This is a genomic window from Ferribacterium limneticum (assembly GCF_020510625.1).
Lineage (GTDB): Bacteria > Pseudomonadota > Gammaproteobacteria > Burkholderiales > Rhodocyclaceae > Azonexus > Azonexus limneticus_A.
In genome coordinates, this window is sequence record NZ_CP075191.1 from 561,374 (window position 1) to 782,888 (window position 221,515).

Genomic DNA, 221,515 nt, shown 5'->3' on the forward strand with positions numbered 1-221,515 from the left:
TCGCCCGCGCCGGCTTCCGTGTGGTCTGGGTGGACAACCAGTCGGGCTGCAAAGGCGTCTGCAAGGGCGTCGAATCGATTCGCCCAGACCTGGCCAAATCACCGGACCACTGCTTTGGTGGTGAGTGTCAGGATGGCGCGCTGGTCGATTCCCTGAAACAGCTGGTCAGCGAAACACCGGGTAACCTGATGATCGTCCTGCACCAGATGGGCAATCACGGGCCGGCCTATTTCAAGCGCTATCCGGATGAATTCAAGAAATTCACCCCGGCCTGCGAGGATCCGGACCTGCCGCATTGTTCGGAGGGCAGTATCGTCAACGCCTACGACAACGCGATCAGCTATACCGATCACGTGCTGGCCTCACTGGTCCGCACCCTGCGCGAGCATCAGGCCCACGATTCGGCGCTGCTCTACGTCTCCGATCATGGCGAATCGCTGGGCGAAAAAGGCCTGTTCCTGCACGGCGTGCCCTACCGGATTGCGCCGGATGTGCAGACCAAGGTGCCGATGGTGATGTGGTTTTCGCCGGGCTTCGCCCAAAGCTTTGCGCTCGATACGGCCTGTATTGGCAAGGTCGCCGCCTCGCCGCAGTCTCATGACCATCTGTTCCACACCTTCCTTGGCATGCTTGACGTAAAGACAAGCGTTTACGCGGCGGAAATGGACTTCTCGGCCAAGTGCAGGCAGTAAGCGCTAGTTGTCATCCCCGCGCAGGCGGGGATCCAGTTCGTTGATTTTCTGGATTCCCGCTTACGCGGGAAGGACCGTCCGGAACTTATAGCAGTACGCAGGCCCAGATTACGGCCGCGTTGATCAGGCTGAGCAGCACCGCGGCGCTGCCCATGTCCTTGGCGCGCTTGGCCAGTTCGTGCTTTTCCGGCGAAGCTTTGTCGACGACGGCTTCCAGCCCAGAATTCAGGATCTCGACAATCAGGATCAGGATGATGCTACCGACCATCAAGGCGCGGTCGATGCCGCTATTGCCAAGATAAAAAGCCAGCGGAATGGTGATGGCAGCGAGCAGCACTTCCTCGCGGAAGGCGGCTTCGTTTTTCCACGCGGCACTCAGGCCGTCACGCGAATAGCCGAGGGCATTCCACAAACGGGTCAGGCCCTTCTTGCCTTTGAAGGCGGCGGCATCGGTCATTTCTTTTTCTCAAGCAAAGGTTTCAGGAAGCGTCCGGTATGGCTGGCCTTGCATTTGGCCACTTCTTCAGGCGTGCCGGCGACCAGGATGCGGCCGCCGCCGTCGCCGCCTTCGGGGCCGAGATCGACGATCCAGTCAGCAGTCTTTATGACGTCGAGGTTGTGCTCGATGACGACGATGGTGTTGCCGTTATTGGCCAGTCGCTGCAATACGCTGAGCAGCATCTCGATATCCTGAAAGTGCAGGCCGGTGGTCGGTTCGTCAAGGATGTACAGGGTGCGGCCGGTGTCGCGCTTGGAGAGTTCAAGCGCCAGCTTGACGCGCTGCGCCTCGCCGCCGGACAGCGTGGTCGCACTTTGGCCGAGGGTGATGTAGCTGAGACCGACATCGACCAGCGTCTGCAACTTGCGGGCGATGACCGGGACGGCATCGAAGAACTCGCGGGCCTGCTCGACGGTCATGCCGAGGATGTCGTAGATGTTCTTGCCCTTGTATTGCACTTCCAGCGTTTCGCGGTTGTAGCGCTTGCCGTGGCAGACGTCGCAGGGGACGTAGATGTCGGGCAGGAAGTGCATCTCGACCTTGATCATGCCGTCGCCCTGGCAGGCTTCGCAGCGGCCGCCCTTGACGTTGAAGCTGAAACGGCCCGGGCCATAACCACGCACACGCGATTCCGGTACCTGCGAAAACAGTTCGCGGATGGGCGTCAGCAGCCCGGTGTAGGTCGCCGGGTTGGAGCGCGGCGTGCGACCGATCGGCGCCTGGTCGACGTTGATCACCTTGTCGAACAGTTCGAGGCCGACGATTTCCTTGTGCGGTGCCGGTTCGGTCGTCGAGCCGTAGAGGTGTCTGGCGGCAGCGGCGTAGAGCGTGTCGTTGATCAGCGTCGATTTGCCCGAGCCGGAAACGCCGGTGATGCAGGTGAGCAGGCCGCCGGGGATTTCGAGCGTGACATCCTTCAAATTGTTACCGTAGGCGCCGACCACCTTGAGCTGCTTGTTCGGATCCGGCAGCCGGCGCTTTTTCGGCGCTGAAATCGATTTCCGCCCGGATAGGTAATCGCCGGTCATCGACAGCGGATTGGCCGTCACTTCTTCCGGCGTGCCCTGGGCAACGATGAAGCCGCCATGGACGCCGGCACCGGGACCGATGTCGACCACGTAATCAGCGGCGCGAATCGCATCTTCGTCGTGTTCCACCACCAGCACCGTGTTGCCCATGTCGCGCAGATTCTTCAGCGTCTGCAGCAGGCGGTCGTTGTCGCGCTGGTGCAGGCCGATTGACGGTTCGTCGAGCACATACATCACCCCGGTCAGGCCGGAGCCGATCTGCGAGGCCAGCCGGATACGCTGCGCCTCGCCGCCGGACAGCGTTTCGGCCGAGCGTTCGAGGCAGAGATAGTCGAGGCCAACGTTGATCAGGAAGCTCAGGCGGGCGGTGATTTCCTTGAGGATCTTGTCGGCCACCTGAGCCTTGGCGCCGGTCAATGTCAGACAGTTGAAGTAATTGCGCGCCTCGCCGAGTGGCAGACGGCTGATTTCGTGCAGCGTCTTGTCGCCAACGCGGACATGGCGGGCCTCGACGCGCAGCCGGGTGCCGGCGCAGCTCGGGCAGGCCGAACTGCTGACGTATTTCGACAACTCCTCGCGCACGGCATTGGACTCACTGCCGCGGTAGCGACGCTCCAGATTCGGGATGATGCCTTCGAAGCTGTGGCTGCGGTCGAAGCGGGTGCCTTTTTCGTTCAGGTAGCGGAAGTTGATAGCCACGTTACCCGAGCCGTAGAGGACCAGTTGGCGGACTTTTTCCAGCAACTCGTTCCATGGGGTTTCGACCGAGAAGGCGTAGTGATCGGCCAGCGACTCGATGATCTGGAAGTAGAACTGGTTCTTCTTGTCCCAGCCGCGAATGGCGCCGCCCGCCAGCGATGCCGCCGGGTTGGTGACGACGCGCTTGGGGTCGAAGAACTGGATGACGCCCAGGCCATCGCACTTCGGGCAGGCGCCCATCGGGTTGTTGAACGAGAAGAGGCGCGGTTCGAGTTCCTGCAGGGCATAGGAGCAGATCGGGCAGGCGAACTTGGCCGAGAAGAGATGTTCGGTACCAGAGTCCATCTCCAGCGCGATGGCCCGTCCCTCGGCATGGCGCAGCGCCGTCTCGAAGGATTCGGCCAGTCGCTGGCGCATGTCGTCGCGCACCTTCAGCCGGTCAACGACGACATCGACAGTGTGCTTCTGCGTCTTGGCCAGCTTCGGAACGGCGTCGATTTCATAGACCGTGCCGTCGACGCGGACGCGGGCGAAGCCCTGGGCGCGCAGTTCGGCGAACAGATCGACCTGCTCGCCCTTGCGGTTGGCGACCACCGGGGCCAGCACCATCAACTTTGTTTCCGCCGGCAGGGCCAGTACGGCATCGACCATCTGCGAGACGGTTTGTGCTTCGAGCGGCTGGTTGTGGTCCGGACAATATGGCGTGCCGGCGCGGGCGAAGAGCAGGCGCAGGTAATCGTGGATTTCGGTGACGGTGCCGACCGTTGACCGCGGGTTGTGCGAGGTCGCCTTCTGCTCAATCGAGATCGCCGGCGACAAGCCTTCGATCAGGTCGACATCCGGCTTCTCCATCAATTGCAGGAACTGCCGGGCGTAGGCCGACAGCGATTCGACATAGCGGCGCTGACCCTCGGCATAGAGCGTGTCGAAGGCCAGCGAGGACTTGCCGGAACCGGACAGGCCGGTGATCACGATCAGCTGGTCGCGCGGCAGGTCGAGGTTGATGTTCTTTAAATTGTGGGTGCGGGCGCCACGGATGCGGATGGTTTCCATCGCTGCTCTGGAACGGTAGGGGATAAGGGATGAACTATACGCAAAACAGGCCGGATGCGCATCGATGGCTGGATGTATATACAGTTTTTCGCTCCCTCTTCCGGCTTGAAATCCCTCGTTTTTAGAGCTGCGGTTTAAGTCAAATGCATCATAAATGCCTTTGGAATTATGGCAATGTGCTAGACTGTTGCCCCCGATCGCCAGCGGGCGGTCAATAATTCCAACGATCAAAGGATCAACACCATGAAGATTTCTCTCGGCATGGAGAAAACCCAGTTCGCGGCAGCCCGTGGCGGCCGGTCACTGATGCTTGTCGGTATGGCAGCCCTCGTTTTGAGCGCCTGCAGCAACACCCAGGACATCTCGACCGCCAATGCCGAGGGGCTGGTCAAGGCCGGCAGCGCTGCGGTTCAGGCGGCGACCCTGAGCGACGCCGACGTGATGCAGCTTTCTGACAAGTCCTGTGCCGAGCTCGACGGTAAATCGAAGATTGCCGCCGCCAAGAGCAAATACGCGCTGCGCCTGGCCAAGGTCGTCAAGAGCATGCCCAAGGCGGTCGATGGGGTGAATATCAATTACAAGGTCTACGAGACCAAGGAAGTTAACGCCTGGGCCATGAACAATGGCTGCGTTCGTGTCTATTCCGGCTTGATGGACCTGATGACCGATGACGAAGTGCGCGGTGTGATCGGTCATGAAATTGGTCACGTCGCCCTCGGCCACTCCAAGAAGTCCATGCAGGTTGCCTACGCCGCCGGCGCGGCGCGTCAGGTTGCCGCTGCTTCGGGTAGTTCTGCCGTTGCCGCACTGAGCGCTTCGGATGTCGGTGCCATCGCTGAAAAGCTGGTCAATGCCCAGTTCTCGCAGGCTCAGGAAAGCGATGCCGACGACTATTCCTTCGATCTGCTGACCAAGGCCAAGCTCAAGCGTGAAGGCCTTATCTCGGCCTTCGAGAAGCTGGCCAAGCTTGGCGACAGCAACAGCATGCTCAGTTCGCATCCGTCTTCGGCGGGGCGCGCCCAGCACATCCGCGATCGTATCGCCGCCAAGAAGTAATCGGTCGGCCACGCTGGCAGCAAAAAAGCCGGGGTTTCCCGGCTTTTTTGCATTCTGGCGGCGATGGTTTCGCTCGGTGATCCGACTCGCCCCGGGCAGAAGGGCAATGAGCAAACCTGCTAATATTCCTCCTTCGCTGCAATGCAACAAAGACAAACGACAATGGCCTCCCCAACCGACCGCATGAGCCCGGAAGAACGCCGCGCCGGCGCCTCCCTGGCTTCCATCTTCGCCCTGCGCATGCTCGGGCTGTTCCTGATTCTGCCGGTGTTTTCCGTCTATGCGAAAACCTTGCCGGGCGGTGACAATCTGGCGCTGGTCGGCTTCGCGCTGGGGGCTTACGGCCTGACGCAGGCTTTCTTTCAGATTCCCTATGGCATCGCCTCGGATATCTTCGGGCGCAAGCAGGTCATCGTCGTCGGCTTGCTGATCTTTGCTCTGGGCAGTTTTGTTGCCGCTTGGGCGCCGGATATGACCTGGATCATCGTCGGCCGCGTGCTGCAGGGGGCGGGCGCGATTTCAGCCGCTGTGACCGCACTGGCCGCCGACCTGACGCGAGAAGAGCACCGGACCAAGGTGATGGCGATGATCGGCTCGTCGATTGGCCTCGTCTTCGCGCTGTCGCTGGTCGGGGCACCGATCCTGTATGGCTGGATCGGCATGGGTGGGCTGTTCGTCATGACCGGCGTCTTGGCGCTGGCCGCCATCGTCCTGCTGTTCAAGGCCGTGCCGCCTGCACCGCCGCCGCATGGCCACGAAAAACTGCCGCTGCGCCGGGTGGTTTTTGACCCTGATCTGCTGCGCCTGAATGTCGGCATCTTTGTGTTGCACATGGTCCAGATGGCCATGTTCGTCGTGCTGCCGCATGCGCTGGTCAGTCATGGCGGACTGGAAGCGGCATCGCACTGGAAGGTCTATCTGCCAGCCGTGCTGGTCTCCTTTGCCATCATGGTGCCGGCCATCATCGCGGCCGAGCGCAAGGACAAGATGCGGCCGATTTTCCTGGCGGCGATCGGTCTGCTGGTCATCGTCCAGTCCGGCCTGCTCCTTTTCAGCGGCAGCCTGTGGCTGCTGGCATTGTGGCTGATGCTGTTCTTCGTGGCTTTCAACGTGCTGGAAGCAACACTGCCCTCGCTGGTCTCCCGCACGGCGCCACCGGCGGCCAAAGGGGCGGCCCTCGGTGTGTACAACACGACCCAGGCCCTTGGGCTATTCATCGGCGGTGCGGCGGGCGGATATATTGCCCAGCATTTCGGCGATAATGCGGTTTTCGCTGCCTGCACCGGTCTGATCCTGATCTGGCTGGTGGTCGCGAATTCCATGAATTTTCCGCAACGGCGCCCGGTCGCCGCGGCGACACAAACTGCTTAGGAGACATTGGTAATGGCATCGGTTAACAAATGGATCGGCATTGGCAATCTGGGCCGTGACCCGGAAACGCGCTATACCGCCAGCGGTGAAGCGATCTGCAATTTCAGCATCGCTTGTACCGAAAGCTGGAAGGACAAGCAGAGCGGCGAGCGCAAGGAAATGACCGAATGGGTCCGTATCTCCGCTTTTGGCAAGCTGGCCGAGATTTGCAGCCAGTACCTGAAGAAGGGCTCGCAGGTTTACGTCGAAGGCAGCCTGCGGACCCGCAAGTGGACCGACAAGGAAGGCCAGGAGCGCTACACCACCGAAATCCGCTGCGATGACATGAAAATGCTGGGCTCGCGTCAAGGCATGGGTGCTCCCGCCGGCGGTAGTGGCGGTGGTGGTGGCGGTTACGACGAACCGACCGATTACTCGCCGGCGCCGCCGAAGAACAAGCCGAAGCCGTCCTTTGACGATCTCGGCGACGACATTCCGTTCTAAAAAAATGGCATTGCCTGCGCTACCGGCGTTACGCCGCCTCGCTGTACGGTCTGGTACCGTCTTCGGCGGCACGCCTGGGCAGTGCGGTTCACTACCATTTTTTATCCAGAGGTAAATCTGCATGGCCAACGCCGTCACCTTCAAGGTACTCGAAGACATCGCCCGGGATCTTTCCGGCAGCGAGATTACCTTTCCGACTTTTCTCGACATCACCTTCCAGGTGCGTGCCGCGCTGAAGGATCCGAACCTGAGCGTCGAGCAACTGGCCAAGCTGGTCGGGGCCGAGCCGCTGATGAGCGCCAAGATCATCCGCATGGCCAACTCGGTGGCGTTGAACCCGAGCGGTCGCGAGATCGCCGACGTCAAGAACGCCATTGTCCGGGTCGGCATGGAGGCGGTGCGCACGGTGTCGTTTGCCGTGGCCATGGAGCAGTTGCTGAAATCGAAGCAGATGCAGCCTTTCGAGAATCTTTCCCAGCGTTTGTGGGAGCACACCTCGCACGTTGCCGCCTTGTGCCGCGTGCTGGCCCGCAAGCTGGCCAAGATCAACGGCGACGAGGCGATGTTTGCCGGCCTGGTGCATGACCTCGGGGTGTTCTACCTGATGTCGCGCGCCGCCAATTTCCCGGAGCTGGTCAACGACAAGGTGGAGTTGCATGCCTTGCTGGTCGATTGGCATGACAACATCGGTCACGCCCTGCTGTCGGCGCTTGGCTCGCCGGAAGCCGTGCTTGAAGCGGTGCGCGATCACGAGACCGAGCGCGAGATCGCGGCTGTCGGCAACTTGTCCGATGTGCTTTATGTCGCCAACAAGATCGCCAACCGGACCTCGTGCTGGCGCGATCCGGAGCTCGACGGCGCAGTCGATACCTCGATGCTGGATACGCTTTTCGATGCCGAGACGCTGGCTGAAATTGTCGAGGAATCAGAAGAAGAAGTGCAGTCGCTGAAGGCGGCCCTCGGCGGCTAAGCCGTCCGGTGCCGGATCTGGATCGGCAGGAAGGTTCCGTGCCAACGGGCGTCTGATCGACGGGGAGCAGCTTTGATGAGCAGTCACGGACAGACGGCGGATGTCACCGGCAAGCGCTTTGCCGCGCTTGCCCTGGCCGCGCTTGGCGTGGTCTATGGTGACATCGGGACCAGCCCGCTGTACGCGGTGAAGGAAGTCTTCGCCGGCAACCACCCGATCCCGGTCACCATGGCCAACATCTACGGCAGCCTGTCGCTCTTCTTCTGGGCGCTGGTCATTGTCGTTTCGGTCAAGTACGTCACCTTCATCATGCGCGCCGACAACCGCGGCGAGGGCGGCATCATGGCGCTGATCGCCCTGGCGCTGCACACGGTGCAGGACAAACCGCACCACGCCAAATGGATCATGATCGTCGGTGTCCTCGGGGCGGCGATGTTCTACGGCGATGGCATGGTGACGCCGGCCATTTCAGTGCTCTCCGCCGTCGAGGGGCTGGAAGTTGCGACCCCGGCCCTGAAACCTTTCGTCATTCCGATCACGATGATCGTGTTGTTCCTGCTGTTTTTCGTCCAGCGCAGCGGCACGGCCACGGTCGGGGCCTTTTTCGGGCCGGTCATGTTGGTCTGGTTCACCGTCCTGGCCTTGCTCGGCCTGCACAACATCATCGATCATCCGGCCATCCTGGCGGCGCTGAACCCCTTGTACGGCTTCGAGTTCCTGCTTGAAAACAAGGCGATGTCGCTGGTCGCGATGGGCAACGTCGTGCTGGCCGTGACCGGCGCTGAGGCGCTTTATGCCGACATGGGGCACTTCGGCCGTAAGCCGATTTCCCGCGCCTGGTTTGCTTTTGTGTTGCCGGCGCTGGTGCTCAATTATTTCGGTCAGGGCGCCTTGATCCTCGGCGACCCCGAAGCAGCCAAGAACCCGTTCTTCCTCTCGGCGCCGGAGTGGGCACTTTATCCGCTGGTCGGGCTGGCCACGGTAGCGACGGTGATCGCGTCGCAAGCGGTCATTTCCGGTGCTTTCTCGGTGACTCGCCAGGCCATGCAACTCGGTTTCGTGCCGCGCATGGAGGTGCAGCACACCTCCGAGAAGGAGCAGGGGCAGATTTATCTGCCGGCCGTGAACTGGGGCCTGATGGTGGCGGTGATGATCCTCGTCCTCGGCTTCAAGTCCTCGAACAATCTGGCGGCCGCCTACGGCATCGCTGTGACCGGCGACATGGTGATCACCTCCATTCTCGCCACGGTCGTCGTCGCCAAGGTCTGGAAATGGGGATGGTTCAAGGCCGGCCTGCTGTTTGCCTGCTTCCTGTCGGTCGAACTGGTCTTCCTCGCCGCCAATATCCTGAAGATACCGGACGGCGGCTGGTTCCCGCTGGTGGCCGGGATGGGCGTCTTCGTGCTGATGACGACCTGGAAGCGTGGTCGCCAGTTGCTCTCCGAACGTCTGCGTGGCGAGCGCCTGGAATTGTCGATGTTCCTCGATTCCCTGGCCTCGTCGATGCCGACCCGGGTGGCCGGTACCTCAGTCTTTCTGAATGCCGACCCGAAGGGGGTGCCGCATGCCCTGCTGCACAACCTGATGCACAACAAGGTGCTGCACGAGCGTGTCGTCCTGCTCTCGGTTCAGTTTTTCGATGTGCCCTACGTGCCGGATATCGACCGGGTCGAAGTGCGGCAACTGAAGGAAAATTTCTGGAGCGTCATCATCCAGTACGGCTTCAAGGATTTGCCCAATGTGCCAGATGCCCTGGCCTTGTGTGCCGATGCCGGATTGGTCTTCAATGCGCTGGAAACCTCGTATTTCATCGGTCGTGAAACGCTGATTCCGCGCCTCGGCTCGGACATGGCTTTCTGGCGCGAGAAGATATTCGTCGCCATGTTCCGCAATGCCGGTTCGGCCACGGCCTTCTTCAAGATTCCGAGCAATCGCGTTGTCGAGCTGGGCACCCAGGTCGTTCTTTAGGGTTGCCAGCTAGCGCCAGCAGTGCTGGTCGCGGCCACCCTGCTTGGCGGCATACAGCGCCCGGTCGGCGCGGACGAACGGGGATTGCTCGTCGTCATCGGCTTTGCTTTCGGTGCAGCCGATACTGGCCGTAATGGCGATGGGCTTGCCGTTCTCCGGATGGCTGGCCGGGTTGCTGCGGATCGTCGCCAGCAGGCGCTCGATGACCGTCGCCGCTGCGTCGGCCGAGGTGTCGATGAGCAGGATGGCAAATTCCTCGCCGCCGATGCGCGCCAGTTTGTCGATGCTGCGCAGTTGTTTGGCCAGCAGGCCGGACAGATGAACCAGGACAGCATCGCCGACCGGGTGTCCATAAGTGTCGTTGACCAGCTTGAAATGGTCGATATCGAGCATGAGCAGCGTGAAGCGGCTGTGCAGGCGCTGGTTGCGCGTGAGTTCATCGGCCAGCGTGGTCATGAAGGCACGGCGATTGAGCAGGCCGGTCAGCGGATCGGTCGTTGCCAGATAACGCAGTTCCTCTTCCAGCCCGGTGCGCTGAACGATTTCACGTTCGAGCTGGTCGCGCTCGGCGAGCAGCGCCGCATTTTGCCCTTCGATCCGTTGCTGGTAGCGCTCCAGGATGAGCTCTGACCAGAGCAGGACGCCGGTAATCAGCACGGTGGTGGTGATGTAGCGTGCAATGTACTCAATGGAATAGGCGGTGCTGTTCGGCCCGTTACCGGCCAGCATCATCAGGCAGGTGGCCGTGATGATGGCGCCCAGTACCCAGATGCCGCCTTCGCGTGGCGGCAGCAGCTTGAGCGAAACCAGCGGCAGCGACAGGAACCATAGCCCCCGGGCGTGCTCCGGCCCCGAGTAGGCGACCAGATAGAGGACCAGGGCGCTGTAGCAGACCACGGCCGGGCGGATGGCCCGGTAACCTTGCCCGTAGCGCCAGAGTGCCAGAACGCAGATAACAATGACGGTCGCGGTCAGCAGCGCCAGGAGAGCGAGCAGCCAGTCATGGTCGAGGGCCGCAACGATGCCGAAATAAGTCAGTGCGGGCATGCCGATGCAGACAAAGGCGGCCGCCCGCTGGCGAAGCTGGATTTCCTGTTCGGAGATGGGCGGGGAGGAGGATGCTCGGTCGCGCATGGCGCTGCAGAAGCCTTAGAGGCGGCGGATTTTTTCCAGCAATGCCGTCGTCGATGTCTGGTGGATGAAGGGGATCGAATGGACCGTGCCGCCCCAGCCGCGCACTTCGTTGCAGCCGACGATCTTGTCCACCGGCCAGTCGCCGCCCTTGACCAGGATGTCCGGGCGGCATTCAAGGATGCGCTGCAAGGGCGTGTCTTCGTCGAACCAGGTCACCAGCGAGACGCAGGCCAGCGAGGCCATGACGGCCAAGCGGTCTTCCAGCGCATTGACCGGCCGGTCATCGCCCTTGCCGAGGCGCTTGACCGAGGCATCGGTGTTCAGCGCGACGACCATGCTGACGCCGAGGGCTGCGGCCTGGGCCAGATAGGTGACATGGCCGCGATGCAGGATGTCGAAGCAGCCGTTGGTGAACACCAGCGGGTGGGCCAGTTGGGCGGATCTGCTGGCCAATTGGTGCGGCGGGCAGATTTTCGATTCGAAGGTGGGGGATGCGTAGGACATGGCTGCTTCATCGGTGGAGTGAGTCTCTATTTTAGTGCTTGTTGCTCATGACAGCGGGAGTTCTCATATTTGGCGTTTCCGGCATTGCGCAACAGGCATGGCGTGTTTGGCCTGGCCAGGCAAAGAGCGCGGTATTGGCCCAATGCCGTTCAGTTAAGCGTTATTCCTGCGGCCTCGACACACCCGGGACTTCGCTTCGCGGCGGGCGAAGCGGGAAACCGAGCACCATGCATTTGCTGGGTTCCCGCCTTCGCGGGAACGACAAACGCAAGGGTTATTCCACTAACTGAACGGCATTGGCGGTATTGGCCGGTTTTTGCCGGCGGCTCCTGCGGCCAGGGGAATCGCTGGTCAGGCAGCTGCCGCGGGCCACTTCGCCAGTGCCTCGATGGCGCCCTCGAGTGTCGGAATCAGGCGGACGCCCGCCGGCGCGCTGAGACGCAAGATGCCGCTGCCACCGACCCAGAGCTGGGTGCTGGCCGGCAGCACCATGCGCAATTGCTGCAGCAGGGCGGGAATCTGTCGCTGCGGGAAGGCGACCGAGAAGGACAGGGCGACGATGTCGGCGTGGTGGGCTTCGGCGGCGCGGGCAATTTCCAGCAGGGGCATTTGCGTGCCGAGGGGGATGCATTCGGCGCCCTCCAATGCGAACAGGGCTTCCGCCATCAGCAGGCCGAGGACGTGCGTTTCATCCGGCACGCTGGTCAGCAGCACACGTGGTCGGCGCGGGCCGCCGGGCAGGGCGGCGATGGCCTGGCGGAGCAGACGCTTGGTCAGTTCGGTGAACAGGTGTTCCTCGAAGACTTCGAAGCTGCCGTCTTCCCAGGCTTCGCCGACCTGACGGGTCAGGGGTGAAACGGTGTCCTGGACAAAGCGCTGCAAACCCTGGCGGGCGAGTCGTTGCTGCATGGCCTGCTGATAGCCGGCGGCGTCGTGCTGCTTGATCAGCGCCAACAGTTCAGTCAGGTCTTCCGCTTCGCCGGCCGGGATATTTTCGCTGGTGCGAGCCCGGCGGGGGGCGAGTGCCGTCAATTCCTCGGCTGGCGTCGAAATCAGTTTGCCGGGCCGATGGCCCTGATCCATCAAGCGCTTGATCAGGCGCAGGCGCTCGACCTGGTCGGCCGGGTAGAGGCGCTCGCCATTCAGGTCGCGTTCCGGCACCGGGAAGCCATAGCGCCGCTCCCACATGCGGAGGACATCCTTGGAAAGACCGGTATCCCGCTCGACGGCGGCAATATTGAAACTAGGGGTATTCATATTTGTCCTAAACAAATGTTAGACAAACCATTGACAAGCCAACTTTTGATCGCTATCTTACGAACAAACGTCCAGTTTGTCTAGGACAAATCAAGCGAGGAGTTGAACATGTTTTCTAGTCTGAAACGTTGCCTTGGCATTGCAGGCTTGATTTCGCTCGGCATCGTCCCCGTCGCCGGGGCCGCTGAATGCCCGCCGCTGCTCAATCACAGCTTCGCCAGCCTGCAGGATGGCAAGCCGATGCCGCTCTGCCAGTACGCCGGCAAGGTGATCCTGGTCGTCAATACGGCCAGCTACTGCGGCTTCACTTCGCAGTACGACGGGCTGGAAAAGCTCTACGCCCGGCTCAAGGACAAGGGCCTGGTCGTGCTCGGTTTTCCGTCCAACGACTTTGGCGAACAGGAACCGGGCAGCGAGAAGGAAATTGCCGATTTCTGCCGGCTGACCTATGGCGTCGAGTTCCCGATGGTCAGCAAGACGGTGGTCAAGGGCAAGGGCGCCCATCCCTTCTACCTGAAGCTGGCCGAGATCACCGGCAGCAAGCCGAAGTGGAATTTCCACAAGTACCTGATCAGCCGCGATGCGACGCAAGTCATTGCCTACACCAGCTTCACCAAGCCGGATGACAAGGATTTGCTGAAAAAAATCGACGAATTCCTCAAATAAGCCAGCCCAGACCCCAGGAGCCAAACATGAATGCCCCGGAAAACATCTTCCTGCCTGACGTTCAAGCCACCGCCGACACGCGCCGCCTCGCCATCCAGAGCGTTGGCGTCAAGGGTTTGCGCTATCCCCTGCAACTGGAAAATGCCGCTGGTGAGACAGTCGGCACGGTCGCCACGCTGGCGATGAGTGTCGGCTTGCCGCCCGAGGTCAAGGGCACGCACATGTCGCGTTTCGTCGAGTTGCTCGAAGCCCGCAGCGGTCCGCTGACCCAGGTTGGCCTGCTGCGCATGATGGCCGACATGCTGCTGCGTCTGGATGCCCGGAGCGGCCGCATCGAGCTGGCTTTTCCCTACTTCATCCGCAAGATGGCGCCGGTCTCCGGCGTCGAGAGCCTGCTCGACTACGACGCGACGCTGATCGTCGACCAGCGTGAGGGCGAGAGCGCGACGCTGATCCTGTGCGTCGTGGCGCCGGTGACCAGCCTCTGCCCCTGCTCGAAGAGGATTTCCGATTACGGCGCCCATAACCAGCGTTCGCACATCACGCTGGAGGCACGGCTGCGCGCGCCGATGAGCATCGAGGATCTGGTCCGCCTGGCCGAGGAAGAAGCCTCCTGCGAAGTCTTCGGCCTGCTCAAGCGGCCGGACGAAAAGTGGGTGACCGAGCGCGCCTACGACAACCCGAAGTTTGTCGAGGATCTGGTCCGCGACATCGCGCTGCGCCTGATGAACGAGCCGCGCATCGCCGAATGGAAGGTGGCTTCCGAGAATTTCGAGTCCATCCACAACCACTCGGCCTACGCCGAACTGTACGGCTGCAATGAGTAAGGGAGACATCATGCAACAAAGACAACGAATCGCCGTCGTCGGTGCCGGCATCTCCGGGCTGGCTTCCGCCTGGCTGCTCAGCCGCCAGCATGACGTGACCCTGTTCGAAGCCGGCGCCTATCTCGGCGGCCACACCAATACGGTCGATGTGACACTGGAAGGCAAGTCGCATCCGGTCGATACCGGCTTTCTCGTCTTCAACGAAAAGACCTATCCGAACCTGATCGCGATGTTCGCGCTGCTCGGGGTCGACAGCGTCGAAACCGAAATGTCCTTCGCGGTCAGCCTGGAAAACCCGGATCTCGAATGGGCCGGCAGCAACCTGGCCACGGTCTTCGGCCAGAAGCGCAACCTGGTCCGCCGGCAGTTCTGGTCCATGCTCTCCGACATCCTGCGCTTCAATCGCGAAAGCATGGCCTGGCTGGCGACGCATCCCGACAACCAGCGCAGCCTGCGCGATTTCCTGAGTGCCGGACGCTATTCCAGCGCCTTCTCCGACTGGTATCTGCTGCCGATGGCGGCGGCCATCTGGTCCTGCCCGACCGGCCAGATGCTCGACATGCCGCTCGCCACCTTCATTCGTTTCTGCCAGAACCACGGCCTGCTGCAGGTTTTCGACCGGCCGATGTGGCGCACGGTGAAGGGCGGCGGCCGCGAATACGTCCGCAAGATCGCCGCCGAGCTCGATGCCAATGGCGCGATCATCCGCCTGGCCTGCCCGGTCAGCGCCGTGACCCGCGAGGCCGAGGGGCTGCGCGTCACCCGCGGCGCCGGCAGCGAGCATTTCGACCAGGTCGTGATGGCCTGCCACAGCGATCAGGCCCTGGCCATCCTCGGCTTCACGGCCAGCGATGCGCAGCGCGAGGTGTTGTCGGCCATCCGCTACCAGCCGAACCGCGCCGTGCTGCATACCGACCGTGCCCTGCTGCCGCGCGATGAAAAGCTGTGGTCGGCCTGGAACTACTTTGCCGGACACGGCGAGCCCGGCGAGCAGCCGGTCGGCGTCTCCTACCTGATCAACAAGCTGCAGCCGCTGCCCTTCAAGACGCCGGTCGTCGTCACGCTGAACCCGGCCCGTGAGCCCGACCCGGCCAAGGTGCTGGCCGAGTTCGATTACGCCCATCCGATCTTCGACGGCCCGGCCATCGCCGCCCAGCAACGGCTGGCAGACGTACAAGGCGAGAACGGCATCTGGCTGGCGGGCGCCTGGGGCAGCTACGGCTTCCATGAGGATGGCCTGAAATCGGCGTTGCGCGTGGTCAATGGCATGGGCGTCAATGCGCCGTGGCAGGGTGTCGCCGAAGTGCGGCGCGAGACGGAAAGCGCCTGAGGCCAGCCATGAACTTCCGCCCGCAACTTTTCCTCGGCCATGTCATGCACCGGCGCCTGCGCCCGGTGGTCAATGCCTTCGTCTATCCGGTGTTCTATATCCAGCTGCCGGTACGCGATCTGGCCTCGGCAAATTGCGGCATTTTCAGTGTCGACCGGCCCAACATTCTCAGCTTCCGCCGCCAGGATCATGGGGCGCGCGATGGCAGCCCGCTCCTGCCGTGGATAACCGCGCTGCTGCGCGAGCGCGGCCTGCCGGATGACGGCGAGATCGTGCTGCAGACCTTCCCGCGTGTTTTTGGGCTGGTTTTCAACCCGGTCAGTTTCTGGTTTTGCCATGACCGGACCGGTGACTTGATCGCCGTGCTGGCCGAGGTGAACAACACTTTCGGCGGCACCCGCAGCTACCTGCTGCACAACCCGGGCGGCGCACCGCTGCGCGACGGCCAGGAACTGCGGGCCGACAAGGATTTCCACGTCTCGCCCTTCAACGAGATCGAAGGCGGCTACCGCTTCCGCTTCCACCTGAACCGGCCGGTGCCGCTGGCCCGCATCGACTACGACGATGCCGAGGGCGAATTGCTGCTCACCTCCATCTCCGGCAAGGCACGGGCCTGGAGCGCCGGCGCCTTGCTCGGGGCCTTCCTGCGCATGCCCTTGATGACCGCCGGCGTGCTTTTCCGCATCCACTGGCAAGCCCTGAAACTCTGGCTGAAAGGGGTGCCCTTCCGTGGCGCCCATGTTTCTCAACCCCTCCGGGAATCGACAAAATGAACAACACCATGATCCTGCGTGGCAGCGAACGGCTGGCCCGCGACACCTTTCTGGTCTTTGAGCTGCTGGAGAAAATCGAAGGCGGCATGCTGGAAATTCGCCTGCCCGACGGTTCCTGCGCCCTGTTTGGCAACGGCGAACATGGCGTCACGCTGCAGGTGCGCGACGAGGCGATGTTCGGCATGGTGCTGGCCCGCGGTGACATCGGGCTGGCCGAAGCCTATCTCGACGGGTACTGGGATTCGCCGGATGTGACCGGTCTGCTGACACTGCTGGCGAGGAATCGCGAAGTGCTTCGGAAGGCTGTCTACGGCTCCTGGCGCAACCTGCTGGCGGCCCGCATCCGCCACTGGCTGAACCGCAACAGCCGGGCCGGCAGCAAGCGCAACATCATGGCGCACTACGATCTGGGCAACGATTTTTACCAGTTGTGGCTCGACCCGACCATGAGCTACTCGGCCGCCATTTATCGTGAAGCCGACGATGGTTCGCTCGAAGCAGCGCAGCATGCCAAGTACAACCGCATCCTGAATTGCCTGAAGGCCGGGCCGGGGCAGCGCGTGCTGGAAATCGGCTGCGGCTGGGGCGGCTTTGCTGAAAAGGCCGCACAGCAAGGTCTGGCAGTAACCGGTCTGACCCTGTCGCCGGCCCAGCTGGCATGGGCGCAAAACCGCGTGCCGGCGGCCGATCTTCGCCTGCAGGACTATCGGGATACGCAGGAACAATTCGACCACGTCGTCTCCATTGAAATGTTCGAGGCCGTCGGCGAACGTTTCTGGCCAAGCTACTTCAAGACGGTGGCCAAGGCGCTGAAGCAGGATGGCCGGGCGGTGATCCAGAGCATCACCATTCGCGACGATCTGTTCGCCAGTTATCGCCGGGGCACCGATTTCATTCAGCAATATGTGTTCCCCGGCGGCATGCTGCCGTCGCGCCAGGCTTTCCGCGCCGCAGCGGCCAAACAGGGGCTGGTCGTCCGCAACGAATACGCCTTTGGCCTCGACTACGCCCGTACCCTGGCCGAATGGCGCCATGCCTTCGAGGCCAAGTGGCCGCAGATCGCGGCGCTGGGTTTCGACGAGCATTTCCGCCGCCTGTGGCGGATGTATCTCTGTTACTGCGAGGCTGGCTTCCTGGCCGGGAATATCGATGTCGTCCAGTTCGAACTCACGCATGCTTGAGGCGGCACGCTCGGCCAGGCGTCGGCGCCTGCTGCTGGCGCTGGCGTCGGCGCCCTTTTCAGCCTTCGCCAGCACCGACCCGACGGCCGGCCTGAGTCGCTGGGGCAGCGGCGAATTCCGCCGCTTCGGCTTTCTCGTCTACGAGGCGGCGCTGTGGGCCGGCGATGATCCCTTGCGCCCACCGCTGGCGCTCAAGCTGACCTACAAGCGGAATATCGCCGGTGCGGCGATTGCCGAGGCCAGCGTCAAGGAAATCCGCAATCTCGGCATTGCCGACGAGGCGAGCTTGAAGCGCTGGGGTGAGCAGATGGCGCGGCTGTTCCCGGACGTCAAGCCGGGGGACTACATCATCGGCCAGTATCGTGCCGAGGCGGCCGTGTTCCATTTCAATGATCGCCGGCTCGGCAGCGTCGACGACCCCGCTTTCGCCCGTGCCTTCTTTGGCATCTGGCTTGATCCGAAGACCAGTGCGCCTGATTTGCGTGCTGCGCTGCTTAAACGGCCGGCGGTCTGAGATGACCAACGTATACATTGGCGCATCCATTGAGGGCAGACCCAGGTTTTGCGGCTCTGAATTGGGCTTAGAGCCTTGTTCGGGTTTTCTGCAGGTTCAACCGCCGGGTTTCGCGCTTGCGGCGCGAGTTACTTTCTTCTTGCGTCGCCAAGAAGAAAGTAACCAAAGAAGAAGGCGACCCTGGGTCGGCGCCCCTTCGGGGTTCCTTGCGCTACTCGGCAGGCCGGGCGGCTTGCCTGAACTCGCCTGCGGCTCAGACAAGGCAAGCCGACTGCCCCCGGCCCGCCTGCGTTGCTCAGCGCCTCGCAAGGGGCCCGAAATGCGTCATGGATCGACCCGCGCCATGCGCAATGCCGGGTTACGAAGCGACCACTATTTGAGCGCTAGCTGGTTTGCCGGGGCCAGTGGAGGGCGCCGAGCAACGCAGGCGTTGGAGGCATTAATTGGATTCAGGCCCGGGTTATTCGGTTTTGGGGTTTTGCGCTCGTTCGACCGTTGTTTTTCGCGCTTGCGGCGCGCCGTACTTTCTTTTGCTTCGCCAAAAGAAAGTACGCAAAGAAAAGGCGACCCTGGGTCGGCGCCCCTTCGGGGTTCCTTGCGCTACTCGGCAGGCCGGGTGGCTTGCCTGAACTCGCCTGCGGCTCAGACAAGGCAAGCCGACTGCCCCCGGCCCGCCTGCGTTGCTCAGCGCCTCTCAAGGGGCCGGAAAGGCGTCATGGATCAACCTGCACGACGCCGAATGCTGTGTTGTGAAGGTTCCACTGCTTGGGTTCGGGATGGTTTTCAGGGGCCCATTGAAGGCGCCGAGCAACGCAGGCGTTGGCGGAACAAGGGCGAGGACTGTCTGAGGGCGCAGCCCGAGTTCCGCAGCGCCCTGAGCGATGCGCAGCATCGGGAAGAAGTACTCTTGGGGTGCCCCCGCCAACGACGAGTAGCACAGGGAACCGGCGAAGCCGGCACCGCCCTTGGGTCGCCTTTTCTTTGCGCACTTTCTTTTGGCGAAGCAAAAGAAAGTGCGGCGCGCCTCAAGCGCGAAAAACAACGATTGAACGAGCCCCGTCCTCAAAAACTCCGCGCAGACCACGCTTTGAAGGCCATGGGAGAGCCCACCCCATGACCCCCTCCCGCATCCTTGCCTACGGCCTGCTAGGCCTCCCGCTAGCCTTCGCCGCCCTCCCCATCTACGTTCACGTCCCGCGTTTCTACGCCGAAACAGCCGGCCTGCCGCTCGCCCTCCTCGGCTTCATCCTGCTCGGTGCCCGTCTGCTCGATGCCGGCATCGACCCGTGGCTGGGCTGGCTGGCCGACCGGGTTTCGCGGCGCCGCATGGTGGCGCTGGCCCTGCTGCCTTTTGGGCTGGGCTTCGTCGCGCTGCTCAATCCGCCGTCCGAAAATGTCAGCATCTGGCTGCTTGCATCGCTGGCCCTGACCTACCTCGGCTTTTCGGCCGCCACTGTCGCCTATCAAGCCTGGGGGGCGGATGTGGGAAGCGACTCCGGCTTGCGCACCCGGCTGACCGCCGCCCGGGAAGGCTTCGGGTTGCTCGGCGTCGTGCTCGCCGCGGCGCTGCCGACGGTGCTGGCCGGCAGCCTTAACGACGGCATCGCCCGCTTGAGCTGGATATTGCCCCCCTTGCTGCTGATCGCAGCTGCAACGACCTTCATCCGGGTTGGGGTGGGGCGGCCGGTGGTTGCCTCGCGCCAGGCGCTGTTGCCCAGCTTGCGTCGCGTTTTCGCCGATCTGGCCTTCCGCCGCCTGCTACTGGTGTTCGTCGCCAATGGCATTGCCGCCGCCCTGCCAGCCACGCTGTTCCTGTTTTTTGTCGCCGATGTCCTGCAACTGGAAAGCGCCAGCGGGCCCTTGCTGGCGCTCTATTTTGTCGCCGGTGCGGCGTCGCTGCCCCTGTGGGTGAAGCTGGCGGCCCGTCAGGGGCGCGTTGTCGCCTGGCTGCTGGCGATGGGCCTGTCCATCATCGCCTTTGCCGGCGCCAGCCTGCTCGGAGCGGGCGATCTCTGGCCCTTTGCCCTGATCTGCGTTGCTTCCGGGCTGACGCTCGGCGCCGATCTCGCGTTGCCGGCGGCGATTGCGGCCGATCTTGGCGAACGACAGGGGCAGCCGGGCGCCTGTTTTGGCGTCTGGAATTTTGTCTCGAAACTCAACCTGGCGCTGGCGGCCGGGCTTTCCCTGCCCTTGCTGGCGCTGCTCGGCTATGTGCCGGGCAGTACGGCCGGTCTGCCGGCGCTGACCTTTGCCTATGCCCTGTTGCCACTTGCTTTCAAGGCATTGGCCGCGGCCTTGCTCTGGCGCTGGCGTCATTCTCTGGAGTCTGAATCATGAAACTGCTCGCTGCTGCTCTGTTTTCCCTTGGCCTGACCGCCTGTGCCTCGACCGGCGTCGAACAATACCGAGCCGAACAGCCGGCCCTCGACCTGAAGACCTACCTGAACGGGACGCTCGATGCCTGGGGCATGTTCCAGGGGCGCTCGGGTGAAGTGAAGAAACGCTTCCACGTCGTCATCGATGCCAAATGGACCGGTGAAGTCGGCGTCCTCGACGAAAACTTCAAGTGGTCCGACGGCACGACTTCGCGTCGTATCTGGACGCTGACCCGGCAGCCGGATGGCACGTTCCGCGGCAAGGCCGACGATGTCGTCGGCGAGGCAATCGGCGAAGTGGCCGGCAATGCGCTGCGCTGGCGCTACGTGCTGGCGCTGCCGGTCGACGGCAAGGTTTACAACGTCGACTTCGACGACTGGATGTTTCTGATGGACGACAAGGTGATGATGAACCGCTCGTTCATGTCGAAGTGGGGCTTCAACCTTGGCGAAGTGACGCTGACCTTCGTCAAGCGGCAGTAATGGCCATGAACCCGAAAATCACCGACTGGCAAGGCAAGCGCGTCTGGCTGGTGGGCGCTTCCTCCGGCATCGGCGCCGCCCTGGCGCGCGAACTGGCCGAGCGCGGTGCCAAGCTGGCTTTGTCGGCACGCAGCGTCGACAAGTTGCTGGCGCTGGGTATTGCTGATGCCTTGCTGTTGCCCTGCGATGCCACCGATCCGGTCAGTCTGGGCGCAACCCGCCAGGGCTTGCTGGCGGTCTGGGGCGGCGTCGACCTGGTTGTTTATCTGGCTGGTGACTATGTCCCGATGCGCGCCGACAACTTCGATCTGACGGTCGCCGAGCGGGTCATCGAGGTCAATTTCAATGGTGCCATGCGCCTTGCTGCGACCGTTCTGCCCGATCTGCAGCCGGGCGGCGGCATCGCTTTCGTGGCCAGTGTCGCCGGTTATCGCGGCCTGCCCAAGGCGCTCTGCTACGGGCCGGGCAAGGCAGCGCTGATCCATTTTTCCGAAGTGCTGCATCTTGATCTGGCGCCCAAGGGCGTCGGGGTCTGGGTGATCAACCCCGGGTTCGTCTCGACCCAGCTGACCGCGAAGAACGATTTCGCCATGCCGGCCCTGCAAACGCCGGAACAGGCGGCGCTGGCCGTGGTCGACGGGTTCAGAACGGGGGCTTTCGAAATCCACTTTCCCAAGCGCTTCACCCGCCTGATGAAGCTGTTCGCCCATTTGCCCTATGGCTGGTATTTCCCCCTGATACGCCGCTTTACCGGAGGCTGAGATGAATCTCGACAAGCTGATCTGTTTTTACAACGAGTTCGCCCCGGACAGCGTGGCCCGCTTTCCCGAGTTCTACAGCGCCGATGCCTATTTCAAGGATCCATTCAACGAGGTGCGTGGCATCGCCGCCATCCAGCGCATCTTCACCCACATGTTCAGCCAGGTCGCCGAGCCGCGCTTCGTCGTCACCGAGAAAGTAGTCGATGAGCATGGCGCCATGCTGATCTGGGAGTTTTACTTCCGCGTCCGGCTGTGGGGCAAGGGCGAGGCGCAGGTCATGCGCGGCGTTTCTCACCTCAGGTTCGACGCCGACGGTAAGGTCAATTACCACCGCGATTACTGGGATACCGCCGAGGAGCTATACATGAAACTGCCGGCCATCGGCTCGCTGATGCGAGGGCTGCGCCGGGTGATGGCTGCCTGAGCGCAAGTGATCAAGCCCAGGGGGTTTCGGCCGGTCTGTTGTCGTATCAGCTTGTCGCCAGTTTTTCCCGGCAATCCAGAATGCCCTGGTTGATTTGCTGGCGTAATCTGCTTTCCGTCTCGCAAGGGTTTTCGGTGAGTGAAATGCAGGTTTCGGTCAGCGCTTCCAGCAGGGCATACAGCCAGGACTGCTCATCGTCTCCTTGAATTTGGGAGAGCAGTGGTCGTCCATGCTGCCGAATTCCCCCCTGATCAACCAGTTCATGCATCAGGTCATTCAGGATCGTATGAACGTCCGGCTTGATTTCAGGATGGTCCAATAGCCGACGGGCTCGTTCCAGAGATGAGAGCGCGCGCTTCATGGGAGATTTCATTCTTGTCGGACAGCGGGAAAGGAGGTGGATTCTAGGGGGGGATATCTTTGTAGTTACCCCTAAAGTTAGGGGGTGGTATGGCTCTAAAATTGTTAAGCTTGATATAAATGTTCAATTCGTATCCTCATGTTGCCTAATCCAAAAAAACTGCTATGTGTTGAGCCTTCTTCAACCCAGCAGGCAATTGTTGGGGGAATGGTTGCGCAACATGGTCTTGAGTTCGTGGCATGTGGCGGCGAAGCCGATGCCTTGCTCCTGCTTGAGGAACAATATTCACTGATGGTCGTGGCCAATGAATTGGCCGACGGAGACAGTTTTCAGCTAATTGAGGCCGTCAGGCTTTCGCTGGAAACGGCAATGTTGCCGATTGCATTTGTGACGGGAAACGAGGATCGCTCGCTGGCTAAAATTGCCATGCGGGCGGGGGCAACTGAGGTATTTCTGCGCAAGGACCTCCGTGCCCTGAACGAGTTCATCGGCGGTTACGGCTCGGCCAGAGAAAACCTGGCGTTCAGTGGCCGGGTTCTGTTGGTTGAAGATTCGGATTCGCATGCCGAGTATGTGGTTCATCTGTGCCAGGTGTTGGGCCTCGATGTTGATGTCTGCAAAAACGTCAAGGCTGCATCGGCTCGCTATCGGCCGGAGAAATACCAGCTGGTCATTATCGATGTGGTGCTCAATGACATTCAGAGCGGCATCACCCTGGTCCGCAGTATTCGCCAGAACCACCTGAACCGGCAGCCCATTCTTGTGATGTCGGGCTATGACGATTTGCCGCGTCGTCTGTTGGCTTTGAAGAGCGGGGCGGACGACTTCATCAGCAAGCCTTTTTCACCCGAAGAATTTGTTTGGCGCCTTCATAAAGTCCTGCGTTCCTATGCCGGGTTGGATCAAATGCGGGGTACGCCCCTTGCAGGGCAGATCGTACCGATAATGGAAGGGCAGGACTTCATGTCCCATCTCTCGCCTCGTGAGCGGGAAATCGCCGAGAAAATACTGGAAGGCCTGACTGACAAAGAGATTGCGCGACAGCTGGCCATTTCCTTCTGGACCGTGCGCAGCCATATCGAACAGATCTTTGGCAAGACTGGGGCGCTCAATCGACGCGATTTGATGGCGCGTTTCATCGGCAAGTAATGGCTTCAGCGGGCAGCCAGCAGCTTGCCAAGCAGGCTGCCGGAATTTTCGTGACCGGTCAGTACGAAATCGAGTTCGTTGGCATTGCGCAGCGTCATTTCCAGACTCCGCTGGGCGGCAAGGGGGCTGGCAAACAGCAGTTGGTCGCCGGCCTGCAGCACAAAATCGTCGGCCGGCAGCAGGAAGTAGTCGCTGCCGCGCTCCACGAGCAGCGGAACGACGGCCAGGCGTTGCTGGCGATCGGCGCCGTCGACCAGCAGATCGGCGAGGCGGATCCGGCTGTCGTGCATCAGCGCCTGCCAGGCCGCCGGGGCTTCCGCGGCATTCAGGCGATTGTCCCAGAGCACCGGGGTCAGGCCGCCGCACTCACAGTGCAGGCGCTCGACCAGTTGCCGGCATTGCGCCTCATCCAGAGCATGGAGGCGATCGAGAAAGCGCGCCAGCAAGGGGGCAGTCAGGATGGCGATGCTTTCCTGGGCGACGATGCGGCTCGGGCGCACGGTGAAATCCGCGTCGTAGGCCTCGAACAGGGCGCTGTTGGCGGCATGGTTCTGGCGGATGACGACGAACAGGGAAGGATTGATCTCGCTGGCGGTCACGGCGATCGACAGGTTATTCACATCGTTGTCGCTGCCGGCCACGATGCCCGAGGCATTGGCGATGCCGGCCTGGCGCAGCGTGCCGGCCTCGGTGCCGTTGCCGCTAAAGTTCTGGTCGGCATCCTGGGCCGCCGGGTCGATAATGCTCAGGGTGATGCCGGTATCGCGCAGGCGTTCGGCCACCGCCTGCCCGAAGCTGCCGTAGCCGCACAGGATCCAGTGGCCGCGCGGCGGCCGGTGCGGCTCGGGGATCGGCGTTTCCGGCAGGCTGGTCAGCAGTTCGATCAGCCGGAAGCGCTCCGGTGAGGCGACGGCCAGCGCCAGGTGGTCGGCGAACTGCGTGAAGGGCGTGATGATGTGGTCGGTGCCGAAGGAGGCCATGTTGGCGGTCACGGCCGGCGTCCGCGCGCGGGCGATGACCGGGATGTCCGGGTTGAGCAGGCGGACGGCGATGGCGATGGCCAGGTTGGCCTCCTCGTCGTTGGTGATGGCGAGCACGCCCCGGCATTTGGGATGCTTGAGTCCGGCCAGCAGCAGGTTGTCGGGTTGCCGGGCATCGGCGGCGAGGGCCGGGGTATCGGTCTTGAAATCCTGCAGGTCGAGCTCCTCGACGCGCAGTTCGTCCTTTTCGAGCACGACGAAAGCCTGGTCGATACGGTCGAAGGTGCGAGCAACCAGGTTGCCGGTTTCGCCGCAGCCGCAGATCAGATAGAACGGCGCCTTGAGCTGGCGGACGCGGCGCGTGAAGCGGTTGCTGGTCAGCGTGTTCTGGAAGCCTTTGTCCTGGAGCAGGGCAATCAGCGTGACCACCGAGTAGGACCAGCCGACGACGGTCAGGTAGATGCAGACGGTGACCCACAGGCGCTGCGCATCGGAGAAGGCGACGGGGATTTCGCCGAAGCCGATGGTTGTTGCGGTGTAGCTGATGAAGTAGAAGGCGTGGAAGAAGCTCATCGGCGCCGTCATCTTGCCTTCGGCATCGACGCCGGGCACCAGCGTCAGGCCGACCACCGAGATCGCGTAGATGACGATCAGCACGATGATCGGCGCCCGCATGCGGCGCAGAACCAGGAAGAAGGCGCTATTCACGCTGAGCTCCCGCCTAGCGGCGCAGCATCACGGTTTCGACGATCAGGATGATGACCGAGACAATGTTGGCAAACAGCGCGCCCCCGGACAGCGAAACGACGCTCGAAGTAACATGCGCCGTCATGCCAACGCCGGTGATGTGTACCGCGACGCCCCAGGTGATGGCGGCGGCGATCAACTGCAGGTCGGCGACCAGGCTGGTGGACAGGTGGATGGCGCCGATCTGCGTACGGTCACCGAACTTCAGCGCGGTGGCGATCAGGCTGACGACCAGGGCGGCGGCCAGTTCATAAACGCTATGCAACTCCGGGTTGCCGATGTCGCCAATGAAGAAGCCGAAGTTGAGCGTGGCCGCCAACAGGATGAAGAAACCGAAAATGACTTTTTCGAGATTCATGATGCCCCCCAAATGCGATCAGGGCGTACCTTCCGGCACGCCCTGTCAGCTTACTCCTGTCCTGCCTTGCCCGGGGAGGGGGTCAGCGATTTTCGACCGGGGCAGACTGCGGCGGGGTGCTGCGCGAGCCGAGCACCTGGTTGTCGAGGCGGCGGGTTTCATCGTCGCTGACGATTTCCAGGACATTGACCACCTTGACGACGCCAGCCGTGGTGCGGGCGACGGCGACGGCGACCTTGGCTTCGCGTTCGTTCACGATACCCATCAGGAAAACGATGCCACGCTCGGTCAGCACCTTGATGTGGTTAGCCGACAGCTGGTTGGTATCGACCAGGCGGGCCTTGACCTTGGAGGTGATGAAGCTGTCGTTGCTGCGGCTGCCGAGCGGCGTGGCCGCGCCGATGCCGAGCTCGTTATAGACCTCACGCACGCCTTCGAGCTTGCGCACTTCGGACTCGATGGTCGATTTGACTTCTTCATTCGGCACTTCGCCGGTGATCAGCACGCGACGGTTGAAGACCGTAAAGTTGGCGTGCGCCTGGTTCTTGTACTGCTCGGGAACGCGCTGGTTGGCCTTCCATTCGGTCGTTTCGTCGTCGGTCTGCGTGCCGGTCGAGCGGCGGTCATGGGCCGACATGACGCTGGCCGCAGCGGCGGTGCCGAGCAGGGCGGCTTCGACGCAGCCCTGCAGGGCCGGCAGTGCTGCGATCATGACAATGGCGGCAAGGCTCAGTTTGATTTTTTGCATTATTCGACTCCCAGTAAGAGTGCATCGATCCCATCGCACAGGCAATGAATCGCGACAAGGTGGGTTTCCTGAATGCGTGCCGTCCGGTCGGCCGGTACGCAAAGATGAATGTCGTCGTCGCGCAGCATTTCGCCGATCTGGCCGCCACCCTTGCCGGTCAGCGCCACGACGTGCATGTCGTGTTCGTGGGCGGCCTTGATCGCTTCGATGATGTTGCCGGAATTGCCGGACGTGGAGATGGCCAGCAGCACGTCGCCGGCATGACCGAGGCCACGCACCTGACGGGAAAAAATCTGGCTGAACGAGTAGTCGTTGCCGACGGCGGTGATGATCGAGCTGTCGGTGGTCAGGGCAATCGCAGCCAGTTCCTGGCGCTCGGCTTCGAAACGGCCGATCAGTTCAGCTGCGAAATGCTGGGAATCGCCGGCTGAGCCGCCGTTGCCGCAGGCCAGAATCTTGCCGCCGTTGATCAGGCAGTTGGTCATCGTCTCGATGGCGGCGGCAATCGGGGCGGCCATCGCGTCGACGGCATTCAGCTTGGTTTGGGCACTGTCTTCGAAGTGCTGGGTAACGCGGGCGATCAAATCCATGTCGTTCAAAGGTTTAAGGCTATAGATCGAGGCATTCTACCTCACAGCTCCATGAACACTTCGAACGCCACACGCTGCCATGGGTTTTTGTTGTCGCTCAGGGACGACACGCGGGCCGTGAGCCGGTCGCCGGCATCCATCGCCGCTGCAACGGCCCGGTTCTGGGCGCGCGGCACATAGCCCAGCTTGTGACCGTGCCACTCGACACGGATGGCGTGTCTATCGTATTTGTTGTCCGGTTCGCGGATCAGTTCGAGCCCATCGCCGACCTTGATCGCCGACCAGAATTCTTCAAGCGCGTAATACTGGCTGCCGGCCAATGGCGAACTTTGCACCAATACACGGATGCTTTCGGCCTGCGCGGTCGCCAGCCAGCAGAGCAGGCTAATCGTCAGCAGAAAACGCATGCTTGATCCATTCAAGTTGCTCGCCGTCGATCAGGACGCAGTCGAAACGGCAGTCGCAGTCCGCCTTGCCGAGCAGGTAGTGCTGGGCGGCGAGCACGATGCGCCGGCGCTTGCCGGCCGTGATGCTGGCCCCGGCGCCACCGAAATCGCTGCGGCTGCGCTGGCGGACTTCGACGAAAACCAGCCCCTTGCCATCGCGGCAGATCAGGTCGATCTCGCCGCCCCGAATGCGGAAATTTCGCTCGATGAGGCGCAGGCCGCCGCGCTCCAGATAGCGGGCTGCCCGGTCCTCGGCTTCGCGGCCGCGCACGGTGGTGGTATCGTTGGCCTTTGCCTGCATGCTGATAAAAATGACGGAAGAATGATGGAAGAGTCCGCCGCATTGTATGTCGTCCCGACGCCGCTCGGGAATCTCGCCGATCTGACCCGTCGCTCCGAAGAAATTCTGCGCACCGTACCCTGGGTCGCCGCCGAGGATACCCGCCACAGCGGCCCGCTGCTCAAGCAACTGGGCGCCCAGGCGCGAACCATTCCGGCGCATCAGCACAACGAACACGAAGCCGCCGCTCGCATTGTCGACAAGCTGCGCGCCGGTGAAGCGGTGGCGCTGATTTCCGATGCCGGCACCCCCGGTATTTCCGATCCCGGTGCCCGCATCGTCGCTGCCGTTCGTGCTGCCGGCTGCAAGGTCGTGCCGCTGCCCGGTCCTTGCGCGGCGACCACGGCACTGTCCGGCTCTGGCCTGCTCGATGAACATTTCCTTTTTTATGGCTTCCTGCCGGCGAAGGGTGGGCAACGTCGGCAAGCGCTGGAGGAATTGCGCGAACAGCCCTGTGCACTGGTCTTCTACGAAGCGCCACACCGGGTGCTGGAAACCGTCGAAGACATGGCGACGGTGTTCGGCGAGCGGACACTGGTCATTGCCCGCGAACTGACCAAGCTCTTCGAATCGATCCATTCCCTGCCCTTGGCCGAAGCGCTCGACTGGCTCAAGGCCGACCCCAACCGCCAGCGTGGCGAATTCGTTCTGATGCTTTCCGGCGCCCCGGCGGATACCGACAGTGGCGAGGGCGAACGGGTCCTGAAGCTGCTGCTGGCCGAAGGCCTGCCAGTCAAACAGGCCGCCAAGCTGGCCTCGCAGATCACCGGCATGGCAAAAAATGCGCTTTATGAGCGCGCCCTGGCCCTGAAAAGCTAAAATCGCGGAAACTGTTTCGAGAATACCCATGCAAATCACCATTACCCGCCCCGACGACTGGCATCTCCATCTGCGTGACGGCGATGCGCTGGCTTCCGTTCTTGCCCATACGGCTCGCCAGTTCGGCCGCGCCATCGTCATGCCCAACCTGAAGCCGCCGGTGACCACCGTCGAGCAGGCCGCCGCCTATCGTGATCGTATCGTTGCCGCCTTGCCGGCCGGCGCCTGCTTCGAGCCGCTGATGACGCTGTACCTGACCGACAACACGCCGGCCAGCGAAATCACCAAGGCCGCCGCTTCCGGTTTCGTCAAGGCAGTGAAGCTCTACCCGGCCGGGGCGACGACCAATTCCGATGCCGGTTTGACCGATGTCGCCAAGGCCTACGACACGCTGGCCGAAATGGAACGTCTCGGGCTGCCATTGCTGGTGCATGGTGAGGTAACCGATCAGAAGGTCGACCTCTTCGACCGCGAGAAAGTCTTCATTGATACCGTGCTGCTACCGCTGACCCAGCGCTTCCCGAATCTGAAGGTGGTCATGGAGCACATCACGACCAAGGATGCTGCCGAGTTCGTGGCTGCATCGCCGGCCAACGTCGCCGCGACCATCACCGTCCACCATCTGCTCTACAACCGCAATGCCATCTTCCAGGGCGGCGTTCGGCCGCACTGGTACTGCCTGCCGGTGCTGAAGCGCGAGACCCATCGCGAGGCGCTGGTGGCTGCCGCCATTTCCGGCAACCCGAAATTCTTCCTCGGCACCGATTCGGCGCCGCACGCCAAGGGCGCCAAGGAGGCGGCCTGCGGTTGTGCCGGCTGCTACACCGCCTATGCGGCGCTGGAGCTTTATGCCGAAGCCTTCGAGCAGGCCGGTGCACTCGACAAGCTGGAAGCTTTCGCCAGTTTCAACGGCCCGGACTGGTACGGCCTGCCGCGCAACAGCGGCACGGTGACTCTGGTCAAGGAAAACTGGACCGTGCCGGCCGACTACCCGTACATCAGCACCGACGCCATCGTTCCGCTGCGGGCCGGTGAAACGTTGTCCTGGAAAATGCTCTGAGGAAAACCATCATGCGTCTGCGCCATCTCCTTCTGCCGCTGCTGGCTGTTCCGCTGCTCACTGCCTGCGTGAACGATGGCGCAACGTATGAAATCGACAATACCCGCGAGCATGTGCTGTCGCTGATCCGCGAGCAGCCCTATTTCTGGGACAGCAAGGTCAATCTCTATCTGGTGGTTTCGCGGATGCCGGCCTGCATGCGCCGACATAACCTGGGCGCCGGGACCGACAAGACCAAGGTCGAGGTCTATCAGGTGCCTTCAGGAGCGTTCATCATCAAGGTCGGCAAAAAGATGTTCGCCACTGAAACGCAGACTTGCGAGAGTTTGGCCAAGATGGATGGCGAACCGGCCGAGGGCATGGGCCAGATGATGGGTACTTTCCGCGTCAAGAAAGGGCAACTGGTCTTCGTCAAGGAAGAGAAAGAAGCCGCTCCCGCTGAAGAGTGAGCGCGGCCAGCCTTTACGCGTCGCCACTGTTCGAGCCCTTGCGGCACTGGCTTGAGCGACTACCGCCGCGGCCCGACACCCAAGCCGTGGCTGAACTGGCCACGCAGTTCCCGATCCATGCCGAAAATGGCCAACGGATTAGTTTCGTTCCGCCGCAGCCGGATGGCCTGGTCTATGAGTGCCGGATCTGGGAAAGCGGCGAGGTCGAAACCCGGCCGGACAACTGGCACGACTTCTTCAACGCGCTGGCCTGGCTGAGTTTTCCGAAGACCAAGATCGCCGTCAGTGCCGCCCACATGCGCGCCATGCAGGCGCCGGGCGAAAAGCGCACCAACGCACGGGATGTGCTGACCCACTTCGACGAATGCGGCATCGTCGTGCTATCCAGTCAGCCGGAGTTGCTCGACCTGCTCCGCGGTTTTTGCTGGAAGGAATTGTTCGTTGAGCGCCGGGCCGAGGTGATTCGCAGCATGCGTTTCGTGATCTTCGGCCACGCGACCTACGAACAGCTGCTCAAGCCATTCCGTGGGCTGACCGCAAAGGCGGTGCTGCATGAAGTGAGTGAGGACTGGCTTAGCATGTCGACCGAGGCTCAGCTATCTGCTGTCGACACCTTGCTGGCCGCCGATCTGGCGAGCGGTAAATACACCCGGCCGCGTGATTTCCAACCACTTCCCCTGCTGGGGATTCCCGGCGTGACGCCGGAGAGCGAGAACCCGGACTACTACGACGATACCTGGCAGTTTCGTCCGGGACGGCGCGCCAAAGCTTAGTAGCGGCGGCGCTGCGCTTGCGGATTCGGGGTGCCGCGATTTTCGATGTGGCGGAAGGTGATGCGGCCCTTGGAGAGATCGTAGGGCGAGAGTTCGAGCGTGACCTTGTCGCCGACCAGGATGCGGATGTGGTTCTTCTTCATCTTGCCGGAGGTGTAGGCGATCAGTTCATGGCCGTTTTCTAGCGTGACGCGGAAGCGGGTGTCGGGGAGGACGTCGTTCACGACGCCTTGCATTTCAAGTAGTTCTTCTTTAGCCAAGTGTGTTCTCCAGTAATTGAAAAATAGGGTTTACGCGGCGTCGACCGGTGCTGCATCGGTCGAAATCGCTTCCGGTCGGTGGCGGGGTAGTTCCCACGGCCGGCCGGGTTCGGTAATGGCAGTGACGGAAATCAGCGGCGGCGGCGAGGAAACACCGCCGAAGATGGTGGCATAGGACACATCGGCCGCATCGCGCCCGGTACCCAAGCGGACGAAGCCCATCGGAATGGCGGTGCCGGACGGATCGAACATGTACCAGCGGCCGCCGAGGAAGACCTCGACGTAGGCATGGAAGTCGGTCGGGCCGAGGGCCGGGTCGGCACCGTAGTCGATACCGGTCGTGAAGCGGGCCGGAATGCTCAGCGCGCGGCAGATGGCGATCATCAGGTGCGCGAAGTCACGGCAGACGCCGACGCGGTCGGTCACTGTATCAAGTGCCGAAGTCGTCGAGCTCGTGGTGTTGCTGCGGAAGGCGACGTGCTTGTTGACCCAGTTGCGAATGGCTTCGACGCGTCGATAGCCTTTGGGCAGATGACCGAATTCGCTCATCGACAGCATGGCGAGGCGGTCGGACTGGCAGTAGCGGCTGGGGTAGATGTAGCTCAGTACCGAGAGCGGCAATTGGCCAATCGGTGTTTCCGGAATGAGGTCCGGATTGCCGATGTGGTGGTCGATGTCGACCAAGGCCTGATAGGCAATGTGCAGCGGCCCCGGGGCGGCAGTCAGGCGCAGGAAGCGGGCGTGAGTCGCCGGGGCGGTCTGGATGACCGTCGGCACTTGCTGGCTGACCACCAGGCTTTCGCTGATGATGGACTGGCTGGTAGTCTGTGCAGCGTGGATGTTGAAAACGAAATCGGCGCCCGGATAGTTCAGTTCATATTGCAGATCGATTGCGAACTGGATGCGGACCATGTATTCCCCAAAGTGACGGCATCCGGAAGGCCGGAAAAGCCGGAAGCGCTCAAGCGAGCAATAAAACGGCGCTTTGCGACGGGGAAATGATCAGTACGGCGTGCCGGTGGTTCGCGGAGCGAAGAAGCGGCAGGGACAGCATTTACGCGGGCAGAACGAATTGGCCAAGGCTGTGCGGCACGAGGCTGGCAGAATTCTACGCGCCGAAATACTGGTAGGCAAGGAAAATATTAGAAAATTCAATCCCTTGCCGATGTTTTGGCAAGGGATTGTGCGGTGCGTCAGGCCGCTTGTTGCTGCTCGCCGCGCATCCGGGCGGCACCGAGGCGATTGACCCCGCTGAGCAAGGCCTTGATCGAAGCGGTGACGATGTTGCTGTCGACGCCGACCCCGTAGCATTCGCTCGCGCTCGTGTCGCCACCCTTGCCGGCGATTTCCATGAAGGCGCAGGCCCGGGCATTGCCGTCTTCGCCAATTGGCACCATCGAACGTTCCTCGTAGCTGCGGACCTGAATGGCGATGCCGGCACTCTGGAGGGCATGGACAGCGGCATTGATCGGGCCGTTGCCTTCGCCGGTGAGGATATGCGGCGTGCCATCGATGTCGATGTTCAAGCGGATGCCCTGATTGCTGCCTTGCTCGAAGAGGTGGTGCTCGCGGTAATGGATTGGCGTGCTGGCATCGAGATAGGTCTGGGCAAACATCGTCCAGATGCCGTCGGCGCTCACTTCGCCGCCGTGGGTGTCGGTGTGCTGCTGGACGACGCCGGAGAATTCGACCTGCAAGCGGCGTGGCATGACCACGCCGTGCTCGGTCTCCATCAGGTAGGCGATGCCGCCCTTGCCCGACTGGCTGTTGACGCGGATGACCGAGTCGTAGCTGCGGCCGACGTCGGCCGGGTCGATCGGGAGGTAGGGCACTGACCATGTCTCGTCCGCCTCTTGAGCGGAAAACCCCTTCTTGATGGCATCCTGGTGGGAGCCGGAGAAGGCCGTGAAAACGAGATCCCCGACGTATGGGTGGCGTGGGTGGATCGGGAGCTGGTTGCAGTGTTCGAAAGTGCGGGCGACGGCGTTGATGTCCGAGAAATCGAGGCCCGGATGGACGCCCTGCGTGTACATGTTGAGGGCGACGGTGACGAGATCGACGTTGCCGGTGCGCTCGCCATTGCCGAAGAGGCAGCCCTCGACGCGGTCGGCGCCGGCCATGAGGCCGAGTTCGGCGGCGGCGACGGCGGTGCCGCGGTCGTTGTGCGGGTGAAGGCTGATGAGCACGCTGTCGCGACGGGCAAGGTTGCGGTGCATCCACTCGATCTGGTCGGCGTAGATGTTGGGCGTGGCGATTTCGACCGTGGTCGGGAGATTGAGGATGACCTTGCGCTGCGGCGTGGCGCCCCAGGCGGCGGTCACGGCATCGCAAACTTCCTTGGCGAAATCGAGCTCGGTGGCGGTGAAGAGTTCCGGGCTGTATTCGAGGGTAATCTCGGTCTCCGGCATCGCCTCGGCCTGCGCCTTGATGAGCTTGACGGCATCGACGGCCATCTGCACGACCTCGGCCTTGCTCATGCCGAAAACGTTGTCGCGGAAAGTCTTGCTGGTGGCGTTATAGACGTGGACGATGGCTTTCTTCGCGCCCTTGAGCGATTCGAATGTGCGGCGGATCAGGTGTTCGCGGGCCTGGGTGAGGACTTCGATGGTGACGTCCTCGGGAATGTGGCCGCCCTCGATAAGGTTGCGAACGAAACCAAATTCGGTTTCCGAGGCGGACGGAAAGGCGACTTCGATTTCCTTGAAGCCGATGTCGCAGAGCATCTTGAACATGCGCATCTTCTTCTCGGCATTCATCGGCTCGAAAAGCGACTGGTTGCCATCGCGAAGGTCGGTGCTCATCCAGATTGGCGGCTGGGTGATCGTGCGGTTCGGCCACTGCCGGTCGGCAAGCTGGACCGGCGGAAAGGCGGTGTATTTGGTGGCGGGGTTGGCGATCATGGTGTGCTCCGGAAAACGTTTTGCGATGGCGAAATATTAGGCTAAAGCGGCTGGCAGGTGCTTGCGAAGTTGGCTATGAATTGCTTATAAATTGGCAGATAATTTTGTTTTATTAATTTATCGGGCAATAAAATGGAGCTTGATCGCTACGACCGCGAAATTCTCGCCATTCTGCAGGTCGATGGCCGGATCAGTAACCAGGATCTGGCCGACCGTATTGGCCTGTCGCCTTCACCCTGCCTGCGTCGCGTGCGGGTGCTTGAGGAGTCGGGTCTGATCACCGGTTACCGCGCCATGCTCGACGCCAAGAAGCTCGGCCTGTCGCTGATGGCGCTGATTGGCATTTCGATGGACCAGCACACGCCGGAGCGCTTCGCCAACCTGGAGGCGACGATTTCGGAAATTCCGGAGGTGCTCGAATGCCTGCTGATCACCGGCCAGCAGTCGGATTACCAGCTGAAAGTCGTGGTCAGGGACATGGATGGCTATCAGGATCTGCTGCTCAACAAGATCACCCGGATTCAGGGGGTGACCGGTGTGCATTCCAGTTTCGTGCTGCGCAAGGTGGTCGATAAAACGGCGCTGCCACTGGCCGCCGGCTGAAGGTAACAATAGGTCGAGGGGGCGTCCGGTGTTACCCTCGGCGGACCGGCTTGCCCGGTCTCCCCAGCGAGTGCCTCTTCGGCCCTGCATCGCTCTTCTCGAAAGCGTTGTGCCCGTTCGATCGGAACATTTTCTGACGTACATACACGCTTTCCTCAAAAGAAGAGGTGCCCATGCCTGGTTATCAGGTCCGGTTCCAGACCGTTGCCATCGGCAATTCGGATTATCAAATCCGTTCCTTGCTCGATCGCCAGCAATACCACGACCCCGAAGGTGAGGCGGAAGCCGCCGGCATTTCACCGGCCAGCTGGTCGCTCTTCGGGCAGATCTGGCCATCGGCCCGGGTGCTGGCCAGGACGATGGATAGCTTCGATCTGGTCGGCAAGCGCATCCTCGAGATCGGGGCAGGCCTCTGCCTGGCCAGCCTGGTCGTTCATCGGCGCTCCGGCGACATGACGGCCAGCGATGCTCACCCGATGAGCCGTCTTTTCCTCGAAGAGAATCTGCTCCTCAACCACCTTGGCCCAATGACTTACGCCGATGGCAACTGGGGGCGGGACAATCCCGAGCTTGGGCTGTTCGACCTGATCATCGGCAGTGACGTGCTCTATGAGCGCGATCAGCCGCTGATGCTGGCCACTTTCATCGACCGTCATTCGGCGCTTGGTGGCGAGGTGTTGATCGTCGATCCCAATCGCGGCAACCGCCCGGCTTTTCGGCGGGCGATGGCGGGTTTCGGCTACCTGTATGGCGAATCGAAGGCAGATTGCACCTTTGCCGATGGCGAGGCCTATCGCGGCAGTTTCCTGCATTTTCATCGCGGGATCGCTTCGTGAGCAATCCCGATAATGCGCTTTGGCAGCAATGCTGGCGTGACCGGAATATCGAATTCCATCAGAAGACGGTCAATCAGCTGCTGATTCGCTACTGGCATAGCCTGAACCTGGGGGCGGGTAGCCGGATCTTCGTACCGTTGTGTGGGAAAAGCCTGGATCTGCTGTGGTTGGCCCAGCAGGTATGCGAGGTGATCGGCGTCGAACTGAGTCCGATTGCGGTTCGGGCTTTCTTTCGTGAAAACGGTCTGCTGCCGGCTCGCCGGCAGGTGGGCCGGCTGACCGAATGGTCGAGTGGTCCGATCCGTATCTTTTGCGGCGATATTTTTGCGCTGACGGCGGCTGATCTTGGGCCTATTTCTGCGGTATACGATCGCGCGGCGCTGACGGCCCTGCCGGAAACGGTTCGGGTGACCTATGTGGCGCACCTGCATGCCCTGATCCCCGAAACCTGTCCGATTTTCCTGTTGACCGCAGAGGATCCGGAAGAGGGTGATGCCGATGGTGCTGAACCCAATGTCGCCGAGGAATTGCTGACGCTCTATACCGAACGCTTCACGGTCGAGCTGGTGCATGTTGCCCCCAGTTTTCAAACCGACCCCGAGGCGCCCGAGGCGCCGCCGCTACCGATTGAGCACAAGTTTTATCGCCTGCTGCCGATCTGATTGCTCGTCCGGCACGCGTATAATCCGCGCTGGAAAGTCGGCCAGGCAATCGCTGGGCACGTAAGTGCCGGGAGGAAAGTCCGGGCTCCATTGGGCGGGATGCCAGTTAACGGCTGGGTGCTATACGGTCGCAAGACCCAAGGCAACGGAAAGTGCAACAGAGAATAGACCGCCGATGGCGTTGCAAAACGCACAGGTAAGGGTGAAACGGCGAGGTAAGAGCTCACCGCGTCCACGGTAACGGCGGACGGCACGGTAAACCCCATCCGGAGCAAGACCAAATAGGGAAGCTGAGGCGTGGCCCGCGCTGCTTCCGGGTAGGTTGCTTGAGCCTGTCGGTGACGGCAGGCCTAGAGGAATGATTGCCGAACCTCGCAAGAGGGGAACAAAACCCGGCTTATCGGCCGGCTTTCCACTTCATTTTTATTTTGACAGGTGGCGCATGGCGCGCTCCAGGCCGTCGATGGTCAGCGGGAACATCCTGTCGTTGCCAACCACCTGCTTGATCATGCCGATCGACGGCGTGTAGCCCCAGTGCTCTTCGGGTAGCGGGTTGAGCCAGGCCACGTGGTGCCAGGTATCGACCAGACGCTGCAGCCAGACGGCGCCGGCCTCCTCGTTCCAGTGTTCGACGCTGCCGCCGGGGCGGGCGACCTCGTAGGGGCTCATGCTGGCATCGCCGACGAAGATCAGCTTGTAGTCCGGGCCGTAGGTGTGGATGACATCCCAGGTCGACAGTTTTTCGCCATGCCGCCGGCGGTTGTCCTTCCAGACGCCTTCATAGACACAGTTGTGGAAGTAGAAGTGTTCGAGGTGCTTGAATTCCGAGCGGGCGGCTGAAAAGAGTTCCTCGCAGGCCTGGATGTGATCGTCCATCGAGCCACCAATATCGAGGAAAAGCAGCACCTTGATCGCGTTATGCCGTTCCGGGCGCAGGTGCAGGTCCAGCCAGCCGCCGTTGCGGGCCGTGCCGGCGATGGTGCCATCAAGGTCGAGTTCGGTCGCCGCTCCCTTGCGGGCGAAGCGACGCAGGCGACGCAGCGCGACCTTGATGTTGCGTACACCAAGGTCGAGCGAGTCGTCGAGATTGCGGAATTCGCGCTGGTCCCAGACCTTGATCGCCGTCCGGTTGCCAACCGATTCGCCGCCGATGCGCACGCCTTCCGGGTTATAGCCGCCGTGCCCAAAAGGCGAGGTGCCGGCGGTGCCGATCCACTTGCTGCCGCCGGCGTGGCGTTCCTTCTGTTCGGCCAAGCGCTCCTTCAACTGCTCGAGCACCTTTTCGTAGCCGAGCTTTTGCAGTCGGGCCCGGTCAGCCTCCGAAAGATGCTTGCGCGCCGCCAGTTCCAGCCATTCCTCCGACACCATGGCATCGAAGCCGGGCAGCGCTTCGATGCCCTTGAAGTATTCGCCAAAGGCCCGGTCGAAGCGGTCGTAGAGGGCTTCATCCTTGACCAGCAGGGTGCGTGACAACAGATAGAAATCGTCCAGGCTGCCGCTGACCAGCCGCGCTTCAAGTGCTTCGAGCAGGGCCAGCAACTCGTTGGTCGACACCGGCAACTGGCGCGACTTAAGGTGCAGGAAGAAATCGACCAACATTTACGGCTTGCGGCGGCTCATGAAGGCCAGGCGTTCAAACAGGTGCACATCCTGTTCATTCTTGAGCAGGGCGCCGTGCAGCGGCGGGATGGCATCCCTGGCCTCCTTGGCGCGCAAGGCTTCTGGTGGGATGTCTTCGGCCAGCAGCAGCTTCAGCCAGTCGATCAGTTCGCTGGTCGAGGGCTTTTTCTTCAGGCCGGGCACCTCGCGCAGATCGAAGAAGACTTCCAGCGCTTCCTTCAACAACTCATGCTTGAGCACCGGAAAATGGACGCCGACGATGCGCTGCATGGTCTCCTTGTCCGGAAACTTGATGTAGTGGAAGAAGCAACGGCGCAGGAAAGCATCGGGTAGTTCCTTCTCGTTGTTTGAGGTGATGATGATCAGCGGCCGGTGTTTTGCCTTGATCGTGCGGTGCAACTCGTAGCAGTGGAATTCCATGCGGTCGAGTTCGCGCAGCAGGTCGTTGGGGAACTCGATGTCGGCCTTGTCGATTTCGTCGATCAGCACGACCGACGGTTCGTCACATTCAAAGGCCTGCCACAACACGCCATGCACGATGTAGTGGCCGATGTCCTCAACGCGTGGGTCGCCAAGCTGCGAGTCGCGCAGGCGGGATACGGCGTCGTATTCATAAAGCCCCTGCTGGGCCTTGGTGGTCGATTTGATGTGCCACTGAAAGAGCGGCATGTTCAGCGCCCGCGCCACTTCCTCGGCGAGCAGCGTCTTGCCGGTGCCGGGCTCGCCCTTGATGAGCAGCGGGCGTTGCAGGGCGACGGCGGCATTGACCGCCAGGGTCAGGTCGCGGGTGGCGACGTAGCTATCGGTACCTTCGAATTTCATGGTTTTGTTAGGCTCATGGCTGGGGATGCGAGGGATTGTAAGACTAAAGCGCGCGCCGGAAGTGCCCTACAATGCGGCATGAACATCGCCAAGACCCCCACTATTCGCTGGCAGGAAGCCGGTCAGGAACACCTTGCGTGCTGGCGTTCGGAAGCCGGCATCGCGCCCCATCTCTGCGTTGGAATCGCCGACGACCGAACCTCTGCGGATGATGCCTATCGTTCGCTAGAATCGGGCACAGCCTTGCTCTGGCGCGGCGACTGGGTCAATGCCAGACATCTGATGCAGGCGCTGACCAAGCGGGCAGACCGTCGTTTTGGCGCAGGGCGTGGCAAGGCGCCGAAGACCCCGGCCGAGGTCTTTGCCCGGCATCGCGAGCAACAGGGGCTGCGCGCCGCCTTGCTCAATCGCTTGCTGGTGCCGCTCGATGCCGCGTACTGCATCCCTTTGCGCCGCGCCCAGGACGTGCGAGATGCCTGCATCGAGGCCTATGGGCCGGCAGGGCAGGCGGATTCCGTGGTCTCGTTGCGCGAATTGCTGGCCGTCGTCAGTGCTCACGAATGGCGCAAGAAGGGCATCCCCGTGCCGGCGGTGCAAGGGCGCATCTATCCGCATTACGGCGTTTTTTCTCCGGTGCGCGGCGAGTATGTCGATCTGATCGCGACGGCACCGTTGCCGGCGAATTGCGAACGGGCTTTCGATATCGGCACCGGCTCCGGCATCATCGCTGCCGTGCTGGCACGTCGTGGCGTCAAGCATGTTGTCGCCACCGATCAGGATGCACGGGCGCTGGCCTGTGCCAGTGAAAATGTGGAAAAACTTGGCTTGGCGTCGGCGATTGAAATCATCAAGGCTGACCTGTTTCCCGAAGGTCTGGCGCCGCTCATCGTCTGCAATCCACCGTGGGTGCCGGCACAGCCGACCTCGCCGGTGGAGTATGCGGTCTATGATCCCGATTCACGGATGCTGCGCGGCTTTCTGGGCGGGCTGGTCGCCCATCTGGCCCCGAAGGGCGAGGGCTGGCTGATCATTTCAGATATTGCCGAACACCTCGGCCTGCGCTCGCGGGCTGAATTGCTCGGCTGGATTTCGGCGGCCGGCTTGAAAGTAATCGAGCGTCTCGATACCCGCCCGAAACACCCGAAGGCACAGGATGCAAGTGACCCCCTGCATGCCGCGCGCTCGGCCGAGGTGACGTCGCTATGGCGTCTCGCCAGGATCGATGGAGCAAGTTGAGCATGGTCTCCGTGTGCGTCGGCGCAGCACCCCAAAGCCAACCCGCCGCCTGCGAACCGATCAACGACGATCCGTTGCTCATGACCAATGGCGTGTTGCCAAGCGACGACCCCATCCTTCGTTTTCGTTCGCCGGCCTGCGCCGCGTCGTTCGGCCAGCGTCAGAGCGAACGCTGAACTACCTCACCAATAAAAACGGCCTGCGAGATTTCACAGGCCGTTTTTGTTTTTGGGCGTCGAATCTATCTGGTAGTCGGCGCCTGGGGTGTCTTCCTACTCCTTAAGCAGCACCCACTTGCCATCCCTGACTGTCATCATCACCCGGGCGCGCTGGTCCATGCCGTTGTGGTTTTGTGCCGTCATGTTGAACACGCCTTGTGCACCAACCACTTCCTTCGATTGTTCCAGCGCATCACGCAGGGCGGCACGAAACTCGACCGAGCCCGGTTTGGCCTTTTTCAGGGCTTCGGGAATGGCTTTCTGCAACAGCAAGCCAGCGTCGTAAGTGTTGGCGCCAAAAGTCGACATCGTGCCGGCGCCATATTTGCCCTCGTAAGCCTTGATATAGCCTTGGGCCACCGCCTTGATCGGGTTGTTCGCCACGAGGTCGCCGGCGACCAGCATCGGCCCGCCAGCCATCAGGGTTCCCTCGACGGCCTTGCCGCCGATGCGGATGAAGTCATTGGTCGCAACCCCGTGGGTCTGGTAAATCCGGCCCTTGTAGCCTTTTTCCTGCAGGGTCGTTTGGGGCAGGACGGCCGGGCCGCCGGTAGCCGCGATCAGTACGGCATCCGGCTTGCTGGTCATGACTTTCAGTGCCTGACCGGTGACCGACTGATCGGTTCGATTGAAGCGTTCGCTGGCGATGATCTTCAGTCCCGCTTTTTCGGCCATGGCGCTGAATACCTTGAACCAGTTTTCACCGTACGGGTCGTTGAAGCCGATAAATCCGACCGTCTTGGTCCCGGCCGCCGTCATGTGCTCGAGCAGGGCGCCAGCGATCAGATCGTCGTTCTGGGTGGTCTTGAATACCCAGCGGCGCTTGTCGTCGAGCGGCAGGATGATGGATGACGAGCCGACCGTGGTAACCAGCGGTACGCGGGATTCGGCCACGAAGTCGAGCATGGCCAGCGCCGCCGGCGTGGTTGTCGGGCCGATCAGGGCATCAACCTTGTATTCGGAAATCAGTTTTTTGACGCCGGTCACGGCATTGGTCGGGTCGGAGGCATCGTCGAGCACGATGTATTCGACTTTCTGGCCGCCAATTTCGGTTGGCAGCAGGCCCACGGTGTTCTTCTGCGGAATCCCGACCACGGCGGTCGGCCCGGTCGACGAGGCGATCACGCCGATCCGGATGTCCGCCAGCGCGAACGTGCTTGCCAACAAGAGCAGGGCGAGAGAGGAAATTTTGCGACAGACCACGACATGACTCCCTGAGAATGAGGTTCAGCCGGGAATTATAGGCAGTTGGTGGCGCCAGTAGTGAAGAAGCCGGACGGCTCTGTTTGCTGGCTCGTGAGCACGCCGCCCGGCGGGGCTGAGGTAAGCCAGTGCCGCAGCATGAACTGCGTCAAATTCACAAATCACCCTCAAAATGCTCATTCAGTCTGGATGCCGGGTCGCGTGTCACAAAATCAACGGCACAACTTGTCAGCTTCAAGTCGGCAACGACATCCGGATGCGGGTGTTTGCCATGCGGATCGGGGTATTGATCGCTGGTAATGACATGGCGGCAGCCGATCATTGCCAGTCCGGGGTTGTAGTCAAGCTCGGAGCCATGATGGGGAATGGACAGGGTGGCCACTGAATGGAGGAGATGGCCGTAGTGCGCCTTGAAGGCCTGGAATTTTTTGTGCGATTTCAGGCGGGCGTCGCCCGTACCCAACCAGCCCAGTTTGCAGCATTCGCGGTAACGGTTGATGCAACGGCAGGGTGCGTAGGACAAGGCGTAAAGGGCTGCCCAGTGTGGGGCGCTGGGGCCTGAGTACAGGCACAAGCTTGTGGCATTTTGTCTTCCCGAACCGAGCGATTTGAAGCATCGCTCGAGAGTTGCCCAGTTCTTCTTGATCCACGCCGCATCCCTGAGCGAAGCCTGTAACTCATCCGGTGACAAGTTGAACTGCCCGGAAATTTTATTGGTAATCGCCGTCGCCAGGCTTGCGGAGTGCCTGACGTAGAATTTGAAACGCCATAGCGGCTTGCCTTGGAAAAAAACATCATAGGGGCGTGTATGGCTGGCTGTGCCGCGGCCAAGCGCAATACCATTGCCGTCGGGTGGTGGGGCATCTTGCTCATTTTCATCGTCGGTGGCTGCGATTCGCACGACTTCGACCTCGCGGCCCCCTTCCAGGGCATTGACCCATGTCTGGGGGGCGAGCAGGAGTCCGGAATACTGTTCCCATATTTGCACCCCCTGGCTCGCTAGTTTGGCGAGAGCGACCAGAAGGAAATCTTTTGGTAAATGCGGGATGACCAGTTTTTTTACGGTGCTGCCGGCGATCAGCCTGGGGATGCCGTTCACGTGATCTGCGTGAAAATGCGAAACGACCAGCATTTCAATGTTTTTAGACTCTTCTTCGGCGAGGTAGCATTTGACCTGCTGGAGGATGTCTTTTTCCTCATCGGCACCGCAGTCGAACACATATCGGTATGAATCGTTACCGATGTCGATTTTTGCTGTGTGAAAAAAGCCGTGGCCGACCGGCCATTGGGTTCGCAAATGTTTGAAGGGATACACGATTATTCCTGTGTGCAACGACCGGGTTGAAGGGTTTCTTTGTCTAGGCGCTTGCTGACTGGCATTGGCCGGACGGGTCTAGGCCAGCGTCAGCGATGGTTGGTCGTTAAGCGCTTGGGATTTTACCGAGGGGTGATGCCATATGGCTAGGGATGTGGCGGTTATCCAGGAGGTTTGGGCTGTTTTGCAGCATGCAACGCAAAAGCCACCCCGCAGGATGGCTTTTCATTCTTGGGCCGCGCGATGTGGTGCTCGGCGCCAACCGCAGGTTTTTGCCTAGCTTTTCACGCCCGGCTTACGTCCCGGTGCCGGTTTCGGGAAATACCCGGAGACTCGGCTGAACAAACCTTCGGTCGGCTTGCCATTCTCGAAGACAGTCATGCTGCACAGGGAAATGTCGCCCCGGCCGGAGAGTTCCCTGAGGGAGTCGCGAACTTCCGTTAGCGCGAAACCGGTTCCTGCCGCAATTTCGGAATCGCGAAGCTGGCCGTATTTTTTGAGATAGGTGAGGACTGAATCTGTGTTCATGGCTACATCCTTATGCCGGGCAACTGAAAATAAAGCCAATAAGTATCATTGGTCGTCTATTGCAGCATTGGGCAAGTTACATATGGTCGACAGGGTGGCGAGTGGAGTGCCAGCCCTTACAAAAGTGATACATGGCTGAGGTTGAAAGGGAAAGGACTTAGAGGCGATCCCTAAGTCCTTGGTTCTATTGGTGGGCCTGCACGGACTTGAACCGTGGACCAAAGGATTATGAGTCCTCTGCTCTAACCAACTGAGCTACAGGCCCGGAAAACTTAGCTGTTGTTAGTATCTACGAAACTGCGCAACTTGTCGGAGCGGGTCGGGTGACGCAGTTTGCGCAGGGCTTTGGCTTCTATCTGGCGGATACGTTCGCGGGTGACGTCGAATTGCTTGCCGACTTCTTCCAGCGTGTGATCGGTGTTCATTTCGATGCCGAAACGCATGCGCAGGACCTTGGCTTCCCTCGTCGTCAGCGTGTCGAGGATTTCCTTGGTCACGCCGCGCAGACTGGAGTACATCGCGGCATCGGCCGGGGCCAGGGTGCCGGAGTCTTCGATGAAGTCGCCGAGGTGGGAGTCGTCGTCGTCGCCGATCGGGGTTTCCATGGAGATCGGTTCCTTGGAAATTTTCATGATCTTGCGGATCTTGTCTTCCGGCATGTCCATCTTCTTGGCCAGCGTGGCGGGATCGGGCTCGAGGCCGGTTTCCTGCAGGATCTGGCGGGAGATGCGGTTCATCTTGTTGATCGTTTCGATCATGTGCACCGGGATGCGGATGGTCCGTGCCTGGTCGGCGATGGAGCGGGTAATCGCCTGACGAATCCACCACGTGGCGTAGGTGGAGAATTTGTAGCCGCGGCGGTATTCGAACTTGTCCACCGCCTTCATCAGGCCGATGTTGCCTTCCTGGATCAGGTCGAGGAACTGCAGGCCGCGGTTGGTGTATTTCTTGGCGATCGAGATGACCAGACGCAGGTTGGCTTCGGTCATTTCGCGCTTGGCGCGACGGGCCTTGGCTTCACCGGTGGACATCTGCTTGTTGATGTCCTTGAGGTCCTTGAGCGGAATGCCGATGCGGTCCTGCAGGGCGAGCAGCTTCTTCTGCTCTTCCTTGATGTCCGGTGCATTGCGGGTCAGGATGGCAACGTAGGTCTTGGGGGCGGCAGCCACTTCGGCATCGGCCCAGTCGAGGTTGATTTCATTGCCCGGGAAGGACTGGATGAAGTGCGGGCGCGGCATCTTGACGCGATCGACGCAGATTTGCTGAATCTTGCGCTCGCAACCACGAACCTGTTCGACCATGCCACGCACGCTGTCACACAAGCGCTCAATGGAGCGCGAGGTGAAGCGGATGTTCATCAATTCGTCGGAAACCTGCTGCAGCAGCTTGATGTAAGCCTTGTCGTGCGAGCCCTTGGAAGGCAGCATCTTCTGCATCTTGGCGTGGATGCCCTTGATGTTCTTGAAGCGTTCCAGCGCGTCGGTCTTCAATTGCAGCAGGGAGGCCGAGGCAGCGCCGCCGCCAGCATCCTCGTCGTCGGATTCGTCTTCGTCGTCTTCGTCGTCGGCTTCCGGCATTTCGGCGGCCGGGGCTTCTTCGACGGCGTTCGGATCGATCAGGCCATCGACCAGTTCGTCGATGCGCATTTCATCGGATTCAACCTTGGCGGCCAATTCGAGAATGTCGGAAATCGTCGTCGGGCAGGCGGCAATCGCCTGGATCATGTGCTTGAGGCCTTCCTCGATCCGCTTGGCGATCTCGATTTCGCCTTCGCGGGTGAGGAGTTCGACCGAACCCATTTCACGCATGTACATGCGGACCGGGTCGGTGGTGCGGCCGAATTCGGAGTCGACGGTGGACAGCGCCTGCTCGGCCTGCGCTTCGACTTCCTCGTCGTCGGCTGCCACAGCGGCGGTGTCGGACATCAGCAGGTCTTCGGCCGCCGGGGCTTCGTCGAAAACCTGGATGCTCATTTCGCTGAAGGTCGAGATGATCGCTTCGATACTTTCGGCATCGACGACGTCATCCGGCAGGTGGTCGTTGATCTCGGCGTAAGTCAGGTAGCCGCGCTCCTTGCCCAGTTTGATCAGGGCCTTGAGGCGCAGCTTGCGTGCTTCGGCGTCAAGCGGTTCCGGCGTCTCAGCCATCTGGCCCTGGAGCAGCGCCTTTTCGGCGGCTTTATCCTTGGCCTTGCTGGTGCGAGCCTTCGGTGCTTCCTTAGCGATGTCTTTTGCCTTAGCCATGAACACGATCCATAGAATTCGAGAAAACCGTAGATTTTACCACAACTTAGCTACGATTTGCCTTGGTGGTGAGGAACTGGATGTAAGCCTGCTTCTCGGCTGCGCTCAGTCCGGCGACGCCGAATTGCTGAGCCTTGGCTTGTAGCTCGGCGAAGGCGCGCTTCTCACCGCCTTCCTGAAGTTTTTCCAGCGTGTCGCGGAATTCCATCTCCGCCCCTTCTTCGTCAAACGGCAGGCCGAGAAGTTCCGACGCCGCGTTTTCGATGATGCTTTCTTCCGGCAGGCCGCGCAGCTGTTCGCGCAGGCCGGCGTAGCTCGAGGTCTCGTGATTGGCCGTAACCAGCTGATGAAGGCGGGTCAGGGCGGCGCGCTCCGGGGTGTCGGGCAGCAGTGCTATCGGTAGCCGGGCGGCCAGTTGCGGCTTGTGCAGCACAATGCGCAGCAGGTTGCGGGTCAGCGACGGAGCGGTGCGTTTTGCCCTGGGCGGTGCCGCTGGTATGTAGGACTTTAGTTCGCAAAGCCGTTCGACCTCGGCCTGGGCAAAGCCGCTGGCTTCGGCCAGCCGTTTGACCAGTTGCAGGCGGAGCAGCGGGGTCGGCAGCTTGAGCAGCAGCGGCTTGGCTTCGTAGATCAGCTGGGCCTTGCCTTCCGAACTGGTCAGGTCGCAGCGCTGGGCCAGTTCGCGTAGCAGGAAGTCAGACAGCGGCATGGCCTGGGTGACTTGCCGGTCGAACTGTTCCTTGCCGAATTCGCGGATGTAGCTGTCAGGATCGTGCTCCTGGGGCAGGAAGATAAAGCCGAGCCGCTTGTTGTCGGCCAGTACTTCCAGCGAATTTTCCAGCGCCCGCCACGCCGCCTTGCGGCCGGCATTGTCGCCGTCGAAACAGAAAACGATGCGGTCGACCTGGCGCAGCAGCTTGGTCACGTGAGTGGCCGTGGTCGCTGTGCCGAGCGTTGCCACCGCATTGCCGACGCCGTTCTGCGACAGGGCAATGACGTCCATGTAGCCTTCGGTGACGATGGCGGTATCGGTTTCGCGCAGCGCCTGGCGGGCCTGGGGTAGCCCGAACAGTTCGCGGCCCTTCTCGAAGAGCGGGGTTTCCGGCGAGTTCAGATATTTCGGCTCACCCTGATCGATGATGCGGCCGCCGAAGGCGATGATTTCACCTTTCGGATTGATGATCGGGATCATCAGGCGGTCGCGGAAGCGGTCGTAGCGGCGGCCGGCTTCGTTTTCGATGACCAGGCCAGCGATCTTTAGTTCTTCGGCGTTGTAGTCCGGGAAGACTTCCTGCAGGTTCTGCCAGCCGTCCGGGGCGTAGCCGATGCCGTAGCGGGCAGCGACTTCACCGGTCAGACCGCGTTTTTTGCAATACTCGATGGCGCGCGGCGAGGCCTTGAGTTGATCCTTGTAGTACTGGGCGGCACGCGCCATGATTTCGATCAGCGTCCGCGTCTGGCCGGGTTTTTCATCCTTGAAGCTGCGTCCTTCGCTTTCCGGCACCTGCATGCCGGCGCGGGTAGCCAGATCCTTGACGGCATCGACGAAGCCGAGGCCCTGGTATTCCATGACGAAGCTGATCGCCGTGCCGTGGGCGCCGCAGCCGAAGCAGTGGTAGAACTGCTTGGTCGGGCTGACCGTGAAGGATGGCGACTTCTCGTTGTGGAAGGGGCAGCAGGCGGCGTAGTTGGCGCCGGCCTTCTTCAGTGGCACGTAGCCGTCTACCAGGTCGACAATGTCGACCCGGGCCAGCAAATCCTGAATAAACGAATCAGGAATCACCGCTTTTTAACCGGCAAGCGCAGCCTTGACCAGTTTCGAGACTTCCGCCATGTCGGCCTTGCCGGCCAAACGCGGCTTCAGCACGCCCATCAGCTTGCCCATGTCGGCCGGGCCTTTGGCGCCGGTTTCGGCGACGGCGGCAGCAACGGTGGCTGCGGTTTCTTCACTGCTCATCTTTTCCGGCAGGTAGGCAGCGAGGACGGCGATTTCGAATTTCTCCGCGTCGGCCAATTCCTGGCGGCCGGCAGCTTCGTATTGGGTGACGCTGTCCTTGCGCTGCTTGGTCAGCTTTTCAATGACGGCGACGACGGCGGCGTCGTCGAGCTCGATGCGCTCATCGACTTCCTTTTGCTTGACGGCCGCGAGCAGCAGGCGGATTGCGCCCAGCTTGGCCGATTCCTTGGCCTTCATGGCCGTTTTCATGTCTTCGGTGATGCGTGCTTTGAGGGTCATTTTTTAGCTTTTAGTGGTTAGTCGTTAGTTGTTAGCTAGAGCGTGGCGCATTCGCTTTGGCTCGGTACGAACAACTAAATACTAGATGCTAAAGAAAAAAAGCCGCCGGCTGTTGAAGGCTGGCGGCTCTTTTGTGCGGCGAAAACGTACTGGATCAGTACAGTTTCGGCGGCAGGGTCAGGCTACGGAGGCGCTTGTGCTGGCGTTTAACGGCAGCGGCAGCCTTGCGCTTGCGTTCGGTCGTGGGCTTTTCGTAAAACTCACGGGCACGCAGCTCGGTCAGCAAACCAGTCTTTTCGACCGTGCGCTTGAAGCGGCGGATAGCAACTTCGAACGGCTCATTTTCCTTGACACGAATGTTCGGCATATAAATCACCCCCTTCCGTTAGGCGCCTGCCAGGTCAAGTAAAAGGCAGTGCGCGCAAAATTTGTGTCCGCATGTTTGCGGAGAGCCAAGCAGTATATGTCAAAAAACCTTGTTGCTCCAAGTGTTAAAATGCGTCCCCATGCTAGTCCTTGGTGTTGAATCTTCCTGCGACGAAACCGGTATTGCGCTCTACGACAGCGCGGCCGGCCTGTTATCCCATGCTCTCTATTCCCAGGTGGCGATGCATGCCGAGTACGGCGGCGTCGTGCCCGAGCTGGCATCGCGCGACCATATCCGACGCGTCGTTCCCTTGCTGCGTGAGGCGCTCGGGCAGGCCGGGAAAACGCTGGATGAGGTGGATGCTGTCGCCTATACACGCGGCCCCGGTCTGGCTGGCGCCTTGCTCGTTGGCTGTGCCTTTGCCGAGGCGCTGGCGGTGGCGATCGACAAACCGACCATCCCGGTGCATCACCTCGAAGGCCATTTGCTGTCGCCCCTGCTCTCGAAGACGCCGCCGACCTTCCCGTTCGTCGCGCTGCTGGTCTCCGGTGGTCATACGCAGTTGATGAAGGTGACCGGCGTCGGCGAATATGAACTGCTCGGCGAAACGCTGGACGACGCGGCGGGCGAGGCTTTCGACAAGAGCGCCAAACTGCTCGGCTTGCCGTATCCCGGTGGCGCTTTGTTGTCGAAGCTGGCCGAACAGGGGACGCCGGGCGTTTATGAACTGCCGCGGCCGATGCTGCATTCCGGTGATCTGAGTTTCAGCTTTTCCGGATTGAAGACGGCCGTCCTGACGCTGGTCCGTGAGCACGCCGATGAAATGACCGACGAGTTCAAGGCCAATGCGGCACGGGCTTTTCAGGAAGCCATTGTCGAGGTGCTGGTCAAGAAGTCGCTGAAGGCGATGAAGCAGACCGGGCTGAAACAGCTGGTGGTGGCCGGCGGGGTTGGTGCCAACAAGCAGCTGCGGGCCACGCTGAACGACGAGGCAAAGCGCAAGCGCTTCCGCGTCTATTACCCGGAGCTGGAATTCTGTACCGATAACGGCGCGATGATTGCGCTGGCTGGTTCCTTGCGCTTGCTGTCGGGTTCTTCGTCCAAGGTGGCGGGGAGTTTTGCCGTGCAGCCGCGCTGGCCCTTGATGGAAATGTCGGTCAGCGGTACGAAGTAGCAGGTCGCGCCATCGCGTTCATGGCGCGGCGCCGCTTTTTTCCGACGTTTCGGGCAGTTCTTGCAGGGCGGATTGGTCTTGCAGCACTTTTTGCCCATGATCATAGCCCTCAGTTACGCCGCGCGACCCAGTAGGTAGCGCCTTGGTGGCCATAACGTTCGGCGTGTGCGACCTCGCGATCCAGCGCAAAGTCGTCGCCGGCCTTGAGATGCTGAATTTGGTCGCCGACGGTCAGCCACATCTCGCCACCCACTACCCTTGCCTTCAGGGCGAACGGGTGGGTGTGCGTGTCGAGTCTGGCATCGGCCGGCCAAGTGCGTTCAAGCACCTCGTCGAATCCTTCAGCGAGGGTTTGCGCTTTGAATTCATCGAAGGTGCTTGTCGGCATGGTCTTGCCTCAGAGAACGGCCAGGGCGGCGGCGTAGTCAGGCTCGTTCTTGATTTCGTTGACCAGTTCGCTGTGGATCACCTTGTCGTTTTCGTCGAGGACGACGACGGCACGTGCAGAGACGCCGGCCAGCGGGCCGCTGGTGATGGCGACGCCGTAGGCTTCGAGAAATTCACGGCCGCGCATGGTCGATAGCGTGATCACGTTATCCAGGCCTTCAGCACCGCAGAAGCGGGCCTGAGCGAAGGGCAGGTCGGCCGAGATACAGAGAACGACGGTGTTCGGCAGGCCGTTGGCCTTGGTGTTGAACTGGCGGACGGAGGTAGCGCAGGTCGGGGTATCGATGCTCGGGAAAATGTTCAGAATCTTGCGCTTGCCGGCGAAACTGGCGAGGGCGACATCTGACAGGTCCTTGGCAACCAACGAAAAGGCCGGGGCAGCATCGCCCTTGTTGGGGAATTTGCCGGTAACGGTGATGGCGTTGCCGCCAAGGGTAACGGTTTGGGTCATTGCATATCCTTGAGATTGAATGCGGAGGCCCCGTTTGATGGGGGCGCGCCACTTTGGTTCATTGATTAGATCGGTTGGGGTCGTGATGCCAAACGTCTTGGCCACGACGGCCCAGCGGTGGCGCTGTCAGAAATTGTCTGGCAGGGTGGCCAGAATGTCGATAGCCGGCTCCCACGCCAGAAGCTCGTCGAACCAGCGATCAATAAAATTGGAAATCATGGTGGCCTCCTGTAGTTTGCCAGGTCGTCCTGACCTGATGGACTCAGTGTAGGCAGGGATGCCCTATTGATCCAATCGATTGATCGAATGGGATGAATTGGGCTTCGCTATCAGATGGCAAAAAACGCCGGCGAACCGGCGTTGTTGCTGAGAGGATGCCTGCCTCAGGCCTTTTTCTTGCTGCCGATCTTCGATTCCAGGCCGGCCATCAGGCGCTGGATGTTCTGCCAATGCTTGCCGATCAGGGCCATGCCGAGAATGCCGACCACCACGGTTTGGCCGTTCCCGCCATGCATCAGCACGGAAATGACCGGGGCCATGGCGGCCGCGACAACGGCGGCAAGTGATGAATAACGGAAAGCGTAGGCCATGAATAGCCAGGTGCCGGCGACAGCCAGGCCAAGTAGCGGGTCGAGCGCGAGCAGTACGCCGGCGGCGGTGGCGACGCCCTTGCCGCCCTTGAACTTGAGGAAAATCGGGTAAAGGTGGCCGAGGAAGACGGCCAGTGCGACGAGGCCGATCACGGTGTCGGAGAAGCCCATGCGCTGGGCGATGAAAACTGCAGCCCAGCCTTTGAATGCATCGCCGAGTAGCGTGACGAGTGCCGCCTTCTTGTTGCCGCTACGCAGCACGTTGGTGGCACCGGGGTTGCCCGAACCGTAAGTGCGAGGGTCGGCCAGGCCGAAGAGTTTCGAGGAAATCATTGCGAAGGGAACGGAGCCGAGCAGGTAGGCGGCAACGAGGGCGATGGCTATTTGCATGGGGGGCTTTGGTCGCTGAGGTACAATCGCGCCAAATTTTACACCGCTGCTGCGGTCGACCGCCCTATGGACATCATTTTCCTCGAAGAACTGCGCGCTGAAACCTGGATAGGCATCTATCCGCGCGAGAAGGCCATGCCGCAGACGGTCGAAATATCCCTGCAGATCGGTGTTTCTACCGCCTCGGCCGGGGCCAGCGACGATATTCGCGATACGGTGGATTACGCCGTGGTGGTCGAGCGTCTGCGCGCTGACCTCGCCGCTGTGCACTTCAACCTCATTGAGGCGCTCGCCGAGCACGTAGCAACCTACGTGCTGGAAACCTTCGCCGTCCATTGGGTGCGCGTTTCCGTCGCCAAGCTGGGCATGATGCCCGGCGTCAAGCGCGTCGGCGTGATCATCGAACGATCAATCTGACCGGCACCTAGGCGGGTGTCGGTCAGAGGTGCGCTTACAGAATTTCGGTCAAAACTTCCTTCTGGTCGAGTTCCTTGAAGAAGTGCAGTGCCTCCAGTCCGAGCGCGTCACGTGAGGAGAGTACACCGATCGGCCGGCCATCCGGCAAGACCACCGGCAAATGGCGGAAGCCGCCTTCATGCATGATGTGCAGCGCATGGCCGAAGGGCTTTTCGGGCGAGATGGTCTGCGGGTTGGCTGTCATGGCCGCCTCGACCGGCGTGCTGGCCGGATCGAGGCCGGCGGCCAGCACCTTGAAGGCCAAGTCGCGCTCGGTGCAGATACCGAGCAGCTTGCCTTCTTCCGGTGTGACAACCAGAACGACACTGTCGTTGTTGTCGCGCATGTGGGCGGCCACGGCTCGAACGCTTTTTTCCGGCGTGGTGGTCAGGAAATGACGATTCTGGATGATCTTGATTGCGGCGCGATTCGGCATGGTTCGTCTCCTCTATTGGGGTTGGGCTGCAGAGGAAAGACAAACACTGTTTGAATTAGTTCGTCGCAATCAACGATCGGTTCAAGTTCATCAGAAAACACTGGATAACGTCGTCATCACCGCGAAGCCAGCAGCGAGCCCAGCCGTGCCGGCGCCGATATGGCCCGGCTTGTGCGAGGCGGGAATCATCTCGTGGCTGACCACCCACAACATCGCGCCGGCCGCAGCGGCAAGCGCCATTGGCAAGGCCGCACCGGCCACGGTGCTGGCAATTACCCCGAACAAGCCGCCGACCGGTTCGACCAGCCCGGTGCCAAGGGCAATCAGGGCGGCCCGCAAGGGCGCGGCACCGAGCGCCACCATGGCACTGGCGACAATCCAGCCTTCCGGGATGTTCTGCAAGGCAATGCCGAGGCTCATGCCATGATCGGCGCCAGCCGCCGCGGCGACGCCGACGGCAAGCCCTTCCGGCACGTTGTGGATGGCAATCGCTGCAACGACAAGGGCGACATTGGGCTGCATGCCGCTGCTTTCGACTTCTTCAACGTGCTCGTGCGGCAAGCGGCGATCCAGCATCTGCATCGCGGCAACGCCGGCCAGCAAGGCGACGGCCGTGGCGATGCCGAGCGACCAGACGGCATCGCTGGCAGCAACCGTCTGCACGGCCGGGACAAGCAGCGAGAAGAGGCTGGCGGCGAGCATCATGCCGCCGGCCAGGCCGAGCATAGGCGCCATCAGGCGTTCGGATGGGCGGCGGAGCATGAGCACGGGAATCGCGCCGAGGCCGGTTGCCGCGCCGGCGAGCAGGCTGGCCTCAAGACCCTTGGCAGCCATCGGGTGGGCGGCCAGCCATTCGACTGCCTGTTCGATGCCGAAGGCGATGGCAACTACGGCCATCGCAATGCCGACCCAGAGATGGCGGCGGGCAGCGGGTCTGGCGTAATGCTGGATAACGAGTTGGGTCATGGTGGCTCCTTTTTAGGATCGAGGATTCAGGATCGAGCAGCTGGCTTTCACTCGCTCCTCGATCTCAATAACTCGCTCCTGAGTTATTGAGTGCCACTTTACGGACTGCTGATCTATAGCTCCAATCGATTGAATAAATGCTGTCGATTGCTGTTGTCAATCATCCCTTGAGCGCTGCCTCGACGACCTTGGGGTGCAGGACGCGCAGGATGTCGTGCGGATGGATGCCGACCAGAAAGCCGCGGCGGCCGCCGTTGATGTAGATCAGCGGCAGGTCGAGAATGGTCTTTTCGATATGGACCGGCATCGCCTTCTTGGTGCCGAAGGGGCTGGTGCCGCCGACCAAAAAGCCGGTATGGCGGTTGGCCACTTCAGGCTTGCACGGCTCGACCTTCTTGCAATTGATCTGCCGGGCCAGTTCCTTGGTCGATACCTTGCAGTCGCCGTGCATCAGCACGATCAGCGGTTTGGCGTTTTCATCCTCGAAAACCAGCGTTTTCACGACGGCATGTTCATCCACGTTCAGTTCGCGGGCGGAAACCTTGGTCCCGCCGTGCTCTTCGTAATCGTAGAGGTGGGTGGAAAACGGCACCTTGTTCGCCTTGAGGAACTTGGTGGCCTGGGTTTCGGGGGCGTGTTCGGCTTTGCTCATGGGAATGGCGATCAGTTCATGGTCAGGAAATTATTCTACCTCGCCCGGCTGGCGGCTTATTTGTCCTGCAATCTGGGCTGGAAATAGAAACAGCTTTGTCCGGAGGAGGCCATCACATCGAGCGCCGGCTCTTGAAATCAAGGGCCCGGCAGCCATACCTGAACGGTAGTTCATGGGTGATGAAGTAGTGGGCGCACTGGTTGCAACGTGGCTGTGGCATGCCGGGCGAGGCGCTGCCTGCCGTCATTCGTCGATTCGGCTGCGCAGCAACTTGACCTGGCCGCGCTTGACCTTGCTATCGACGCGTTTCCTTTGTGAACTGCGGCTCGGCTTGGTCGCCCGGCGTAAGGTTGGCACGAAGGCTGCGGCGGCAATCAGCTCGCGCAGTCGAACCAGGCCGTCTTCCCGATTGCGTTCGAGGCTTCGATGCTTCTGCGCCTTGATGACGACGACGCCGTCACTGCTGATCCGCTGGTCACGCATGGCGAGCAGTTTGGCCTTGATTTCCTCGGGCAGGCTGGAGGCGGCGATGTCGAAACGCAGGTGCACCGCATTCGACACCTTGTTGATGTTCTGGCCGCCCGCCCCTTGGGCGCGGATGGCGATGAATTCGACTTCGTTTTCGTTCAGTGCAATCGGTGACATTCGTTTTCTTTCAGCCGCGCGGATGATGCACGGCGTGCAGCGTCTTCAGGCGTTCGCGGGCGACGTGAGTGTAAATCTGGGTGGTCGAGATGTCGGCGTGGCCGAGCAGCAACTGGACGACACGCAGATCGGCGCCGTGGTTGAGCAGGTGGGTCGCGAAGGCGTGGCGCAGGACATGCGGGGAGAGCTTTTCCGGGGCGATGCCGGCAATCAGGGCATAGCGCTTGATCAGTTGCCAGAAGGCCTGGCGGGTCATGGCGCTGCCACGGGCGGTGATGAACAGGTCGTCGCTGTGCTGGCCGTTCAGGATGTCCGGCCGGGCTTCATTCAGGTAACGCTTGATCCACTCGATGGCCAACTGGCCGAGCGGCACCAGCCGTTCCTTGCTGCCCTTGCCGAGGGCGCGCAGCACGCCGTCGGCCAGGCTGACTTCGTGCAGTCTGAGATTGACCAGTTCGGAGACACGCAGGCCGGTGGCGTAGATGGTTTCCAGCATGGCGCGGTCGCGCAGGCCGAGCGGGGTGTCGAGGTCGGGGGCATCGAGCAGGGCTTCGACCTGCTTTTCCGACATCACCTTGGGCAGGCGCGAGGGGCGGCTCGGGTTGGCCAGCTTGAGCGTCGGGTCGGCAATGATCCGGCCACGGCCAAGCTGCCAGCGGTAGAAGCGGCGCAGTGTCGACAGGTAACGGGCTTGCGAGGTGGCGCGGGTTTGCCTTGCCAGATGAGCAATGAAGGCCGTCAGTGTCGTTTCGCGCAGGTCGAGCAGCGGCTCGGGCGCGTTGTTGGCCAGCCACAGGGCCAGCCGACTCAGATCGGAGCGATAGCTGTCCAGCGTCGCCTTGGCCAGGCCGTCTTCCAGCCACAGGGCATCGCAGAAATTGTCGATCTCGGAAAGGTCAGCCGGGGAGGCTATTTTCATGCGTCAGCAGCCAGCGTTTGACGTCGAGCAGGAAGCCGCCGCGCTCGCGGGCGAAGCCGCCGAGTTTCTTGTCACCCGCGCCGCCCGTGGCGACGACGCGATGGCAGGGCACAACGACCGGGTAGGGGTTCGAGCCGCAAGCCTGGCCGACGGCACGCGGGGCATTCTTGAGATTTTTTGCCACTTCGCCGTAGGTGTGGGTCTGGCCGGTGGGGATGGCTGAAATCTGTGCCCAGACACGGCGCTGGAAGGTGGTGCCGGCCGGGCGCAGCGGCAGGCCGAAAGTGAAACTAGGGTCGGCAATATAGGCCTTGAGCTGACGTACGGCTTCGGCCGCCAACGCAGTCGTGGCGGCGATTTCCGGCCGCGGTTCGAGAAAGTCGATACCGGTGATTTCGTCGTTGTCGCACTGCACGCCGAGGCAGAAGCCGGGGGCGGCAAGAACGGCCTGGTAGGTTTGGTCGGGACGGGTTTTCATGGTGCCTCCGTAGTCAATGACGCAGGTGTCGACCGGAAATTCTGGCCAAAATTCAAAAGGCCGAAATTCCCGTTTGTGCACGGCCAAGAATCAACGCATGAACGTCGTGTGTGCCTTCGTAGGTATTCACCACTTCCAGATTGACGACGTGGCGGATGACGCCGAAGTCGTCCGAAATGCCGTTGCCACCCAGCATGTCGCGGGCGGTTCGGGCAATGTCGAGGGCCTTGCCACAGGAATTGCGCTTGAGCATCGAAACGTTTTCCGGGCAGGCGCTGCCATCATCCATCATGCGGCCAAGGCGCAGCACGCTCTGGATGCCGAGCGCGATCTCAGTCTGCATGTCGACCAGTTTTTTCTGGATCAGCTGGTTGGCTGCGAGCGGGCGGTTGAATTGCTTGCGCTCCAAGGTGTATTGGCGGGCCGTGTGCCAGCAAGCCTCGGCTGCGCCCAGCGCCCCCCAGGAAATGCCATAGCGCGCCGAGTTTAGGCAGGTAAACGGGCCTTTCAGTCCGCTGGCCTTGGGTAGTTGGTTTTCGGTTGGGACAAACACCTCGTCCATCACGATGTCGCCAGTGATCGAGGCGCGCATACCGACCTTGCCGTGGATAACCGGTGCCGATAGTCCGGCCATGCCTTTTTCCAGAATGAATCCACGCAGCACGCCTTCGTCGTCCTTGGCCCAGACGATGAAAATATCGGCAATCGGCGAATTGGTGATCCAGCGCTTGCAGCCGGAAAGCTTCCAACCACCGGGCACGCTGTGGGCACGAGTGCTGGCGCTGGCCGGGTCGGAGCCGGAATCCGGCTCGGTCAGCCCAAAACAGCCGATCAGCTCGCCCTTGCCGAGCCTGGGCAGGTATTTCTGCTTCTGCTCTTCGGAGCCGAATTCGTAAATGGGCAGCATGACCAGCGAGGACTGGACGCTCAACAGCGTGCGGTAGGCCGAATCGACATACTCGACCTCGCGGGCGATCAGGCCATACGACACGTAATTCAGCCCGGCGCCGCCGAATTGCGGCGGCAAGGTCGCGCCCAGCAGGCCCATCTCGCCCATTTCGCGGAAGATGGCGGGGTCGGTTGTCTCATTGCGGAAAGCATCGCGCACGCGGGGCTGCAGGGCCTTTTGAGCAAACGTTCGGGCTGCATTGCGCACCTGACGCTCGTCGGCGGCGAGTTGGCTATCGAGGAGAAAGGGGTCTTCCCAGTTGAAACTTGCTTTGGCCATCAGGCGTTCTTCCTGAGTGCGTCGTCCCCGCGCAGGCGGGGACCCAGGAAAATGCTGGATTCCCGCTTGCGCGGGAATGACGGGGATTGGAGAAGATCAGGCGCGGACGTGCCCATCGCCGAGCACGACCCACTTCTGGCTGGTCAGCCCTTCCAGACCAACCGGGCCGCGGGCGTGGATCTTGTCGGTCGAGATGCCGATCTCGGCGCCCAGCCCATACTCGAAACCATCGGCGAAGCGCGTCGAGGCATTGATCATGACCGAGGCCGAATCGACTTCGCGCAGGAAGCGCATGGCCTTCGGATGGTTGTTGGTGACGATGGCTTCGGTATGGTGCGACGAGTATTTATTGATGTGCTCGATGGCTTCGTCGATGCCGGACACCACCTTGACCGAAATGATCGGGGCGAGGAACTCGGTGTAGTAGTCCTCTTCGGTTGCCGGGACGGCCTCCTTGACGATGGCGCAGGTCTCGGCACAGCCGCGGATTTCGACCCCTTTGCTGGTCAGCATGTGGGCGATCGGCGGCAGCAGCATGGCGGCGACCGAACGGTCGACGACCAGTGATTCGGTCGTGTTGCAGGTGCCGTAGCGCTGGGTCTTGGCGTTTTCGACAATCTTCAGCGCCTTATTCGGATCGGCTTCCTCTTCCAGATAAACGTGGCAGTTGCCGTCGAGGTGCTGGATCATCGGTACGCGCGATTCGGCCAGCAGACGCGCGATCAAGCCCTTGCCGCCGCGCGGCACGATGACGTCGACGAATTCGCGCATGGTGATCAACTCGCCGACGGCGGCACGGTCGGTGGTGTCGATGACCTGCACAGCATCCGCCGGCAGGCCGGCCGCCTTGAGGCCTTCCTGGACCAGCGCAGCGATGGCGCGGTTGGAGCGGATGGCTTCCGAGCCGCCGCGCAGGATGGCGGCGTTGCCGGATTTCAGGCACAGCGCAGCGGCGTCGGCCGTGACGTTCGGGCGCGCTTCGTAAATGATGCCGATGACGCCGAGTGGCACGCGCATCTTGCCGACCTGGATGCCGGACGGGCGATATTTGATGTCGTTCATTTCGCCGATCGGGTCGGGCAGCGTGGCCACCTGCTCAACGCCTTCGGCCATGCTTTCAACGCCCTTGGCGGATAGCGTCAGGCGGTCAATCATCGCGCTTTCGAGGCCGGCGGCACGGGCGGCGGCCAGGTCTTCCTGGTTGGCAGCGACCAGTGCGGCACTTTCGCGGCGGATGGCGGCGGCGATGTGGAGCAGGGCGGCGTTCTTTTCGGCCGTCGTTGCCCCGGCCAGGCGACGCGAGGCGGCACGGGCCTGAAGGCCGACGGTGTGCATGTAATGCTTGATGTCCATGATGTTCTTTGTACCGGGCAAAGAAACATTATAGCCAGACAAATTAGAAGGAACTTCTAGAACCGGGTAAACTCTTATCCGCAACGATAACAGGGCTTTCCATCGAGGATCAGATGGCCGAAAAATTGATATTGCCGACCGAAGTCAAGGTTTGCGCCACGTGCAGCTACTGGGATGGTGAACGCCAGGTAGATGCCGAAATGAAACTGGTAGTGGTTTCCGAAGACTGCGAGGGTGAATGCCTGGTGCAGGAAGCGGCCAAGCCGGGTCTCCACGATGTCCGCAAGGAGTGTTCCTGCATCTGGGAAGACCTTGAGCCGGACGTGCCTGCCGACGATTCGGCTGAGGCTGCCTGATTATTTAGCGGCGGTGAGGCGCAGGCCGAGCCGCAGGAACTCTTCCCAGATATTTCCCTGGCCTATCCCCTTGGCCAGTCGGTCAATCTTGCCAGCATGTTGCAGGGCAGCTTCCAGCGCGGAAGTTGACAGCCGTTGCAGCGCCTTCTTGACCGGGTTGGCGCGCGGCCCCCAAACCTTGGCATCCTTGAGCAACATATCCATCGGCTTGCCGGCATCCATGCCGGCCCGGATGATGGTCAGCGCCCGGATTTCCTCGCTCATCGCCCACAACACCAGCGGCGGCGCTTCGCCTTCCTGCATCAGGCCATCCAGCGTCCGCGTCAGGCGGCTGATATCGCCCGACAGCAGCGCCTCGCGCAGGCCGTCAATGTCGTAACGGGCAACGTTGAGCACGGCCTCACGAATCTGCGCCATGCTCAGTTGGCCGGCCGGGTAGAGTAGACCGAGTTTCTGGATTTCCTGGTGGGCGGCAAGCAGGTTGCCTTCGACTCGCTCGGCGATGAATTTCAGGCTTTCCAGATCGGCACTCTGCTGTTGGCGGCGCAGGCGGCCGGCAATCCAGCCAGGCAGTTCGGCCAGCGGCGGGGCCATCAGCTTGATCGCGACGCCAGCATTGACCAGCGCGGTGAACCAGACGGCCTTTTCCTCGCGCCAGTCGAGTTCCGGCAAGGTGATCAGCAGCAGGTTGTCCATCGACAGGTGCTGGCACCACTGCTGCAGCGCAGCGCTACCTTCCTTGCCCGGTTTGCCGGTGGGGATGCGCAGGTCGATCAGTTTTTTATCGCCGAACAGTGACATGTTGCCACCGGCCGAGAGCAGGGTTCCCCAGTCGAACTGCGGCAGCACAGTCAGCACTTCGCGTTCGCTGTAGCTCTGCTGGCGCGACTTGGCGCGGATGGCGTCGGCGGCTTCGATGACCAGCAGCGGATCATCGCCGTACAGCACATAGAGCGGGCGCAACTCGCGTTCGAGGTGCGCCGCCAGCTGTTCGCCCTTGAGCAGCATTACTCTTCTTCTTCGAGGTCGGGGTTTTTCGGCTTGATGACGCTCAGCCGGCGCATGATCTGGTTGACTAGGTCATTGTTCATGTCACGCCAGAGCAGGCCTTCTTCCAGATCCTTGGCCAGCACGTTCGAATCGTCGAAGGTGATGTCGCGGGTCAGGTTGATTTCGTTGGGCGGGATCAGGACCTGCCCCTTCTGATTGACGACACGGAAGCGGTAATCCAGTTGCAGGCGATATTCGCGGACTCGACCCTGGGCATTGACGCTGAGAATCGCTTTCTGGCGTTGGTCCGAGACCTGCTGGAAGATGGCGTCGGCCGACTTCGCATCCTCGACGATCGTGGTGCTGCCGCTGGCCTTGATGTAGCGCTGCAGCCAGATATTGACGTCGGCCGTGTCCGGCAGCGAGATGTACATCGTCTTGTAGGGCAGGTTGCCGCTGCCCACGCCGCGCAGATGGAAGCCGCAGCCAGCGAGGGCTAGGGCAAGGATCAGGGCGAGTAGTTGACGCAAATGCGGGCGCAACAGCGGCATGGCGGTTCCTTAAGCGACGATATTGACCAGACGGCCCGGCACGACGATGACCTTCTTGGCCGGCTTGCCTTCCATGAACTTGATGGCATCCTCGTTGGCCAGTGCAGCCGCTTCGATCGTCGCCTTGTCGGCTTCGGCGGCGACGCGGATCGCACCGCGCAGCTTGCCGTTGACCTGCACCATCAGCTCGATTTCGTCCTGTTTCAGCGCGGCAGGATCGGCTTTCGGGAAAGCCGCATTGCCGGCGTCAGAACCCGGCTTCAGTTCGGCATAGAGCGCCTGGCCAATGTGCGGGACGATGGGGAAAAGCAGCAGGGCGATGCTTTCCAGTGTTTCCTGCGCGAGCGCGCGACCAGCGGCATCCTTGATGTCGCACTTGTCGTAGGCGTTCAACAGCTCCATCACGGCGGCGATGGCCGTGTTGAACTGCTTGCGCCGGCCGTAGTCGTCGGCGACCTTGCCCATGGTCTGGTGCAACTTGCGGCGCAGGTCGGCCTGGGCGGAACTGAGGCCGTCGTTGCTGGTGCAGGCGGCGACCAGGCCGACCTGGACGTGGTCGTAAGTGGTCTTCCACAGGCGACGCAGGAAGCGGTAAGCGCCTTCGACGCCGGCATCGGACCATTCCAGCGACTGGTCGGGGGGCGAGGCGAACATGATGAACAGGCGGGCCGTGTCGGCACCGTACTGGTCGATCAGGGCCTGCGGGTCGACGCCGTTGTTCTTCGACTTCGACATTTTCTCGGTGCCGCCGATGACCACCGGCAGGCCATCGGCCTTCAGCGTCGCGCCGGTCGGGCGGCCGCGCTCGTCGGTGACGACATCCACGTCGGCCGGGTTGATCCACTGCTTCTTGCCGCCTTCAAGATCGCGGTAGAAGGTCGGGGCGACGACCATGCCCTGGGTCAGCAGGTTGGCGAAGGGTTCGCCAAGGTCGCCGATCAGGCCGACATCCCGCATCAGCTTGGTGAAGAAGCGCGAGTAGAGCAAATGCAGGATGGCGTGCTCGATACCGCCGATGTACTGGTCGATACCGCCCTTGCACCAGTACTGGACGCGCTCGTCGACCATGGCTGTGGCGTTGTCCGGGCAGGCGTAGCGCAGGAAGTACCAGGACGACTCGAAGAAGGTGTCCATGGTGTCGGTTTCGCGCCGGGCGTCGCCGCCGCACTTCGGACACTTGCACTCGTAGAACTCGGGCATTTTCGCCAAGGGCGAGCCGGCGCCGGTGATCTCGACGTTCTCGGGCAGGACGACGGGCAATTGGTCATCGGGCACCGGGACGTCGCCGCAGGTCTTGCAGTGAATGATCGGGATCGGGCAGCCCCAGTAACGCTGGCGGGAAATGCCCCAGTCGCGCAGGCGGAACTGCACCTTCTTGTCGCCCAGGCCCTTGGCGGCGAGGTCGGCGGCGATGGCGTCGACGGCGGCTTCGTAGCCCAGGCCGTCGTATTTGCCGGAATTGACCAGCTTGCCTTTGACCTTGTCGGCGTACCACTCGGCCCAGGTTTTGTGGCTGAACGAGGTCTCGCCGTCGACGGCGACGACCTGTTTGATCGGCAGGTTGTATTTGAGGGCGAAGGCGAAATCGCGCTCGTCGTGGGCCGGTACGGCCATCACGGCACCGTCGCCATAGCTCATCAGCACGTAGTTGCCAACCCAGACTTCGACCTCTTCGCCGGTCAGCGGATGGGTGACGTATATGCCGGTCGGCATCCCCTTCTTTTCCATCGTCGCGATGTCGGCTTCGGCGACGCCGCCCTTCTTGCATTCTTCGATGAAGGCGGCCAGTTCCGGGTTGTTGGCGGCGGCACGGGTGGCCAGCGGGTGTTCGGCGGCGACGGCAACGAAGGTGACGCCCATGATGGTGTCGGCGCGGGTGGTGAAGACCCAGAGCTTTTCAGCTTCCGATGCCCTCTCCCCCTGCCCCTCTCCCCCTTGGGGCGAGGGGAGTGTAAAGGCGAAGCGGACGCCGGTGCTCTTGCCGATCCAGTTTTTCTGCATCAGGCGGACCTGTTCGGGCCAGCCCGGCAGGTTGTCGAGCTCGGTCAGCAGTTCTTCGGCGTAGGCGGTGATCTTCATGTAGTACATGGGGATCTCGCGCTTTTCGATCAGCGCGCCGGAGCGCCAGCCACGGCCGTCGATGACCTGTTCGTTGGCGAGCACAGTGTGGTCGACCGGATCCCAGTTCACGGTGCCTAGCTTCTTGTACACCAAGCCCTTTTCGTAGAGGCGGGTGAACAGCCACTGCTCCCAGCGGTAGTACTCGGGCGTGCAGGTGGCGAATTCGCGTTCCCAGTCGATGGCGAAGCCGAGCGACTTGAGTTGGCTGCGCATGTAATCGATGTTGGAGTAAGTCCACCCGGCCGGCGGCACATTATTTTGCAGCGCAGCATTTTCGGCCGGCATGCCGAAGGCGTCCCAGCCCATCGGCTGCAGGACGTTGAAGCCCTGCATCTTGTGGAAGCGGCTCAGCACGTCGCCGATGGTGTAGTTGCGCACGTGGCCCATGTGCAGTTTCCCGGACGGATACGGGAACATCGACAGGCAGTAGTACTTGGGTTTGGTGGCGTCTTCGATGGCGCGGGCGGCGCCGGTCTTGTTCCAGTGGTCCTGGGCGGCGCGCTCGATGTCGGCCGGGGTGTATTTGTCCTGCATGGGCATGGCGGGGTTCATTCGCTGAAAATCGGAGAGTAACCGCGGATTATACCGGTTCAACTCTGGCGATTCGCCGAAGGCAGCAAATACGAGCGTGGCCGATTGTTTCGGCTGTTCTGGTGCGCGCTCGCCAGCGACGGGCCGAGGCGCGAGGCGCCTGTGCGGCTTGCGAACTACTGTGACCGGGAGGTTGGCGATTGCGGAGCCTGCACGCTCCGCAATCGCTGGGTGTTACTTCAGCGTCGCCCGGTCACGCGGCTTTTTTTTGGCCGTACATGTCTCCGAGCGTGTTCTGCCAGCAGCGGTAGGCATTTTGCGCCGCCATCAGGGAGAGCAGGGACATGCGGGTCTGATGCCGCCACATCCACGACATTTGCGGCGCCGGCGTCAGGCTGTAGGAGGGCGTGTTGCCGACTTCGTCTTCGACGATGGACAGGAAACGCTCGACGGATAGGCCCCAGAACTCGGAACCTTCGGCCTGGCCGGTCAGGTACTCGGCTTCGCTGACGGCGCGACGCCAGAGCTTGAGGGCCAGCTCATCGCTGATCCCGGCTTTGCGGGCGATCCAGGGGAGGATCTTGGGTGAATTCATGCTGTTCATGCTGTTACTCCTTTACTGGTAGCGGTAGCTACTTATGCATTACGACTGCCTTGTGGGCAAAAAGTTTTGTGCACTGCAATATATTTTTTGCCAAGTATACTTGGGCGCACTTTTGCGGTGTGTAAAAAACTGTCGGCTTGAATATGCTGCGTTGCACAATAGCAACAAATTGGCCTGACCAATTTTCCACCCTGCTTTTTTTTGGCGTTCATTCTACGCCTTTAGTAATAACTTTCTGTGAAGTAATTCATGTCTGATCTGCTCGCCAATCTAAATTCTCCCCAGTTGCAGGCAGTGACCCTGCCGCCCGTGCATGCGCTGATCCTTGCCGGGGCTGGCAGCGGCAAGACCCGCGTGCTGACGACGCGCATTGCGTGGCTGATTTCGACCAGCCAGGTTGGGCCGCATGGGATTCTGGCGGTGACCTTCACCAACAAGGCGGCCAAGGAAATGACGGCACGCCTGTCTTCGCTGGTGCCGATCAACGTCCGTGGCATGTGGATCGGCACCTTCCACGGGCTGTGCAATCGCCTGCTGCGGGCGCATTTCCGCGAGGCCGGCTTGCCGCAAACCTTCCAGATTCTTGATTCGGCCGACCAACTGGCCATGGTCAAGCGCCTGCTGAAGAACCTGAATATCGACGACGAGAAATATCCGCCGCGCGAACTTTGCCATTTCATCAATGCCCATAAAGAGCAGGGCGTGCGTGCCGCGCAGGCCGAGGCTTACGACAATTACACGCAAAAGCGCGTCGAGATCTACGCCGAGTACGAGAACCAGTGCAACCGTGAGGGTGTCTGCGACTTCGCCGAGCTGCTGCTGCGCTGTTATGAATTGCTGCAGCGCAACGAACCTTTGCAGGCGCATTATCAGCAACGCTTCCGGCAGATTCTGGTCGACGAGTTCCAGGATACGAACGTCCTGCAATACCGCTGGCTGAAATTGCTGGCCGGCGGCGGGGCGAATATTTTTGCCGTGGGTGACGACGACCAGTCGATCTACCGTTTCCGTGGCGCCGAAGTCGGCAACATGCGTGAATTCGAGCGCGACTATGCCGGTGCCAACGTAATTCGCCTGGAGCAGAACTACCGCTCGCACGGCAATATCCTGGCCGCCGCCAACGCCATCATCAAGAACAACCGCGAACGTCTGGGCAAGAATCTGTGGACCGATGCCGGGGACGGTGAGCCGATCCGCGCTTTCGAGGCGTATTCGGATCTCGACGAGGCGCGTTTCATTGTCGAGGAAATTCGCGAACTGGTCCGCGATGGCATTTCGCCGACCCAGATCGCCATTCTTTATCGCTCGAATGCCCAGTCGCGGGTGCTGGAGCATGAACTGTTTACCAAGGGCGTGCCCTACAAGGTCTATGGCGGCCTGCGCTTCTTCGAGCGCCAGGAGGTCAAGCATGCGCTGGCCTACCTGCGCCTGCTGGGCAATCAGGACGACGATACGGCCTTCCTGCGCGTCGTCAATTTCCCGACCCGTGGCATCGGTGCCCGTTCGCTGGAAAACCTGCAGGCGACGGCGCACCAGATCAATTCCAGCCTCTATAACGCCGCGGCATCATTGACCGGCAAGGCCGGGCAGACGGTGGGCGCCTTTGTCCGCCTGATCGAGACCTTGCGTCAGGAAACGGCCAATCTGCCCTTGCCCGAGATCATCGAGCATGTCGTCGAGAAGTCCGGTCTGGCCCAGCATTACCGGGTCGAGAAGGAAGGCCAGGAGCGGCTGGAGAACCTCGATGAACTGATCAACGCCGCCGCCACCTTTGTCGACGACGAAGGTGCCATCGGCGAAGGCGGGGCGCTGGCTTCCTTCCTGGCGCATGCCTCGCTGGAAGCCGGTGAGCATCAGGCCGGCGAAGGGCAGGAGGCAGTGCAGTTGATGTCGGTGCATGCCGCCAAGGGCCTGGAGTTCGACGTTGTCTTCATCAGCGGCCTTGAACAGGGCTTGTTCCCGCACGAGAACTCGGTCAATGAGGGCAAGGAGGGGCTGGAGGAAGAGCGTCGGCTGATGTACGTGGCCGTGACGCGGGCCCGCCAGCGCCTTTATGTTTCCTGCGCGCAAACCCGCATGCTGCATGGCCAGACGCGTTATTGCATGCCATCGAGCTTCCTGGATGAAATCCCGGAAGGCCTGCTGCGCAAGCTGAACAAGAAGGCAGAGTCGGCTTCGACCGTGCCGGCCTTCGGCTCATTCGGGGGCGGTTATGCCGAGCCGGCAGCGGGTGGTTTGCGGGTCGGGCAGACGGTCGAGCATGCCAAGTTTGGCCTTGGCGTCATCGTTTCGTCCGAGGGGCGCGGTGCCGATGCGCGGGTCCAGGTGAATTTCGGTGGTGCCGGCATGAAGTGGCTGGCGCTGGAATACGCAAAACTGACGCCGGTGTAGTTTCCTCGTAAACCATGTCCATCGCCTGGTTTTTCAAGAGTCTGCTGTCGGCCTTGCTGTTGCCGCCGGGTAACGGCCTGCTGCTGCTCGCCATTGCCGGCCTGGGGCGGCGTCGGCGCTGGGCTTTTTCACTGGCTTTCCTTGGTGCTTTCTTGCTGTTGCTGCAGTCCTTGCCGCTGGTGGGTAGCGCCTTGATGGGAACGCTGGAGCGGAGCGCCGGGCCGGTACTTCAGGAGGCGGCGGGCGCGCAGGCGATTGTCGTGCTGGGCAGCGGCCTGGAACTGGATGCCGAGGAGTATGGCGGCGATACGGCCACCGATCGAACCCTGGTCAGAACCCGCTACGGCGCCATGCTGGCCCGTCGCTTGGCCCTGCCCGTACTGGTTTCCGGTGGGCGCCCGGTCAATGCAGCGCGCTCCGAGGCCGAGGTGATGGCCGATATTCTGGAAAACGAGTTCAAGGTGCCGGTGCGCTGGCGCGAAATGCAGTCGCTGGACACGACCCAGAACGCAGCGCTGTCGGCGGCTATCCTCAAGGCAGCGGGTGTCCGGCGCATCGTGCTGGTCACCCAGGCTTTCCACATGCCGCGGGCGGTTCGCCTGTTCCGGGCGGCCGGGCTGGAGGTCGTTCCTGCGCCAACCCATTTCAAGGCAGGCGGCTTGGTTCCATTGAGTGTGAACGACTTTTTGCCCAGAGCCTCGGCGCTCCATCACTCCTTTTACGCCCTGCATGAGTGGCTGGGAATCGCCTGGCTGGCCCTCACGGTGGAATGAAGTCCGGCAGGGTGATAACCTCGCCCTGTTCAGATAACGACAACGAGGAGATGACCATGCCCCACGCCATTCGCCTTCACCAGACCGGCGGACCGGAAGTGCTGTGCTGGGAGGCGGTCGATCTTCCCGCACCGGGGCCAGGCGAGGCGACGGTGCGTCAGCATGCGGTCGGCCTCAATTACATCGATACCTATCACCGGACCGGTTTGTACCCCTTGCCGCTGCCGTCGGGCATTGGCCTGGAAGGGGCGGGCGTGGTCGAGGCGGTCGGTGAGGGCGTCAGCGAGGTCAAGGTCGGCGACCGCGTCGCCTATGCCGGCGGGCCGATTGGTGCCTATGCCGAAGTGCGCAATATCCCAGCCCATCGCCTGCTGATCTTGCCGGATGCGATCAGCTTCGCGACTGGCGCGGCCATGATGCTGCAGGGCCTGACTGCGGCCTACCTCTTGCGCAAGACCTATCGGGTGCAGCCGGGCGATGCCGTGCTGATCCATGCCGCCGCTGGCGGTGTCGGGCTGATTGCCTGCCAGTGGGCCAAGGCACTGGGGGCGACGGTGATCGGTACCGTCGGCTCGGCCGCCAAGGCGGAACTGGCCAAGGCCCATGGTTGCGACCATGTGATCAATTACAGCAGCGAAAACTTTACCCAGCGCGTTCGCGAAATTACCGGCGGCGAGGGCGTGGCCGTCGTCTATGACGGCGTCGGCAAGGACACCTTCATGGGCTCGCTCGACAGTCTGCGGCCGATGGGCATGATGGTCGCCTACGGCAATGCCTCCGGCCCGGTGCCACCGCTCGATTTGTTGCTCCTGTCGCAGAAGGGCTCGCTGTTCATTACGCGACCGACCATCATGAGCTACACGGCCAAGCGGGCCGATCTGGTGGCGCTGGGGGCAGAATTGTTCGAGGCCGTCGTTTCCGGCCAGGTGCGGGTCGAGGTCAATCAGACCTACGCGCTGAAGGATGCCGCCCAGGCACACCGTGATCTTGAAGCCCGCAAGACGACGGGTTCCACCATTCTGCTGCCATGATGGCCAGGATCAAGGCGGGGCTGCTTTCACTGCGGGATTTGTTCGCCACGGCGTGGTGGATCATCCTGCTCGCCGCCATCGGTTTTCTGATCGCCTACCAGTTTGTCGAGCCGGCGCCACCCAAGAAAATCGTCATCACGACCGGCGGCGAGAGCGGGGCCTATTACCAGTTCGCCCAGCGTTACGCGACGATCCTGGCCCGGGATGGCATCAAGCTTGAAGTCAAGGCGTCGGCCGGTTCGCTGGAAAACATCGAGCGACTGAAAAGTGGCGAGGCGCAGATCGGTTTCGTCCAGGGCGGCGTCGTGCCGCCCAAGGAAGACCCGGATGCCGAAGACGACTCCGGCCTGCTCTCGCTGGGCAGCCTGTTTTACGAACCGGTCTGGGTCTTCTACCGTGGTGAGAAGGATTTGACCCGGCTCACCGAGCTCAAGGGCAAGCGCATCGCCATCGGCCAGGAAGGCTCCGGAGTGCGCCAGTTGGCGCAGCAATTGCTGCAGGCCAACGACATCCCGGCCGGCGACCATCTGGTCCCGCTTTCCGGCCTGAAGGCGGCCGAGGAGTTGCAGCAGGGGCGGATCGACGCCGCTTTCATCATCGCCGCCGAAAATGCGCCGGTTGTCCAGGTGCTGATCCGCTCGCCCGGCGTCAAGCTGATGAGCTTCGCCCAGGATAGAGCCTACCAGCGCCGCTTTCCCTTCCTGACCAAGCTGACCTTCCCGCGCGGCGTGGCCGATCTGGTGCGCGACTTCCCGCCGGACGACATCAAGGTGCTGGCCCCGACGGCCAACCTGATCATTCGCGACGACCTGCATCCGGCCCTGCAGACACTGCTGCTGCGCACGGCCAGCGAAGTGCATGGCAAATCCGGCTTCTTCCAGGATGCCGGGGAATTTCCCGCCTACAAGGACCAGATGCTGCCGCTGTCGCCCGATGCGGCGCGCTATTTCAAGTCGGGGCCGCCCTTCCTGCAGCGTTATCTGCCCTTCTGGCTGGCGGTGCTGGTCGACCGGCTGATCGTCATGCTGGTGCCGATCTTTGCCCTGCTCATTCCGCTGCTCAAGGTGGCGCCGGCCATCTACACCTGGCGCATTCGCCGCAAGGTCTTCCTCTGCTATGGCGAGTTGAAGTTCCTCGAAGAGGATCTGACCCACCATTTCGAGGCGGCCAAAATGGATGATTACCGCAACCGACTGGACGCCCTCGACGCCGAGGCCAGCCAGTTGCACGTGCCACTCGGTTTCACCGATCTGGTCTATACCCTGCGCGAACACGTCAATCTGGTGCGCAGCATCCTCGATAAACGGGAAAAACAAGCATGAAAGCCTTTCTTGTCGCCAACCCCAAGGGCGGTTCCGGCAAAAGTACGCTAGCGACCAATCTGGCCGGCTATTTCGCCAATCAGGGCGAGGAAGTCATGCTCGGCGACATCGACCGCCAGCAATCGTCGCGTGAATGGCTGGCCATTCGCCCCTTTGCCCTGCCGACCATCGATACCTGGGAAGTCGGCGAGGACAAGATTTCCCGGCCGCCGAAAGGCACTTCACACGTCGTGCTCGATACCCCGGCCGGCCTGCACGGCAGGATGCTGGAGCGCGTGCTCAAGTTGTCCACGCGTGTGATTGTGCCGGTGCAGCCTTCCATGTTCGACATGCTGGCAACCCGCCATTTTCTGACCGAACTGCTGTCCGAAAAGGCCGTGCGCAAGGGCAAGGCCGATGTGGCGGTGATCGGCATGCGGGTCGATGCCCGAACGCGCGCCGCCGGCGAGCTGGAGCGCTTTTTTGCCACCTTCGATCTGCCGGTGCTGGCCTATCTGCGCGATACGCAGGTTTATGTCCAGGCCACAGCGGCCGGCATGACCATTTTTGACCTGCCGCCGTCACGCGCTGAGCGCGACGTCGATCAATGGCAGGCGATCATCGACTGGGTCAAGGCGGAGTAAGGGCGCCTCGTTCCGCTGAACATGCCCCCGTCGCGGCGGCGGCTCAGTGAGCAGCGGTTTCTGGCTGCAGCCAGAGGGCCAGCTTGGCGTAAAGCAATTCCGGTTCGACCGGCTTGGTAATGAAGTCGGACATGCCGGCCTCGATGCAGCGTTCCCGGTCTTCGCTGAAGGCATTGGCCGTCAGCGCCAGGATCGGGGTTGCGGCATATGCCGGCAGGCAGCGAATCGCCCGCGTTGCTTTCAGGCCATCCATTTTGGGCATTTGCATGTCCATCAGGATCAGGTCGTAGTGCTTGGCACTGGCCAGTTCAAGCGCCCTTTCACCATTCTCGGCCACATCGATTTGCAGGTCCGGAATCTCGGTCAGCAGTTCGAGCGCCACTTCGCGATTGAGCGGTTCATCTTCGGCCAGCAGCAGGTGTTTGTGGCCCAGGCTGGCGGGGCGCTGGGCGGGATTTTTGCCGACAGCCTGATGGATGGCTCGCGGCGGCGCCTTGTCCAGTCGGGCGGTCAGCGTGAAGCGACTGCCGACGCCCGGGGTGCTGCTGATTTCGATTTCACCATGCATCAGGCGAATCAGTTGCCTGACGATGCTCAAGCCCAGCCCGGTGCCGCCATGCTGGCGGGTGGTCGAACCGTCGGCCTGTTCGAAGGGGGAAAATATCCGTTCCTGCGCCTCGGCGGGGATGCCGATGCCGCTGTCTTCGATGGCGATGCGGATGGCCAGATGACCGGCGCTTTCCTCGGTGACGGCTGCGCTGAGCGAAATGTGGCCTTGTTCGGTAAATTTCAGCGCGTTGTCGAGCAGGTTGAGCAGAATCTGGCGCAGGCGCAGCGGATCGCCGAGCACTTCGGTGGCAGCGAGTTGCGGGCTGATGCGCAGGTCAAGGTGCAAGCCTTTGGCGGTGATTTTTTCGCCGACGAGGCTGACCACATTGGCAATGACATCGCTGATACGCAGTGGAATCCGCTCCAGCGTCAGGCGGTCGGCGTCGATTTTGGTCAGGTCGAGGATGTCGTTGAGCAGGTGCAGCAGGTGATCGGCTGCGTTGCCGATCTTGTTCAGCTTGTTGCGTTGCGTGTCGTTTTCGCAGCTGCGGTTCAGCAGGTGCGTCATGCCGATGATGGCGTTCATCGGCGTCCGGAGTTCATGACTCATGTTGGCCAGGAAAGTGGTCTTGGCGCGATTCGCTGCCTCGGCGGCCTCCTTGGCCAGCAGCAGGTCGGCGGTGCGGGCTGCGACCTGCTCTTCGAGCTTGTCCCGGTGGCGCTGGAGTTCGGCTTCAGCCTGCTTGCGTTCGCTGATGTCGCGGCCGACGGTCACCAGGGCGTGGCGCGAGCCATCCGCCGCGAACAGCGGCACCTTGGCGATATCGAACACGCGCTCGCGTTGGCCCTCGACCGGGATCGTCAGTTCGTCGTGCAGCCGTTCGCCGTTCTGCCAGACCTGTTCGTCCGAGGCTTCCAGCGCGGCCAGCCGGGCATAGTCGAACTGGCCTGCCGCGGCGATTTCGCGACCCGTTTTCCCGTGGTAGCTGCTGCCGTCCAGGGCAAACAGACGAAGCAGCAAGGTGTTGGCTTCGGTCCACCGGCCGTCGCCATCCTTCAGGCAGACAATGTCGGGCATGGTGTTGATCAGGGTGCGCAGCCGCGTTTCATTCTCTTCGAGTCGATCGGCGTAGGCGGTGATGCTTCGCTGGAAGCGGCTTTTCCGGAGCAGCCAGAAAAAGCTCATCAAGCCGATCAGTGTGCCGGCCAGGGCAATGCTGATCGGGAGTTGCGATGCGGTGATGCTGTCGAATTCAGGGCGGCTGCGGAAGAGGGCGGTCCATTGATGGCCGCCGAATTCGATGGAGAGCGCCACGTGCCAGCGACCGTGCGCCGTGCTGCCCTGGTCGGCATGGGAGTCGAAAAGCTGGTGCTCCGGCGTGGCTGCGCCGTCGTATAGCTCGATCTCGACGTCCTTGTTGTCGTGGCTGATCGCGCTGCGCATCAGGTCGTCGGCACGGAAGGGGCTGTAGGCGAAGCCGAGCAGCGCCTGGCGGCGTTCTTCGGTCGTCCCGTGCGGCATCGCCGAACGATAGACCGGGACGTAGAGGAGGAAGCCCGGTTGAACGTCTTGCCCGGTTTCCTGGACCAGGGTGACCTTGCCGGAGAGGGCGGGTTCGCCATAATCCCGGGCGTATTCCATGGCATCCCGGCGCACCGGCTCGGCAAACATGTCGTAGCCGAATGCCCTCAGGTTGCGCCCGGCGAATGGTTCCAGGTAGATGATGCTGCTGTACTGTGGCCGCTCACCGGGCGGGGTGATGGCGTAATCCGTGAAGCCATCGGCGTGCATGGCGCGCTCATGGGCCGCCTTGTCGCGGGGGGCGATCATCTGGGCAAAGCCGATTCCCTGAATGCCGGGCAAGGTTTTTTCGAGCTGCAGGTGGGTGACGTATTCCCGCCACTCGTTGCGGTCTACGTGGTCGCTGGCGTGGAAGAGTGCGGCGGCGCCGCGCAGCACCTGGGCGTGTGCCGCCAGCCGGAAAAGTATATTGCTCCGCTCCTGTTCGGCGCGGTAAAGGAAGCGCTGGTAAATCTGTTCTTCGGTGGTCTGGCGAACCAGGGCGCAAATTGCGGTGGTGGCAATCAGGATCAGGATTAGCGCCAGCCAGGCCGCTCCCTCGCTAAAGACGGAGCGCGCCGGAAGGGGGCTGTTTCCGGTCATCGGAGAAGGGGTTGGCGAAATTTTCACTATTGCCCGATTTGGTGATTTACCGAGCCACCATATCACTTTATCGGGCCGGCGTGGAGTGGGGGAAACCCCGTGTTAAAGCCCAGCGGTCAGGGGCTCGATAGTCGCCGGTTCCGCCAGTTCGTCGAGAAACCAGTTCAGCGCCTTGCCGCTTTGCCGGGTGCGCCAGGCGAGGTGCAGCGGCATGGGGTTGCGCGGGTCGGCCAGCACTTTCTCGACCAGGCGCCCGGCGGCGATTTCCGGGTCGGCCAGCCAGCGCGGCAGGTGGCCGATGCCCAGGCCGGCGACCTGGGCCGCGGCCTTGGCGCGGATGTCGGGCACGCGCAGGATTTCCTGGCCTTCGATCAGGCCGATGGTGCGCGCCGCGAGTTCCTGCGAGGTATCGGCGATGGCGATGGTGCGATGGCGCAGCAGTTCGCTGTTGGGGATCGGTTCCGGCCAGGCGGCCAGCGGGTGGCTCGGGGCAATGGCGAAGACGAACTGGCTGTGCCGGCAGAGCAGGCGGGTGGCAATGCCGCTGCGTGCCGGCATGTCGCCGCTGGCGCCGATCACCAGGTCGGCCCGGTCGGTGGCCAGGGCGTCCCAGGTGCCGCCCAGCACCTCGTGGCTGAGGCGCAGCTGGGTGCTGTGGCCGGCGGCGTAAAAGCGTTCCAGCATGGGGTAGAGGCGCTCGACGGGAATGATCGTGTCGATGGCAATGCGCAGCTCGGCCTCCCAGCCCTGGGCGATGCGCTGGACGCGCCGCTCCAGCTCGCTGGCGGTGCGCAGCAGGTGGCGGCCGTCTTCGAGCAGGGTGCGCCCGGCATCGTTCAGCGTGGCGCGGCGGCCTTCGCGCAGGAACAGCGTGGCGCCAAGTTCGTCTTCCAGCTTGGCGATGGCGTGCGACAAGGCGGAGGGGACGCGATGCAGCGCCGTTGCGGCGGCGGTGAAGCTGCCGTGGCGCTCGATGGCGTCGAGAATGAGCAGCAGATCGAATGAAATCTTCATGTGAAAATAATTGAACGGTAGTGTCGTAATAATTCGCTATTAATGGCTGAACTCTATGCCTAATATGGAAACTAATCCATACAATCAATTCACAAAGGATTTTCCATGATCCAGCTACGACCTTCTGCCGAGCGCGGTTACGCCGACCATGGCTGGCTGCGCGCCAAGCACAGTTTCTCGTTTGCCAATTATTACGACCCGGCTGAAATGGGCTGGGGCGCCCTGCGCGTCATCAACGAAGACCGCGTGGCGCCCGGCCAGGGCTTTGGTACGCACGGCCACCGCGACATGGAAATCGTCACCTACATCCTTTCCGGCGCGCTGGAGCACAAGGACAGCCTCGGCCACGGCGGCGTCATCCGGCGCGGTGAAGTGCAGCGCATGAGCGCCGGCAAAGGCATCATGCACAGCGAGTTCAACCCGCTGCCGGATGAGGAAACCCATCTGCTGCAGATATGGATCGAACCGGCGCAACGTGGCACCCGCGCCAGCTACGAGCAGCAGGCCTTGCCGGTTGAGGAAATGCGCGGTCGCTGGCGGCTGGTCGCCTCGCCTGATGGCGCCGAGGGCAGCACGACCATCGGCCAGGATGCCCGCCTGTGGGCGAGTGTGCTGGCCCCCGGCGAGCGTGCCGAATACCGCCTGGCGGCCGGGCGACTGGGCTATGTCCAGGTCGTCAGCGGCCAGCTCTCGATCAACGGGCAAAACCTGGCCGCCGGCGACGGCGCCAAGATTGCCGACGAAACCCAACTTGAATTCCTGGCCGGTGAAGAAACGGAAATCCTGCTCTTCGACCTGCCGCCTGTCGCCTAACCCAAGCCCAACAAACTCTTAAAGGAAATACTCATGAGCAAGACGATCGTCGTTTATCACTCCGGCTACGGCCACACCCAGCGCGTTGCCGAAGCCGTCGCCCAAGGCGCCGCAGCCGAACTGCTGGCCATCGATGCCGAAGGCAACCTGCCGGAAGGCGGTTGGGAGCAGCTGGCTGCTGCCGACGCCATCATCTTCGGCACGCCGACCTACATGGGCGGCCCGAGCTGGCAGTTCAAGAAATTTGCCGATGCCAGTTCCAAGGCATGGTATTCCCGCGTCTGGCAGGACAAGGTGTTCGGCGGCTTCACCAACAGCGCCAGCCCGGTCGGCGACAAGGGCGCGACGATGATCCAGCTGCAGACGCTGGCCTCGCAGCATGGCGGCATCTGGGTCAGCCTCGGCATCCTGCCGGCCAACACCAAGGCCGCCACGCACGCCGATGTGAACCACCTCGGCGGCTCGGTCGGCCTGCTCGTCCGTTCGCCCTCCGATGCCAGTGTCGATGAAGTCCCGCAGGGCGATCTCGATACGGCTCGCCAGTACGGCCAGCGGGTCGCGGCAGTGGCGGCTCGCCTGCGCGGCTAAGAAAAAGCTGATTTATTCGGAAATGTCATTCCCGCGCCCCGTCCCACCAGGGGACTTGCTTTGCGGCGCAGAAGTACCCTTGGGGTGCGCAGGCGGGAATCCAGAAGAATCAACGGACTGGATCCCCGCTTGCGCGGGGATGACGAATTAATCAGCGCCCCCTAAAGCGCCCGGCCCGGGGGTTTGCCAGCCTCCGGGCGGTGCTATAGTGATCGCTCCCTTTCGTTTCGGAGCGATCGCATGGCACTGACTACTTCCCTGGCTGATCTGTCGGTCCTGCTGGTCGAGCCTTCCGCCATGCAGGCGAACCTGGTCAAGCGCATGCTGGAACATCAGGGCGTCAAGAAAGTCACCGTCGTCGAAACGGCCAGCGCCGCCCTGGCTTCGCTCAAAGTCGAATACAAGCACGTGATCGTGATCAGCAGCCTGTATCTGCCCGATCTGGCCGGCACCGAACTGGTCACGGCGATGCGCGCCAACGCCGATATGGAGACCATCCCCTTCATCCTCGTCTCCAGCGAAACGCGGCCGCAGGTGCTGGAACCGGTGCGGCAGTCGGGGGCCTGCAGCATCGTCGCCAAGCCGTTCAACGAACAGCAGTTGTCGCGGGCGCTCTATGCCGCGGCGGACTACCTGAATCCGCCGGAAGATATCGACGTCGCTGAAATCGAAAACCTGCGCGTCCTGCTGGTCGACGACAGCCTGACCTCCCGCCGCCATCTGCGCCGCCTGCTCGAAGAACTGGGAATCAGCCGGATCACCGAAGCGGTCAATGGCAAGGAAGCCGTCTCCCTGCTCGAACAGGCCATGGTCGATCTGGTCATCACCGACTACAACATGCCGGAAATGGATGGCCGCGAACTGACCGAATACATCCGCACGCAAAGCTGGCAGGCCGAGGTGCCGGTGCTGATGGTGACCAGCGAGCAGAACATGGGCCGGCTGGCCGCCGTCGAGCGGGCCGGCGTTTCGGCCATCTGCGACAAACCCTTCGAGGCTGGCAACATTCGCCGCCTGATCAGCGATTCCTTGACGCGATAAGGCGGATCACCCCCTGGCGAGCCGCAATCGCCAGGGCGAGCAGTACCAGCAGCGGGTCGAACAGCGCATCCCACAGGTTGGCGAAAACACCGCTGGCGTAAGCCAGCAGGTCAATGCCGAGTATGGCCAGCCAGGTGTGCTGGCGCCGCCACCCCAAGGCGAGGCCGACAACCAGCAGAACGGCGAGCAGCGGCGCCGGCTGGTAGCCCAGGGCGTAGGGGTCGAACGGCCCCCAGCCGAGCGCTGTCGGGTAGAAAAACAGGGCGAATGCGAGCAGGCAAGCCGCGGCCCATTTCGTGAGTGGCGACGGGCTGTGGCCGGCCACCTGCAGAATGGCAAGTTGCAACAGCGTCGCCGATGGCGTGCCGAACAGGCCGTGCATGGCCGGGGCGATGCCGACCAGCAGCGCCGTGGCCGTCGCAGTCAGCACGACACGCTGGCGCAATGCGCCGAGCGGCAACAAGGCGGCCAGCGCGCCGAAAATCAGCCCGTGGGCCAGCAGGCCGTAGGCGGCCGTCAGGTTCATGGCGCGTCTCCCGCCAGCCATGCTTCGGTAAATACGGCATGTCTGATCCCCTGCCGGCGCCAGGTGTAGGTCAGATGAATGCGGCCATCGCGAGCCTGCAGCAAGGCCGGGTCAGCAAACTCGGCGCCGCCATCGCTGGCCGCTTCAACGCTGCGTTTCATCACCCCGTTTTGTCCGTCGTCAGCCGAGAGCCAGAGCTGCAGGGTTTCCTTGCCCGCTTGCGGGTTGCCGGCCAGCAACAGGTGGCCGCTGGCCAGGCGGAGCAGGGCAACCGGGGCATCCGGGCCGGGTAGCGCCAGCTCGCCGGCCGCCCCCCAGGTCTGCCCGCCATTGGCCGTGCTGAGCGTGGCTCGGCTGGTGCCGGCGCGCTTGTCGCGGAAGATTGCCAGGGCCCGTTGTTCGTCCAGGGCAAGGATGGCCGCTTGCTGGGTTGCTGCCGGGTGCGCCAGGCGGATTTTGTCTACGATCCGGCCGGTGGCCGACAGGCGCAGCCACTCGCTGCCCTGGGTCGGGAAACGCTGGTCGAGCGGTAATGCCAGGCCGCCATCGGCCAGCATCAGCGGGGGGCCGCCCAGCCCGCTGCCCAGGGCGCCCAGCGCCGAAGTCGGCAGTCGTTCAGCTTTGCTCCAGGTCTTGCCGCCATCCGTCGACAGGCTATGGACAATGGCCGCCCCGGCCCAGTGGCCGAGTGGCAGGCTCTCGTACCAGAGGTGCAGCCAGCTGCCTTCGGCCAGTAAAAGCGGCCGTCCCAGGCTGTGCAGATGGGCGAAGGTGCCGGCGGCCGTGCTTTCGCGGGTGGCTGCCAGCAGGGGCTGGCTCCAGCCGTTCTGGCCGAGAACCGACAGCCAGATGCCCGCCGCAGATGCATCGTTGCTTGGCCCGGCCAGCCAGGCAGCGGCAATCCGGCCATCCGCCAGGCGGGCCAGGCTTGACGGACCCGCGACAGGCGCGGCAACCGGCAGCATGGCCAGTGACATTTCCGCCTGCTGCCTGGCCGGGCTTGCCGGGGCGGAGGGCGGCGCAAAGGCCGATGGCTCGGTGACCGGCCGGTGCAGGAAGGCGGCAGCCAGCCCCGCCGCAAACAGCGCGGCACTGGCCGGGCGCAGTAGTTTTTGCGACCAGTTGATCATCGACGGGGGCTTGCCGCAGAGAGGCCGGGCAATCGCCGAAAACGAGCGCGCCGAAATTCCGGGGACTGGCAGCGAGAAGCAGGAGAGAGTCGCAGGGGCATGGCCGCCGATTTTACCCGGCTGAGCGCCGCTGGCGCGATGGCCTGCGGGCGTGGCTGTCAAAGGGCTGGTGATTCGCCTAAACTGCAGTGAGTTCCAGGCGATTTGACATGGAATCTGCAGGATTTTTCAGGGGGGAGCCGATGGCTTTTGCGCCGCATGGAGAGAGTCGGGTTAGCTGTTGTGGCGACGTTTTCGTCCTGCAATTCTATGGCGCCTTCAATCTTGAGGGCGCAATGCTCTCCTTTGAAAAGCTCAAGCAGCGCTGGTTGGCCGAGGGGGCGCCGGCGCGCTGGGCCATGCTGGCCGATGCCCGGCACTGGGAAGGCAGCACGCCGGAAGCGATCCAGACGATTGAAGACGTGGCCGGCTGGTGCCGGGAAAATGGCCTGGCCGCCTATGCCAATCTCCACGCCAACAAATTCATGCGGGACATCGTGCTCAATAGCGTCAAGCGCGAACTCGGCAAGGCGCCGGAGCAGCATTTTTACCAGCTCGACGAGGCCTGGGCCTGGCTCGCTGCACAAGGTTTCGACTGCGGCGACAGCGCCAGCCGAAACCTTGTTGAAATTCCTCCGCGCTAGCGCCCGGTATAAACCGGCTTGCGCTTCTGCATGAAGGCATCGATGCCTTCGCCGGCATCCTCGCTCATCATGTTGCAGGCCATCACTTCGCTGGCGTAGTCGTAGGCCTCGGTCAGGCCCATTTCCAGCTGCTGGTAGAACATGCCCTTGCCCATGCGCACGGCAACGGCGCTCTTGGCCAGGATGCTGCCGGCCAGGCGCTCGATCTCGGCATCCAGCGCATCGGCCGGGACGACACGATTGACCAGGCCCTTGGCCTTGGCTTCCATGGCATCGATGAACTCCCCGGTGAGCAACATCTCCAGCGCCGCCTTGCGGCCGAGGTTGCGGGCCAGACCAACGGCCGGGGTCGAGCAGAACAGCCCGACATTGATGCCGGAAACGGCAAATTTCGACACATCGGCCGCCACCGCCAGATCGCACATCGACACCAGCTGGCAGCCGGCCGCCGTGGCGATGCCGTGCACGCGGGCGATCACCGGCTGCGGCATCTGCGTGATAGTCAGCATCAGCTTGCCGCACTGCTTGAACAGCGCCTGCATGAATTCCTTGCTGTGGTTGCCGCGCATTTCCTTGAGATCATGCCCGGCACAAAAGGCCTTACCGGCCCCGGCGATGACCACGACACGCACCGTTTCACTGGCCGCGATGGCATCCAGCTCGGCCTGCAGGGCGCTCAGCATCTCCTTCGACAGCGAGTTGAAGGCGTTCGGACGGTTCAGCGTCAGCGTGGTCAGGCCGTCGGCCCGGTCGGTACGCAGGACGAGGGGTTCTTCTGTACTCATGGTGTCTCCATTGTTTGTTGGCTTTATAAACGCTTGCTGATTCTACCCCCGGAGACGAGGCGGCTCCCATGCGGAGGGCGCCGACGGCGCGGGTTTTCTGAAACCCATGAGCCGCGAACAACTGGTGGCTGAAACGTGCCAGAGGGAGCTCTGGTTTCTGGGGGAATAGGAGCGTTGCTACGGTCAGCCGGAAAAAGCGGCCAAAATGAAATTGGCTTGAGAACATCCAAACGGCGCTGGCGTGCTGTGTCTCGTCAGAAAACCGTGGTCTGTCCCCTATTGTCTGTGCGGAGACGAGGCCGCTCCCATGCGGAGGGCGCCGACGGCGCGGGTTTTCTGAAACCCATGAGCCGCGAACAACTGATGACTGAGGCATGCCAGAGGGAGCTCTGGTTTCTGGAGGCATAGGGGCGTTGCTACGGTCAGCCGGAAAAAGCGGCCAAAATGAAATTGGCTTGAGAACATCCAAGCGGCGCTGGCTGAAAACCGTGGTCTGTCCCCTATTGTCTATTCGCCATACAGCAATGGGCCAATGATAAAAATGATAAACCATGCTTTCTTTACCCATGGTTTCTGAGTCGAGCTAATGCTGGCGATGGCGTGTGCTTCATCAATTGAAGCGCGAAATGGGTCGTTGGGACGGTAAATATACTGGGGCTCTTCGAGAGGCTCGGGTTCCTCTGGCTTTTCTGCCCTGACAGGTTGTCGCGCGGGTGAAACTTGGATATGGCTTGCAGTACCCTCAGGTATTTCGAGGTACACATTTCCCACCTTCATACGCTTAACCATGTGGCTCTCTTCATTACGGCTAACGTTCTCAGGGACGCGAAGCCGGCTTGCCGGCAGAGCTTCCCTCTGAAGTGGAAGGGGACAGGGCTACACGTCTTTGTCGAGCGAGCCATCTCGTTGAACCGCCGACTGTGGATCTGTACGGTGGGTGGCGTGGGGCCGGGGGAGAGCAACCCCTGGCTATCGTGCTGCTCGCCTTCGGCGCCGAGTGTGCCAATGCTCTGCGGAAACTGGGCGATCGCGGAGTCTTCATTGAGGTGCCCAACGTTTGAATTCACCGGACTTGCGCGGCTTTATGCGCAAGGTCCGGTGGATTGAAATGTGTGCGCCCAGCATGGGCGCGATGTAATGGGGTGGAAGTCCCCTGTGGGAGTACCGAGCTTGTTGCATGCGACAAGGATAACCACTAGCCGAAGGCAAGGGCAAGTTCGTGAGGGCTTGTCTGGAGGAAGCCGGAGTGCAAATGCGCGAGGCGACGGACAGAAACTGCATAGAAGGCCGAGCAGGTCGAGGCGAGCTGGCACATGACAGCGAAGCCCACCGGTACGACCGGCACGGTAAATGCGGCGCTTGTGCGCGGAAACATCGCGTTCTTACCTGGGGAGATCTGCCGCGCAAGCGGAAACGGAAATTGAACGAAAGGTGGCCGGGTTGTGCCAGTCCCAAACGACCAGCGTCGATGCGGGCTGCCCCGCATCAAGGGCGACCGAAGCGGGCAGCAACGTTCAATGACGGATCAGCGCCTCGGCCAGCAATGGCTGAAGTGACGTGGCAGAAGTCAGCAGCGGTCATAGTAGCCGGCCGGGTTAGGGCCGGCGAAGGACCAAACAACGAAACACAAGGAGCAGACGGCATGATCTCGGCGAATCCGCATTATCCCCAGACGGGGAAGGCGAGCCGGCGAGCAAACCGCCCCGAGCCTTGAACCAAGACGAGACGAAAGAAGTGGCAACAAGCGAGTTACTGGCAGCGGTCCTCACCAGCGACAACCTGCGCAGCGCATGGAAACGCGTGAAAGCCAACAAAGGCGCGCCGGGCATAGACGGCATCGCCATAGAAGACTTTCCCGCCCACCTGCGGGCGCATTGGGAAGACTCCCGCCGCCAACTCGAAACCGGGCGCTATCGTCCGCTCGCCGTCCGCCGGGTAGAAATTCCCAAGGACGACGGCGGCAAGCGGCTGCTGGGTATCCCGACCGTGATGGACCGGGTCATCCAGCAAGCCATCGCCCAAGTGCTCACGCCGATCTTCGAACCGAGCTTCTCGGATTCGAGCTTCGGCTTCCGACCGGGCCGCAATGCCCACCAAGCGATTAAGCAGGTACAAGTGCACGTCAAGGACGGCTACGCCATCGCCGTGGACATCGACCTCGCCAAATTCTTTGATACCGTCAATCACGACGTGTTGATGAAAATACTCGGGCGAACGATCCACGACAAAGCGTTGCTGGCCCTGATCGGACGCTACCTGCGCGCCGGTGTGCTGGTCGGAGAGCACATTGAGCCCAGCGCCATCGGCACGCCACAAGGCGGGCCTTTGTCGCCGCTCCTGGCCAATATCCTGCTCAACGAACTTGACCACGAACTCGAAGGGCGCGGCCACCGCTTCGCCCGTTACGCCGACGACATGGTCATCCTGGTCAAAAGCCAGCGGGCAGGAGAACGAGTCATGCAAAGTTTGACGCGCTACTTGGAAGGACGACTGAAACTCAAACTCAACCCTGCCAAAAGCAAGGTTGCGAGAATGAGCGAGTGCGGCTTTCTGGGCTTCACCATCAATCGGGGCAAAATCCGCTGGCAGGAAAAGAAGCTGGCGGCATTCAAGCACCGCGTGAAGGAACTCACCGGCAGAAGCTGGGGAGTGTCGATGGCGTACCGGATGCACAAGTTGGGGCAATACGTGCGAGGCTGGCTGGGATACTTTGGCATCAGCGAGTACTACCGGCCGATCCCGGAACTGGACGAGTGGCTGAGAAGGCGCATCCGGATGTGCTATTGGAAACAATGGCGCTGGCCGCGTACGAAGATCAGCCACCTGCTGGCCTTGGGCGTCAGCCTGAAGACGGCGATCCAGCATGGCGTCAGCAGCAAGAGCTACTGGCACATGGCACGAACTCCGGCCATGCAGCAAGCGTTGAACAATGACTGGCTTCAGCGCCAGGGCGTACCGAGAATCAAGCAGTTATGGTGCAAGGTACAGGGCTACACGTCTTAGTCGAGCGAGCCATCTCGTTGAACCGCCCACTGCGGACCCGCACGGTGGGTGGTGTGGGGGCCGGGGGAGAGAAACCCCTGGCTACCCGATTAGAGCGCTGTGTCATGGAACTGCTCCAGATACCAACAGCCACGGTATTTGCGGAAAAGGAAGCGGACTCTATAGGAATCAGCCTCTGGTTTGAAATGTAATACTTCGGCAACCCATTCCGTTGAAAAGAGAACTTCTTGCTCAAGCCCCATTTTCCTTCTCTCGGCGCGAGACAGGATGATCGGGGTTTTGAAGTCTTGGACGGTTCCCGCGCCCCACAGCTCGATGGCAGGTGGAGCAGCATCAGGGGCGCCGAAGCGTGCAACCAAGGGAAAAATACTGCGCTCGATCTGAAACTTACGGTCCTCAGCAAATTTTGAGAGAAAGCCTTTGAAGCTTTTATCCGGTTCTTGGCAATTCGAGTCGTGTGGTGCCCCAAAGGCCAATATCGAGGATAGGCACAAAGGAATTCCAAGTACTGCTCGTAACGATCTCATGTGTGCGCTCTAACTAGTAGTAGACGACAAAACTGTCGCCTAATCCGGATACCTGTCCAATAAGCTGGCGGACAGGACAGCCAGAGGTCGTTGTGCAGGAGTGGTTCTGAGTATTTGCTTGCATATTCCCTCGCATTTCTGGGCGACAAACCGGACAGTAGGGAATTTGGGCTGGTATTGCAATTGGCATTTTTTGGGTGAGCCGTTCCTGATCGTGCCAAAGCGGGGCGCCGGTTTCATATTCGGCTGTTTCTCCGGTTGGCCGTAGCAATGCGCCTCGGCGCACTTAAACGGAAACGCCCCGGCCGGCCGCGGTAAAATGTCGGCCATGAATTCGCCGCGCTACGTCCACCTCCGCCTCCATTCCGAATACTCCGTTACCGATGGCATTGTGCGCATCGGCGATGCCGTCAAGCGCGCGGCGGGGGATGGCATGCCGGCGATGGCGTTGACCGATCTGGGCAACCTGTTCGGGCTGGTCAAGTTCTACACCGGGGCGCGCGGCAAGGGGGTCAAGCCGATTGCCGGGGCGGATGTCTGGATCGCCAATCCGGAGTCGCCGGACGATGCTTATCGCCTGCTGCTGCTGGCCCGCAACAATGCCGGTTACAAACAGTTGTGCGAACTGCTGACCAAGGCTTATCTGGTTGAAGGCCGGCGTGATCGGGCCGAGCTGAACCGCGACTGGTTCGGCGAGGTTGGCTGCGACGGGCTGATCGCCTTGTCCGGGGCGCATCTGGGCGATGTCGGCGAAGCGTTGTTGAACGGCAATTTCGATCTGGCCGGCCAGCGGGCCAAGGCTTGGGAGGCAATTTTCCCTGGCGCGTTTTATCTGGAAGTGCAACGCTACGGCCAGTCGCAGCAGGAGGCCATCGTTCAGCAGACGGCCGATCTGGCCGGTGAAACAGGCATTCCGCTGGTCGCGACGCATCCCGTCCAGTTCATGAACCGGGATGACTTCCGCGCTCACGAAGCACGCGTCTGCATCGCCGAAGGCTATGTGCTGGGCGATACGCGGCGGCCGAAGATCTACACCGAAGAGCAGTATTTCAAGACGCAGGCCGAGATGCTTGAGGCCTTCGCTGATCTGCCGGAAGCGCTGGAAAACACGCTGGAAATCGCCAAGCGCTGCAATATCACGATGACGCTGGGCAAGAACTTCCTGCCCGATTTTCCGATTCCGCCGGGCATGACTATCGGCGAGTATCTGGTCGATGAAGCGAAGAAAGGGCTGGAAGTCCGCCTCGCCGAGCTGTACCCGGACCCGGAAGAGCGCCTGAAGCGCCGGCCGGAGTACGACGAGCGCCTCGTCTTCGAGTGCAAGACCATCCTGCAGATGGGCTTCCCCGGTTACTTCCTGATCGTGGCCGACTTCATCAACTGGGCCAAGAACAACGGCGTGCCGGTCGGGCCGGGCCGGGGTTCCGGTGCCGGTTCGCTGGTCGCCTACAGCCTGCGCATTACCGACCTCGATCCGCTGGCCTACGCCCTGCTGTTCGAGCGCTTCCTGAATCCGGAACGGGTGTCGATGCCCGACTTCGACATCGACTTCTGCCAGGACAACCGCTGGCGCGTCATCGAGTACGTGCGCCAGCATTACGGCGCCGACGCGGTGAGCCAGATCGCCACTTTCGGCACCATGTCGTCGAAGGCGGTGATCCGCGACGTCGGCCGAGTGTTCGGCCTGCCGTATTCGATGTGCGACCGCATTTCCAAGCTGATTCCCATCGTCCAGAACAAGCCGGTGTCGCTGGCCGAGGCGCTGGAGCAGGAGCCGCAGCTGCGCGAGATGATGGAAGGCGACGGCGATGGCGAAACCATCCGCGAGCTGTTCGACCTGGCCAGCCGCCTTGAGGATTTGACCCGCAACGTCGGCATGCATGCCGGCGGCGTGCTGATCGCGCCGGGCAAGATCACCGATTTCTGCCCGATCTATCAGGCCACCGGCAGCGATGCGTCGACGGTGTCGCAATTCGACAAGGACGACGTCGAGAAGGTTGGTCTCGTCAAGTTCGACTTCCTGGGCCTGCGCAACTTGACGATTATCGAGCTGGCCGTCGAGTACATCCGCCGGATGACCGGCGAAAAGCTCGACCTGATGTCGCTCGGCTTCACCGATCCCGCCGCCTACCAGATTCTCAAGGACGCCAACACGACGGCGATCTTCCAGGTTGAATCGGAGGGCATGAAGAAGCTCTTGAAGAAGCTGGCGCCCGACCGTTTCGAAGACATCATCGCTGTGCTCGCGCTCTATCGTCCTGGCCCGCTGGGTTCCGGGATGGTCGATGACTTCATCCTGCGCAAGAAGGGCCAGCAGAAGATTGACTATTTTCATCCCGACCTGACCGCCTGCCTGTCGCCGACCTACGGCGTCATCGTGTACCAGGAACAGGTGATGCAGATCTCGCAGATCATCGGCGGCTATACGCTCGGTGGCGCCGACATGCTGCGCCGGGCGATGGGCAAGAAGAAGGCCGAGGAAATGGCGGCGCACCGGGCGACGATTGCCGCCGGTGCCAAGGAAAAGGGCTACGACCCGGCGCTGGCCGAGCAGTTGTTCGACCTGATGACCAAGTTCGCCGAGTACGGCTTCAACAAGTCGCACACCGCTGCCTACGCCGTCGTCACCTACCACACCGCCTGGCTCAAGGCCCACCACTGCGCGGCCTTCATGGCGGCGACGATATCGTCGGACCTCGATAACACCGACTCGGTGAAAATCTTCTACGAAGACACCATCGCCAACAAGATCAAGGTGCTCGGGCCGGACGTCAATGTCTCGAATTACCGTTTCGAGCCGGTTGATCGCAGTACCATCCGCTACGGCTTGGGGGCGGTCAAGGGCACCGGCGAGCAGGCGGTCAACGTCATTCTCAAGGCGCGGGCGGAAGGCGGCCCGTTCAAGGATTTGTTCGACTTCTGCATGCGTTGCGACAAGCGCATGGTCAACCGCCGCACCACCGAGGCACTGATCAAGGCCGGCGCTTTCGACTGCATCGCCCCCGAAATAGCGCCGGGGCAGGGCGCTGACCGTTGCAAGCTGCTGGCCACCGTCGGCGTCGCCATGGACTTCGCCGAGCAGGCCGAGCGCAATGCCATGCAGACCAGCCTGTTCGACATCGCCGATGTGGCCGACGAACACGCGCCGGAATACATCAACGTCCGGCCGTGGGACGAAAAGACCAAGCTGATGGAAGAGAAGACCGCACTCGGCTTCTTCTTCTCCGGTCACCCGTACAACAGTAGCAAAAAGGAGCTGTCCCGCTTTGTCAAGCGCCCGCTCAATCGTCTCGAGCCCTCCAAGGAAATGACCATCCTGGCCGGGCTGGTCGTCGGCGTGCGGACGCAGATGACGCGGCGCGGCAAGATGCTCTTCGTTCAACTGGACGATGGCACGGGAATGATCGAGGTGACGGTTTTCAACGAACTGTTCGAGGCCGAGCGCGCCAAGATCGTCACCGACGAAGTGTTGATCATTGAAGGCAAGGTTCGCTACGACGATTTTTCGGGTGGCAACAGCGTCACTGCCGAGAAATTGATGACACTCGGCGAAGCCCGGGCGCGCTTTGCCAAACATCTGCTGTTGAAGATGAACGGCAATTCCGATGCCCAGAAGCTGAAATCCCTGCTGACGCCATTCGCTCCCGGCTCGGCACCGGTGCGCATTCGCTATCGCAATGCCGTTGCCGAATGCGAACTGGTGCTTGGCGCAGCGTCGCGCGTCCGGCTCGACGACGCGCTGCTCGAGGCGCTGAATGGCTGGCTGCAGCCGCAAAACGTCGAGATCGTTTATAACGGCTGACCAAGAAAAAGGGCGCCGATCGGCGAATCCTGTTTGGTTAAATGTCATTCCCGCGCAGGCGGGAATCCAGTACTTTGAAATACCTGGGTTCCCGCCTGCGCGGGAACGACGAATTCGAAGGGTTTTTCTCTTAACTGAACGGAATTGGCGCCGACCGGCGCCCTGTTCGCTTTCACCCCTGGCCGGGGAGAAAGAAGGCTTTTAGATCACCATGTCGGTTTTGAACCCCATCCGAACGGCGCCCCAGTGGCGCCCGCCGATAACGATGGGCATCGACAGGTCGGCGAGGATTTCCCCCGTGTCACGAATGTAGGTCTGGAACAGCGATGTCTTCTGGTTCTTGGCCAGCTTGATGCCGACCGGGTCGTTGAAGATGCGCTTGTGACGACACTTGACCAGATCGACGGCCGGGTCGCCGCTCGGCTGGTTGGAGAAGATGCCGTTGTGGGCCGGCGCGTAGCCGTTGGTGTCGACCGCCAGCGAATAAGTCAGGCCCGGCACATCGCGCAGCAAATCATCGAATATCCGGGTCAGTTCCGAGTCGCACTGGTTGTCGTAGGCGGTCGTGAAACGTTTCGGGTTGGAGCCAGGAATTTCCTTGTAGGCCTGGTCGAAGATATTGACGCCGCGATCGGCCAGTTTTTGCAGCACGGTGGTGACGTTGTCGCGGAAGCTTGTGCACTTGTTGTGCAGCGTGTCGAACATGCTGTTGCCGGTGCGGAAATCAGCCAGCGTGCATTGCAGGTCTTCGGTCGATTCGCGCAGGGTCTTGGCCGAGTCGATGCACTGCTTCATGCGGCCGGAGATGTCGCGCGAATGGTCGCGGATTTCCTCGACTTCGTTGTGAATCGCCTGGTTGCTTTCGCGCAGGTTGTAGATGGCCGTGGAAATGGTGCTTAGCTGCTCGGTGGTCTGCTTGAAATCGTCGACCATGGCGGTCAGGTCGGCCGCCGAGGTCTCGATGTAGCCGTTGGCCTTGGTCACCTCACCGACGATGGTCTGGGTCTTGGCTGAAGTGTCGGAAACCAGATTGATCATCGACTGCGTGTTCTGGCCGATCACCTGGGTGGCGGTCTTGACCTTCTCGGCCAGCTTGCGCACTTCGTCGGCGACCACGGCAAAACCGCGACCGGCCTCACCGGCGCGGGCCGCTTCGATGGCGGCGTTGAGCGCCAGCAGGTTGGTCTGGTCGGAGATGTCGTTGATCAGTGAAACGATCTCGTTGATCTTCATCGAGCTGGTGTGCAGTTCGTTCACGGTCGACGAGAAGTGTTCGATGTGAGCGTTGGTCGAGCGCATCGTCGAAGCAACGGTTTCCATTTGCTCCAGCGAACGCTGGGCCAGGTCGAGATTGTTCTGGGTCGAGGACTGGATGGCGTCGGAGTTCATCGCCACTTCACCGACAGCCTGATTGACCCGGTTGCTCGAATCGAAAACAGTGGCGGCCAAGGCCTCTTGCCGGCGTACCGCGTCGTCGGTCTGCTGAACGAGCTGGTTCATCCGTGCGGCGTCGGCGGCGATGCTGACGCTGCGCTCGCGGGCGTGCGAGATCAGGCCGCGAACGCGACTGAAGAAACGATTGATGTTGCCGGACACTCGTCCCGCTGCATCGCTGCCGGTGGTGCCAACTGAATGTGACAAATCTGCGTTGCCCTCGGCGATCGCCGCGATGTCGCGGTCAATCTTTTCGAGCGCTGCATTGTTTCCAAAAAATCCCATGGATTGTCTCCTGATATATTTTTTATGGCTTGCCGGGATGGGGCAAAGCCTGCGAAATCATACGCCTCAAGCCTGTGTCTTGCCATAGCGCACAATGGTTTTGGCGTGGTGTGATCCAGTGTTTGAAAAAGAAAAGGCCCGGATTGAATCCGGGCCTTTTTCATTCGCTAAATCATTGGTGCAGATCAGGCGCTGCGCTGGCGTGCTGCCAGACGGCCGAGCAGGAAGCCCTTGATTTCGTGGAAGGGAATCGGCTTGCCGAAAATCGTGATGTCGGACGGCAGGCCGCGCTTCTTGGTTTCCTCGCTGTCGATGGCGCTGACCACGATGATGTCCATTCGCGCCAGATCGTTATTGGCGCGCAGGCGGCGGATCATTTCGAAACCATCCATGCCCGGCATCATCAGGTCGGCGATCAGGATGTCAGGAACGCGCTGGCCGACCTGCAGCAGGCCGTCGAAGCCGTTGGCGACGATGCGCAGCTTGATCGGCAGGCCCCAGCTATCAAAGGTCATCTGGTAAAGCATTTGCAGCGTCTGGTCATCTTCCGCGACCAGGATGTCGAGCTGGCCGCCGCTCTCTTGCGCGCTGGGCGTCAGGTTGCGGCGACGGGCGAGCAGGGCCTCGACCGAAGCGACCGGGATGCGGCGATGGCCGCCGGCGGTCTTCCAGGCTTCGAGGGCGCCGTTTTCCACCATGTTTTGTACAGTGCCAAGGGAAACGCCCAGACGCAGGGCGGCTTGCCGGGTACTGAGGTATTCTGGTTCTGCCATGATCGATTGTCTCTGATGAAATTACAAATTCTCCAAATTTTATCCTGTTCTTCGGAGAAATGACAACGAAAAAAACCCGGCGAAGATATGGCCGGGTTTTTTCTGCGCTTCAGCCCATGTTCCGGGCCGCGGGGCGGGGAATTACAGCTTCTTGGCGTTCTTGGCCAGGTAGGCGGCGACGCCTTCCGTCGAGGCGACCATGCCCGGTTTGCCCTTGTTCCAGCCGGCCGGACAGACTTCACCGTGTTCTTCGAAGAACTGCAGGGCATCGACCATGCGCAGCATTTCGTCGATGTTGCGGCCGAGCGGCAGCATATTGACAACCTGGTGCATGACGGTGCCATTTTTGTCAATAAGGAAGGATCCGCGCAGGGCAACGCCGGCGGCTTCGAGCTCGACGTCGTAGGCGCGGCAGATTTCGTGCTTGACGTCAGCAACCAGCGGGTAGCCGACCTGGCCGATGCCGCCTTCCTTGACGGCGGTGTTCTTCCACGCCAGGTGGGTGAACTGGGAGTCGATCGAGACGCCGATGACTTCGACGCCGCGTTGCTGGAATTCGCACAGGCGATGATCGAAGGCGATCAGTTCCGACGGGCAGACAAAGGTGAAATCGAGCGGGTAGAAAAACAGGACGACAGGCTTGCCCTTGAAGGAGGAAAGCTTCAGTTCCTTGATTTCGTTGTTGCCATAAACGGCGGTGGCGGTGAAATCCGGGGCTTGCTTGCCAACGAGAACGGCCATGGGGGACTCCTTATCGTGATCGGTTTTGAGGTTGGGGGGAGTTATGCAATTTAACCAAGCGGGCAGGTCGTGTCAAACCAATGAGCATGCCTTCCCCGACTGTTTCTGCCCTGGCAAGGCTTGTCCGGAAAGCCCGGTGCGCTGGCATAATCCGGCTATGAAAATAACGATTGCCGAGCAGACTGGCGGAGGGGCCGGGTCATGCTGAAGGTGCTGGTTTTCTTGCCGGTGGTGGGGGCCATCCTGCTGGCAATGTTGCCGGTGCGTCGCGCCCTGCCTCTGTGGCAGATGGCGATGGCTTTTGCCTTGGCCTCGCTCGGCTATGCGCTCTGGCTGGCCGCCCAGTTCGAGCCGGCCGGGGCGGCGATCCAGATGTTCGAGAGCCGGGCCTGGAATGTCCGGCTCGGTTCCTATTTTGCCTTGGGCGTTGATGGCATTTCGCTGGCCATGGTCCTGCTGGCGGCCCTGCTCTCGCTGATCGCGGTGCTGGTGTCGCGGCGCATGGAGCAGGGGGCGCGGCTCTATTTCATGCTGGTGCTGCTCCTTGAGTCGGCGATGTTCGGGGTGTTCACGGCGCGCGACTGGTCGCTGTTCTATGTTTTCTGGGAAGCGACGCTGCTGCCGCTGTTCTTCCTGATCGACCGCCTGGGCGGGCCGAACCGCCAGCGGGCGGCGCTCAACTTCTTTCTGTATACGCTGGGCGGCTCGGTCTTCATGCTGGTCGCGCTGCTCTTTCTCTATGACGCGGCGCCCGGTCACAGTTTCGCCATGGCCGACATGGCCGAAGGCGGGCGCGGTTTGCCGTTGAACACGCAACTGCTGATTTTCGCCGGCCTGTTCATCGGTTTCGGCGTCAAGATGCCGGTCTTCCCCTTGCATGGCTGGCTGCCGCTGGCCCACGTCGAGGCGCCCAGCCCAGTCTCCATCCTGCTCTCCGGGGTGCTGCTCAAGATGGGCGCCTATGGCCTGATCCGGGCGGCCGAAACCTTGCCTGCCGCCTTGCTGGCGACGCAGGACTGGCTGGCCATCCTGGCTTTCATCAGCCTGCTCTACGGCGGCATCCTGGCCTGGCGGCAGCAGGATCTGAAGGCGATGGTCGCCTATTCGTCGATTTCACACATGGGCGTCGTCTTGCTGGGGATCGCCACGCTCAACGTCACCGGCCTGACCGGAGCGGTGGTGCAGATGGTGGCGCATGGCCTGACGGCCGGCACGCTGTTCCTGATCGTCGGCCTGCTTTACCAGCGCACGCACAGCCGCGATCTGGCCGATTACGGTTCGCTGCTCGGCAAGGCGCCACGTTTTGCCTTCTTCACCGCTTTCGGCTTGCTCGCCGCCATTGGTCTGCCGGGCAGCGCCGGCTTCATCGCCGAGCTGCATGCGCTGGTTGGCGGTTATCTGCGCTGGGGCGCCTGGGTGCTGCTGCTCGGGCTGGCCATGCTGATCGGCGCCGCCTACAGCTTGCGGGTGATCGGCCGCCTCTGTCTGCGTGGCAAGACGATGGATCTGCCTGACATGACCCGGACCGAAACGGTGTGCGCCGGCCTGCTGGCCGTGAGTATTCTGGTTCTTGGCCTGTGGCCGGCGCCCCTGCTTGAACTGATTGCCGGCAGCGTTGGCCGGGTGGCCGGATTGTTCGAGGGCTGATATGCGCGCCGAGTCCGAATTGCCCATCCGCGAACGACTGGCTCACTGGATTGAGCATCTGACCCACGTGCTGCCGGCCCAGGCGCCGATTCGCGATTTCGTCCATCACAACACCCTGCATGGCTTCCAGCACCTGCCGTTTGCCGAAGCGCTGGCCGCTGCGCAGGCCTTGTCCGGGGTGACGACTTACTGGCCGGAATCGCGTTTTCGCGAATGCCTGGCCAGCGGGCGGATCAACGCCGAAGACCTGGTTGCGGCGCTGGATGGTTTCGGGGTGGCCGATCTCGATGGGCCGGTGGTCCGTAACCTGACCCGGCGCGACATTCTGCTGGCCAGTCTGAAGGCCGGTCGGGAGGCTCCCGATGCCAGCCGGCTGGCCTGGCTGCTCCGCGAGACGGCGCTGGGCGACGATCCGCTATTCGACCATTTCTATCGCCAGAGCCCGACTGAGCCAGACGGTCTGGCGGCCGGAAGCTGGCAGCAGCAGGCGCTTGCACGCTGGGATGAACTGTGCGGCCGCGTCGGCCAGACATGGACCTGGCGCGCCCTGCTTGAACACCTGAGCGGCGAGGATGTGCTCGAGTGGGGGCGCAGCATCCTGCAGCGCCATCTCGCCGCCCATCTCGATCTCGGCGTTGCCGCCTGGCGCAACCCGGCGCAGGGGCTGGGCTTCTTTGCCGCCTGGCGGGCCAGTGCGGGGCTCGATCTGACCTGGGAAATGGATGAGTTGCCCAATGTGCGCGACGAAATCCAGCATGTGCCGGACAACCCGCTCGAAGTGCTGCTCGAGGAATTGCCCAGGCTGATGCCTGACCAAAGCCTGTGGTACGGCTATCTGGAACGCCTGAGTCTCGAATTGCCCGGCTGGTCCGGCATGTTTCTGTGGCGCGACCGTAACCCCGGTCGCGGCGACGGTACGCCGGTAGCCATGCTCGACTACCTGGCCGTGCGCGTTCTGCTGGAACGCCTGTTGACCGACGATCTGCTGCGCCGCCTGACCGGTTCGCCAATGGGGCTGGCGGAGTTGCACGCGTATTACGCGGCGCGGCCCGAGGAATTTCTGGTTCGCGATGCGTTGCACGCGCCCGGCCTGCCCGAGGAATTGCAGGGGCGGGCGGCGCATCTGGTGCAACTGGGCCGGACCGGCCATGTCGACGTCGATGAATGGCGGCATCTGGCCGCCGCGCTGGCACCCGCATTGGCTGGTCTGCGCGCCGCTACTGCTGCCTGGCAAATGGCCGCTTTGAGCCGGCAACTGGGCTTGCTGCCGGCCGATCTGGCAACACTGAGCGGTGACGACCTGGCTGCCCTGCAATCCTGTGCCGCCAGCCTGACAGCCTTGCAGCGCGGCCAGATCTGGCTGCTCGCCTATGAGCGCCATTACCGCGAACAGCTTTTCTCCGCACTGACGGCCAATCATCCGCGCCAGGCGTCGCCGGCTGCGCCATCGGCCCAGGTCGTCATGTGCATGGATGACCGTGAGGAAGGCACCCGCCGCCACCTTGAGGAGATCGCGCCCGATATCGCAACTTACGGTGCAGCAGGCTTTTTCGGCGTGCCAATGTTTTGGCAGGGAGTGGACGATGCCGGCAAGACCGCGCTTTGTCCGGTGGTCGTGCAGCCAACGCAGCTGGTGCGCGAACTGCCGGCGGCCGGGGCGGAAGAGGCGCTGGCCGGCCATGCGGCCCGCCGGGAAAAAAGGCTGCGCTGGCGTGAGCGTCTCTATCAGGCCACCCGCCGCCGCGCCGTGGCTGGCCCGGTGCTGACGGCGCTCGGCGCACTGCCGGCGCTGGCTTCGCTGGCGGCGGTCACCCTGGCCCCTGGCTGGTTTGGCGAAACGCTGCGGCGCTGGCAAGAACAATACGACGGCCGGGTGCCGACTCGCATGGGGTTGACGGCCGGGGCGGCGGTGGCGGCCACGCCGGAAGCGCCACAGCTCGGTTTGACCGATGCCGAGCAGATCGAGCGGGTCGAAGCCTTCCTGCGCATGATCGGCCTGACCGCCGGCTTTGCACCGCTGGTCCTGATGTTCGGTCATGGTTCGGGCAGTCGAAACAACCCGCATCTGTCGGCCTATGATTGCGGCGCCTGTTCCGGCAAGCATGGCGGCCCGAATGCCCGGGTTTTCGCGGCGATGGCCAACCGGCCAGCGGTACGCGCCGGGCTGGCCGGGCGTGGCCTGGTCATTCCCGATAGCACCTGGTTTGTCGCAGCGGAACACAATACCTGCGACGACGGGATCGAGTGGTATGACCTCGACAGCGTGCCCGAACACTTTCAGCCGGCGCTGGAACGACTGCTCGGCCAGATGGCCGAGGCCTGCCGGGCCCATGCCGCCGAGCGTTGCCGCCGGCTGGCTTCGGCCCCGCTGCGGCCCCTGCCGTGGAAGGCGCGCCAGCACATGATCGGCCGCGCCAACGACATTTCGCAGGCCCGGCCGGAGTTGGGACATGCGACCAATGCCGCCGCCTTCATTGGACGCCGCCAGATGAGTCGCGGCCTGTTTCTTGACCGTCGGGTCTTCCTGATTTCCTACGATCCGGTCGGTGATGACGACGGGCGCATTGTCGAAGACATCCTGCTCGCCGCCGGACCGGTCGGTGCGGGCATCGCCCTCGAGTACTATTTTTCGACCGTCGATAACGAGCGTTTCGGCTGCGGCTCGAAAATTACCCACAACATCACCGGCCTGTTCGGGGTGATGGAAGGCGCCGATTCCGATCTGCGCACCGGCCTGCCCTGGCAGATGGTCGAAATCCACGAGCCGATGCGCCTGCTGGTTGTTGTCGAACAGACCCCCGAAGTGCTGGGTAGCATCCTCGAGCGCCAGCCGCCGCTGCAGGAGCTGATCAACAACGAATGGATCGTCGTTGCGGCCAAAGATCCTGCAAGCGGCGCGATTGCGCAGTACTGCCCGCGTCGCGGCTGGCTGCCGTGGTCAGGCTCGGCGGTGCTGCCGCAGGTGGCACGCTCGGCCGACTGGTTTGCCGGCGAGTCGGAGCCATTGGCACCGGCGATTATTCTTGGTGGGGCCGCGCTTCCGACGATAGCGAGTTTCAAGGAGCCCCAATAGTGCTCATGCTCGAAAAACTCCCCGACTGGATCTGGCTGGTCCCCGTCCTGCCGCTGCTGGCCGTGGTCATCAACGGCGCCCGGGTCCTGCTCGGCCGAGCCAGCGGCGATGCGGCCGAACCGCTGACCGCCCGGCTGTCTTCGCTGGCTGCCTTCGGCGGGCTGCTGTTGCTGCTCGCCATCGATGGGCTGGCGCTGATCGATCATGCGCCGGGGCATCGCATCATCGGCCACTGGTTTGGCACCGGCAACTGGGAGGCCACCTTCTCCTTCATGCTCGACCCGCTGTCCTTGACGCTGGGCACGCTGACCGCGCTGATCGGCTGGCTGGTCACCCGTTTTTCGGCCAACTACCTGCATCGCGAGGCCGGCTTCCATCGTTTCTTTATCGTGCTCAGCTTTTTCCTGGCCGGTATCCAGTTCGTGCTGCTCGCCGGCAACGGCCTGCTTGCCTTTGTCGGCTGGGAGATGTGCGGCGTCGCCTCCTTCCTGCTCATCGGCTATTCCTGGCATCGGCCGGTCGCTACCGGCAACGCGCTGTTCGCCTTCGTCACCAATCGCGGCGGCGATGCCGGCTTCCTGCTCGGGCTGGGGCTGGCTGCCACCTGGCTGGGCGGCTTCGAATGGACGGCGCTGTCGCAGGCCTCACAACTGAGCGTGGTCAACGACCGCCTGCTGGTCATTGGTTTTGTCATCGCAGCGCTGGCCAAGTCGGCACAACTGCCGTTCTCGGCCTGGATCACCCGGGCGCTGGAAGGGCCGACGCCGTCGTCGGCGATCTTCTACGGCGCGGTGATGGTGCATGCCGGCGTTTATCTGATGCTGCGTCTTGAGCCGCTGCTGGTACAGGTGCCGGATGTGATGTTCGGCCTGGTCGTCGCCGGCCTGCTGACGGCAATCTACGCCTGGTTGTGCGGCCTGGTGCAGACCGACGTCAAGTCGGCGCTGATTTTCGCCGTGCTCTTCCAGGTCTCGCTGATGTTCGTCGCCATCGGGCTGGGCTGGACGACACTGGCGCTGGTTCATCTCTGCCTGCATGCCGCCTGGCGCATCTGGCAATTCCTTCTCGCGCCCTCGTGGCTGGCGATCACCCGCGACCGTCCGCCTCCGCCGCCGGCCTGGCTGCGCCATAACCAGTTGCTCTATACCGTTGCCCTGCAACGCTTCTGGCTCGACAAGCTGTCGCATACCCTGCTCGTCGAACCGACGGCCTCCTTTGCCCGCGATGTGCGCGCCCTAGAGGAGCATTTCATCGACCACGCCATCGGCCAGCCGGGGCAGGGCAAGGCCGTCCATGCCGATCGGCCGCTGGTAGTGGCCGATGGCTTGCCGGGCCGAGTGCTGGCCGCCGCTTCCGACGCCCTGCAACACATCGAATATCGCCTGTTGCTGCGCGGCAAGGGGGGCATGGCGGAAAAACTGATGCACCGGGCCGGCGCCTACCTGCGGACGCTGGAGCATCTGCTCGAACAGCCGCGCTATCTGATGATGGCGGTGATGGCCACTTTTGTGGTGATCCTCTGATGGGCAGCGCCATGAACTCGCTCAGTGAAATCTTCTGGTACGAGCAGGCCGGCCTGCCCTTGCTTCTGCTGCTGCAACTGTTGCCGCTGTTCGGCGCGGCGGTGGTGTTTGCCTTCAAGGAGCGGGCCACGGCAGTGATCGCCGGCAAGGTCTTCGCGCTGGCCGAGCTGGCGCTGGCCATCGTTGCCGTCAGCCATATCAATCCCCTGTCGCCATCGCTGCAACTGGCCGAGCGCTTTGCGCCGCTCGCCTACCACGTGGCGGTCGACGGGCTGAGCCTGCTTTTCCTGCTGGTCGCCGCCTTGCTCACTTTCCTGATGACGCTGTACGGCATGAGTCGCGGCATGATCTCGCCGGGCCGGCTGTTTGCCGTGCTCTTGCTGGCCGAGGCAGGGCTGGTCGGCATGCTGCTAACGGTCAATGTCGCCTGGTTCGCCGCCTTCTCGGGGCTGGAGTTGTGGGCGGTGGTCTATCTGCTGCGCCGTTGGGCTTCCTCGCGGGCCGAAATACAGGCGCTGGCCCGCTTCGTCCAGTATCAGGCTTTCGGCTGGGCTCTGTTCGCGGCCGGTTGCCTGGTGCTTGGCTGGGGGCATGCCGAAGCCACCGGCGGGCGCTGGAGTTTTGACCTGTTCGATCTGGTCGGCGCCATTCCGGTCGGCAAGTTCCAGTCGGCGGCCTTCTACCTGCTGTTCTACGGGCTGGCCGTGCGCACACCGCTTTTCCCGCTGCATGGCTGGCTGCCCAACATGGCGCAGCATGGCCTGATCGCTGTCGCCCCGGCGTTGATGGTCGGCGTCAAGGTCGGCATCTACGGCATGCTGCGTTTCGTGCTGCCGCTCACCCCGGCGGCGGTCCAGTACTGGCAGCCCTATGTCGTCGGTTTCGCCATGGCCGGCGTTTTCTTTACGGCGGTGCTCGCCTTCCAGCAGACCAACCTGCGCCGCCTGCTCGCCTTTGCCGTGGTCAGCCATACCAGCCTGCTGGTCATCGGCCTGTTCAGTCTGCATGAGTCGGGCATCCAGGGCAGCATGTTGCTGGCCGCCAACTTCGGGCTGGCGGTGACCGGCATGTGGTTCATCGTCGGCTTCGTCTTCCGGCGTACCGGAACGACCGAACTGCACGAGTTGTCCGGCCTGTTCGAGCGTATTCCCTTTCTCGCCATCGCCTTCCTGATCTTCGGCCTGGCCATTGTCGGCATGCCGGGGACGCCGGGCTTCGATGCCGCCCACCTGATTCTCGAAGCCTCGATCGACCAGTTCGGCGCGCTGTCCACCGTCGCCACGGCGCTTGGCAACGTCGCCGCCGCCGGCTTCCTGCTCTGGGCTTTCCAGAAGGCTTTCCTGTCGCAGGCCAGGGCGGGCGGCCACGATGTCGACAAGACCTTGCCCATGGAATATCTCGTCTGCGGCATTGCGCTGGCCGCCATGCTGGCCATCGGTTTCTTCACCGAGCCCTGGCTGTATCTGACCGAAACGGCCAGCCAGGCAGCGGCAGCGAGGTTCGTCCGATGAGCTTGCCGCTGCTCTCCCTGCTGGTTTTTCTGCCCCTGGCCGGGGCGCTTGTCATCTGGCTGCTGCCGGTGCGGGCGACGCGCCAGGTGGTGGCGCTGACCATGATCGTCACCCTGGCCCTCGGCGTCGCGGCGCTGATCGCCTACGACCCGCCGGGGGCGCGCTTCCAGCTGGTTGAACGGGCGTCATGGATTGCCAGCCTGAATGTCCATTATCTGCTCGGGGTCGACGGCATTTCGGTGCTCTTCCTGCCGGCTACCGCCTTGCTCTTCCTCGGCTCGCTGGTGGCCAGCTGGAATGCGGTGCACGATGCGCCACGCCTGCATTACAGCCTGTTGCTCCTGCTTCAGACGGCGACCCTGGGCATTTTCTGCGCGCTCGATACGGTGCTGTTTTTCGTCTTCTGGGAACTGACGCTGGTCCCGCTCTACTTCCTGCTTGGCCGCTGGGGCGTGACGGCCGGCGCTGCCGCGGCGGCTACCCGCTATTTCCTGATCATGCTGGCCGGCGGCATTCCGCTGTTGCTGGCTTTCGTCATTCTCGCCACCAGCCAGTCGGTGCCGACCTTCGATCTGATGGCCCTGCTGGCCGTACCCCTGCCGCGTTCGACCCAGACGGTGGTCTTCCTGCTGTGCCTGATCGGCTTTGGCGTCAAGGTGCCGCTGGTGCCGATGCACACCTGGCTACCGCAATTTTCACTGGCTGCGCCCGGTTCGCTGACGGCGTTGCTGGTTGGCCTGAAACTCGGGGCCTTCGGCCTGATCCGCTTTGCCGTGCCGCTGGCACCGGAAGCCGCGCTCGACCTGCACTGGCTGCTGGCCGGTCTGGGGACGGTAGCCATCCTGTATGGGGCGGTCGGTATCCTGGCCCAGAGCAACCTGCGCGTCGGCCTCGCCTACGCCAGCATCTGTCACGTCGGCCTGGCGGTGCTTGGCCTGGCTTCCTACACGGCGCAGGGGGCGCAGGGGGCGGTGTCCTTGTTGCTCAGTTTCTCGGTGGCAACCGGCGGGGCGTTCGTGTTGCTCGAATTCCTGCGCCAGCGCACCGGGTCGACCGACATCCATGCGCTCGGCGGTGCTGCCAAAACGATGCCGCTGCTCGCCACCGGTTTCCTGATCTGTGGTCTGGCTGGCGTCGGTATGCCGGGCACCAGCAGCTTTCCGGGTGAGTTCCTGCTCATCATCGCCGCGCTGCATAGCCATACCGGCGCCGGCATGGCCGCCCTGTTCGGGCTGTCCATCGCCGCCGGCGGCTTCCTGGCGCTCTACCGCAAGGCCTTCTTTGGCCCGGTCGAACGGGAGAATGTGGCGCAGGCAACTGACCTGCGGCCACGTGAATGGGCGGTGCTGGTGGCGCTGATCGTGATGATTGTCGCCATCGGCATCTACCCCGGACCGTGGATTGAAATTGTCCGGCCTGCGGCGGAGGCCTGGGCGGCCGGACTGATGCGGTAGCCCCTCGTTCGACGATCGACTCTGCTGTGGATAGAGGAAGCCTGCTTTGGATGAGATTGGCGGAGTGATGGCAATGCACTAAAAGTTGGACCTATGACTTGCCATTCGGGCCGTTTGGCAATTGCCGACAATAGATATTCTCCCGCCCATGCCCTCTCGATACAAAAAGATATCCAACCGATTCGCTGCTCGTCCTGTTGAATGTGGAAAACACATATCTTGGACAAATTGGTACCTGTCCCCGATTTTGTTGTTGAAATACGAACGTCATATAAATTGTGCAGAGTGTCAGTCGGTAGACGTGGCTCCTATCATTGAGGAACGATGCTCGGCTTGTATTCAAAAGAGGGGCTTAGCAGTATCGAGATATATCTGTGATGTCAACGATTTCCGAACTTTGCTTTTGACACTCTCCTGAACCAATGAGTACCTCTAGCTTCACAACCGAATTAAGTCTATCGAAACGGCGGCTGTTTCTGGTGATGCTGTGCCCCTTTCTCTTGATCTGCTCCTTTCTGGCAAATGCGGACGGGAGCGTGCCTTATCCGATTTCATTCGAGTACTACAGTACCCAATACTGCGGCAATGACAGTTGCTGTTCAGTCTTGAATCCCGGCACCAATGGCAACTGGGGGGAAGTTAGCGGTGGAGTAAAAGCCGATCCGGCCGAAGCGTGCATAGCGCTAATGAAGGCCTACATCAATATGCAAATGTGCAGGGCTAATCCAGCGTCAAATATAGCAAGCGGATACTTGCTGACTCCGGGAGATTATCCGGAGTGCATGCTGGTTTTTAACGTCAACGCGACGATGGGGACGGAGCGAAGACTCGTAACCGCTTGCCCTGCTAGCAGCAGCCTCGTCAATGGGGTTTGCGTCTGTGATTCTGGAACATACGCGTCAAATTTGAGTTGTCTTCCAATTAGTCCCAAGAATCTAGGCCCAACGTGTGTTTCCACGCCAAACCCTATTGGTATTGCTAGCGGAAACAAGTACTTGTCCGAGACAGACTATGTCGGCAGCGGACTTTTTCCACTGAAGATCTCTCGGGTATACAACGGCCGCGCGGATTTCCTCAGCCGGATTGGCTATAACTGGCGTACCGGCATTCAGAATTCAGTTACGCCTGTCACTTACTACGAGACTCAGGTCAACGGCATCGAAAACCGGGCGCTAAAATTTTCATGGAACGGTAATCAGTGGATCGCTGACGGCGACGTGCCGGAGAGGTTGGTGCGCCTGACGAATACCTCGGATACCACCCTGGGCTGGATATTACGGGCCGCCGACGACAAGCTTGAATCCTACAATGCCAAGGGCAGACTGCTCTCCATCACCGACCGTCAAAAACAGATCCAAACCCTGACCTATAGCGATGGCTCAGTCGGCACAAACGGTGGGTATGTGCTGGATGTCGACGGCAATGCGACAACGGTCGTTCTCCCGTCCGGTTTGGTGATCCGGCTGACCGACGCGAACGGCCGCTCTCTCCACTTTGGCTATGACACCTCGCTTCAAATCGTGATGATCACTAACCCTGCTGGAGGGATATTCCGCTACACCTATGATGCCAACCGAAACCTAAAAAGCGTTACCTTCCCCGACAATAAGGTTCGCACATACCATTACAACGAGCAGGCCAACACTTCCAACACCAACCTGCCACATATTTTGACCGGCATCACCGACGAGAACGGCATCCGCTACATCACCTACACGTACGACAGCACGGGGCGGGCTATCGGCGAAATACTGGCGGGGAATGTCGAATCGTACGGGCTCAACTTCGGCGCCAACAACACGGTAGTTTCCGATCCGCTCGGTACGCAACGCACCTACAACTTCCAGACCATTCTCGGCGTCGTCAAGAACACCGGCGTTTCCCAACCCGGCGGCAGCGGCTGTGGCCCGGCCTCCAGTGCCATCACCTACGACACCAACGGCAACGTGGCGACCCGCACCGATTTCAACGGCAACACCACCACCTACACCTACGACCTGACGCGCAACCTCGAAACGCAACGGGTTGAAGCTGCCGGCAAGCCGGAACAGCGCACGATCACCACCCAGTGGCACCCGTACTGGCGGTTGCCGGTCAAGATTGCCGAACCAAAGAAACTCACCACCTGGATCTACAACGGCGACAACGGAGGGTACTGCGCCCCGCAAACAGCCATCGTCCCCAGCCTCTCCGGCGGCACCCAGCCCATCGGCGTCGTCTGCAGCCAGAGCGAACAAGCCACCACCGACCTTACCGGCGGCGCCGGCCTCTCCACCATGGTGACCGGCAGTCCCCGCTCCTGGAGTTACACCTACGACACCTACGGCCAAGTCCTCACCGCCAACGGCCCGCGCACCGACGTGGCCGATGTCACCACCACCACGTACTACGCCGCCGACGATCCCGACCTCGGCAAGCGCGGCAACATCGCCACCGTCACCAATGCCCTCGGTCATCTCACCCGCTACACCGCCTACGACCTCAACGGCCGGCCGCTGTCGATCACCGACCCCAATGGCACCGTCACCACGCTGAGCTACACCCCGCGCGGCTGGCTCAAGACGCGTAGCGTGGCCGGCCAGACCACCACCTACGACTACACCCCCTGGGGCGGCCTTGCCCAAGTCAGCTACCCGGACGGTAGCGGGGTGAGTTACACCCACGACGCCGCCCACCGTCTCACCGCGATCGTCGACAGCGCCGGGCGGGGCGTGCACTACACCCTCGACCCCGTCGGCCACCGCCTCCAGGAAGACTACCGCAACGCCGACGGCAGCCCGGCCCGGCAAGTCAGCCGCGTCTTCGACGCCCTCGGTCGCCTGAAAGACGAAATCGAAGGCAACAGTCCGCCGCACACCCTCGGCTACACCGCCAACGGCGAACCCCGCTACCGCATCACCGCCAAGGGCGACACCACCACCGACGACATCGACCCGCTGGGCCGCCCGGTCAAGCGCACCGACCCCGAGAACGGCAGCGCCCAGCCGACGCTGATGGCCTACGACCGGCTCGACCAACTCACCCGACTGACCGCTCCGAACGGCGCCGTCACCGCCTTTGACATCGACGGCCTGGGCAACGTCTGGAAAGAAAGCTCGGCCGACCGCGGCAGTGTGGACAGCACCTTCGATGCCGCCGGCAATGCACTAACCAGAAAGGATGCCCGGGGGCTGACCGTCACCCAGACCTACGATGCCCTGAACCGGCTGACGCAAGTCTCTACCAGCAACGGTCAAATCATTCGCTACACCTGGGATGCGGGCTGTCCGAACGGCATTGGCCGCCTCTGCCAGAAAACCGATGGCGCAGGCACCACCACCTACGCCTACGATGCGCGGGGCAATCTGCTCAGCGAGACGCGTAGCGAAGGCGGGCGCAGCTTCACCACCACCACCGCCCACAACGCCGCCGACCGTCCCACCGACGTCCTCGCCCCGACCGGCGAAACCCTCGTCCCGACGCTCGACCCCGGCGGCAAGACCCAAACCCTGAGCGCCACCGGCGGCGGCACCACCACAGCCATCGCCAGCGCCATCGCCTACAGCGCCACCGGGCAAATCACCGCCCAGCAACTCGGCCTGACCTGGCTGACGGTGAACTACGACAGCGCCGGGCGGGCCGACACGGTGAGTGCCACCCCGAGCAATGCCGCGAACGACAGCAACGGCGATGTCCCGCTCCCCGGTTGGGCCCTGGCCGTCCTCGGCGCCACCCTGTTCGGCCTGACCCGGCGCCGGCAGGCTGGGGCAACGCTTTCCCTGTTCGTCGCCTGCATCCTGACGCTCTTCCTGGCCGTGCCGCCCGCCCAAGCCGCCGACCTCGATCTCGACTACGACGCCAACGGCAACGTGATCAGCAAAACCACGGCCGGCGGCACGACGGCCTACACCTACGACAAACTCGACCGCCTCGACACCGAGGCCGGCCCACCCGGCAACCGTGACCACGCCTACGACCCCAACGGCAATCGGACGAGTGACGGGGCCGGCACCACGGCGACCTTTACCCCCAACACCGACCGGGTGGCGACCATCAACGGGGTCAGCGTCACGTTGGACGCGGCCGGCAACCTGACCGCTGACGGCACGTACAAATATGTCTGGGACGACTTCGGTGATCTGACTGAACTACGCAAGGCCGACAACACGCTGATCGCTACCTACTACTACGATGACCGCCACCGACGCACGCGCAAGGTGACCACTGCCGCCGCCCCACAAGGGGCGACGACGACCTTCTACATTTACTTGCCGGACGGCCGGTTGCTCGCCGAGATGGGCGGATCGGGCGAAGCCCTGATGACCTACGTCTGGAATGGCGACATCCTGACCGGGATCATCGTCCATCAACCGCAACGGACGGTCTACACCATCCAGGTCGACCACTTGGGTACGCCTTATCAGGTCAGAACGCTGGACGGCAAGATCGTCTGGCGCTGGGAACCGGACGGCTATGGGCGGACGCAGCCGAACGAGGATGTGGATGGCGACGGGAAGAAATTGACGCTGAACATCCGGTTTCCGGGGCAGTACTTTGACCGGGAGAGTGGGCTGCATTACAACTGGCATCGGTATTACAGTCCGCGGATCGGCTACATTAGTCCGGACCCACTGGGGTTGGAGGCGGGGCCAAACCCTTACGCCTACGCGAATCAGAATCCGCTGAGATTTTCTGATCCAGATGGCCGTAACCCTATAGCCATAGGTGCGGCCATTGTCGCGGTAGGTGGCGCAGTAATTGCTGCAAGTAGCCAGGGTGGAAAAATCGTATATCCGCCTGGACATGGCCCGATAGGGAGCTTTGATCCCTTTAAAGATACACAAGCTGAGGTTCGACAACCCTCGTGGCCAGCACCGAAAAACCCCTTGGACTGCGAGGCAAGATTCAGCGAAGACAAGGAGCGTTGCCGGTCAAGTTGTGGTGACGGTAGTTTAGGTGCACAAGCACTGTGCCTTGCTAAAGCTTGGTTGAAGTACCAAGCTTGCCGACGCATCAGCAACCCCACCGGGTCAAACTGGACGGACTGGGGCGATGGTTAACCGTGACGAAAGATGAGCAAAATGGAAAAAATTGGCTACTTTGAATTGGCTTACCAGCAGATTCCTGCCTACGCGGATGAGGCAAAAAATGGCCGCACTGTGCGACTCAAACTCGGGCGGTTTCGCGGAGCTTTGTATCGGTGGTTGGTGCAGAGAGAAATAAATTCCCGTTTGGCCAAGCCAGGCACTCTGCGCTTCGCAGTGGATTTGGCATTGATGCTTTTCGTTCTCTTGGTAGCCAAGAGACTCATTTTATTGGCGTACTACCATGAGGAGAGCCTTGAGGCTTACCAATCCATACGATTTGAACCGGCTGCCGATGGGGTCTTTGTTTGGTTTATTCAACCAGAAATTAGGAGCTCGAAGCACAGTAGTTACTAAACATGGGGAAAATGCGGACAAACCGAAAAAACGTGTCGGCAAAAAATCAAGAGGACATATCCTTCCAATTTCAGCCATTTTTCCCGGTCGACCGCAGCAATTGCCTCTTACCCACGGTCAACCGGAAAAATCCCCGAATTTTCAAATAACCCGACGCTCGTGCACGACCCGGCCCACCGTCTCACCGGCCTGAGCGACAGCGCCGGGCACAGCGTCAGCTACACCCTCGACGCCGCCGGCCACCGCCTCCAGGAAGACTACCGCAACGCCGACGGCTCACCGGCCCGGCAAGTCAGCCGCGTCTTCGACGCCCTCGGTCGCCTGAAAGACGAAATCGAAGGCAACAGTCCGCCGCACACCCTCGGCTACACCGCCAACGGCGAACCCCGCTACCGCATCACCGCCAAGGGCGACACCACCAGCGACGACATCGACCCGCTGGGCCGCCCGGTCAAACGCACCGACCCCGAGAACGGCAGCGCCAAACCCACGCTCATCGCATACGACCGCCTCGACCAGCTCACCCGCCTGACCGCCCCGAACGGCGCGGTGACCAGCTTCGACATCGACGGCCTGGGCAACACCCTGAAAGAAAGCTCGGCTGATCGCGGCAACGTGGACGCCAGCTTCAATGCCGCCGGCAACCTGCTGACCCGCAAGGATGCGCGGGGCGTGACAGTGAGTTATGGCTACGATGCCCTGAACCGGCTGACGCAGGTATCCGCCAGTAGCGGCAAGACCCAGACCCTGATCTGGGATACCGGCTGCCCGAACGGCATCGGCCGGCTGTGCCAGAAAACCGATCCTGCCGGCAGCACCATCTACGCCTACGACACACGCGGTAACCTGCTCAGCGAAACGCGCAGCGAAGGCGGCAAGACCTTCACCACCCACTTACGCCCACAACACCGCCGACCGCCCCACCGACGTCATCGCCCCGACCGGCGAAACCCTTGTCCCGACGCTCGACGCTGGCGGCAAGACCCAAGCCTTGAGCGCCACAGCGGGAAGCACGACCACCACCATCGCCAGCGCCATCGCCTACAGCGCCACCGGCCAGATCACAGCCCAGCAACTTGGCCTCACCTGGCTGACCATGAACTACGACAGCGCCGGGCGGGTGGACAGCGAAACCGCCACCGTCCAGGCCGAACCTTCATCCAACGGCGATGTGCCATTGCCCGGCTGGGCCTTGGCCGTGCTCGGTGCCACCCTGTTCGGCCTGACCCGGCGCCGGCAGGCTGGGGCAACGCTTTCCCTGTTCGTCGCCTGCATCCTGACGCTCTTCCTGGCCGTGCCGCCCGCCCAAGCCGCCGACCTCGATCTCGACTACGACGCCAACGGCAACGTGATCAGCAAAACCACGGCCGGCGGCACGACGGCCTACACCTACGACAAACTCGACCGCCTCGACACCGAGGCCGGCCCACCCGGCAACCGTGACCACGCCTACGACCCCAACGGCAATCGGACGAGTGACGGGGCCGGCACCACGGCGACCTTTACCCCCAACACCGACCGGGTGGCGACCATCAACGGGGTCAGCGTCACGTTGGACGCGGCCGGCAACCTGACCGCTGACGGCACGTACAAATATGTCTGGGACGACTTCGGTGATCTGACTGAACTACGCAAGGCCGACAACACGCTGATCGCTACCTACTACTACGATGACCGCCACCGACGCACGCGCAAGGTGACCACTGTCGCCGCGCCGCAAGGGGCCGGTACCACTTTCTACATTTACGACAAATGGGATCACCTGCTGGCCGAAATGGGCAGCTCGGGCGAAGCCTTGATGACCTACGTCTGGAACGGCGACATCCTGACCGGGATCATCGTCCATCAACCGCAACGCACGGTCTATACCGTGCAGGTCGATCATCTGGGTACGCCCTACCAGGTCAGAACGCTGGACGGCAAGATCGTCTGGCGCTGGGAGCCGGATGGGTATGGGCGGACACAGCCGAACGAAGACCCAGATGGGGACGGGAAGAAACTGACGGTGAATATCCGTTACCCCGGCATGTACCACGACAAGGAATCAGGGCTCTTTTACAACGTGAATCGGTATTACGCGCCTTGGCTCGGCGGGCGCTACATCTCGCCCGATCCGATTGGGTTGGCGGGCGGCCTAAATTTGTTTGGGTACGCGAATCAGAATCCGCTAAGGTTTACGGACCCCAATGGCCTTTCTCCCGACCCGCTAGGATCGTCGAGCGGATCAACAGGCTTTCCAAGGGCACCAAAACCGTTCGATGTATTTATACCGGGAACCTCGGCGAATAATGCGTTCGTTCGGTCGGTAAATCAGATAGCTAAAACGGTTAAGGATATATGCTCATCTGAGGAAATGGATTGTGATCGTGAATGGAGAGAGGCAAGGCAAACATGCCGAGCGCTCATCTACGAACAATTACAACAGCAGGCCGGTCGAAGGAAAAAACGTAGTGTGGTAGGTGTTACTGGAGGATATACAGATGTTGAAGAGTGTGCTCGTGGTTTGGTTAGTGAGCGGTGCGGTGGGAATCTTGTGCGATGACAATTGAAAACATGAATCGTCCCGAGTCCGATGAAGAGCTTGATCGAATTTTGAAGAAAGCCTACGACTACGCCTGCAAGTCGGATTACCCAAAGGCTTTAGAAATCTGCGAATGGCTCATTCAGGATAAATCTACCGAAATCGCGGGATATCGGGAGAGGGCAGCTGTTCGTGAGCACATGCGCGACTTTGATGGAGCGATTTGCGACCTCCAACGAGTTGTTTCTGATAGCCCAATAGAATCCGCAGACTTCTATGGGCTTGGCTTATTGCAGCTTGGGCAGGGCTTGACAATTGAAGCTACCGCCTCCTTTACAAAAGCGATAGAGCTTGGTGACGAAGCTGGATTTGAGTATTACACGAAAGGATCTTTGCTTTTTAGGGCTGAGGCGTATCTGAAACAATGCGACTATGAAAATGCGATTCGTGACTGCTCCGCGTTACCTGCCGGCTACAACACTTACATGGGTGGCGCTAGCGGCATGCGAAGCAGAGAAAATATCCTTGACGAGGCGAATGCTGCCTTGAAGTCCAAGCAACGATAACAGGATCACACGGAACGACAGCAGTGGAAAAACCGGGCTGTCCACGAATAAATGGATAGAGGGACAGGCTCGAATTGATTTCGCCTGTGAATCGCCCCGGGTTCCGTGGAGGCTGGTTGGTTTAAGTCAGGCCACGATGGCGGCCTGATTGGCGAGTTGCCTGTAGTAGTTTGCCTCAGCTTCTGCGGGCGGGATATAGCCAATCGGTTCAAGCAACCTGTGGTGGTTAAACCACGACACCCATTCCAGGGTTGCCAGCTCGACGGATTCCTTGGTTTTCCAGGGCGCCCGCCGATGGATCATCTCGGCCTTGTACAAGCCATTAATCGTCTCTGCCAAGGCGTTGTCGTAACTGTCACCCTTGCTGCCGACTGAAGGCTCAATCCCGGCCTCGGCCAGTCGCTCGCTGTAACGGATCGAGACGTACTGCGAGCCCCTGTCCGAGTGGTGGATCAAGGCTTCCTCGGGACTCGGCTGGCGGGCATACAGCGCCTGTTCCAGCGCATCGAGCACGAAGTCCGTGTGCATGGAACTGCTGACGCGCCAGCCCACGATGCGTCGGGCAAAAACGTCGATAACGAAGGCAACGTACAGCCAGCCTTGCCAGGTCGAGACATAGGTGAAGTCCGAGACCCACAACTGATTGGGACGCTCAGCCTTGAACTGCCGATTGACCCGATCCAGCGGGCACGGCATCTTGCTGTCGCTGATCGTGGTGCGCATCACCTTGCCACGCATAACGCCACGCAGCCCCTGACAGCGCATGAGCCGCTCGACCGTACAACGGGCCACCACGACGCCTTCGCGGTTCAGTTGCCGCCAGACCTTGTCGGCACCATAGACCTGCAGGTTGCACCAAGATGAAGAGTCAGACTGTTTCGAGAACTATGGAAAACCGTTTGGCTAGCGTCACGCTTGATGCCACCGGCAACCTGACCTGCTACCAAAGTTTGGGAAATCAAGAAGAGGGTCAGCAACAGATCATCAGTAAACGATGGCACACCGCGGAGACCCACACCGGTTTCAACGGCAATACCATCATTTACACCTACGATCCGATCCGCACTAGAAACGCAACGGGTCGACGTCGCCAGTAAGCCGGAGCGGCGACAAATGGCTGGATCAGGCTTTCTTGACGAATTCCGACTTCAGCTGCATCGCACCGATGCCGTCGATCTTGCAGTCGATATCGTGATCGCCATCGATCAGGCGGATGTTCTTGACCTTGGTGCCAACCTTGACGACCGATGAGGAGCCTTTGATCTTCAGGTCCTTGATCACGGTGACCGAGTCGCCATCCTGCAGTTCATTGCCGTTGGCATCGCGCCAGACGCGCTTTTCTTCGGCGGTAACGGCTGCATTCTTCGGCCATTCGTGGGCGCATTCCGGGCAGACGTAATTGTCGCCATCTTCGTAGGTGTATTCCGATTTGCACTTCGGGCAGTTGGGCAAGCCGCTCATGGGGATTCCTTTTTAGTAGTCTTCTTCGCTGCCGCCCATCAGATTGGGCAGCAGGATGTAGGCGCGCTGGAGGGCGCTGGAGAGGTCCGGACAGACATTATCGTCGCCCAGGTGATCGACAAAGCCGGAGCGATAGAGGAGCGAGCCGGGTTGTGAATTGAGGCCGCAAACGAGCAGCGTGCAGCCGCGTTTCTTCAGTTTGTCGAGCAGGTTTTCCAGGCCTTCGAGGCCGGTAGTGTCGAGCTGGATCAGTTGCGTCATGTCGAGAATGACGACTTCCGGATGGCCGGCGGCCGGGTCGAGCAGGGCTTCCAGCTTGTTGACCGCACCAAAGAACAGCGAGCCGAACAACTGCCACGCCGCAACCCGCATTGTGCCGTCCGGATAGAGGAATTGCGGCTCGCTGGCTTCTTCGCGCAGCGGGCGGCGCTCGACGCGGGTCAGTTCGGACATGCGATAGATGAAGAACAGGCTGGCCAGCACCATGCCCAGTTCGACCGCAATCGTCAGGTCAAAGAGGACCGTGACGAAGAAGGTGGCGAGCAGGATGATCCGGTAGTTGTAGGAATAGCGCTTCAGTTCCTTGAATTCGTGCCATTCGCCCATGTTGATGGCGACGACCATGACGATGGCCGACAGGGTGGCGAGCGGCACGTAGGAGGCGAGCGGCGCGGCAATCAGCACGATACCGATGAGAACCACTGCGTGGGTGATGCCGGCAATGGGTGTCCGGCCGCCGGACTTGACGTTGGTCGAGGTCCGCGCGATGGCGCCGGTGGCGGCAAAGCCGCCGAACAATGGCGCCGCAATATTGGCCAGCCCTTGGGCAACCAGTTCTTGGTTAGGGTCGTGACGGTCGTCGATCTGGCTGTCGGCAACACGGGCCGAGAGCAGTGACTCGATGGCACCGAGCAGGGCGATGGTAATGGCCGGCGAGATCAGCTTGCCGAAATCGTGAATTGACAGATTAGGTAGCCCAAAAACGGGTAATTCCTGCGGAATGCCGCCAAAGCGGGTGCCGATTGTTTCCACTGGCAGGTTGAAGATGTAGGAAACCAGAGTGCCGACGATCAGCACGACAAGCGGTCCCGGTGCCCGGCGCAGTATGGCGAGCCGCTGGGCCAGCCAGTTGTACGAGAGCAGGAAGATGAAACAGGCCGAGGCCAGGCCCAGCGTTGGCAGGTCAACGGTGTCGGCGTAGGCAGCCAGGGTCTTGATGCGGTGAAAGAATTCGGCCGGCAGGCTCTCGATCTTCAGGCCGAAAAAGTCCTTGATCTGGGCGAGGAAGATGACCACGGCAATGCCGTTGGTGAAGCCGATGACGACGGTGACCGGGATGAAACGGATCAGCTGCCCCATGCGGGCAAGCCCCATGGCAAGCAGGAAGACCCCGGCCAGCATGGTGGCCCCGAGCAGGTTGTTGAAGCCATGGATGGCGACGATGCCATAGACGATGGGGATGAAGGCACCGGTCGGGCCGCCGATCTGGACCCGTGAGCCGCCCAGTGCCGAGGTAATCAGGCCGGCGATGATGGCAGTCCAGATGCCGGCGGTCGGCGAGCAACCCGAGGCGATGGAGAAGGCCATGGCCAGTGGCAGGGCGAGAACCCCGACCGTAATCCCCGCGGCGATGTCCTTGCCCAGTTGCCCGCGATTGTAGGTCGGCAGGCAATCCAGCAGCTTCGGACGAAAGGCGATTTTCATGGGGAACGCTCACAGGGTAAGCACCGCATTATATGAGTACCCTATTAATCGTCAATGTTAATCACATGTTAATATGATTAGACATAAATCCAATTAGAGAAAATCATGGAGAACAGAACTGCCCGCTTGACGATCCTGATCGATCCGCAAAAGAAAAAGATCTTCGAGGAAATCTGTGCCGCCAAAGACCTGACGCCTTCGCAGGTGGTGCGTCGGCTGGTTCGTCAGTACGTCATCGACAACGCCGGCAACCGCGATCTGCCTGAGTGGCTGAAGCCTGGCAGCACGGCCGGCGATTAATCGGCTTCCTTGTCGGGGCGAACCTTGTCCGGATGGTGGGCGGCAATATATGCATCGTAACGGTCCTGCATTTGCGGGGCCTGCTTGGCGATTTCGCGCAGAATGCGAGCGACCGACCAGAGCATGACCGCAGCGCCACCTGCGGTGCAGACGACGGCTTCCACCATTGAGCTCGGAAAACCGGCAATGATGGCCCCTTTGCCGGCGGCAAACCAGCTGGCGCCAATGCCGACGCAAGACAGCCCAAAAACATCGGCCAGGGCATAGGCGAAAATCGGGCCGGTCAGTTGCGGGCGAGGCGGGCGGATTGATGGTTTGAGCATGCGGTTGGTCTCTATTGGTGGCCGTTATCAAAAAGTCTTCTAAAAGACTTGACAAGTCGAATGTCAAGGTTTGACTTATGCACAGTGGCGGTGCGTTTTTAGCAGTGGGGCGATTGCTTGATGACGAATTTGTTAAATTGCCCGTCGTATTTATTATTTACTTTTAAATCAACGGCTTGTGATTAAGCTCAAGTTTCGGGCAGGGCAACAAAAAACCTTGTGGGACGGCTACTTAGCGCATTGCTTCCCGATTCATGCACAGACTTATCCACAGTTTTTGTGGATAGTTTCAAAAGCCTAAACCCTGTAGCTAGATTGGGATGTTAAGTTAAAGTGATACTTGAGGTTTGCGGCTGTTTTTGTTGCGCTGCAACAAGAAACGGCCTGCCCGGCAGGCCGTTTCCATTGGCATCGATTTACTTGACTCGCATGCCGGGCTGAGCGCCGGAATCCGGCGACAGCAGGAAAATCCCGGGCGTTTTGCCTTCCGGGTCGGAAGCGGCGAGGACCATGCCTTCCGATAATCCAAATTTCATTTTTCGCGGCGCCAGGTTGGCGACCATGACGGTCAATCGGCCGATCAACTGCGCCGGATCGTAGGCCGCCTTGATGCCGGCGAAGACATTGCGTGTTTCGTCGTTCCCGACATCCAGCGTCAGGCGGACCAGCTTGTCGGCACCTTCGACGTGTTCGGCGTTGGCGATGCGGACTATGCGCAGGTCGACCTTCATGAAATCGTCGATATTGCAGAATGGCTCCCAGGGGCTTTCCGTCTTCACTTCGTTTTGCTGGTGTTCGGCATGGCGTTGCTGGGACTGGACTTCCTGCGTCGGAGCCAGCGATTCCTTGTTGGCTTCGACCAGTTTTTCGATCAGCTTGGGATCGACGCGGGTCATCAGGTGCTCATAGACATTGATGGCGTGGCCGCCGGCCAGAAGGCTCTGCGTATCGGTCCACTGCAGCGGGGCGATGTTGAGGAATTTCTCGACCTTGTTGGCGACGATGGGCAGGATCGGCTTCAGCAGCACGGTGAGCAGGCGGAACAGATTCAGCGCGTTGGTGCAGGCGGCGTGCAGTTCGACTTCCTTGCCTTCCTGCTTGGCCAGTTCCCACGGCTTGACGCTATCGACGTACTGGTTGGCGGCATCGGTCAACGCCATGATCTCGCGCATGGCCTTGCCAAACTCGCGGGCTTCATACAGCTCGGCGATGCGGCTGGCTGCTTCCTGAATGCCCTTGATGGCCGGCAGATCGGCAGCAGCCGGCGCCAGTTGGCCATTGAAGCGCTTGGTGATGAAGCCGGCGGAGCGGCTGGCAATGTTCACGTACTTGCCGACCAGGTCCGAATTGACGCGGGCGACGAAGTCATCGAGGCTGAGGTCGATGTCTTCCATCGTGGCCGACAGCTTGGCCGCATAGTAATAGCGCAGCCACTCCGGATTCAGCCCGGTCTTCAGGAAGCTCTCGGCGGTGATGAAGGTGCCGCGCGATTTGGACATCTTGGCGCCATCGACGGTCAGGAAACCGTGCGCGAAGATCTTGGTCGGCGTGCGGAAACCGGCATGGGCCAGTTCGGCCGGCCAGAACAGGGCGTGGAAGTAAAGGATGTCCTTGCCGATGAAATGGTAGAGCTCGGTCTTGGAGTCGGGCTTGAAGTACTCGTCGAAATCGAGGCCGTTCTTGCTGCACAGATTCTTGAACGAGCCCATGTAGCCGATCGGCGCGTCGAGCCAGACGTAGAAATACTTGCCCGGTGCATCGGGAATTTCGAAGCCGAAATAGGGGGCGTCGCGCGAAATGTCCCAGTCGGTCAGTTTGTTCTCGCCGGGCGCGCCCAGCCATTCCTGCATCTTGTTAGCGGCTTCGTTCTGCAGCACGCCGTTGTCGCGGCTGGTGTATTGGCGCAGAAAGGCCTCGCAGCGCGGGTCGGAGAGCTTGAAAAAGTAATGTTCGGAAGTGCGCAATTCCGGCTTGGCGCCGGAGATCGCCGAGTACGGATCTTTCAGGTCGGTCGGCGCATAGGCTGCACCGCAGGACTCGCAGTTGTCGCCATACTGGTCCTTGGCGCCACACTTCGGGCATTCGCCCTTGATGAAGCGGTCAGGCAGAAACAGTTGCTTGACCGGGTCGTAATACTGCTCGATGGTTCGCGTTTCGATCAGGCCGGCGGCGCGCAGCTTCAGATAGATGTCGTTGGCGCAGTCGCGGGTTTCGTCGGAGTGCGTGCTGTAGTAATTGTCGAAACCGACATGGAAACCGGCGAAGTCACGGGAATGCTCGCCATGGACGCGGGCGATCAGTTGCTCCGGCGTGATCCCTTCCTTCTCGGCGCGCAGCATGATCGGCGTGCCGTGGGTGTCGTCGGCGCAGACGTACCAGCACTCGTTGCCGGACATCTTCTGGAAACGTACCCAGATATCGGTCTGGATATATTCGACCAGGTGGCCGAGGTGGATGGCGCCATTGGCGTAGGGCAGGGCGGAAGTGACGAGGATTTTGCGCGACATGAGAGGCCGGTGCTTGAAAGGTAAAGCACGATTTTACCGCGAGGAATCATGGTGATGACTTGCAAACCGATATTCATTGGCGCGGCCGGGGTTTGTGACGGAAAGTAAACAAGTGTGATCACTTGGTAAATTTGCCGGTGGCATTGTTGCTCTGCCGGCTTGATGGGCGCAAAATTCAACAAAAATGGGAGGTTGTATGAACTTTGCGGTCGTTGAAGACAGCAGAAGCCAGGCTGAAGTTCTGAAGGCACTTTTGAAGAGTGAAGGCCATCAGGTCGAGATTTTCGCCGAAGGCAAGCCCTGCATCGAGGCGCTGAAGACGCGCAGCTTCGACTTTTTCGTCATTGACTGGAATCTGCCGGATATTGGCGGTGACGAAGTTCTCAAGCAAATTCGGGAACATTGTGGCTGGGATGTGCCGGTCCTGTTCTGCACCGGTCGTACCGACGAAGAGGCGGCGGCCGATATTCTTCGTCTGGGTGCCGATGATTATGTCCCGAAGCCCATCCGCTACATGGAGTTCCTGGCGCGCGTCCAGTCTTTGCTGCGCCGCCGGAAGCCTCGCCCTGCCACCCTGCAGTTCGGCAATATCGAAATCGACCTCGAGGGGCGGCGAATTCGATTGTGCGGCCTGGATGTCGAGCTGACCCAGCGCGAATTTGAACTCGCCGTCATCCTGTTGCGTAATGTGGGTCGTGTGCTGTCGCGGGAAGAGTTGCTGACCAGTGTCTGGTCGCGGGAGGCGGGGGTGGATACCCGTACCGTCGATACGCATGCCAGCCGTTTGCGCAAGAAACTGGGGCTGGCTGGGGAAAGCGGCCTGATGCTTTCCTCCGTTTATGGCCAGGGTTACCGGCTGGATACAGTTCAGCCGGCCTGATTCTCTATCTCCGGGTTTGGGTTATACTAGACAAAATTGGTCGGGTATTCCCGGCGGTCACCCAAAACCGGAGATTTCATGAGTCTTTCAGAACAGCAAATCAAGGCTGCGCTTTCTGCTGCGGTCGATCCCAATACTGGTAAGGATTTCGTCGCCGGCAAGGCGGTGAAGAACATCAAGATCGACGGTAACGACGTCGCCTTCGATATCGAACTCGGCTACCCGGCCAAGACCCAGATTGATCTCATCCGCAAGCAGGTGATCGCGGCTGTGCGTGCGGTGCCGGGTATCGGCAATATTTCCGCCAACGTTTTCACCAAGATTGTCGCTCACTCGGTGCAGATGGGCGTCAAGCTGATGCCGGGCGTCAAGAACATCATCGCGGTGGCTTCCGGCAAGGGTGGCGTCGGCAAGAGCACGACCGCGGTCAATCTGGCCCTGGCCCTGGTCCAGGAAGGCGCCAGCGTCGGTATCCTCGATGCCGACATCTACGGCCCGTCGCAGCCGCAAATGCTCGGCCTGGCTGGTCAGCAGCCGGAATCGAAGGACGGCCAGAGCATGGAGCCGCTTGAGGCCTATGGCCTGCAGGCGATGTCCATCGGTTTCATGGTCGATGTCGAAACGCCGATGGTCTGGCGCGGGCCGATGGTGGCGCAGGCGCTCGACCAGATGCTGGGCCAGACCAACTGGCACGATATCGATTATTTGATCGTCGACATGCCGCCAGGTACCGGTGACATCCAGTTGTCACTGGCCCAGAAGGTGCCGGTGACCGGTGCTGTGATCATCACCACGCCGCAGGACATCGCGCTGATCGACGCGCGCAAGGGCCTGAAGATGTTCGAGAAGGTGAATATCCCCATCCTCGGCATTGTCGAGAACATGAGCATCCACATTTGCTCGAAGTGTGGTCACGAAGAGCATATCTTCGGCGAAGGCGGCGGCGAGCGAATGTGCCAGGACTACGACGTCGAGTTCCTGGGCAGCCTGCCGCTGGAAATGGCCATTCGCCAGATGGCCGATGGCGGCAAGCCGACCGTGGTTGGCGACCCGGATTCGCGCACGGCCGAGATCTACCGCGGCATCGCCCGCCGCGTGGCAGTCAAGATTGCCGAGAAAGCCAAGGATATGACCTCGAAGTTCCCCAATATCGTGGTCCAGAACACCTAAGTTTTTGCCAAAACCACAGACAAAGGCGGGTAAAATCCCGCCTTTGTTTTTTGTCGTACGGAACCGAGAAAATGGCCATCAAATCAGACAAATGGATACGCCGCATGGCGGCAGAGCACGGCATGATCGAGCCGTTCGAACCCGAGCTGGTGCGTGAAGCGAATGGCGAAAAGATCGTCTCCTACGGCACCTCCAGTTACGGCTACGATATTCGTTGCGCCCGTGAGTTCAAGGTCTTCACCAACATCAACTCGACCGTCGTCGATCCGAAGAACTTCGACCCGAAGTCCTTCGTCGAGATCGAATCCGATGTCTGCATCATCCCGCCGAACTCTTTTGCCCTGGCCCGGACCATGGAATATTTCCGTATTCCGCGCTCGGTGCTGACCGTCTGCCTCGGCAAGTCGACCTATGCCCGCTGCGGCATCATCGTCAATGTGACGCCGTTCGAGCCGGAATGGGAAGGCTACGTCACGCTGGAGTTTTCCAATACGACGCCGCTGCCCGCCAAGATCTACGCCGGTGAAGGTTGTGCCCAGGTGCTGTTCTTCGAATCCGACGAGATTTGCGAAACCTCGTACAAGGATCGTGGCGGCAAGTACCAGGGGCAAGTTGGCGTGACCCTACCCAAAATCTGACGCTGCACTGTAACAAAAACGTCTTATTCTGTGACCCGCTGCGGCGGGTCGCCGCTTTTTAAGGATTCATCATGCGCTTCCACTTCCCCATCATCATCATCGACGAGGACTTCCGCTCGGAAAATACCTCGGGTTTCGGTATCCGCGCCCTGGCCGAGGCGATCGAGAAGGAGGGCATGGAAGTGGTCGGCGTGACCAGCTACGGCGACCTGACCTCGTTCGCCCAGCAGCAGAGCCGCGCCTCGGCTTTCATCCTGTCGATTGACGACGAGGAACTGGCGCTGGAGCCCGAAGAGACGCTGGCCGAGCTGCGCGCCTTCGTCAAGGAAATCCGCAACCGCAACGCCGAGATACCGATCTTCCTGCATGGCGAAACCCGCACCTCGCGCCACATCCCGAACGACGTGCTGCGCGAGCTGCATGGCTTCATCCACATGTTCGAGGACACGCCGGAGTTCATCGCTCGCAACGTCAAGCGCGAGGCGCAGGCTTATCTCGATTCGCTGCCGCCGCCGTTCTTCCGGGCGCTGACGCATTACGCGGCCGATGGCTCGTATTCCTGGCACTGCCCCGGCCACTCGGGCGGCGTCGCCTTCCTGAAGTCGCCGGTCGGCCAGATGTTCCACCAGTTCTTCGGCGAAAACATGCTGCGTGCCGACGTCTGCAATGCCGTCGAGGAACTCGGCCAACTGCTCGACCACACTGGCCCGGTCGCCGCTTCCGAGCGCAACGCGGCTCGCATCTTCAATGCTGACCACCTGTATTTCGTCACCAACGGCACCTCGACCTCGAACAAGATCGTCTGGCATTCGACCGTCGCGCCGAACGACATCGTCGTCGTCGACCGCAACTGCCACAAGTCCATCCTGCACGCCATCATGATGACCGGCGCGATTCCGGTCTTCCTGATGCCGACGCGCAACAACTTCGGCATCATCGGCCCGATCCCGAAGTCGGAATTCCTCTGGGAGAACATCCAGAAGAAGATCGCGGCCAATCCGTTCATTACCGACAAGACGGCCAAACCGCGCGTCCTGACCATCACCCAGTCGACCTACGACGGCATCCTCTACAACGTCGAGGACATCAAGGAAGAGCTGGACGGCAAGATCGATACCCTGCATTTCGACGAAGCCTGGTTGCCGCACGCCGCCTTCCACGATTTCTACGGCGATTACCACGCCATCGGCGCCGATCGCCCGCGCTGCAAGGAGTCGATGATTTTCTCGACGCAATCGACGCACAAGCTGCTGGCTGGCCTGTCGCAGGCGTCGCAGATCCTGGTGCAGGATGCCGACAACTACAAGCTCGACCGCGACATCTTCAACGAGGCCTACCTGATGCACACCTCGACCTCGCCGCAGTACTCAATCATCGCCTCGTGCGATGTGGCGGCGGCGATGATGGAAGAGCCGGCCGGTACCGCGCTGGTCGAAGAGTCGATCACCGAAGCCCTTGATTTCCGCCGCGCCATGCGCAAGGTGGACGAAGAGTGGGGCGCTGACTGGTGGTTCAAGGTCTGGGGGCCGGACGACCTGTCCGAAGAAGGTATCGAGGAGCGCGATGCCTGGATGCTCAAGCCGGGCGAGCGCTGGCACGGTTTCAGCAATCTGGCCGACGGTTTCAACATGCTCGACCCGATCAAGGCGACCATCATCACCCCGGGCCTCGATGTCGATGGCGACTTTGCCGACGAATTCGGTATTCCCGCCGCCATCGTCACCAAGTACCTGGCCGAACATGGCGTCATCGTCGAGAAGTGCGGCCTCTACAGCTTCTTCATCATGTTCACCATCGGCATCACCAAGGGCCGCTGGAACACGCTGGTGACCGCGCTGCAGCAGTTCAAGGACGATTACGACAAGAACCAGCCGCTGTGGAAGGTGCTGCCCGAGTTCGTGCAGAAGAATCCGCGTTACGAGCGCGTCGGCCTACGTGACCTATGCACGCAGATTCACAGCGTCTACAAGCAGAACGACGTGGCCCGCCTGACCACCGAAATGTACCTGTCGGACATGGTGCCGGCGATGCGTCCGGCCGATGCCTTCGCCAAGATGGCGCACCGCGACATCGAGCGGGTGCCGGTGGATGAATTGCTGGGGCGCGTCACGGCCGTATTGCTGACGCCGTACCCGCCGGGCATCCCGCTGCTGATTCCGGGCGAGCGCTTCAACCAGACGATTTGCAGCTATCTGAAGTTCGCGCGCGAGTTCAACGCCCGCTTCCCCGGCTTCGAGACCGATGTGCACGGTCTGGTCAAGGGCGCCGATGGCACCTACTACGTGGATTGCGTGCGCTGATTCCTGCCGCTATTTGCGGCGATAGGTCACAAAAGAAAACCCCGTTCCGCTTTGGCTGGACGGGGTGTTTTTTTGCGCGACGTGCCAGTCGGCTGCGCCGATTTCCGGGAACCTGGCATCGCCCTCGGGTTCGAGGTCGACTTCGGTGATTTCCAGTCGGTCGGCGACGGCCATGGCCTGCGTATAAATCTGCTCACCACCAATGATGAAAATGCTTTCGGCGGTCGACGCCAGCTTCAGGGCCTGGTCGAGAGCGTCGGTCACTTCGGCGCCGGGGGCGGCGTAATCGGCCTGGCGGCTGATCACGATGTTGCGGCGGCCGGGGAGCGGGCGGAAACGCGGCGGCAACGATTCCCAGGTCTTGCGGCCCATGACCACCGTCTGGCCGGCGGTCAGCGTCTTGAAGTGCGCCATGTCCTCCGGAATGTTCCAGATCAAGGTGTTGTCCTTGCCGATGACCCGGTTTTTGGCGATGGCGGCGATGATGATGATTTCGGACATGCTTGGGTTTAACCTCGGGTAGCGATGGCGTCGCGATAGAGCGCAACATACTCGTTGGCCGCGTGCGTCCAGGAAAAGTCCCGGCGCATGCCGTTCTGCTGGATACGCAGCCACAGTTTCCTGTCCTGCCAGGTGCGGCACACATGCTCGATGGTCAGCCACAGGGCGTGCGGCGTATCGCCATCCAGCACGAAACCATTGGCCGTCTTGTCGGCCAGGCTGTCTTCGCAGACGTCGACCACCGTATCGGCCAGGCCGCCAGTGGCACGGACAATCGGCGGCGTGCCATAGCGCAGGCTGTACATCTGGTTCAGGCCGCAAGGCTCGAAGCGGGAAGGCATCACGAAGCAGTCGGCGCCGGCTTCGATGCGATGGGCCAGCCCTTCGTCAAAGCCGATCTTGACGACGATCTGTCCCGGGAAGCGCTTGGCCAGATCGATGAAGCCGGCTTCCATCGCCTTGTCACCACTACCCAGCACGACCAGCTGGGCCGGTAACTTGGGCAGGCCTTCGGCGACGGTGAGCAGCAGGTCGAGGCCCTTCTGGCCGGTCAGGCGGCTGATTACGCCAAACAGCGGCCGGTCGGCGGTTACTTCCAGGCCCATTTCGGTTTGCAGCGCCGTCTTGTTGGCCCGTTTGGCCGCCAGTCGATTGGCGGCGTAGGCGAAAGGCAGCGCCGGGTCGGTGGCCGGGTTCCAGAGCTCGGTATCGACGCCGTTCAAAATGCCGCGCAGCGCCGCGCTGCGGTGGCGCAGCAGCGGTGCCAGGCCATAGCCGAAATGCTCATCCTGGATTTCGCGGGCATAGGTCGGGCTGACCGTGGAAATCTGCGAAGCCAGTTGCAGGCCGGCTTTCAGGAAAGAAAGCTGGTCGTGATATTCGACGCCATCGAAACGCCAGGCGTGTTCCGGCAAACCGAGAGAGGCCAGCATGTCGCGGCCGAAGCAGCCCTGGAAGGCGATATTGTGCACGGTCACGACGCTGGCCGCACCGCCCTGGTAATGCAGATAAGCCGGGGCAAGGGCGGTCTGCCAGTCATTAGCGTGGACAATGTCAGGCTGCCAGCCGAGCGGCGAATCCGGCTGGCCGAGGCGGGCGGCAACCCGCGACAGCAGGCCGAAGCGCAGCGCGTTGTCGGGCCAGTCTTGGCCACTGGCATCGAGATAGGGGTTGCCCGGACGATCGTAGAGTTCGGGGCAGTCGAGCAACAGCAATTCCAGCTGGCCGGCCTTGGCGGTCAGCAGTCGGCAAGCCGGCAGGCCGGGCGCGAAGGCGGGCAGCTCGGCGGCCATCGTTGCTGCCGGGAAAGCCTGTTTCAGCGCCGGGTAGGCCGGCAGCAGGACGCGGATGTCGTGGCCCGCCTTGCGCAAGGCAGCCGGCAGGGCGGCGGCAACATCGCCAAGGCCACCGGTCTTGACCCAAGGGGCCATTTCGGAGGTGGCAAAGAGAATCGAGAGCGCGCTCATGATTATCCTTTCAGGGCCGCAATCAGGCCTTGCGTCGAGCTATCGAAGGCCGAGAGGTCGCCATTGCCCTCGATCAGCGGGGTCAATTGGCCGGCCAGTTGTTTGCCGAGTTCGACGCCCCATTGATCGAAAGCGTTCAGGTTCCACAGCACGCCCAGGCAGAAGACCTTGTGCTCGAACAGGGCGAGCAGTTGCCCCAATGTGTAGGGGGCGAGCGCCGGCAACAGCAAGGTGTTCGACGGCTGGTTGCCGGGGAATACCTTGTACGGAATCAGGGCCTCCGAGATGCCCGCTGCGCGGACTTCTTCAGCCGTCTGCCCGAATGCCAGCGCAGCCGATTGGGCCAGGCAATTGGCCAGTAGCGAGGTGTGATGGCCGGGCAGCGGGAAATCGGCTTCGCGCAGCGCCACGAAGTCGGCCGGGATGATGTGGCCGCCCTGATGGAAGAGCTGGTAGAACGAGTGCTGGCCGTTGGTGCCGGACTCACCCCAGATCACCGGGCTGGTCGCGATGTTCAGCGGCTTGCCGTCGCGGTCGACCTGCTTGCCGTTGCTCTCCATTTCCAGCTGCTGCAGGTAGGCCGGAAACAGATGCAGCGACTGGCTGTAGGGCAGCATGGCCTCGGTCGAGGCGCCGAGGAAATTGGTGTTCCACAGGCTGAGCAGGGCCAGCGTCAGTGGCAGGTTCTCGTCGGCCGGGGTGTCGATGAAATGCCGGTCCATGGCGCGGGCGCCGGCCAGCAGTTGCTCGAAGTTTTTCCAGCCGATGGCCAGGGCCAGTGAGAGGCCGATGGCTGACCAGATGGAGAAACGGCCGCCGACCCAGTCCCAGAACTCGAAGACGTTTTCCGGGCTGATGCCGAATTGCTGCGTCAGTTCAAGGTTGGTTGAGATGGCGACGAAATGGCGGGCAATGGCGCTTTCCTGGCCGGCCGTGGCGAGCAGCCAGTCGCGAGCCGTGCGGGCGTTGGTCAGGGTTTCCAGGGTCGTGAAAGTCTTGCTGGCGACGATGAACAAGGTCGTGCGCGGATTGAGGCTGGCAAGCAGTGGCGCGATGTCGGCGCTATCGACGTTGGCGATGAAATGCACGGCGATATCCGGCTGTTGCCGCGCCGACAGCGCCAGGGCCGCCATGCGCGGGCCGAGGTCGGAGCCGCCGATGCCGATATTGACGACATCGGTGATGCGCTCGCCGGAAAAACCGCGCCAAACGCCGTTATGGATGCTTTCGCAGAACGCCTGCTGGCGGGCCTGTGCAGCGCGGACTTCGGCCGGGGCCTGGTCGCCGGCGCGCAGGGCCGTGTGGCGGACAGCGCGGCCTTCGGTGTGGTTGATCGCTTCGCCATCGAGCATCCGGCGGCGCCAGCCGGCGACATCGGCCGTCTCGGCATAGGCGCGCAGCAGCGCCATCGTTTCGGCGGTGATCCGTTGCTTGGAATAGTCGAGCAGCAGGCCGTCGTGGTTGAGCGAAAAATGGGCAAAGCGCTGCGGGTCGGCCGCGAATAGGTCGCGCAGATGCTGTGGGCGCATGGCCTCGGCATGGGCGGCAAGCGCCCGCCAGGCCGGGGTGTCGATGGGGTTCATAGCCAGATCATCAGACCGGTTTCGAGAGGGTGGATCAGCGACGCATGGGTCGGGAAGATGCGGATGCGGTATTCCAGCTTGCCGCACAATTCCGGCGTCAGTTCCAGGTGGTAACGCATTTCGCCGTACTCGTTCTGGCCGTCACAGGTCAGCGGATAGTGGCGAACGCGGCCAATGCCGCCGTTGCGGCCCGGGCGGCCGAACAGGGCTTCGAGCGTCACGTCCTCCGGGCGCAGGCCGTTGAGCTGGACCGCCAGCTCGATGCGGACCGTGCCGCCAAATTTCAGGCGCCGCTCCGGCGTGTCGATGCGATGCAGGCGGACGCCCGGCCAGGCGGCGCGGACCTTGGTTTTCCAGTCGGCGACATGGCGGGCGACGGCAAAATTGTCAGAAAAATACTGCCGTCCGTGGCCGGCGGCCGGGGCATAGAACTTCTTGACGTACTCGCTGACCATGCGGGTCACGTTGAAGCGCGGCGAAATGGTCGCAATGGAGCGCTTCGACATCGCGACCCATTCCGGCGAATAGCCCATCGGGCCGGTCCGGTAATAGGTCGGGATCACCTGGTCCTGCAGCAGTTCGTACAGCGTGCGCGCTTCTTCGGCATCGCGCTGGACATCGCTGAGGTGGCCGGGCACCGGCTTGATCGCCCAGCCATTGGCGATGCCGTCGTCGCCTTCGTCGTAGCCTTCACCCCACCAGCCATCGAGCACCGACAGATTGAGCGCGCCGTTCATCGCTGCCTTCATGCCGGAGGTGCCGGAGGCTTCGAGCGGGTAGATCGGGTTGTTCAGCCAGACATCGACGCCGGCAACCAGCGAACGCGACAGGTGCAGGTCGTAGCCTTCGACGAGCAGGATGCGTCCTTCGAACTCCGGCAGCTTGGCCATTTCGGCGATCTTGCGGATGATTTCCTGGCCCGGCAGGTCGGCCGGGTGGGCCTTGCCGGCAAACAGGAAGAGCACTGGCCGACCGGCCTGGGTGATGATCTCGCGCAGCCAGGTCGGGTCCTGGAAAAGCAGCGCGGCGCGCTTGTAGGTGGCGAAGCGGCGGGCGAAGCCGATGGTCAGGATGTTCGGATTGTCCGGGTCGGCGTATTTGAGCAGGCGGTCGAGGTGCGACGGCGAGCCCTGGTTGCGATGGTGTTGCTCGCGGATGCGCTCGCGCACCAGCTTGAGCAGCTTGGATTTCAGCTGCTGGCGGATGCTCCAGTAGGTGGCGTCGGGGATGTCGTCAATGCCGTTCCAGTTGGCCGGCTGGGTTTGCCGCTCCTGCCAGCCGATGCCGAGATAGTGCTCGAAGGTTTCGAACCACTCCGGGGCCAGGAAGGTGGGCAGGTGGACGCCGTTGGTCACGTAGTCCATCGGATTCTCTTCCGGCAGGATCTGCGGCCACAGGTAGCGGCAGATATCGGCCGAAACGTCACCGTGGATGCGCGAAACGCCGTTGTGGTGGCGCGAGCCGCGCAGGGCCAGGGCGGTCATGTTGAAATCGGTCTTGCCCGGTTCGGCGCCCAGGCCCATCAGATGGTCGCAGCTCAGGCCAAGATCGCCGCACCAGCCGCCGAAATAGTTGCGGATCATTTCCTCCGGGAAGTGATCGTGGCCGGCTGGCACCGGCGTGTGGGTGGTGAATACGACGTTCGAGGCAACTGCTTCGAGAGCGGCGGCATAGGGCAGGCCGCCCTTGATCAGGCTGCGGATGCGTTCGAGGATCAGGAAGGCAGCGTGGCCTTCATTGACGTGCCAGACCGTTGGTTTCAGGCCGAGGGCGGCCAGGGCGCGGGTGCCGCCAACACCGAGCAGGATTTCCTGTTCGATGCGCGTCGTCTTGTCGCCGCCGTAGAGGCGGTGAGTGATTTCGCGGTCGCGCGCGCTATTGATCGGCAGCCAGGTGTCGAGCAGGATCAGCCGGACGTGGCCAACGGTCACTTCCCAGACCTTGGCCTGGATGCTTCGGCCGGGGAATTCGACCGCGACCAGCACTTCCTGGCCATCGGCATCGAGCACCGGGGTGACCGGCAGGTCGTCGAAATCCGAATCGTTGTAGGTGGCCTGCTGATGGCCGTCGGCGGTCAGTGTCTGCTGGAAATAGCCCTGGCGGTAGAGCAGGCCGACGCCGATGAAGGGCAGGCCCATGTCGCTGGCCGCCTTGCAGTGGTCGCCGGCCAGGATGCCGAGGCCGCCGGAATAGATCGGCAGGCTTTCGTGGAAACCGAATTCAGCGCAGAAGTAGGCGATCAGGTCATCGTCGGCGAAGGGCTGGCCATGCACGTGCGCCATGTTCGGCATCTCGTGGTAGGTGTCGTAGGACGAGACGACGCGATTCAAAGCGCCGAGGAAGACCGGGTCTTCGGCAATCGCTTCGAGGCGCTTCTGGTCGGCGCGCTTGAGGAAGGCCTTGGGATTGTGGTTGGTCGCCCGCCACAGCGGATGCGACAGGCTGGCGAACAGGCCCTGGGTCGGGCGGTCCCAGCTGTACCAGAGGTTGTTCGACAGTTCTTCGAGGCGCTCCAGGCGTTCCGGAAGTTGCGGATTGACTTCGAGGTTGAAAACGGTTCCGGTCATGGTCGGCTGGGCTCTATGTTCAGTTGGAGTTGCAGGGTGTGGCAGTCGTCGGGGATGGTCCAGCCAAGCCGGAGTTCGACCGCCTGCATGATTTTCTCAAAGCCGGCTTCCGATTGGGAGACGGTCTGGTGTGGCTGGCCGTGAATTTCGCCGGCCAGGGAGGTTTGTAGCGTCAATCGGCCAGCCAATACCCCATCGTCGAGGCTGAGCGAGGTGGCGGCCGGCAGATGCAAGTCTTGCCCAAAGCCGCCGGGAATGTGCCCATCGGCCAGCGTGTAGTGGCCAAGAAAGCCGTCGCAGCTGGGCATGGCCAGGTTGAGTGCGGTTTCAAAGCGGCGGCCGGCCAGGCCGTTCAATTGCCAGGTGACGGTCACTGTCGAAGCATCCAGGCTGTAGGTCTTGCTGATGTGCGGGCGGGCAAAGCTGAGCGCGCCTTCAGTCTGGAGGTAATCGACTAGTGCTTCGCCATCCAGCTTGTCCAGCCAGAGCGCGCGCGGCAGGGCATCCGGCACGATGTCTTCGACACTGATCGGATGCTTGAAGCGGATGATGTCGTGGGCCGAGGCGATGCCTTCGCCGTGATGCTCGCTCGGGCCGTGGGCGATCCTGTCGTGATAGTGCTCGTGGTAGCGGCGCAGCGTGTCGCCGAAATTGTGCATAAGCGGGTAGCTGCTCAACTCGTGGGCGGCGGCCAGGCCGTCGTTGCGGATGACGACCTGCAGGGCGGTCGTATGGGCGATGGTTTCCGCCTTGCCATCGAAATCGAGGTCGACCGAGGCCATGGCCGGGCGGACATGCAGGGCATCGAGTTCGGCTTCGAGGGCAACGATGTTGTTCCACACGGCGCGCCGCAGGTGCGGCAGGTAGAGCCCGCCGAACAGGCCGTGCCAGTAGGCATCGTTGGCCTGGGCGCGGTACAGGTCGTCGACCAGCGCCTGTGGCGGATTGGCGATTTCACCGAGGCGGGCCGACAGGCCCTGCATGCGCTTGTGCATCCAGTTGGCTTCCGGGTAGCGGGTCAGGAAGTTGCGCCAGATGCCGCCGCGCAGGAAAGGCCGGTGTAGGTCGCCTCGGCCGGCCGCCTTTTCGGCGGCGAGGAAGGACGAATAGATGCCGGCGGCCGGCATCGGCAGCGTCCATTCATTCATCTCGCTGTACGAGGTGGTCGGCAGATAAACGATGCCGCGCGTCGCGTTATTGGCGTGGAAATCGGCATAGGTGCCGGTGCGGATTTTCGGGCTGGCCAGCACGCCTTCGATCAGTGCCTTCAGCCAGCCACGGTTGTAGACCCAGTCGTAGGTTTCCGGCCAGATGCCGAATTTTTCGATGTCGTCGAAGTAGATGGCGGCTGACTGATTTCGATCGGCCAGGCTTTCGAGGTAAGCGATCACTTCGTGCGCCGGCGAGAAGGGCAGGCGATAGCGCAGGGCTTCGGAAATCGGGAAGAGGTCGAGTCGGGTGCCGTCTTCCTCGGTGCTGAAGTAGCCATCGAGTTCATCGGCCGATTTGCCGGTGCAGAAGAAATGGTAGTCGTCGACCGTCACGTAGCGGATACCGGTTTCGGCCAGCGCGGGAACGACGGCTGATTCCCAGACGCGTTCAGTCAGCCAGGCGCCGGTCGGTTTGACATCGGTCCAGGTGGTCAGCTTGTCGTTCAGGGTCTTCAGTTGGCCGACGCGGTCGCGATGCGGAATGGCGGCCAGCACCGGTTCGGTATCGCCGGAGCTGAACAGCTCTACCTGGCCACGCTTGACCATCTGCGCCAGTAGCTCCATGTCGGCCGGGTGGCGTTCGCGCAGCCAGTCGAGCAGCCAGCCGGAAAAATGCGCGGCAAAGCGGAAGTCGGGATAGGCGTGGAGGGTTTCCAGAAAGGGCTTGTAGCAGCGCTGGTGCGCGTCTTCGATCACTTCCGGGAAATTGCCGACCGGCTGGTGGGCGTGCACGCCGAGAAGCAGGGTAACTGCGTGAGTCATGATGATTTCTTAGGTGGCGCGGCGCATGGTGCCGCCGCTTTCCGGGGCTCCGCCGCCCGTGCTGATCGGGTGATCGAGGCTGGCAGCCAGTGGCAGGTTGAGCAGGCGGTAGAGCGCCTTCAGGTTTTCGCGGAACAACATGTCGAAGCAGGCGACAGATTGCGGCGAGTTGTAGTCGCCCAGCCACCAGAACCAGTCCGAACTCTCGCAGATGGCCAGCCGGCGCAGCACGTCATGCCGGGTTTCGTCGCTCATCCGCTCGCTGTCCAGCGCCCGGTCGGCACATTGCTTGATGTCGCAAAGCATTTCCCAGGCGCGGTTCTTGTCCGGGTTGCCGATCCAGGTCGATAGCGTGCCGAAGACCCAGCTCCCTGCCGTCAGGCGGGGCAGGCGGGCGCGGCGGTCATGCTGGCTGGCTGCGGCTTCGGACAGCGTGACGGTGCGAATGCCCGGATTCTTGCTCAGGGCGTCGTAGAGGTCGGAGAAGAAATACCAGCCGTTGTACGGGTAGTACTCCCAGGCGTTTTCGCCATCGAGAAAGACCGGGATCAGGTTGCGGTCATCCTGCAGGTGCAAGGCTTTCAACTCCGTCATGAAATGCTGGGCGGCATCGCGGCCGTGCCATTTGGCGTATTCGAAGCCGATCAAGTCTGACAGATGTTCGTTACGGAAAAATAACGTGATGTCGCCGGGGATTTCCTCCGGCGCCTGCCAGGCGACCGAGGTTCTCGCGCTGTCGCCCACCGAGTGGCGGAGTACCCCCTGGCTGCTGGCCGTCCAGCCAAAGCCGGCTTCGGCCACTTGCTTCAGGAAGGGCATCGACAAGGCACCTTCGGCCGGCCACAGGCCAGCCGGCGCCTGCTTGAAGCGGCGGCTATGGCTTTCCTTGGCAGCGAGCAGGTGGGCCTCGACGCGCGAACGGCCACCGGGGTATTCCGGTGCGGCGGGCAAGGGGCAGTCGGGCAGGGCTTCGCGGGCGCTGTTGAAATCGATCATCAGCGGCGCCAGCGGGTGCGTGCCCGGCGTGCAGCTGAGTTCGACCTGGCCGCGTTCGGCCAACGTGCGGTAACGCGGGATGATGTTGCTGATCGCTTGCCCGAGTTCGGCCAGCAAGGCTTGCCGGTCTTCAAAGGTGAAGGCGCTGCCCTTGGCCATCAATTTTGGGATGACCGTGCCGCTGCGGCGCAGGCTTTCGCCACACCAGGCCAGCAGGTACCAGGTAGCCAGGTCAGCAAAATAAGCGCCGGACAGGTAGTTCAGGCCGTTGCCATCGTGGGCGCGAACGAAATCGAGCAGGTCGCGCAGGCGCCGGTAGGGGGCGAAGGGTTCGAGCATGGTCGGCGCATGGCAGCGGAAGGCCATGTCGAGCAGCCAGTCGCGGTCGGCCTGGCCGAGTTGCTCCGGGTCGGCCGCATCGGCAATGCGCAGCAGCGGGTCGCGCCACTGGCCTTGCTCGAACTGCTCGGCGTAATCCTCGATCTGGTCGAGCAGCACCGGCACGAAATTGACCGTGCAGCGCACGTTCGGGTGGCGCTCCAGATGCGCCGCCATGTCGGTGTAGTCCTTGATGCTGTGCAGGAAGACCCAGGGCAGCAGGAACTCCCCGCTGTCCGGGTGCCGGTAATCCGGCTGGTGCATGTGCCAGAGAAAAGCCAGATCCGCCATCAGTGACCTTCAGCGGCGCCCTGGCCGAGCATTTCTGCCGTGACCAGCGTGATCCCCTTGGGGCTGACGTGGAAACGCTTGCGGTCTTCTTCGGGGTCGACGCCGATGACCATGCCTTCCGGAATCTTGCAGTGCTTGTCGACGACGCAGCGTTTGAGCACGGCGTGGCGGCCGATGTCGACGCCGGGCAAGACCACGGAGTCCTCGACGCTGGCCCAGCTATGGACATTGACGCTGGAAAAGAGCAGCGAGCGCTTCACCGTGGCGCCCGAAATGATGCAGCCGCCGGAAATCAGCGAATCGACCGCCGTGCCGCGCCGGTCTTCGTCATCGAAAACAAACTTGGCGGGCGGCATCTGCTCCTGGTAGGTCCAGATCGGCCACTCGTGATCGTAAAGATTGAGTTCCGGCGTCACCTTGGTCATTTCCATGTTCGCCTCCCAGTAGGCGTCGATGGTGCCGACGTCCCGCCAGTAGGGCTGGTGATTGTCGCTGCCGACGCAGGAATCGGCGAAGCGGTGGGCGAACACGCGGTAGCGGGGCACGATATGGGGAATGATGTCCTTGCCGAAGTCGCGGCTGGAACCCTTGGTCATTGCGTCGCGTTCCAGTTGTTCGAACAGGAACTTGGTATTGAAGATGTAGACGCCCATCGAGGCCAGCGCCCGATCCGGCTGGCCCGGAATGGGCGGCGGGTTCTGCGGCTTTTCGACGAAATCGATCACCCGATCCTCTTCGTCAACACCCATCACCCCGAATTCGCGGGCTTCGGCCAGCGGCACGTCGATGCAGGCAACGGTCATGTCGGCCTGATGCTTGACGTGGTGGGCCAGCATGCGGCCGTAGTCCATCTTGTAAATGTGGTCGCCGGCGACGATCAGGATGTGCTCGGGCTGGTAGCGGCGCAGAAAATGCAGGTTCTGGTACACCGCATCGGCTGTGCCCTGGTACCACTGGGTTTCGTCGATCTGTTGCTGGGCCGGCAGGAGCTGGATGAACTCGTCGAAACGGCCATCAAGGAAGCTCCAGCCGCGCTGGATATGGCGGATCAGGCTGTGTGCCTTGTACTGCGTGGCGACGCCGATCTTGCGGATGCCGGAATTGACGCAGTTGGACAGGGTGAAATCGAGAATCCGGAACTTGCCGGCAAAAGGCACGGCCGGCTTGGAGCGGAAGTCGGTCAGTTGCTTCAGCCGGGTGCCCCGGCCCCCGGCCAGGATGATGGCGAAGGTATTGCGCGTCAGATGACTGATGAAGCGCATATCGGTCTGTTCCCGCATCTCGCAATAGGGCTGATGCGGACAGCTTGTGCTCATGGGCATGGCGGACCTCCCTGGTCACTGTTTTGGCTTATGATACTGCGGTAAGGGGGCCCTATGCAGCATGCCGACGCACTTTATCTGTTCAACGAAGGCCGAAACAATCAGGCTTATCGATTGCTCGGCGCCCACGCCGATGTCGCCGGAACGACCTTCCGGGTCTGGGCGCCCAACGCCGCACGAGTCTCGGTAGTTGGCGATTTCAACGGCTGGCATGGCGATGTGCACCCACTGCACCCGCTCGGTGAGTCCGGCGTCTGGGAAGCGATCATCGCCGAAGCCCATCCCGGCAACCTCTACCGCTTCGAAATCACCAACCGCCATACCGGCGACAAACTGATCAAGAGCGATCCCTATGGCCGCGGCTTCGAGCTGCGCCCCGGTTCGGCGGCCTATGTCGTGCCGCCATCGACGCATGTCTGGGCCGATGCCGACTGGCTGCAGCAACGCGCCGGCTGGGACTGGCAGCAGGCGCCGGTCAATATCTACGAAGTGCACCCCGGCTCATGGATGCGCCACCCCGACGGCAAGCCCTACCTGTGGGGCGAACTGGCTGAACGGCTAATTCCCTACGCGCTGGCGCAGGGTTATACCCACCTCGAACTGCTGCCGATCACCGAACACCCGCTCGATGAATCCTGGGGCTACCAGACGACCGGCTACTTCGCGCCGAGTGCGCGCTATGGTTCGGCCGACGAATTGCGCGCCTTCATCGACGCCTGCCATCAGGCCGGGCTGGGCGTGCTGCTCGACTGGGTGCCCGGCCACTTCCCGCAGGACGACTGGGCCCTGGCCCGCTACGACGGCACCGCGCTCTACGAACATGAAGACCCGCGCCTCGGCCTGCATGCCGACTGGGGCACGCACATCTTCAACTACGGCCGGCACGAGGTGCGCAGCTTCCTGATGTCGTCGGCCCACTGGTGGCTGTCGGAATTCCACTTCGACGGCCTGCGCGTCGATGCCGTCGCCTCGATGCTTTACCTCGATTACTCGCGCAAGCACGGCGAATGGCTGCCCAACAAGTTCGGCGGGCGGGAAAATCTTGAAGCCATCGACTTCCTGAAAGAACTCAACGCCATGGTCCACGCTGACTTTCCTGGCGCGCTGACCATTGCCGAAGAATCCACCGCCTGGCCAATGGTCTCCCGGCCGACCTACGTCGGCGGGCTGGGTTTCTCGATGAAATGGAACATGGGCTGGATGAACGACAGCCTGCGCTATTTCCAGCGCGACCCGATCTATCGCCGCTGGCACCACAGCGAACTGACCTTCGGGCAGGTTTACGCCTACAGCGAAAACTACGTGCTGCCCTTCTCGCACGATGAGGTCGTGCACGGCAAGCGTTCGCTGCTCGGCAAGATGCCCGGCGACGCCTGGCAACGCCACGCCAACCTGCGCCTGCTGCTCGCCTGGCAGGCCCTGAATCCGGGCAAGAAACTGATGTTCATGGGCGGTGAATTCGGCCAGCAACGCGAATGGTCGGAAGCGCGCGAACTCGACTGGGGCTTGCTGGCCAATCCGGAAAACGCCGCAGCGCAACGCCTTTCAGCCGATCTCAACCGCCTGTACCGCGACCTGCCGGCCCTGCACACCCAGGATTTCAGCCCCCTCGGCTTCGAGTGGATCGACTGCAACGACAGCGAGCACTCGGTGCTGTCGTGGCTGCGATGGGGCAAGGACGGCAGCTTCGTCGTCGTCGTCTTCAACTTCACCCCCGTGCCGCAAACCGCCTACCGCCTCGGTGTTCCCGAAGCCGGCACCTATGTCGAACTGCTCAATACCGACTCAGCCTTCTACGGCGGCGGCAACCTCGGCAACGGCGGCGCCTTGCCGGCCCATGAAGGCGAATGGATGGGCCGCCCAGCCAATCTGGAAGTAACCATCCCGCCACTGGGGGCGGTGGTGCTGCGGTTGGGGTGACGGGCTGGAGAGTGTCCGACGCGGTAGTTGCTGACTTGCAGAAGCAGACCTTCAGGAACGTTTTAATCTACCAGCCTGCGTGGCTTCTCGCGCAGGCACGGTAGAGTGCTGGATTAGCCAGCACATGCCACACTTTTAGGCGGCTGAGGCATGATTTCGGCGTAACGCTCTATGTTGCCGATTTGTATGCAGAGGGGATGCAGGGTATTGGCTTTCTCAGGTGGGATCCAAGCAAAACGCCATTCCTTCTGGATGACATACCTCCAGTCCTTTATGAATGTAGGGCCATATTTGTGTTCTCTACCGTAAGCCACAGCCCCATCAATGCCAGACCACCGCTGAAGAAACTGCTCAGCATAGAAGTGAATGCGCTCGCAAACCTCTTCCGGTTCGTGAATCACTAAGCAAGCATTAGAGCCAGCGAATTCATCAAACAGGAGTGGATCAAATGCAGTTGAGAAGCTTAGTGTGTAGTAATTGGTTCCGACTTCGTCTCGAAACACAACGTCCCCAATGGTTCTGATTGGCTGACTTGTTGCGACGTGAGTGATTGTGACCTTTTCGCTAGGGGCTGCGTTCTCGCGGACAAGCTCATTGTCGTAACGGGCCGAGTCACCAACCAATTCACCGTAGTAACTAGCTGGCACCAGACGGAACTCGCCCAACATGAGTGAGCGAATGAGCCATTGATGCTCAGAGTAGCGGAACAGTCTCGGACGGGAAAAATCAGGGAGCGACATGTTTGCATTTTACTCAAGGTGAATGGCAGCTTTGCGGTTATGCGTTGGAAGGACTGCCATTGGGCAGTTTTTGCCAACTCCCCTGCTACCATCTCGCACCTCTATCCCGGAATCTTCAATCATCATGCCGTCACGGAATTTCCTGAAATACGTGCTATCAGGCGGGGTTGCCGTCCTGCTCACCGGCTGCGCCCTGCTGTCGTCCTGGCATTGGGAAAAGAGCGGCGCCAGCGAGGCGGAGTATTCGTTCGATGAGGCGCAATGCAAGGCGAAGACTTACTCGGGCAATGACGGAACGGTGACCAATGCGACCGTTCGACGCATGCATGCGTGCATGGAGGCCAAGGGCTGGCGCAAGGCGCCGAACTGAGCGGGGCTGGGGTCAGGTGGGCCGTGCGGCTCGTGCCAGGGTGCCGCGCAGGCCGAGGTCTTCGACGGTCAGTAGCCGGACGGGCATTTTCTTGACCAGTTCGCCGTGTTCGCGTTTGGCCAGGAAGGCTTTGGTGAACGGGGCGGCATCGAGGTGTGGCAAGAGCTTGGCGGCGATACCGCCGGCCAGATATACGCCGCCACGGGCCAGCCAGTGCATGGCGAGGTCGCCGGCAAAGGCGCCGTAGCATTCAAGCCACAGGCGTATGGCTTCGCTGGCCAGCGGGTTGCTGCCGTTCAGGGCTGTCTGGCCGATGGTTTCGGGGGGCTGGGGGTTGCCGCCGAGGAAAGAGTAAATCCGTGACAGACCGGGGCCGGAGACGATGTCTTCGACCGTGACGCGGCCGTTTTGCGCCAGCAGCCAGCGCCAGAGTTCGCCTTGCTGCGGGGTTTGCGGCGCGAAACCGAAGTGGCCGCCTTCGCCGGGAATGACGCGGTAGGCTCCGTCTTGCCAGACCAGACCGGCGACGCCGAGACCGGTGCCGGCTCCGAGGATGACACGTGGCGCTCTGACTTCGGGCTGGCCAGCGTGCAGGGTCAGGATATCCCGGTCTTCGACCAGCGGCAGGCCGTGGGCGGCGGCGGCGAAGTCGTTGAGCAGAGAAACTTGGCCGATGCCGAAGCGGTCTTCCAGCGCACCGGCGGAAAGCTGCCAGGGCAGGTAGGTCAGTTTGGCTTCGCGGCCATCGGTCGGCCCGGCGACACCAAAACAGGCGGCGGCAATGTTGGGTTGGTCGGGAATGAATTCGGCCAGCAGGTCGTCGAAAGCGGGGTAGTCCTGGCTGGCGTAGCGCTGCTGACGAAATATCTTGAGGCGCCCGTCATCAATCTCGGCCAACGCCAGCAGTGTCTTGGTGCCGCCGAGGTCGCCGCCGAGAATCATCTTGGGGAGATGCTCAAATATTAGTCATCCCCGAGAAAGCGGGGATCCAGGACATTGACGTTTCTGGATTCCCGCTTTCGCGGGAATGACATTTTTGAATAAATCAGCATCGCTTAGACAGCCACCGGGGCCGAAATGTGCGGGTGCGGGTCGTAGCCTTCGAGGCGGAAATCCTCGAACTTGAAAGCGAACAAGTCCTTTACTTCCGGGTTGATCCACATGGTCGGCAGGGGGCGGGTGTCGCGGGAAAGCTGCAGCCTGGCCTGCTCGAAGTGGTTCGAGTAGAGGTGGGCGTCGCCGAAGGTGTGGACGAATTCGCCCGGCTGGTAGCCGCAAACCTGGGCCAGCATCATCGTGAACAGCGCGTAGGAGGCGATGTTGAACGGCACGCCGAGGAAGATGTCGGCGCTGCGCTGGTAGAGCTGGCAGGACAGTTTGCCGTTGGCGACGTAGAACTGGAACAGGCAGTGGCAGGGCGGCAGGGCCATGTTATCCACGTCGCCGGGGTTCCAGGCGGAGACGATGTGGCGGCGGGAGTCCGGGTTGTTCTTCAGGCTGTGGATCAGTTGCGTGATCTGGTCGATGACGCGGCCGTCCGGCGTTTCCCAGCGGCGCCATTGCTTGCCGTAGACCGGGCCGAGGTCGCCGTTTTCATCGGCCCACTCGTCCCAGATCTTGACGCCGTTTTCCTGCAGGTACTTGATGTTGGTGTCGCCCTGGATGAACCACAGCAGTTCGTGGATGATCGATTTCAGGTGCAGCTTCTTGGTGGTCATCACCGGGAAGCCCTGGCTCAGGTCGAAGCGCATCTGCCAGCCGAAGACGGAGCGCGTGCCGGTGCCGGTGCGGTCGGATTTGTCATTGCCGTTGTCCAGCACGTGGCGCATCAGGTCGAGGTAGGGCTGCATCGGGGTCGGTCTTTCGGTCGATCAATCAATCGGCTTATTTTACATGGGTGATTGGCAGCGGGGGGCGAGGCAGAGTGGGCGGGCTCTTTCACGTTTTGCCCCGATCCGGAAATTGCTCACGCTGGCAGTGCGCATATCGGTCTAAACTGCCGAAAAAGAAATTTTCGACGGAGTGACAGTGCTTAATAAGGTTGCCAATCTGGGCGGGCTTTTCGCCCAAAAAACGGATCATCCGCTGGCGAATTCGCACGAGCTGAAAAAAGTGCTCAGCGAGATTCCCAGAGATAACGCCTTCAAGGCGCTTGACGAACTGGCCGGCTGGCTGGAATCGCTGGCCGGCGTGGACGATTTTCCGGCCGATCGCCGTTACGACGTTATCCAGCAATTGGACGAGGCGGCGCAAGCGCATCTGAAGCGCCTGTCGCGGGAATATTTCCAGACTCGCCTGTCCCGCTCCGAGGAACAGCGTCTGTGGTCGATCAACTACGGTTTCTGGACCTTGCTGGCGGCCGCTTACGAGCGTTGCCTGCTGGCCATCGCCGACAAGCCGCGGCCCGGTGAATTGGCCAGGAGCGTCTTGCCGGTTTTGTCCATCCGCCTGATCGTTGCCTTGCGGCAGATATTGAAGTGGGAGCAGTTCCACTACGGCCCGTCGCGCGGCGAACTCTGGCGGCGCCTGGGTTTTGCCCTGCTGGCCGCCGAGGAAGCCGGGCTGGCGAACCGCGTCGTGTCGTTGCCAGGCAAAAGCGGGATGACTTCAGCCGATCTGGAATACGAGAAGGCCATGGTTTTCCAGGCGGCGTCGCTCGATAGCCTGTTGCCGCTCGAGATCGAACTGGCCGAGCGCCTGATCGCGCATTTCCTGCCCGGCTTCGTTTTTGGCGCCCACGTTCATATCGATAGTGTCTATTGGTCCGATCTGGTGCTGGCGCAGCCGCCCTTGCGCTTGGCCCAGATGCCGGCGCAGGCCGTGCCAAGCCAGCGTTTCCTCAAGCCGGGGCCGGCCCACGAAGCGATGATCGCCCTGTTGGGCGTGCTGGAGCGCGGTGGCGACATGCCGCCCGAAGTCGATCTGGGGGGGCAGTACCCGCCCAAGCTGCTGGTTCGCGTGCTGCATCACCTCACGGCCTACCTCGCCCCTATTCCGCCGCAGCGCCAGTATGACCGGCATCGCGTCATGCACCGGATGTCGGTGCTCAATGGGCTGGTCAATGCCTTCGTCGTGTTTTCCGGGGAATTCGGTGGCCGGCCGGCGGGCTTGCCGGTCGAAAGCTGGGTGGTCGAGAACGTCAGCCGGGGCGGCTTTGGTGCCGTGCTCGGCAATGTGCCCGGCGAGTGGCTGAAAGTCGGCGCCCTGATTGCCATGCAGCCGGAAGGCGGCGAAAACTGGCTGGTCGGCGTTATCCGCCGCTATCGCCGGGCTACGGAAAGCGAATCTCGGGTTGGCATCCAGGCGATTGCCCGCCAGGCGGTTTCAGTCGAACTGAAAGTGCGGACAGCCTCCAGCTACGCCTCGGCCGCCAGCATTCCGGCGCTGATGCTGCTTGATGGCAATGAGCCGGACGAAGTGCGGGTCATTCTGCCGCCCTCGACCTTCGATATTCGTGAGGGCATGGAATACGCCAGCGAGGGCAAACGTTACGTGCTGACGCCGGTGGCGTTGGTCGAGCAGGCCGGCGATTTCGAACTGGTTCGTTATCGCCAGAGCGTGCTCGGCTGATTACGCCTGTTTGGCCCGAATCGCCGATTTGGGCCGGAAGGCCTTGATCACAGCCTCGTTCGTTTCGGCGTAAGGGCCACCGATCAGGTCGATGCAGTAGGGCACGGCGGCGAAGATGCCGACGTGCGTTACCTTGCCGTCAGCGTCGCGAACGCCTTCCAGTGTTTCCTTGATCGATTTCGGCTGGCCGGGCAAGTTGATGATCAGCGCCTGTTTGCGGATCACGGCCACCTGGCGCGAGAGGATGGCGGTCGGCACGAAATTCAGGCTGATCCGCCGCATTTCCTCGCCGAAGCCGGGCATTTCCTTGTCGGCCACGGCCAGCGTCGCTTCCGGCGTCACGTCACGCAAGGCCGGGCCGGTACCGCCGGTGGTAAGCACCAGATGGCATTTTTGCGCATCAACCAGTTCGATCAGCGTGCTTTCAATGGTCGGCTGGTCGTCGGCGATCAGCCGGGTTTCGACACGCCACGGGCTGCTCAGCGCGGATGACAGCCATTCCTGCAGCGCCGGAATGCCCTTGTCTTCATAAACGCCGGTCGAGGCGCGGTCGCTGATCGAGACCAGGCCAATGACCAGTTCGTCATTCATCGTCGGCTTCCTCTTCCGGGTCGGGCGTGCCTTGCTTGTCGAGTTCCTGCAGGATCTGGAAGATGGCCCGGAAATTCTTCGGCGGCTTGTTGTTTTCCTGTTCCTTCAGCGCATTGCGGCGCAGTTGGCGCATGTGCTGGAGATCGAGCGACGGCCAGATGGCGGCGATTTCGGCCAGGAAGGACTCGTCTTCGAGCAGACGGGTGCGGAAGCGCTCCAGCCGGTGCAGACGGGCGGTTTCAGCCGACGATTCGCCGCGCAGCATGGCCAGGCCGGCCCGGATCGGTTCGTCGTCGACGCCGCGCATCAGCTTGCCGAGATACATCACCTGGCGGCGATGGGCGCCGTGGGCGGTGATCTTCTGGCATTCACGAACCGCTTCGAAAATATTTTCCGGCAGGTTGATCTTTTTTAGCTGGCCGACCGAAAGCTCGACCAGTTCTTCGCCGAGATCGCGCAACTCATGCATCGCCTCTTTCTTCTTGGTCTTGGAGGGGCGGCCGGTGTCTTCGGTGAAATCTTCTTCATGCATGGTTTGCGTCCGGTGCGGGCAATAACGGGCTGTTATGATAGCGACTTTCCCGCCCTGACGCCCCCTCCATGTCCGAAACTGCCGCATTTTCCTACCCCTTTGCCTCCCTGCAGCAACTCGCCGAGGACGTGCTCAAACACGCCAAGGTCAAGGGAGCGACGGCCTGCGAAGTCGATGTCTCCGAGGGTTTCGGGCAGTCAGTGACGGTGCGTTGCGACGAGGTCGAGACCATTGAGTTCAACCGCGACAAAGGCATCGGCATCACCATCTACTCCGGTCAGCGCAAGGGTTACGCCAGCACGTCCGATTTCTCGGCGCAAGCCTTGCGCGAAACCGTCGAGGCGGCACTCGACATCGCTCGCTTCACGGCCGAGGACGATTGCGCCGGACTGGCCGATGCAGCGCTGATGGCCAAGGATTGCCCCGATCTCGACCTGTATCACCCGTGGGCCTTGAGCGTCGAAGCGGCGATCGAGACGGCCCGCCGCTGCGAGCAGGCGGCCTTCGATGCCAGCCCGTTGGTCAGCAATTCCGAAGGTGCCTCGATTTCAACGCAGCAGGCCCATTTTGTCTCGGCCAACAGCCTGGGCTTCATGGGCGGCTATCCGACCTCGCGCCATTACATCTCGTGCTCGGTGATTTCCGGCGAGCAGGATGCGATGCAGCGCGACGACTGGTACACCACGCATCGCGATGCCAGCCGTCTGGATGATGCGGCGCAGGTTGGCCGTATAGCCGCCGAACGCGCCGTTGCCCGCCTGGGTGGGCGCAAGGTCAAGACCGGCGAATTTCCGATCATTCTCGAAGCGCCACTGGCTGGTGGCCTGCTCGGCAGCCTGGTACATGCCGCCAGCGGCGGTGCGCTCTATCGCAAGTCCTCGTTCCTGCTCGACCAGTTGGGCAAGAAAATCATGCCGGACTTCGTGCAGATCGCCGAGCGGCCGCATATCAAGTGTGGCCTGGGGAGCGCCTCCTTTGACAGCGACGGCGTGGCGACGCGCGACCGCGACTTGGTCAGCAACGGCATCCTGCAGGGCTATTTCCTGAGTACCTACACGGCGCGCAAGCTCGGCATGCAAACGACGGCCAACGCCGGCGGCAGCCACAATTTGATCATTGAACCCGGCGACCTCGATCTCGACGGCCTGCTCGCCAAGATGGGGCGCGGTCTGCTGGTGACCGAGTTGCTCGGCCACGGCATCAACTACGTGACCGGCGATTATTCGCGCGGCGCGGCCGGCTTCTGGATCGAGGACGGCAAGATCGCCTATCCGGTCGAGGAAATCACCATCGCCGGCAATCTCAAGGACATGCTGGCTGGCATCGTCGCGGTTGGTCGCGATGTGCAGGTGCGCGGCACCAAGCAAACCGGCTCGATCATGCTCGACCGGATGACGGTAGCCGGCGACTGATCTGGCGGGCGTCGGGCTGGCCCGCCGATGGTCGGCGAGCTCGATGCAGATTGGCTATTTGCCGCTGGCAATCAGGGTTTTTCCTGATCGGGTTTTCTCCAATCGCAATTTACATTCCGCTTCCTAGAATGAGGTCTGTTGTAAATAACCTCAAAAATTCACTGTCTAGGAGACAAGATGCAACGTCGTGATTTTCTGAAAAAGGCTTCCATCGGCGCTGCTGCCGGTGCTGCCGCTACCGTCGCCGCTCCGGCGATGGCGCAATCCTCGCCCAGTATCAAATGGCGCCTGACTTCCAGCTTTCCTAAGAGCCTCGACACCATCTACGGTGGTGCTGAGCAACTGGCCAATCGCCTGCGCGAGCTGACCGGCGGCAAGTTCGATATCCGCGTCTTCCCGGGCGGTGAAATCGTTCCCGGCCTGCAGGCGCTGGACGCCGTGCAACAGGGCACCGTCGAGTGCTGCCATACCGCTTCCTATTATTACGTCGGCAAGGATCGCACCTTCGCCTTCGGCACGACCATTCCTTTCGGCATGAATGCCCGTCAGACCAACGCCTGGATGTACCAGGGCGGCGGTCAGCAACTGCTCGACGAGTTCTATGCCGGCTACAACTGCGTTTCCTTCCCCGGCGGCAATTCCGGTACCCAGATGGGCGGCTGGTGGCGCAAGGAAGTGAAGACCGTGGCTGACCTCAAGGGCATCAAGATGCGCATCGGCGGCCTCGGTGGCGCCGTGCTGACGCCGCTCGGCGTTGTGCCGCAGCAGATCGCCGCCGGCGATATCTACCCGGCGCTGGAAAAGGGCACGATCGACGCGGCCGAGTGGATTGGTCCGTACGACGACGAGAAGCTGGGCTTCTACAAGGTTGCCAAGAATTACTACGGTCCGGGCTGGTGGGAGCCGAGCACCTGCCTCGAATTCTTCGTCAACAAGAAGGAATGGGACAAGCTGCCGAAGGAATACCAGGCCGCCTTCGCCTGTGCCGCTGCCGAAGCCAACGTGACGATGACCGCCGAATACGATCACAAGAACCCGATCGCGCTGGCCAAGTTGCTGCAAAACGGCGTCAAGCTGCACAGCTTCTCCAAGGAAATCATGGAAGCCGCCTACAAGTCGGCGCAACAAATCTATGCCGACGAGTCGGCCAAGAATCCGGCTTTCAAGAAGATCTACGACTCGTACGCCAAGTACGCCAAGAGCCAGCGTGCCTGGTTTGCCGTCGCCGAAATGCCGATGGACCAGTTCGCACAGTCGCATCGCTGACCCTTGCCGGTCATGGATTCAAAAAAAGGAGCTTCGGCTCCTTTTTTTATGGACAGAAGCGGCCGTGCCCTGGTGATTAGGGCCATTGGTGGGGCTTAGGGTTTTCCACTACTCGCAAAAAATGTACTCTTGGTAAAGAATGACCCCATCGCCATATTATGGCGACTCAATACTTAGAGGAGACAAAATGCAACGTCGTGATTTTCTGAAAAAGGCTTCCATCGGTGCCGTCGCCGGTGCCGCAGCGACCGTCGCCGCGCCGGCTGTCGCCCAGGCTCTGCCCAATATCAAGTGGCGCCTGACCTCCAGCTTCCCGAAGAGCCTGGACACCATTTACGGTGGTGCCGAAGTGCTGGCCAATCGCCTGCGTGCGATGACCGGCGGCAAGTTCGACATCCGCGTCTTCCCGGGCGGCGAGATCGTTCCCGGCCTGCAGGCGCTGGACGCCGTGCAGCAGGGTACCGTCGAGTGCTGCCACACCTGTTCGTACTACTACGTCGGCAAGGACAAGACCTTCGGCTTCGGCACCTCGGTTCCGTTCGGCATGACGGCTCGCCAGATGAACGCCTGGATCTACTACGGCGGCGGTCAGAAGTTGCTCGACGAGTTCTACAGCAACTACAACGTCCTGTCTTTTGCCGGCGGCAACACCGGCACCCAGATGGGCGGTTGGTGGCGCAAGGAAGTCAAGACCGTGGCTGACCTCAAGGGTATCAAGATGCGTATCGCCGGTCTCGGCGGCACCGTCTTCTCGGCGCTTGGCGTCGTGCCGCAGCAAATCGCCGGTGGCGACATCTACCCGGCGCTGGAAAAAGGCACCATCGATGCGGCCGAGTGGGTGGGCCCGTACGATGACGAAAAGCTCGGCTTCTACAAGGTTGCCAAGAATTATTACTACCCGGGTTGGTGGGAACCGGGCCCGACCATCCACTTCTTCGTCAACAAGGCCGAGTGGGCCAAGCTGCCGAAGGAATATCAGGAAGCTTTCCAGGCTGCCGCCTTCGAAGCCAACGTGACGATGATGGCCGAATACGACCACAAGAACCCCGCCGCACTGGCCAAGCTGATGCAGGCCGGCGTCAAGGTCAAGGAGTTTTCTTCGGAAATTCTCAAAGCCACCTACAAGGCGGCAACCGACATGTATGTCGACGAAGCCGGCAAGAACCCGGCCTTCAAGAAGATCTACGTCGAGTACGACAAATACCGTCGAACCCAGTCGGCCTGGTTCAGTCTGGCCGAACGACGGATGGATGGATTCTTGCAGACCGGTAAATAACGGGCCGCTGCTTAGCCTGATCTGATAAAGCCCGCGAACTTTGCGGGCTTTGTCGTTTCTAACTCCCTTCTTTCCTGAAGGAGATTCCAATGCTTGCGAAATCGATAATTCGAGCACTGGGTGTTCTCGGTCTGGGTTTTTCTTTATCTGCCCTGGCGCAGTACGATGTGCCTTCCTTCAAGGCTGACTCGGCAAAGCTTTCCGACCTGTCGTTTGCCAGTGAACCTAAAGAGCTCGGCTTGTTTTCAACAATCCACAACGGTCTGTTCAAACCGGTGGGCATGAAAGATGGGGTTCGCTACCCAGGCCTGGTTCTACTGCATAACTGCGGCGGCATCATGCCTCGGCAAATGCGCCAGTGGATCGAGGCCGGCACTCAGGAAGGCTACGTTGTCCTGCTGATCGATGGCATGCGCGGGAACAAGAGCAATTGCTTTCCGCCAACGCCGATTTCGGTAGGTCGGCGCATCAAGGATGCCTTTGATGCACTGGCCCACCTGTCGGCTTTGCCCTTTGTTGACCCGAAACGAATCTTTGCAGCGGGTTATTCCCAAGGGGGATTCACGGCATCGCAGGTCAGCAGTCGCGAGGTGGCCGAGGCATTCGTGCCGGCCGGGGCGCCCCGCTTTGCCGGAACAGTCGCGTTTTACAGCACCTGCCGTTGGCCTGCTGGAAAAATTCCGCGAGTCAATGTCGATATCCCCATCGTGCGGCCGGATATCGATCGTCCGCATTTGATGCTGATGGGGGCGCTCGACAATGAAACACCCAGCGAGTGGTGTGACGCTGTCCTGCCCGCCATGAAGGCCGCGGGTGTCCCGATCTCTACACACGTCTATGCCGACATCGGTCACTGCTGGGATTGCATCGATATCGATGGTTTCAGCAAGACGGACTTCAAGGGTGATCGCATCAGCTATCGTTACGATGCCAAATTGACAGAAGATTCACGGCGCCGGATGTTCGAGTTTTTCAGCAGTATTCGCTAGACGTAAAAAAGCCCCGCCGATTCGGGCGGGGCATCTTGGTATGCCGGTGCTCAGTTTTCCAGCAGGCTGCGCAACATCCAGGCATTTTTCTCGTGAATCTGCATGCGCTGGGTCAGCAGATCGGCGGTCGGTTCGTCGCCGGCTTTGTCAACAATCGCGAAAATGCCGCGGGCCGTCTTGGTGACGGCTTCCTGGCCGGCGACCAGTTGCTTGATCATGTCCTCGGCGCTGACCTTGCCTTCGCTTTCCTTGATCACCGTGAGCTTGGCGAACTCGCTGTAGGTGCCGGGGGCGGCAACGCCCAGGGCGCGGATGCGCTCGGCGATCAGGTCCAGGGCATTCCACAGTTCGGTGTACTGGTCCATGAACATCACGTGCAAGGTGTTGAACATCGGGCCGGTGACGTTCCAGTGGAAATTGTGCGTTTTCAGGTAAAGGGTGAACGAGTCGGCCAGCAGGTGGGAGAGTCCTTCGGCGATCTTTTCGCGATCTTTCTTGGTGATTCCGATGTCCATGATGTCCTCCTGAAAGTGGGTGGTTTTTACACGCTTAATGATGCGCCAAGCCGGGCTTGCTTGCCAATTGATTACGCTAATTCAGGCGATAGGGGCAACAAAAAGGCGAGGCCGCAGCCTCGCCTTCATCGGGAGCGCGACTCCCTTACTTGTCGTTGCTTTGCAGGCTCTTCAGCAACTCTGCCGAGCCCTTGTCTTCTTCAGCGCCATCCTTCTGCGCATCCGGTTCCTCTTCGCTCGGTTTCATCAGCGAGTCGAGGTCGACCGCAGCCGGCGCCTTGCCTTCCTTCTCCAGGCGCTGCTGTTCCTTCTGCGCCTCGTCGCCGTAGCTGACGATGTTCGGGAAGATGATGATCAGCGCGACCATGATGATCTGGATACAGACGAAGGGAATGGCACCCCAGTAAATATCCGTCGTCTTCACCGAGCTGGGCGCGACCGAGCGCAGGTAGAACAGCGCAAAGCCGAAGGGCGGGTGCATGAACGAGGTCTGCATGTTGACCGCGAGCAGCACGCCGAACCAGACCAGATCGATGCCCAGCTTGTCCGCCACTGGTGCGAGCAGCGGCACGATGATGAAGGACAGTTCGAAGAAGTCGAGGAAGAAGGCCAGCACGAAAACCAGGATGTTGACCACGATCAGGAAGCCGACCTGGCCGCCGGGCAGGCCGAGCAGGAGGTGCTCGACCCACAGGTCGCCATTGACGCCACGGAAGACCAGGCCGAACACAGTCGAGCCGACCAGAATGAAGACCACGAAGGACGACAGCTTGCCGGTGGTTTCCATGGCCTGCTTGAGCAGCTTCATGGTGATCCGCTTGCGGGCCAGGGCGAGGATCAGTGCGCCGGCTGCACCCATGGCGCCGCCTTCGGTCGGCGTTGCAATGCCGAGGAAGATGGTGCCGAGAACGAGGAAGATCAGGACCAGCGGCGGCACCAGCGTGGTCAGCACGCGCAGCATCAGCTTGAGGCCGCGCAGCGAGCGGGCTTCCGGCGGCAGGGCCGGGCAGGCGTTGGGCTTGAGGACGCTCAGGATGGCCACGTAGCCGACATACAGCGTGGTCAGCACCAGGCCCGGAACCATGGCGCCTTCGTACATGTCGCCAACCGACTTGCCGAGCTGGTCGGCCATGATGATCAGTACCAGCGACGGCGGGATAATCTGGGCCAGCGTGCCGGAGGCGGCGATGACACCCGAGGCGAGCCGCTTGTCGTAGCCGTAGCGCAGCATGATGGGCAGCGAGATCAGACCCATCGAGATCACCGAGGCAGCCACCACGCCGGTCGTTGCCGCGAGGAGCGCGCCAACGAAGATCACCGCGTAGGCGAGGCCGCCGCGCATCGGGCCAAACAGCTGGCCGATGGTGTCGAGCAAGTCCTCGGCCATGCCGGATCGTTCAAGTATCAGCCCCATGAAGGTGAAGAAGGGAATGGCCAGCAGCGTGTCGTTGGCCATGATGCCGAAGATGCGCTCGGGTAGTGCCTGGAACAGCGCCGGGGTCAGCAGGCCGAGTTCGATGCCGATCAGGCCGAAAACGATGCCGTTGGCCGCCAGGGCAAAGGCGACCGGGTAGCCGAAGAGCAGGAACAGGACGAGGGCACCGAACATCAGCGGTGCCATATTGGCAATCATGAACTCCGCCATTATTTGGCCTCCTGTGCTTTGGCGGCGGCAATCGCTGCAGCCAGTTCTTCTTCGGCCGTCGGGCCTTTCTTCTTGTCGTTCGGGTCGTCAATCATTCCGGCCAGGAAGGCGAAGCGCTTGAACAGTTCCGAAACACCTTGCAGGGCGAGCAGCGTGAAGGCGATCGGCAGCAGGATCTTGACCGGCCAGCGGAGCAGGCCGCCGGCATTGGCTGACATCTCGTTGATCTTGATCGACTCGGCGATCAGCGGCAGCGATAGCCAGAGAACCAGAATGACCATGGGCAACAGGAAGAACAGGGTGCCGATGATGTCGATCACGGCGAGGCCGCGCGGCGACAGCTTGCCGGACAGTACGTCGATCCGGACATGTTCGTTGCGTTGCAGCGTATAAGGGGAGCACAGCAGAAATACGGCGGCAAACAGATACCACTGAATTTCCAGCAGGCCATTTGAACTATAGTCAAACACGAAGCGCACAACGGCATTGGCAGAGCTGACGATAGTCATCAGCAATACCAGCCAGAATGCGCCCTTGGCAACACGCTCGTTGAGCCAGTCGATCAGCTGCGAGAGCTTGAGCAGAAGGGTCACGAAAAGTCCTCCTCGATTGATAAAATTCCCGACTTCTGATGTGGCCGGGGTTAATTGAAAATCCTAGTGCGCCCAATTTACAGCGAAGGTCATAGTTCGAAAATGGTGGAAATCCCTACAAGCCAGCCAACGCGCATCTGCCTGGTGCGCCATGGCGAAACAGAGTGGAACGCGGAGCGGCGCATCCAGGGCCAGATCGACATCGGTCTTAACGACACCGGCAAGCGCCAGGCCGTTGCCGCCGGTCGCTGGCTCAGATCTGCCGGTATTGTCGCGCTCTACAGCAGCGATCTCAAGCGGGCATGGACCACGGCACAATCGATTGGTACCGAACTCGGCCTGGCGCCGACGCCCGTGCCCGAGATGCGCGAACGCCGCTATGGCGTGTTCGAAGGGCTGACCTACGACGAAGCGAAGGCGAATCACCCGGATGGCTACGCTGCCTTCGAGGGGCGCAACGCCGAGTACGATTTCGAGAACGGCGAGAGCCTGCGTGCCATGTTCGATCGCGTTACCGGCAAGCTCAAGGAACTGGCGGCGCGGCACGCCGGGGAAACCATCGCCATTGTGTTGCACGGTGGCGTACTAGACATCATCAACCGCTTCGTGCGTGGCAACTCGCTCGAAACACCGCGCGATTTCCTGATTCCCAACGCCGGTATCAACTGGATAGCCACGGTCGACGGCCAGTGGACCCTCAAAACCTGGGGTGAAACCGATCATCTGGAACCCGGCGCCCTTGATGAGCTTCCGGCGTGATAAAATTCCACCCCTTTTCAATGGCTTGAGGCTATCCCCATGTTTTCCGCGAAAGACACCCTGGCAAAAGTTGACCCCGAACTCTGGAAGGCGATCGAAGCCGAAAACCAGCGTCAGGAAGACCACATCGAACTGATCGCGTCCGAAAACTACGTGAGCAAGGCCGTCATGGAAGCCCAGGGCTCCCAGCTCACCAACAAGTACGCCGAAGGTTACCCGGGCAAGCGCTACTACGGCGGCTGCGAATTCGTCGACATCGCCGAGCAGATCGCCATCGATCGCCTGAAGAAGCTGTTTGGCGCCGAAGCTGCCAACGTTCAGCCGAACTCCGGTTCGCAGGCCAATCAGGCCGTGCTCATGGCTTTTGCCAAGCCGGGTGACACCATCATGGGCATGAGCCTGGCCGAAGGCGGCCATCTGACCCACGGCATGGCGCTCAACATGTCCGGAAAGTGGTTCAACGTCGTTTCCTACGGCCTGAACGAGAAGGAAGAGATCGACTATCCGCGCATGGAAGCGCTGGCTCGCGAGCATAAGCCGAAGATCATCGTCGCTGGTGCCTCGGCCTACGCCCTGCGTATCGACTGGGAACGCTTCGCCAAGATTGCCAAGGAAGTCGGCGCCATTTTCTGGGTCGACATGGCCCACTACGCCGGCCTGATCGCCGCAGGTTTCTACCCGAACCCGGTGCCCTTCGCCGATGTCGTGACCTCGACCACGCACAAGACCCTGCGCGGCCCGCGCGGCGGCGTCATCCTGATGAAGGCCGAGCACGAAAAGGCCCTCAATTCCGCCATCTTCCCCGGCCTGCAAGGCGGCCCGCTCGAGCATGTCATCGCCGCCAAGGCTGTTGCCTTCAAGGAAGCCGCGACGCCGGAATTCAAGAACTACCAGGAACAGGTCATCAACAACGCCCGCGTCATGGCCCGCGTACTCGGCGAAGAACGCGGCCTGCGCGTGGTTTCCGGCCGCACCGAGAGCCACGTCTTCCTGCTCGACCTGCGCGCCAAGAACATCACTGGCAAGGAAGCCGAGGCAGCACTGGGTCGTGCCCACATCACGGTCAACAAGAATGGCATTCCGAACGATCCGCAGAAGCCCTTCGTCACTTCCGGCATCCGTATCGGTTCGCCGGCCATGACGACCCGCGGTTTCACCGAGATCGAAGCCGAGACGATTGCCCACCTGATCGCCGATGTGCTCGACGCACCGAACGACGAAGCTGTCGCCGCGACGGTGCGCGATAAGGTTTCGGCCCTGTGCAAGAAGTTCCCGGTCTATGGCGCCTGACTTGGTTATTAGTCGCTAGTCAGTAGTTGGCTAGCGACTAACAACCAGCGACTAATAGCTAACATGAAATGTCCTTTCTGCGGTGCCGAGGATACGGCGGTTGCCGATACCCGTCTGAACGATGACGCCGATGTCGTTCGGCGCCGCCGGAAGTGCAATGCCTGCGACAAGCGTTTCACAACCTACGAGCGGGCTGAAATCCAGCTGCCGCAAGTGGTCAAGAAAAATGGCCTGCGTACCGAGTTCAGTCGCGGCAAGCTGCGCGCCAGTCTGGAGCTGGCCCTGCGCAAGCGTCCGGTGTCCATCGAGTCGGTCGATGCTGCTGTCGCCGATATCGAGGAAAGATTGCTGGCCGCCGGTGAGCGCGAAGTGAGCACGCAGCAACTCGGCGAGCTGGTCATGCGCGAGCTGAAGAAGCTCGACAAGGTGGCGTATATCCGCTTCGCCTCGGTTTACCGTAATTTCGAAGACGTGGATGCCTTCTCCAAGGCCATCCGCGAAGTTTCCCCCGCCGCCAAGAAAAAATGAGCTTTACCGCCGTCGATCACGGCATGATGGCGCGCGCCCTGCGGTTGGCCGAGCGTGGGCTATGGACCACATCGCCGAATCCCCGTGTTGGTTGTGTGCTGCTCCGCGCAGGTGAAGTCGTTGGCGAAGGCTGGCACGAGAAGGCCGGCGAACCGCATGCCGAAGTTCATGCGCTGCGCGCTGCCGGCGAAAAAGCCAAGGGTGCCACGGCGTATGTGACGCTGGAGCCGTGCAGCCATCATGGTCGCACGCCGCCTTGCGCCGAGGCGCTGATCGCCGCTGGCGTTTCCCGGGTCGTGGCGGCAATGACCGATCCCAATCCGCTGGTTTCCGGCAAAGGCCTGGCCTTGCTGCAGGCCGCCGGTATCGAAACAGCCAGTGGCTTGCTCGAAAGCGAAGCGCGTGAACTGAATATCGGTTTCGTTTCACGAATGACCCGTGGCCGCCCGTGGCTGCGCCTGAAAGTCGCGGCCAGTCTGGACGGCAAGACGGCCTTGAATAATGGGGTCAGCCAGTGGATTACCGGCCCCGATGCCCGGCGCGATGGCCATGCCTGGCGGGCTCGCGCCTGTGCGATCCTGACGGGGATTGGCACCGTGCGTGATGATGATCCGCAACTGTCGGTACGCGATGTGGCGACGATCCGGCAACCGCAGCGAGTGGTTGTCGATAGCAAGTTTGAGACGCCGCTCGGCGCGAAGATTCTTCAGGGCGGGCCGGTGCTGATTGCCGGGGCGGTGGCCAATGCTGAAAGAATTGCAGCATTGCGCTCGGCCGGCGCGGAGGTGCTGATTCTGCCCAATCCATCGGGCAAGGTGGATTTGCAGGCGCTGCTAGAAATGCTGGCGCAGCGCGGCATCAATGAAGTGCATGCCGAAGCCGGCTTCAAGCTGAATGGCTCTCTGTTGCGCGAAAATCTGGTCGATGAACTACTGCTTTACTTGGCGCCCTGCCTGATTGGCCATGAAGCGAGTGGCCTGTTCAATCTGCCGGCGCTGACTACCCTAGACGACAAGCGCTGCTTGCAGATTCGCGATCTTCGCCAGGTTGGTGCAGATATTCGCCTGATCGCACGTTTCCGCTAGGTCCGCAAACTGCGCAGTCGCTGTCTTTCTTGAAACGGACGCTGCGCCATTCCATGCTCAGCGCATCCAGCAGGAGCAGCCGCCCCGTCAGCGCTTCACCAATCCCCGCCGCCAGTTTCAGCGCCTCGGCTGCCTGCATGGTACCGATGATGCCGGTCAGCGGGGCGAAAACGCCCATTACCGCACAGCGCACTTCCTCGACATCCTCCCCTTCCGGAAACAGGCAGTGGTAGCACGGCGAATCATCCCGGCGCAGGTCGTAGACGCTGATCTGGCCATCGAAACGGACGGCAGCACCGGATACCAGCGGCTTTCTATGATGAACGCAGGCGCGATTGATGGCGTGACGCGTTGCAAAATTGTCGGTGCAGTCGAGCACGATATCGGCGCTGCTCACCAGTGCGTCAAGCGCAGCACCGGAAAGACGTTGCTGGAGCGGGACGATTTCTATCTCGGGGTTGATGGCGCTTAGCGCCTGCCTGCCGGATTCCGCCTTGGGCAAACCAACGCGAGCCTGCGTGTGCAGGATTTGCCGCTGCAGGTTGGTGAAATCAACGGTGTCGTCATCGACGAGGGTGATTTTGCCTATCCCCGCCGAGGCGAGATAAAGCGCAGCGGGAGAACCCAGGCCGCCGGCGCCGATGACCAGCGCATGTGATCCGAGAATTCGCGCCTGGCCTTCGATGCCCAGGGCGTCCAGCAGAATATGCCGGCTATAGCGGAGAAGCTGGTCGTCAGTCATTGTGTCGCTGGTAATTTGTCGCTAGTCAGCACGATCTGTTGCTAACAACTACATGCTATCGACTAATGACTATTTATATTCCCGCCACTCCGGCGGTGTGTCGTCGTGGTCGCCATGCGGGTGCTGCTCCCAGGCTTGCACATAGGCTTCCTGGGCCGAGCGTTTCAGTCGCCTTTCGGGCGCGCCGAGGTTGTGCAGCTGGGTGTCTTCGACGTAATAGATCAGCGCCCGGGTCAGCTTGGTCATCAAGGTGTTGTCGAGGTGATAACCCTTGTCGACCAGATGTTCGTCGAGTTCGCGTAGCGTGTGATCCTGCAGGTCATAGCTGACGCCCAGCGAACGCTTTTCGTATTTCGGCTGGATGTCGACGGCATCCAGCCGCTGCAGGTCATCGGCTGCTTCCGGCACCTGGCCGGGCGGGAACTTGGAGAACTGAATCTCCCGTTTTTTCTTGAGGTCTGTGCCGGCCATCATCCCTCCTGTTCAGTAAGCTATTGGGTTTTATTCTGCATGATCTGCAGACCCTTGAGCAGGTTTATCGCCTGCTGGAACTGGTAGTCGCTCTTGCTGGCATATTCCAGTCGTTGCGGCAGTTCGTCCTCCGCCTCTTCCTTGCCATTCTTGTCCTTGCCGGATTTGGCCGGTGTCTTGGCTTGCGGCTTGGTATCGGCCTTGGGAGCTTCCTTGTCGCGGTCGTTGCTCAGATGGCGGTCAAGATCGGCCTCGCGCAGGCGCATTGACGCCGCGGCGTTGCCGTTCAGGCTTTCCTCGACGACGATGTCCGGCGTGATGCCCTTGGCCTGGATCGAGCGACCTTCCGGTGTGTAGTAGCGGGCCGTGGTCAGCTTGATTGCGGTGTTACCAGGCAGGGGCAGTACGGATTGCACGGAGCCTTTGCCGAAGGTCTGGGTGCCGACGATGACGGCACGTTTGTGATCCTGCAGTGCGCCGGCGACGATTTCGGATGCCGAGGCCGAGCCACCATTGACCAGCACGACCATCGGCACCTTCTTGGCTTCAATCGGCATGGCTTTCAGCGGGTCTTCCTTGGTGCCGCGCAGGTAATCCTGAGTGCGGGCCCTGAATTCCTGCTTGGCATCCTCGGTGCGGCCGTCGGTCGAAACTACCTTGACGTCGGGCGGCAGGAAGGCGGCGGAAACGCCGATGGCGCCATTGAGCAGGCCGCCCGGATCGTTACGCAGGTCGAGGACCAGGCCTTGCAGCTTGTTGCCATCCTTGTAGAGGCCAGTCACGTGCTTGGCCAGTTCGGCGATGGTGTTTTCCTGGAACTGGGTGATTCGAACCCAGCCATAACCTGGTTCGATCAGTTTGGATTTGACACTCTGGACCTTGATTACTTCGCGGACCAGGGTCAGTTCGATCGGTTTTGTTTCACCCTTGCGGATGATCGACAGCTTGATCGGCGTCTTCGGCTTGCCGCGCATTTTCTTGACGGCTTCGGATAGCGTCAGGCCCTTGACCATCGTGTCATCGAGCTTGAAGATCAGATCGCCTGATTTGACGCCAGCGCGATAGGCTGGCGTGTCCTCGATGGGCGAAACGACCTTGACCAGGCCGTCTTCCATGCCGACTTCAATGCCCAAGCCGCCAAATTCGCCCTGTGTGCCGACCTGCAGATCCTTGAAGGCATCGACATCAAGATAGGCCGAGTGTGGATCAAGGTTGGCCAGCATGCCGGAGATGGCATTGGTGATCATTTTCTTGTCTTCGACCGGCTCGACATAGCCCTGTTTGATGGCGCTATAGACCTCTGCGAAGGTGCGCAGCTCCTCGATCGGCAGTCCGGGCTTCGCTTCCTTGTCGGCGAGTGCCGGGAAGTTCAGGCTGATCAGTGCGCCGGCGACGAATGCGCCTACGGTCAAGCTAATGGTTTTCGTTTTGCTCATTTCAAGCTGGCCCATTTCATCGGGTCGATCGGTTGCCCTTGGTGGCGGAGTTCAAAGTATAAACCGGATTCCGGATTGCCCCCGCTGTTGCCGACAGTGGCGACCGTTTCTCCACCTTTCACGGCCTGGCCGACCTGTTTCAGCAGCGAATCGTTGTTGCCGTAGATCGACAGGTAGGCATCGCCGTGGTCGACGATCAGTAAATTGCCGAAGCCGCGCATCCACTCCGAGAAGACGACGCGACCGCCGGCAATGGCCTTGACCTCGCTGCCCGAGCCAGCCTTGATGAACAGGCCGCGCCAGGTGCCGCCGCCATCACGCGGCGAGCCAAAGCGTCCGGAAACCGAACCGCGTACCGGTAGCCGCAGGCTGCCTCGCTGACGGGCGAAACTGCCGTCGCTGGCCGCCGGTTCGTAACGGTTCTCGGCTTCGACCTGGCGCGGCCGGGATGGTTCGGTCGTGGGTGCTGGGCGGGCGATTTCCCTTTCTTCCGTCTGGGGATGGCGTTTGTCCTTTTCCCGCTCCCTCTCACGCTCTTTCTGTCGTGCAGCGGCCTGGCGTGCTTCCGCGGCGCGCGCAGCTTCGGCCGCCCTGGCTGCCTGCGCCGCTTGGGCGGCGAGGATTTTCGACAGCCGGTCAATCAGCTGGGTCATCCGTCGTTCGTTTTGCTGCAGATTGCCGATTTCCTTGCGCTGTGCGCTGACCTTGCTGGAAATCTGGGCGTACAGCTCTTTGCGGTCTTCGCGCTGTTTTTGCAGATCGGCATGGCGCTTCTGCTGCTCCACCTCGATTTCGGCCAGCTCGGCGCTGCGTTCCTTGGCATCAGCCGCCAGCGACTTCTTTTTGTCGAGCGTGGCGTTGATTTCACCCATCAGTTCGGCGCGGGTCAGGGCGATGGCGGACAGATAGTGCAGATCACGCGCCATCTGGTTGGGGTCGTCGCCGTTGAGTATCAACTGCAGTGAGTCCGGGGTGCCGCGCAGATATTGCTTGTAGAGCAGCTTTTCCAGTTGCGCCTGTTGCTGCCCCAGTGTGACACCCAGTTCCTGCGATTGCTGTTCAAGATTTTTGAGCCTTGATTGCAGTCGGCTACGCTGGTCGTTCAACTCGTGCAGTTCGCGTTGCAAGCGGGATATTTGACGTTCGGACTCACGCAGGCGGTCGCCGGCATCGGCTTTGCTCTCTTCGCTGGTCGACAGTTCCTTGCGTAAACCCTCGATACGGCTGCGCAATTCGCCAAGGTCGGCCTGTTTTTCGGCAATTTCCGGGGCCGCGACGGCAGGGGCGGATTTTTTTTCGCTCGATGATGGTTTGGCCTCGACCAGCGGCGCGCCAAGGAAAACGGCGGCAATCAGTGCCGCCGTCAGCCTTTTGTCAGGGCGCCGAGGGCTTCGCTCGGGGCTGCGGTGTGGTCCAGGAATCATCGCGGGTTGATTTCGGTTAAGCGAAATGCAAACCGCTATTTTATAATGCGCCATTAACCGATAACGAGGTTTTATCTTGGAAACGCCTTCCTTCAGTTTGATCGACAAGCAGGAGCACATCGAGCTTGCCGCCCGTGCGCTGAAATCCATCGCGCATCCATTGCGCCTGAAAATCCTTTGTGTCTTGGGCGAGCAGGAAGCCTGTGTTCAGGAAATCGTCGATGCGGTTGGAACCTCGCAGAGCAATATTTCCCAGCATCTGGCCATCCTGCGCGAAAAAGGGGTGCTGGTCACCCGCAAGGATGCGAACCGTGTTTTTTATCGGGTGGGCGATCAGCGCACCCTGCAACTGGTCAGTATGATGCGTGAAGTTTTTTGCGGTACGGGAGCCTGATTGATGCCGATGGAATTTTTCAACCAGAACATTTTGCTGGTTTCTCTGGTGGTCGTTAGTGGTATTTCTTTGCTCTGGCCGATGTTTGCTCGTCCCTCCGGCAACAGTGTCAGCCCGGCTGAGGCAACGCAGCTGATCAATCGCGAGGATGCTCATATCGTTGATGTTCGCGAAGCTGACGAATATGTTGCCGGGCATCTGCCTGATGCAAAAAACATCCCGGTGGCCAAGCTGGCCGACCGTGTGGGCGAACTCGAGAAGTTCAAGGACAAGCCGATTATCATCTGTTGCGCGACCGGCATGCGTTCGAACAAGGCATGTTCAGAACTCAAGAAGCACGGCTTCGAAAAGCTGCACAATCTGGCTGGCGGTGTCGATGCTTGGGTTGGCGCTGGCTATCCGATCAAGAAGGGCAGCAAGAACAAATGAGCGCGCCGGTGTTGATGTATACGACGGCGGTCTGTCCATACTGTATTCGGGCCAAGCAACTTCTGTCGGCACGAGGCGTGACCCAAATCGAGGAAGTCCGGGTTGATCTCGATCCCGAGCGCCGCGATGAAATGATGCTGAAAACCAAGCGGCGTACTGTGCCGCAGATCTTCATTGGCGATACCCATGTGGGTGGCTGTGACGATCTATATGCTCTCGATGCAGCGGGCCAGTTGAAGCCCCTGCTCGAAGGCTGAACCGAACCGATTTAATCTCTGAAAGAAAATCATGGAACAAAACGAACAGCCCGTCTTTGGTATTGAAAAACTCTACGTCAAGGATCTGTCGGTCGAAGTGCCGAACGCGCCGGAAATTTTCCTTGAGCGCGAGCAGCCGCAGGTTGAAATTCAGCTCAATACGGGTGGCCGTGCTGTTGGCGATGGTGTTTACGAAGTCCTGCTGACCGTGACGGTGACCGCCAAGATGCCTGAAAAGACGGTGTTCCTGGTTGAAGTCGGCCAAGCCGGCATCTTCCGTATCCAGAATGTGCCGGAAGAGCAAATGGAGCCGCTGATCGCCGTGGCCTGCCCGAACATTCTGTTCCCTTACGCTCGCGAAGCGGTTTCCGATGCAATCAGCCGTGCCGGCTTCCAGCCGATCGTGTTGCAGCCGGTCAATTTCGAAGGCATGTACATGCAGCGCCTGCAGCAGCAACAGGAAGAGCTGGCCGGCGCTCCGGCTGAAGTGCCAATTCAGTAAGATGACGACCATGTGGCGTCGCGTGCTTGTCGCCCTGTCGCTGGTCGGCGCTGCTGGTGCAGCGCTGGCCATCGACTATCGTTCGATCAGTGTGCCGGCGGCAATTCTCTACGACGCGCCGTCGCAGCAAGGCAAGAAGCTTTATTTGATCAAGGCACAGACGCCCATTGAGGTGGTTGTCCGGCTCGATGGCTGGTTCAAGGTTCGTGATGCCGAGGGCACGCTGGCCTGGGTCGAGTCGCGTCATGTCAGCGAACGTCGGATGCTGGTGGTGACTGCACCTCAAGCCGAAATCAGGCTGGCAGACAAGCCCGAGGCATCGGTGCTGGCCGAACTCGACAAGTGGGTTGCCGTCGAGTTTATCGAGCCTGCTTCGCCGGGCTGGGCCAAGGTTCGCCATCGCGATGGCGCAACGGGCTATGTCCGCTCGACGCAGGTTTGGGGTCTATGAAGATAACGCTGCTTGGCGCTGGCGCCTGGGGAACGGCGCTGTCCATCGCCTTCTCCGGCAAGCATGATCTGACGCTGTGGTCCCGCGAAGCGGATGTCGCCGACGATCTGCTCAAGACTCGCGAAAACCGTCGCTTCTTTCCTGGCTACAAATTGCCGGAGTCAGTCGCGGTGTCGACCGATTTTGAGGCTGCAGTTGCCGATGCCGAGTTGCTCGTCGTCGCCACACCGATTGCCGGCCTGCGGCCGACTGTCGAGCGCTTGAAGGCGCTTGGTTGCAAGCTTCCCGTGCTTTGGGTATGCAAGGGCTTCGAAGCCGGGAGCGGCAAGTTGCCGCATCAGGTGGTTGCCGAGGTTCTCGGCAAGGAGGCGCTGTGCGGCGCTCTTTCCGGGCCGAGCTTTGCGGAAGAAGTGGCCGCAGGGCAGCCGACAGCTGTTTCTCTGGCTGCAAACGAGCCAGCTTTCGCCCGTGAGGCGGCACGCCAACTGCACTCGACACGCCTGCGCATTTACGCCAACGACGATCTGGTTGGCGTCGAGGTGGGGGGCGCGGTCAAGAACGTACTGGCCATCGCCACTGGTGTTTGCGACGGACTTGGCCTCGGCCTGAATTCCCGTGCCGCACTGATGACCCGTGGCCTGGCGGAAATCGCCCGCCTCGGGCTGGCTTTGGGTGCCGAACGCCAGACCTTCATGGGGCTGGCTGGCATGGGTGACCTGATCCTGACCTGTACTGGCGACCTGTCGCGTAACCGTCGGGTTGGTCTGGCACTGGCCCAGGACAAGTCGTTGCCACAGATACTCGAAGAACTCGGGCACGTCGCTGAAGGCGTCTATACGGCCCGCGAAGTTGATCGGCTGGCGGCCAAGCTCGGCGTCGAGATGCCGATCAGTGCTGCTGTTGCGGCCGTCCTGGATGGCCGTCTGACCGCGGCTCAGGCGGTCGAGCAGTTGATGGCCCGCGACCCCAAGGAAGAGTTGGCTTAGACCGAGCCCGGGAAGCCGGTCTGGCGCCAGGCTTCAAAAATAGTCACCGCAGCGGCATTCGAGAGGTTGAGGCTGCGTTGTTCGGGCAGCATCGGCAGTCGCAGGCATCGTTCCGGGCTGAATTCAGCCCGGATTTCCGGTGGCAAACCACTGGTTTCGCAGCCAAAGACAAAAACGTCATTTGCCTCTAGCGCCGTCGTGAACGGGCTGGCTGTTCCCTTGGTGGTCATCGCAAAAAGCCGCCGACCGGCCAGCGTAGCCTTGCAGGCCGCCCAGTCGGCGTGGCGCACGACGCGGGCGTATTCGTGATAGTCCAGCCCGGCCCGGCGCAGATGCTTGTCGCTGAGATCAAATCCCAGCGGTTCGACCAAGTGCAGTTCGGCGCCGGTATTGGCGCACATGCGGATGATGTTGCCCGTATTGGGCGGAATTTCCGGATGGCAGAGAACGACGGCAAACACGCGGCTGGTTTCCAGGGGCAAGTGGCAAAGGGGCGGATTAAAGCACGGAATCAGTGCCTGAGCGCACGGGCAATCACGGCGACAGTGACCGATGCCGCGCCATGCAATTTCAGGATGCGGGAACATTCATTGACCGTGGCGCCGGTAGTCATGACGTCGTCGATCAGAAGCAGGCGACGGCCGGTGAGATCGGCGCGACATTCGAAAGCGCCGCGCACATTCTTCTTGCGTTCCTTGTGCGGCAGATCAGCCTGCGGAAGCGTTGGGCGCGTGCGCAAGACGTTGGCGTGATCGACCGGGATATTGAGGCTGTTGCCAAGCGCTCGCGCAATCTCGGCCGATTGGTTGAAGCCGCGCTCTATCAGTCGTTGTGGGTGCAGGGGGAGGGGAATGATCAGGTCGACCTCGCCTGTCGCAATGCGCTTGGCCAGCAGTTGTCCACACCAGCCTGCGACCGCCAGTTGGTGGCCATACTTCAGGGCGTGAACGATGCGGTCAAGCGGGAAGTCGTAGTGAAACAGGGCGATGGTTCGCTCGAAATAAGGCGGGTCTTTCAGGCAGGCTCCGCAGCGCTCGCCGTGCGTAGTCTGGTCGGCACAGAGCGGACAGAGGTGGGGCGGTAGGCTGGGCAGATCGGCGCTGCATTCCGGGCAGAGCAATTCGCCCTGGCTGTCCGCGCCACAAAGCAGGCAACTGCCGGGCAATAGCGCATTGCCGAGTTTTTGGGCCAGCGCCTTGATTCCGCCGGGGTGGGGTAAAATTGACATCGAGCCGGAGCGTCCGTGATAATTCATAATTACCGATGCGCTTCGCATCTGATTTTTATAGTATTTCTTACGCAAGGCCTCTCATGCAAGCTAGCTCCCTCGCCGCCGTTTCCTCTGCTTCCCCGTCCGTTCCTAGCCGTCGCTGGACGGTCGAGGAAGTGCTTGGTCTTTACGACATGCCTCTGATGGATTTGATCTGGCGTGCCCAAGGCGTGCACCGCGAATATTTCGACCCGAACGCCATTCAACGCTCGACGCTGTTGTCCGTCAAGACCGGCGGCTGTTCCGAGGATTGCAGCTACTGCTCGCAATCGGCCCGCTACGATACCGATACCGAACGTGAGCGCCTGATGCCGCTCGATCAGGTCATTGCAGCGGCCAAGGCCGCCAAGGACAAGGGCGCCTCCCGTTTCTGCATGGGCGCCGCCTGGAAGGGGCCGAAAGACAACGACCTCGACCGCGTGCTCGACATGGTGCGCGAAGTGAAGGCGCTCGGCATGCAAACTTGCGTGACGCTGGGCATGCTGAAGGATGGCCAGGCCGAAAAGCTGAAGGAAGCCGGTCTCGATTATTACAACCACAATCTCGATACCGACAAGGAATTCTACGGTCAGGTCATCAAGAGCCACACGCATGACGATCGTCTCGATACGCTGGATCAGGTGCGCGATGCCGGTATCAACGTTTGCTCGGGCGGCATCATCGGCATGGGCGAATCGCGCAAGAACCGCGCCGCACTGATCGTGCAACTGGCCAACCTGCCGAAGCAGCCGGAATCTGTGCCGATCAACAATCTGGTGCCGATCCCCGGGACGCCGCTGGCCGACAATCCGCGTCTCGACCCGTTCGAGTTCGTCCGGACCATCGCCGCTGCCCGCATCACCATGCCGACTTCCTGGGTTCGCCTGTCGGCCGGCCGTCAGGAAATGAGTGACGAACTGCAGGCCATGTGCTTCCTGGCCGGTGCCAACTCGATGTTCTACGGCGACTTTCTGCTGACGACCGGCAATCCGGATATCGAGCGCGATGATGCGCTGTTTGCCCGCCTGGGCATCAAGGCAATTTGAGTTCGGCAAATTTGAATTCAGGTTTCGTCGACCGGCAGCAAGTCGGTCGGCGCTTCTCCCGCGTTGCTGCGACTTACGGCGAAGGCGATTTTTTCGTCCGTGAAGTCGATCGCCGGATGCAGGAACGGCTTGATTACGTCAATCTGCAACCCAAGCGGATTCTCGATCTTGGTTGCAGCCGCGGTGGCAGTTTTTCCGGTCTGGCGGCTCGCTATCCCGCTGCTGATTTGATCGGGCTGGATATTTCGCCGGCCATGCTCGCGGCCGGGCGTACGCCGCGGGCCAACTGGCAGCGCTGGCTGGGCATCGGCAGAAATGGCGATCCTTTGCGTCTGGCGGCCGATGCGGCCAATTTGCCTCTGGCCAGCCGGTCCGCCGCCATGGTCTGGTCCAACCTGTTGCTGCACTGGCTGGATGATCCGATTCCAGCGCTGGCCGAGGCGCATCGCGTCCTTGAGGTCGGCGGCCTGCTGATGCTCTCCACGCTTGGGCCGGATACCCTGAGGGAGTTACGCGCTGCTTTTGCCGATGGCTATGCCCATACCCAGCGTTTTGCCGACATGCACGATCTTGGCGACATGCTGGTTGGCTGCGGTTTTGCCGATCCGGTCATGGACATGGAGGTCATCACGCTGACTTATGATGATTTTGATGCGATGTTGGCCGATCTGCGTGCCGCCGGCTCGGCCTGCGCCATGAAGGCACGGCGCCATGGCCTGACCGGTCGGAACGCATGGGAAACCGCCCGAGCTGCCTACGAAGGCATGCGCCGGGAAGGCCGTTTGCCGGCGACCTTCGAGGTGATCTACGGGCACGCCTGGAAGGCGGCGCCCAAGCAAACACCGGATGGGCGGGCGATCGTTCGTTTCGACTTGCCGCGCAAGGGCTAGGCGGGCTGCTGTGCCGAGCTTTCCTGTGCTTGGCTAAATCAATCAGGCTTCTGCTTGAAGAATTCTAGCGGTTTTGCCGACTGGAACTGCGGTACCGGAATCGCCTTGCGTCGGCGTTCACGAATGCGCCAGCCAAGCAGGACGGCCACTGCCACCGAATAGGCCAGCGGCCAAAGTAGCGCCGTTGCCTTGACCAGCCAGAAGTAATGAATGGTCGCGAGAATGCCGATCAGGTAAATGCTGCGATGCACTTCCTGCCACTTCCTGCCGCCCAATTTGCGAATAGCCCAGTTGCTCGACGTCGCAGCCAAGGGAATCAGCAGAATGAAAGCGGCGAAGCCAACGCTGACGAAGGGCCGCTTGTAGATGTCCTTGGCAATATCCTCGACCACGAAGGCGTGATCAAAACCAATGAAGGACAGAAAGTGCAGACTGGCATAGAAAAAGCTGAACAGGCCGAGCATACGGCGTAGTCGGAGCAGCCAGTGCCACTGGGTGATCGTACGTAGGGGCGTGACGCAGAGGGTGATCAGCAACAGGTTGAAAGTCCAGCTACCCGTCCACCGCTGGACAAATTCGACTGGATTCGGGCCAAAGTCATCGCTATAGGCCGCCCATAGCAGGCGCCCCAAGGGGAGCAGGCAAAGGATGAATACGGCAATCTTGATCAAGCCCAGCTGGCGGGCATCGGGGTTAAAACTCATGTCAGAAATTTTTCCTTAAATCCATGCCGGCATACAGGCCAGCCACTTGCTCGGCATAACCGTTGAAAGGCAGAGTCTTTCGTTTGAAGAATTCGCCAAGGCGCCGTTCGTGGCTCTGGCTCCAGCGCTTGTGGGGCACATCCGGATTCACGTTCGAGTAAAAACCATACTCGTCCGGAGATGACTTGGTCCATACCGTTTCGGGTTGCTTTTCGACAAAACGGATCCGGACGATGGATTTTGCGCCCTTGAATCCATATTTCCACGGGATGACCAGTCGAAGCGGCGCGCCATTTTGTTTGGGCATGACTTCGCCGTACATGCCGACCGCCAGGATGCTCAGCGGGTGACGTGCTTCGTCGAGGCGGATGGCCTCCATGTAGGGCCAGTCGAGAAAGGGGATGCGAACGTAAGGCATCTGCTCGGGGTCGGCCAGGCTCCAGAATTCGACGAACTTGGCATTGCCGGTGATTTCGACGCGTTTGAGCAGTTCGCTGAAGGGGATGCCGACCCAAGGCACGACAGCGCTCCAGCCCTCGACGCAGCGCATCCGGTAGATCCGCTCCTCGAGTGCTGCCCAGCTCAGGATGTCCTCGATGGCAAAGGTTTTGGCAGTCTTGACCTCGCCGTCAACAGTCACTGTCCAGGGGCGGGTGCGCAGCCGATGGGCATGTTTGGCCGGACTCTCCTTGTCAGGGCCAAACTCGTAGAAATTACCGTAGCTGGTCATCGACTTGAAGGGCGTCGGCTTGTCGTCGCGCAACGAAAAGGGGCTGCTGATCAGGTTTCCCAGAGCTTGGCCGGGGCGCTCGCCTAGTTCGGCGCCATGACTCAGGCCGAGTCCCGCCGTGCCGGCCCCGAGTACCAGCGTACGAATGAAATCACGCCGGCTGGCATAAATGCTCGGATCGGTGATTTCAGATGCTTGAGTGTCGGCGGGGCGGCGAATCAGCATGGCAGTTCCTTTCTGTGGGCATACCGATTAGTCGGCATGGGCCTGGAATCCTTACAGAAAAGCTGGAATAGGCAGAACGTCAGACTGCTGGGATGCCCGCTGGTTCAGGCGGAAAGGGCGGCGCGAAGTTCGAGAATGTCGTCCTCGGCTTCTTGCAGCAGGTCGGCGTAGCGAGCGCGCTCAGCCTCCAGCATTGCTGCCTGCTGCTCATCGTGGCTGGCCGTTTGCCAGGCTGGCTGGGTGTCAGCCAGTAACTTGGCAAAATGGAGAACGTCGCTGATCGAGCAAGGGGTTTCAATATTGCGCAATTGATTCTGGTCACGAACCGCATCGGTGATCGCGTCGGGCAGGCCGAGGATGTGCAGCAGGCTTTCGCCCACGCCTTCGTGCCATCCGGCGAGGAGTTCGAGCATCGCCGGTTCGTTATCCCGGTATTCCGGATATTCGGCAGCGCGGTACATCAAGTAGAAGACGCCAATGTTATGGACCAGTCCGGCCAGCATGGCTTCATCCGGATGAATGCGGCCCAGATGGCGAGCCAGCACCCGGGCAATCGCCGCAACCTGTACCGAGTTCTCCCAGGTCTGATGCGAAATCCTGTCATAAGCGGACAAGTTCCTGGATTTCAACATCTGGTCCATCGCGACAGCCAGTGAGGTTGTCCGGACAATATCAAAACCCAATCGGCCAATGGCGGTGCCGACATCTGAGATGCGCTCGCCTTGCGGATTGTGGATTACTGAATTGGCCAGACGGAGCAATTTGCTGGCAATGAGTGGTTCGATGCCAATCGCCTGAATGACCTGCGCCAGGTTGGCATCAGGATCCCTTAAGGTGTTGCGCACCAGAATGGCGGCATCCAGGCAGGTAGGAAAATTGACATCGCCCGACAGATCGCGGGCGATGTCTTCAAGAATGCGAAAGTGAATGCTGCTGCCTGACATTTCACCCTGCAATGTAACGTTCCAGTTGATCAATCAGGAACTTCTGATCACTGATGGTTTCCTTGACCATGTCGCCAATGGAAATCATGCCGACAACGCCGTCAGCATCATCCAGGACGGGAAGGTGGCGGAAGCGTTTTTCGGTCATCAGCGCCATGCACTCATCCAGTGTTGCGCTAGGTGTGACGTAGGCCACTCGGTCGCTCATGATTTCTCGAACCAGCGTTTCCTTGGATGTTTTGCCTTGGAGAATGATCTTGCGGGCGTAGTCGCGTTCGGAAAATATGCCGACCAGTTGTTCGCCATCCAGCACCAGCAGTGCTCCAACCTCGTGCTGCGCCATGACGGTCAGCGCGTGATAGACGGTATCGCTTGGTGCTACGACGGCCAGTGGGCGATTCCTGCCCGCTAGAAGCTGCTTGAGCGTCTTCATGTCTTGTCTCCTGCTCCGTTGGGGAATGGGTGCATCCAGTCTAGTCTCCTCGACGGGCACTGCCAAGCGTAGAAAAACAAAAAGGCAGCCGAAGCTGCCTTTTCTTTGCTACTGCGCGGTTTAGCGCAGGCCGGCGGCGTATTCGGCGACAGCCTTGATCTCAACGTCAGAGAGCTTGGCGGCAATCATGCGCATCATCTTTTCCGGGTCGTTGGCACGCTCATCTACACGGAAGGACTTCAGCTGAGCTTCAGTGTATTCCGGGAACTGGCCAGCCAGACGCGGGTACTGGGCGGGCAGGCCGGCACCGGCCGGGCCGTGGCAACCGGCACAGGCCGGAACGCCCTTCTTGAAATCGCCCTGGCGCCAAAGTTTCTGACCCAGCGCGATCTGCTTTTCGTCCTTGGCTGCTGCCGGCTTCAGCTTCTGGCTGGCGAACCAGGCAGCAACGTTTTTCATGTCTTCGTCGGACAGCGGAGCGGCCATGCCACCCATGATGGCGTTGTTGCGAACTGCCGGCTTGCCGTCAACAGCCTTGAAATTCTTCAGCTGCTTGTAAAGGTACTCTTCGCCCTGGCCCGCGAGATGGGGGTTGGCTGAGGCTGCGCTGTTACCGTCGGCGCCATGGCAGGCGACACAGACGGTTTCGGCGATGACCTTGCCCTTGGCAGGATCGGCCTTGCTCTTGGCTTCTTCCGAAGCATGGGTGATAAAACTGGTGGCAAGAAGAATTGCCATTGCCGCTGTACGGATCATTTTCGAACTCCTAATGCGCGTTTATGGGCGCTTTGGCCGGAACGGAGGTTACAAACCTGTTATTCTATATTAGTTCCCCTTTTCCTAGGCGGGTCATCCGAGTTTTTTATGCCTCTGTTCCAGAAGGCGGTCTTTTTGACGACCGTCGCCAATCTTCGTGACTTGCCGCAGGATTCTGTCCGCGAAGTCGCCTTTGCCGGTCGTTCCAATGCCGGAAAATCATCAGCAATCAATACCCTGGCTGGCCGGGTTCGGCTTGCGTTTGTCAGCAAGACGCCAGGTCGAACGCAGCACCTCAACTATTTCACACTGGACGAAGGCAAGTATTTTGTCGACTTGCCCGGCTATGGCTACGCCAAAGCGCCGGAAGCGATCCGCTCCCAGTGGGAAGGGTTGATCGGGCCTTACCTTAGCAAGCGCGATCAGTTGGCCGGCCTGGTGGTCATCATGGACATTCGTCGGCCGATGACTGACCTTGATTTGCGCTTGATCGACTGGTTCCGTCCGACCGGGCGACCAATCCATATCCTGCTTTCCAAATCGGACAAGCTGAGCCGTCAGGATCAGACGAAGGCCCTGCGCTCGGTCAAGGCGGAAGTGGCGACCTGGGGCGACGCTGATCTCTACTCGGTCCAGCTTTTTTCCAGTCTGAAAAAGGCCGGGGTGGAGGAGGCTGAACGTGTGCTCGCCAGTTGGCTGGAGATTGAGATCAAGCAGAAGGAAAACAAAGGGCCCCCGGATAAGGGGGGTCCGGGGGCCAAAATGCCCTAACGTTGTCAAGGCACCCGCTCAGGGAGGTGAAGCGGGAGACAGCGCGTGCCATCTGGGAACTCTGACGCGGGTCAAGGCGATAAGTTCCGCGCTGTTGGAAAATTTTTCAGTGTCGAATTGATAGAGGTTGAAGCATGACTGTTGTGAGCGGTGGTTTCCCCGGAACACGGATGCGCCGAATGCGGCGTGATGATTTTTCCCGCCGTTTGATGCGGGAGTCGGTTCTGACGGCCGACGACTTTATTTATCCTGTTTTTGTGCTGGAAGGCGAAGGGCGAGTCGAAAAGATTTCCTCAATGCCCGGTGTCGAGCGCCAGTCGCTGGATGTCTTGCTGAAAACGGCCGAGCGTGCAGTGAAGTTGGGCGTACCCGCCTTGGCCTTGTTTCCTGTCGTTGATGCCTCCCTGAAGTCTCTGGGGGCCGAAGAGGCATTCAATGCACACGGTCTGGTGCCACGCGTTATCAAGGCGCTCAAGCGTGAATTTCCGGACCTCGGAGTGATCACCGACGTGGCGCTCGATCCCTATACCAGCCACGGGCAGGATGGCCTGATCGATGAAACCGGTTACGTGCTGAATGACGAAACGCTCAATGTGCTGGCCAAGCAGGCACTTTGCCATGCCGAAGCCGGGGCAGGTGTGGTCGCGCCTTCGGACATGATGGACGGCCGGATTGGCCGTATCCGAGCTGAATTGGAGGCTGCTGGCCAGATTTACACGCGCATCCTGGCTTATTCGGCCAAGTACGCTTCAAGCTTCTACGGCCCGTTCCGTGATGCGGTCGGCTCGGCCGGCAATCTGGGCAAGGGCAATAAATACACTTACCAAATGGACCCGGCGAATACCGACGAGGCCTTGCGCGAAGTGGCGCTCGACCTTGAGGAGGGGGCCGACATGGTCATGGTCAAGCCCGGCATGCCGTATCTGGACATCGTGCGCCGCGTCAAGGACGAGTTCAAGGTGCCGACCTACGCCTATCAGGTCAGTGGCGAATACGCGATGCTCAAGGCGGCCGCGCAGAATGGCTGGCTGGACGAGAAGGCCTGTGTGCTGGAAAGTCTGCTGGCCTTCAAACGGGCTGGCGCCGATGGCATCCTGACTTACTTCGCACTTGATGCGGCGGAATATCTGGCGAGTCGTTAGTCGCTAGTTAGTGGATGTTAGCGAAGTTTGGGGGGTGCCATGGCGCCCCTTGTTTTTGCTGAGTACTAACGACTGGCGACTAACATCTGCCTTTTTAGGCGCCCGGTGCCCCGGATTGCGACAGGCAGGCGAAGTAGAGCATGGGCCATTGCTGTGGCCATTGCGTCAGCGGCTCGCGGGTGAAGCCACTGCGCGCATATTGCTCCCAGCGGCCGACGACGTAGCAGCGTAGCAGATTGGCCAGGGCGCCAAAGTCGGCATCGGGCTTCAGGTTTTCCTGCGTCGCGGCAATACGCAGGGCCTGTTTCATGGCGGCCTCGACCTTGTCGAGCAGCGCATTGATGCGGGTCTGGAGGCGTTCGTTTTCATTGACCAGAGCGTCGCCGATCAGCACGCGAGTCATGCCGCGATTCTTCTGGGCGAAGCGCAGCAACAGGCCGATGATCAGTTCGATCTGTTTGAAGCCTTCAGTTTCCTCGGAAGTGATTTGGTTGATCACGCTGAACAGGCTTTGCTCGATGAATTCGATCAGGCCCTCGAACATCTGGGCCTTGCTGGCGAAGTGGCGGTAGAGCGCCGCTTCGGAGCATTCCAGCTTGGCGGCCAGCGCGGCGGTGGTGATCTTTTCCCCTTTCGGGGTTTCCAACATTTCGGCCAGTGTCTGCAGGATTTGCAGGCGGCGTTCGCCCGGTTTTGTTGCCATGAAACTCTCCTCCTGGTTGTCGATTTTGTTTGAAAATTATAATCGACCGCAGCGTTTTGGTAACTGCAGTGCGGAGTTGATCTTGAGGTCTACAAAAGGCGATTGACGTAAGCCAGCACTCACCCACACAGTTTTCATGCCCAGCTTTTTGGCACTGATCAGATTGGCCAGGGTGTCTTCGATCATGATGCAGCGGCGCGGGTTGAGGCGCTCTGCTCGTAGCAGCGCACGGAAGCCAGCCAGCATTGGCTTGGGTTGGAATCGAACGTTCTCTACCGAGTAAATGGCGTCAAAGCAGCCTCTCAGTCCGGTGATGTCGAGGACCGCTTCCGTGTAATGTCGGGGGGCATTCGAGAAGATGATCTTGCGACCAGGCAGGCGACGCAGCACCTGGATCAAGGGCTTGTCGAAAACCAGCATGCGCTTCAGGTCAGGAAACTGGTGGGTTTCCCACAGGAAATGATTTGGATCGGTGCCATGATGGCGCATCAGGCCGAGCAGCGTGGCACCGTAGCGGTCCCAGTAATCTTGCCGAATACGTGTCGCTTCGTGCTCGTCTACGCCGAGGTGCCGCTCGATGTATTCCCGCATCGAGCGGTTGATATGGGGAAAGATATGAGGGGTCGCGTTGTGCAGCGTGTTGTCGAGATCGAATAACCAAACCGGTTTTTTCACTGCGACTCCCGAGGCGCAAAGGAAAAAGCCCGCAGTTGCGGGCTTTTCGGGTTGGCTGTCAGCATTAGTGCGATTTGATCATCGTACCGACACCATGGTCGGTCAGAATTTCCAGTAGCAGCGCATGCTCGACACGGCCATCGATGATATGAACGCCTTTGACGCCATTGCGGGCGGCATCCAGTGCAGAGCCAATCTTGGGGAGCATGCCGCCTGACAAGGTGCCATCCTCGACCATTTCGTCGATCTGCTTGGGCGTAATGCCGGTGATCAGGTCACCCTTTTTGTCGAGCACGCCTGGCGTATTGGTCAGCAGCACAAGTTTCTCTGCCTTGAGCACTTCAGCAATTTTGCCAGCAACAACGTCGGCATTGATGTTGTAGGTTTCTCCGTCCTTGCCAACGCCGATTGGGGCGATGACCGGAATGAAAGAACCCTTGTCGAGATGGTCGATCAGCGTGGGATCGATTGAGACAATTTCGCCGACCTGGCCGACGTCGATTAGGTCGCCCGGGTTGTCCTTGTTTTCCAGCATCAGTTTCTTGGCGCGGATGAAATTGCCGTCCTTGCCGGTCAGGCCGACCGCCTTGCCGCCGTGCTGGTTGATCAGGTTGACGATGTCCTTGTTGACCTGGCCGCCGAGCACCATTTCAACGACTTCCATGGTCTCGGCATCGGTCACCCGCATGCCCTGGATGAACTCGCCCTTTTTGCCAACGCGGGCGAGCAGGTTTTCGATCTGCGGGCCGCCGCCATGGACGACGACGATGTTGAAGCCGACCAGTTCGAGCAGCACGACATCGCGGGCAAAGCAGCTCTTCAGGTGCTCGTCGGTCATTGCGTTGCCGCCATATTTGACGACGATGGTCTTGCCGTGGAAACGCTTGATGTAAGGCAGGGCTTCGGCCAGAACGGCGGCCTTGGTGCCGGGGGAAAGGTCTTCAATGCTCATGGCGGGCTCCGAGTGGAATCGCCGCGGATTGTACAAAGAAAAAGGCCGGAACGGGGTCCGGCCTTTCCGTTTGGCAGTGCTTTGCTTAATCGATATTCAGCCGCTTGTTCGGACTGGCGGTGCGCTTCGGCAATGTCAGTTCAAGTACGCCGTCGTTGAATTTGGCAGCGGCCTTGCTGTCGTCGATGTCCCGCTCAAGCTGGAAGGAGCGGGATACTTTGCCGAAATAGCGCTCGGAACGAAGGACTCGATCCCCTTCCTTGACTTCCTTTTCCTGCTTGGTTTCGGCGCTGATCGAGACTTGGTTGCCGTCGACGACAACGTGGATGTCCTCTTTTTTGACACCTGGCAGTTCGGCGTGAACCAAATAATTGTCGTCTTGTTCCTTTACATCCATCTTGATCGATGGCGGCTGGGTCTGCGCACTATTGAAATCAACAGGGCGAACGAAAAAGCCGCGGAAAATATCGTCGAATGGATCGACTCGAGTGATGTTTGCCATGCTTGCCTCCTTGGTTGATCAAACTTTCCTGATCCCAATATAGGAGGCTTTTTTGTGGTTTCAAGTCCTTGAAGCGAGTCGCTGTGGAAGCATCAGGATGGCATCCCGGTTGCTCCATGAGAAGCACAGTTCGGCCGCTTGCAACCAGGGAAGCCATTGCCAGCTTCGATGCTCGTCCGGGGCTGTGGTGATGTCGATTCGCTGCGGAACCTGCAGGCTGAAGACGTGTTCGGTGTTATGGGTGATGCCCGGGGGGTAGCGGTGCCGCCACTCGCTGAAGATTTCGTAAGTGTTGATGATCGACCAGTCGACGAAATGCTCGGTGGCGGCGCCAATTCCCGTTTCTTCGAGGACTTCCCTGCGTGCGGTATCAATCAGCGCCTCGCTCCCCTCCCGGCTACCGGTGACCGATTGCCAGAATCCTGGATGCGCCGCTCTTTCCAGAACGAGTACATCGAGTTTCGGGGTGTGGATGACCACCAGAACCGAGATCGGCTGCTTGGTGCCAGTCATGCCTCGGGTAGCGCGGGAACGCCCCGTGCAGGGGCATCAATGAATATCCAAAACGGGGTGTGTGAATTGCGGCGGATTTCTGCGGCTGTCTGCAATACCTCTATCAGTGTCGCAAAGCCATCGGGGTCGGCTGCGCGCAGATTGGCTATCCCGTTAATCAACAGAACATGCCCTTTTGCCGGCTGCCAATCCGGATCTGCCAGGCAGTCGCATAGGGCATCAAGATTGGCGCCATACCAGATCGGAAACTTGAATGCAGACCCCAGTTCAGCCAACACGTCTTCGATTGATGAGGGGGTTGTAATGCCGGCGGTCAGAACGCAGAAGCGGGCTCGGGAGGCCGCGGCCTCGACTGCCGATTGTCGGGATGCGCTCAGGTAACACACGCCTGAAGCATCGGCATTTTTGAGCAGATTATCGTTCATCAATCACCATCTATTCCCGAATTCGCCGAAAGCTGCGGTAGTGATCGTCGGTGTAGTAATACTCGCCACCTTGTCCGGAAATGATGCGGCGTGGGCCGCGATCCCGACGCGAGGGGGTTTTGACGGTGTATTCCCGGTAGTAGCCTCGCGGATGGAACGGGAGGCGCTTTTCGAAATTGCCGAAAGTAATGCCATCGCGCTCGTAGGGGAATGGTCCCCCTTGCTTGATCAAGTCCAGTGTTTGGCGAGCTTCGCGTGGCAAGTCCGAACTTGCCACGCTATCGGTCGAAGCGCTACGTTCAAAGCTGAAACCAAATGCGCTTCCGACCGCAAGCCAGGCAACGATCAGGAAGCGCAGGAAAATCAGCATGCTCGCTTAGGACTGGCCGACTTCGACTTGAGTTTCAACCTTCTGACGCAGGCGGATGTGCAGTTCACGCAATTGCTTCTCATCGACGCCGCTCGGTGCGTCGGTCAGCAGACACTGGGCGCGTTGCGTCTTGGGGAAGGCGATCACGTCGCGAATCGATTCTGCACCGGTCATCATGGTGACGATACGGTCGAGACCGAAAGCCAGGCCGCCGTGCGGCGGGGCGCCGTACTTCAGCGCGTCGAGCAGGAAGCCGAATTTGGCCTGCTGTTCTTCCGGGCCGATGTTGAGGGCGCTGAACACCTTTTCCTGAACGTCAGAGCGGTGAATACGCACCGAGCCGCCGCCGAGTTCCCAGCCGTTCAGCGCCAGATCGTAGGCCTTGGCCAGGCACTTGCCCGGATCGCTGACCAGCAGGTCGAGATGCTCGTCCTTGGGGCTGGTGAACGGGTGGTGGCAGGCGCTCCAGCGCTTGTTTTCGTCGTCGTACTCGAACATCGGGAAGTCGATGACCCACAGCGGCGCCCACTTGGCGCCGGTGACGAAGCCTTTCTCGTGGCCGATCTTGATGCGCAGCGCGCCGAGGGCGTCATTGACGATCTTGGCCTTGTCGGCGCCGAAGAAGATCAGGTCGCCGGACTGGGCGCCTGTGCGCTCGATGACCGCGCGCAGCGAGGCCTCGGAGAGGTTCTTGACGATCGGCGATTGCAGGCCGGTTTCGTTGATCTGGGTGGCGTCGTTGACCTTGATGTAAGCCAGGCCCTTGGCGCCGTAGATGCCGACGAACTGGGTGTAGGCGTCGATTTCGCCACGGGTCAGCGTGGCGCCGCCCGGGATGCGCATGGCGGCGATGCGACCGCCTTCGCTGTTGGCAACGCCGGCGAAGACCTTGAAGGCGACATCCTTGAAGGCGTCGGTGACTTCGGTCAGTTCGAGCGTGACGCGCAGGTCCGGCTTGTCCGAGCCGAAGCGGTGCATGGCTTCGGCGTAGGTCATGCGCGGGAATTCCGGCAGGTCGACGTCGATCGCTTCTTTGAAGACGGTGCGGATGAGCTTTTCCGTCAGTGCCATGATCTCGGCCTCGCTCATGAACGAGGTTTCGATATCGACCTGAGTGAATTCAGGCTGGCGGTCAGCGCGCAGGTCTTCGTCGCGGAAGCATTTGACGATCTGGTAATAGCGGTCGTAACCGGCCACCATCAACAACTGCTTGAAGAGTTGCGGCGATTGCGGCAGAGCGAAGAACTGGCCGGGATGAACGCGTGACGGCACGAGGTAGTCGCGGGCGCCTTCCGGGGTGGACTTGGTCAGCATCGGCGTTTCGATATCGATGAAACCGTTGTCGTCGAGGAAGCGGCGGAAGGCGCGGGCCGTCTTGTAGCGCAGCATCAGGTTGTTCTGCATCTGCGGACGGCGCAGATCGATCACGCGGTGTAGCAGGCGCACGTTCTCGGAGAGATTGTCTTCGTCCAGTTGGAACGGCGGCGTGACGGACGGGTTCAGTACCTCGATCTCGTGGCAGAGGATTTCGATCTCGCCAGAGGCCAGATTGGCATTGGTCGTGCCGGCCGGACGCGGGCGCACCTTGCCGGTTATCTTCAGGCAGAACTCGTTGCGGACGGATTCGGCGATCTTGAAGGTGTCAGCACGATCGGGGTCGCAAACGATCTGAGCAAGGCCTTCGCGATCACGCAAATCGATGAAGATGACGCCGCCGTGGTCGCGCCGACGATGGGCCCAGCCGCACAGGGTGACGATTTGCCCGTCAAGGGCGGCATTGAGTTGTCCGCAGTAATGGGTACGCATGAAACTTTCCGGTTGATTCAGGTTTTGGTAATGACGCGAGGGTGGGGCTGAGGCGCCACGACACCCATCGAGATAATGTATTTGAGTGCTTCATCGACGGTCATGTCGAGTTCGACCACATCCATTACCGGCATCATCAGGAAGAAGCCTGAAGTAGGGTTCGGTGTGGTCGGGACGTAGACGCTGACGTAATCGCCGTCCAGATGATTGACGATATCGCCGCCCGGTTGGCCGGTCTGAAAGGCGATAGTCCAACTACCCTGATGGGGGTAGCGGACGAGCAAAGCCTTGCGGAAAGCGTTGCCATTCGGGGAAAAGAGCGTATCTGAAACTTGCTTGACGCTGTTATAAACCGAGTTGACTACAGGAATGCGAGCCAGCAGTTTTTCCCACCAGACCACCAGCTTTTGCCCGATAAAGTTGGCAGCAAGCAGGCCGGTCAACAAAATCATGGCCAGCGTCAATAGTGCGCCAGCGCCTGGGATGGCAAAGCCGACCAGACTTTGCGGATGCATTCCCTCAGGAAGCAGGCGCAAAGATTGGTCGAGCGTACTGACGATGAGCGAAAGCACCCAGCCGGTAATGACCAGCGGGACCCAGATTAGCAGTCCGGTAATGAAATAGCGCTTGATTAGTTGGCCACGCACGACGAGCAGCTTCCTTCCCCGGTTTGACAGGGCGGTGAGGCGGCAGGCTTGCTACCACCCTTGAAGTCGGTGGCATACCAGCCACTACCCTTGAGCTGAAAGCCGGCGGCAGAAAGCTGTTTGCTATAGCTTTCCTTGTTGCATTCCGGGCAGGTGGTCAGCTGCGGATCACTCATCTTTTGCAGATGCTCTTTCTGGAAGCCGCAGGATTCACAGCGATATTCGTAGATCGGCATGGGAGTCCTCCAAAACCTTGAATTATAACCGAGAGTCTGAATACCCGATATTGGGGCGATGTTCGCTATTTCAACCGATCATGCCAAGGTAGGTGTTCGTGATCTGCGTCCCCCAGAACAGAGCGATCACTCCTGCCGCTGCCAAGTAGGGGCCGAAGGGAATAGGAACATTGCGGCCATGGCGAGTAGCGATGATCAGCGTGATGCCGACCGCAGCGCCAACGACCGAGGAGAGCAGGATGATTGCCGGCAGCATTTGCCAGCCTAGCCATGCACCTAGAGCGGCCAGAAGTTTGAAGTCTCCGTAGCCCATGCCCTCCTTGCCTGTACTCAGCTTGAAAAGCCAGAATACGGTCCATAGCGCCAGATAACCTGCCATGGCACCGATGACGGCTGACGGGAGATCGGTGAACGTAGACCATAGATTGAAAAGCAGTCCGAGCCACAGCAAAGGCAGGGTGATCGAGTCGGGGAGTAATTGGGTATCCAGGTCTATGGCTGACAGGGATATCAGCGCCCAGAGCAGTAGCAGGGCACCTGCTGCCTGTGCCGTCGGCCCAAAATGCCAGGCGACGTAAGCTGATAGAAGCCCTGTAATCGCTTCAATGATGGGGTAGCGTGGAGAAATTCTGTTTCCACATCCGGAGCATTTTCCCTTCAGAACCAATAGATAGCTCAGCAGCGGGATATTTTCCAGCGCCGTTATTTGATGGCCGCAATCCGGGCAGCGGGAACGCGGTTTTGCCAACGACAAAGGTTCAGAATCTGCTGGGGCTGTTTCGCCCCGCAATTCTGCGCATTGCCCGAGCCATTCCCGCTCCATCATCTTGGGTAGTCGATGAATGACAACGTTGAGAAAGCTGCCGACGCACAAGCCAAGCAGCCCGGCTACGGCAGCCAGGCCGCCCTGAGTTTCCGGGAGCATCAGACGACCGACCCCAGCTTGAAGATAGGCAGGTACATCGCGACGACCATGCCGCCAATCAAGGTGCCAAGTACGACCATGATGATTGGTTCCATCAGGCTGGACATGGCTTCGACCGCATCATCGACCTCAGCCTCGAAAAAGTCGGCTACCTTGGATAGCATGGAATCTAGGGCGCCGGACTCCTCGCCAATGGCGACCATTTGCGTGACCATATTCGGAAAGAGATTTACGTTTTGCATGGCCGTGGTCAGGCTGGTGCCGGTTGAGACTTCGCTCTGGATTTGCCGGGTGGCGACTTTGTAGACGTTGTTTCCGGCTGCGCCGCCAACGGATTCTAGAGATTCGACGAGCGGAACACCTGCTGCAAACATGGTGGATAGCGTTCTGGTCCATCGGGCAATCACTGACTTTCGGACAATGTCGCCGAAAACGGGGACGCGAAGAAGGAATCTGTCCATCGCCATCTGGACCTTTTCCGAACGCTTCCAGCTTTCAAGGAAGGCATAGAGTCCACCGCCAATTGCGCCGAACATCGCCCACCAGTATGCGACAAAGAAATCTGAGATAGCTATGACCAGTAGTGTTGGTGCTGGCAGGTCAGCGCCAAAGCTCTTGAAAACATCCTTGAAGGCCGGAATGACGAAGATCATGATCACCGCAGTGATGATGAAGGCAACCACGATGATTGCTACCGGGTAAAACAATGCCGACTTGATCTTGCTCTTGATCGCCAGAATTTTTTCCTTGTAGCTGGCAAGGCGGTCAAGCAGCGTGTCAAGAATGCCGGCTTGTTCGCCGGCAGAGACGAGGTTGCAATAGAGTGCATCAAATTGCAGCGGGAATTTGCGGAATGCCTGGGATAGCGAACTGCCGGTTTCGACATCGGCCTTGATATCGAGCAAGAGCTTTCCAACAGCTGGGTTTGAGTGGCCGCGACCGACGATATCGAAGGACTGCAACAGCGGCACGCCTGACTTCATCATGGTGGCAAGTTGCCGAGTAAATAGCGAAATATCTTTATCGGTAATTTTTCCACCGCTCTTGAAGCGGATTTTTTTAACCTTGGTATTGGTGATTCCTTGCCGGCGTAAGGTGGTCTGGACGACCGATTCACTGGCGGCGCGCATTTCACCGCGGACGGTCTTGCCGTCCTTGTTTTTTCCTTCCCACTGGAAGGTGCTTTCCTTGACTGCCGAGGCTTTCGGTCTTGCGGCGGTAGCCATACAGGTTCCTTTTCGTTAAGCGTTGGTGGTGCTCAGTACCTCGTCAAGCGAGGTCACACCCTGTTTGACTTTTAATAGTCCGGATTCGCGGAGATTCTTTACGCCTTCTGCTTTTGCCTGGGCTCCCAGATCCAGAGCCGAGGCGCCGCTCATGATCATGCGCTGCATGGCTTCGGAAATAGGCATGACCTGATAGATGCCAACGCGCCCCTTGTAGCCCGTTCCTTTGCAGCGTTCGCAGCCCCCTGGCCCGAACAGTGTCCACGAGCCGTCGAGATCAGCTTCCGAGTAGCCTGCATCCAGAAGCGCCTGGTTGGGTACAGTCATCGGTTTCTTGCAGTTACATAGCCGTCGCGCCAAGCGCTGGGCGGTGATTAGCAGCACGCTGGAGGCGATATTGAACATGGGGACACCCATATTCATGAGGCGAGTCAGTGTTTGCGGGGCGTCGTTGGTGTGCAGCGTCGAGAGCACCAAGTGGCCCGTTTGGGCCGCCTTGATGGAAATCTCGGCAGTTTCCAAGTCGCGGATTTCCCCGACCATGATGATGTCCGGATCCTGGCGCAGGAAGGCCTTCAGCGCCACAGGGAAGGTCAGGCCGGCACGATCATCCACGTTGACCTGATTGATTCCGGAGAGATTGATTTCGGCAGGGTCTTCCGCGGTCGAAATGTTGATGCCATCCTTATTCAGGATGTTGAGGCAGGTGTAGAGCGAGACTGTCTTGCCTGAGCCGGTTGGCCCGGTGACCAGCACCATGCCGTAAGGCCGGCCGATGGCATCCATCAGCGCTGCTTTTTGCTCGGGCTCGTAGCCTAGCGCCTCAATGCCCAAGGTGGCAGAACTTGGGTCGAGAATACGCATGACGATTTTCTCGCCCTGAAGCGTTGGTAGTGTGCTGACCCGGAAATCGATGGCGCGGGTCTTTGAAAGCACCAATTTCATCCGACCATCCTGCGGGACGCGTTTCTCGGCGATATTGAGTCGGGAAATTACCTTGATACGGGAGGCGATTTTTTCCTTGATGGCCAGCGGTGGCGTTGCCACTTCGCGGAGGATGCCATCGACGCGGAAGCGAATACGGTAAAACTTCTCGTATGGTTCGAAATGGATGTCCGATGCCCCATCGTTGATGGCATCGAGCAACATTTTCTGGATGAATTTGACGACTGGCGCATCGTCGATTTCCTGTCCTGCAGCTTCGTCAGTCTTGCTGGCAGCTTCCTCGTCCAGAAAGTCGAGGTTGAGATCCTCGCTGGTGAAGTTCTTTAGTGCCTCGGCTGCAGTTTCGGCGTATTTGGTGACCAGAGGCGCCAGTTTTGGGTGCTCGACGACGATAGGGTCTACGGCCAGCCCGGTCTGGAAGCGAATTTCGTCAAGGGCGCGTAGATTGGTTGGATCAGCGATTGCGACAGATAAACGATTGCCGCGCTTGTTAAGCGGGATGACCTTGTGTGTGGCGATCAGCTTACGGTCGATGGCGTCCGACGGAATGTGGGCTTCGTCGAAGGCGTTGAGGTCAAGTAACGGGTAGCCAAACGTATCTGCGACAAAGCGTGCAATGTCGATTGCACTGGATTTCTGGCTTGTGATGATCTGTTCGATCAGCGAAGTCTTGGATGTGTGGGCCTGGGCCAGCAATTGTTCCGCCTCTGTCTCCTTGAGATGCCCTGCCTGGACAAGCGCACGCGCCAAGCCGCTGAGAGGAGGATTTTGAGGGGTTGCTGCCATTGATCGATGTTAAATGCCGTTTAGATCGCTTGATGATGCTACGCAGGCGATTGTTTGTAAAGGCTGAGGCAGGTTTAGCTCAATCTGCTTCAGGGCGGAAGATCCGCACCGTGACAACGCTCCGGTCTTGGGTTTGCAAAATTTCCACAGGGACGCCAGCCAGTTTGATGCTGATACCTGATTCCGGAATGTCCTGAAAGTGTTCGAGAATAAGGCCGTTGAGGGTCTTGGGGCCATCAATCGGGAAGTTCAGATTCAACATGCGATTGATGTCCCGCACGGGGCGCGAACCTTCGACAATGGCGTTGCCTTCCTCTGTCCAATGAAGTTCATGACCAAGACCGGGAAGCGAGGTGGTGAAATCGCCGACGAACTCCTCGATGATGTCTTCCATGGTCAAGAGGCCGAGGATTTCGCCATACTCATCGACAATGAAGCCAATGCGCTGGCGATTTTCCTGAAAAAAGGCGAGTTGCGAAAAAACAGGGGTGCCCGGGGCAATGTAATAAGGGGCTTGCAATTGTTGCAGAAGGGCAGCCTCGTCGAAGTCCGGGTCGCCAAGATTTGTGAGCAGGCGCCGAACGGGGAGTACACCGATCAGTTGGTCCAGCGACTCACGACAGACCGGAAGTCGGCTGTGATGGCTTGTGGCGAGTTGGGCGTGAACCTCGTTCCATTCTTGGTCCAGGTCGAGAATCTCAATGTTGCCGCGGGGCGTCATGACATCCTCGACGGTGATGTTGTTGAGTTCGAACAAGCTCGAAAGAATCGCATGGTGCTTTTGGGGCATCAGGTGAGACGACTCGAGCACCAGACTGCGCAACTCCTCTGGCGAGAGTTTGGCTGGCCCATCGGTGCTTTTTGGTGATAAGCGAATAAGTTTAAGCAGGCCGCTGGCGAAGAGGTTGATAAACCAGACTACGGGGTAAAACAGTCGGAGCAGCGGTGCTAATACATAGCCGAGGCGGATGGCAAGGCGGTCGGCGTGGGTGGCACCAATGATCTTTGGGGTAATTTCGGAAAAGACGAGGATGGCAAAAGTGACGGCGAGTGTGCCGACGGCCAGCGCCCACTTTTCTTCCCCGAAAAGTGCGATCGTGATTACGCCAACGAGTGTTGCTGCCGCTGAGTTGATCAAATTGTTGCCGAGCAGGATGACACCAAGCATCTTGTCGGTCTTGTCGAGCAGCGTCATCGCTTTTTGCGCACCGTGGTGTCCGGATTTGGCCAAGTGGCGAAGACGGAAGCGGTTGCTGGCCATCATGGCTGTCTCGCTGAGCGAAAAGAAAGCCGACAGTGCCAACAAGACAACCAGCGCTATTAGCAGCGCCGATAGTGGAATTTCATCCACAGCTTAGACTCGTCCCAAGATAACTTCGGCAACGAAACGGCTGCCGATGTAGGCCAGAATCAGCAGTGCAAATCCGGCTAGAGTCCAGCGCAGGGCGCGTTTGCCGCGCCAGCCCCAAGCGTGACGCCCGATTAGCAGGGTGGCAAAAATTCCCCAAGAAGCAACGGCAAACAGGGTTTTGTGATCGATAGTGAGCGGCTTGCCGAAAAGTGCTTCGGAAAAAAAGACGCCGCTACCGACGGTCAGGGTCAATAGTACGAAACCGACCAAGAGCATCTTGAAAAGCAAGGATTCCATGGTCAGCAGCGGCGGCAGGCTGGCCAGGCTACGTTTCATGGAGCGATTGTGCAGCGAACGTTCGGTGAACCCCATGAAAATAGCGTGCAGTGCCGACAGGGTGAGCAGGCTGTAGGCCAGCATGGCGGCCAGGAAGTGCAGCTTGAAACCGGTGGCAGTGGCGTGGGCGACCAGATGGACGTTCGGAAAGATTACCGGTAGTACGGTGCAGGCAGCGGCCAAGGGGAGAACCATGGGTTGCATACCTTCCATGCGTGCCATGAAACTTTCCAGCCAGTAGATCAGCACGGCCAGCCACATCATCAGCGATAACGCAAAGCTGAACGAGAAACGCATACCGGCTTCGGCGAACAGGGCGTCGTAAAGCCCGGCGGCGTGGATGGCGAGGGCGACGGCAATGGTCAGACGTTCCCAGGTTTGCATGGGGCAGGCAACGCACTGATTCTCGCTTTCGCGCCAGCGGGTATTCCAGAAATGGAAACCAAGAGCTCCGTAAATCAGGGCGGCGAGAATGTGCGGCAGAAGCTGAATTACAATATCGACCATCCTCGAATTCTACTAGAAGCCCAAACGACATGCTCGATAACCTGACCAATCGCCTTGCCCGCGTCATGAAGACGCTGAAGGGCGAAGCGCGCCTGACCGAAACCAACATCGCCGATGCCTTGCGCGAAGTGCGTATGGCGCTGCTTGAGGCCGATGTGGCCTTGCCGGTGGTCAAGGATTTTATCGCTGCCGTCAAGGAAAAAGCGGTTGGCGAAGAGGTCATCGGTTCGCTGAGTCCGGGGCAGGCGCTTATCGGTGTCGTGCATGCTGAACTGGCCAAGATCATGGGGGATGCCCACGAAGGCATCAATTTCAATACCCAGCCACCAGCCATCGTGCTGATGGCGGGTTTGCAGGGCGCCGGTAAGACGACAACGGTCGGCAAGCTGGCCAAATTCCTCAAGGAAAATCACAAGAAGAAAGTCTTGGTCGTCTCCTGCGACGTTTATCGTCCGGCGGCTATTGAACAGTTGAAGTCGGTGGCTGCTCAGGCTGGTGTCGATTTCTTCCCGTCTGCGGTTGGAGAGAAGCCAGAGGCTATCGCTACGGATGCCATCGATTGGGCCAAGCGCCATTACCACGACGTGTTGCTCGTTGATACGGCCGGTCGTCTGGCGATCGATGAAGAGATGATGGCCGAAATCAAACGCCTGCATGCGGCGATCAAACCGATCGAGACGCTGTTTGTGGTCGATGCCATGTTGGGCCAGGACGCGGTCAATACCGCCAAGGCATTTAACGAGGCCTTGCCGCTGACGGGTGTCGTGCTGACCAAGCTGGATGGCGATGCGCGCGGTGGTGCGGCCTTGTCGGTCCGCCACATCACCGGCAAGCCGATCAAATTTGCCGGTGTCGGTGAAAAGCTGAGTGGTATCGAGGCCTTCCACCCTGAGCGGATGGCATCCCGTATCTTGGGTATGGGTGACGTGCTCTCGCTGATCGAGGAGGCGCGCAAGGGGTTGGATGAGGAAAAGGCGGTTGCCTTCGCCAAGAAGCTGAAATCCGGCAAAGGCTTCGATCTCAACGATTTCAAGGAACAGATGGCCCAGATGCGCAATATGGGCGGGCTGTCGGCGTTGATGGACAAGATGCCAGCCCAGATTGCCCAGGCGGCCGGCCAATTGCCGGCAGGGGCCGAGAACAAGATGATCGGTCGGGTTGAGGGCATCATCAATTCGATGACACCGGCCGAGCGCGCCAAGCCGGAGCTGATCAAGGCCAGCCGCAAGCGTCGTATCGCCATGGGGGCAGGGGTTCAGGTTCAGGAAGTGAACCGACTGCTCAATCAGTTCGAAACGACCCAGAAGATGATGAAGCAGTTTTCCAAGGGCGGTATCGGCAAACTGATGCGCGGCATGAAGGGCATGATGCCCGGCATGGGCGGAATGGGGCGCTGATTAGCGAGCGGCCTGCGCCAGGCGGGCCGTTTTTTCGTAGCCCCACTGGTTTTGCCAGGCGGCGCGAACCATGTTCGGGTACTCCGGCTTGCCTAGGCTGCCGTTGTAGCGGCCGAGTGCACGGAAAAGGTCACCTCGTTCGATATCCAGGTAGTGGCGCAGGATCGTGCAACCGTAGCGCAGGTTAGTGCGCAGGTCGAATAGCGAATCCTCGGGGCGGCCGATAATTTTGACCCAGAAGGGCATGACCTGCATGTAACCACGGGCGCCGGCCGACGAGACAGCGTATTTGCGGAACCCCGATTCAACTTGCATCAGGCCGAGCACCAACTGAGGGTCGAGGCCGGCTCGTGTTGCCTCGTAATGAACGCTGCGCAGCAGATCGATTCGGTACTCTCGGTTCGGGATGCGTTTTTCCAGGCGAGGCGACATGGTCGCCAGCCAGTCAACGGCTTCCATCGGTGTCCTGAAGGAACTGACCGCTGGCCGGGAGTCCGAAACCGCCTTGTGCAGCGCAGCCTGCGCGCTGGCTGAGAGTACTTCGTACTTCTGCGCGCCGGCCTGGACGGCCGACGCGCCGCAAAAAAGCAGGGCCGCGATCAGGCGGCGCACAGCTTTCCTTGTAGAGCGGCCAGAATGTCCGCCTGGGCGATCATCGTCGCCTCGGCTTCGGTCCGGCCCTTGTACTCAAATTGCCCATCCTTCAGACCGCGTTCGCCGATCACCACGCGATGCGGAATGCCGATCAGTTCCATATCGGCGAACATCACGCCTGGGCGTTCGTTGCGGTCATCAAGCACGACATCGACGCCGGTTTTCTTGAGGTCGGCGTAAAGCTGGTCGGCTGCTGCTTTGACGGCTTCGCTTTTGTGGTAACCCATCGGCACGATGCAGACCGCGAACGGGGCAATGGCCGGCGGCAGGATGATGCCCTTGTCGTCGTTACCCTGCTCGATGGCGGCGCCGACGATGCGTGAAACGCCGATGCCGTAGCAGCCCATTTCCATAACCTGGCTCTTGCCGCTGTCGTCCAGATAGGCGCAGTTCAAGGCCTCGGCGTATTTCTGGCGCAACTGGAAAATGTGGCCGACTTCAATGCCGCGCAGGATTTCCAATTTGCCCTGGCCGTCAGGTGAAGGGTCGCCGGCGACGACGTTACGAAGATCAAAAACCTCGGGTTCAGGCAGGTCGCGGCCGAAATTGACGCCGGTCATGTGATAGCCGGCCTCGTTGGCGCCACAGACGAAATCGCTCATGTTGGCGACGCTACGGTCGGCAAAAACGGCTACCTTCGTTGCGTCGATCGCAACCGGGCCAATGAAGCCAGGCTTGCAGCCCAGGCGCTCGATCACTTCTTCATCGGTGGCGAAGCGGAAAGGGTTAATGGCAGCGATTTTGCTAGCCTTGATCTCATTCAGTTCGTGGTCGCCGCGTAGCAGCAGTAGTGCAAAGGTTTGACTGCCATCTTCCTTCTCGCTCATGACGGCAATCGATTTGACGATCCGGTCGAGCGGCAGTTCGAGAAACTTGGCGACGTCGACGCAGGCCATTTTGCCTGGCGTATGGGTCTTTTCCATTGGCTTGGTGGCAGTGGTACGCGGCACGGTCGGCGCAAGGGCTTCGGCCAGTTCGACGTTGGCGGCATAGCCGGAATCCGGGCAGAACGCGATATCGTCTTCTCCCGAGTCTGCCAGGACGTGGAATTCATGCGAACCTGTACCACCGATCGAGCCGGTGTCGGCTGCGACAGCGCGGAACTTCAGGCCCAGGCGGGTGAAGATTCGGCTGTACGTGTCGTACATGTTGCCGTACTCGCGCTTCAGGTCTTCAAAGGAGCTGTGGAAAGAGTAGCCGTCCTTCATCAGGAACTCGCGGCCGCGCATCACGCCAAAGCGGGGGCGAATCTCGTCGCGGAACTTGGTCTGTATCTGGTACAGGTGAATTGGCAATTGACGGTAGCTTTTTACGTCTCGCCGTACGACATCGGTAATGACTTCTTCGTGCGTCGGGCCAATGACGAATTCACGTTGATGTCGATCCTTGAAGCGCAGCAGTTCCGGGCCGTACTGTTCCCAGCGACCGGACTCCTGCCACAGTTCGGCGGGTTGCACAGCCGGCATCAGCAATTCAAGGGCACCAGCATTGTTCATCTCTTCGCGCACGATGTTCTCGACCTTGCGCAGCACGCGCAGGCCCAGCGGCATCCAGGTGTAGATACCGGCGGCGGCGCGCTTGATATAACCAGCACGCAGCATCATCTTCTGGCTGATGACTTCGGCGTCGGCCGGGGCTTCCTTGAGAGTGCTAAAAAAGAACTGCGAAGTGCGCATGGGATGCTCTTGAATTCGTTGCGAAACCTCGATTTTACACGGTCCCGCTTCTTTGCATGTGGGCGCCCTTTGTGAAAGAATCCGGGTAACTATTAATTTTTGCAGGATTTCTATGCTCGATCGTGAAGGCTACCGCCCGAACGTCGGCATCATTCTTTGTAACGGAAGGAACGAGGTTTTCTGGGGTAAGCGCATACGGGAGCATTCCTGGCAGTTTCCACAAGGTGGTATCAAGCGCGGCGAAACGCCCGAAGAAGCCATGTTTCGTGAACTGTATGAAGAGGTCGGGCTCTTGCCCGAGCACGTGCGTATCCTCGGACGGACCAAGGGCTGGTTGCGTTATGAAGTGCCGACACACTGGATCAAGCGCGAATGGCGCGGATCCTACAAAGGCCAGAAGCAAATCTGGTTCCTGTTGCGGTTGGTCGGGCGCGATAGCGACGTCAGTTTGCGCGCGACTAGCAAGCCCGAGTTTGACGCATGGCGCTGGAATGACTACTGGGTACCGCTTGATGCGGTGATTGAGTTCAAGCGTTTGGTTTATGAGCAGGCGCTCAATGAACTTGTCCGCTTTCTGGATTTTGATCGCAAAGGGGCTCGCCATAAAAAAGAGGCGGAGTCGTATCCTGAGGTTACAGACGTTATTCAGTCCGGAGAGTAGTCATGCGCTGGTTTCGTAGTTTGGCTCTCTCTCTGGTGACTTTGTTGGTCACGCATTCTTTGGCCTTGGCTGACTTCGAGGAAGATTACGAGAGCAAGCAATGGCAGGAAGTGGAGGTCGCCCTGCCTGTTGCGCCAAAGGAAACTAATCTTCTGCCTTTCTACGTCAGCGCAGCCACCAGCAATCGTTTTTTCATCGACATTTCCACGCTGAGTGTCGGCGCTGATGGTGTGGTGCGTTATGTCCTTTTGGTCTTGTCGCCAGAGGGGGGGCGTAATGTCACCTTCGAAGGAATGCGCTGCGAGTCGAGGGAGCGGCGGATATATGCCTCCGGGCGGTTAGACGGCTCTTGGTCGAAGGCGCGCAAGAATGAATGGATTCGCATTCAGGATGCTTACGCCAATCGCCATCACGCGGTGCTGTTTCTCGATTACTTCTGTCCTTTTGGCAACATCGTGCGTGACGCGGCAGAGGCCAGAAACGCCTTGATGCTTGGTGGTCATCCGGATAACAAGCGTTGATAACACATGTCACCTGACCAATTCATCGTCGAGTTTGATCGAGCCTTGCGTACGGTGCTGGCGCCAGCGCGTAGCGTTCGGCCCGTTCCTGGAAGCGCGCTACCAGAGGCCGAGCTCGACGTTAGTCAAAAGCAACTTGTTGTCGGGCTAATGCGGGTCAATCATTGCGGTGAAATCTGTGCCCAGGCTTTGTACCAAGGGCAGGCGCTGACGTCGAGGGATGCTGCCATTCGCGAAGCCTTGCGTGGCGCCGCTGATGAAGAAACTGAACATCTGGCTTGGACCGAGCAGCGAATTTCCGAGTTGGGGGGGCGCAAGAGTTTTCTGAATCCCCTCTGGTATCTTGGTTCTTTAACGCTAGGGTTGGCTGCTGGTGCCTTGGGGGATAAGTGGAACCTGGGTTTTCTTGCCGAAACGGAGCGACAGGTTGAGGCCCATCTGGATGGGCATCTACAAGCCCTGCCGGAGGGGGATGGCCGCTCCCGAGCCATCGTCGACCAGATGCGGCTTGATGAAATTCAGCATGCCGAGACCGCTGTTCGGTACGGTGCTGCGGAGTTGCCTGTACCTGCAAAAGCGATCATGAAAACGATGGCCAAGGTCATGACCGGTATTGCCTACCGAATCTGACCCTTGGCCGGCAAAGCGCGCATCAGGCTTCTTCGATGATCTCGAAGTCGTAAGTGATCTCTGCAGTCTTGCTGATCATGATTGATGCCGAGCAATATTTGTCTTTTGACAACTCTATGGCGCGGGCAACCGCATCGGGCTTCAGTTGTTTTCCAGTGACGCGGTAGTGAAAGTGGACGCTGGTAAAGACCTTTGGATCGCTTTCGGCACGTTCTGCTTTGAGGCTCACGGTGCAATCGCTGACTTGTTGCCGCCCTTTCTTGAGAATCAAAACGACGTCAAAGGCTGAACAGCCTCCGGTGCCCGCTAGAACCATTTCCATTGGCCGTGGGCCTAAGTTGCGCCCTCCTGCTTCCGGTGCGCCATCCATTACGACAGCGTGGCCGCTACCGGTTTCTGCAACAAACGACATCCCGGCGTCGTTGCCCATCCATCTAATCGTGCATTCCATCGATCTCTCCTTGCTGGGGGCTGAATTTTAGCGGATATGTATTTGTTTTAGGATTCCCTTGTCTGATGGTGCGCTGCACCAATTTTGGGGTGCCGTTGCTGGAATAAAGGTGGGGATGTGGTGTTTAAATATCGGTGAATTGCATTTTTTATATATATAAATTTTGTTTAAAAACAATTCATTAATATTTATAATTTAATTCTATTGATGAATTTGTGTATTATTTGTGCGTTGCACAAAAAGTTCTTGCTGGTGGTTCTCGCTTCGTGCACAATGTGAAGCGTACGAACTGTAGTGACTTTGTGGTGATGGGTCCTCTGGTTCAGATTTGTCTCCTCCACCCTCCTCCTTTGGTGTGGATTTAACGCGGCTCAGCGAGCCGCGTTTTTTTTGTCTATCTTCTGGATTGATGGAGAAGGCATTGACAGCGGCTCAGGAAGTCGACTAAAATCCGCGCCTTTCTCCAATCTGCGCCCAAATTTTTCAGGACGGCACACTTATATGAAAACGTTTTCCGCCAAGCCACATGAGGTGAAGCGCGAGTGGTTTGTGGTAGACGCCACAGACAAGGTGCTCGGCCGCCTCGCTACCGAAATTGCTCGTCGCCTCCGTGGCAAGCACAAGGCTATCTATACCCCCCACGTTGATACCGGTGATTTTATCGTCGTCACCAATGTGGACAAGATCACCGTTACCGGTAACAAGGCCGAAGATAAGAAGTACTTCCGCCACTCCGGCTATCCCGGTGGTATCTACGAAACGAACTTCAAGAAGATGCAGCAACGCTTCCCGGGCCGCGCCCTGGAAACTGCCGTCAAGGGCATGCTGCCGAAGGGTCCGCTGGGCTACGCTATGCTGAAGAAGCTGAAGTGCTACGCCGGCGAGCAGCATCCGCACACTGCCCAGCAGCCGAAGGCTCTGGAAATTTAAGGGGTCATCATGGCTGAAAGTTATTTCTACGGTACAGGCCGTCGCAAGAGCGCCGTTGCCCGTGTCTTCATGAAGCGTGGTTCCGGTGCCATCGTTGTAAATGGCAAGCCGGTCGATCAGTTCTTCTCCCGCGAAACCGGCCGCATGATCGTGCGTCAGCCGCTGGCGCTGGTTGAACAGCTGAACGGTTTCGATATCAAGGTTAATGTGATCGGTGGTGGCGAGTCTGGCCAGGCCGGTGCTGTGCGCCACGGTATTACTCGTGCCTTGATTGAATATGATGCTGCCTTGAAGCCCGCTTTGTCCAAGGCTGGTTTCGTAACTCGCGATGCTCGTGAAGTCGAACGTAAGAAAGTCGGCTTCCATAAGGCTCGTCGTCGTAAGCAGTTCTCCAAGCGTTAATTCGCTTCGAGCGCAAGGAAAGCCGCCTTTTGGCGGCTTTTTTGTTTTTTGGCTGCGCGCTATGATGCGCCGTTGCTTAGATGTGGGCGCATGAGGAGAGCTTGCATTATTGGCTGCGCAGGAAAGGCTGCTTGATACTCTTTGCGGTTATCTACGCAGCTTCCCTTGGCGGAAATTGCATCATAAAACGAAACATCTACGGTGGATGAGGGAGAAATTTTGCTCTGGTGTCAGCGCGGTGGAAGGATCGGGTTATGCCAACTCCGGCAGTGGCCTTGAAATTGAAACGATTTCGGCGTCGATTTGGAATTTCGGCGCCGCGGGTTGTTGTGCGCAGCCATGTTCCGTGGCCGTGGTTGCTGTTGCCTGCAGTCTTGCTGGCTTTGCTGCTGGGCGTTGCGGTGTGGCTGATTGCCCAGAAAAATGAAGCTGGAATTTTGGGGCAGGAGGTCGAGAATCTGCGACAGCAGATTCAGGTTCAGTCAGAGGAGTTGAATCTTTTGCGTTCAACTGCTGGGACCGGGAAAAATGCAGTAAGTATCGAGCGAGCTGCGCAGCAGCAGTTGCTTGGCAGAATCCAGGGGTTGGAGGCTGAAAATGCAGCGCTCAAGGAGGATGTCCTCCTGTTTGAGCGCTTGATTCCTATTGCCGGGGAGGGGGCTGCTGTTCGTGTTGAAAACTTTAGGGTTTTCAAGGAATCCGAGACCCGTTTTCGCTATCGTCTATTGATTGCTTTTCGGCCTGATAAGCAAACGCCAGACTTTCGGGGGCGCCTGCAGGTTGTGATCAGTTATGTCAGTGCTGGTAGAGTATTTCAGTTGGTATTGCCAGAAAAGCGAGAAAGCGCTGCTGGGTATCTACTCGAAATAAAGAGCATTCTTCGTCGGGAAGACTTTTTTGAATTGCCTGCTGGCGCTGTATTGCAGGGGGTGGAGGCGCGAGTCCTGCAGGGTGATACACTCAAATCGAAACGATTGGCTCAACTCTAGGAGTGGCGCATGTTTGGGAAAAAAAACGAAAATAAACCTCAGGGGCGTATCGATAGCCTTATCGGCGCTGGCACGCGAGTTGAAGGCAGCCTGTATTTTACTGGCGGGTTGAGAATTGATGGTGAAGTGAAGGGGAGCGTGCAGGCAGCAGAAGGAGCTTCTTCTTCGACTTTGGTGCTCAGCGAACACGCGCGTATTGAAGGAGCGGTTGTCGTTGCGCACTTGGTAACTAATGGTACGGTTGTGGGGCCGGTCTCCATAACTGAAACCCTGGAAATGCAGCCGAAATCGCGCATTGTCGGTGATGTGGAGTATGCCTCTATCGAGATGCACCAAGGGGCGGTGATTGAAGGGCGCTTGGTTCATTCGGCAGGTAAATCGGTGGAACTAAAGCTGGCAGCCTCGGCCTAATTAAATTGACCGGGAATGCGCTGGCTAGCATAATCTCGCAAAAATTTTCTTTGGAGTTGTGTTCATGAATGCAGTTAACGAAATGGCTATCCCTCTTGTTTTTACCGACAGCGCTGCGGGCAAGGTGAAGGAATTGATTGAGGAGGAGGGTAATCCGGGCCTCAAGTTGCGAGTATTTGTTACGGGTGGTGGTTGTTCGGGCTTTCAGTATGGTTTTACCTTCGATGAGGAGGTAAACGAGGACGATACAACCATGGAAAAAAATGGTGTTACGCTTTTGATCGATCCAATGAGCTATCAGTATCTGGTTGGTGCAGAAATTGACTATAGCGAGGGTTTGGAGGGTTCGCAATTCGTGATCCGCAACCCGAATGCAACCTCCACCTGTGGTTGCGGTTCGTCGTTTTCTGCTTGATTGCTTTGGGTTTTCTGAAAAAAAGCGGTGGAAGCCGCTTTTTTTGTCTGTCTCAGGATGAGAGGATCAGATTGTCCCGGTGGATGATTTCGGGTTCGTCCACGTAGCCCAGCGTATTCTCGATTTCCAGGGTGGTCTTGCGGGCGATCAGGCGGGCTTCGCCGCTGCCGTAGTTGCTCAGACCACGAGCAATCTCTCTGCCGTCGGGGCTGATGCAGGCAACGGCGGCGCCGCGTTCGAACTCTCCCTCGGCGGCGATGACGCCGATCGGGAGCAGGCTCTTGCCGGCATGTAGTGCATCCACGGCGCCTGCGTCGAGAATCAGGCGGCCGGCTAGTTGCAGGTGGTCGGCCAGCCATTGCTTGCGGGCAGCTAGCGGTTGGGTTTGTGAGACAAGCAAGGTGCCAACCGGTTCGCCGTTAGCCAGGCGGATGATTGGATCGATCTCGCGGCCGCTGGCGATGGCGGTATGGGCGCCGCTGCGGGCGGCGCGTTTGGCGGCGATGACCTTGGTGATCATGCCGCCAGTACCGATGCGGGTGCCGGCGCCGCCAGCCATGGTTTCTAGTGATTCGTCGCCGGCCGTGGCTTCATGGATCAGCGTAGCGTTGGGATCCTTGCGCGGATCGGCGGTGTACAGACCTTGCTGGTCGGTCAGGATGATCAGCGCGTCGGCTTCGATCAGGTTGGCAACCAGGGCGCCCAGCGTGTCATTGTCACCGAACTTGATTTCGTCGGTGACGACGGTGTCATTTTCATTGATGATCGGCACGACGCCCAGTTCGAGCAGGGTATTCAGTGTTGAGCGGGAATTAAGGTAGCGCTTGCGGTCGGCGAGATCGTCATGGGTCAGCAGGATCTGTGCGGTGTGCAGGCCGTATTTGGCGAAGGCGCCTTCATAAACCTGAACGAGACCCATCTGGCCCACTGCGGCGGCAGCTTGTAGTTCATGCACGCTCTTCGGGCGCTTGGCCCAGCCCAGGCGCTGCATGCCGCAGGCGATTGCGCCGGAGGATACGAGTACGACTTCCTTGCCCTGTTCGCGCAGCACACTGATCTGGCGCGCCCAGTCATTGATGGCGGCGAGGTCGAGGCCTGTGCCGTTGTTGGTGACGAGCGCCGAGCCGACTTTGACGACCAGGCGTTTGGCGTTGGCTAGGCGAGTCTGGTTCATTATTCTTCCGTGCTGGTGTTTTCGTCTTCGTCGTCCGGAATTTCCGGGCGATCCATCTGTTCCAGGGCTTCCTGGATGGCATAGATCAGCGGCTTGGTGCCTTCGCCGTTGATGGCGGCAATCGGGAAAGCCGGGCCATCGTACTTGGTGGCTTTTTTGTAGGCTTTCAGGAATTTGTCGATGGCGGCCTGCCGATCTTCTTCGGGAATCAGGTCAAGCTTGTTGAGGACCAGCCAGCGCGGCTTGTCGGCCAGTGCGGGGTCGTGCTTGACCAGTTCGCCAACGATGGCCTTGGCATCGCGTACCGGGTTGGCATCGGGGTCGATTGGGGCGATGTCGACGAGGTGGAGCAGGATGCGGGTGCGCTGCAGGTGCTTGAGGAAGCGGATGCCGAGGCCGGCGCCGTCGGCGGCACCTTCGATCAGGCCGGGGACGTCGGCCATGACAAAGCTCTTTTCCGCGCCAACACGAACGACGCCGAGATTCGGGTGCAGCGTCGTGAACGGGTAGTCGGCAACCTTCGGGCGGGCCGAGGAGACGGCGCGGATCAGCGTGCTCTTGCCGGCATTGGGCAAGCCAAGCAGGCCGACGTCGGCCAGCACGCGCAGCTCAAGACTGACCTCGAACTCTTCGCCTTGGTCGCCATTGGTTTTCTGGCGTGGGGCGCGGTTGGTCGAAGACTTGAAGTGGATGTTGCCGAGGCCGCCCTTGCCACCCTTGGCGAGCAGGATCTTCTTGTCGTGGACGTCGAGGTCGGCCAGGATTTCGCCGGTGTTCAGGTCGGAAATGACCGTGCCGACCGGCATGCGCAGGATGATGTCATCGCCGCCGGCGCCGTACTGATCGGCGCCGCCACCGTTTTCGCCGCGCTTGCCGATGAATTTCCGGGTGTAGCGGTAGTCGACCAGGGTGTTGATGTTGCGGTCGGCAAGTACATAGATGCTGCCGCCCCGGCCACCATCGCCGCCGTTGGGGCCGCCCATGGGGATATATTTTTCGCGGCGGAAAGTCGCGGCGCCGTTGCCGCCGTCACCGGCTTTTACGTATATCTTTGCTTCGTCGATGAACTTCATGCTTTTCCGCCCCTAAATCCGCGAGGGATGTCGCCGCCAGAAAATCTGGCGGCATAAACTAAAAAGCCCCATCCAGCGGACGGGGCTTTTGCTTCCGCTTGGCCGAATTATTCGGCAGCCGGAACGATGGTCACCACGCGGCGCTTTTTCAAGCCCTTGATGGAGAACTGAATCACGCCGTCCTTCAGTGCGAACAGGGTGTGATCCTTACCGCAGCCGACGTTGTCGCCCGGGTGGAATTCAGTACCGCGCTGGCGAACGATGATGTTGCCAGCCAGGACGAATTGACCGCCGTAGCGCTTGACGCCCAGTCGTTGGGCTTGTGAGTCGCGGCCGTTACGTGAACTACCGCCTGCTTTCTTGTGTGCCATTTGTTAGCTCCTTGTCTGAACTTAAGCAGCGATCGTGTCGATGCGCAGTTCGGTGTAGTTCTGACGATGGCCTTGACGCTTCTGGTAGTGCTTACGACGACGCATCTTGAAGATCTTGACCTTGTCGTGGCGGCCGTGGGAAACCACGGTGCACTTGACGGTGGCGCCAGCAAGGAAGGGGGCGCCGATCTTTACCGACTCGCCTTCGCCTACCATGAGGATCTGGTCAAGGGTAACTTCTGCGCCAACGTCTGCCGGTATCTGTTCTACTTTAAGTTTTTGACCAGCGGAAACGCGATACTGCTTGCCGCCGGTTTTTATGACCGCATACATGAGTTGGACTCCAAAACAATACAAAAAGGTGCTACAAAGAACCGCGCATTATACGCAAAAGTTTCGCTAAGTCAAAGCCTTGTCTACGGGATGTGTTAAACTGCCCGCCTTTGAAAAAGGAGTTCTCCATGGCTGAAATCACGACTGCCTCCGGGCTGGTTTATGAAGATACCGTCGTCGGCGAAGGCGCCGAGGCCAAGGCGGGCAATTTTGTGACGGTCCATTACACCGGCTGGCTGACCAATGGCAGCAAGTTCGATTCGAGCAAGGATCGCAACGATCCGTTTGAGTTCCCGCTCGGCCAGCGCCATGTGATCGCCGGTTGGGATGAGGGTGTCCAGGGCATGAAGGTCGGTGGCTCGCGCAAGCTGACTATCCCGGCTCAACTGGGTTATGGCGCACGCGGTGCTGGCGGCGTTATTCCGCCGAATGCGACATTGGTTTTCGAGGTTGAACTGCTTGGCGTGCAATGAGCGATAACTCCGGTCAAGACGATCCCTGGGCCAAATGGCGCAAGCCTGAGGCCCCTGCTGCGGTTGAGGCTGAAGCAAAGCCGAAAGCCAAGCCGGTTGAACCGGTAAAGCCTGCTGCGCCGGTTGATGTCGTGGCGCCGGTTGAGGCCTCAGTCAAACCAGAGGGAACCCTGGGCGTGCGGAAGTCGGCGATGCCTGCCGATCGCCCGCTCAATCGCCGGCCGATCCGCGGTGGTGCCGTGCAGAAGCGGGCGACCATGGCAGATAAGGTGGCGATCGCTGAACGGTTGTCCGACAAACCGGCACGGCCGTCGAGCGCCAAGATGCGTGGTGATGCGCCGCGTGAAAATCCGTGGAAAAAGGCCGCGCCTGTGCAGCCGTCGAGGGCGCCTGCCGTTGCTGCGAAGCCGCTCGGGCCTAGCCCGAAAGGCGTTCGGCTTTCCAAGGTGATGTCGGAGCGTGGCATGTGTTCGCGCCGCGAGGCTGATCTGTGGATCGAGCGCGGCTGGGTGTTTGTCAATGGCGAGCAGGTCAGCGAACTGGGCACCCGCATCGACCCATCGGTATCCGAAATCACCGTTTCCCAGGATGCGAAGAAGGATCAGGCCAAGGCCGTTACCATCCTGCTCCACAAACCAGTCGGCTATGTCTCCGGACAGCCCGAGCCGGGCTGTGTGCCAGCGGTGACCTTGATTACGGCGGAAACGCAGGTCGAGCAGTCGGGTGGTCCGGAATTCAAGCCGTGGATGTTGCGCGGCCTGGCGCCGGCCGGTCGTCTGGATATCGATTCGACCGGTTTGCTGGTGCTGACCAGCGATGGCCGTGTCGCCAAGCGCCTGATCGGTGAGGACAGCGAGGCGGAAAAAGAATATCTGGTCCGCGTTTCCGGCGAGTTGATCAAGGGTGGTCTGGACCTGCTGCGTCATGGTCTGGAGCTCGATGGCAAGCCGTTGAAGCCGGCCTGGGTCAAGCAGTTGAACGAAGACCAGTTGCACATCATTCTGAAGGAAGGCAAGAAGCGCCAGATTCGCCGCATGTGCGAACTGGTCGGTCTGCAGGTGATCGGCCTGAAGCGGGTGCGCATCGGGCGGATTCGGCTGGGCGATCTGCCGATGGGTCAATGGCGCTTTCTGCGGGCTGACGAGGCCTTCTGATTTCGGGTTGTTTTTAGGCATCCCGTAGAAAGCAAAACGCCGGCAAATTTGCCGGCGTTTTTATTTGCAGCAGCCTGAACTTAGGCGGTGCCGCCCACAGCCTTGGCGCGAACCGGCGGCATCATGACGCATTCGCCTTCGATGACGGTCTTGCCGGCAACTGTACAGACAGTATCGAGCGTGACGCGGTTCTTCTCAACGTTCACTTCCTTGACGGTGACGGTAGCGCGGACGGTGTCACCCGGGCGAACCGGCGCCTTGAACTTCAGGGTCTGGGAAAGATAGATGGTGCCGGCGCCGGGCAGGTGGTTGGCCAGCACAGCCGAGATGAAACCAGCCGACAGCATGCCGTGGGCGATGCGGCCGCCGAACATGGTGGTCTTGGCGTATTCCTCGTCGAGGTGGGCCGGATTGACGTCGGTGGAAATGCCGGCAAACAGGATGATGTCGGTTTCGGTGACGGTCTTGGCGATGCTTGCGGACATGCCGGGTTGGAGTTGGTCGATGTGATACGCCATGGCTGGGCTCCTTGCGTGGTTTGTTGAAATTTGAACACGAACTCTAGCATACGTTAGCGTATGGTTGTGACAGCTTGCCTACGCCATCTGCTGGCGATTATGACGCCAAGACAAGCTGAAGTGCGATGGGTACGACGAGGTGTCGATGATGCGCCGAAGGATAACTGTTTGGTGAACAAGGTCGCGCTTGGCCTGTAAATGAAATTACTCGGTGCGCAGGGCTTCGACCGGATCAAGCCGAGCTGCGTTGCGGGCAGGCAGGACGCCGGCGGCGAGGCCGATCGCGATGGCGATACCTTCGGCCAGCAGGACAAAGCTGAGCGGCGTGTGGACCGGCAGAGCGGGGAGCGCCAAGTGTATTAGCTGGGCCAGGCCGATGCCGAGTACCAGTCCGAACAGGCCGCCGAGTGCCGAGAGGGCGACCGCCTCGCCGAGGAAGAGCGCCAGGATGGTGCGGCGCGGGGCGCCGAGGGCGACAAGCAGGCCGATTTCACCGGTGCGTTCGGTGACGGCGATGGTCATGATGGTGACGATGCCGACACCGCCGACCAGCAGCGAAATGCCGCCGAGCGCGCCGACGGCCATGGTCAGTACGTTGAGGATATTGGACAGCGTCTTCAGCATCTCTTCCTGCGTGACGATGGTGAAGTCCTCGCGGCTGTGACGGTCGATCAGGTGTGTCTTGACGCGGCTGGCGACGAGGGCGGACGGAATGCCTTCTTTGGCCGCAATGTTGATTTCATCGACGCCTTCGCGGTTGAACAGTTCCTGGGCGCGGGCGGTCGGTACGAAAGCGGTGTCGTCAAGATCGATCCCGAGGAATTGGCCTTTCGGCGCCAGGACGCCGATGATCCTGAAATGCAGGCCGCCGACGCGCAGGCGCTGGCCAAGCGGATTTTCGCTGCCGAACAGCTCGGTTTTCAGCTTAGAGCCAAGTACGACGAAGGCGCGGGCGCTGCCTTCGTCGTCGGCGGGCAGGAACTGGCCGCTTTGCACGGTCGACCGGAAAATAAGCGGCAATTTGGAATTGACGCCGTAGATCAGCGTGCGGCGGGTTCGGCCATTGCCTTCGACTTCGGCATTGCCGCGGACGTTGGGCGTGACAGCGACAATGTGGGGCAAACGTTCAAGTGATTTCGCATCATCCAGCGACAGCGGGCGGGCGCTCGACGGCAGGCCGGACGGCGAGCCTCCGGTCTTGGTCTTGCCCGGGGCGACCGTGATGACATTGGTACCGAACTGGGTGAATTCGCCGAGCACGAAGCGGTGAATCCCTTCGCCGATCGAGGTGAGCAAAATGACCGCAGCAATGCCGACGGCGATGCCGAGTAGCGTCAGGAAGCTGCGCAGGCGCTGGGCGGTGATGGCGCGGACGGCGAGTTGGAGGGCGTCGGACCAGAGCATCTCAGTGCTTCATCAACGCTTGCACCGGGTCGAGTCGGGCGGCACGACGCGCCGGCATGACGCCGAAGAGAAGGCCGGTGACGAGCGCCGTGCTCAGGCCGGCGATGACGGCCCAGTTGGGCGGGTAGGCCGGGAAAACCGGGAAGAACTGGCGCAAGGCGAAGGCGCCCAATTCGCCCAGCAGGTAACCGAGCAGGGCGCCGACGGTAGACAGCATGGCGGCTTCGGCCAGGAAGGCGAGGCGGATGCTTCGGGCGGTGGCGCCCAGTGCCTTGAGCAGGCCGATTTCGCCAGTACGCTGGGTGACGGCAACGAGCATGACATTCATGACCAGAATGCCGGCGACAGCCAGACTAATGGCAGCGATGCCGGCGACGGCCAGGGTCAGGGCGCCGAGCAGCTTGTCGAAAGTGGCGAGGATGGCGTCCTGGGTGATGACCGTAATGTCCTCTTCTCCCCGGTGGCGCTGCTTGAGCGTTTCCATCGCCTGATCCTTGGCGGCGGGGATGGCATCGCGGCTGTTGGCTTCGATCAGGATGCGGAACAGGGTGTTGGAGTTGAACATGGCCTGCGCCAGTGACACCGGCACGATGACCAGTTCGTCGGTATTCATGCCCAGACCCTGGCCAACCGGCTTGAGGACGCCAATGATGCGCAGCCTACGGTCGCCGACGCGGACCAGTTGGCCGATGGCCGGTTCGGTGCCAAACAGTTCGCTGCGGATCTTGGCGCCGATAATGGCGACCGACGAACCACGGTTCCAGTCTTCTTCCGGCAGCCCCTGCCCCTGAGCCAGTTCGAAATTGCGGATGGGAATGAACTCGGCGGTCGAGCCAGCGACCATGATTTCGCGCAGCTTGCCGCCGAAGGCGATTTCCGAGGTGCCGACGGCAAGCGGGGCGACGCGGCGCACCGTAGGCAGGCGGCGCAGGCTGCCTGCGTCGTCGATGGTCAGGTCGCGTGGCGTCGAGGTAATGGCGTTGGCCGGGTTGAAACCGCCAGTGCCGGAACGGCCGGGCAGCACGATGACGAGGTTGGTGCCGATTGAGGAGAACTGGCCGACGACATAACGCCGAGCCCCGTCGCCAAGGGCGGTGAGGATGACGACGGCAGCAACCCCGATCGACATGGCCAGCACCGACAGCGCGGTGCGCATCGGGTAGCCGGTGGCCGCATCGCGGGCGAAGCGCAGGGTGTCAGTGAGGCGCATGGGGGGGGCTGCTACTCCTCCCCCTTCAAGGGGGAGGTTGGGAGGGGGATGGGTTTGTCGGCGGGCGGAAACCCATCCCCTCCCCGGCCCTCTGGGCCATAAAGAGGAGGGTTCGAATCAAGCTTCAAGCGCCCATCCTCCATCACCAGTTGCCGCTTGGCGCGGGCGCCCATGCTTTGGTCGTGGGTGACGACGATCAGCGTCACGCCCTTGGCATTGAGCGCTTCGAGCAGATTGACCACCTCCTCGCCGGTATGGCGGTCGAGATTGCCGGTTGGCTCATCGGCCAGGATCAGCGCCGGCTGCATGATCGTGGCACGGGCAATGGCGACGCGCTGGCGCTGGCCGCCGGAAAGCTGGTCCGGCTTGTGATCGGCCCGGTTTTCCAGCCCGAAGTCCTTCAGTGCCTGGGCGACGCGCTGCTTGCGTTCGGCCGGGGCGATGCCGGCCAGGGTCATCGGCAGGGCGATATTTTCAGCAGCGCTCAGGCGAGGCACGAGGTGGAAGCTCTGGAAGACGAAGCCGATGCGGGTGCTGCGTACGGTCGCCTGTTCGTCAGGGGAGAGGGTGGTGACATCGCGGCCTTCGAGCTTGTAGGTGCCTTCGTTGGGTCGGTCGAGCAGGCCGAGCAAGTTGAGCAGCGTCGATTTGCCGGAGCCGGAAGGGCCCATCACGGCAACGTATTCGCCGGCGGCGATCTGCAGGTTCAGTCCGGTCAGCGCATTGACCGTGGTGTCGCCGAGCAGGAAGCGACGTTCGATGCCGGAGAGCTCGATCAGTGCCATGCGCCTACTTCGCCTTGGCCTTGTCGTCTGGCGTGACCTTGGCGCCGGCCTTGACCCCCTCCTTGTCGAGGGAGGTGACGATGCGCTCGCCGGCTTTCAGCCCCTCCATTACCTCGGTGTATTCCCAGTTGGCGAGGCCGGCCTTGATCTGGCGTTCTTCCAGCTTGCCACTCTCAGGGTTGAAAAGCAGCACCTTGCCGCCTTCCTGAATGGCGGCGGTCGGGATGCGCAGGACGTTGTCGCGGCCGGAGAGGATGATTTCGACGTCGGCGCTGTAGCCAACGAGCAGCTTGCCGGCAGTTTCCGGTTGGTCGAAATCGACCTCGATGTCGACGGTCCGCGCCTGTTTTTCAACGGCCGAAACATAGGGGGCGACGCGCCTGACCTTGCCGGGCAGAACCTTGCCGGGCAGGGCGTCGAGCGTGATGCGGACCGGTTGTCCGGTCTGGATCTTGGGGGCGTCAACCTCATCCATCGGGGCCTTGATGTAGAGGCAGGAATCGTCGATCAGGTCGATGGCCGGTGGCGTCGGGACACCGGGGGGCGATGGGGTCGAGTATTCACCGAGTTCGCCGACGATCTTGGCGATCGTGCCGTCGAACGGGGCATACAAAGCCACACGGCCCTGATCGACACGGGTCGTCTTCAGTTTGGCTTCCGCCTGAGCAATGTCGGCCTTGGCGGTGTTGCAACTGGCACGGCGGACTTCTGCGTCAGTGCGGGCGGCTTCTTCCCGGCTGCTCGACACGAAACCCTTGGCGCGCAGTTCGGATTGTCGGGCGGCTTCTTTTTCGGCGTTGACTGCGGCGATGCAGGCTTCCTCGCTGCGTTTGGCGCTCAGCGTGATTTGCGCCTGGGCCAGCGCACTTTGCGCCTGCTGGTCGTCGTTCCACAGCTTGAGCAGCAGCTGGCCCTTCTTGACCCGGTCGCCTTCCTTGACGCCGAGGTACTCGATGCGTCCGCCAATGATGGTCGACAGCTTGGTGCGCTGACAGGCCTCGACAGTGCCGGCGCGGGTATTGGCCAGCGTTGCTTCGACCTTGCCAGCAGCGACTTCCTTGAGCGCCACCGGGATGGGTTGCGGGCGAGTGAACCAGAACAGGCCGAGGCCGAGAATGGCGATCAGGGCGACGATGATGGCGATGCGGCGCATGCGGATTCCTAGCGAAAGCCGGGTAACCACCCGGATTGTTCGTGGCCCCAGACCGGTTCGAGCGCCCCCTGGTAGAGTGCTTCGATGACCGGCGGCTCCTGCCACGGTTCATTCATGAAGGTCAGGCCGATTTCCTCGACGGTGCGACCTGACCAGTAGTGTTCGGCCACTTGGTCCAGCGCTTCGAGGGACAGGCTGTGCGGCAGGCGCAGGTAGTCCAGCCAGCTGGCGTCGTGAAAGGAGCAGAGATAGGCCCCCTTGGTCCGGGAGCAGCTCAGGTTCTTGCCAAAGACGCGCTGCGGGTGCTTGGTGCGAAAGGTCATCGCATCGGTGCGCGTGGCGAATTGCAGCAGCGCGTGCAGGCGACTGGGAAAATGGTTGTAGCGGCGTTGCCGAAAATACTCCAGATGGTATTCGGCAAAGTAATTCTGCACCGACAGCAACTGGTCGCCGGGGGTTGGCGGACCGCCCTCGGGGGCCGCCAGGGTGGCCCCGAAGGGGCTGCCTTTCAGGATGTCCCAGCCCGGCAACTCGGCCCCCGGCTCAAGCCAGCAGAAGAGCTCCAGCGTTGCGGTGTCCTTGATCAGATTGTCCATGGACCTAAGGGGTGGGGAGAATGACGCTATTCTGACCGATTGGCGTGGTTTGGCCAATCCAGGCGTATGGAAGCTGAGGCTGTGTCTGACAGAAATATGCAAACTGACATATGATTGAATCTACATAAATTCCAGAACTCGGAAAGGTGCAAGGGATGGCTGCTTTGTCTGGTCCGGGGGAGCGCGACAGTGAAGAGCAAGTCCTTTGCTTGGTGGCGGAATGAACCTGCGGAAGGTCTTTCTCAGCGTTTTGCTGGCTTTGGCCAGTGGGCTGATCCTGATCGGCGGTGTGACCGTGGGCGCTTTATCGGCTTACAACGAGGCCTATAGCGCGGCCAGGCATCGTCAGGAATCCCTGGTCCTGATGAACGGGGTGCGTCAGGAAGTCGACTTGTTGAGCCGGCTGGTCAGTTCCTACGTCAGTACGGCCAATTCCCGCTTCCTGATTTACTACTATGACATCCTGGCTATCCGCGAAGGCAGCAAGGCGGCACCCGATGGCGCCTCGGCCACCTATTGGGAGCAGGTGATCGGCGGCTTGCGGACGCACGTTCCGCCGCCGCCCGGGCCGGGGGTCGCCCTGATCGAGCGCAGCAGTCGCCTGGGATTCGATGCGGCAGAGCAGGCGCTGCTCCGCCGCGTGTTCCAACTGACCGAGCAGATGAAGGAGGTCGAGCAGATCGCCTTCGCGGCGACGCAGGGCTTGTACGACCCGGTCAAGCGCGAGGTGGTTTCCGAAGCCGAGCCACAGCGTGAATTTGCCAATGATCTGTTGCATGAGGGGCATTACCTGAAGCTTCGGGCTGAACTGGCGATGTCGGTCGACGACCTGGCGACACAGGTCGATCAGCGGACAAGCAAGAATCTGATGGAGGCGGGAGAGATGCTGCGGCGCTGGATTATTTCGGCTCTGCTCTTGCTCCTCGGGGCAGGCATCGTCTTGCTGGTCAGCTACGACTACCTCAAGAAGCATCTGCTCACCCCGCTGACGACCTTGCACCAGGTAGCGATCGCCTTGTCCAAGAAATCATTCAGCCAGCGTGTCGGCGACTTGAGCGGGGTTGAAGAGGTGCAGGCGCTGGCGACCACGATAGACAGCATGGCGGCGGCGATCGAGGCGGACCTGGAGCAACGCGAGCAGGTCCAGCGCGCCTTGCGGCAGGCACGGTCGAGGGCTGAGGTGGCCGCCGAGGCAAAATCCATCTTCTTGGCCAACATGAGCCACGAAATTCGCACGCCGATGAACGCCATTCTTGGCATGGCCTATCTGGCCCTGAAATCGGGATTGCCGCCAAGGCAGCATGACTACGTTTCCAAGATTCATTCGGCCGCCCGTTCTCTGCTGGGCATCCTCAACGATATTCTCGATTTCTCGAAAATCGAGGCCGGCAAGGTCGCGCTTGAGGCGGTTCTCTTCGATGTCGAGACGGTGCTCCAGAATGCCCTGTTCATGGTCCAGCAGAAGGTCGAGGGGAAACCGGTCGAATTGATCCTCGATTTCAAACCGTCGCGGTCCATGCATTTTTTGCTGGGTGATCCGCTGCGTCTGGGGCAGGTCCTGATCAACCTGCTGAGCAACGCAGTCAAATTTACCGAGCGGGGGCACGTGCGACTGGTGGTCAGTGAGGCGGCCTGCGATGGCGCGACCTCGACGATCGCCTTCCGGGTCGAGGATACCGGGATTGGCATGACAGCCGAGCAGGTCGGGCGGCTCTTTCAGGAGTTTTCCCAGGCCGATGGATCGACGACGAGAAAATATGGCGGAACCGGCTTGGGCCTGGCGATCTCGAAACGCCTGGTCGCTGCAATGAGCGGGGAAATCGGGGTTGAGAGCACGCTGGGCAGCGGGAGCGTTTTTCATTTCACCATCCAGTTGCCTTTTGCCGCCGAGGATGCCGCCGAGAAAACTGCGCCGGAGATGCTGGTCTGCCAGCGGGTGCTGGTGGTCGATGACTATCCCGCAGCGCGGGATGGCATGGTTGGCATGCTGTTGTCCATGGGGTGCAAGGATGTCGATCAGGCAGCGGATGGTGCTGGTGCCCTGGCCCGCCTGGCGATGGCTGCGGCGAAAGGTGAGCCCTATGATCTGCTGCTGCTCGATTGGCTGCTGCCGGGCATGACGGGCGGAGAGCTGATCGCAGCGCTGCAGGGCAAAGGTCTGGCCTTACCGGCGAGAACGATCGTGGTATCGGCGACCGATTCCGCCGTTCTCCGACAGGAGGCAACAGACCCGGGAATCACCGAAGTGGTTCAGAAGCCGTTGTTGCCGAATGTACTGCGCCGAATCTGCGCAACCCAGCTGGCCGAACCCATTGGCAGCGCCGGGGATAACGGGGGCGCCTCCCTGGCAAGCCTTCAGGGCATGGCGATATTGCTGGTCGAGGACAACGAACTCAACCAGCAGGTAGCTGGCGAAATCCTCAAGAGCTGGGGGGCAAGCGTTGATGTCGCGGCAAATGGTCAGATTGCCCTCGACTTGCTGTATTCGCATCCTCCCAGCTATTACGCAGCGGTACTGATGGATCTGGAAATGCCGGTGATGGATGGTCGGGAGGCGACGCGTCGTCTGCGAGATGATGCGCAGTTTCGCGATTTGCCGGTCATTGTCATGACGGCGCATGTGGCCGGGCATGGCATGCGGGATCGGCTGGTGCCCGGCGTCAGCGGCTATATTGCCAAGCCGTTCGAGCCTGAAGAGCTGCAGGCCATTCTGCAGCCTTACTGGCGTGGCCTGCAGCGGGGTGGCGTCGTCCCCGTTGCGGCGCTCGGCACCGAGGACGATGCAAGCTTTGTTGCGGCGTTGGAGTCTCTGTTCGAAGTTGATTCAGTCGTGCTGCTTCGCCGCTTTGCCGGGCGTCTGCCCTTCCTTGCCAGGGCCCTGAGTCGTTTTGTTGATGATTGCCAGAACTGGTCGGCCCGGCTGAATGAACTGTTGGCTCAGGGGGGGCTTGAGGCAGCGCAGCGTCAGGTGCATACCCTCAAGGGGCTGGCTGGCACTTTCGCAATGATCCGCTTGCATTCGGCGCTGATCGAGCTTGAGCTCGTCATGAAGGCGGGAAAGCCTGACGTGGCCAGTGAAATTGCCGAGGTTGAGGCGCAGTTGCAAGGGCTGCTGTCCGGGCTCGAACGTCTGCCACTGGGGGCGGGCGAGCCCGCCAGGGTGCTGTCGGTGGATGGGCTAGATGCTGCGCTGGCGAAGTTACGTGTGCAATTGCGCCAGGGCGATGGCGAAGTCGAGGAAGTCTGGCGCCAAATAAAGGAAAGCATGGCAATGATTTATTCAGGACGACAGATAGCGGCGATCGATCATGCGATCAGCCAATGGAATTTCGACGAGGCGCTCGGTCTGATTGATCAAGCGACTCGGAGCGGAGGAGGGCAACAGTGAGCGAAAGACGGGCCAGTATTTTGGTGATCGATGACACGCCTGGCAACCTCAGCCTCTTGAATCAGCTTCTGCGCACGCATTACCGCGTCAAGTTGGCCAACAGCGGTGTCAAGGGGCTGGAACTGGCGGTTCATGAGCCGCCGGATCTTGTATTGCTCGATATCATGATGCCGGAAATGGATGGCTACGAGGTCTTCCGCCGCTTGAAGGCCGAGCCGATAACACGCGATATTCCGGTTATTTTCCTGACTGCCAAGGCCGGGGTGGAGGATGAGGAACATGGCCTGGCGCTGGGGGCAGTCGACTTCATTCACAAGCCGATTGCGCCGTCTGTCGTCCTGGCGCGAGTGCGTACCCACCTGCAGATCCGGAATTGGCAAACCTTCCTTGAGGACAAGAGTGCCTGGCTACAGGGTGAGGTGGAGCGGCGGGTGAATGAGGTGCTGCATCTGCAGGAGGCGTCAATTCGGGTGATGGTTTCCCTGGCCGAGTTTCGCGACGAATGCACTGGTAATCATATTCGCCGGACCCAGGATTACGTCCGTCTGCTGGCGGAATACATCAGTCGCCAGGCGCGTGATCGAGACTTCCTGAGTGCCGAGCAGATCGACCAGATCGCCAAGGCGGCGCCGTTGCATGATATTGGCAAGATTGCGATTCCCGACAACATCCTGCTCAAACCGGGCAAGCATACCCCGGAAGAATTCGAGATCATGAAGACGCACAGCGTCAAGGGGGAAGGGATGTTGCTGCGCACCCGGACCGAACTCGGCGATGACAATGCGATGCTTCACTTTGCCGGGCAGATCGCACGCAGCCATCATGAACGATGGGATGGCACGGGCTATCCCGACGGACTGGCTGGAGAATCCATCCCGCTGGCCGCCAGGTTGATGGCCGTGGCCGATGTCTATGACGCCCTGCGCTCACGGCGCCCTTACAAGGCCGCTTTCAGCCACGACGAGGCCGTTGGCATTTTGCGCGAAGGGCGCGGCAAACACTTCGACCCGCTGCTGATCGACGCTTTTCTCGCTCAGGAAGATGTTTTCTCCGCAATTGCCATTAAACTTGCCGATGAATAACCTTGTCATGTCCTGACTGGACGCCGCCATTATGCAAAAGAGACTGTTAAGTACCGCGCTACTCCCCTTCCTGCTGGCCCTGAGTGTGCCGGCACAGGCGGTTGATCTGACGTGGTCGGGATTCGGTACCTTCGGTTATACCCGCTCGGATCAATCATTCAATTACCAGCGCTTTATCAGCGATGACGGTACGCTCAAGCGCGATACCGTGGTCGGCGCCCAGGTCGATGCGCGCTTCTCGCAGGAGTGGAGCGCGACTGTTCAGGCCAAGGCAGCCCCGTCGGATCATTCCGACTCCCAATGGCAGGCTTCGGTGGCCTGGGCCTTCGTCTCCTGGCGACCGAACGATGACTGGCTGATCCGCGCCGGCAAGATACGTCTGCCGATGATGCTGAATACGGAAAACAGCGATGTCGGTGCGACCTACGATTTTGCGCGCCTGCCGCAGGAGGTCTATTCGATCGCGCCGACCACCGACGTTATCGGCGTGAGCATCAGCAAGACCTGGCTGGGGGAGTCCTTTGACTGGATTGCCGAGGCCTATACCGGTGAAGCGAGTACCTACTGGCGGTATTACGGGCGCAACAGGACGATGGAGACCAGATCGTCTGGTAGCTGGTTCTTGCCCATCGACATGAAAAGTAGCGGCCTGGTGCTGACGGCGCGTAGTTTGGAGCACATTTTCCGGATCGGCTATCACGAAGGTCAGGCCTCCCGGCCAGGGACAAAAACAGGGGCCGGGTTTGACTTTGGGGCATGCTCTGCTCCGTTCGGCGCCAGCAATTGTTATAACTTGTCCGAGGGCGGTGTCGACAAACTGCGTGTGCCAATACTGACGCTTGGTGCCAGCGTTTCTTTACCGGCCGAGTTTCGCCTGACTGGCGAATATGCCAAGGCCAAAGTCGAGAGCGCCAGTCGTGGCCTGAGCCGTTGGGGAGCTTATGTCGCGCTGACCAAGCGCATCGGAGCCTGGGCGCCCTATATCTCTTATGCAAAAACGAAGTCAACGGACGAAGCGCTTGGCTTTTATCAGCGTATCAACAGCAATGCCACTGCTCTTCCGGCACCACTGCGCAGCAGCCAAACACTGATGGCCGATATCACGACGCCCTACGATCAGTCGACCATGGCGCTCGGCACCTCGTTCTGGGTGACATCAAAAAGCGTGATCAAGGCCGAACTTTCCCAGGTCAGGACGGGGGTTGCGTCCAGCTTTGTTGATGCGCCGGCCGGCAGCGATAGTGGCAACCGGCACATCAATGTCTTCTCACTCTCTTACAGTTTCAGCTTCTGAGAGACGGCATGACAAAACTCCGCCACCTCATCTTCCTGCTATTGCCGCTGGTTGGGCTGGCAGGGGCCGTGGGGGATGAAATCGTCATCATTGGGCATTCTGCACTGCCAAAGACCGACAGGGTTACTCTTCAGCGCCTATACACCGGACGAATCGTCTCGATTGGCCCGCAGTCGGTAGCACCGGTCAATCTGCCGGCAGGAAGCACGGTGCGTGACGATTTTCTGCAGATGGTCATGGAACAGAACGAAGAGCAATACACCGGTTACTGGCTGGTCCGGCGCTATGTCGGCAAGGGTTCGCCACCGAGGGAACTGGGCAGCATTGATGAGGTTGTGAAGCACGTGGCCGCAACGCCGGGGGCTGTCGGTTACGTTCCCTTGTCAAAGCTGCCACCCGGCGCCAACGTGATTTTTAGACGCTAGCTGAGAACAAAAAGGCGCTGGCTTTTTCCTTGGGAGAGGGCTAAGCTGAAGGCGTATGAGGTTTGCAGCAAGCCTGATACGAAGTGGCGGTACTCGCTGCGCTGCAGGAGACTTTATGGCAGTTGTCACAGGAAGCATTCTTGAGATTACCGTGTAGTACTCCGTAACGGCGAATAGCCGAATGCCTTGACCGAGTGTCAGGGTTGCAGTAACCGAAGCCCATGCCTGAAACGCATGGGCTTCACGTTTTTGGGGAATGAGAATGTCGATTCAACGCCATGGGACGACCCGCCGCTATTCGGACAGCGTTACCCACAACGCTACGGTCTACTTTGTCGAAGTGCCGTCAAATCTCGATGGCGATATCGGGGCACAGACCGAAAACCTGCTGGCCAGTGTCGATGCTTTGTTGAAGCAGGCCGGCAGCGACAAAAGCCGGCTGCTGATGGTCACCATCTACCTCGCTGACATGGCCGACTACGATGCGATGAATGCCGTCTGGGATGCCTGGGTTCCGGAGGGCCAGGCGCCAACACGCGCCTGTGTGCAGGCCCGGCTGGCCAATCCCGGCTACCGGGTTGAGATGGTGCTGACCGCCGCCGTCGCTCAGGCTTGAACGTCGGCGCTGCAGTCGCAGCCCTTCCCGGCGGAAATCCAGCGGGCGAAAAGGCGGCTGGCCAGCGAAACGCCACGCATCGGCAGCCAGTTCAAATAATGCTGCGGATCAATGAGCAGACCGCACAGGTAGCGGCTTTGTTCGCCAGACCATTCCAGGGCCGGACACGGCCCCTTGCTTTGCAGGAAGCGCAGGCGGGCGGCCGGGCAGGTTTCGAGCGCACAGCAAACGCCGCAGCCATTGCAGGGCTGACCCTCTGGTGGCTTGGCCGGTGCGGCGGCGTGAAGGTGAATGGTTTTTTCTTGCACGTTGCGTAATGAACCATGTCTGGCCAAATTGATCAAACACCAGCCATTTCCTGAAAGGAGTTTGTGATGACGAAACTGATTTCCGCTTTGCTGGCGACGGTGTTTGCACTGACCAGCATTTCCGCATTGGCTTGTGGTGACAAGGCGAAAGATGAAAAGCAGATGAGCACCCCGGCTAAGCCCAAGGTTTAAACGGTGCTTGCTGGTACGCAGGCGGCCTCGGCCGCCTGTTTGCGTTTACGGCCGGGCGAGGAATAGTTCCGGATCGACCGGGGTGTTGTTGAGAATCACGGCCCAGTGCAGGTGCGGGCCGGTAACGCGGCCGGTGGCGCCGACGGCACCGAGCCGCTCTCCCTTTTTGATCATCTGGCCTGCCCGTACGTCAGTACGCGAAAGATGCATGTAGGCGGTGATCAGTCCCTGGCCGTGGTCGATGAAAACGGTATTGCCGTTGAAGAAGTAATCACCGACGTTGGCGACGACGCCGTCGGCCGGCGCCGTGATCGGTGCGCCGGTCCCAACGGCGACATCGAGGCCGGCGTGCGGGTTTCGTGGCAGGCCGTTGAAAATGCGGCGCAGGCCGAAGCGTGACGAGAGCGGCCCGTTGGCCGGCAGGGCGAAATCGGTGGCTGGTGGCGAGCCGGAAAAGCGGCGCTTGATCGCGTCGGTGACTTTTTTTTCGCGCTCGATGCGGGCGAGGTCGTCCGGGTTGGGCTCGACCTTGCGCTTGTCCTTGATGGTCAGGCGCTGTTCCGGGTAATTCTTGATCTGAACGGTAACGCGCTTGATCGTGCCGGAAACCATGATGTCCAGTTCGCCGGGCAGGGTATCGAGCGGGATGCCAAGCAGCGCGAACCAGCGCCCGTGGTCGCGGACGATGGCAATGGGCTGTTCGCCCCAGCGGGCCGTCGGCGCCGTCTGGCTGGCCGGGCCTAGATCGATGACGGCGATACCGCCCGGTACCGGTGAATGCCTGGGCAGGGCGAAAGCGGCTACGGCGTGGCTGAGCAGAAGAACAAGGGCGAAACGGGATAATTTCATTGGTTCGTATGGCTGGCCCACCACAAGCGCAGGCGCAGGCCGATTTCACTGGTGTAGCCGAAAGAGGTGGTGCGGACATTGCCGTTCGGATCGACGATCACGAAGGCAGGAACGCCGCGGAAGCCGTATTGCCTGAAGATTGCGGCCTCAGGGTCTGACAGCGTGGGCCAGTGATAGTCGTTCTGGCGCATGGTTTGGGCCACCTTCCCGACGGGGCCGGACTGCATGGCGACGGTGATCACCGGCCAGTCTTCGCTCAGTGCGGTGACGGTGCCGGCCGTGGTCTTGCAGATGCCGCACCAGTCGGCCCAGAAATAAATCAGCTGGGCCTTGCCGGGATGCTGCTGGCGCCAGGTCGTCAGGTCGAAAGGCTGGCCGTCGATCTGTTGTCCGGCGAAGTGCGGGGCTGGGCCGCGCGGGGTGTTGCGCATCTGCCAGGCCTGGAAGGCGGCGAACAGAACGACGAAGATCAGCCCTTCGAGCGCCCAGCGGCGCCAGCGTGGCGCCGCTTTGGGGGCGGGCGTCGTCTCGGTCAAGCGGCCGTCCTGCTTACAGGCGGTCGGTCTTGAAGGTATTGCACTGATTCATGTCGCCGGTTTCAAAGCCTTTCCTGAACCAGCGGACGCGCTGGTCGGAGCTGCCATGCGTGAAGCTTTCCGGCACGATGCGGCCCTGCGCTTGCTGTTGCAGGCGGTCGTCACCGATGGCTGAGGCGGCGGTCAGCGCCGCTTCGAGGTCGCCCGGTTCGAGCACGTTTTTCATCGTGTCCGTACGCTTGCCCCAGACGCCGGCCAGACAGTCGGCCTGCAGTTCCATGCGTACTGACAGCGCGTTGGCCTCAGCCTTGCCGACACGTTGCTGGGTGGTATGGACCTTTTCCGCAATGCCGAGCAGGTTTTGCACGTGGTGGCCGACTTCGTGGGCGATGACGTAGGCCTGGGCGAATTCGCCGGGGGCCTTGAAGCGATCCTTGAGGTCACGGTAGAAGGCGAGGTCGATGTAAACCTTCTGGTCGCCCGGGCAGTAGAACGGGCCCATGGCCGACTGGCCGGTGCCGCAGGCGGTTGGCGTGGCGCCGGTGAAGAGCACGAGCTTGGGTTCCTGATACTGGCGGCCGTTGGCGCGGAAGACCTCGTTCCATGTGTCTTCGGTCGAGGCCAGCACCTTGGAGACGAATTTGGCCATCTGGTCGTCGGCCGGCGGGCGATGTGCGGCCGGCGCGCTTTGCTCGATGGCCGGCATGCCGCCACCGCTCAGCATGTTGAGTACGGTCAGCGGATTGACGCCGAGGAAATAGCTGGCGACCAGCGCGATGGCGATGGTGCCCAAACCCATGCGGCCGCCGCCCAGGCGCAAGCCGCCACCGCCGCCCATGCCGCTGCCGCGGCGGTCTTCGAGGTTGTCGCTTTCGCGTTGGTCGTCCATGCGCATGATGGGTGTCCTTAACGGTACAGATTGATGGCGTCGCGGGTTTCGAGCGCCACCTGACGGGCGGCGGCAGCGAAGTGTTCATCCTTGCCGGCGTAGAGAATGGCTCGCGACGAATTGATCATCAAGCCGGTGCCATTGGCTGTGCGGCCAGCGCGGACCGTGGCTTCGATATCGCCGCCCTGGGCGCCGATGCCGGGGACAAGCAGGGGTACGTCACCGACGATTTCGCGGACGCGGGCGATCTCGGCCGGGAAGGTGGCGCCGACGACCAGACTGATCTGGCCGGAGGTGTTCCACTCGCCGGAAGCGAGACGGGCGACGCGTTCGTAGAGTCGCTCTTGGGTGCCGGGGCCGCCGACATCGAGGAATTGCAGGTCGGAGCCGCCGGGGTTGGAGGTGCGACAGAGCAGGATGACGCCCTTGTCCGGGTGGGCCAGGTAGGGATCGACCGAATCGCGGCCCATGTAGGGATTGACCGTGACGGCGTCGGCCTGGTAACGCTCGAAGGCTTCGACGGCGTACTGCTCGGCAGTCGAACCGATGTCGCCGCGCTTGGAATCGAGGATGACCGGGATGCCGGGATGCTTTTCGTGGATGTGGGCAATCAGCGCTTCGAGCTGGTCTTCAGCGCTGCGGGCGGCGAAGTAGGCGATCTGCGGCTTGAAGGAGCAGACGAGATCGGCCGTGGCATCGACGATGGCGGCGCAGAACTCGAAGATGGCGTCATTGCGGCCCTTCAGGTGGGCGGGGAACTTGGCGGGATCGGGATCGAGGCCGACGCAGAGCAGGGAATTGTTCTTCTGCCAGGCAGCGTTCAGTTGGTCGATGAAGGTAGTCGAATTCGTCATGCGGAATCCTTGGGTAAATAGCGGGAAAACTTGGCCGGCAGCAGACAGTTCTGCAGGCTGCGCTGGGTGAAGATGAAGCGGCCGTCGCAGATGAAGCCGAGTTGCTGCCAGTCGACTTCGTTGTTCAGCATCATCGTGCATTCGATCAGGTCGCGCCGCGCGATCCGACGGTTTTTCGGGAACAGCGCCAGGATCGAGCCGTCGAAAGCGTGGCAGTCATGCAGGAAAAAAGGTGCCGGCTTGCGCGTCCGGCCGTTCACGTAGATGCGCGGGTGCTCGCTGATCGGGAAAGCGCGACCCCATTGCCACCAGTTGCTTTCGTCGAACTTCCTGACCCGGCGGGCAAGCAACTCGGTCTTGTGCTTGTCGAGATGCGGATGCTTGATGCCATACAGCATCCGCCGCGTTTCGCCGCTGTCCACGGTCTTCGAATAAACGAATTCCATGTTGCCCTTGGGGTGCGTGTAAATCAGGTCGGCCCCGGAGACGGCGCCAACCTTGACATCGAAGACATCGGCGAAGCGCACGCTGTGGTCGTCGCGCAGGAACATCAACTGGCCATCGACTTCGGTAAACGTCCGGCCATCGGCCATCTGGCGATTCCGGCACCCCTTTTCGAAACGGAAAATGGCGCAGTTCGGCGTGTGGTCGCCGAAGACCCGCACGTCGCCGGTTTCGTAGAAATGCGTGATGCTGCCTTGTTCGAACAGCCAGGCATTGAGCTTCTTGGCGGCGGTCAGCTTGATGAACTCGCGCGGCACGATGAAGACCAGTTCGCCGCCCGGCTTCAAGTGGCGGATGCACTTCTCGATGAAGAAGAGGAAAAGGTTGCTGCGCCCGTCGAAGAGCTCCGACTTCAGCTGTTTTCTCGTACCCGCAGCGACATCCTGCAGCCGTACGTAAGGCGGGTTGCCGATGATGGTGTCGAACTGCTCGCTCAGCGGATAATCGAAGAAGTCGCGTACCTGCGCACCTTCCGGGGCAACGCGTTGGTCGATCTCGATACCGACGCAATCGGCACCCCGTTGGCGCAGCGCACTGAAGAAGGCGCCATCGCCGGCCGAGGGCTCCAGCGTGCGGCCCTTGTTCTGGCACAGGTCGAGCATGAAGGCCACCACATTGGGCGGGGTGAAGACCTGGCCGAGTTGAGCGACGTCGCGAGGCATCAGCGGTGTGGCTGGCTCGCTTCCTTGCGTAACAAGGTTTGCGAGTAATCGAGAAATTCATCGAGGTGGGTTTCGATGATGCGGATTGTGATCGGCAATTGCAGGCTCTCGTAGTCGTGGACGGCAATGTTCCGGAAACCGACCATGCGTTTCAGGCCATCGGCCAGCGCAGGTGTGATCCAGCCGCCCTGGGCAAGCAGGGCAAAGACGTCGCGGGCGCTCTGTGGGACGCCGAGACGCTCACGGCGAATCAGGTGCTGGCCCATGTCGAGCGCTGCTTCGCAAGCGCGCTGGATGTTCAGAATGGCGGCATCCTGACGGGTGAAGTTGGTGGCAAAACTGCCGGGGTCTGCCGCGTATTCTTCGCGGGCGCGGCGAACGCAGCGTTCGATGGTGGCTGCCTTGTTGATCAGTACATCATCGACCATGGATACTTCCTTCGCGTAGAACATCGGCCAGCAAGTCGGCGCGGGCGCCATCCAGTTCGGTCTTGTCGCTGAGTACGCCTGCCTCGTAGAGGTCGGCCCGGCTGTCGGCAGCCCACCAGCGCTGCCCGGTGGTCAGAATGCGATATTGCATGACGGTCGAGGCGGCCCTGAAGTCGAGCAGATCAACCGGACAGCCCGCCAGATCGGCGATCTCGCCCGACAGCTCCCATAGTTGGAGGGGCGGGGCGTAGCCGCCGACCAGCACGGCCAGATCGAGGTCACTGTCAGGCCCCGCCGTACCCTCTATCTGGCTGCCAAAAGCGTAGATCGCCAGCAAGCCCGGCAACCGGGAACGGAGCAACTGCTGGATGGCGAGCGCGTTCACTTTGCCGGGTCGCCATCTTTGGGGTTGGTCAACTTCTCCCGCTCCTTTTTCTCCCAATAGCGCTCGTTCTTGCTCTCGTCGGCAAAGCGGAAACGGCCGTAGAGCTCGCAGCCCTTCATGCCTGGATCGCACGGCAGGTTGTTGATCTTGGTGCAGCGATCAGCAACCTCGTGCGGGCAACCCCATCCTCCGGCCATGGCCTTAGCTTGCCTTGCCCCACGAATCCTTCAGCGTGACGGCCCGGTTGAAGACCGGGGCGTCAGGCTTGGAGTCGACGCGGTCGGCGACGAAATAGCCGTGGCGTTCGAACTGGAAGCGCTCTTCCGGCTGGGCATCGCGCAGGCAGGGTTCGAGTTGGGCGGTGATGGTCTGGCAGGAATCGGTGTTCATGTCGTCGAGGAAATCGCGCTCCAGATCCGGCGCATCGCCTTCGCGGCGAGCGCCGGGGGCGGGCACCTTGAACAGGCGCTCGTAGAGGCGGATTTCGGCTTGATACGACTGGGCAGCAGAGACCCAGTGCAGATTGCCCTTGACCTTGACGCTATCGGCGCCCGGCGTGCCGGATTTGGTTTCGGGCAGGTAGTTGCAATGCACCGCCACGACCTTGCCGTTCTCATCCTTGTCGCAGCCCGTGCATTCGACCACGTAGCCGTAGCGCAGGCGCGCCATGTTGCCGGGGAAGAGGCGGCGGAAACCCTTGCTCGGGACTTCCATGAAATCCTCGCCCTCGATCCACAGTTCGCGGCTGAAGGGGATGCTGCGCTGTCCGAGTTCCGGGTGCAGCGGGTGATTCGGCGCAAAGCACTCTTCGACTTGCCCCTCCGGGTAGTTGTCGATGATCAGCTTGACCGGGTCGAGCACCGCGATGCGGCGCAGGTCGGATTCGTTCATGACTTCGCGCATGGCGTCTTCGAACAGCACGTAGTCGATCAGCGAATCGTTCTTGGTTACGCCAACGCGCTCCATGAACAGGCGGAAACCGTCGGCCGAATAGCCGCGGCGACGGGCGCCGACGAGGGTCGGCATGCGCGGGTCGTCCCAGCCAGTGACGTGCTTTTCATCGACGAGCTGGATCAGCTTGCGCTTGCTCAAAACTACGTAGGTCAGGTTGAGGCGCGAGAACTCGATTTGCTGCGGCAGCGGGCGCTGGAGCAGGCCGGCCTCGGCCAGGCGTTCGAGCAGCCAGTCGTAGAACGGGCGCTGGTCTTCGAATTCCAGCGTGCAGATCGAATGCGTGATGTTTTCCAGGGCGTCCTCGATCGGGTGGGCGAAGGTGTACATCGGGTAAACGCAGTACTTGTCGCCAGTGTTGTGGTGCGTGGCGTGGCGGATGCGGTAGATGGCCGGGTCACGCAGGTTGATGTTGGGTGCCGCCATGTCGATCCTGGCGCGCAGGATGTGGGCGCCATCGGTGAATTCGCCAGCCTGCATGCGCTTGAACAGGTCCATGTTCTCGGCAACGCTGCGGTCGCGGAACGGAGAGTTCTTGCCCGGTTGAGTCAGCGTGCCGCGATTGGCACGCATTTCATCGGCCGACTGGCTATCGACGTAGGCGTGGCCGGCGGCAATCAGCTCCTCGGCGCACTGCAGCATCCAGTCGAAATAATTCGAGGCGTAGTAGAGGTTGGTTTCGCCCGCTTGCTCCCAAGAGCAGCCCAGCCATTTGACCGCGTCGATGATCGAATCGACGTATTCCTGATCTTCCTTCTCCGGGTTGGTATCGTCGAAACGCAGGTGGCAGCGGCCGCCGTATTGCTGGGCAAGGCCGAAATTGAGCAGGATGGACTTGGCGTGGCCGAAATGCAGGTAGCCGTTTGGCTCCGGCGGGAAGCGGGTGCGCAGCTTGGCAGCATCGAGCGGGGCGGCAGCGTGGTCGGCGGCGATGCCGGGGTGGCCGGCCCAGTGGCGTTGTGCGTGCTTGCCGGCAGCGAGGTCGGCTTCGACGATATTCTTGATGAAATTGGCGGCGGGGGCGACTTCGGGTTTATTGGGGCTGCTCACGTTAAAACCTCGTTGATTAAGCGCGCTATTTTAACCGCCAGCGGCAGGCTAGGCAGTAGAATTCGCCCATGTCTGCCTTGCACCATCTCTCAGTGCTCAATTTCCTTGCCGTCGGCCTCGGCGCGGCCTTTGGCGCCTGGTCGCGCTGGCTGCTCGGGCTGGCCCTCAACCCGCTGTTCGTGGCGCTGCCACTCGGTACGCTGGCGGCCAACGTGATCGGTGGTTATCTGGTTGGCGTGGCGGTTGGACTGTTTCACCTCAACACGCATTTCCCGCTGGCCTGGAAGCTGTTTGCGATCACCGGTTTTCTCGGTGGATTGACGACCTTTTCCACCTTTTCAGCCGAAGTGGTCGAGCGCCTGCTGGCTGGTCAGCCGGCCTGGGCCATCGGCCTGGCATCGGTGCATCTCGCCGGCTCCCTGACCGCAACTTATCTCGGTTTGCTGACCGTCGGCGCAACGCGCATCTGGGCCTGATCCTGGAATCATCCGCAGTCTGGCTGAGCTGCCTTTACTTATTGGCAAATGCCGGCGATAGCCGTCCGAGGAAGTGTTCGACGCTTGCGGTGTAGGCCGGATCGGCACCAAGCTGCGCGTTGATCTCGCCGTGCGTTTTGTCCAGCGGGAGGACTTCAGCCAGGCTGCCCAGTCCGACTGCCTTGCTGACAAAGGCCCGGGCTTGCGGGCAAGCCTCATCGCGGCGGGTGGAGCAGATGGCGAGAATCGGTGCTGTGGCCTGCCGTAACTGATGAAAGGGCGAGGCCGCCACCCAGTCTGCCGGGGAACTGCCGAAGGCCCGGTCGTAAAGTCGGAAATGGCGGGCATTCATGATCGCGGGCACATCCAGCGCACCGCTGTCTAGCAACACGAAACCCAGCGGTGTCTTCGCGCCCGCCTCGTCCAGCAGCTCGGGTCGGGCGGCGAGCAGGGCGATCAGGTGCGCCCCGGCCGAATGCCCCATCAGCACGATATTGCTGCGGTCCACGCCCAGTCTGGCCGAATTATTCTCGATGTAGGCCAGCGCCCGCGCCACATCGCGTGCCTGTTCCAGCGGCGGTGCCTTGGGTTGCATGCGGTAGTTGATGCTGACGAAGGCGATACCGCGTGGCAACCAGCGGCTGACCTTGTTGTCGACTACCCGGCCCATCTCCTTGTCTCCGCGAATCCAGCCACCTCCATGCACCATCAGGATCAACGGCGCCGCCTGGGCACCCGGTGGGGCATGCAGGTCAAAGCGCTGTTCGGGCTCGGGGCCGTAGGGAATATCGGTCAGGCTCGGGGCTGCGTTGGCACAGGCGACGAAACCGGCAAGGAGCAGGGCGGAAAGCAGGCGCATGGTGGATTCCCTTCGGTCGATATCAGCTGGCGCCGAGCGCCGTTCGCAAGACACGGCCGCCGGTCGGCGTCAGCAACAGCCCGAGCGCCCCGCAATTGAGCAGGACGGTGGCCCAGAAAATGATCAGGAACGAGGGTTTGGACGACTTGTGGCGCAGGCGGTATTGCGCCAGCAGCGCCCCCGGCCAGCCGCCGAGCAAGGCCAGCAGATGCAGCGTGTTCTCGGCGGTGCGCCAGCGACCATCGCGCGCTGCGGACTTGTCGAGCGCGTAGGCAATGAAGGCGGTGATGCTGATTGCGGCATAGAAGGCCAGCAACAGCGGATGCATCTTGCCGGCGACGGTGGCCGCACCCAAAAATGCAAAGAACAAACCGGCCAGCACCAGCGGCCAACGGCCCAGCCCCGCATCGGCAACGACACGCTGGCGCCCGGTGCTGCGCACGAACTCGACTGCACTGGCACGCAAGCGCCCTCGGTTGTCCTGCTGCAGCTCGTAGGTGACGATCTCCTCGCCGACCGGCCGCGGCTGGCGTCGGGCAAAAGCCTTGATGTGCAGAAAAACCGGCTCGCCACCGCCATTGGGCGTGATGAAGCCGTAGCCCTGATCATCCTTCCAGTTGGTAATTCTTCCCTGAAACCGCATCCCTGTCCGTGTCCTGAATAGTCAGGTGGCATTTTCCACGATTCAGACCACGTAGAACAGAATAGCGATGAAATGCATCAGGCTGCCGGCGATCACGAACAGGTGCCAGATGCCATGCCAGTGGCGGAATCGCTCATCAAAGGCAAAGAAGATGATGCCCACGGTGTAGAAAACGCCGCCCACTGCCAGCCACAAAAAGCCGGCCAGGCCGAGACTGGCCAGCAGCGGCTCGATGGCGATCAGCACGATCCAGCCCATTACCGCGTAGATCACCAGCGACAGGATGCGGGCCTCAGAGCGTGGCTTGATCTCCTGCAGCATGCCGATTGCCGCCAGCGCCCAGACGATGCCGAACAGCCACCAGCCCCAGGCGCCGCGCAGGCTGATCAGGCAGAACGGCGTGTAGCTGCCGGCGATCAAAAGGTAGATCGAGAGATGATCCAGCTTGCGCAACACCCGTTTCACCCGCCCGCGCACGCTGTGATAGATCGTCGAGATGCTGTACAGCATGACCAGCGTTACGCCATAAACGGCCACGCTGACCGTCTTCAGCAAATCACCGCCAGCTGCTGCGACAATGATCAGCCAGATCGCACCGGTCAGCGCCAGCAGGGCGCCGCACAGGTGAGTCCAGGCGTTGAAACGTTCTCCGTAATACATCCGTGACCTTTCTCCAATGCCGTATCCAATTTTGCATCAGACCGCAGGACGCACATGTCGTTCGCCTGCTTGGTCCTGGAAGGCCGGATTGTCAGAACAGGCGGGTAAGGCGTTCGGCCAGTGTGCGCTCGTTGGTGAAAGTCAGGTCGTACATCGCCGTAAACGCCTTGGCATTCTCGTCACTAAGACCCGCAATGCACATCACGAATTGCCTGCCTTCGATGCCGAGACGTTTCCGAAGCGCGAGGTAACGATCGATGTTCTGGCGGAACTCGCCGCTCTTGCACTCGATGCAAATTGGCGTGGTACCGTCGATCAGCATGAAGACGTCGATTTCATAGGGATCGCCATTGTTCAGTGTGATGTTCAGCCCGCGTGTGCAGGAAAACCGGCGATTCCGTTCTTTTGCATAGCGCAGGCAAGTCATCAGCGCGTGCCATTCCAGCCATTCTCCATTGAAGAAGTTGCGAATGGCCGGTGCCGTTTGCAGAATAAGCCGGACATTGTTTTCCGGCTTGTTGTGAAAGCACTTGGCGACGAAGGAAAAGTCATAAAGCTGCTGGCAAAAGGCCGAGATCGCCTTGGCCTCCTCGGGCGACTTCTTGTCCAGATTGATCGTTGCGCTGGTATGTTCCTTCTGCTGCGACCAGCGGATGCGCTCCAGCACTTCCTTGAGCACGTTCAGTTTTTCACCAATGGCCTCGGCTACCTCGTCAAAAAAGCCGCTGGTATCGACACTACGCAGATTGGCTTGAACCTTGATCTGCTTCTTGTGGAACCAGTCGTAGATCGGTCCGTGCTGCAATTCGTTGGCCAGAAAGTCAGTGTTCGCCAGATCAATCTCTGCCATCGCCGGGGTGCTTGCTGAGGTCTTGGCCTCAATGGCCTTCTCTGGTGTAGCAGCAGATTTCAGGCGAATCAGTTCTCGTTGGGCGTCGAAATATTTTTCCAGCAGCTTTTCAATGAAAAACAGCGTCGGGTAAACCGCTGCCTGGGCGCCGCATTTGGGGCAGGCGATGCTCTGCCCGGCAAGGCCCTCCGGTTGTTCGGCGAGCAAGGTGCATTTGTTGCAGCGGACGATGGCCATGGCATTGAAAAAATGGTTTTGAGTATGCCTTGAGTATAGCGACAAGCGCTTGGCGTGGACTGCAACGAAACTGAAACATTGGCGTAAGAGAATCCTATTACTAAAGCAACCACCCATCTTCAGGAGATTCTCATGCGTACCTTCCTCGCCACTTCCGCCATCGCCCTCGGTTTGACCGCCTGTGCCGGCCAGACCACCGCCCCGGCCCAGCCGGCTGCAACTCCGGCTCCTGCCGCCGCCGCTGCCCCGAAAGCCCCGCAGTGCTGGAATGGCGATGCTGGCAAGTTCATGGATGTCGGCGTCGTAACCAAGATTTCCGGTGTCGAAGTCACCTGCGAAAAGACCAGCGATGGCAAGAACGCCCAGTGGATGGGCAAGAAGCACTAAATCGAGTCTCGGCCAAGCTAGACGCCGCCTCATCCGGGCGGCGTTTGTTTTTGGGGCGAATATAATCCTGTCCCATGGCTCAATCCTTCAATAAGAACGCTCGTCCGCAGCGTGATGAAACCACTAGCATTACCCTGACAACTGATGCGCGCCGATTGCTCGGCCTGCGGCGCGAATTGCAGCGTGCAGCAGGAGAGCGGCGCGAAAAAATCGAGGCTGATTTGGCGGCTGCGCTGGCTCAGTCGCAGGCAGCCGTCGAGGCGCGGCGCGCCAAGTTGCCGAAGCCGGAATTCCAGGCTGATCTGCCGGTCAATGAACGCCGGGCCGACATTGCTGAACTGATTGCCAACAACCAGGTGGTGATCGTTTGCGGCGAAACCGGCTCAGGCAAGACGACGCAGTTGCCCAAGATTTGTCTCGATCTCGGCATTGGGTCGCGCGGGCTGATCGGCCATACCCAGCCGCGCCGGCTGGCCGCCCGTTCGGTAGCCACCCGGCTGGCACAGGAACTCAAGACGCAGGTCGGCGCCGGGGTGGGGGTCAAGATCCGCTTCCACGACAAATCGACTTCCGAGAGCTGGGTCAAGCTGATGACCGACGGCATCCTGCTCGCCGAGTCGCAGTCCGATCCGTATTTGAACGCCTACGAGGCGATCATCATCGACGAGGCGCACGAGCGCAGCCTGAACATCGATTTCCTGCTCGGCTACCTGAAGCAGTTGCTGCCCAAGCGCCCGGACCTGAAGCTGATCATCACTTCGGCGACCATCGACGCCGAGCGCTTCTCGCAGCACTTCAGCGCCCATGGCAAGCCGGCGCCGGTGATCGAGGTTTCCGGCCGGCTGTTCCCGGTCGAGGTGCGCTACCGGCCGGTCGAGGATATCGACAAGAAGGACGATGAGCGCGATCTGTACGACGCCATTGTCGATGCGGCCGATGAACTGTCGCGGCTGGGTAGTGGCGACATCCTGGTCTTCCTGCCCGGCGAGCGGGAAATCCGCGAGGCGGCGGAAGCGCTGCGCAAGCATGCGCTGGCCCGGCCGGGCTTGAGCAGCGCCCACGCGCCGGAAATCCTGCCGCTGTTCTCGCGCCTGTCGGCCGGCGATCAGGACCGCATCTTCAAGCCCTCGGGCGGCCAGCGGCGCATCGTGCTGGCGACCAACGTGGCCGAAACCTCGCTGACCGTGCCTGGCATCCGCTACGTGATCGACACCGGGCTGGCCCGGGTCAAGCGCTACTCCTACCGCAACAAGGTCGAGCAGTTGCAGGTCGAACCTATCTCACAGGCAGCGGCGCGGCAGCGGGCCGGTCGTTGCGGCCGGGTCGCCGCCGGCGTCTGTGTGCGGTTGTACGACGAGGCGGATTTCAACGCCCGCCCGCCCTTCACCGATCCGGAAATCCTGCGTTCCTCGCTGGCCGGCGTCATCCTGCGCATGAAGTCGCTGAAGCTGACCGACGTCGAGAGCTTCCCGTTCATCGAGCCGCCGCCGGCCAAGGCGATCAGCGACGGCTACGCGCTGTTGCAGGAACTCGGCGCGTTGGACGACGAGGATGGCCAGAGCAGCCGCCTGACCAAGGTCGGTGACGCGCTGGCCAAGCTGCCGCTCGATCCGCGCATCGGCCGCATGCTGGTTGCCGCTCGCGATCTAGGCTGCCTGAAGGAAGTGCTGATCATCGCAGCCGGCCTGTCCACGCAGGACCCGCGCGAAAGGCCGCAGGAGCGTCAGCAGGCTGCCGACGAAAAGCACAAGCTGTTCGCCGACGAGAAGTCCGAATTCCTCAGCTGGGTGAAGCTCTGGGCCTGGTTCCAGAATGCCGTCGAGCACAAGAAATCAAACAAGCAGCTGATCGACAATTGCCATGCCCATTTCCTGTCCTACCTGCGCCTGCGCGAATGGCGCGAGGTGCATGGGCAACTGCATGCGATGGTGGCGGAGTTGGGGTGGATCAAAAGCGGGGAAGATAGCTCCCTCGCCCCCGCCAAGGGGGAGAGGGCTGGGGAGAGGGGGGCTGCGCTTGATGCTAAGGTTGCCCCTCTAGCCCCTCTCCCCCAGCCCCTCTCCCCGCAGGCGGGGCGAGGGGAGTATTCCTACGATGCTATCCACATGGCCTTGCTCACCGGCCTGCTCGGCAACATCGGCTGCAAGTCGGATGAGTCCGGCTATTACCTCGGCGCGCGCGGTATCCGCTACCTGATTCACCCGTCGTCGCCGCTGCAGAAGAAGGCCGGCAAGTGGATCATGGCGGCCGAGATCACCGAGACGACACGCCTGTTCGGCCGCTGTGTGGCCCGCATCGAAGCGGACTGGATCGAGAAAGTGGGCGCTCACCTTATCAAACGCCAGTACTTCGATCCGCACTGGGAAAAGAAGTCGATGCAGGTCGCCGGCTGGGAGCGCACGACTCTCTATGGCATCGTGATCAACCCCAAGCGGCGCATCCATTACGGCCCGCTGGCCCCGGCCGAGGCGCGCGAAATCTTCATACGCCAGGGCCTGGTCGGCGAGGAAATCGACGAGAGCTTCGCCAAGCGCTGGCCCTTCTTTCAGCACAACCAGAAGCAGATCCGCGACATCGAGAAGATCGAGCACAAGCAGCGCCGCCAGGACGTGCTGGTCGACGACGAGCTGATCTTCGGCTTCTACGACCACATCATCCCCGAAGGCATCCACAACGGTGCCACCTTCGACCATTGGCGCAAGACCGCCGAGCAGGAAAACGCCAAGCTGCTGTTCCTGGCCAAGGACGATCTGATGCGCCACTCGGCGGCAGGGGTCACCACCGAGGCCTTCCCGCATCACATCAAGGTCGGTGGCGTCGAGTACGGGCTGAGCTACCATTTCGAGCCGGGCTCGCCGCGCGATGGCGTGACGCTGACGCTGCCGCTGGCGCAGTTGAACCAGATCCCGGTGCTGCGCATGGAATGGCTGGTGCCGGGACTGCTCAAGGAAAAGCTGGTCCAGCTGATCAAGACGCTGCCGCAGAAGATCCGCGCCAAGCTGGTGCCGGTGCCGGAATTCGTCGACGAGTTCATTGCCACCTCCGCCGGTAACGACAAGAAGATGAACCAGGGGCTGATCCCGCCGCTGATTGATTACATCCTCGAAGCGCGCGGCCTGAATGCCCGCGGCTGGGCGGTAACGCCGGACGCCTTCCGGCCCGATGCGCTGCCGCAGCATTTCTCGATGAACTACAAGCTGATCGACGAACACGGCCGCCAGCTCGACATGAACCGTAGTCTGCTGGCTTTGCGGGGCGAGTGGGGCAAGGAGGCCAAGGAAGAGTTTGCCGATCTGCACGAAACGCCTTCCGAATACACGCAACTGACCGACTGGACCTTCGGCGAACTGCCGGAGTTGATGGAAGTGCCTGTCGGCAAGCAGACGGTGATCGGCTATCCGGCGCTCTCCGATGAGGGTGAAACGGTCAGCCTGAAGGTTTTCGATTCGGCCGAGGAAGCTGCCGAGACGCATCGAAAGGGGCTGGCCCGCCTGTTCATGCTGCAGTTCAAGGAGCAGGTGAAATACTTCGACAAGAACGTGCCGGGCATGAGTCAGATGGGTATGCAGTACATGGCGCTGGGCAGCACCGACGAACTGAAGCGCCAACTGGTCGACCTGAGTTTCGAGCGCGCCTGCCTGACCGAGCCGTTGCCGACCACGCCGGAGGCCTTCAAGGCGCGCTGTGCCGAAGCCAAGGCCCGGCTGGGGCTGATCATGCAGGAGGTTTGCCGCATGGTTGGCACGGTGCTGACTGAATGGCAGGCGGTGACCAAGAAGCTGCCTGCTTTCAAGGCCCATGCCGCGGCGCTGGCCGACATCGAGGCGCAACTGAAGCGCCTGCTTGGCAAGAACTTCGTCGTTGATACGCCTTTCGAACGCCTGCAACATTACCCGCGTTACCTGAAGGCCATCGTCGTCCGCCTCGACAAGCTGAAGGCCAATCCGGCCCGCGATGCCCAGCTGATGGCCGAATACGGCACGCTATGGACCAACTACGAACGCCGCGCCATCCAGCTGGCCAAGCTGGGCACGCTGGATCCACAGATCGAGCAGTTCCGCTGGCTGCTGGAAGAGTTGCGCGTTGGTTTGTACGCTCAGGAGTTGCGGACGCCGGTGCCGGTTTCCACCAAGCGGCTGCAGAAACAATGGGAGGGGATCAAGAATGGGTAACTACCGTGGCGTCATTCCCGCGAAAGCGGGAATCCAGCGCAGCTCAAAGTCTTGGATTCCCCCCTGCGCCCCGCAGGAAGTGCCCTCGGGGTGCGCGGGAATGACGGAGTCCGCATCATGAATGAGGTCATGCTCTCCTTGGCGCGCACCTTCGCCAACCTGAAAAGCGGCAAGGTCTGGCTCTATGTGCTGACCCCGGCCTTGTTCTCGCTGCTGCTATCGGTCGGCTTGGCCATCTGGGCACTGGGCTGGGTGGTGCAGCAGATGATGGCCTACCCGCCGATGACCTTGCTCGTCGGCTGGGGGCTGGTCTGGCTGGCCCACATCCTGGCCTATCTGGGCGGCTGGATGGCCATCTTCGCCATTGCCTACCTGACGGCCTCGCTGCTGGCAGCCATCGTGATCATGCCGCTGATGCTCAAGCACCTGTCCGATACCGAATATCGTGATGTGGCAGCAATGGGCAAGGACAGCTTTGTCGCTGCGGCAATGAACAGCGTGCTTGCCTCGGTGATCTTCATCGTCGCTTGGTTGCTGACCATCCCGCTCTGGCTGATCCCCGGCTTCTCGCTGCTCATCCCGCTGCTGCTGATGGGCTGGCTGAATCGCCGCACCTTTGCCTACGATGCACTGTCGATGCACGCCACCGCAGGCGAATGGCAGGAAATCCGGACGCGGCAGAAAGCGCCGCTGTTCATGCTTGGCCTTACCATGGCGCTGCTCGCCCACGTGCCGGTCATCGGCCTGCTGGTGCCGGCGCTGGCCGCGCTATCATTCGTTCATTACGGGCTGGAAGCCCTGCGCCGCTCGCGGGGTGGCGCCATCGTGACCATTGAAGGAGAACGTGTATGAGCCGCACCTTTGGCGCCATCATCATCGGCGACGAGATTCTGTCGGGGAAACGGCAGGACAAGCACTTCGCCAAAATTGCCGAAATGCTCGGCCAGCGCGGCTTGCGCCTGAGCTGGGTCGAATATCTGGGCGATGACCGCGAGCGCCTCGCCGCTACCTTCAAACGCACAATGGCGGCCGGCGATGTGGTGTTTTCCTGTGGTGGCATCGGCAACACGCCGGATGACCACACGCGGCAGGCGGTGGCCGCAGCGCTTGGCGTCGATCTCGAACTGCACCCGGCAGGCTTCGAGGAACTGAAGGTCCGCTTCGCCGGTGAAGAGATCACCGACAAGCGCAAGTTGCTGGTCACCTTCCCGGCTGGTGTGCAGATCATCCCCAACCCGTTCAATCGCATTCCGGGTTTCATGGCCAACGACCATTACTTCGTGCCCGGCTTCCCGCAGATGGCGCACCCGATGATCGAATGGGCGCTCGATACCTTCTACAAGGATCAGTTCAAGGCAGTCGATGGCATGGTGGAAAAAGCCTTCCTGCTGACTGGCCCGACGGCCTACGAAAGCGCGCTGCTCGATCTGATGGAGCGCATCGTGGCTGATTACCCGACGTTGCGCCTGTTCTCGCTGCCGTCGCTGGTTGGCAAGGAGCGCAAGCACCTGGAGCTGGGGGTCGAAGGCTCTCCGGAACTGGTCGACAAGGCGATGGAAGAGATTCGCGTCGAGGTCGAGAAGCGCGGTATCACTTGGGTCTGGCGCCCGTGATATAACCGCCCTCACCAGAGGAAGGATGTAAAAAAACCGCGATTTTGTCGCGGTTTTTTTGTGGCCGTTGAGCGGCCGAAAGCAGAGGCGCCGGAATTACTTGGCGGTCGACTTCTTGGCAGCAGCAGCGGTTGCGCTGGTCTTGGCCGGTGCCTTGGTGGCAACTGCCTTGACGCCAGTTGCCTTGGTGGCGGACTGGACGTTGGCTTCGGCGATCTCGGCCAACTGGCGGGTCACCGAATTGAGGCTTTCGAAAGCCTGGGTCGAGGCATTGATCACAGAGTTCATGGCAGCGGCAAACACGTCGCCGCCAACCGGTGCAGCAGCGGTGGCCTTCTGGACGGCGCTGGTTGCATCCTTGGTCAGCTTGCCGTATTGGGCTTCGATCACCGAGGTCAGTTCTTTTTGCACATCGGTCGTCAGTTCATAGACGCTGCGCGAGTATTCGACCAGCTTTTCCAGGTTCGGCTGGGCCAGGTCGGCGTTGAGTTTGGCAACGGCGGCGGGGTCCTTGGCTGCCAGCAATTG

Annotated in this window: 222 protein-coding genes, 1 tRNA gene, 1 other RNA gene and 1 pseudogene (2 of these 225 cut by a window edge); 99 read left to right on the forward strand and 126 right to left on the reverse strand. The window is 60.9% G+C overall.

Translation table 11 applies throughout. The features are described 5' to 3' along the window. Positions 1-692 carry the 3' end of a phosphoethanolamine transferase gene (locus KI617_RS02615; protein ID WP_226450346.1) on the forward strand. 973 nt of this gene lie to the left of the window's left edge, so only the last 692 of its 1,665 coding nucleotides appear in the window; its start codon lies beyond the left edge, outside the window; the stop codon is at positions 690-692. An 85-nt stretch (positions 693-777) separates the two neighbouring features. Here the strand turns inward: KI617_RS02615 and KI617_RS02620 are convergent, their stop codons facing one another. Together KI617_RS02620 and uvrA are read right to left on the reverse strand one after the other, a co-directional pair. Then, positions 778-1,149, reverse strand: a complete 372-nt coding sequence (locus KI617_RS02620; protein WP_226450347.1) for a diacylglycerol kinase — start codon at positions 1,147-1,149, stop codon at positions 778-780. Further along, positions 1,146-3,971, reverse strand: a complete 2,826-nt coding sequence (gene uvrA, locus KI617_RS02625; protein WP_226450348.1) for an excinuclease ABC subunit UvrA — start codon at positions 3,969-3,971, stop codon at positions 1,146-1,148. The genes KI617_RS02620 and uvrA overlap by 4 nt, the downstream gene beginning before the upstream one ends. A 243-nt stretch (positions 3,972-4,214) precedes the next feature. On the opposite strand from uvrA, the gene loiP reads away from it, so the two are divergent. The 5 genes from loiP to KI617_RS02650 all read left to right on the forward strand — a co-directional run bounded on the left by loiP (position 4,215) and on the right by KI617_RS02650 (position 9,819). Continuing rightward, positions 4,215-5,027 (forward strand): metalloprotease LoiP, encoded by an 813-nt coding sequence (loiP, locus tag KI617_RS02630; RefSeq protein WP_226450349.1) that lies wholly within the window; start codon positions 4,215-4,217, stop codon positions 5,025-5,027. Positions 5,028-5,189: 162 nt separating this feature from the next. Next, positions 5,190-6,398, forward strand: coding sequence for an MFS transporter (locus KI617_RS02635; protein WP_226450350.1), 1,209 nt, complete (start codon positions 5,190-5,192; stop codon positions 6,396-6,398). Positions 6,399-6,410: 12 nt separating this feature from the next. After that, positions 6,411-6,881 carry a single-stranded DNA-binding protein gene (locus KI617_RS02640; RefSeq protein ID WP_226450351.1) on the forward strand — a complete coding sequence of 157 codons (471 nt, stop codon included), beginning with the start codon at positions 6,411-6,413 and terminating at the stop codon, positions 6,879-6,881. A gap of 121 nt (positions 6,882-7,002) precedes the next feature. After that, positions 7,003-7,851: an HDOD domain-containing protein gene (locus KI617_RS02645; protein WP_226450352.1), complete on the forward strand. Its 849-nt coding sequence runs from the start codon at positions 7,003-7,005 to the stop codon at positions 7,849-7,851. A gap of 75 nt (positions 7,852-7,926) precedes the next feature. Further along, positions 7,927-9,819, forward strand: coding sequence for a potassium transporter Kup (locus KI617_RS02650; protein WP_226450353.1), 1,893 nt, complete (start codon positions 7,927-7,929; stop codon positions 9,817-9,819). Positions 9,820-9,828: 9 nt separating this feature from the next. Here KI617_RS02650 and KI617_RS02655 read toward each other — a convergent pair whose 3' ends face one another. From KI617_RS02655 to KI617_RS02665, 3 genes are all read right to left on the reverse strand, one after another. Beyond that, a complete protein-coding gene (locus tag KI617_RS02655; protein WP_226450354.1) occupies positions 9,829-10,953 on the reverse strand; it encodes a GGDEF domain-containing protein in 1,125 nt (374 codons plus the stop codon). A gap of 15 nt (positions 10,954-10,968) precedes the next feature. Beyond that, positions 10,969-11,457 (reverse strand): adenylyltransferase/cytidyltransferase family protein, encoded by a 489-nt coding sequence (locus KI617_RS02660; protein WP_226450355.1) that lies wholly within the window; start codon positions 11,455-11,457, stop codon positions 10,969-10,971. 351 nt (positions 11,458-11,808) lie between these two features. Continuing rightward, entirely contained in the window at positions 11,809-12,714 is a 906-nt protein-coding gene (locus tag KI617_RS02665; protein ID WP_226450356.1) for a MerR family transcriptional regulator, read from the reverse strand. A 108-nt stretch (positions 12,715-12,822) separates the two neighbouring features. Between KI617_RS02665 and KI617_RS02670 the strand changes: the two genes are divergently transcribed. The 10 genes from KI617_RS02670 (at position 12,823) to KI617_RS02715 (ending at position 22,048) form a co-directional block, all read left to right on the forward strand. After that, positions 12,823-13,380: a glutathione peroxidase gene (locus tag KI617_RS02670; RefSeq protein WP_226450358.1), complete on the forward strand. Its 558-nt coding sequence runs from the start codon at positions 12,823-12,825 to the stop codon at positions 13,378-13,380. A 26-nt stretch (positions 13,381-13,406) separates the two neighbouring features. After that, positions 13,407-14,207 (forward strand): GTP cyclohydrolase FolE2, encoded by an 801-nt coding sequence (gene folE2 / locus KI617_RS02675; RefSeq protein WP_226450360.1) that lies wholly within the window; start codon positions 13,407-13,409, stop codon positions 14,205-14,207. Between the two features lie 10 nt (positions 14,208-14,217). Then, the gene (locus KI617_RS02680) at positions 14,218-15,537 is read left to right on the forward strand and encodes an NAD(P)/FAD-dependent oxidoreductase (protein WP_226450362.1); all 1,320 of its coding nucleotides are present in this window, start codon (positions 14,218-14,220) and stop codon (positions 15,535-15,537) included. A gap of 8 nt (positions 15,538-15,545) precedes the next feature. Further along, complete coding sequence (locus KI617_RS02685; RefSeq protein WP_226450364.1) at positions 15,546-16,310, forward strand: DUF1365 domain-containing protein; 765 nt, start codon at positions 15,546-15,548, stop codon at positions 16,308-16,310. Next, positions 16,307-17,491 (forward strand): SAM-dependent methyltransferase, encoded by a 1,185-nt coding sequence (locus KI617_RS02690; RefSeq protein WP_226450366.1) that lies wholly within the window; start codon positions 16,307-16,309, stop codon positions 17,489-17,491. The genes KI617_RS02685 and KI617_RS02690 overlap by 4 nt, the downstream gene beginning before the upstream one ends. Continuing rightward, positions 17,460-18,005 carry a chalcone isomerase family protein gene (locus KI617_RS02695; protein ID WP_226450368.1) on the forward strand — a complete coding sequence of 182 codons (546 nt, stop codon included), beginning with the start codon at positions 17,460-17,462 and terminating at the stop codon, positions 18,003-18,005. Before KI617_RS02690 ends, KI617_RS02695 begins: the two co-directional genes overlap by 32 nt. 1,113 nt (positions 18,006-19,118) lie before the next feature. Continuing rightward, positions 19,119-20,342 carry an MFS transporter gene (locus KI617_RS02700; RefSeq protein WP_226450370.1) on the forward strand — a complete coding sequence of 408 codons (1,224 nt, stop codon included), beginning with the start codon at positions 19,119-19,121 and terminating at the stop codon, positions 20,340-20,342. Next, positions 20,339-20,863: a DUF3833 domain-containing protein gene (locus KI617_RS02705; protein ID WP_226450372.1), complete on the forward strand. Its 525-nt coding sequence runs from the start codon at positions 20,339-20,341 to the stop codon at positions 20,861-20,863. Before KI617_RS02700 ends, KI617_RS02705 begins: the two co-directional genes overlap by 4 nt. Positions 20,864-20,868: 5 nt before the next feature. After that, a complete protein-coding gene (locus KI617_RS02710; RefSeq protein ID WP_226450374.1) occupies positions 20,869-21,624 on the forward strand; it encodes an SDR family NAD(P)-dependent oxidoreductase in 756 nt (251 codons plus the stop codon). Position 21,625: 1 nt separating this feature from the next. Next, a complete protein-coding gene (locus tag KI617_RS02715; RefSeq protein WP_226450376.1) occupies positions 21,626-22,048 on the forward strand; it encodes a nuclear transport factor 2 family protein in 423 nt (140 codons plus the stop codon). Between the two features lie 46 nt (positions 22,049-22,094). Here the strand turns inward: KI617_RS02715 and KI617_RS02720 are convergent, their stop codons facing one another. Beyond that, complete coding sequence (locus KI617_RS02720; RefSeq protein ID WP_226450377.1) at positions 22,095-22,409, reverse strand: hypothetical protein; 315 nt, start codon at positions 22,407-22,409, stop codon at positions 22,095-22,097. Between the two features lie 138 nt (positions 22,410-22,547). Between KI617_RS02720 and KI617_RS02725 the strand changes: the two genes are divergently transcribed. Then, complete coding sequence (locus tag KI617_RS02725) at positions 22,548-23,558, forward strand: response regulator (protein WP_226450379.1); 1,011 nt, start codon at positions 22,548-22,550, stop codon at positions 23,556-23,558. Positions 23,559-23,563: 5 nt separating this feature from the next. Here KI617_RS02725 and KI617_RS02730 read toward each other — a convergent pair whose 3' ends face one another. From KI617_RS02730 to KI617_RS02755, 6 genes are all read right to left on the reverse strand, one after another. Continuing rightward, complete coding sequence (locus tag KI617_RS02730) at positions 23,564-25,246, reverse strand: potassium channel family protein (protein ID WP_226450381.1); 1,683 nt, start codon at positions 25,244-25,246, stop codon at positions 23,564-23,566. 13 nt (positions 25,247-25,259) lie between these two features. After that, positions 25,260-25,643 carry a DUF6394 family protein gene (locus tag KI617_RS02735; RefSeq protein ID WP_226450383.1) on the reverse strand — a complete coding sequence of 128 codons (384 nt, stop codon included), beginning with the start codon at positions 25,641-25,643 and terminating at the stop codon, positions 25,260-25,262. An 82-nt stretch (positions 25,644-25,725) separates the two neighbouring features. Then, positions 25,726-26,391: a BON domain-containing protein gene (locus tag KI617_RS02740; RefSeq protein ID WP_226450385.1), complete on the reverse strand. Its 666-nt coding sequence runs from the start codon at positions 26,389-26,391 to the stop codon at positions 25,726-25,728. Next, positions 26,391-26,981, reverse strand: a complete 591-nt coding sequence (locus KI617_RS02745; protein WP_226450387.1) for a phosphoheptose isomerase — start codon at positions 26,979-26,981, stop codon at positions 26,391-26,393. The genes KI617_RS02740 and KI617_RS02745 overlap by 1 nt, the downstream gene beginning before the upstream one ends. A 41-nt stretch (positions 26,982-27,022) precedes the next feature. Continuing rightward, positions 27,023-27,388, reverse strand: coding sequence for an HIRAN domain-containing protein (locus tag KI617_RS02750; RefSeq protein WP_226450389.1), 366 nt, complete (start codon positions 27,386-27,388; stop codon positions 27,023-27,025). Further along, positions 27,366-27,728 carry a YraN family protein gene (locus KI617_RS02755; RefSeq protein ID WP_226450391.1) on the reverse strand — a complete coding sequence of 121 codons (363 nt, stop codon included), beginning with the start codon at positions 27,726-27,728 and terminating at the stop codon, positions 27,366-27,368. The genes KI617_RS02750 and KI617_RS02755 overlap by 23 nt, the downstream gene beginning before the upstream one ends. Positions 27,729-27,749: 21 nt before the next feature. Here KI617_RS02755 and rsmI point away from each other — a divergent pair, with 21 nt between their 5' ends. Genes rsmI through KI617_RS02775 form a run of 4 tightly spaced genes read left to right on the forward strand, consistent with a single transcriptional unit; the run spans position 27,750 to position 30,868 of the window. Continuing rightward, positions 27,750-28,586, forward strand: a complete 837-nt coding sequence (rsmI, locus tag KI617_RS02760; RefSeq protein WP_226450393.1) for a 16S rRNA (cytidine(1402)-2'-O)-methyltransferase — start codon at positions 27,750-27,752, stop codon at positions 28,584-28,586. A 28-nt stretch (positions 28,587-28,614) separates the two neighbouring features. Further along, positions 28,615-29,646: a dihydroorotase gene (gene pyrC, locus KI617_RS02765; protein ID WP_226450395.1), complete on the forward strand. Its 1,032-nt coding sequence runs from the start codon at positions 28,615-28,617 to the stop codon at positions 29,644-29,646. A gap of 11 nt (positions 29,647-29,657) precedes the next feature. After that, positions 29,658-30,095, forward strand: a complete 438-nt coding sequence (locus tag KI617_RS02770; protein WP_226450397.1) for a hypothetical protein — start codon at positions 29,658-29,660, stop codon at positions 30,093-30,095. After that, positions 30,092-30,868 carry a DUF3025 domain-containing protein gene (locus tag KI617_RS02775; protein ID WP_226450399.1) on the forward strand — a complete coding sequence of 259 codons (777 nt, stop codon included), beginning with the start codon at positions 30,092-30,094 and terminating at the stop codon, positions 30,866-30,868. The genes KI617_RS02770 and KI617_RS02775 overlap by 4 nt, the downstream gene beginning before the upstream one ends. Here KI617_RS02775 and infA read toward each other — a convergent pair. The 3 genes from infA to leuA form a co-directional block, all read right to left on the reverse strand. Then, a complete protein-coding gene (infA, locus tag KI617_RS02780; RefSeq protein ID WP_011286275.1) occupies positions 30,865-31,128 on the reverse strand; it encodes a translation initiation factor IF-1 in 264 nt (87 codons plus the stop codon). The genes KI617_RS02775 and infA overlap by 4 nt on opposite strands. Before the next feature lie 30 nt (positions 31,129-31,158). Next, the gene (locus tag KI617_RS02785) at positions 31,159-32,040 is read right to left on the reverse strand and encodes a transglutaminase-like domain-containing protein (RefSeq protein WP_226450401.1); all 882 of its coding nucleotides are present in this window, start codon (positions 32,038-32,040) and stop codon (positions 31,159-31,161) included. 281 nt (positions 32,041-32,321) lie between these two features. Further along, positions 32,322-34,028, reverse strand: a complete 1,707-nt coding sequence (gene leuA, locus KI617_RS02790) for a 2-isopropylmalate synthase (protein ID WP_226450403.1) — start codon at positions 34,026-34,028, stop codon at positions 32,322-32,324. Between the two features lie 132 nt (positions 34,029-34,160). Here leuA and KI617_RS02795 point away from each other — a divergent pair, with 132 nt between their 5' ends. From KI617_RS02795 to rnpB, 4 genes are all read left to right on the forward strand, one after another. Then, positions 34,161-34,631, forward strand: a complete 471-nt coding sequence (locus KI617_RS02795) for an Lrp/AsnC family transcriptional regulator (RefSeq protein ID WP_226450405.1) — start codon at positions 34,161-34,163, stop codon at positions 34,629-34,631. Positions 34,632-34,804: 173 nt separating this feature from the next. Next, positions 34,805-35,467, forward strand: coding sequence for a class I SAM-dependent methyltransferase (locus KI617_RS02800; protein WP_226450407.1), 663 nt, complete (start codon positions 34,805-34,807; stop codon positions 35,465-35,467). Beyond that, positions 35,464-36,129: a thiopurine S-methyltransferase gene (locus tag KI617_RS02805; RefSeq protein WP_226450409.1), complete on the forward strand. Its 666-nt coding sequence runs from the start codon at positions 35,464-35,466 to the stop codon at positions 36,127-36,129. The genes KI617_RS02800 and KI617_RS02805 overlap by 4 nt, the downstream gene beginning before the upstream one ends. Positions 36,130-36,162: 33 nt before the next feature. Next, an RNA gene (rnpB, locus tag KI617_RS02810) (RNase P RNA component class A) lies at positions 36,163-36,545 on the forward strand. 7 nt (positions 36,546-36,552) lie between these two features. On the opposite strand, the gene KI617_RS02815 is transcribed toward rnpB, so the two are convergent. Together KI617_RS02815 and KI617_RS02820 are read right to left on the reverse strand one after the other, a co-directional pair. Beyond that, complete coding sequence (locus KI617_RS02815) at positions 36,553-37,728, reverse strand: vWA domain-containing protein (protein WP_226450411.1); 1,176 nt, start codon at positions 37,726-37,728, stop codon at positions 36,553-36,555. Further along, a complete protein-coding gene (locus KI617_RS02820; RefSeq protein WP_226450413.1) occupies positions 37,729-38,571 on the reverse strand; it encodes an AAA family ATPase in 843 nt (280 codons plus the stop codon). Positions 38,572-38,649: 78 nt separating this feature from the next. Between KI617_RS02820 and KI617_RS02825 the strand changes: the two genes are divergently transcribed. Together KI617_RS02825 and KI617_RS02830 are read left to right on the forward strand one after the other, a co-directional pair. Next, positions 38,650-39,807 (forward strand): methyltransferase, encoded by a 1,158-nt coding sequence (locus KI617_RS02825; protein WP_226450415.1) that lies wholly within the window; start codon positions 38,650-38,652, stop codon positions 39,805-39,807. Continuing rightward, entirely contained in the window at positions 39,804-39,983 is a 180-nt protein-coding gene (locus KI617_RS02830; protein WP_226450417.1) for a hypothetical protein, read from the forward strand. The genes KI617_RS02825 and KI617_RS02830 overlap by 4 nt, the downstream gene beginning before the upstream one ends. A gap of 96 nt (positions 39,984-40,079) precedes the next feature. Here KI617_RS02830 and KI617_RS02835 read toward each other — a convergent pair whose 3' ends face one another. The 8 genes from KI617_RS02835 to rpsU all read right to left on the reverse strand — a co-directional run bounded on the left by KI617_RS02835 (position 40,080) and on the right by rpsU (position 47,917). After that, positions 40,080-41,228 carry an ABC transporter substrate-binding protein gene (locus KI617_RS02835; RefSeq protein WP_226450419.1) on the reverse strand — a complete coding sequence of 383 codons (1,149 nt, stop codon included), beginning with the start codon at positions 41,226-41,228 and terminating at the stop codon, positions 40,080-40,082. A gap of 154 nt (positions 41,229-41,382) precedes the next feature. Beyond that, positions 41,383-42,543: an MBL fold metallo-hydrolase gene (locus KI617_RS02840; RefSeq protein ID WP_226450421.1), complete on the reverse strand. Its 1,161-nt coding sequence runs from the start codon at positions 42,541-42,543 to the stop codon at positions 41,383-41,385. Positions 42,544-42,819: 276 nt separating this feature from the next. Then, positions 42,820-43,071, reverse strand: a complete 252-nt coding sequence (locus KI617_RS02845; protein ID WP_226450423.1) for a transcriptional regulator — start codon at positions 43,069-43,071, stop codon at positions 42,820-42,822. Between the two features lie 188 nt (positions 43,072-43,259). Beyond that, positions 43,260-43,336: transfer RNA gene (locus KI617_RS02850), tRNA-Ile, on the reverse strand. Between the two features lie 7 nt (positions 43,337-43,343). Next, entirely contained in the window at positions 43,344-45,314 is a 1,971-nt protein-coding gene (gene rpoD / locus KI617_RS02855) for an RNA polymerase sigma factor RpoD (protein ID WP_404826775.1), read from the reverse strand. A gap of 46 nt (positions 45,315-45,360) precedes the next feature. Continuing rightward, positions 45,361-47,097 (reverse strand): DNA primase, encoded by a 1,737-nt coding sequence (gene dnaG / locus KI617_RS02860; protein WP_226450427.1) that lies wholly within the window; start codon positions 47,095-47,097, stop codon positions 45,361-45,363. A gap of 6 nt (positions 47,098-47,103) precedes the next feature. Further along, complete coding sequence (locus tag KI617_RS02865; protein ID WP_226450429.1) at positions 47,104-47,550, reverse strand: GatB/YqeY domain-containing protein; 447 nt, start codon at positions 47,548-47,550, stop codon at positions 47,104-47,106. 154 nt (positions 47,551-47,704) lie between these two features. After that, entirely contained in the window at positions 47,705-47,917 is a 213-nt protein-coding gene (gene rpsU / locus KI617_RS02870) for a 30S ribosomal protein S21 (protein ID WP_011286295.1), read from the reverse strand. A gap of 139 nt (positions 47,918-48,056) precedes the next feature. On the opposite strand from rpsU, the gene tsaD reads away from it, so the two are divergent. After that, complete coding sequence (gene tsaD, locus KI617_RS02875) at positions 48,057-49,091, forward strand: tRNA (adenosine(37)-N6)-threonylcarbamoyltransferase complex transferase subunit TsaD (protein WP_226450431.1); 1,035 nt, start codon at positions 48,057-48,059, stop codon at positions 49,089-49,091. 109 nt (positions 49,092-49,200) lie between these two features. Here tsaD and KI617_RS02880 read toward each other — a convergent pair whose 3' ends face one another. The 3 genes from KI617_RS02880 to plsY all read right to left on the reverse strand — a co-directional run bounded on the left by KI617_RS02880 (position 49,201) and on the right by plsY (position 50,969). After that, a complete protein-coding gene (locus tag KI617_RS02880) occupies positions 49,201-49,479 on the reverse strand; it encodes a cupin domain-containing protein (RefSeq protein WP_226450433.1) in 279 nt (92 codons plus the stop codon). Positions 49,480-49,488: 9 nt separating this feature from the next. Beyond that, complete coding sequence (tpx, locus tag KI617_RS02885) at positions 49,489-49,989, reverse strand: thiol peroxidase (RefSeq protein WP_226450435.1); 501 nt, start codon at positions 49,987-49,989, stop codon at positions 49,489-49,491. Between the two features lie 383 nt (positions 49,990-50,372). Further along, positions 50,373-50,969 carry a glycerol-3-phosphate 1-O-acyltransferase PlsY gene (gene plsY / locus KI617_RS02890; RefSeq protein ID WP_226450437.1) on the reverse strand — a complete coding sequence of 199 codons (597 nt, stop codon included), beginning with the start codon at positions 50,967-50,969 and terminating at the stop codon, positions 50,373-50,375. A 66-nt stretch (positions 50,970-51,035) separates the two neighbouring features. On the opposite strand from plsY, the gene KI617_RS02895 reads away from it, so the two are divergent. Continuing rightward, positions 51,036-51,386, forward strand: coding sequence for a dihydroneopterin aldolase (locus tag KI617_RS02895; RefSeq protein WP_226450439.1), 351 nt, complete (start codon positions 51,036-51,038; stop codon positions 51,384-51,386). Positions 51,387-51,420: 34 nt separating this feature from the next. On the opposite strand, the gene KI617_RS02900 is transcribed toward KI617_RS02895, so the two are convergent. The 8 genes from KI617_RS02900 to KI617_RS02935 form a co-directional block, all read right to left on the reverse strand. Then, complete coding sequence (locus tag KI617_RS02900) at positions 51,421-51,861, reverse strand: CBS domain-containing protein (RefSeq protein ID WP_226450441.1); 441 nt, start codon at positions 51,859-51,861, stop codon at positions 51,421-51,423. 90 nt (positions 51,862-51,951) lie between these two features. Beyond that, entirely contained in the window at positions 51,952-52,827 is an 876-nt protein-coding gene (locus tag KI617_RS02905; protein WP_226450443.1) for a ZIP family metal transporter, read from the reverse strand. Positions 52,828-52,987: 160 nt separating this feature from the next. Next, positions 52,988-53,479, reverse strand: a complete 492-nt coding sequence (ybaK, locus tag KI617_RS02910; RefSeq protein WP_226450445.1) for a Cys-tRNA(Pro) deacylase — start codon at positions 53,477-53,479, stop codon at positions 52,988-52,990. 243 nt (positions 53,480-53,722) lie between these two features. Then, entirely contained in the window at positions 53,723-54,124 is a 402-nt protein-coding gene (gene arfB, locus KI617_RS02915) for an alternative ribosome rescue aminoacyl-tRNA hydrolase ArfB (protein ID WP_226450447.1), read from the reverse strand. A 10-nt stretch (positions 54,125-54,134) separates the two neighbouring features. Next, entirely contained in the window at positions 54,135-55,043 is a 909-nt protein-coding gene (gene xerD / locus KI617_RS02920; RefSeq protein WP_226450449.1) for a site-specific tyrosine recombinase XerD, read from the reverse strand. Beyond that, on the reverse strand, positions 55,021-55,521 hold the full coding sequence (locus KI617_RS02925; protein ID WP_226450451.1) for a methylated-DNA--[protein]-cysteine S-methyltransferase: 501 nt from the start codon (positions 55,519-55,521) through the stop codon (positions 55,021-55,023). The genes xerD and KI617_RS02925 overlap by 23 nt, the downstream gene beginning before the upstream one ends. Before the next feature lie 52 nt (positions 55,522-55,573). Further along, entirely contained in the window at positions 55,574-56,749 is a 1,176-nt protein-coding gene (locus KI617_RS02930; protein WP_226450453.1) for an acyl-CoA dehydrogenase, read from the reverse strand. Positions 56,750-56,845: 96 nt separating this feature from the next. Beyond that, positions 56,846-58,102: a glutamate-5-semialdehyde dehydrogenase gene (locus KI617_RS02935; protein ID WP_226450455.1), complete on the reverse strand. Its 1,257-nt coding sequence runs from the start codon at positions 58,100-58,102 to the stop codon at positions 56,846-56,848. 113 nt (positions 58,103-58,215) lie between these two features. Between KI617_RS02935 and KI617_RS02940 the strand changes: the two genes are divergently transcribed. Beyond that, positions 58,216-58,458 carry a hypothetical protein gene (locus KI617_RS02940; protein ID WP_226450457.1) on the forward strand — a complete coding sequence of 81 codons (243 nt, stop codon included), beginning with the start codon at positions 58,216-58,218 and terminating at the stop codon, positions 58,456-58,458. Here the strand turns inward: KI617_RS02940 and holA are convergent, their stop codons facing one another. From holA to KI617_RS02960, 4 genes are all read right to left on the reverse strand, one after another. Next, positions 58,459-59,466 carry a DNA polymerase III subunit delta gene (gene holA, locus KI617_RS02945; RefSeq protein WP_226450459.1) on the reverse strand — a complete coding sequence of 336 codons (1,008 nt, stop codon included), beginning with the start codon at positions 59,464-59,466 and terminating at the stop codon, positions 58,459-58,461. Then, complete coding sequence (locus KI617_RS02950; protein ID WP_226450461.1) at positions 59,466-59,999, reverse strand: LPS-assembly lipoprotein LptE; 534 nt, start codon at positions 59,997-59,999, stop codon at positions 59,466-59,468. Before KI617_RS02950 ends, holA begins: the two co-directional genes overlap by 1 nt. 9 nt (positions 60,000-60,008) lie before the next feature. Next, a complete protein-coding gene (gene leuS / locus KI617_RS02955; protein ID WP_226451831.1) occupies positions 60,009-62,654 on the reverse strand; it encodes a leucine--tRNA ligase in 2,646 nt (881 codons plus the stop codon). Positions 62,655-62,904: 250 nt separating this feature from the next. Then, the gene (locus KI617_RS02960; protein ID WP_226450463.1) at positions 62,905-63,255 is read right to left on the reverse strand and encodes a hypothetical protein; all 351 of its coding nucleotides are present in this window, start codon (positions 63,253-63,255) and stop codon (positions 62,905-62,907) included. 249 nt (positions 63,256-63,504) lie between these two features. Here KI617_RS02960 and KI617_RS02965 point away from each other — a divergent pair, with 249 nt between their 5' ends. From KI617_RS02965 to KI617_RS02985, 5 genes are read left to right on the forward strand one after another with little or no spacing between them, the layout of a single operon-like run. Further along, positions 63,505-65,646, forward strand: coding sequence for a UvrD-helicase domain-containing protein (locus KI617_RS02965; RefSeq protein ID WP_226450465.1), 2,142 nt, complete (start codon positions 63,505-63,507; stop codon positions 65,644-65,646). A 14-nt stretch (positions 65,647-65,660) separates the two neighbouring features. Then, positions 65,661-66,419, forward strand: a complete 759-nt coding sequence (locus KI617_RS02970; protein WP_226450467.1) for a YdcF family protein — start codon at positions 65,661-65,663, stop codon at positions 66,417-66,419. 56 nt (positions 66,420-66,475) lie between these two features. Continuing rightward, the gene (locus tag KI617_RS02975) at positions 66,476-67,450 is read left to right on the forward strand and encodes a quinone oxidoreductase family protein (protein WP_226450469.1); all 975 of its coding nucleotides are present in this window, start codon (positions 66,476-66,478) and stop codon (positions 67,448-67,450) included. Continuing rightward, positions 67,447-68,772: a TAXI family TRAP transporter solute-binding subunit gene (locus tag KI617_RS02980; protein WP_226450471.1), complete on the forward strand. Its 1,326-nt coding sequence runs from the start codon at positions 67,447-67,449 to the stop codon at positions 68,770-68,772. The genes KI617_RS02975 and KI617_RS02980 overlap by 4 nt, the downstream gene beginning before the upstream one ends. Continuing rightward, positions 68,769-69,395, forward strand: coding sequence for a ParA family protein (locus KI617_RS02985; RefSeq protein WP_226450473.1), 627 nt, complete (start codon positions 68,769-68,771; stop codon positions 69,393-69,395). Before KI617_RS02980 ends, KI617_RS02985 begins: the two co-directional genes overlap by 4 nt. Before the next feature lie 43 nt (positions 69,396-69,438). Here the strand turns inward: KI617_RS02985 and KI617_RS02990 are convergent, their stop codons facing one another. Further along, entirely contained in the window at positions 69,439-72,108 is a 2,670-nt protein-coding gene (locus tag KI617_RS02990) for a CHASE domain-containing protein (RefSeq protein ID WP_226450475.1), read from the reverse strand. Between the two features lie 102 nt (positions 72,109-72,210). After that, on the reverse strand, positions 72,211-73,122 hold the full coding sequence (locus tag KI617_RS02995) for a LysR substrate-binding domain-containing protein (RefSeq protein WP_226450477.1): 912 nt from the start codon (positions 73,120-73,122) through the stop codon (positions 72,211-72,213). A 105-nt stretch (positions 73,123-73,227) separates the two neighbouring features. On the opposite strand from KI617_RS02995, the gene KI617_RS03000 reads away from it, so the two are divergent. From KI617_RS03000 to KI617_RS03010, 3 genes are all read left to right on the forward strand, one after another. After that, the gene (locus KI617_RS03000; RefSeq protein ID WP_226450479.1) at positions 73,228-73,935 is read left to right on the forward strand and encodes a pirin family protein; all 708 of its coding nucleotides are present in this window, start codon (positions 73,228-73,230) and stop codon (positions 73,933-73,935) included. Positions 73,936-73,968: 33 nt separating this feature from the next. Next, positions 73,969-74,523, forward strand: coding sequence for a flavodoxin family protein (locus KI617_RS03005; RefSeq protein WP_226450481.1), 555 nt, complete (start codon positions 73,969-73,971; stop codon positions 74,521-74,523). A 240-nt stretch (positions 74,524-74,763) separates the two neighbouring features. After that, positions 74,764-75,564: a response regulator gene (locus KI617_RS03010; RefSeq protein WP_226450483.1), complete on the forward strand. Its 801-nt coding sequence runs from the start codon at positions 74,764-74,766 to the stop codon at positions 75,562-75,564. Here the strand turns inward: KI617_RS03010 and KI617_RS03015 are convergent. Next, positions 75,542-76,090, reverse strand: coding sequence for a hypothetical protein (locus KI617_RS03015; protein ID WP_226450485.1), 549 nt, complete (start codon positions 76,088-76,090; stop codon positions 75,542-75,544). The genes KI617_RS03010 and KI617_RS03015 overlap by 23 nt on opposite strands. Beyond that, the gene (locus KI617_RS03020; protein ID WP_226450487.1) at positions 76,087-77,382 is read right to left on the reverse strand and encodes an exo-alpha-sialidase; all 1,296 of its coding nucleotides are present in this window, start codon (positions 77,380-77,382) and stop codon (positions 76,087-76,089) included. The genes KI617_RS03015 and KI617_RS03020 overlap by 4 nt, the downstream gene beginning before the upstream one ends. Before the next feature lie 47 nt (positions 77,383-77,429). Between KI617_RS03020 and KI617_RS03025 the strand changes: the two genes are divergently transcribed. After that, positions 77,430-77,903, forward strand: coding sequence for a hypothetical protein (locus KI617_RS03025; RefSeq protein ID WP_226450489.1), 474 nt, complete (start codon positions 77,430-77,432; stop codon positions 77,901-77,903). On the opposite strand, the gene KI617_RS03030 is transcribed toward KI617_RS03025, so the two are convergent. The 3 genes from KI617_RS03030 to KI617_RS03040 all read right to left on the reverse strand — a co-directional run bounded on the left by KI617_RS03030 (position 77,900) and on the right by KI617_RS03040 (position 80,063). After that, entirely contained in the window at positions 77,900-78,688 is a 789-nt protein-coding gene (locus tag KI617_RS03030) for an enoyl-CoA hydratase (RefSeq protein WP_226450491.1), read from the reverse strand. The two genes, KI617_RS03025 and KI617_RS03030, sit on opposite strands and share 4 nt — an antisense overlap. Before the next feature lie 507 nt (positions 78,689-79,195). Further along, complete coding sequence (locus KI617_RS03035; RefSeq protein ID WP_226450493.1) at positions 79,196-79,477, reverse strand: hypothetical protein; 282 nt, start codon at positions 79,475-79,477, stop codon at positions 79,196-79,198. A 406-nt stretch (positions 79,478-79,883) separates the two neighbouring features. Beyond that, positions 79,884-80,063, reverse strand: a complete 180-nt coding sequence (locus KI617_RS03040) for a hypothetical protein (RefSeq protein ID WP_226446900.1) — start codon at positions 80,061-80,063, stop codon at positions 79,884-79,886. A 425-nt stretch (positions 80,064-80,488) separates the two neighbouring features. On the opposite strand from KI617_RS03040, the gene ltrA reads away from it, so the two are divergent. Continuing rightward, on the forward strand, positions 80,489-81,691 hold the full coding sequence (ltrA, locus tag KI617_RS03045; protein ID WP_404826712.1) for a group II intron reverse transcriptase/maturase: 1,203 nt from the start codon (positions 80,489-80,491) through the stop codon (positions 81,689-81,691). A gap of 89 nt (positions 81,692-81,780) precedes the next feature. Here the strand turns inward: ltrA and KI617_RS03050 are convergent, their stop codons facing one another. Further along, positions 81,781-82,218, reverse strand: a complete 438-nt coding sequence (locus KI617_RS03050; protein ID WP_226452041.1) for a DUF4348 domain-containing protein — start codon at positions 82,216-82,218, stop codon at positions 81,781-81,783. Positions 82,219-82,537: 319 nt separating this feature from the next. On the opposite strand from KI617_RS03050, the gene dnaE reads away from it, so the two are divergent. Beyond that, positions 82,538-86,020, forward strand: a complete 3,483-nt coding sequence (gene dnaE, locus KI617_RS03055) for a DNA polymerase III subunit alpha (RefSeq protein ID WP_226450497.1) — start codon at positions 82,538-82,540, stop codon at positions 86,018-86,020. A 201-nt stretch (positions 86,021-86,221) separates the two neighbouring features. On the opposite strand, the gene KI617_RS03060 is transcribed toward dnaE, so the two are convergent. The 3 genes from KI617_RS03060 to KI617_RS03070 all read right to left on the reverse strand — a co-directional run bounded on the left by KI617_RS03060 (position 86,222) and on the right by KI617_RS03070 (position 89,253). Next, positions 86,222-87,739 carry a methyl-accepting chemotaxis protein gene (locus KI617_RS03060; protein WP_226450499.1) on the reverse strand — a complete coding sequence of 506 codons (1,518 nt, stop codon included), beginning with the start codon at positions 87,737-87,739 and terminating at the stop codon, positions 86,222-86,224. A gap of 185 nt (positions 87,740-87,924) precedes the next feature. Continuing rightward, complete coding sequence (locus KI617_RS03065; RefSeq protein ID WP_226450501.1) at positions 87,925-88,512, reverse strand: response regulator; 588 nt, start codon at positions 88,510-88,512, stop codon at positions 87,925-87,927. A 141-nt stretch (positions 88,513-88,653) separates the two neighbouring features. Continuing rightward, positions 88,654-89,253 (reverse strand): peroxiredoxin, encoded by a 600-nt coding sequence (locus KI617_RS03070; protein WP_226450503.1) that lies wholly within the window; start codon positions 89,251-89,253, stop codon positions 88,654-88,656. Between the two features lie 201 nt (positions 89,254-89,454). Between KI617_RS03070 and KI617_RS03075 the strand changes: the two genes are divergently transcribed. The 7 genes from KI617_RS03075 (at position 89,455) to KI617_RS03105 (ending at position 103,881) form a co-directional block, all read left to right on the forward strand. Beyond that, positions 89,455-90,900: a complex I subunit 4 family protein gene (locus KI617_RS03075; protein WP_226450505.1), complete on the forward strand. Its 1,446-nt coding sequence runs from the start codon at positions 89,455-89,457 to the stop codon at positions 90,898-90,900. Between the two features lies 1 nt (position 90,901). Continuing rightward, positions 90,902-93,973 (forward strand): DUF2309 domain-containing protein, encoded by a 3,072-nt coding sequence (locus tag KI617_RS03080; protein WP_226450507.1) that lies wholly within the window; start codon positions 90,902-90,904, stop codon positions 93,971-93,973. A gap of 5 nt (positions 93,974-93,978) precedes the next feature. Beyond that, positions 93,979-95,496: a proton-conducting transporter transmembrane domain-containing protein gene (locus tag KI617_RS03085; protein ID WP_226450509.1), complete on the forward strand. Its 1,518-nt coding sequence runs from the start codon at positions 93,979-93,981 to the stop codon at positions 95,494-95,496. An 11-nt stretch (positions 95,497-95,507) separates the two neighbouring features. After that, positions 95,508-97,007: a complex I subunit 4 family protein gene (locus KI617_RS03090; RefSeq protein WP_226450511.1), complete on the forward strand. Its 1,500-nt coding sequence runs from the start codon at positions 95,508-95,510 to the stop codon at positions 97,005-97,007. After that, the gene (locus KI617_RS03095; RefSeq protein WP_226450513.1) at positions 97,004-98,461 is read left to right on the forward strand and encodes a complex I subunit 4 family protein; all 1,458 of its coding nucleotides are present in this window, start codon (positions 97,004-97,006) and stop codon (positions 98,459-98,461) included. The genes KI617_RS03090 and KI617_RS03095 overlap by 4 nt, the downstream gene beginning before the upstream one ends. Positions 98,462-99,456: 995 nt before the next feature. Further along, positions 99,457-103,500: an RHS repeat-associated core domain-containing protein gene (locus tag KI617_RS03100; protein ID WP_404826776.1), complete on the forward strand. Its 4,044-nt coding sequence runs from the start codon at positions 99,457-99,459 to the stop codon at positions 103,498-103,500. 12 nt (positions 103,501-103,512) lie between these two features. Beyond that, on the forward strand, positions 103,513-103,881 hold the full coding sequence (locus tag KI617_RS03105; protein ID WP_226450515.1) for a hypothetical protein: 369 nt from the start codon (positions 103,513-103,515) through the stop codon (positions 103,879-103,881). 276 nt (positions 103,882-104,157) lie between these two features. Here KI617_RS03105 and KI617_RS20590 read toward each other — a convergent pair whose 3' ends face one another. Further along, positions 104,158-104,775: a hypothetical protein gene (locus KI617_RS20590; RefSeq protein WP_264180046.1), complete on the reverse strand. Its 618-nt coding sequence runs from the start codon at positions 104,773-104,775 to the stop codon at positions 104,158-104,160. Positions 104,776-104,872: 97 nt separating this feature from the next. Here KI617_RS20590 and KI617_RS03115 point away from each other — a divergent pair, with 97 nt between their 5' ends. Both KI617_RS03115 and KI617_RS03120 read left to right on the forward strand, forming a co-directional pair. Further along, positions 104,873-106,423 carry an RHS repeat-associated core domain-containing protein gene (locus tag KI617_RS03115; RefSeq protein ID WP_226450517.1) on the forward strand — a complete coding sequence of 517 codons (1,551 nt, stop codon included), beginning with the start codon at positions 104,873-104,875 and terminating at the stop codon, positions 106,421-106,423. Further along, positions 106,420-106,968 (forward strand): tetratricopeptide repeat protein, encoded by a 549-nt coding sequence (locus tag KI617_RS03120; RefSeq protein WP_226450519.1) that lies wholly within the window; start codon positions 106,420-106,422, stop codon positions 106,966-106,968. Before KI617_RS03115 ends, KI617_RS03120 begins: the two co-directional genes overlap by 4 nt. Before the next feature lie 126 nt (positions 106,969-107,094). On the opposite strand, the pseudogene KI617_RS03125 reads toward KI617_RS03120, so the two are convergent. Continuing rightward, a pseudogene (locus KI617_RS03125) lies at positions 107,095-107,820 on the reverse strand (IS3 family transposase); the annotation flags it as partial. A gap of 35 nt (positions 107,821-107,855) precedes the next feature. Between KI617_RS03125 and KI617_RS03130 the strand changes: the two are divergent. After that, positions 107,856-108,065: a hypothetical protein gene (locus tag KI617_RS03130; protein ID WP_226450521.1), complete on the forward strand. Its 210-nt coding sequence runs from the start codon at positions 107,856-107,858 to the stop codon at positions 108,063-108,065. A 25-nt stretch (positions 108,066-108,090) separates the two neighbouring features. Here the strand turns inward: KI617_RS03130 and KI617_RS03135 are convergent, their stop codons facing one another. Together KI617_RS03135 and KI617_RS03140 are read right to left on the reverse strand one after the other, a co-directional pair. Next, positions 108,091-108,429, reverse strand: coding sequence for a zinc ribbon domain-containing protein YjdM (locus tag KI617_RS03135; RefSeq protein WP_226450523.1), 339 nt, complete (start codon positions 108,427-108,429; stop codon positions 108,091-108,093). A gap of 12 nt (positions 108,430-108,441) precedes the next feature. After that, positions 108,442-110,133, reverse strand: coding sequence for a SulP family inorganic anion transporter (locus KI617_RS03140; RefSeq protein WP_226450525.1), 1,692 nt, complete (start codon positions 110,131-110,133; stop codon positions 108,442-108,444). 105 nt (positions 110,134-110,238) lie between these two features. Here KI617_RS03140 and KI617_RS03145 point away from each other — a divergent pair, with 105 nt between their 5' ends. Further along, positions 110,239-110,433 (forward strand): CopG family transcriptional regulator, encoded by a 195-nt coding sequence (locus KI617_RS03145; protein ID WP_226450527.1) that lies wholly within the window; start codon positions 110,239-110,241, stop codon positions 110,431-110,433. On the opposite strand, the gene KI617_RS03150 is transcribed toward KI617_RS03145, so the two are convergent. Next, positions 110,430-110,756 (reverse strand): hypothetical protein, encoded by a 327-nt coding sequence (locus KI617_RS03150; RefSeq protein WP_226450529.1) that lies wholly within the window; start codon positions 110,754-110,756, stop codon positions 110,430-110,432. The two genes, KI617_RS03145 and KI617_RS03150, sit on opposite strands and share 4 nt — an antisense overlap. A gap of 416 nt (positions 110,757-111,172) precedes the next feature. Next, positions 111,173-113,263 (reverse strand): methionine--tRNA ligase, encoded by a 2,091-nt coding sequence (metG, locus tag KI617_RS03155; protein WP_226450531.1) that lies wholly within the window; start codon positions 113,261-113,263, stop codon positions 111,173-111,175. Positions 113,264-113,459: 196 nt separating this feature from the next. On the opposite strand from metG, the gene KI617_RS03160 reads away from it, so the two are divergent. From KI617_RS03160 to KI617_RS03175, 4 genes are all read left to right on the forward strand, one after another. Next, positions 113,460-114,143, forward strand: a complete 684-nt coding sequence (locus KI617_RS03160) for a response regulator transcription factor (protein WP_226450533.1) — start codon at positions 113,460-113,462, stop codon at positions 114,141-114,143. Between the two features lie 78 nt (positions 114,144-114,221). Then, the gene (gene apbC, locus KI617_RS03165) at positions 114,222-115,313 is read left to right on the forward strand and encodes an iron-sulfur cluster carrier protein ApbC (protein ID WP_226450535.1); all 1,092 of its coding nucleotides are present in this window, start codon (positions 114,222-114,224) and stop codon (positions 115,311-115,313) included. A gap of 71 nt (positions 115,314-115,384) precedes the next feature. Beyond that, positions 115,385-115,951 (forward strand): dCTP deaminase, encoded by a 567-nt coding sequence (gene dcd, locus KI617_RS03170; RefSeq protein ID WP_226450537.1) that lies wholly within the window; start codon positions 115,385-115,387, stop codon positions 115,949-115,951. Positions 115,952-116,022: 71 nt separating this feature from the next. Further along, on the forward strand, positions 116,023-118,251 hold the full coding sequence (locus KI617_RS03175; protein WP_226450539.1) for an arginine/lysine/ornithine decarboxylase: 2,229 nt from the start codon (positions 116,023-116,025) through the stop codon (positions 118,249-118,251). A gap of 9 nt (positions 118,252-118,260) precedes the next feature. Here the strand turns inward: KI617_RS03175 and KI617_RS03180 are convergent, their stop codons facing one another. The 7 genes from KI617_RS03180 to glgC are packed head-to-tail and all read right to left on the reverse strand — an operon-like array spanning position 118,261 to position 129,322. Then, entirely contained in the window at positions 118,261-118,752 is a 492-nt protein-coding gene (locus tag KI617_RS03180; RefSeq protein ID WP_226450540.1) for a dihydrofolate reductase, read from the reverse strand. 8 nt (positions 118,753-118,760) lie between these two features. Beyond that, positions 118,761-120,218 (reverse strand): glycogen synthase GlgA, encoded by a 1,458-nt coding sequence (gene glgA / locus KI617_RS03185; protein WP_226450542.1) that lies wholly within the window; start codon positions 120,216-120,218, stop codon positions 118,761-118,763. Positions 120,219-120,220: 2 nt separating this feature from the next. Next, positions 120,221-121,801, reverse strand: coding sequence for a glucose-6-phosphate isomerase (gene pgi / locus KI617_RS03190; protein WP_226450544.1), 1,581 nt, complete (start codon positions 121,799-121,801; stop codon positions 120,221-120,223). Beyond that, the gene (gene glgP / locus KI617_RS03195) at positions 121,798-124,368 is read right to left on the reverse strand and encodes an alpha-glucan family phosphorylase (protein WP_226450545.1); all 2,571 of its coding nucleotides are present in this window, start codon (positions 124,366-124,368) and stop codon (positions 121,798-121,800) included. The genes pgi and glgP overlap by 4 nt, the downstream gene beginning before the upstream one ends. Next, on the reverse strand, positions 124,365-126,341 hold the full coding sequence (locus KI617_RS03200) for an alpha-amylase/4-alpha-glucanotransferase domain-containing protein (protein ID WP_226450547.1): 1,977 nt from the start codon (positions 126,339-126,341) through the stop codon (positions 124,365-124,367). The genes glgP and KI617_RS03200 overlap by 4 nt, the downstream gene beginning before the upstream one ends. A gap of 9 nt (positions 126,342-126,350) precedes the next feature. Then, complete coding sequence (locus KI617_RS03205; protein WP_226450549.1) at positions 126,351-128,006, reverse strand: glycoside hydrolase family 57 protein; 1,656 nt, start codon at positions 128,004-128,006, stop codon at positions 126,351-126,353. Continuing rightward, complete coding sequence (glgC, locus tag KI617_RS03210; RefSeq protein ID WP_226450559.1) at positions 128,006-129,322, reverse strand: glucose-1-phosphate adenylyltransferase; 1,317 nt, start codon at positions 129,320-129,322, stop codon at positions 128,006-128,008. The genes KI617_RS03205 and glgC overlap by 1 nt, the downstream gene beginning before the upstream one ends. A gap of 60 nt (positions 129,323-129,382) precedes the next feature. On the opposite strand from glgC, the gene glgB reads away from it, so the two are divergent. Next, complete coding sequence (gene glgB / locus KI617_RS03215; protein ID WP_226450561.1) at positions 129,383-131,248, forward strand: 1,4-alpha-glucan branching protein GlgB; 1,866 nt, start codon at positions 129,383-129,385, stop codon at positions 131,246-131,248. Positions 131,249-131,361: 113 nt separating this feature from the next. Here glgB and KI617_RS03220 read toward each other — a convergent pair whose 3' ends face one another. Beyond that, positions 131,362-131,988: a hypothetical protein gene (locus KI617_RS03220; protein ID WP_226450563.1), complete on the reverse strand. Its 627-nt coding sequence runs from the start codon at positions 131,986-131,988 to the stop codon at positions 131,362-131,364. Positions 131,989-132,112: 124 nt separating this feature from the next. On the opposite strand from KI617_RS03220, the gene KI617_RS03225 reads away from it, so the two are divergent. Next, positions 132,113-132,358, forward strand: coding sequence for a hypothetical protein (locus tag KI617_RS03225; protein WP_226450565.1), 246 nt, complete (start codon positions 132,113-132,115; stop codon positions 132,356-132,358). 12 nt (positions 132,359-132,370) lie between these two features. Here the strand turns inward: KI617_RS03225 and glk are convergent, their stop codons facing one another. Both glk and KI617_RS03235 read right to left on the reverse strand, forming a co-directional pair. Next, positions 132,371-133,300 carry a glucokinase gene (gene glk, locus KI617_RS03230; protein ID WP_226450567.1) on the reverse strand — a complete coding sequence of 310 codons (930 nt, stop codon included), beginning with the start codon at positions 133,298-133,300 and terminating at the stop codon, positions 132,371-132,373. 113 nt (positions 133,301-133,413) lie between these two features. Beyond that, on the reverse strand, positions 133,414-134,208 hold the full coding sequence (locus KI617_RS03235) for a thymidylate synthase (RefSeq protein WP_226450569.1): 795 nt from the start codon (positions 134,206-134,208) through the stop codon (positions 133,414-133,416). A gap of 178 nt (positions 134,209-134,386) precedes the next feature. Between KI617_RS03235 and KI617_RS03240 the strand changes: the two genes are divergently transcribed. Further along, entirely contained in the window at positions 134,387-135,928 is a 1,542-nt protein-coding gene (locus KI617_RS03240) for a hypothetical protein (RefSeq protein WP_226450571.1), read from the forward strand. Here the strand turns inward: KI617_RS03240 and mog are convergent, their stop codons facing one another. After that, positions 135,929-136,519 carry a molybdopterin adenylyltransferase gene (gene mog, locus KI617_RS03245; RefSeq protein WP_226450573.1) on the reverse strand — a complete coding sequence of 197 codons (591 nt, stop codon included), beginning with the start codon at positions 136,517-136,519 and terminating at the stop codon, positions 135,929-135,931. After that, positions 136,512-137,051, reverse strand: a complete 540-nt coding sequence (gene yjgA, locus KI617_RS03250; protein ID WP_226450575.1) for a ribosome biogenesis factor YjgA — start codon at positions 137,049-137,051, stop codon at positions 136,512-136,514. The genes mog and yjgA overlap by 8 nt, the downstream gene beginning before the upstream one ends. A gap of 68 nt (positions 137,052-137,119) precedes the next feature. Between yjgA and pmbA the strand changes: the two genes are divergently transcribed. The 4 genes from pmbA to KI617_RS03270 all read left to right on the forward strand — a co-directional run bounded on the left by pmbA (position 137,120) and on the right by KI617_RS03270 (position 141,994). After that, entirely contained in the window at positions 137,120-138,463 is a 1,344-nt protein-coding gene (pmbA, locus tag KI617_RS03255) for a metalloprotease PmbA (protein WP_226450577.1), read from the forward strand. A gap of 177 nt (positions 138,464-138,640) precedes the next feature. Further along, positions 138,641-139,729 carry a TRAP transporter substrate-binding protein gene (locus KI617_RS03260; RefSeq protein ID WP_226450579.1) on the forward strand — a complete coding sequence of 363 codons (1,089 nt, stop codon included), beginning with the start codon at positions 138,641-138,643 and terminating at the stop codon, positions 139,727-139,729. Positions 139,730-139,916: 187 nt separating this feature from the next. Then, positions 139,917-141,005 carry a TRAP transporter substrate-binding protein gene (locus KI617_RS03265; protein WP_226450581.1) on the forward strand — a complete coding sequence of 363 codons (1,089 nt, stop codon included), beginning with the start codon at positions 139,917-139,919 and terminating at the stop codon, positions 141,003-141,005. An 89-nt stretch (positions 141,006-141,094) separates the two neighbouring features. After that, the gene (locus KI617_RS03270) at positions 141,095-141,994 is read left to right on the forward strand and encodes a dienelactone hydrolase family protein (protein ID WP_226450583.1); all 900 of its coding nucleotides are present in this window, start codon (positions 141,095-141,097) and stop codon (positions 141,992-141,994) included. 50 nt (positions 141,995-142,044) lie between these two features. Here the strand turns inward: KI617_RS03270 and KI617_RS03275 are convergent, their stop codons facing one another. The 3 genes from KI617_RS03275 to KI617_RS03285 all read right to left on the reverse strand — a co-directional run bounded on the left by KI617_RS03275 (position 142,045) and on the right by KI617_RS03285 (position 144,747). Then, on the reverse strand, positions 142,045-142,509 hold the full coding sequence (locus KI617_RS03275) for a Dps family protein (protein WP_226450585.1): 465 nt from the start codon (positions 142,507-142,509) through the stop codon (positions 142,045-142,047). Between the two features lie 145 nt (positions 142,510-142,654). Continuing rightward, complete coding sequence (locus tag KI617_RS03280) at positions 142,655-144,154, reverse strand: TRAP transporter large permease (protein ID WP_226450587.1); 1,500 nt, start codon at positions 144,152-144,154, stop codon at positions 142,655-142,657. Beyond that, positions 144,154-144,747: a TRAP transporter small permease subunit gene (locus KI617_RS03285; RefSeq protein WP_226450589.1), complete on the reverse strand. Its 594-nt coding sequence runs from the start codon at positions 144,745-144,747 to the stop codon at positions 144,154-144,156. The genes KI617_RS03280 and KI617_RS03285 overlap by 1 nt, the downstream gene beginning before the upstream one ends. A gap of 66 nt (positions 144,748-144,813) precedes the next feature. Here KI617_RS03285 and KI617_RS03290 point away from each other — a divergent pair, with 66 nt between their 5' ends. The 4 genes from KI617_RS03290 to ribD all read left to right on the forward strand — a co-directional run bounded on the left by KI617_RS03290 (position 144,814) and on the right by ribD (position 148,409). After that, a complete protein-coding gene (locus KI617_RS03290; protein ID WP_319004226.1) occupies positions 144,814-145,506 on the forward strand; it encodes a histidine phosphatase family protein in 693 nt (230 codons plus the stop codon). Positions 145,507-145,545: 39 nt separating this feature from the next. Next, on the forward strand, positions 145,546-146,796 hold the full coding sequence (gene glyA / locus KI617_RS03295) for a serine hydroxymethyltransferase (RefSeq protein ID WP_226450593.1): 1,251 nt from the start codon (positions 145,546-145,548) through the stop codon (positions 146,794-146,796). A 63-nt stretch (positions 146,797-146,859) separates the two neighbouring features. Beyond that, positions 146,860-147,324 (forward strand): transcriptional regulator NrdR, encoded by a 465-nt coding sequence (gene nrdR, locus KI617_RS03300; protein ID WP_226450595.1) that lies wholly within the window; start codon positions 146,860-146,862, stop codon positions 147,322-147,324. Next, positions 147,321-148,409, forward strand: coding sequence for a bifunctional diaminohydroxyphosphoribosylaminopyrimidine deaminase/5-amino-6-(5-phosphoribosylamino)uracil reductase RibD (gene ribD, locus KI617_RS03305; RefSeq protein ID WP_226450597.1), 1,089 nt, complete (start codon positions 147,321-147,323; stop codon positions 148,407-148,409). The genes nrdR and ribD overlap by 4 nt, the downstream gene beginning before the upstream one ends. Here ribD and KI617_RS03310 read toward each other — a convergent pair. From KI617_RS03310 to KI617_RS03325, 4 genes are all read right to left on the reverse strand, one after another. Continuing rightward, positions 148,324-149,151: a HesA/MoeB/ThiF family protein gene (locus KI617_RS03310; RefSeq protein WP_226450599.1), complete on the reverse strand. Its 828-nt coding sequence runs from the start codon at positions 149,149-149,151 to the stop codon at positions 148,324-148,326. The genes ribD and KI617_RS03310 overlap by 86 nt on opposite strands. A gap of 69 nt (positions 149,152-149,220) precedes the next feature. Further along, complete coding sequence (locus KI617_RS03315; protein ID WP_226450601.1) at positions 149,221-149,622, reverse strand: hypothetical protein; 402 nt, start codon at positions 149,620-149,622, stop codon at positions 149,221-149,223. A 20-nt stretch (positions 149,623-149,642) separates the two neighbouring features. After that, positions 149,643-151,058: a S41 family peptidase gene (locus KI617_RS03320; RefSeq protein ID WP_226450603.1), complete on the reverse strand. Its 1,416-nt coding sequence runs from the start codon at positions 151,056-151,058 to the stop codon at positions 149,643-149,645. Beyond that, entirely contained in the window at positions 151,055-152,482 is a 1,428-nt protein-coding gene (locus tag KI617_RS03325; protein WP_226450605.1) for a murein hydrolase activator EnvC family protein, read from the reverse strand. The genes KI617_RS03320 and KI617_RS03325 overlap by 4 nt, the downstream gene beginning before the upstream one ends. A gap of 76 nt (positions 152,483-152,558) precedes the next feature. Between KI617_RS03325 and KI617_RS03330 the strand changes: the two genes are divergently transcribed. Genes KI617_RS03330 through KI617_RS03355 form a run of 6 tightly spaced genes read left to right on the forward strand, consistent with a single transcriptional unit; the run spans position 152,559 to position 155,501 of the window. Beyond that, positions 152,559-152,876 (forward strand): ArsR/SmtB family transcription factor, encoded by a 318-nt coding sequence (locus KI617_RS03330; RefSeq protein ID WP_049758447.1) that lies wholly within the window; start codon positions 152,559-152,561, stop codon positions 152,874-152,876. Between the two features lie 3 nt (positions 152,877-152,879). After that, the gene (locus KI617_RS03335; protein ID WP_226450607.1) at positions 152,880-153,305 is read left to right on the forward strand and encodes a rhodanese-like domain-containing protein; all 426 of its coding nucleotides are present in this window, start codon (positions 152,880-152,882) and stop codon (positions 153,303-153,305) included. Beyond that, a complete protein-coding gene (grxC, locus tag KI617_RS03340; protein ID WP_226450609.1) occupies positions 153,302-153,562 on the forward strand; it encodes a glutaredoxin 3 in 261 nt (86 codons plus the stop codon). The genes KI617_RS03335 and grxC overlap by 4 nt, the downstream gene beginning before the upstream one ends. Positions 153,563-153,593: 31 nt before the next feature. Continuing rightward, positions 153,594-154,064, forward strand: a complete 471-nt coding sequence (gene secB / locus KI617_RS03345) for a protein-export chaperone SecB (protein WP_226450611.1) — start codon at positions 153,594-153,596, stop codon at positions 154,062-154,064. A gap of 1 nt (position 154,065) precedes the next feature. Beyond that, a complete protein-coding gene (locus KI617_RS03350) occupies positions 154,066-154,515 on the forward strand; it encodes an SH3 domain-containing protein (protein ID WP_226450612.1) in 450 nt (149 codons plus the stop codon). Beyond that, positions 154,512-155,501 (forward strand): NAD(P)H-dependent glycerol-3-phosphate dehydrogenase, encoded by a 990-nt coding sequence (locus KI617_RS03355; protein ID WP_226450613.1) that lies wholly within the window; start codon positions 154,512-154,514, stop codon positions 155,499-155,501. Before KI617_RS03350 ends, KI617_RS03355 begins: the two co-directional genes overlap by 4 nt. Here KI617_RS03355 and KI617_RS03360 read toward each other — a convergent pair. Both KI617_RS03360 and KI617_RS03365 read right to left on the reverse strand, forming a co-directional pair. After that, positions 155,498-155,962 (reverse strand): tRNA (cytidine(34)-2'-O)-methyltransferase, encoded by a 465-nt coding sequence (locus KI617_RS03360; protein WP_226450614.1) that lies wholly within the window; start codon positions 155,960-155,962, stop codon positions 155,498-155,500. The two genes, KI617_RS03355 and KI617_RS03360, sit on opposite strands and share 4 nt — an antisense overlap. A gap of 50 nt (positions 155,963-156,012) precedes the next feature. Then, positions 156,013-156,729 carry a ComF family protein gene (locus tag KI617_RS03365; RefSeq protein WP_226450615.1) on the reverse strand — a complete coding sequence of 239 codons (717 nt, stop codon included), beginning with the start codon at positions 156,727-156,729 and terminating at the stop codon, positions 156,013-156,015. An 83-nt stretch (positions 156,730-156,812) separates the two neighbouring features. Here KI617_RS03365 and bioB point away from each other — a divergent pair, with 83 nt between their 5' ends. Together bioB and KI617_RS03375 are read left to right on the forward strand one after the other, a co-directional pair. Next, positions 156,813-157,796, forward strand: a complete 984-nt coding sequence (gene bioB / locus KI617_RS03370; RefSeq protein ID WP_226450616.1) for a biotin synthase BioB — start codon at positions 156,813-156,815, stop codon at positions 157,794-157,796. Positions 157,797-157,807: 11 nt separating this feature from the next. Then, a complete protein-coding gene (locus tag KI617_RS03375; RefSeq protein ID WP_226450617.1) occupies positions 157,808-158,686 on the forward strand; it encodes a methyltransferase domain-containing protein in 879 nt (292 codons plus the stop codon). Positions 158,687-158,724: 38 nt separating this feature from the next. Here the strand turns inward: KI617_RS03375 and KI617_RS03380 are convergent, their stop codons facing one another. The 5 genes from KI617_RS03380 to KI617_RS03400 all read right to left on the reverse strand — a co-directional run bounded on the left by KI617_RS03380 (position 158,725) and on the right by KI617_RS03400 (position 162,478). Beyond that, a complete protein-coding gene (locus KI617_RS03380; protein ID WP_226450618.1) occupies positions 158,725-159,390 on the reverse strand; it encodes a protein-methionine-sulfoxide reductase heme-binding subunit MsrQ in 666 nt (221 codons plus the stop codon). Position 159,391: 1 nt separating this feature from the next. Continuing rightward, positions 159,392-160,345, reverse strand: a complete 954-nt coding sequence (gene msrP, locus KI617_RS03385) for a protein-methionine-sulfoxide reductase catalytic subunit MsrP (protein WP_226450619.1) — start codon at positions 160,343-160,345, stop codon at positions 159,392-159,394. A gap of 104 nt (positions 160,346-160,449) precedes the next feature. Then, complete coding sequence (locus KI617_RS03390; RefSeq protein WP_226450620.1) at positions 160,450-161,289, reverse strand: HDOD domain-containing protein; 840 nt, start codon at positions 161,287-161,289, stop codon at positions 160,450-160,452. Between the two features lies 1 nt (position 161,290). Further along, a complete protein-coding gene (locus tag KI617_RS03395) occupies positions 161,291-161,722 on the reverse strand; it encodes a CBS domain-containing protein (protein WP_226450621.1) in 432 nt (143 codons plus the stop codon). Positions 161,723-161,842: 120 nt separating this feature from the next. Continuing rightward, on the reverse strand, positions 161,843-162,478 hold the full coding sequence (locus tag KI617_RS03400) for a c-type cytochrome (RefSeq protein ID WP_226450622.1): 636 nt from the start codon (positions 162,476-162,478) through the stop codon (positions 161,843-161,845). A gap of 108 nt (positions 162,479-162,586) precedes the next feature. On the opposite strand from KI617_RS03400, the gene yihA reads away from it, so the two are divergent. Then, positions 162,587-163,249 (forward strand): ribosome biogenesis GTP-binding protein YihA/YsxC, encoded by a 663-nt coding sequence (yihA, locus tag KI617_RS03405; RefSeq protein WP_226450623.1) that lies wholly within the window; start codon positions 162,587-162,589, stop codon positions 163,247-163,249. 179 nt (positions 163,250-163,428) lie between these two features. Next, entirely contained in the window at positions 163,429-164,391 is a 963-nt protein-coding gene (gene hemB / locus KI617_RS03410; protein ID WP_404826780.1) for a porphobilinogen synthase, read from the forward strand. Positions 164,392-164,485: 94 nt separating this feature from the next. On the opposite strand, the gene slmA is transcribed toward hemB, so the two are convergent. The 15 genes from slmA to KI617_RS03485 form a co-directional block, all read right to left on the reverse strand. Next, positions 164,486-165,094: a nucleoid occlusion factor SlmA gene (slmA, locus tag KI617_RS03415; RefSeq protein ID WP_226450625.1), complete on the reverse strand. Its 609-nt coding sequence runs from the start codon at positions 165,092-165,094 to the stop codon at positions 164,486-164,488. Positions 165,095-165,130: 36 nt separating this feature from the next. Continuing rightward, positions 165,131-165,769 carry a pyrimidine 5'-nucleotidase gene (locus KI617_RS03420; protein ID WP_226450626.1) on the reverse strand — a complete coding sequence of 213 codons (639 nt, stop codon included), beginning with the start codon at positions 165,767-165,769 and terminating at the stop codon, positions 165,131-165,133. Positions 165,770-165,833: 64 nt separating this feature from the next. Continuing rightward, positions 165,834-166,721, reverse strand: a complete 888-nt coding sequence (argB, locus tag KI617_RS03425; RefSeq protein ID WP_226450627.1) for an acetylglutamate kinase — start codon at positions 166,719-166,721, stop codon at positions 165,834-165,836. Between the two features lie 85 nt (positions 166,722-166,806). Beyond that, the gene (locus KI617_RS03430) at positions 166,807-167,223 is read right to left on the reverse strand and encodes an Hsp20/alpha crystallin family protein (RefSeq protein WP_226450628.1); all 417 of its coding nucleotides are present in this window, start codon (positions 167,221-167,223) and stop codon (positions 166,807-166,809) included. A gap of 60 nt (positions 167,224-167,283) precedes the next feature. Further along, positions 167,284-167,736, reverse strand: a complete 453-nt coding sequence (nudB, locus tag KI617_RS03435) for a dihydroneopterin triphosphate diphosphatase (RefSeq protein WP_226450629.1) — start codon at positions 167,734-167,736, stop codon at positions 167,284-167,286. Next, positions 167,733-168,161 (reverse strand): barstar family protein, encoded by a 429-nt coding sequence (locus KI617_RS03440; protein WP_226450630.1) that lies wholly within the window; start codon positions 168,159-168,161, stop codon positions 167,733-167,735. Before KI617_RS03440 ends, nudB begins: the two co-directional genes overlap by 4 nt. Positions 168,162-168,171: 10 nt before the next feature. Continuing rightward, positions 168,172-168,531, reverse strand: a complete 360-nt coding sequence (locus tag KI617_RS03445) for a ribonuclease domain-containing protein (RefSeq protein ID WP_226450631.1) — start codon at positions 168,529-168,531, stop codon at positions 168,172-168,174. A 6-nt stretch (positions 168,532-168,537) separates the two neighbouring features. Beyond that, the gene (gene aspS, locus KI617_RS03450) at positions 168,538-170,337 is read right to left on the reverse strand and encodes an aspartate--tRNA ligase (protein WP_226450632.1); all 1,800 of its coding nucleotides are present in this window, start codon (positions 170,335-170,337) and stop codon (positions 168,538-168,540) included. Positions 170,338-170,354: 17 nt separating this feature from the next. Continuing rightward, on the reverse strand, positions 170,355-170,969 hold the full coding sequence (locus tag KI617_RS03455) for a DUF502 domain-containing protein (protein ID WP_226451833.1): 615 nt from the start codon (positions 170,967-170,969) through the stop codon (positions 170,355-170,357). Continuing rightward, entirely contained in the window at positions 170,969-171,220 is a 252-nt protein-coding gene (locus KI617_RS03460; RefSeq protein ID WP_226450633.1) for an FmdB family zinc ribbon protein, read from the reverse strand. The genes KI617_RS03455 and KI617_RS03460 overlap by 1 nt, the downstream gene beginning before the upstream one ends. A gap of 70 nt (positions 171,221-171,290) precedes the next feature. After that, on the reverse strand, positions 171,291-172,145 hold the full coding sequence (locus KI617_RS03465) for a prepilin peptidase (protein WP_226450634.1): 855 nt from the start codon (positions 172,143-172,145) through the stop codon (positions 171,291-171,293). Further along, positions 172,145-173,371 carry a type II secretion system F family protein gene (locus KI617_RS03470; protein WP_226450635.1) on the reverse strand — a complete coding sequence of 409 codons (1,227 nt, stop codon included), beginning with the start codon at positions 173,369-173,371 and terminating at the stop codon, positions 172,145-172,147. The genes KI617_RS03465 and KI617_RS03470 overlap by 1 nt, the downstream gene beginning before the upstream one ends. A 15-nt stretch (positions 173,372-173,386) precedes the next feature. Next, the gene (pilB, locus tag KI617_RS03475; protein ID WP_226450636.1) at positions 173,387-175,102 is read right to left on the reverse strand and encodes a type IV-A pilus assembly ATPase PilB; all 1,716 of its coding nucleotides are present in this window, start codon (positions 175,100-175,102) and stop codon (positions 173,387-173,389) included. A gap of 79 nt (positions 175,103-175,181) precedes the next feature. After that, a complete protein-coding gene (locus KI617_RS03480) occupies positions 175,182-176,366 on the reverse strand; it encodes an HlyC/CorC family transporter (RefSeq protein ID WP_404826784.1) in 1,185 nt (394 codons plus the stop codon). A gap of 90 nt (positions 176,367-176,456) precedes the next feature. Beyond that, complete coding sequence (locus KI617_RS03485; protein WP_226450638.1) at positions 176,457-177,296, reverse strand: cytochrome C assembly family protein; 840 nt, start codon at positions 177,294-177,296, stop codon at positions 176,457-176,459. Positions 177,297-177,325: 29 nt separating this feature from the next. Here KI617_RS03485 and ffh point away from each other — a divergent pair, with 29 nt between their 5' ends. Beyond that, the gene (gene ffh / locus KI617_RS03490; RefSeq protein ID WP_226450639.1) at positions 177,326-178,693 is read left to right on the forward strand and encodes a signal recognition particle protein; all 1,368 of its coding nucleotides are present in this window, start codon (positions 177,326-177,328) and stop codon (positions 178,691-178,693) included. Here the strand turns inward: ffh and KI617_RS03495 are convergent, their stop codons facing one another. Together KI617_RS03495 and KI617_RS03500 are read right to left on the reverse strand one after the other, a co-directional pair. Further along, positions 178,694-179,305, reverse strand: coding sequence for a lytic transglycosylase domain-containing protein (locus KI617_RS03495; protein ID WP_226450640.1), 612 nt, complete (start codon positions 179,303-179,305; stop codon positions 178,694-178,696). It lies immediately after the preceding gene. Continuing rightward, positions 179,293-181,023: a proline--tRNA ligase gene (locus KI617_RS03500; protein ID WP_226450641.1), complete on the reverse strand. Its 1,731-nt coding sequence runs from the start codon at positions 181,021-181,023 to the stop codon at positions 179,293-179,295. Before KI617_RS03500 ends, KI617_RS03495 begins: the two co-directional genes overlap by 13 nt. Positions 181,024-181,135: 112 nt before the next feature. On the opposite strand from KI617_RS03500, the gene KI617_RS03505 reads away from it, so the two are divergent. Genes KI617_RS03505 through coq7 form a run of 3 tightly spaced genes read left to right on the forward strand, consistent with a single transcriptional unit; the run spans position 181,136 to position 182,835 of the window. Then, positions 181,136-181,684: an RNA pyrophosphohydrolase gene (locus KI617_RS03505; RefSeq protein ID WP_226450642.1), complete on the forward strand. Its 549-nt coding sequence runs from the start codon at positions 181,136-181,138 to the stop codon at positions 181,682-181,684. A 2-nt stretch (positions 181,685-181,686) separates the two neighbouring features. After that, entirely contained in the window at positions 181,687-182,205 is a 519-nt protein-coding gene (locus KI617_RS03510) for a CNP1-like family protein (protein ID WP_226450643.1), read from the forward strand. Between the two features lie 6 nt (positions 182,206-182,211). Then, complete coding sequence (gene coq7, locus KI617_RS03515) at positions 182,212-182,835, forward strand: 2-polyprenyl-3-methyl-6-methoxy-1,4-benzoquinone monooxygenase (protein WP_226450644.1); 624 nt, start codon at positions 182,212-182,214, stop codon at positions 182,833-182,835. A gap of 22 nt (positions 182,836-182,857) precedes the next feature. Here coq7 and KI617_RS03520 read toward each other — a convergent pair whose 3' ends face one another. Next, on the reverse strand, positions 182,858-183,286 hold the full coding sequence (locus tag KI617_RS03520) for an OsmC family protein (RefSeq protein ID WP_226450645.1): 429 nt from the start codon (positions 183,284-183,286) through the stop codon (positions 182,858-182,860). Between the two features lie 501 nt (positions 183,287-183,787). Between KI617_RS03520 and rplM the strand changes: the two genes are divergently transcribed. The 5 genes from rplM to erpA all read left to right on the forward strand — a co-directional run bounded on the left by rplM (position 183,788) and on the right by erpA (position 186,433). Beyond that, positions 183,788-184,216, forward strand: coding sequence for a 50S ribosomal protein L13 (gene rplM, locus KI617_RS03525; protein WP_226450646.1), 429 nt, complete (start codon positions 183,788-183,790; stop codon positions 184,214-184,216). A gap of 9 nt (positions 184,217-184,225) precedes the next feature. Beyond that, positions 184,226-184,618: a 30S ribosomal protein S9 gene (rpsI, locus tag KI617_RS03530; protein ID WP_011286416.1), complete on the forward strand. Its 393-nt coding sequence runs from the start codon at positions 184,226-184,228 to the stop codon at positions 184,616-184,618. Positions 184,619-184,872: 254 nt separating this feature from the next. Beyond that, positions 184,873-185,607, forward strand: a complete 735-nt coding sequence (locus KI617_RS03535) for a DUF6776 family protein (protein ID WP_226450647.1) — start codon at positions 184,873-184,875, stop codon at positions 185,605-185,607. Between the two features lie 9 nt (positions 185,608-185,616). Beyond that, positions 185,617-186,018 carry a bactofilin family protein gene (locus tag KI617_RS03540; RefSeq protein WP_226450648.1) on the forward strand — a complete coding sequence of 134 codons (402 nt, stop codon included), beginning with the start codon at positions 185,617-185,619 and terminating at the stop codon, positions 186,016-186,018. Between the two features lie 64 nt (positions 186,019-186,082). Continuing rightward, positions 186,083-186,433 (forward strand): iron-sulfur cluster insertion protein ErpA, encoded by a 351-nt coding sequence (gene erpA / locus KI617_RS03545; protein ID WP_226450649.1) that lies wholly within the window; start codon positions 186,083-186,085, stop codon positions 186,431-186,433. 52 nt (positions 186,434-186,485) lie between these two features. Here the strand turns inward: erpA and proB are convergent, their stop codons facing one another. From proB to rplU, 4 genes are all read right to left on the reverse strand, one after another. Further along, positions 186,486-187,607: a glutamate 5-kinase gene (gene proB, locus KI617_RS03550; protein ID WP_226450650.1), complete on the reverse strand. Its 1,122-nt coding sequence runs from the start codon at positions 187,605-187,607 to the stop codon at positions 186,486-186,488. After that, positions 187,607-188,680 (reverse strand): Obg family GTPase CgtA, encoded by a 1,074-nt coding sequence (cgtA, locus tag KI617_RS03555; RefSeq protein ID WP_226450651.1) that lies wholly within the window; start codon positions 188,678-188,680, stop codon positions 187,607-187,609. The genes proB and cgtA overlap by 1 nt, the downstream gene beginning before the upstream one ends. 107 nt (positions 188,681-188,787) lie before the next feature. After that, positions 188,788-189,051 carry a 50S ribosomal protein L27 gene (gene rpmA, locus KI617_RS03560; protein ID WP_011289196.1) on the reverse strand — a complete coding sequence of 88 codons (264 nt, stop codon included), beginning with the start codon at positions 189,049-189,051 and terminating at the stop codon, positions 188,788-188,790. Positions 189,052-189,072: 21 nt separating this feature from the next. Next, positions 189,073-189,384 carry a 50S ribosomal protein L21 gene (rplU, locus tag KI617_RS03565; RefSeq protein ID WP_011289195.1) on the reverse strand — a complete coding sequence of 104 codons (312 nt, stop codon included), beginning with the start codon at positions 189,382-189,384 and terminating at the stop codon, positions 189,073-189,075. Positions 189,385-189,512: 128 nt separating this feature from the next. Here rplU and KI617_RS03570 point away from each other — a divergent pair, with 128 nt between their 5' ends. Both KI617_RS03570 and KI617_RS03575 read left to right on the forward strand, forming a co-directional pair. Beyond that, entirely contained in the window at positions 189,513-189,857 is a 345-nt protein-coding gene (locus KI617_RS03570; protein WP_226450652.1) for an FKBP-type peptidyl-prolyl cis-trans isomerase, read from the forward strand. Beyond that, positions 189,854-191,011 carry a pseudouridine synthase gene (locus tag KI617_RS03575; protein ID WP_226450653.1) on the forward strand — a complete coding sequence of 386 codons (1,158 nt, stop codon included), beginning with the start codon at positions 189,854-189,856 and terminating at the stop codon, positions 191,009-191,011. Before KI617_RS03570 ends, KI617_RS03575 begins: the two co-directional genes overlap by 4 nt. 80 nt (positions 191,012-191,091) lie before the next feature. On the opposite strand, the gene KI617_RS03580 is transcribed toward KI617_RS03575, so the two are convergent. The 6 genes from KI617_RS03580 to KI617_RS03605 form a co-directional block, all read right to left on the reverse strand. Further along, positions 191,092-191,529 (reverse strand): MaoC family dehydratase, encoded by a 438-nt coding sequence (locus tag KI617_RS03580; RefSeq protein WP_011289192.1) that lies wholly within the window; start codon positions 191,527-191,529, stop codon positions 191,092-191,094. Between the two features lie 204 nt (positions 191,530-191,733). Continuing rightward, positions 191,734-192,933 carry an ABC transporter permease gene (locus KI617_RS03585; RefSeq protein WP_226450654.1) on the reverse strand — a complete coding sequence of 400 codons (1,200 nt, stop codon included), beginning with the start codon at positions 192,931-192,933 and terminating at the stop codon, positions 191,734-191,736. A gap of 1 nt (position 192,934) precedes the next feature. Then, entirely contained in the window at positions 192,935-194,143 is a 1,209-nt protein-coding gene (locus tag KI617_RS03590; RefSeq protein ID WP_226450655.1) for an ABC transporter permease, read from the reverse strand. An 11-nt stretch (positions 194,144-194,154) separates the two neighbouring features. After that, positions 194,155-194,928, reverse strand: a complete 774-nt coding sequence (locus KI617_RS03595) for an ABC transporter ATP-binding protein (protein WP_226450656.1) — start codon at positions 194,926-194,928, stop codon at positions 194,155-194,157. A 4-nt stretch (positions 194,929-194,932) separates the two neighbouring features. Further along, a complete protein-coding gene (locus tag KI617_RS03600; RefSeq protein ID WP_226450657.1) occupies positions 194,933-196,081 on the reverse strand; it encodes an efflux RND transporter periplasmic adaptor subunit in 1,149 nt (382 codons plus the stop codon). 8 nt (positions 196,082-196,089) lie between these two features. Continuing rightward, on the reverse strand, positions 196,090-196,677 hold the full coding sequence (locus tag KI617_RS03605) for a hypothetical protein (protein ID WP_226450658.1): 588 nt from the start codon (positions 196,675-196,677) through the stop codon (positions 196,090-196,092). A gap of 220 nt (positions 196,678-196,897) precedes the next feature. Between KI617_RS03605 and KI617_RS03610 the strand changes: the two genes are divergently transcribed. The 5 genes from KI617_RS03610 (at position 196,898) to KI617_RS03630 (ending at position 203,482) form a co-directional block, all read left to right on the forward strand. Continuing rightward, entirely contained in the window at positions 196,898-200,065 is a 3,168-nt protein-coding gene (locus KI617_RS03610) for a hybrid sensor histidine kinase/response regulator (RefSeq protein ID WP_226450659.1), read from the forward strand. Then, the gene (locus KI617_RS03615) at positions 200,062-201,147 is read left to right on the forward strand and encodes a response regulator (protein WP_226450660.1); all 1,086 of its coding nucleotides are present in this window, start codon (positions 200,062-200,064) and stop codon (positions 201,145-201,147) included. The genes KI617_RS03610 and KI617_RS03615 overlap by 4 nt, the downstream gene beginning before the upstream one ends. Before the next feature lie 31 nt (positions 201,148-201,178). After that, a complete protein-coding gene (locus tag KI617_RS03620) occupies positions 201,179-202,441 on the forward strand; it encodes a hypothetical protein (protein ID WP_226450661.1) in 1,263 nt (420 codons plus the stop codon). An 8-nt stretch (positions 202,442-202,449) separates the two neighbouring features. Next, positions 202,450-202,866 (forward strand): type 2 periplasmic-binding domain-containing protein, encoded by a 417-nt coding sequence (locus tag KI617_RS03625; protein WP_226450662.1) that lies wholly within the window; start codon positions 202,450-202,452, stop codon positions 202,864-202,866. Positions 202,867-203,128: 262 nt separating this feature from the next. Then, positions 203,129-203,482 carry a RidA family protein gene (locus KI617_RS03630; RefSeq protein ID WP_226450663.1) on the forward strand — a complete coding sequence of 118 codons (354 nt, stop codon included), beginning with the start codon at positions 203,129-203,131 and terminating at the stop codon, positions 203,480-203,482. On the opposite strand, the gene KI617_RS03635 is transcribed toward KI617_RS03630, so the two are convergent. Next, positions 203,473-203,790, reverse strand: coding sequence for a hypothetical protein (locus KI617_RS03635; protein WP_226450664.1), 318 nt, complete (start codon positions 203,788-203,790; stop codon positions 203,473-203,475). The two genes, KI617_RS03630 and KI617_RS03635, sit on opposite strands and share 10 nt — an antisense overlap. 66 nt (positions 203,791-203,856) lie before the next feature. On the opposite strand from KI617_RS03635, the gene KI617_RS20335 reads away from it, so the two are divergent. Next, positions 203,857-203,982 carry a hypothetical protein gene (locus KI617_RS20335; RefSeq protein WP_264180058.1) on the forward strand — a complete coding sequence of 42 codons (126 nt, stop codon included), beginning with the start codon at positions 203,857-203,859 and terminating at the stop codon, positions 203,980-203,982. 45 nt (positions 203,983-204,027) lie between these two features. Here KI617_RS20335 and KI617_RS03640 read toward each other — a convergent pair whose 3' ends face one another. Genes KI617_RS03640 through KI617_RS03680 form a run of 9 tightly spaced genes read right to left on the reverse strand, consistent with a single transcriptional unit; the run spans position 204,028 to position 211,090 of the window. Further along, positions 204,028-204,831: a peptidoglycan DD-metalloendopeptidase family protein gene (locus KI617_RS03640; RefSeq protein WP_226450665.1), complete on the reverse strand. Its 804-nt coding sequence runs from the start codon at positions 204,829-204,831 to the stop codon at positions 204,028-204,030. Further along, a complete protein-coding gene (locus KI617_RS03645; protein WP_226450666.1) occupies positions 204,828-205,367 on the reverse strand; it encodes a protein disulfide oxidoreductase in 540 nt (179 codons plus the stop codon). The genes KI617_RS03640 and KI617_RS03645 overlap by 4 nt, the downstream gene beginning before the upstream one ends. Before the next feature lie 13 nt (positions 205,368-205,380). Further along, the gene (gene ypfJ, locus KI617_RS03650; RefSeq protein ID WP_226450667.1) at positions 205,381-206,262 is read right to left on the reverse strand and encodes a KPN_02809 family neutral zinc metallopeptidase; all 882 of its coding nucleotides are present in this window, start codon (positions 206,260-206,262) and stop codon (positions 205,381-205,383) included. A gap of 11 nt (positions 206,263-206,273) precedes the next feature. Continuing rightward, on the reverse strand, positions 206,274-207,110 hold the full coding sequence (gene pyrF / locus KI617_RS03655) for an orotidine-5'-phosphate decarboxylase (protein WP_226450668.1): 837 nt from the start codon (positions 207,108-207,110) through the stop codon (positions 206,274-206,276). Next, a complete protein-coding gene (locus tag KI617_RS03660; RefSeq protein ID WP_226450669.1) occupies positions 207,107-208,276 on the reverse strand; it encodes an Eco57I restriction-modification methylase domain-containing protein in 1,170 nt (389 codons plus the stop codon). The genes pyrF and KI617_RS03660 overlap by 4 nt, the downstream gene beginning before the upstream one ends. Continuing rightward, positions 208,276-208,704, reverse strand: a complete 429-nt coding sequence (gene hepT, locus KI617_RS03665) for a type VII toxin-antitoxin system HepT family RNase toxin (RefSeq protein WP_226450670.1) — start codon at positions 208,702-208,704, stop codon at positions 208,276-208,278. The genes KI617_RS03660 and hepT overlap by 1 nt, the downstream gene beginning before the upstream one ends. Next, a complete protein-coding gene (gene mntA, locus KI617_RS03670; RefSeq protein WP_226450671.1) occupies positions 208,694-209,089 on the reverse strand; it encodes a type VII toxin-antitoxin system MntA family adenylyltransferase antitoxin in 396 nt (131 codons plus the stop codon). Before mntA ends, hepT begins: the two co-directional genes overlap by 11 nt. Beyond that, positions 209,086-209,286 (reverse strand): hypothetical protein, encoded by a 201-nt coding sequence (locus KI617_RS03675; RefSeq protein ID WP_226450672.1) that lies wholly within the window; start codon positions 209,284-209,286, stop codon positions 209,086-209,088. The genes mntA and KI617_RS03675 overlap by 4 nt, the downstream gene beginning before the upstream one ends. 4 nt (positions 209,287-209,290) lie before the next feature. After that, positions 209,291-211,090 (reverse strand): glutamine--tRNA ligase/YqeY domain fusion protein, encoded by a 1,800-nt coding sequence (locus KI617_RS03680; RefSeq protein WP_226450673.1) that lies wholly within the window; start codon positions 211,088-211,090, stop codon positions 209,291-209,293. A gap of 68 nt (positions 211,091-211,158) precedes the next feature. Here KI617_RS03680 and crcB point away from each other — a divergent pair, with 68 nt between their 5' ends. Then, positions 211,159-211,566 carry a fluoride efflux transporter CrcB gene (gene crcB, locus KI617_RS03685; RefSeq protein WP_226450674.1) on the forward strand — a complete coding sequence of 136 codons (408 nt, stop codon included), beginning with the start codon at positions 211,159-211,161 and terminating at the stop codon, positions 211,564-211,566. A gap of 34 nt (positions 211,567-211,600) precedes the next feature. Here crcB and KI617_RS03690 read toward each other — a convergent pair whose 3' ends face one another. The 4 genes from KI617_RS03690 to KI617_RS03705 form a co-directional block, all read right to left on the reverse strand. Further along, the gene (locus KI617_RS03690; protein ID WP_226450675.1) at positions 211,601-212,425 is read right to left on the reverse strand and encodes an alpha/beta hydrolase; all 825 of its coding nucleotides are present in this window, start codon (positions 212,423-212,425) and stop codon (positions 211,601-211,603) included. Positions 212,426-212,447: 22 nt separating this feature from the next. Then, positions 212,448-213,068, reverse strand: a complete 621-nt coding sequence (locus KI617_RS03695) for a DUF1294 domain-containing protein (protein WP_226450676.1) — start codon at positions 213,066-213,068, stop codon at positions 212,448-212,450. Positions 213,069-213,110: 42 nt separating this feature from the next. Continuing rightward, on the reverse strand, positions 213,111-213,728 hold the full coding sequence (gene trhA, locus KI617_RS03700; RefSeq protein WP_226450677.1) for a PAQR family membrane homeostasis protein TrhA: 618 nt from the start codon (positions 213,726-213,728) through the stop codon (positions 213,111-213,113). A gap of 91 nt (positions 213,729-213,819) precedes the next feature. Next, positions 213,820-214,815, reverse strand: coding sequence for a hypothetical protein (locus KI617_RS03705; protein ID WP_226450678.1), 996 nt, complete (start codon positions 214,813-214,815; stop codon positions 213,820-213,822). Positions 214,816-214,947: 132 nt separating this feature from the next. Between KI617_RS03705 and KI617_RS03710 the strand changes: the two genes are divergently transcribed. The 4 genes from KI617_RS03710 (at position 214,948) to KI617_RS03725 (ending at position 220,987) form a co-directional block, all read left to right on the forward strand. Beyond that, complete coding sequence (locus KI617_RS03710; RefSeq protein ID WP_226450679.1) at positions 214,948-215,202, forward strand: hypothetical protein; 255 nt, start codon at positions 214,948-214,950, stop codon at positions 215,200-215,202. 74 nt (positions 215,203-215,276) lie between these two features. Continuing rightward, on the forward strand, positions 215,277-219,374 hold the full coding sequence (gene hrpA / locus KI617_RS03715; protein WP_226450680.1) for an ATP-dependent RNA helicase HrpA: 4,098 nt from the start codon (positions 215,277-215,279) through the stop codon (positions 219,372-219,374). Positions 219,375-219,491: 117 nt separating this feature from the next. Then, entirely contained in the window at positions 219,492-220,226 is a 735-nt protein-coding gene (locus KI617_RS03720; protein ID WP_226450681.1) for an EI24 domain-containing protein, read from the forward strand. Then, on the forward strand, positions 220,223-220,987 hold the full coding sequence (locus KI617_RS03725; RefSeq protein ID WP_226450682.1) for a competence/damage-inducible protein A: 765 nt from the start codon (positions 220,223-220,225) through the stop codon (positions 220,985-220,987). Before KI617_RS03720 ends, KI617_RS03725 begins: the two co-directional genes overlap by 4 nt. A 96-nt stretch (positions 220,988-221,083) precedes the next feature. Here the strand turns inward: KI617_RS03725 and KI617_RS03730 are convergent, their stop codons facing one another. After that, positions 221,084-221,515: the 3' portion of a phasin family protein gene (locus KI617_RS03730; protein WP_226450683.1), read on the reverse strand. Its footprint extends 162 nt past the window's final position; 432 of the gene's 594 nt are visible here — the last part of the coding sequence; its start codon lies beyond the right edge, outside the window; it ends in the stop codon at positions 221,084-221,086.

What these genes read in the sequence shown, in the direction of transcription:
- KI617_RS02845 (WP_226450423.1), bottom strand. Translation starts at nt 43,071, where the DNA reads ATGAACACAGATTCAGTCCTCACCTATCTCAAAAAATACGGCCAGCTT.
- KI617_RS02990 (WP_226450475.1), bottom strand. Translation starts at nt 72,108, where the DNA reads ATGACCGGAAACAGCCCCCTTCCGGCGCGCTCCGTCTTTAGCGAGGGA.
- rpsU (WP_011286295.1), bottom strand. Translation starts at nt 47,917, where the DNA reads ATGCCGAACATTCGTGTCAAGGAAAATGAGCCGTTCGAAGTTGCTATC.
- KI617_RS02770 (WP_226450397.1), top strand. Translation starts at nt 29,658, where the DNA reads ATGCGTCTGCGCCATCTCCTTCTGCCGCTGCTGGCTGTTCCGCTGCTC.
- KI617_RS02660 (WP_226450355.1), bottom strand. Translation starts at nt 11,457, where the DNA reads ATGTCCTACGCATCCCCCACCTTCGAATCGAAAATCTGCCCGCCGCAC.
- leuA (WP_226450403.1), bottom strand. Translation starts at nt 34,028, where the DNA reads ATGATCGCCAACCCCGCCACCAAATACACCGCCTTTCCGCCGGTCCAG.
- rplM (WP_226450646.1), top strand. Translation starts at nt 183,788, where the DNA reads ATGAAAACGTTTTCCGCCAAGCCACATGAGGTGAAGCGCGAGTGGTTT.
- rpmA (WP_011289196.1), bottom strand. Translation starts at nt 189,051, where the DNA reads ATGGCACACAAGAAAGCAGGCGGTAGTTCACGTAACGGCCGCGACTCA.
- KI617_RS03400 (WP_226450622.1), bottom strand. Translation starts at nt 162,478, where the DNA reads ATGATCCGTACAGCGGCAATGGCAATTCTTCTTGCCACCAGTTTTATC.
- KI617_RS02640 (WP_226450351.1), top strand. Translation starts at nt 6,411, where the DNA reads ATGGCATCGGTTAACAAATGGATCGGCATTGGCAATCTGGGCCGTGAC.
- KI617_RS02970 (WP_226450467.1), top strand. Translation starts at nt 65,661, where the DNA reads ATGTCCATCGCCTGGTTTTTCAAGAGTCTGCTGTCGGCCTTGCTGTTG.
- KI617_RS03280 (WP_226450587.1), bottom strand. Translation starts at nt 144,154, where the DNA reads ATGGCGGAGTTCATGATTGCCAATATGGCACCGCTGATGTTCGGTGCC.
- KI617_RS03160 (WP_226450533.1), top strand. Translation starts at nt 113,460, where the DNA reads ATGAACTTTGCGGTCGTTGAAGACAGCAGAAGCCAGGCTGAAGTTCTG.
- nrdR (WP_226450595.1), top strand. Translation starts at nt 146,860, where the DNA reads ATGAAATGTCCTTTCTGCGGTGCCGAGGATACGGCGGTTGCCGATACC.
- hepT (WP_226450670.1), bottom strand. Translation starts at nt 208,704, where the DNA reads ATGGTCGATGATGTACTGATCAACAAGGCAGCCACCATCGAACGCTGC.
- KI617_RS02930 (WP_226450453.1), bottom strand. Translation starts at nt 56,749, where the DNA reads ATGGCCAAAGCAAGTTTCAACTGGGAAGACCCCTTTCTCCTCGATAGC.
- KI617_RS03335 (WP_226450607.1), top strand. Translation starts at nt 152,880, where the DNA reads ATGCCGATGGAATTTTTCAACCAGAACATTTTGCTGGTTTCTCTGGTG.
- KI617_RS03620 (WP_226450661.1), top strand. Translation starts at nt 201,179, where the DNA reads ATGCAAAAGAGACTGTTAAGTACCGCGCTACTCCCCTTCCTGCTGGCC.
- rplU (WP_011289195.1), bottom strand. Translation starts at nt 189,384, where the DNA reads ATGTATGCGGTCATAAAAACCGGCGGCAAGCAGTATCGCGTTTCCGCT.
- glk (WP_226450567.1), bottom strand. Translation starts at nt 133,300, where the DNA reads ATGATTCTCGGCGGCGACCTCGGCGGCACCAAGACACTGCTGGCGTTG.
- KI617_RS02670 (WP_226450358.1), top strand. Translation starts at nt 12,823, where the DNA reads ATGTTTTCTAGTCTGAAACGTTGCCTTGGCATTGCAGGCTTGATTTCG.
- KI617_RS03175 (WP_226450539.1), top strand. Translation starts at nt 116,023, where the DNA reads ATGCGCTTCCACTTCCCCATCATCATCATCGACGAGGACTTCCGCTCG.
- KI617_RS03535 (WP_226450647.1), top strand. Translation starts at nt 184,873, where the DNA reads ATGCCAACTCCGGCAGTGGCCTTGAAATTGAAACGATTTCGGCGTCGA.
- KI617_RS02710 (WP_226450374.1), top strand. Translation starts at nt 20,869, where the DNA reads ATGAACCCGAAAATCACCGACTGGCAAGGCAAGCGCGTCTGGCTGGTG.
- KI617_RS02690 (WP_226450366.1), top strand. Translation starts at nt 16,307, where the DNA reads ATGAACAACACCATGATCCTGCGTGGCAGCGAACGGCTGGCCCGCGAC.
- KI617_RS02685 (WP_226450364.1), top strand. Translation starts at nt 15,546, where the DNA reads ATGAACTTCCGCCCGCAACTTTTCCTCGGCCATGTCATGCACCGGCGC.
- KI617_RS20335 (WP_264180058.1), top strand. Translation starts at nt 203,857, where the DNA reads ATGACGAAACTGATTTCCGCTTTGCTGGCGACGGTGTTTGCACTGACC.
- dcd (WP_226450537.1), top strand. Translation starts at nt 115,385, where the DNA reads ATGGCCATCAAATCAGACAAATGGATACGCCGCATGGCGGCAGAGCAC.
- uvrA (WP_226450348.1), bottom strand. Translation starts at nt 3,971, where the DNA reads ATGGAAACCATCCGCATCCGTGGCGCCCGCACCCACAATTTAAAGAAC.
- KI617_RS02750 (WP_226450389.1), bottom strand. Translation starts at nt 27,388, where the DNA reads ATGCGTTTTCTGCTGACGATTAGCCTGCTCTGCTGGCTGGCGACCGCG.
- folE2 (WP_226450360.1), top strand. Translation starts at nt 13,407, where the DNA reads ATGAATGCCCCGGAAAACATCTTCCTGCCTGACGTTCAAGCCACCGCC.
- ypfJ (WP_226450667.1), bottom strand. Translation starts at nt 206,262, where the DNA reads ATGCGCATGGACGACCAACGCGAAAGCGACAACCTCGAAGACCGCCGC.
- KI617_RS02895 (WP_226450439.1), top strand. Translation starts at nt 51,036, where the DNA reads ATGGACATCATTTTCCTCGAAGAACTGCGCGCTGAAACCTGGATAGGC.
- KI617_RS03220 (WP_226450563.1), bottom strand. Translation starts at nt 131,988, where the DNA reads ATGTCGCTCCCTGATTTTTCCCGTCCGAGACTGTTCCGCTACTCTGAG.
- KI617_RS03010 (WP_226450483.1), top strand. Translation starts at nt 74,764, where the DNA reads ATGGCACTGACTACTTCCCTGGCTGATCTGTCGGTCCTGCTGGTCGAG.
- KI617_RS03150 (WP_226450529.1), bottom strand. Translation starts at nt 110,756, where the DNA reads ATGCTCAAACCATCAATCCGCCCGCCTCGCCCGCAACTGACCGGCCCG.
- pyrC (WP_226450395.1), top strand. Translation starts at nt 28,615, where the DNA reads ATGCAAATCACCATTACCCGCCCCGACGACTGGCATCTCCATCTGCGT.
- KI617_RS03205 (WP_226450549.1), bottom strand. Translation starts at nt 128,006, where the DNA reads ATGGCGGATCTGGCTTTTCTCTGGCACATGCACCAGCCGGATTACCGG.
- KI617_RS03395 (WP_226450621.1), bottom strand. Translation starts at nt 161,722, where the DNA reads ATGAAGACGCTCAAGCAGCTTCTAGCGGGCAGGAATCGCCCACTGGCC.
- KI617_RS02865 (WP_226450429.1), bottom strand. Translation starts at nt 47,550, where the DNA reads ATGACCCTCAAAGCACGCATCACCGAAGACATGAAAACGGCCATGAAG.
- slmA (WP_226450625.1), bottom strand. Translation starts at nt 165,094, where the DNA reads ATGGCAACAAAACCGGGCGAACGCCGCCTGCAAATCCTGCAGACACTG.
- hrpA (WP_226450680.1), top strand. Translation starts at nt 215,277, where the DNA reads ATGGCTCAATCCTTCAATAAGAACGCTCGTCCGCAGCGTGATGAAACC.
- tsaD (WP_226450431.1), top strand. Translation starts at nt 48,057, where the DNA reads ATGCTAGTCCTTGGTGTTGAATCTTCCTGCGACGAAACCGGTATTGCG.
- KI617_RS03480 (WP_404826784.1), bottom strand. Translation starts at nt 176,366, where the DNA reads ATGATGGCCAGCAACCGCTTCCGTCTTCGCCACTTGGCCAAATCCGGA.
- KI617_RS02900 (WP_226450441.1), bottom strand. Translation starts at nt 51,861, where the DNA reads ATGCCGAATCGCGCCGCAATCAAGATCATCCAGAATCGTCATTTCCTG.
- KI617_RS02980 (WP_226450471.1), top strand. Translation starts at nt 67,447, where the DNA reads ATGATGGCCAGGATCAAGGCGGGGCTGCTTTCACTGCGGGATTTGTTC.
- proB (WP_226450650.1), bottom strand. Translation starts at nt 187,607, where the DNA reads ATGAACCAGACTCGCCTAGCCAACGCCAAACGCCTGGTCGTCAAAGTC.
- mog (WP_226450573.1), bottom strand. Translation starts at nt 136,519, where the DNA reads ATGAATGACGAACTGGTCATTGGCCTGGTCTCGATCAGCGACCGCGCC.
- cgtA (WP_226450651.1), bottom strand. Translation starts at nt 188,680, where the DNA reads ATGAAGTTCATCGACGAAGCAAAGATATACGTAAAAGCCGGTGACGGC.
- pilB (WP_226450636.1), bottom strand. Translation starts at nt 175,102, where the DNA reads ATGGCAGCAACCCCTCAAAATCCTCCTCTCAGCGGCTTGGCGCGTGCG.
- KI617_RS02880 (WP_226450433.1), bottom strand. Translation starts at nt 49,479, where the DNA reads ATGCCGACAAGCACCTTCGATGAATTCAAAGCGCAAACCCTCGCTGAA.
- KI617_RS02950 (WP_226450461.1), bottom strand. Translation starts at nt 59,999, where the DNA reads ATGCCGCTGTTGCGCCCGCATTTGCGTCAACTACTCGCCCTGATCCTT.
- KI617_RS02795 (WP_226450405.1), top strand. Translation starts at nt 34,161, where the DNA reads ATGGAGCTTGATCGCTACGACCGCGAAATTCTCGCCATTCTGCAGGTC.
- KI617_RS02940 (WP_226450457.1), top strand. Translation starts at nt 58,216, where the DNA reads ATGGCCGAAAAATTGATATTGCCGACCGAAGTCAAGGTTTGCGCCACG.
- KI617_RS02620 (WP_226450347.1), bottom strand. Translation starts at nt 1,149, where the DNA reads ATGACCGATGCCGCCGCCTTCAAAGGCAAGAAGGGCCTGACCCGTTTG.
- KI617_RS03570 (WP_226450652.1), top strand. Translation starts at nt 189,513, where the DNA reads ATGGCTGAAATCACGACTGCCTCCGGGCTGGTTTATGAAGATACCGTC.
- KI617_RS02705 (WP_226450372.1), top strand. Translation starts at nt 20,339, where the DNA reads ATGAAACTGCTCGCTGCTGCTCTGTTTTCCCTTGGCCTGACCGCCTGT.
- KI617_RS03105 (WP_226450515.1), top strand. Translation starts at nt 103,513, where the DNA reads ATGAGCAAAATGGAAAAAATTGGCTACTTTGAATTGGCTTACCAGCAG.
- KI617_RS03710 (WP_226450679.1), top strand. Translation starts at nt 214,948, where the DNA reads ATGCGTACCTTCCTCGCCACTTCCGCCATCGCCCTCGGTTTGACCGCC.
- KI617_RS03460 (WP_226450633.1), bottom strand. Translation starts at nt 171,220, where the DNA reads ATGCCGATCTACGAATATCGCTGTGAATCCTGCGGCTTCCAGAAAGAG.
- msrP (WP_226450619.1), bottom strand. Translation starts at nt 160,345, where the DNA reads ATGCTGATTCGCCGCCCCGCCGACACTCAAGCATCTGAAATCACCGAT.
- KI617_RS03320 (WP_226450603.1), bottom strand. Translation starts at nt 151,058, where the DNA reads ATGAGCAAAACGAAAACCATTAGCTTGACCGTAGGCGCATTCGTCGCC.
- KI617_RS03485 (WP_226450638.1), bottom strand. Translation starts at nt 177,296, where the DNA reads ATGGTCGATATTGTAATTCAGCTTCTGCCGCACATTCTCGCCGCCCTG.
- KI617_RS02935 (WP_226450455.1), bottom strand. Translation starts at nt 58,102, where the DNA reads ATGGACATCAAGCATTACATGCACACCGTCGGCCTTCAGGCCCGTGCC.
- KI617_RS03610 (WP_226450659.1), top strand. Translation starts at nt 196,898, where the DNA reads ATGAACCTGCGGAAGGTCTTTCTCAGCGTTTTGCTGGCTTTGGCCAGT.
- crcB (WP_226450674.1), top strand. Translation starts at nt 211,159, where the DNA reads ATGTCTGCCTTGCACCATCTCTCAGTGCTCAATTTCCTTGCCGTCGGC.
- KI617_RS02825 (WP_226450415.1), top strand. Translation starts at nt 38,650, where the DNA reads ATGAACATCGCCAAGACCCCCACTATTCGCTGGCAGGAAGCCGGTCAG.
- KI617_RS03135 (WP_226450523.1), bottom strand. Translation starts at nt 108,429, where the DNA reads ATGAGCGGCTTGCCCAACTGCCCGAAGTGCAAATCGGAATACACCTAC.
- KI617_RS03690 (WP_226450675.1), bottom strand. Translation starts at nt 212,425, where the DNA reads ATGCGCCTGCTTTCCGCCCTGCTCCTTGCCGGTTTCGTCGCCTGTGCC.
- KI617_RS03035 (WP_226450493.1), bottom strand. Translation starts at nt 79,477, where the DNA reads ATGGTTAAGCGTATGAAGGTGGGAAATGTGTACCTCGAAATACCTGAG.
- KI617_RS03270 (WP_226450583.1), top strand. Translation starts at nt 141,095, where the DNA reads ATGCTTGCGAAATCGATAATTCGAGCACTGGGTGTTCTCGGTCTGGGT.
- KI617_RS03390 (WP_226450620.1), bottom strand. Translation starts at nt 161,289, where the DNA reads ATGTCAGGCAGCAGCATTCACTTTCGCATTCTTGAAGACATCGCCCGC.
- arfB (WP_226450447.1), bottom strand. Translation starts at nt 54,124, where the DNA reads ATGTCACCGATTGCACTGAACGAAAACGAAGTCGAATTCATCGCCATC.
- KI617_RS03705 (WP_226450678.1), bottom strand. Translation starts at nt 214,815, where the DNA reads ATGGCCATCGTCCGCTGCAACAAATGCACCTTGCTCGCCGAACAACCG.
- KI617_RS02650 (WP_226450353.1), top strand. Translation starts at nt 7,927, where the DNA reads ATGAGCAGTCACGGACAGACGGCGGATGTCACCGGCAAGCGCTTTGCC.
- KI617_RS03440 (WP_226450630.1), bottom strand. Translation starts at nt 168,161, where the DNA reads ATGAACGATAATCTGCTCAAAAATGCCGATGCTTCAGGCGTGTGTTAC.
- KI617_RS03120 (WP_226450519.1), top strand. Translation starts at nt 106,420, where the DNA reads ATGACAATTGAAAACATGAATCGTCCCGAGTCCGATGAAGAGCTTGAT.
- KI617_RS03325 (WP_226450605.1), bottom strand. Translation starts at nt 152,482, where the DNA reads ATGATTCCTGGACCACACCGCAGCCCCGAGCGAAGCCCTCGGCGCCCT.
- metG (WP_226450531.1), bottom strand. Translation starts at nt 113,263, where the DNA reads ATGTCGCGCAAAATCCTCGTCACTTCCGCCCTGCCCTACGCCAATGGC.
- KI617_RS03130 (WP_226450521.1), top strand. Translation starts at nt 107,856, where the DNA reads ATGGAAAACCGTTTGGCTAGCGTCACGCTTGATGCCACCGGCAACCTG.
- ffh (WP_226450639.1), top strand. Translation starts at nt 177,326, where the DNA reads ATGCTCGATAACCTGACCAATCGCCTTGCCCGCGTCATGAAGACGCTG.
- KI617_RS03180 (WP_226450540.1), bottom strand. Translation starts at nt 118,752, where the DNA reads ATGTCCGAAATCATCATCATCGCCGCCATCGCCAAAAACCGGGTCATC.
- KI617_RS03590 (WP_226450655.1), bottom strand. Translation starts at nt 194,143, where the DNA reads ATGCGCCTCACTGACACCCTGCGCTTCGCCCGCGATGCGGCCACCGGC.
- KI617_RS02785 (WP_226450401.1), bottom strand. Translation starts at nt 32,040, where the DNA reads ATGGTCCGCATCCAGTTCGCAATCGATCTGCAATATGAACTGAACTAT.
- argB (WP_226450627.1), bottom strand. Translation starts at nt 166,721, where the DNA reads ATGAGCATTGAAGACCTTTCCCCCGGCACCAAGGCCGCCGTTCTGGCC.
- glgA (WP_226450542.1), bottom strand. Translation starts at nt 120,218, where the DNA reads ATGAGCGCGCTCTCGATTCTCTTTGCCACCTCCGAAATGGCCCCTTGG.
- KI617_RS02740 (WP_226450385.1), bottom strand. Translation starts at nt 26,391, where the DNA reads ATGCAAAAAATCAAACTGAGCCTTGCCGCCATTGTCATGATCGCAGCA.
- KI617_RS02635 (WP_226450350.1), top strand. Translation starts at nt 5,190, where the DNA reads ATGGCCTCCCCAACCGACCGCATGAGCCCGGAAGAACGCCGCGCCGGC.
- KI617_RS03695 (WP_226450676.1), bottom strand. Translation starts at nt 213,068, where the DNA reads ATGCGGTTTCAGGGAAGAATTACCAACTGGAAGGATGATCAGGGCTAC.
- KI617_RS02645 (WP_226450352.1), top strand. Translation starts at nt 7,003, where the DNA reads ATGGCCAACGCCGTCACCTTCAAGGTACTCGAAGACATCGCCCGGGAT.
- ybaK (WP_226450445.1), bottom strand. Translation starts at nt 53,479, where the DNA reads ATGAGCAAAGCCGAACACGCCCCCGAAACCCAGGCCACCAAGTTCCTC.
- KI617_RS02725 (WP_226450379.1), top strand. Translation starts at nt 22,548, where the DNA reads ATGTTGCCTAATCCAAAAAAACTGCTATGTGTTGAGCCTTCTTCAACC.
- ribD (WP_226450597.1), top strand. Translation starts at nt 147,321, where the DNA reads ATGAGCTTTACCGCCGTCGATCACGGCATGATGGCGCGCGCCCTGCGG.
- KI617_RS03350 (WP_226450612.1), top strand. Translation starts at nt 154,066, where the DNA reads ATGACGACCATGTGGCGTCGCGTGCTTGTCGCCCTGTCGCTGGTCGGC.
- KI617_RS03005 (WP_226450481.1), top strand. Translation starts at nt 73,969, where the DNA reads ATGAGCAAGACGATCGTCGTTTATCACTCCGGCTACGGCCACACCCAG.
- KI617_RS03720 (WP_226450681.1), top strand. Translation starts at nt 219,492, where the DNA reads ATGAATGAGGTCATGCTCTCCTTGGCGCGCACCTTCGCCAACCTGAAA.
- yihA (WP_226450623.1), top strand. Translation starts at nt 162,587, where the DNA reads ATGCCTCTGTTCCAGAAGGCGGTCTTTTTGACGACCGTCGCCAATCTT.
- KI617_RS03365 (WP_226450615.1), bottom strand. Translation starts at nt 156,729, where the DNA reads ATGTCAATTTTACCCCACCCCGGCGGAATCAAGGCGCTGGCCCAAAAA.
- glgC (WP_226450559.1), bottom strand. Translation starts at nt 129,322, where the DNA reads ATGAGCACAAGCTGTCCGCATCAGCCCTATTGCGAGATGCGGGAACAG.
- KI617_RS02735 (WP_226450383.1), bottom strand. Translation starts at nt 25,643, where the DNA reads ATGAATCTCGAAAAAGTCATTTTCGGTTTCTTCATCCTGTTGGCGGCC.
- KI617_RS02720 (WP_226450377.1), bottom strand. Translation starts at nt 22,409, where the DNA reads ATGAAGCGCGCGCTCTCATCTCTGGAACGAGCCCGTCGGCTATTGGAC.
- KI617_RS03080 (WP_226450507.1), top strand. Translation starts at nt 90,902, where the DNA reads ATGCGCGCCGAGTCCGAATTGCCCATCCGCGAACGACTGGCTCACTGG.
- KI617_RS03140 (WP_226450525.1), bottom strand. Translation starts at nt 110,133, where the DNA reads ATGAAAATCGCCTTTCGTCCGAAGCTGCTGGATTGCCTGCCGACCTAC.
- KI617_RS03660 (WP_226450669.1), bottom strand. Translation starts at nt 208,276, where the DNA reads ATGCCTCGCGACGTCGCTCAACTCGGCCAGGTCTTCACCCCGCCCAAT.
- KI617_RS02745 (WP_226450387.1), bottom strand. Translation starts at nt 26,981, where the DNA reads ATGGATTTGATCGCCCGCGTTACCCAGCACTTCGAAGACAGTGCCCAA.
- coq7 (WP_226450644.1), top strand. Translation starts at nt 182,212, where the DNA reads ATGTCACCTGACCAATTCATCGTCGAGTTTGATCGAGCCTTGCGTACG.
- KI617_RS03675 (WP_226450672.1), bottom strand. Translation starts at nt 209,286, where the DNA reads ATGGCCGGAGGATGGGGTTGCCCGCACGAGGTTGCTGATCGCTGCACC.
- KI617_RS03085 (WP_226450509.1), top strand. Translation starts at nt 93,979, where the DNA reads ATGCTCGAAAAACTCCCCGACTGGATCTGGCTGGTCCCCGTCCTGCCG.
- KI617_RS03445 (WP_226450631.1), bottom strand. Translation starts at nt 168,531, where the DNA reads ATGCTGATTTTCCTGCGCTTCCTGATCGTTGCCTGGCTTGCGGTCGGA.
- KI617_RS03265 (WP_226450581.1), top strand. Translation starts at nt 139,917, where the DNA reads ATGCAACGTCGTGATTTTCTGAAAAAGGCTTCCATCGGTGCCGTCGCC.
- glgP (WP_226450545.1), bottom strand. Translation starts at nt 124,368, where the DNA reads ATGACCGGAACCGTTTTCAACCTCGAAGTCAATCCGCAACTTCCGGAA.
- rsmI (WP_226450393.1), top strand. Translation starts at nt 27,750, where the DNA reads ATGATGGAAGAGTCCGCCGCATTGTATGTCGTCCCGACGCCGCTCGGG.
- KI617_RS03600 (WP_226450657.1), bottom strand. Translation starts at nt 196,081, where the DNA reads ATGCGCCGCATCGCCATCATCGTCGCCCTGATCGCCATTCTCGGCCTC.
- KI617_RS03030 (WP_226450491.1), bottom strand. Translation starts at nt 78,688, where the DNA reads ATGAGTACAGAAGAACCCCTCGTCCTGCGTACCGACCGGGCCGACGGC.
- KI617_RS02815 (WP_226450411.1), bottom strand. Translation starts at nt 37,728, where the DNA reads ATGTTGGTCGATTTCTTCCTGCACCTTAAGTCGCGCCAGTTGCCGGTG.
- KI617_RS02680 (WP_226450362.1), top strand. Translation starts at nt 14,218, where the DNA reads ATGCAACAAAGACAACGAATCGCCGTCGTCGGTGCCGGCATCTCCGGG.
- KI617_RS03065 (WP_226450501.1), bottom strand. Translation starts at nt 88,512, where the DNA reads ATGGCAGAACCAGAATACCTCAGTACCCGGCAAGCCGCCCTGCGTCTG.
- KI617_RS02800 (WP_226450407.1), top strand. Translation starts at nt 34,805, where the DNA reads ATGCCTGGTTATCAGGTCCGGTTCCAGACCGTTGCCATCGGCAATTCG.
- KI617_RS03430 (WP_226450628.1), bottom strand. Translation starts at nt 167,223, where the DNA reads ATGGCAAACATCACTCGAGTCGATCCATTCGACGATATTTTCCGCGGC.
- KI617_RS03145 (WP_226450527.1), top strand. Translation starts at nt 110,239, where the DNA reads ATGGAGAACAGAACTGCCCGCTTGACGATCCTGATCGATCCGCAAAAG.
- KI617_RS03585 (WP_226450654.1), bottom strand. Translation starts at nt 192,933, where the DNA reads ATGCTCTGGTCCGACGCCCTCCAACTCGCCGTCCGCGCCATCACCGCC.
- apbC (WP_226450535.1), top strand. Translation starts at nt 114,222, where the DNA reads ATGAGTCTTTCAGAACAGCAAATCAAGGCTGCGCTTTCTGCTGCGGTC.
- pgi (WP_226450544.1), bottom strand. Translation starts at nt 121,801, where the DNA reads ATGAACCCCATCGACACCCCGGCCTGGCGGGCGCTTGCCGCCCATGCC.
- dnaE (WP_226450497.1), top strand. Translation starts at nt 82,538, where the DNA reads ATGTCGGCCATGAATTCGCCGCGCTACGTCCACCTCCGCCTCCATTCC.
- KI617_RS03015 (WP_226450485.1), bottom strand. Translation starts at nt 76,090, where the DNA reads ATGAACCTGACGGCCGCCTACGGCCTGCTGGCCCACGGGCTGATTTTC.
- KI617_RS03505 (WP_226450642.1), top strand. Translation starts at nt 181,136, where the DNA reads ATGCTCGATCGTGAAGGCTACCGCCCGAACGTCGGCATCATTCTTTGT.
- KI617_RS02905 (WP_226450443.1), bottom strand. Translation starts at nt 52,827, where the DNA reads ATGACCCAACTCGTTATCCAGCATTACGCCAGACCCGCTGCCCGCCGC.
- KI617_RS02755 (WP_226450391.1), bottom strand. Translation starts at nt 27,728, where the DNA reads ATGCAGGCAAAGGCCAACGATACCACCACCGTGCGCGGCCGCGAAGCC.
- KI617_RS02665 (WP_226450356.1), bottom strand. Translation starts at nt 12,714, where the DNA reads ATGAATACCCCTAGTTTCAATATTGCCGCCGTCGAGCGGGATACCGGT.
- KI617_RS03075 (WP_226450505.1), top strand. Translation starts at nt 89,455, where the DNA reads ATGCTGAAGGTGCTGGTTTTCTTGCCGGTGGTGGGGGCCATCCTGCTG.
- KI617_RS03540 (WP_226450648.1), top strand. Translation starts at nt 185,617, where the DNA reads ATGTTTGGGAAAAAAAACGAAAATAAACCTCAGGGGCGTATCGATAGC.
- KI617_RS03630 (WP_226450663.1), top strand. Translation starts at nt 203,129, where the DNA reads ATGTCGATTCAACGCCATGGGACGACCCGCCGCTATTCGGACAGCGTT.
- KI617_RS03640 (WP_226450665.1), bottom strand. Translation starts at nt 204,831, where the DNA reads ATGAAATTATCCCGTTTCGCCCTTGTTCTTCTGCTCAGCCACGCCGTA.
- KI617_RS03090 (WP_226450511.1), top strand. Translation starts at nt 95,508, where the DNA reads ATGAACTCGCTCAGTGAAATCTTCTGGTACGAGCAGGCCGGCCTGCCC.
- KI617_RS03310 (WP_226450599.1), bottom strand. Translation starts at nt 149,151, where the DNA reads ATGACTGACGACCAGCTTCTCCGCTATAGCCGGCATATTCTGCTGGAC.
- KI617_RS02700 (WP_226450370.1), top strand. Translation starts at nt 19,119, where the DNA reads ATGACCCCCTCCCGCATCCTTGCCTACGGCCTGCTAGGCCTCCCGCTA.
- KI617_RS02715 (WP_226450376.1), top strand. Translation starts at nt 21,626, where the DNA reads ATGAATCTCGACAAGCTGATCTGTTTTTACAACGAGTTCGCCCCGGAC.
- KI617_RS03605 (WP_226450658.1), bottom strand. Translation starts at nt 196,677, where the DNA reads ATGGACAATCTGATCAAGGACACCGCAACGCTGGAGCTCTTCTGCTGG.
- KI617_RS03025 (WP_226450489.1), top strand. Translation starts at nt 77,430, where the DNA reads ATGGAATCTGCAGGATTTTTCAGGGGGGAGCCGATGGCTTTTGCGCCG.
- KI617_RS03500 (WP_226450641.1), bottom strand. Translation starts at nt 181,023, where the DNA reads ATGCGCACTTCGCAGTTCTTTTTTAGCACTCTCAAGGAAGCCCCGGCC.
- KI617_RS03580 (WP_011289192.1), bottom strand. Translation starts at nt 191,529, where the DNA reads ATGGCGTATCACATCGACCAACTCCAACCCGGCATGTCCGCAAGCATC.
- plsY (WP_226450437.1), bottom strand. Translation starts at nt 50,969, where the DNA reads ATGCAAATAGCCATCGCCCTCGTTGCCGCCTACCTGCTCGGCTCCGTT.
- KI617_RS03070 (WP_226450503.1), bottom strand. Translation starts at nt 89,253, where the DNA reads ATGGCCGTTCTCGTTGGCAAGCAAGCCCCGGATTTCACCGCCACCGCC.
- KI617_RS02995 (WP_226450477.1), bottom strand. Translation starts at nt 73,122, where the DNA reads ATGAAGATTTCATTCGATCTGCTGCTCATTCTCGACGCCATCGAGCGC.
- holA (WP_226450459.1), bottom strand. Translation starts at nt 59,466, where the DNA reads ATGCTGCTCAAGGGCGAACAGCTGGCGGCGCACCTCGAACGCGAGTTG.
- pmbA (WP_226450577.1), top strand. Translation starts at nt 137,120, where the DNA reads ATGTCCGAAACTGCCGCATTTTCCTACCCCTTTGCCTCCCTGCAGCAA.
- rpsI (WP_011286416.1), top strand. Translation starts at nt 184,226, where the DNA reads ATGGCTGAAAGTTATTTCTACGGTACAGGCCGTCGCAAGAGCGCCGTT.
- nudB (WP_226450629.1), bottom strand. Translation starts at nt 167,736, where the DNA reads ATGACTGGCACCAAGCAGCCGATCTCGGTTCTGGTGGTCATCCACACC.
- KI617_RS02925 (WP_226450451.1), bottom strand. Translation starts at nt 55,521, where the DNA reads ATGAAAACCCGTCCCGACCAAACCTACCAGGCCGTTCTTGCCGCCCCC.
- KI617_RS02695 (WP_226450368.1), top strand. Translation starts at nt 17,460, where the DNA reads ATGTCGTCCAGTTCGAACTCACGCATGCTTGAGGCGGCACGCTCGGCC.
- KI617_RS03060 (WP_226450499.1), bottom strand. Translation starts at nt 87,739, where the DNA reads ATGGGATTTTTTGGAAACAATGCAGCGCTCGAAAAGATTGACCGCGAC.
- KI617_RS03260 (WP_226450579.1), top strand. Translation starts at nt 138,641, where the DNA reads ATGCAACGTCGTGATTTTCTGAAAAAGGCTTCCATCGGCGCTGCTGCC.
- pyrF (WP_226450668.1), bottom strand. Translation starts at nt 207,110, where the DNA reads ATGACGAATTCGACTACCTTCATCGACCAACTGAACGCTGCCTGGCAG.
- KI617_RS03315 (WP_226450601.1), bottom strand. Translation starts at nt 149,622, where the DNA reads ATGGCCGGCACAGACCTCAAGAAAAAACGGGAGATTCAGTTCTCCAAG.
- KI617_RS03095 (WP_226450513.1), top strand. Translation starts at nt 97,004, where the DNA reads ATGAGCTTGCCGCTGCTCTCCCTGCTGGTTTTTCTGCCCCTGGCCGGG.
- KI617_RS03465 (WP_226450634.1), bottom strand. Translation starts at nt 172,145, where the DNA reads ATGCTCCCGGAAACTCAGGGCGGCCTGGCTGCCGTAGCCGGGCTGCTT.
- KI617_RS03380 (WP_226450618.1), bottom strand. Translation starts at nt 159,390, where the DNA reads ATGAGTTTTAACCCCGATGCCCGCCAGCTGGGCTTGATCAAGATTGCC.
- xerD (WP_226450449.1), bottom strand. Translation starts at nt 55,043, where the DNA reads ATGAAAATAGCCTCCCCGGCTGACCTTTCCGAGATCGACAATTTCTGC.
- KI617_RS02960 (WP_226450463.1), bottom strand. Translation starts at nt 63,255, where the DNA reads ATGAACAGCATGAATTCACCCAAGATCCTCCCCTGGATCGCCCGCAAA.
- KI617_RS02985 (WP_226450473.1), top strand. Translation starts at nt 68,769, where the DNA reads ATGAAAGCCTTTCTTGTCGCCAACCCCAAGGGCGGTTCCGGCAAAAGT.
- KI617_RS02820 (WP_226450413.1), bottom strand. Translation starts at nt 38,571, where the DNA reads ATGAAATTCGAAGGTACCGATAGCTACGTCGCCACCCGCGACCTGACC.
- bioB (WP_226450616.1), top strand. Translation starts at nt 156,813, where the DNA reads ATGCAAGCTAGCTCCCTCGCCGCCGTTTCCTCTGCTTCCCCGTCCGTT.
- KI617_RS03595 (WP_226450656.1), bottom strand. Translation starts at nt 194,928, where the DNA reads ATGGCACTGATCGAGCTCTCCGGCATCGAACGTCGCTTCCTGCTCGGC.
- KI617_RS03275 (WP_226450585.1), bottom strand. Translation starts at nt 142,509, where the DNA reads ATGGACATCGGAATCACCAAGAAAGATCGCGAAAAGATCGCCGAAGGA.
- leuS (WP_226451831.1), bottom strand. Translation starts at nt 62,654, where the DNA reads ATGCAGGACAAATACACCCCGGCCGACATCGAGCGCGCCGCCCAGGAC.
- KI617_RS03200 (WP_226450547.1), bottom strand. Translation starts at nt 126,341, where the DNA reads ATGACTCACGCAGTTACCCTGCTTCTCGGCGTGCACGCCCACCAGCCG.
- KI617_RS03050 (WP_226452041.1), bottom strand. Translation starts at nt 82,218, where the DNA reads ATGAGATCGTTACGAGCAGTACTTGGAATTCCTTTGTGCCTATCCTCG.
- grxC (WP_226450609.1), top strand. Translation starts at nt 153,302, where the DNA reads ATGAGCGCGCCGGTGTTGATGTATACGACGGCGGTCTGTCCATACTGT.
- KI617_RS03575 (WP_226450653.1), top strand. Translation starts at nt 189,854, where the DNA reads ATGAGCGATAACTCCGGTCAAGACGATCCCTGGGCCAAATGGCGCAAG.
- tpx (WP_226450435.1), bottom strand. Translation starts at nt 49,989, where the DNA reads ATGACCCAAACCGTTACCCTTGGCGGCAACGCCATCACCGTTACCGGC.
- secB (WP_226450611.1), top strand. Translation starts at nt 153,594, where the DNA reads ATGGAACAAAACGAACAGCCCGTCTTTGGTATTGAAAAACTCTACGTC.
- hemB (WP_404826780.1), top strand. Translation starts at nt 163,429, where the DNA reads ATGCGGCGTGATGATTTTTCCCGCCGTTTGATGCGGGAGTCGGTTCTG.
- aspS (WP_226450632.1), bottom strand. Translation starts at nt 170,337, where the DNA reads ATGCGTACCCATTACTGCGGACAACTCAATGCCGCCCTTGACGGGCAA.
- KI617_RS03470 (WP_226450635.1), bottom strand. Translation starts at nt 173,371, where the DNA reads ATGGCTACCGCCGCAAGACCGAAAGCCTCGGCAGTCAAGGAAAGCACC.
- erpA (WP_226450649.1), top strand. Translation starts at nt 186,083, where the DNA reads ATGAATGCAGTTAACGAAATGGCTATCCCTCTTGTTTTTACCGACAGC.
- KI617_RS03235 (WP_226450569.1), bottom strand. Translation starts at nt 134,208, where the DNA reads ATGCAGCCCTACCTCGACCTGATGCGCCACGTGCTGGACAACGGCAAT.
- KI617_RS02975 (WP_226450469.1), top strand. Translation starts at nt 66,476, where the DNA reads ATGCCCCACGCCATTCGCCTTCACCAGACCGGCGGACCGGAAGTGCTG.
- KI617_RS03040 (WP_226446900.1), bottom strand. Translation starts at nt 80,063, where the DNA reads ATGTTTCCGCGCACAAGCGCCGCATTTACCGTGCCGGTCGTACCGGTG.
- KI617_RS03510 (WP_226450643.1), top strand. Translation starts at nt 181,687, where the DNA reads ATGCGCTGGTTTCGTAGTTTGGCTCTCTCTCTGGTGACTTTGTTGGTC.
- KI617_RS03625 (WP_226450662.1), top strand. Translation starts at nt 202,450, where the DNA reads ATGACAAAACTCCGCCACCTCATCTTCCTGCTATTGCCGCTGGTTGGG.
- KI617_RS03355 (WP_226450613.1), top strand. Translation starts at nt 154,512, where the DNA reads ATGAAGATAACGCTGCTTGGCGCTGGCGCCTGGGGAACGGCGCTGTCC.
- KI617_RS03520 (WP_226450645.1), bottom strand. Translation starts at nt 183,286, where the DNA reads ATGGAATGCACGATTAGATGGATGGGCAACGACGCCGGGATGTCGTTT.
- KI617_RS02655 (WP_226450354.1), bottom strand. Translation starts at nt 10,953, where the DNA reads ATGCGCGACCGAGCATCCTCCTCCCCGCCCATCTCCGAACAGGAAATC.
- loiP (WP_226450349.1), top strand. Translation starts at nt 4,215, where the DNA reads ATGAAGATTTCTCTCGGCATGGAGAAAACCCAGTTCGCGGCAGCCCGT.
- KI617_RS03225 (WP_226450565.1), top strand. Translation starts at nt 132,113, where the DNA reads ATGCCGTCACGGAATTTCCTGAAATACGTGCTATCAGGCGGGGTTGCC.
- KI617_RS02965 (WP_226450465.1), top strand. Translation starts at nt 63,505, where the DNA reads ATGTCTGATCTGCTCGCCAATCTAAATTCTCCCCAGTTGCAGGCAGTG.
- KI617_RS03000 (WP_226450479.1), top strand. Translation starts at nt 73,228, where the DNA reads ATGATCCAGCTACGACCTTCTGCCGAGCGCGGTTACGCCGACCATGGC.
- glyA (WP_226450593.1), top strand. Translation starts at nt 145,546, where the DNA reads ATGTTTTCCGCGAAAGACACCCTGGCAAAAGTTGACCCCGAACTCTGG.
- yjgA (WP_226450575.1), bottom strand. Translation starts at nt 137,051, where the DNA reads ATGCATGAAGAAGATTTCACCGAAGACACCGGCCGCCCCTCCAAGACC.
- rpoD (WP_404826775.1), bottom strand. Translation starts at nt 45,314, where the DNA reads ATGGCTAAGGCAAAAGACATCGCTAAGGAAGCACCGAAGGCTCGCACC.
- glgB (WP_226450561.1), top strand. Translation starts at nt 129,383, where the DNA reads ATGCAGCATGCCGACGCACTTTATCTGTTCAACGAAGGCCGAAACAAT.
- trhA (WP_226450677.1), bottom strand. Translation starts at nt 213,728, where the DNA reads ATGTATTACGGAGAACGTTTCAACGCCTGGACTCACCTGTGCGGCGCC.
- KI617_RS03725 (WP_226450682.1), top strand. Translation starts at nt 220,223, where the DNA reads ATGAGCCGCACCTTTGGCGCCATCATCATCGGCGACGAGATTCTGTCG.